215 protein-coding genes (2 of these 215 running past the window's edge) are annotated in these 223,890 nt (G+C 68.7%); 104 read left to right on the top strand and 111 right to left on the bottom strand.

Annotation, left to right across the window (positions count from 1 at the left end; all coding sequences use genetic code 11):
• On the bottom strand, nt 1-389 hold the start of the coding sequence (locus AC1C2S_RS03945; RefSeq protein ID WP_495351237.1) for an NADP-dependent oxidoreductase. 646 nt of this gene lie to the left of the window's left edge; the window shows 389 of its 1,035 coding nt (coding positions 1-389); the start codon lies at nt 387-389; its stop codon lies beyond the left edge, outside the window.
• A gap of 101 nt (nt 390-490) precedes the next feature.
• Between AC1C2S_RS03945 and AC1C2S_RS03940 the strand changes: the two genes are divergently transcribed.
• Nucleotides 491-1,000: a MarR family winged helix-turn-helix transcriptional regulator gene (locus tag AC1C2S_RS03940; protein WP_495351236.1), complete on the top strand. Its 510-nt coding sequence runs from the start codon at nt 491-493 to the stop codon at nt 998-1,000.
• A 50-nt stretch (nt 1,001-1,050) separates the two neighbouring features.
• Here AC1C2S_RS03940 and ectB read toward each other — a convergent pair whose 3' ends face one another.
• The 5 genes from ectB to AC1C2S_RS03915 form a co-directional block, all read right to left on the bottom strand.
• Complete coding sequence (ectB, locus tag AC1C2S_RS03935; protein WP_495351235.1) at nt 1,051-2,325, bottom strand: diaminobutyrate--2-oxoglutarate transaminase; 1,275 nt, start codon at nt 2,323-2,325, stop codon at nt 1,051-1,053.
• Between the two features lie 116 nt (nt 2,326-2,441).
• Nucleotides 2,442-3,359, bottom strand: coding sequence for an alpha/beta fold hydrolase (locus AC1C2S_RS03930; RefSeq protein WP_495351234.1), 918 nt, complete (start codon nt 3,357-3,359; stop codon nt 2,442-2,444).
• Between the two features lie 94 nt (nt 3,360-3,453).
• Nucleotides 3,454-4,185: an alpha/beta fold hydrolase gene (locus tag AC1C2S_RS03925; RefSeq protein ID WP_495351233.1), complete on the bottom strand. Its 732-nt coding sequence runs from the start codon at nt 4,183-4,185 to the stop codon at nt 3,454-3,456.
• A 54-nt stretch (nt 4,186-4,239) separates the two neighbouring features.
• Nucleotides 4,240-5,205: an alpha/beta hydrolase gene (locus tag AC1C2S_RS03920; RefSeq protein ID WP_495351232.1), complete on the bottom strand. Its 966-nt coding sequence runs from the start codon at nt 5,203-5,205 to the stop codon at nt 4,240-4,242.
• 29 nt (nt 5,206-5,234) lie between these two features.
• Nucleotides 5,235-5,852 carry a sigma factor-like helix-turn-helix DNA-binding protein gene (locus AC1C2S_RS03915; protein ID WP_495351231.1) on the bottom strand — a complete coding sequence of 206 codons (618 nt, stop codon included), beginning with the start codon at nt 5,850-5,852 and terminating at the stop codon, nt 5,235-5,237.
• Here AC1C2S_RS03915 and AC1C2S_RS03910 point away from each other — a divergent pair.
• Nucleotides 5,851-6,102: a winged helix DNA-binding protein gene (locus tag AC1C2S_RS03910; protein WP_495351230.1), complete on the top strand. Its 252-nt coding sequence runs from the start codon at nt 5,851-5,853 to the stop codon at nt 6,100-6,102. The two genes, AC1C2S_RS03915 and AC1C2S_RS03910, sit on opposite strands and share 2 nt — an antisense overlap.
• Nucleotides 6,103-6,177: 75 nt before the next feature.
• On the opposite strand, the gene AC1C2S_RS03905 is transcribed toward AC1C2S_RS03910, so the two are convergent.
• The 5 genes from AC1C2S_RS03905 to AC1C2S_RS03885 form a co-directional block, all read right to left on the bottom strand.
• Nucleotides 6,178-6,357 carry a hypothetical protein gene (locus tag AC1C2S_RS03905; RefSeq protein WP_495351229.1) on the bottom strand — a complete coding sequence of 60 codons (180 nt, stop codon included), beginning with the start codon at nt 6,355-6,357 and terminating at the stop codon, nt 6,178-6,180.
• On the bottom strand, nt 6,357-7,139 hold the full coding sequence (locus tag AC1C2S_RS03900) for an SDR family oxidoreductase (RefSeq protein ID WP_495351228.1): 783 nt from the start codon (nt 7,137-7,139) through the stop codon (nt 6,357-6,359). The genes AC1C2S_RS03905 and AC1C2S_RS03900 overlap by 1 nt, the downstream gene beginning before the upstream one ends.
• A 6-nt stretch (nt 7,140-7,145) precedes the next feature.
• Nucleotides 7,146-7,904, bottom strand: a complete 759-nt coding sequence (locus AC1C2S_RS03895) for an SDR family oxidoreductase (RefSeq protein WP_495351227.1) — start codon at nt 7,902-7,904, stop codon at nt 7,146-7,148.
• Between the two features lie 96 nt (nt 7,905-8,000).
• Nucleotides 8,001-8,366, bottom strand: a complete 366-nt coding sequence (locus tag AC1C2S_RS03890; protein ID WP_495351226.1) for a hypothetical protein — start codon at nt 8,364-8,366, stop codon at nt 8,001-8,003.
• The gene (locus AC1C2S_RS03885) at nt 8,353-9,234 is read right to left on the bottom strand and encodes an RNA polymerase sigma-70 factor (protein WP_495351225.1); all 882 of its coding nucleotides are present in this window, start codon (nt 9,232-9,234) and stop codon (nt 8,353-8,355) included. Before AC1C2S_RS03885 ends, AC1C2S_RS03890 begins: the two co-directional genes overlap by 14 nt.
• A 358-nt stretch (nt 9,235-9,592) precedes the next feature.
• Here AC1C2S_RS03885 and AC1C2S_RS03880 point away from each other — a divergent pair, with 358 nt between their 5' ends.
• From AC1C2S_RS03880 to AC1C2S_RS03855, 6 genes are all read left to right on the top strand, one after another.
• Nucleotides 9,593-10,054, top strand: a complete 462-nt coding sequence (locus AC1C2S_RS03880) for a GNAT family N-acetyltransferase (RefSeq protein WP_495351224.1) — start codon at nt 9,593-9,595, stop codon at nt 10,052-10,054.
• Between the two features lie 236 nt (nt 10,055-10,290).
• The gene (locus AC1C2S_RS03875) at nt 10,291-10,923 is read left to right on the top strand and encodes an MEDS domain-containing protein (RefSeq protein ID WP_495351223.1); all 633 of its coding nucleotides are present in this window, start codon (nt 10,291-10,293) and stop codon (nt 10,921-10,923) included.
• Nucleotides 10,924-10,996: 73 nt separating this feature from the next.
• On the top strand, nt 10,997-11,881 hold the full coding sequence (locus tag AC1C2S_RS03870; protein WP_495351222.1) for a helix-turn-helix transcriptional regulator: 885 nt from the start codon (nt 10,997-10,999) through the stop codon (nt 11,879-11,881).
• 187 nt (nt 11,882-12,068) lie between these two features.
• On the top strand, nt 12,069-13,046 hold the full coding sequence (locus tag AC1C2S_RS03865; protein ID WP_495351221.1) for an alpha/beta fold hydrolase: 978 nt from the start codon (nt 12,069-12,071) through the stop codon (nt 13,044-13,046).
• A gap of 55 nt (nt 13,047-13,101) precedes the next feature.
• On the top strand, nt 13,102-14,319 hold the full coding sequence (locus tag AC1C2S_RS03860) for an epoxide hydrolase family protein (protein ID WP_495351220.1): 1,218 nt from the start codon (nt 13,102-13,104) through the stop codon (nt 14,317-14,319).
• A 5-nt stretch (nt 14,320-14,324) separates the two neighbouring features.
• Nucleotides 14,325-15,338, top strand: a complete 1,014-nt coding sequence (locus AC1C2S_RS03855; RefSeq protein ID WP_495351219.1) for a redoxin domain-containing protein — start codon at nt 14,325-14,327, stop codon at nt 15,336-15,338.
• Nucleotides 15,339-15,425: 87 nt separating this feature from the next.
• On the opposite strand, the gene AC1C2S_RS03850 is transcribed toward AC1C2S_RS03855, so the two are convergent.
• The gene (locus AC1C2S_RS03850) at nt 15,426-16,196 is read right to left on the bottom strand and encodes an SDR family NAD(P)-dependent oxidoreductase (protein ID WP_495351218.1); all 771 of its coding nucleotides are present in this window, start codon (nt 16,194-16,196) and stop codon (nt 15,426-15,428) included.
• Nucleotides 16,197-16,296: 100 nt separating this feature from the next.
• Between AC1C2S_RS03850 and AC1C2S_RS03845 the strand changes: the two genes are divergently transcribed.
• Together AC1C2S_RS03845 and AC1C2S_RS03840 are read left to right on the top strand one after the other, a co-directional pair.
• The gene (locus AC1C2S_RS03845) at nt 16,297-16,752 is read left to right on the top strand and encodes a MarR family winged helix-turn-helix transcriptional regulator (protein WP_495351217.1); all 456 of its coding nucleotides are present in this window, start codon (nt 16,297-16,299) and stop codon (nt 16,750-16,752) included.
• 140 nt (nt 16,753-16,892) lie between these two features.
• Nucleotides 16,893-17,504 carry a LysE family translocator gene (locus AC1C2S_RS03840; protein WP_495351216.1) on the top strand — a complete coding sequence of 204 codons (612 nt, stop codon included), beginning with the start codon at nt 16,893-16,895 and terminating at the stop codon, nt 17,502-17,504.
• Between the two features lie 38 nt (nt 17,505-17,542).
• Here AC1C2S_RS03840 and AC1C2S_RS03835 read toward each other — a convergent pair whose 3' ends face one another.
• The gene (locus tag AC1C2S_RS03835; protein WP_495351215.1) at nt 17,543-18,871 is read right to left on the bottom strand and encodes a glycosyltransferase; all 1,329 of its coding nucleotides are present in this window, start codon (nt 18,869-18,871) and stop codon (nt 17,543-17,545) included.
• A gap of 80 nt (nt 18,872-18,951) precedes the next feature.
• Nucleotides 18,952-19,266, bottom strand: a complete 315-nt coding sequence (locus AC1C2S_RS03830; RefSeq protein ID WP_495351214.1) for a hypothetical protein — start codon at nt 19,264-19,266, stop codon at nt 18,952-18,954.
• 150 nt (nt 19,267-19,416) lie between these two features.
• Here AC1C2S_RS03830 and AC1C2S_RS03825 point away from each other — a divergent pair, with 150 nt between their 5' ends.
• Complete coding sequence (locus tag AC1C2S_RS03825) at nt 19,417-20,496, top strand: epoxide hydrolase family protein (protein WP_495351213.1); 1,080 nt, start codon at nt 19,417-19,419, stop codon at nt 20,494-20,496.
• A 14-nt stretch (nt 20,497-20,510) separates the two neighbouring features.
• On the opposite strand, the gene AC1C2S_RS03820 is transcribed toward AC1C2S_RS03825, so the two are convergent.
• Nucleotides 20,511-20,933, bottom strand: a complete 423-nt coding sequence (locus AC1C2S_RS03820; RefSeq protein WP_495351212.1) for an acyl-CoA thioesterase — start codon at nt 20,931-20,933, stop codon at nt 20,511-20,513.
• A gap of 240 nt (nt 20,934-21,173) precedes the next feature.
• Between AC1C2S_RS03820 and AC1C2S_RS03815 the strand changes: the two genes are divergently transcribed.
• From AC1C2S_RS03815 to AC1C2S_RS03790, 6 genes are all read left to right on the top strand, one after another.
• Complete coding sequence (locus tag AC1C2S_RS03815) at nt 21,174-21,968, top strand: SDR family NAD(P)-dependent oxidoreductase (RefSeq protein WP_495351211.1); 795 nt, start codon at nt 21,174-21,176, stop codon at nt 21,966-21,968.
• Nucleotides 21,969-22,030: 62 nt separating this feature from the next.
• The gene (locus AC1C2S_RS03810; protein ID WP_495351210.1) at nt 22,031-23,233 is read left to right on the top strand and encodes an MFS transporter; all 1,203 of its coding nucleotides are present in this window, start codon (nt 22,031-22,033) and stop codon (nt 23,231-23,233) included.
• Between the two features lie 30 nt (nt 23,234-23,263).
• Nucleotides 23,264-23,743, top strand: a complete 480-nt coding sequence (locus tag AC1C2S_RS03805) for an SRPBCC family protein (protein ID WP_495351209.1) — start codon at nt 23,264-23,266, stop codon at nt 23,741-23,743.
• On the top strand, nt 23,740-24,057 hold the full coding sequence (locus AC1C2S_RS03800; protein WP_495351208.1) for an ArsR/SmtB family transcription factor: 318 nt from the start codon (nt 23,740-23,742) through the stop codon (nt 24,055-24,057). Before AC1C2S_RS03805 ends, AC1C2S_RS03800 begins: the two co-directional genes overlap by 4 nt.
• A 97-nt stretch (nt 24,058-24,154) precedes the next feature.
• Complete coding sequence (locus AC1C2S_RS03795) at nt 24,155-24,637, top strand: recombinase family protein (protein WP_495351207.1); 483 nt, start codon at nt 24,155-24,157, stop codon at nt 24,635-24,637.
• Between the two features lie 92 nt (nt 24,638-24,729).
• On the top strand, nt 24,730-25,797 hold the full coding sequence (locus AC1C2S_RS03790; protein WP_495351206.1) for a winged helix DNA-binding domain-containing protein: 1,068 nt from the start codon (nt 24,730-24,732) through the stop codon (nt 25,795-25,797).
• A 71-nt stretch (nt 25,798-25,868) separates the two neighbouring features.
• On the opposite strand, the gene AC1C2S_RS03785 is transcribed toward AC1C2S_RS03790, so the two are convergent.
• A complete protein-coding gene (locus tag AC1C2S_RS03785; protein WP_495351205.1) occupies nt 25,869-26,279 on the bottom strand; it encodes a hypothetical protein in 411 nt (136 codons plus the stop codon).
• A 228-nt stretch (nt 26,280-26,507) separates the two neighbouring features.
• Here AC1C2S_RS03785 and AC1C2S_RS03780 point away from each other — a divergent pair, with 228 nt between their 5' ends.
• The 3 genes from AC1C2S_RS03780 (at nt 26,508) to AC1C2S_RS03770 (ending at nt 28,505) form a co-directional block, all read left to right on the top strand.
• Nucleotides 26,508-26,852, top strand: coding sequence for a RidA family protein (locus AC1C2S_RS03780; RefSeq protein ID WP_495351204.1), 345 nt, complete (start codon nt 26,508-26,510; stop codon nt 26,850-26,852).
• Nucleotides 26,853-27,039: 187 nt separating this feature from the next.
• A complete protein-coding gene (locus tag AC1C2S_RS03775) occupies nt 27,040-27,633 on the top strand; it encodes a carboxymuconolactone decarboxylase family protein (RefSeq protein ID WP_495351203.1) in 594 nt (197 codons plus the stop codon).
• Nucleotides 27,630-28,505, top strand: a complete 876-nt coding sequence (locus AC1C2S_RS03770; protein ID WP_495351202.1) for an RNA polymerase sigma-70 factor — start codon at nt 27,630-27,632, stop codon at nt 28,503-28,505. The genes AC1C2S_RS03775 and AC1C2S_RS03770 overlap by 4 nt, the downstream gene beginning before the upstream one ends.
• Nucleotides 28,506-28,618: 113 nt before the next feature.
• On the opposite strand, the gene AC1C2S_RS03765 is transcribed toward AC1C2S_RS03770, so the two are convergent.
• From AC1C2S_RS03765 to AC1C2S_RS03720, 10 genes are all read right to left on the bottom strand, one after another.
• A complete protein-coding gene (locus AC1C2S_RS03765; protein ID WP_495351201.1) occupies nt 28,619-29,203 on the bottom strand; it encodes a TetR/AcrR family transcriptional regulator in 585 nt (194 codons plus the stop codon).
• Between the two features lie 102 nt (nt 29,204-29,305).
• Complete coding sequence (locus AC1C2S_RS03760) at nt 29,306-29,974, bottom strand: NADPH-dependent F420 reductase (RefSeq protein WP_495351200.1); 669 nt, start codon at nt 29,972-29,974, stop codon at nt 29,306-29,308.
• 73 nt (nt 29,975-30,047) lie between these two features.
• Nucleotides 30,048-30,578 carry an NAD(P)H-binding protein gene (locus AC1C2S_RS03755; RefSeq protein ID WP_495351199.1) on the bottom strand — a complete coding sequence of 177 codons (531 nt, stop codon included), beginning with the start codon at nt 30,576-30,578 and terminating at the stop codon, nt 30,048-30,050.
• A gap of 53 nt (nt 30,579-30,631) precedes the next feature.
• A complete protein-coding gene (locus tag AC1C2S_RS03750) occupies nt 30,632-31,255 on the bottom strand; it encodes an NADPH-dependent F420 reductase (protein ID WP_495351198.1) in 624 nt (207 codons plus the stop codon).
• A 204-nt stretch (nt 31,256-31,459) separates the two neighbouring features.
• Nucleotides 31,460-32,488 carry a LacI family DNA-binding transcriptional regulator gene (locus tag AC1C2S_RS03745; RefSeq protein WP_495351197.1) on the bottom strand — a complete coding sequence of 343 codons (1,029 nt, stop codon included), beginning with the start codon at nt 32,486-32,488 and terminating at the stop codon, nt 31,460-31,462.
• 91 nt (nt 32,489-32,579) lie between these two features.
• The gene (locus tag AC1C2S_RS03740) at nt 32,580-34,019 is read right to left on the bottom strand and encodes a GH1 family beta-glucosidase (RefSeq protein WP_495351196.1); all 1,440 of its coding nucleotides are present in this window, start codon (nt 34,017-34,019) and stop codon (nt 32,580-32,582) included.
• 1 nt (nt 34,020) lies between these two features.
• Nucleotides 34,021-34,932: a carbohydrate ABC transporter permease gene (locus AC1C2S_RS03735; protein WP_495351195.1), complete on the bottom strand. Its 912-nt coding sequence runs from the start codon at nt 34,930-34,932 to the stop codon at nt 34,021-34,023.
• Complete coding sequence (locus AC1C2S_RS03730; protein WP_495351194.1) at nt 34,929-35,924, bottom strand: carbohydrate ABC transporter permease; 996 nt, start codon at nt 35,922-35,924, stop codon at nt 34,929-34,931. Before AC1C2S_RS03730 ends, AC1C2S_RS03735 begins: the two co-directional genes overlap by 4 nt.
• Nucleotides 35,925-36,011: 87 nt before the next feature.
• Nucleotides 36,012-37,307, bottom strand: a complete 1,296-nt coding sequence (locus tag AC1C2S_RS03725; RefSeq protein ID WP_495351193.1) for an ABC transporter substrate-binding protein — start codon at nt 37,305-37,307, stop codon at nt 36,012-36,014.
• A gap of 137 nt (nt 37,308-37,444) precedes the next feature.
• Nucleotides 37,445-38,002, bottom strand: a complete 558-nt coding sequence (locus AC1C2S_RS03720) for a DUF1697 domain-containing protein (RefSeq protein WP_495351192.1) — start codon at nt 38,000-38,002, stop codon at nt 37,445-37,447.
• A gap of 124 nt (nt 38,003-38,126) precedes the next feature.
• On the opposite strand from AC1C2S_RS03720, the gene AC1C2S_RS03715 reads away from it, so the two are divergent.
• Nucleotides 38,127-38,477: a metallopeptidase family protein gene (locus tag AC1C2S_RS03715; protein WP_495351191.1), complete on the top strand. Its 351-nt coding sequence runs from the start codon at nt 38,127-38,129 to the stop codon at nt 38,475-38,477.
• A 52-nt stretch (nt 38,478-38,529) separates the two neighbouring features.
• Here the strand turns inward: AC1C2S_RS03715 and AC1C2S_RS03710 are convergent, their stop codons facing one another.
• From AC1C2S_RS03710 to AC1C2S_RS03685, 6 genes are all read right to left on the bottom strand, one after another.
• Nucleotides 38,530-40,491 (bottom strand): acyl-CoA dehydrogenase family protein, encoded by a 1,962-nt coding sequence (locus tag AC1C2S_RS03710; RefSeq protein WP_495351190.1) that lies wholly within the window; start codon nt 40,489-40,491, stop codon nt 38,530-38,532.
• Nucleotides 40,492-40,499: 8 nt separating this feature from the next.
• Nucleotides 40,500-40,895 (bottom strand): hypothetical protein, encoded by a 396-nt coding sequence (locus AC1C2S_RS03705; protein WP_495351189.1) that lies wholly within the window; start codon nt 40,893-40,895, stop codon nt 40,500-40,502.
• A 133-nt stretch (nt 40,896-41,028) separates the two neighbouring features.
• Nucleotides 41,029-41,808 (bottom strand): PspA/IM30 family protein, encoded by a 780-nt coding sequence (locus AC1C2S_RS03700; protein ID WP_495351188.1) that lies wholly within the window; start codon nt 41,806-41,808, stop codon nt 41,029-41,031.
• Between the two features lie 31 nt (nt 41,809-41,839).
• A complete protein-coding gene (locus tag AC1C2S_RS03695; protein ID WP_495351187.1) occupies nt 41,840-42,448 on the bottom strand; it encodes a hypothetical protein in 609 nt (202 codons plus the stop codon).
• A 194-nt stretch (nt 42,449-42,642) separates the two neighbouring features.
• Nucleotides 42,643-43,110, bottom strand: a complete 468-nt coding sequence (locus AC1C2S_RS03690; protein WP_495351186.1) for a hypothetical protein — start codon at nt 43,108-43,110, stop codon at nt 42,643-42,645.
• 207 nt (nt 43,111-43,317) lie between these two features.
• Nucleotides 43,318-44,265, bottom strand: a complete 948-nt coding sequence (locus AC1C2S_RS03685; protein ID WP_495351185.1) for an aldo/keto reductase — start codon at nt 44,263-44,265, stop codon at nt 43,318-43,320.
• Nucleotides 44,266-44,318: 53 nt separating this feature from the next.
• Here AC1C2S_RS03685 and AC1C2S_RS03680 point away from each other — a divergent pair, with 53 nt between their 5' ends.
• Complete coding sequence (locus AC1C2S_RS03680; RefSeq protein WP_495351184.1) at nt 44,319-44,687, top strand: MerR family transcriptional regulator; 369 nt, start codon at nt 44,319-44,321, stop codon at nt 44,685-44,687.
• Nucleotides 44,688-44,826: 139 nt separating this feature from the next.
• Here AC1C2S_RS03680 and AC1C2S_RS03675 read toward each other — a convergent pair whose 3' ends face one another.
• Together AC1C2S_RS03675 and AC1C2S_RS03670 are read right to left on the bottom strand one after the other, a co-directional pair.
• Nucleotides 44,827-45,399 carry a dienelactone hydrolase family protein gene (locus AC1C2S_RS03675; RefSeq protein ID WP_495351183.1) on the bottom strand — a complete coding sequence of 191 codons (573 nt, stop codon included), beginning with the start codon at nt 45,397-45,399 and terminating at the stop codon, nt 44,827-44,829.
• A 73-nt stretch (nt 45,400-45,472) separates the two neighbouring features.
• Nucleotides 45,473-46,063: a hypothetical protein gene (locus AC1C2S_RS03670; RefSeq protein ID WP_495351182.1), complete on the bottom strand. Its 591-nt coding sequence runs from the start codon at nt 46,061-46,063 to the stop codon at nt 45,473-45,475.
• A gap of 130 nt (nt 46,064-46,193) precedes the next feature.
• On the opposite strand from AC1C2S_RS03670, the gene AC1C2S_RS03665 reads away from it, so the two are divergent.
• Nucleotides 46,194-46,772, top strand: a complete 579-nt coding sequence (locus AC1C2S_RS03665) for a helix-turn-helix domain-containing protein (RefSeq protein ID WP_495351181.1) — start codon at nt 46,194-46,196, stop codon at nt 46,770-46,772.
• A gap of 143 nt (nt 46,773-46,915) precedes the next feature.
• On the opposite strand, the gene AC1C2S_RS03660 is transcribed toward AC1C2S_RS03665, so the two are convergent.
• The 3 genes from AC1C2S_RS03660 to AC1C2S_RS03650 form a co-directional block, all read right to left on the bottom strand.
• A complete protein-coding gene (locus AC1C2S_RS03660; RefSeq protein ID WP_495351180.1) occupies nt 46,916-47,494 on the bottom strand; it encodes a Rossmann-fold NAD(P)-binding domain-containing protein in 579 nt (192 codons plus the stop codon).
• A 94-nt stretch (nt 47,495-47,588) separates the two neighbouring features.
• Nucleotides 47,589-47,825, bottom strand: a complete 237-nt coding sequence (locus AC1C2S_RS03655) for an NAD-dependent epimerase/dehydratase family protein (RefSeq protein ID WP_495351179.1) — start codon at nt 47,823-47,825, stop codon at nt 47,589-47,591.
• A complete protein-coding gene (locus tag AC1C2S_RS03650) occupies nt 47,822-48,997 on the bottom strand; it encodes a Fic family protein (protein ID WP_495351178.1) in 1,176 nt (391 codons plus the stop codon). Before AC1C2S_RS03650 ends, AC1C2S_RS03655 begins: the two co-directional genes overlap by 4 nt.
• 354 nt (nt 48,998-49,351) lie before the next feature.
• Here AC1C2S_RS03650 and AC1C2S_RS03645 point away from each other — a divergent pair, with 354 nt between their 5' ends.
• The 7 genes from AC1C2S_RS03645 to AC1C2S_RS03615 all read left to right on the top strand — a co-directional run bounded on the left by AC1C2S_RS03645 (nt 49,352) and on the right by AC1C2S_RS03615 (nt 54,799).
• The gene (locus AC1C2S_RS03645; RefSeq protein ID WP_495351177.1) at nt 49,352-49,564 is read left to right on the top strand and encodes a hypothetical protein; all 213 of its coding nucleotides are present in this window, start codon (nt 49,352-49,354) and stop codon (nt 49,562-49,564) included.
• Nucleotides 49,565-49,621: 57 nt separating this feature from the next.
• Nucleotides 49,622-50,296, top strand: a complete 675-nt coding sequence (locus AC1C2S_RS03640) for an SDR family NAD(P)-dependent oxidoreductase (protein WP_495351176.1) — start codon at nt 49,622-49,624, stop codon at nt 50,294-50,296.
• 15 nt (nt 50,297-50,311) lie between these two features.
• On the top strand, nt 50,312-51,595 hold the full coding sequence (locus AC1C2S_RS03635) for a serine hydrolase domain-containing protein (protein WP_495351175.1): 1,284 nt from the start codon (nt 50,312-50,314) through the stop codon (nt 51,593-51,595).
• A 131-nt stretch (nt 51,596-51,726) separates the two neighbouring features.
• A complete protein-coding gene (locus AC1C2S_RS03630) occupies nt 51,727-52,404 on the top strand; it encodes an SGNH/GDSL hydrolase family protein (RefSeq protein WP_495351174.1) in 678 nt (225 codons plus the stop codon).
• A 317-nt stretch (nt 52,405-52,721) separates the two neighbouring features.
• Complete coding sequence (locus AC1C2S_RS03625) at nt 52,722-53,030, top strand: hypothetical protein (protein WP_495351173.1); 309 nt, start codon at nt 52,722-52,724, stop codon at nt 53,028-53,030.
• A gap of 39 nt (nt 53,031-53,069) precedes the next feature.
• Nucleotides 53,070-54,038, top strand: coding sequence for a hypothetical protein (locus AC1C2S_RS03620; RefSeq protein WP_495351172.1), 969 nt, complete (start codon nt 53,070-53,072; stop codon nt 54,036-54,038).
• Nucleotides 54,026-54,799 (top strand): hypothetical protein, encoded by a 774-nt coding sequence (locus AC1C2S_RS03615; RefSeq protein WP_495351171.1) that lies wholly within the window; start codon nt 54,026-54,028, stop codon nt 54,797-54,799. The genes AC1C2S_RS03620 and AC1C2S_RS03615 overlap by 13 nt, the downstream gene beginning before the upstream one ends.
• 18 nt (nt 54,800-54,817) lie before the next feature.
• On the opposite strand, the gene AC1C2S_RS03610 is transcribed toward AC1C2S_RS03615, so the two are convergent.
• Entirely contained in the window at nt 54,818-55,750 is a 933-nt protein-coding gene (locus AC1C2S_RS03610; protein WP_495351170.1) for an NAD-dependent epimerase/dehydratase family protein, read from the bottom strand.
• Between the two features lie 448 nt (nt 55,751-56,198).
• Here AC1C2S_RS03610 and AC1C2S_RS03605 point away from each other — a divergent pair, with 448 nt between their 5' ends.
• Nucleotides 56,199-57,353, top strand: coding sequence for a hypothetical protein (locus tag AC1C2S_RS03605; RefSeq protein WP_495351169.1), 1,155 nt, complete (start codon nt 56,199-56,201; stop codon nt 57,351-57,353).
• Between the two features lie 545 nt (nt 57,354-57,898).
• Here the strand turns inward: AC1C2S_RS03605 and AC1C2S_RS03600 are convergent.
• From AC1C2S_RS03600 to AC1C2S_RS03585, 4 genes are all read right to left on the bottom strand, one after another.
• Nucleotides 57,899-58,372, bottom strand: coding sequence for a hypothetical protein (locus tag AC1C2S_RS03600; RefSeq protein WP_495351168.1), 474 nt, complete (start codon nt 58,370-58,372; stop codon nt 57,899-57,901).
• Nucleotides 58,373-58,421: 49 nt separating this feature from the next.
• Nucleotides 58,422-58,823 carry a helix-turn-helix transcriptional regulator gene (locus AC1C2S_RS03595; RefSeq protein WP_495351167.1) on the bottom strand — a complete coding sequence of 134 codons (402 nt, stop codon included), beginning with the start codon at nt 58,821-58,823 and terminating at the stop codon, nt 58,422-58,424.
• Between the two features lie 39 nt (nt 58,824-58,862).
• Nucleotides 58,863-59,315 carry a hypothetical protein gene (locus AC1C2S_RS03590; RefSeq protein ID WP_495351166.1) on the bottom strand — a complete coding sequence of 151 codons (453 nt, stop codon included), beginning with the start codon at nt 59,313-59,315 and terminating at the stop codon, nt 58,863-58,865.
• 173 nt (nt 59,316-59,488) lie between these two features.
• Nucleotides 59,489-60,652, bottom strand: a complete 1,164-nt coding sequence (locus AC1C2S_RS03585) for a hypothetical protein (protein ID WP_495351165.1) — start codon at nt 60,650-60,652, stop codon at nt 59,489-59,491.
• Nucleotides 60,653-61,391: 739 nt separating this feature from the next.
• On the opposite strand from AC1C2S_RS03585, the gene AC1C2S_RS03580 reads away from it, so the two are divergent.
• Together AC1C2S_RS03580 and AC1C2S_RS03575 are read left to right on the top strand one after the other, a co-directional pair.
• Nucleotides 61,392-63,992: an ATP-dependent Clp protease ATP-binding subunit gene (locus AC1C2S_RS03580; protein WP_495351164.1), complete on the top strand. Its 2,601-nt coding sequence runs from the start codon at nt 61,392-61,394 to the stop codon at nt 63,990-63,992.
• A 160-nt stretch (nt 63,993-64,152) separates the two neighbouring features.
• Complete coding sequence (locus AC1C2S_RS03575) at nt 64,153-65,028, top strand: hypothetical protein (RefSeq protein ID WP_495351163.1); 876 nt, start codon at nt 64,153-64,155, stop codon at nt 65,026-65,028.
• Between the two features lie 113 nt (nt 65,029-65,141).
• Here the strand turns inward: AC1C2S_RS03575 and AC1C2S_RS03570 are convergent, their stop codons facing one another.
• On the bottom strand, nt 65,142-65,666 hold the full coding sequence (locus tag AC1C2S_RS03570; RefSeq protein ID WP_495351162.1) for an immunity protein CdiI family protein: 525 nt from the start codon (nt 65,664-65,666) through the stop codon (nt 65,142-65,144).
• A 144-nt stretch (nt 65,667-65,810) separates the two neighbouring features.
• On the opposite strand from AC1C2S_RS03570, the gene AC1C2S_RS03565 reads away from it, so the two are divergent.
• Entirely contained in the window at nt 65,811-66,092 is a 282-nt protein-coding gene (locus AC1C2S_RS03565; RefSeq protein WP_495353258.1) for a hypothetical protein, read from the top strand.
• A 119-nt stretch (nt 66,093-66,211) separates the two neighbouring features.
• On the opposite strand, the gene AC1C2S_RS03560 is transcribed toward AC1C2S_RS03565, so the two are convergent.
• Complete coding sequence (locus AC1C2S_RS03560; RefSeq protein WP_495351161.1) at nt 66,212-67,486, bottom strand: matrixin family metalloprotease; 1,275 nt, start codon at nt 67,484-67,486, stop codon at nt 66,212-66,214.
• A gap of 236 nt (nt 67,487-67,722) precedes the next feature.
• Between AC1C2S_RS03560 and AC1C2S_RS03555 the strand changes: the two genes are divergently transcribed.
• Nucleotides 67,723-69,804 (top strand): hypothetical protein, encoded by a 2,082-nt coding sequence (locus tag AC1C2S_RS03555; RefSeq protein WP_495351160.1) that lies wholly within the window; start codon nt 67,723-67,725, stop codon nt 69,802-69,804.
• A 155-nt stretch (nt 69,805-69,959) separates the two neighbouring features.
• On the opposite strand, the gene AC1C2S_RS03550 is transcribed toward AC1C2S_RS03555, so the two are convergent.
• On the bottom strand, nt 69,960-70,535 hold the full coding sequence (locus AC1C2S_RS03550; protein ID WP_495351159.1) for a hypothetical protein: 576 nt from the start codon (nt 70,533-70,535) through the stop codon (nt 69,960-69,962).
• A 232-nt stretch (nt 70,536-70,767) separates the two neighbouring features.
• Between AC1C2S_RS03550 and AC1C2S_RS03545 the strand changes: the two genes are divergently transcribed.
• A complete protein-coding gene (locus AC1C2S_RS03545) occupies nt 70,768-71,343 on the top strand; it encodes a hypothetical protein (protein ID WP_495351158.1) in 576 nt (191 codons plus the stop codon).
• Between the two features lie 27 nt (nt 71,344-71,370).
• Here the strand turns inward: AC1C2S_RS03545 and AC1C2S_RS03540 are convergent, their stop codons facing one another.
• From AC1C2S_RS03540 to AC1C2S_RS03525, 4 genes are all read right to left on the bottom strand, one after another.
• On the bottom strand, nt 71,371-71,766 hold the full coding sequence (locus AC1C2S_RS03540; RefSeq protein WP_495351157.1) for a YybH family protein: 396 nt from the start codon (nt 71,764-71,766) through the stop codon (nt 71,371-71,373).
• Between the two features lie 96 nt (nt 71,767-71,862).
• A complete protein-coding gene (locus AC1C2S_RS03535; RefSeq protein WP_495351156.1) occupies nt 71,863-72,615 on the bottom strand; it encodes an SDR family NAD(P)-dependent oxidoreductase in 753 nt (250 codons plus the stop codon).
• Entirely contained in the window at nt 72,602-73,330 is a 729-nt protein-coding gene (locus AC1C2S_RS03530) for a TetR/AcrR family transcriptional regulator (protein WP_495351155.1), read from the bottom strand. The genes AC1C2S_RS03535 and AC1C2S_RS03530 overlap by 14 nt, the downstream gene beginning before the upstream one ends.
• 200 nt (nt 73,331-73,530) lie before the next feature.
• Nucleotides 73,531-74,415 carry an NAD(P)-dependent oxidoreductase gene (locus AC1C2S_RS03525; protein WP_495351154.1) on the bottom strand — a complete coding sequence of 295 codons (885 nt, stop codon included), beginning with the start codon at nt 74,413-74,415 and terminating at the stop codon, nt 73,531-73,533.
• A gap of 49 nt (nt 74,416-74,464) precedes the next feature.
• On the opposite strand from AC1C2S_RS03525, the gene AC1C2S_RS03520 reads away from it, so the two are divergent.
• Nucleotides 74,465-74,875 (top strand): MerR family transcriptional regulator, encoded by a 411-nt coding sequence (locus AC1C2S_RS03520; RefSeq protein ID WP_495351153.1) that lies wholly within the window; start codon nt 74,465-74,467, stop codon nt 74,873-74,875.
• Between the two features lie 60 nt (nt 74,876-74,935).
• Here AC1C2S_RS03520 and AC1C2S_RS03515 read toward each other — a convergent pair whose 3' ends face one another.
• The 6 genes from AC1C2S_RS03515 to AC1C2S_RS03490 form a co-directional block, all read right to left on the bottom strand.
• Nucleotides 74,936-75,454 (bottom strand): SRPBCC family protein, encoded by a 519-nt coding sequence (locus AC1C2S_RS03515; protein WP_495351152.1) that lies wholly within the window; start codon nt 75,452-75,454, stop codon nt 74,936-74,938.
• 4 nt (nt 75,455-75,458) lie between these two features.
• A complete protein-coding gene (locus AC1C2S_RS03510; RefSeq protein ID WP_495351151.1) occupies nt 75,459-75,800 on the bottom strand; it encodes an ArsR/SmtB family transcription factor in 342 nt (113 codons plus the stop codon).
• Nucleotides 75,801-75,831: 31 nt separating this feature from the next.
• A complete protein-coding gene (locus AC1C2S_RS03505; protein WP_495351150.1) occupies nt 75,832-76,671 on the bottom strand; it encodes an alpha/beta fold hydrolase in 840 nt (279 codons plus the stop codon).
• Nucleotides 76,672-76,835: 164 nt separating this feature from the next.
• Complete coding sequence (locus AC1C2S_RS03500; RefSeq protein WP_495351149.1) at nt 76,836-77,786, bottom strand: NADP-dependent oxidoreductase; 951 nt, start codon at nt 77,784-77,786, stop codon at nt 76,836-76,838.
• A gap of 126 nt (nt 77,787-77,912) precedes the next feature.
• Nucleotides 77,913-79,241 (bottom strand): 6-phospho-beta-glucosidase, encoded by a 1,329-nt coding sequence (locus tag AC1C2S_RS03495; RefSeq protein WP_495351148.1) that lies wholly within the window; start codon nt 79,239-79,241, stop codon nt 77,913-77,915.
• Nucleotides 79,238-79,987 (bottom strand): DeoR/GlpR family DNA-binding transcription regulator, encoded by a 750-nt coding sequence (locus tag AC1C2S_RS03490; RefSeq protein WP_495351147.1) that lies wholly within the window; start codon nt 79,985-79,987, stop codon nt 79,238-79,240. Before AC1C2S_RS03490 ends, AC1C2S_RS03495 begins: the two co-directional genes overlap by 4 nt.
• Before the next feature lie 117 nt (nt 79,988-80,104).
• Here AC1C2S_RS03490 and AC1C2S_RS03485 point away from each other — a divergent pair, with 117 nt between their 5' ends.
• From AC1C2S_RS03485 to AC1C2S_RS03465, 5 genes are all read left to right on the top strand, one after another.
• Entirely contained in the window at nt 80,105-81,205 is a 1,101-nt protein-coding gene (locus AC1C2S_RS03485; protein WP_495351146.1) for a carbohydrate kinase family protein, read from the top strand.
• Nucleotides 81,202-82,557, top strand: coding sequence for an ABC transporter substrate-binding protein (locus tag AC1C2S_RS03480; RefSeq protein WP_495351145.1), 1,356 nt, complete (start codon nt 81,202-81,204; stop codon nt 82,555-82,557). The genes AC1C2S_RS03485 and AC1C2S_RS03480 overlap by 4 nt, the downstream gene beginning before the upstream one ends.
• Nucleotides 82,550-83,455, top strand: a complete 906-nt coding sequence (locus AC1C2S_RS03475) for a carbohydrate ABC transporter permease (RefSeq protein WP_495351144.1) — start codon at nt 82,550-82,552, stop codon at nt 83,453-83,455. The genes AC1C2S_RS03480 and AC1C2S_RS03475 overlap by 8 nt, the downstream gene beginning before the upstream one ends.
• Nucleotides 83,452-84,270, top strand: a complete 819-nt coding sequence (locus AC1C2S_RS03470) for a carbohydrate ABC transporter permease (protein WP_495351143.1) — start codon at nt 83,452-83,454, stop codon at nt 84,268-84,270. The genes AC1C2S_RS03475 and AC1C2S_RS03470 overlap by 4 nt, the downstream gene beginning before the upstream one ends.
• Before the next feature lie 131 nt (nt 84,271-84,401).
• The gene (locus AC1C2S_RS03465) at nt 84,402-87,476 is read left to right on the top strand and encodes a sugar-binding protein (protein WP_495351142.1); all 3,075 of its coding nucleotides are present in this window, start codon (nt 84,402-84,404) and stop codon (nt 87,474-87,476) included.
• 46 nt (nt 87,477-87,522) lie between these two features.
• Here the strand turns inward: AC1C2S_RS03465 and sigJ are convergent, their stop codons facing one another.
• The 7 genes from sigJ to AC1C2S_RS03430 form a co-directional block, all read right to left on the bottom strand.
• Nucleotides 87,523-88,395, bottom strand: a complete 873-nt coding sequence (gene sigJ, locus AC1C2S_RS03460) for an RNA polymerase sigma factor SigJ (RefSeq protein WP_495351141.1) — start codon at nt 88,393-88,395, stop codon at nt 87,523-87,525.
• A 4-nt stretch (nt 88,396-88,399) separates the two neighbouring features.
• A complete protein-coding gene (locus tag AC1C2S_RS03455; RefSeq protein ID WP_495351140.1) occupies nt 88,400-89,176 on the bottom strand; it encodes an SDR family oxidoreductase in 777 nt (258 codons plus the stop codon).
• 136 nt (nt 89,177-89,312) lie between these two features.
• A complete protein-coding gene (locus tag AC1C2S_RS03450; RefSeq protein ID WP_495351139.1) occupies nt 89,313-89,984 on the bottom strand; it encodes a response regulator in 672 nt (223 codons plus the stop codon).
• Nucleotides 89,981-91,114 carry a histidine kinase gene (locus AC1C2S_RS03445; protein ID WP_495351138.1) on the bottom strand — a complete coding sequence of 378 codons (1,134 nt, stop codon included), beginning with the start codon at nt 91,112-91,114 and terminating at the stop codon, nt 89,981-89,983. Before AC1C2S_RS03445 ends, AC1C2S_RS03450 begins: the two co-directional genes overlap by 4 nt.
• Before the next feature lie 4 nt (nt 91,115-91,118).
• On the bottom strand, nt 91,119-91,901 hold the full coding sequence (locus AC1C2S_RS03440; RefSeq protein WP_495351137.1) for a DUF2306 domain-containing protein: 783 nt from the start codon (nt 91,899-91,901) through the stop codon (nt 91,119-91,121).
• 110 nt (nt 91,902-92,011) lie between these two features.
• Nucleotides 92,012-92,665 (bottom strand): class I SAM-dependent methyltransferase, encoded by a 654-nt coding sequence (locus AC1C2S_RS03435; RefSeq protein WP_495351136.1) that lies wholly within the window; start codon nt 92,663-92,665, stop codon nt 92,012-92,014.
• Nucleotides 92,666-92,780: 115 nt separating this feature from the next.
• Nucleotides 92,781-94,445 carry an ABC-F family ATP-binding cassette domain-containing protein gene (locus tag AC1C2S_RS03430; RefSeq protein WP_495351135.1) on the bottom strand — a complete coding sequence of 555 codons (1,665 nt, stop codon included), beginning with the start codon at nt 94,443-94,445 and terminating at the stop codon, nt 92,781-92,783.
• A 597-nt stretch (nt 94,446-95,042) separates the two neighbouring features.
• Between AC1C2S_RS03430 and AC1C2S_RS03425 the strand changes: the two genes are divergently transcribed.
• Nucleotides 95,043-95,414, top strand: coding sequence for a hypothetical protein (locus AC1C2S_RS03425; RefSeq protein ID WP_495351134.1), 372 nt, complete (start codon nt 95,043-95,045; stop codon nt 95,412-95,414).
• A gap of 44 nt (nt 95,415-95,458) precedes the next feature.
• Complete coding sequence (locus tag AC1C2S_RS03420) at nt 95,459-96,142, top strand: NUDIX hydrolase (RefSeq protein WP_495351133.1); 684 nt, start codon at nt 95,459-95,461, stop codon at nt 96,140-96,142.
• Between the two features lie 35 nt (nt 96,143-96,177).
• Here the strand turns inward: AC1C2S_RS03420 and AC1C2S_RS03415 are convergent, their stop codons facing one another.
• Complete coding sequence (locus tag AC1C2S_RS03415) at nt 96,178-96,468, bottom strand: DUF4287 domain-containing protein (RefSeq protein WP_495351132.1); 291 nt, start codon at nt 96,466-96,468, stop codon at nt 96,178-96,180.
• 213 nt (nt 96,469-96,681) lie between these two features.
• Between AC1C2S_RS03415 and AC1C2S_RS03410 the strand changes: the two genes are divergently transcribed.
• Nucleotides 96,682-97,617: an aldo/keto reductase gene (locus AC1C2S_RS03410; protein ID WP_495351131.1), complete on the top strand. Its 936-nt coding sequence runs from the start codon at nt 96,682-96,684 to the stop codon at nt 97,615-97,617.
• Nucleotides 97,618-97,638: 21 nt separating this feature from the next.
• Here AC1C2S_RS03410 and AC1C2S_RS03405 read toward each other — a convergent pair whose 3' ends face one another.
• The 3 genes from AC1C2S_RS03405 to AC1C2S_RS03395 form a co-directional block, all read right to left on the bottom strand.
• A complete protein-coding gene (locus AC1C2S_RS03405; protein ID WP_495351130.1) occupies nt 97,639-98,184 on the bottom strand; it encodes a VOC family protein in 546 nt (181 codons plus the stop codon).
• Nucleotides 98,185-98,290: 106 nt separating this feature from the next.
• On the bottom strand, nt 98,291-98,953 hold the full coding sequence (locus tag AC1C2S_RS03400) for an AraC family transcriptional regulator (protein WP_495351129.1): 663 nt from the start codon (nt 98,951-98,953) through the stop codon (nt 98,291-98,293).
• A 210-nt stretch (nt 98,954-99,163) separates the two neighbouring features.
• On the bottom strand, nt 99,164-100,828 hold the full coding sequence (locus AC1C2S_RS03395; protein WP_495351128.1) for a serine hydrolase: 1,665 nt from the start codon (nt 100,826-100,828) through the stop codon (nt 99,164-99,166).
• 44 nt (nt 100,829-100,872) lie between these two features.
• Here AC1C2S_RS03395 and AC1C2S_RS03390 point away from each other — a divergent pair, with 44 nt between their 5' ends.
• The 5 genes from AC1C2S_RS03390 to AC1C2S_RS03370 all read left to right on the top strand — a co-directional run bounded on the left by AC1C2S_RS03390 (nt 100,873) and on the right by AC1C2S_RS03370 (nt 105,921).
• The gene (locus tag AC1C2S_RS03390; protein WP_495351127.1) at nt 100,873-101,991 is read left to right on the top strand and encodes a hypothetical protein; all 1,119 of its coding nucleotides are present in this window, start codon (nt 100,873-100,875) and stop codon (nt 101,989-101,991) included.
• Nucleotides 101,992-102,354: 363 nt separating this feature from the next.
• Nucleotides 102,355-103,230 (top strand): LLM class flavin-dependent oxidoreductase, encoded by an 876-nt coding sequence (locus tag AC1C2S_RS03385; protein ID WP_495351126.1) that lies wholly within the window; start codon nt 102,355-102,357, stop codon nt 103,228-103,230.
• A 34-nt stretch (nt 103,231-103,264) separates the two neighbouring features.
• Nucleotides 103,265-103,633, top strand: coding sequence for a PLDc N-terminal domain-containing protein (locus tag AC1C2S_RS03380; RefSeq protein WP_495351125.1), 369 nt, complete (start codon nt 103,265-103,267; stop codon nt 103,631-103,633).
• Nucleotides 103,634-103,868: 235 nt separating this feature from the next.
• Nucleotides 103,869-104,351, top strand: coding sequence for a hypothetical protein (locus tag AC1C2S_RS03375; protein ID WP_495351124.1), 483 nt, complete (start codon nt 103,869-103,871; stop codon nt 104,349-104,351).
• A gap of 46 nt (nt 104,352-104,397) precedes the next feature.
• The gene (locus AC1C2S_RS03370) at nt 104,398-105,921 is read left to right on the top strand and encodes an ATP-dependent DNA ligase (RefSeq protein WP_495351123.1); all 1,524 of its coding nucleotides are present in this window, start codon (nt 104,398-104,400) and stop codon (nt 105,919-105,921) included.
• On the opposite strand, the gene AC1C2S_RS03365 is transcribed toward AC1C2S_RS03370, so the two are convergent.
• A complete protein-coding gene (locus tag AC1C2S_RS03365; RefSeq protein WP_495351122.1) occupies nt 105,868-106,599 on the bottom strand; it encodes a TetR/AcrR family transcriptional regulator in 732 nt (243 codons plus the stop codon). The two genes, AC1C2S_RS03370 and AC1C2S_RS03365, sit on opposite strands and share 54 nt — an antisense overlap.
• Nucleotides 106,600-106,724: 125 nt before the next feature.
• Between AC1C2S_RS03365 and AC1C2S_RS03360 the strand changes: the two genes are divergently transcribed.
• On the top strand, nt 106,725-107,729 hold the full coding sequence (locus AC1C2S_RS03360) for an NAD(P)-dependent alcohol dehydrogenase (protein ID WP_495351121.1): 1,005 nt from the start codon (nt 106,725-106,727) through the stop codon (nt 107,727-107,729).
• A 61-nt stretch (nt 107,730-107,790) separates the two neighbouring features.
• Here AC1C2S_RS03360 and AC1C2S_RS03355 read toward each other — a convergent pair whose 3' ends face one another.
• Both AC1C2S_RS03355 and AC1C2S_RS03350 read right to left on the bottom strand, forming a co-directional pair.
• Nucleotides 107,791-108,420 (bottom strand): dihydrofolate reductase family protein, encoded by a 630-nt coding sequence (locus AC1C2S_RS03355; protein ID WP_495351120.1) that lies wholly within the window; start codon nt 108,418-108,420, stop codon nt 107,791-107,793.
• Between the two features lie 126 nt (nt 108,421-108,546).
• On the bottom strand, nt 108,547-109,599 hold the full coding sequence (locus AC1C2S_RS03350) for a LacI family DNA-binding transcriptional regulator (RefSeq protein WP_495351119.1): 1,053 nt from the start codon (nt 109,597-109,599) through the stop codon (nt 108,547-108,549).
• Between the two features lie 105 nt (nt 109,600-109,704).
• Between AC1C2S_RS03350 and AC1C2S_RS03345 the strand changes: the two genes are divergently transcribed.
• From AC1C2S_RS03345 to AC1C2S_RS03330, 4 genes are all read left to right on the top strand, one after another.
• Nucleotides 109,705-110,643 (top strand): carbohydrate ABC transporter permease, encoded by a 939-nt coding sequence (locus AC1C2S_RS03345; RefSeq protein WP_495351118.1) that lies wholly within the window; start codon nt 109,705-109,707, stop codon nt 110,641-110,643.
• Nucleotides 110,640-111,590 (top strand): carbohydrate ABC transporter permease, encoded by a 951-nt coding sequence (locus tag AC1C2S_RS03340; RefSeq protein WP_495351117.1) that lies wholly within the window; start codon nt 110,640-110,642, stop codon nt 111,588-111,590. The genes AC1C2S_RS03345 and AC1C2S_RS03340 overlap by 4 nt, the downstream gene beginning before the upstream one ends.
• A gap of 91 nt (nt 111,591-111,681) precedes the next feature.
• The gene (locus AC1C2S_RS03335) at nt 111,682-113,028 is read left to right on the top strand and encodes an ABC transporter substrate-binding protein (RefSeq protein WP_495351116.1); all 1,347 of its coding nucleotides are present in this window, start codon (nt 111,682-111,684) and stop codon (nt 113,026-113,028) included.
• A 101-nt stretch (nt 113,029-113,129) separates the two neighbouring features.
• Complete coding sequence (locus tag AC1C2S_RS03330; RefSeq protein WP_495351115.1) at nt 113,130-114,920, top strand: glycoside hydrolase family 35 protein; 1,791 nt, start codon at nt 113,130-113,132, stop codon at nt 114,918-114,920.
• Nucleotides 114,921-114,956: 36 nt separating this feature from the next.
• Here AC1C2S_RS03330 and AC1C2S_RS03325 read toward each other — a convergent pair whose 3' ends face one another.
• Nucleotides 114,957-115,904, bottom strand: a complete 948-nt coding sequence (locus AC1C2S_RS03325; RefSeq protein ID WP_495351114.1) for an NAD(P)/FAD-dependent oxidoreductase — start codon at nt 115,902-115,904, stop codon at nt 114,957-114,959.
• Nucleotides 115,905-115,971: 67 nt separating this feature from the next.
• Here AC1C2S_RS03325 and AC1C2S_RS03320 point away from each other — a divergent pair, with 67 nt between their 5' ends.
• A complete protein-coding gene (locus AC1C2S_RS03320) occupies nt 115,972-116,562 on the top strand; it encodes a helix-turn-helix domain-containing protein (protein ID WP_495351113.1) in 591 nt (196 codons plus the stop codon).
• A gap of 96 nt (nt 116,563-116,658) precedes the next feature.
• Here AC1C2S_RS03320 and AC1C2S_RS03315 read toward each other — a convergent pair whose 3' ends face one another.
• From AC1C2S_RS03315 to AC1C2S_RS03295, 5 genes are all read right to left on the bottom strand, one after another.
• Entirely contained in the window at nt 116,659-117,177 is a 519-nt protein-coding gene (locus AC1C2S_RS03315; protein WP_495351112.1) for a gluconokinase, read from the bottom strand.
• 36 nt (nt 117,178-117,213) lie between these two features.
• On the bottom strand, nt 117,214-119,376 hold the full coding sequence (locus AC1C2S_RS03310; RefSeq protein ID WP_495351111.1) for an ATP-binding protein: 2,163 nt from the start codon (nt 119,374-119,376) through the stop codon (nt 117,214-117,216).
• Nucleotides 119,377-119,447: 71 nt separating this feature from the next.
• Entirely contained in the window at nt 119,448-119,687 is a 240-nt protein-coding gene (locus AC1C2S_RS03305; RefSeq protein WP_495351110.1) for a hypothetical protein, read from the bottom strand.
• A 31-nt stretch (nt 119,688-119,718) separates the two neighbouring features.
• Nucleotides 119,719-120,591, bottom strand: coding sequence for a class I SAM-dependent methyltransferase (locus AC1C2S_RS03300; protein ID WP_495351109.1), 873 nt, complete (start codon nt 120,589-120,591; stop codon nt 119,719-119,721).
• A 140-nt stretch (nt 120,592-120,731) separates the two neighbouring features.
• Entirely contained in the window at nt 120,732-121,106 is a 375-nt protein-coding gene (locus tag AC1C2S_RS03295) for a cupin domain-containing protein (protein WP_495351108.1), read from the bottom strand.
• A gap of 84 nt (nt 121,107-121,190) precedes the next feature.
• On the opposite strand from AC1C2S_RS03295, the gene AC1C2S_RS03290 reads away from it, so the two are divergent.
• Both AC1C2S_RS03290 and AC1C2S_RS03285 read left to right on the top strand, forming a co-directional pair.
• Nucleotides 121,191-122,183 carry an ArsR/SmtB family transcription factor gene (locus AC1C2S_RS03290; RefSeq protein ID WP_495351107.1) on the top strand — a complete coding sequence of 331 codons (993 nt, stop codon included), beginning with the start codon at nt 121,191-121,193 and terminating at the stop codon, nt 122,181-122,183.
• A gap of 100 nt (nt 122,184-122,283) precedes the next feature.
• Complete coding sequence (locus tag AC1C2S_RS03285; RefSeq protein WP_495351106.1) at nt 122,284-123,468, top strand: hypothetical protein; 1,185 nt, start codon at nt 122,284-122,286, stop codon at nt 123,466-123,468.
• Between the two features lie 10 nt (nt 123,469-123,478).
• On the opposite strand, the gene AC1C2S_RS03280 is transcribed toward AC1C2S_RS03285, so the two are convergent.
• Nucleotides 123,479-124,471, bottom strand: coding sequence for a helix-turn-helix transcriptional regulator (locus AC1C2S_RS03280; protein ID WP_495351105.1), 993 nt, complete (start codon nt 124,469-124,471; stop codon nt 123,479-123,481).
• A gap of 61 nt (nt 124,472-124,532) precedes the next feature.
• Between AC1C2S_RS03280 and AC1C2S_RS03275 the strand changes: the two genes are divergently transcribed.
• Nucleotides 124,533-125,681: an epoxide hydrolase family protein gene (locus AC1C2S_RS03275; protein WP_495351104.1), complete on the top strand. Its 1,149-nt coding sequence runs from the start codon at nt 124,533-124,535 to the stop codon at nt 125,679-125,681.
• 233 nt (nt 125,682-125,914) lie between these two features.
• Complete coding sequence (locus AC1C2S_RS03270; RefSeq protein WP_495351103.1) at nt 125,915-128,473, top strand: LamG-like jellyroll fold domain-containing protein; 2,559 nt, start codon at nt 125,915-125,917, stop codon at nt 128,471-128,473.
• Between the two features lie 72 nt (nt 128,474-128,545).
• Here the strand turns inward: AC1C2S_RS03270 and AC1C2S_RS03265 are convergent, their stop codons facing one another.
• The 3 genes from AC1C2S_RS03265 to AC1C2S_RS03255 form a co-directional block, all read right to left on the bottom strand.
• Entirely contained in the window at nt 128,546-129,313 is a 768-nt protein-coding gene (locus AC1C2S_RS03265; protein WP_495351102.1) for an EI24 domain-containing protein, read from the bottom strand.
• A gap of 67 nt (nt 129,314-129,380) precedes the next feature.
• Nucleotides 129,381-130,493, bottom strand: a complete 1,113-nt coding sequence (locus AC1C2S_RS03260; RefSeq protein WP_495351101.1) for a substrate-binding domain-containing protein — start codon at nt 130,491-130,493, stop codon at nt 129,381-129,383.
• Nucleotides 130,490-132,370 carry a hypothetical protein gene (locus AC1C2S_RS03255; protein ID WP_495351100.1) on the bottom strand — a complete coding sequence of 627 codons (1,881 nt, stop codon included), beginning with the start codon at nt 132,368-132,370 and terminating at the stop codon, nt 130,490-130,492. Before AC1C2S_RS03255 ends, AC1C2S_RS03260 begins: the two co-directional genes overlap by 4 nt.
• Nucleotides 132,371-132,519: 149 nt before the next feature.
• On the opposite strand from AC1C2S_RS03255, the gene AC1C2S_RS03250 reads away from it, so the two are divergent.
• The 8 genes from AC1C2S_RS03250 (at nt 132,520) to AC1C2S_RS03215 (ending at nt 140,430) form a co-directional block, all read left to right on the top strand.
• Nucleotides 132,520-133,539 carry a hydroxyacid dehydrogenase gene (locus AC1C2S_RS03250; protein WP_495351099.1) on the top strand — a complete coding sequence of 340 codons (1,020 nt, stop codon included), beginning with the start codon at nt 132,520-132,522 and terminating at the stop codon, nt 133,537-133,539.
• A complete protein-coding gene (locus AC1C2S_RS03245) occupies nt 133,536-135,503 on the top strand; it encodes a DUF2264 domain-containing protein (RefSeq protein WP_495351098.1) in 1,968 nt (655 codons plus the stop codon). Before AC1C2S_RS03250 ends, AC1C2S_RS03245 begins: the two co-directional genes overlap by 4 nt.
• Nucleotides 135,504-135,564: 61 nt before the next feature.
• Complete coding sequence (locus tag AC1C2S_RS03240; protein WP_495351097.1) at nt 135,565-136,833, top strand: ABC transporter substrate-binding protein; 1,269 nt, start codon at nt 135,565-135,567, stop codon at nt 136,831-136,833.
• An 83-nt stretch (nt 136,834-136,916) separates the two neighbouring features.
• On the top strand, nt 136,917-137,837 hold the full coding sequence (locus tag AC1C2S_RS03235; protein ID WP_495351096.1) for a carbohydrate ABC transporter permease: 921 nt from the start codon (nt 136,917-136,919) through the stop codon (nt 137,835-137,837).
• Nucleotides 137,837-138,775, top strand: a complete 939-nt coding sequence (locus tag AC1C2S_RS03230) for a carbohydrate ABC transporter permease (protein ID WP_495351095.1) — start codon at nt 137,837-137,839, stop codon at nt 138,773-138,775. The genes AC1C2S_RS03235 and AC1C2S_RS03230 overlap by 1 nt, the downstream gene beginning before the upstream one ends.
• Entirely contained in the window at nt 138,772-139,461 is a 690-nt protein-coding gene (locus AC1C2S_RS03225; RefSeq protein WP_495351094.1) for a YesL family protein, read from the top strand. Before AC1C2S_RS03230 ends, AC1C2S_RS03225 begins: the two co-directional genes overlap by 4 nt.
• 68 nt (nt 139,462-139,529) lie before the next feature.
• A complete protein-coding gene (locus AC1C2S_RS03220; RefSeq protein ID WP_495351093.1) occupies nt 139,530-140,135 on the top strand; it encodes a class I SAM-dependent methyltransferase in 606 nt (201 codons plus the stop codon).
• A gap of 94 nt (nt 140,136-140,229) precedes the next feature.
• On the top strand, nt 140,230-140,430 hold the full coding sequence (locus tag AC1C2S_RS03215; RefSeq protein ID WP_495351092.1) for a hypothetical protein: 201 nt from the start codon (nt 140,230-140,232) through the stop codon (nt 140,428-140,430).
• Between the two features lie 599 nt (nt 140,431-141,029).
• On the opposite strand, the gene AC1C2S_RS03210 is transcribed toward AC1C2S_RS03215, so the two are convergent.
• Complete coding sequence (locus tag AC1C2S_RS03210) at nt 141,030-141,986, bottom strand: transposase (protein WP_495351091.1); 957 nt, start codon at nt 141,984-141,986, stop codon at nt 141,030-141,032.
• 83 nt (nt 141,987-142,069) lie between these two features.
• Between AC1C2S_RS03210 and AC1C2S_RS03205 the strand changes: the two genes are divergently transcribed.
• Entirely contained in the window at nt 142,070-142,777 is a 708-nt protein-coding gene (locus AC1C2S_RS03205) for an NAD-dependent deacylase (protein ID WP_495351090.1), read from the top strand.
• A gap of 32 nt (nt 142,778-142,809) precedes the next feature.
• Here AC1C2S_RS03205 and AC1C2S_RS03200 read toward each other — a convergent pair whose 3' ends face one another.
• Nucleotides 142,810-143,283, bottom strand: a complete 474-nt coding sequence (locus tag AC1C2S_RS03200) for an NUDIX hydrolase (RefSeq protein WP_495351089.1) — start codon at nt 143,281-143,283, stop codon at nt 142,810-142,812.
• Nucleotides 143,284-143,348: 65 nt separating this feature from the next.
• Here AC1C2S_RS03200 and AC1C2S_RS03195 point away from each other — a divergent pair, with 65 nt between their 5' ends.
• The 3 genes from AC1C2S_RS03195 (at nt 143,349) to AC1C2S_RS03185 (ending at nt 145,209) form a co-directional block, all read left to right on the top strand.
• Nucleotides 143,349-143,987 (top strand): NAD(P)H-binding protein, encoded by a 639-nt coding sequence (locus AC1C2S_RS03195; RefSeq protein WP_495351088.1) that lies wholly within the window; start codon nt 143,349-143,351, stop codon nt 143,985-143,987.
• Between the two features lie 388 nt (nt 143,988-144,375).
• Nucleotides 144,376-144,609 (top strand): hypothetical protein, encoded by a 234-nt coding sequence (locus AC1C2S_RS03190; RefSeq protein WP_495351087.1) that lies wholly within the window; start codon nt 144,376-144,378, stop codon nt 144,607-144,609.
• A gap of 75 nt (nt 144,610-144,684) precedes the next feature.
• Nucleotides 144,685-145,209, top strand: a complete 525-nt coding sequence (locus tag AC1C2S_RS03185) for a helix-turn-helix domain-containing protein (RefSeq protein ID WP_495351086.1) — start codon at nt 144,685-144,687, stop codon at nt 145,207-145,209.
• Here the strand turns inward: AC1C2S_RS03185 and AC1C2S_RS03180 are convergent.
• Nucleotides 145,191-145,817 carry a ClpP family protease gene (locus tag AC1C2S_RS03180; RefSeq protein ID WP_495351085.1) on the bottom strand — a complete coding sequence of 209 codons (627 nt, stop codon included), beginning with the start codon at nt 145,815-145,817 and terminating at the stop codon, nt 145,191-145,193. The genes AC1C2S_RS03185 and AC1C2S_RS03180 overlap by 19 nt on opposite strands.
• The gene (locus AC1C2S_RS03175) at nt 145,814-146,455 is read right to left on the bottom strand and encodes a ClpP family protease (protein WP_495351084.1); all 642 of its coding nucleotides are present in this window, start codon (nt 146,453-146,455) and stop codon (nt 145,814-145,816) included. The genes AC1C2S_RS03180 and AC1C2S_RS03175 overlap by 4 nt, the downstream gene beginning before the upstream one ends.
• Before the next feature lie 215 nt (nt 146,456-146,670).
• Between AC1C2S_RS03175 and AC1C2S_RS03170 the strand changes: the two genes are divergently transcribed.
• Nucleotides 146,671-147,606 carry a cytochrome b/b6 domain-containing protein gene (locus AC1C2S_RS03170; protein WP_495353185.1) on the top strand — a complete coding sequence of 312 codons (936 nt, stop codon included), beginning with the start codon at nt 146,671-146,673 and terminating at the stop codon, nt 147,604-147,606.
• 153 nt (nt 147,607-147,759) lie between these two features.
• On the opposite strand, the gene AC1C2S_RS03165 is transcribed toward AC1C2S_RS03170, so the two are convergent.
• The gene (locus AC1C2S_RS03165) at nt 147,760-148,242 is read right to left on the bottom strand and encodes a hypothetical protein (RefSeq protein ID WP_495351083.1); all 483 of its coding nucleotides are present in this window, start codon (nt 148,240-148,242) and stop codon (nt 147,760-147,762) included.
• A gap of 176 nt (nt 148,243-148,418) precedes the next feature.
• On the opposite strand from AC1C2S_RS03165, the gene AC1C2S_RS03160 reads away from it, so the two are divergent.
• Nucleotides 148,419-148,721, top strand: a complete 303-nt coding sequence (locus AC1C2S_RS03160; protein WP_495351082.1) for a DUF1540 domain-containing protein — start codon at nt 148,419-148,421, stop codon at nt 148,719-148,721.
• A 248-nt stretch (nt 148,722-148,969) separates the two neighbouring features.
• Here the strand turns inward: AC1C2S_RS03160 and AC1C2S_RS03155 are convergent, their stop codons facing one another.
• The gene (locus tag AC1C2S_RS03155) at nt 148,970-149,497 is read right to left on the bottom strand and encodes a MarR family winged helix-turn-helix transcriptional regulator (RefSeq protein WP_495351081.1); all 528 of its coding nucleotides are present in this window, start codon (nt 149,495-149,497) and stop codon (nt 148,970-148,972) included.
• Between the two features lie 100 nt (nt 149,498-149,597).
• Here AC1C2S_RS03155 and AC1C2S_RS03150 point away from each other — a divergent pair, with 100 nt between their 5' ends.
• The gene (locus AC1C2S_RS03150; RefSeq protein WP_495351080.1) at nt 149,598-150,170 is read left to right on the top strand and encodes an NADPH-dependent F420 reductase; all 573 of its coding nucleotides are present in this window, start codon (nt 149,598-149,600) and stop codon (nt 150,168-150,170) included.
• A 21-nt stretch (nt 150,171-150,191) separates the two neighbouring features.
• Here the strand turns inward: AC1C2S_RS03150 and AC1C2S_RS03145 are convergent, their stop codons facing one another.
• Nucleotides 150,192-151,019, bottom strand: coding sequence for an MBL fold metallo-hydrolase (locus AC1C2S_RS03145; RefSeq protein ID WP_495351079.1), 828 nt, complete (start codon nt 151,017-151,019; stop codon nt 150,192-150,194).
• A gap of 78 nt (nt 151,020-151,097) precedes the next feature.
• Here AC1C2S_RS03145 and AC1C2S_RS03140 point away from each other — a divergent pair, with 78 nt between their 5' ends.
• From AC1C2S_RS03140 to AC1C2S_RS03120, 5 genes are all read left to right on the top strand, one after another.
• On the top strand, nt 151,098-151,826 hold the full coding sequence (locus AC1C2S_RS03140; protein WP_495351078.1) for an NUDIX hydrolase: 729 nt from the start codon (nt 151,098-151,100) through the stop codon (nt 151,824-151,826).
• A gap of 33 nt (nt 151,827-151,859) precedes the next feature.
• A complete protein-coding gene (locus AC1C2S_RS03135; protein WP_495351077.1) occupies nt 151,860-153,308 on the top strand; it encodes a phytoene desaturase family protein in 1,449 nt (482 codons plus the stop codon).
• 281 nt (nt 153,309-153,589) lie between these two features.
• Nucleotides 153,590-155,029, top strand: coding sequence for a lipase maturation factor family protein (locus AC1C2S_RS03130; RefSeq protein WP_495351076.1), 1,440 nt, complete (start codon nt 153,590-153,592; stop codon nt 155,027-155,029).
• A 231-nt stretch (nt 155,030-155,260) separates the two neighbouring features.
• A complete protein-coding gene (locus AC1C2S_RS03125; RefSeq protein ID WP_495351075.1) occupies nt 155,261-158,923 on the top strand; it encodes a metallophosphoesterase in 3,663 nt (1,220 codons plus the stop codon).
• On the top strand, nt 158,920-160,074 hold the full coding sequence (locus AC1C2S_RS03120) for a HupE/UreJ family protein (RefSeq protein ID WP_495351074.1): 1,155 nt from the start codon (nt 158,920-158,922) through the stop codon (nt 160,072-160,074). Before AC1C2S_RS03125 ends, AC1C2S_RS03120 begins: the two co-directional genes overlap by 4 nt.
• A 100-nt stretch (nt 160,075-160,174) precedes the next feature.
• On the opposite strand, the gene AC1C2S_RS03115 is transcribed toward AC1C2S_RS03120, so the two are convergent.
• Nucleotides 160,175-162,139, bottom strand: coding sequence for an ABC1 kinase family protein (locus AC1C2S_RS03115; RefSeq protein ID WP_495351073.1), 1,965 nt, complete (start codon nt 162,137-162,139; stop codon nt 160,175-160,177).
• 228 nt (nt 162,140-162,367) lie between these two features.
• On the opposite strand from AC1C2S_RS03115, the gene AC1C2S_RS03110 reads away from it, so the two are divergent.
• Complete coding sequence (locus AC1C2S_RS03110) at nt 162,368-163,516, top strand: AI-2E family transporter (protein ID WP_495351072.1); 1,149 nt, start codon at nt 162,368-162,370, stop codon at nt 163,514-163,516.
• 16 nt (nt 163,517-163,532) lie between these two features.
• Here the strand turns inward: AC1C2S_RS03110 and AC1C2S_RS03105 are convergent, their stop codons facing one another.
• From AC1C2S_RS03105 to AC1C2S_RS03080, 6 genes are all read right to left on the bottom strand, one after another.
• Entirely contained in the window at nt 163,533-164,816 is a 1,284-nt protein-coding gene (locus AC1C2S_RS03105) for a sugar ABC transporter permease (RefSeq protein ID WP_495351071.1), read from the bottom strand.
• On the bottom strand, nt 164,813-165,565 hold the full coding sequence (locus AC1C2S_RS03100; RefSeq protein WP_495351070.1) for an ATP-binding cassette domain-containing protein: 753 nt from the start codon (nt 165,563-165,565) through the stop codon (nt 164,813-164,815). Before AC1C2S_RS03100 ends, AC1C2S_RS03105 begins: the two co-directional genes overlap by 4 nt.
• A gap of 116 nt (nt 165,566-165,681) precedes the next feature.
• Nucleotides 165,682-166,743: a sugar ABC transporter substrate-binding protein gene (locus AC1C2S_RS03095; RefSeq protein WP_495351069.1), complete on the bottom strand. Its 1,062-nt coding sequence runs from the start codon at nt 166,741-166,743 to the stop codon at nt 165,682-165,684.
• A gap of 287 nt (nt 166,744-167,030) precedes the next feature.
• Nucleotides 167,031-168,572, bottom strand: coding sequence for a peroxidase family protein (locus tag AC1C2S_RS03090; protein WP_495351068.1), 1,542 nt, complete (start codon nt 168,570-168,572; stop codon nt 167,031-167,033).
• A 150-nt stretch (nt 168,573-168,722) separates the two neighbouring features.
• Nucleotides 168,723-170,054: a GNAT family N-acetyltransferase gene (locus AC1C2S_RS03085; protein WP_495351067.1), complete on the bottom strand. Its 1,332-nt coding sequence runs from the start codon at nt 170,052-170,054 to the stop codon at nt 168,723-168,725.
• 58 nt (nt 170,055-170,112) lie between these two features.
• A complete protein-coding gene (locus AC1C2S_RS03080) occupies nt 170,113-171,294 on the bottom strand; it encodes an FAD-dependent monooxygenase (protein ID WP_495351066.1) in 1,182 nt (393 codons plus the stop codon).
• 90 nt (nt 171,295-171,384) lie between these two features.
• Between AC1C2S_RS03080 and AC1C2S_RS03075 the strand changes: the two genes are divergently transcribed.
• Both AC1C2S_RS03075 and AC1C2S_RS03070 read left to right on the top strand, forming a co-directional pair.
• Nucleotides 171,385-172,125, top strand: coding sequence for a TetR/AcrR family transcriptional regulator (locus AC1C2S_RS03075; RefSeq protein ID WP_495351065.1), 741 nt, complete (start codon nt 171,385-171,387; stop codon nt 172,123-172,125).
• A 148-nt stretch (nt 172,126-172,273) separates the two neighbouring features.
• Complete coding sequence (locus AC1C2S_RS03070; RefSeq protein WP_495351064.1) at nt 172,274-174,043, top strand: ABC transporter ATP-binding protein; 1,770 nt, start codon at nt 172,274-172,276, stop codon at nt 174,041-174,043.
• 59 nt (nt 174,044-174,102) lie between these two features.
• On the opposite strand, the gene AC1C2S_RS03065 is transcribed toward AC1C2S_RS03070, so the two are convergent.
• The 4 genes from AC1C2S_RS03065 to AC1C2S_RS03050 form a co-directional block, all read right to left on the bottom strand.
• A complete protein-coding gene (locus AC1C2S_RS03065) occupies nt 174,103-174,981 on the bottom strand; it encodes a sugar phosphate isomerase/epimerase family protein (protein ID WP_495351063.1) in 879 nt (292 codons plus the stop codon).
• On the bottom strand, nt 174,978-176,246 hold the full coding sequence (locus AC1C2S_RS03060) for a dihydrodipicolinate synthase family protein (RefSeq protein ID WP_495351062.1): 1,269 nt from the start codon (nt 176,244-176,246) through the stop codon (nt 174,978-174,980). Before AC1C2S_RS03060 ends, AC1C2S_RS03065 begins: the two co-directional genes overlap by 4 nt.
• 2 nt (nt 176,247-176,248) lie before the next feature.
• The gene (locus AC1C2S_RS03055) at nt 176,249-177,499 is read right to left on the bottom strand and encodes a Gfo/Idh/MocA family protein (RefSeq protein ID WP_495353184.1); all 1,251 of its coding nucleotides are present in this window, start codon (nt 177,497-177,499) and stop codon (nt 176,249-176,251) included.
• Nucleotides 177,500-178,007: 508 nt separating this feature from the next.
• Nucleotides 178,008-179,060 (bottom strand): LacI family DNA-binding transcriptional regulator, encoded by a 1,053-nt coding sequence (locus tag AC1C2S_RS03050; RefSeq protein WP_495351061.1) that lies wholly within the window; start codon nt 179,058-179,060, stop codon nt 178,008-178,010.
• Between the two features lie 208 nt (nt 179,061-179,268).
• Here AC1C2S_RS03050 and AC1C2S_RS03045 point away from each other — a divergent pair, with 208 nt between their 5' ends.
• Nucleotides 179,269-180,609: a Gfo/Idh/MocA family protein gene (locus AC1C2S_RS03045; RefSeq protein ID WP_495351060.1), complete on the top strand. Its 1,341-nt coding sequence runs from the start codon at nt 179,269-179,271 to the stop codon at nt 180,607-180,609.
• Nucleotides 180,610-180,813: 204 nt separating this feature from the next.
• On the opposite strand, the gene AC1C2S_RS03040 is transcribed toward AC1C2S_RS03045, so the two are convergent.
• Genes AC1C2S_RS03040 through AC1C2S_RS03025 form a run of 4 tightly spaced genes read right to left on the bottom strand, consistent with a single transcriptional unit; the run spans nt 180,814 to nt 185,397 of the window.
• Entirely contained in the window at nt 180,814-182,289 is a 1,476-nt protein-coding gene (locus AC1C2S_RS03040) for an aldehyde dehydrogenase (NADP(+)) (RefSeq protein ID WP_495351059.1), read from the bottom strand.
• Nucleotides 182,286-183,539, bottom strand: coding sequence for a mandelate racemase/muconate lactonizing enzyme family protein (locus AC1C2S_RS03035; protein ID WP_495351058.1), 1,254 nt, complete (start codon nt 183,537-183,539; stop codon nt 182,286-182,288). The genes AC1C2S_RS03040 and AC1C2S_RS03035 overlap by 4 nt, the downstream gene beginning before the upstream one ends.
• Nucleotides 183,540-183,544: 5 nt before the next feature.
• The gene (locus tag AC1C2S_RS03030) at nt 183,545-184,486 is read right to left on the bottom strand and encodes a 5-dehydro-4-deoxyglucarate dehydratase (protein ID WP_495351057.1); all 942 of its coding nucleotides are present in this window, start codon (nt 184,484-184,486) and stop codon (nt 183,545-183,547) included.
• The gene (locus AC1C2S_RS03025) at nt 184,483-185,397 is read right to left on the bottom strand and encodes an NAD-dependent epimerase/dehydratase family protein (RefSeq protein ID WP_495351056.1); all 915 of its coding nucleotides are present in this window, start codon (nt 185,395-185,397) and stop codon (nt 184,483-184,485) included. The genes AC1C2S_RS03030 and AC1C2S_RS03025 overlap by 4 nt, the downstream gene beginning before the upstream one ends.
• 163 nt (nt 185,398-185,560) lie before the next feature.
• Between AC1C2S_RS03025 and AC1C2S_RS03020 the strand changes: the two genes are divergently transcribed.
• From AC1C2S_RS03020 to AC1C2S_RS02955, 14 genes are all read left to right on the top strand, one after another.
• A complete protein-coding gene (locus AC1C2S_RS03020; protein WP_495351055.1) occupies nt 185,561-186,571 on the top strand; it encodes a LacI family DNA-binding transcriptional regulator in 1,011 nt (336 codons plus the stop codon).
• On the top strand, nt 186,568-187,650 hold the full coding sequence (locus tag AC1C2S_RS03015) for a M24 family metallopeptidase (RefSeq protein WP_495351054.1): 1,083 nt from the start codon (nt 186,568-186,570) through the stop codon (nt 187,648-187,650). Before AC1C2S_RS03020 ends, AC1C2S_RS03015 begins: the two co-directional genes overlap by 4 nt.
• Nucleotides 187,651-187,689: 39 nt before the next feature.
• Nucleotides 187,690-188,643 (top strand): DUF6807 domain-containing protein, encoded by a 954-nt coding sequence (locus AC1C2S_RS03010; RefSeq protein WP_495351053.1) that lies wholly within the window; start codon nt 187,690-187,692, stop codon nt 188,641-188,643.
• Nucleotides 188,640-189,443: a cupin domain-containing protein gene (locus AC1C2S_RS03005; protein WP_495351052.1), complete on the top strand. Its 804-nt coding sequence runs from the start codon at nt 188,640-188,642 to the stop codon at nt 189,441-189,443. Before AC1C2S_RS03010 ends, AC1C2S_RS03005 begins: the two co-directional genes overlap by 4 nt.
• Entirely contained in the window at nt 189,436-190,530 is a 1,095-nt protein-coding gene (locus tag AC1C2S_RS03000) for a Gfo/Idh/MocA family protein (RefSeq protein ID WP_495351051.1), read from the top strand. The genes AC1C2S_RS03005 and AC1C2S_RS03000 overlap by 8 nt, the downstream gene beginning before the upstream one ends.
• Nucleotides 190,523-191,467: a family 43 glycosylhydrolase gene (locus AC1C2S_RS02995; RefSeq protein ID WP_495351050.1), complete on the top strand. Its 945-nt coding sequence runs from the start codon at nt 190,523-190,525 to the stop codon at nt 191,465-191,467. The genes AC1C2S_RS03000 and AC1C2S_RS02995 overlap by 8 nt, the downstream gene beginning before the upstream one ends.
• Before the next feature lie 189 nt (nt 191,468-191,656).
• On the top strand, nt 191,657-192,970 hold the full coding sequence (locus AC1C2S_RS02990; RefSeq protein ID WP_495351049.1) for an ABC transporter substrate-binding protein: 1,314 nt from the start codon (nt 191,657-191,659) through the stop codon (nt 192,968-192,970).
• Between the two features lie 84 nt (nt 192,971-193,054).
• Nucleotides 193,055-194,065 (top strand): carbohydrate ABC transporter permease, encoded by a 1,011-nt coding sequence (locus tag AC1C2S_RS02985; protein ID WP_495351048.1) that lies wholly within the window; start codon nt 193,055-193,057, stop codon nt 194,063-194,065.
• The gene (locus AC1C2S_RS02980; protein WP_495351047.1) at nt 194,062-194,979 is read left to right on the top strand and encodes a carbohydrate ABC transporter permease; all 918 of its coding nucleotides are present in this window, start codon (nt 194,062-194,064) and stop codon (nt 194,977-194,979) included. The genes AC1C2S_RS02985 and AC1C2S_RS02980 overlap by 4 nt, the downstream gene beginning before the upstream one ends.
• Nucleotides 194,980-194,986: 7 nt before the next feature.
• On the top strand, nt 194,987-195,649 hold the full coding sequence (locus tag AC1C2S_RS02975; protein WP_495351046.1) for a hypothetical protein: 663 nt from the start codon (nt 194,987-194,989) through the stop codon (nt 195,647-195,649).
• Nucleotides 195,646-196,869 (top strand): alpha-L-fucosidase, encoded by a 1,224-nt coding sequence (locus AC1C2S_RS02970; protein ID WP_495351045.1) that lies wholly within the window; start codon nt 195,646-195,648, stop codon nt 196,867-196,869. Before AC1C2S_RS02975 ends, AC1C2S_RS02970 begins: the two co-directional genes overlap by 4 nt.
• Nucleotides 196,870-197,186: 317 nt before the next feature.
• Nucleotides 197,187-199,238: a beta-galactosidase gene (locus AC1C2S_RS02965; RefSeq protein WP_495351044.1), complete on the top strand. Its 2,052-nt coding sequence runs from the start codon at nt 197,187-197,189 to the stop codon at nt 199,236-199,238.
• Between the two features lie 43 nt (nt 199,239-199,281).
• Nucleotides 199,282-200,064: a ThuA domain-containing protein gene (locus AC1C2S_RS02960; RefSeq protein ID WP_495351043.1), complete on the top strand. Its 783-nt coding sequence runs from the start codon at nt 199,282-199,284 to the stop codon at nt 200,062-200,064.
• Nucleotides 200,061-201,164 carry a glycerate kinase gene (locus AC1C2S_RS02955; protein ID WP_495351042.1) on the top strand — a complete coding sequence of 368 codons (1,104 nt, stop codon included), beginning with the start codon at nt 200,061-200,063 and terminating at the stop codon, nt 201,162-201,164. Before AC1C2S_RS02960 ends, AC1C2S_RS02955 begins: the two co-directional genes overlap by 4 nt.
• A gap of 15 nt (nt 201,165-201,179) precedes the next feature.
• On the opposite strand, the gene AC1C2S_RS02950 is transcribed toward AC1C2S_RS02955, so the two are convergent.
• The 5 genes from AC1C2S_RS02950 to xylA form a co-directional block, all read right to left on the bottom strand.
• On the bottom strand, nt 201,180-201,500 hold the full coding sequence (locus AC1C2S_RS02950) for a hypothetical protein (protein ID WP_495351041.1): 321 nt from the start codon (nt 201,498-201,500) through the stop codon (nt 201,180-201,182).
• 155 nt (nt 201,501-201,655) lie between these two features.
• On the bottom strand, nt 201,656-202,843 hold the full coding sequence (locus AC1C2S_RS02945) for an endo-1,4-beta-xylanase (RefSeq protein ID WP_495351040.1): 1,188 nt from the start codon (nt 202,841-202,843) through the stop codon (nt 201,656-201,658).
• Nucleotides 202,840-206,349, bottom strand: coding sequence for an endo-1,4-beta-xylanase (locus tag AC1C2S_RS02940; RefSeq protein ID WP_495351039.1), 3,510 nt, complete (start codon nt 206,347-206,349; stop codon nt 202,840-202,842). Before AC1C2S_RS02940 ends, AC1C2S_RS02945 begins: the two co-directional genes overlap by 4 nt.
• A 148-nt stretch (nt 206,350-206,497) precedes the next feature.
• Nucleotides 206,498-207,892: a xylulokinase gene (gene xylB, locus AC1C2S_RS02935; protein ID WP_495351038.1), complete on the bottom strand. Its 1,395-nt coding sequence runs from the start codon at nt 207,890-207,892 to the stop codon at nt 206,498-206,500.
• A gap of 223 nt (nt 207,893-208,115) precedes the next feature.
• Nucleotides 208,116-209,306 (bottom strand): xylose isomerase, encoded by a 1,191-nt coding sequence (gene xylA, locus AC1C2S_RS02930; RefSeq protein ID WP_495351037.1) that lies wholly within the window; start codon nt 209,304-209,306, stop codon nt 208,116-208,118.
• Between the two features lie 202 nt (nt 209,307-209,508).
• Between xylA and AC1C2S_RS02925 the strand changes: the two genes are divergently transcribed.
• Nucleotides 209,509-210,534, top strand: coding sequence for a LacI family DNA-binding transcriptional regulator (locus tag AC1C2S_RS02925; RefSeq protein ID WP_495351036.1), 1,026 nt, complete (start codon nt 209,509-209,511; stop codon nt 210,532-210,534).
• Between the two features lie 208 nt (nt 210,535-210,742).
• On the opposite strand, the gene AC1C2S_RS02920 is transcribed toward AC1C2S_RS02925, so the two are convergent.
• The 4 genes from AC1C2S_RS02920 to AC1C2S_RS02905 form a co-directional block, all read right to left on the bottom strand.
• Nucleotides 210,743-213,130: a beta-xylosidase/alpha-l-arabinosidase gene (locus tag AC1C2S_RS02920; RefSeq protein ID WP_495351035.1), complete on the bottom strand. Its 2,388-nt coding sequence runs from the start codon at nt 213,128-213,130 to the stop codon at nt 210,743-210,745.
• Nucleotides 213,131-213,245: 115 nt separating this feature from the next.
• On the bottom strand, nt 213,246-214,145 hold the full coding sequence (locus tag AC1C2S_RS02915) for a carbohydrate ABC transporter permease (protein ID WP_495351034.1): 900 nt from the start codon (nt 214,143-214,145) through the stop codon (nt 213,246-213,248).
• A 2-nt stretch (nt 214,146-214,147) separates the two neighbouring features.
• Nucleotides 214,148-215,140, bottom strand: a complete 993-nt coding sequence (locus AC1C2S_RS02910) for a carbohydrate ABC transporter permease (RefSeq protein WP_495351033.1) — start codon at nt 215,138-215,140, stop codon at nt 214,148-214,150.
• 2 nt (nt 215,141-215,142) lie between these two features.
• On the bottom strand, nt 215,143-216,441 hold the full coding sequence (locus AC1C2S_RS02905; protein ID WP_495351032.1) for an ABC transporter substrate-binding protein: 1,299 nt from the start codon (nt 216,439-216,441) through the stop codon (nt 215,143-215,145).
• Nucleotides 216,442-216,586: 145 nt separating this feature from the next.
• Here AC1C2S_RS02905 and AC1C2S_RS02900 point away from each other — a divergent pair, with 145 nt between their 5' ends.
• The 3 genes from AC1C2S_RS02900 (at nt 216,587) to AC1C2S_RS02890 (ending at nt 220,404) form a co-directional block, all read left to right on the top strand.
• Entirely contained in the window at nt 216,587-217,756 is a 1,170-nt protein-coding gene (locus tag AC1C2S_RS02900) for an ROK family transcriptional regulator (RefSeq protein WP_495351031.1), read from the top strand.
• A 411-nt stretch (nt 217,757-218,167) separates the two neighbouring features.
• The gene (locus AC1C2S_RS02895; protein WP_495351030.1) at nt 218,168-219,442 is read left to right on the top strand and encodes a multidrug effflux MFS transporter; all 1,275 of its coding nucleotides are present in this window, start codon (nt 218,168-218,170) and stop codon (nt 219,440-219,442) included.
• A 278-nt stretch (nt 219,443-219,720) separates the two neighbouring features.
• The gene (locus tag AC1C2S_RS02890) at nt 219,721-220,404 is read left to right on the top strand and encodes a phosphatase PAP2 family protein (protein WP_495351029.1); all 684 of its coding nucleotides are present in this window, start codon (nt 219,721-219,723) and stop codon (nt 220,402-220,404) included.
• Between the two features lie 197 nt (nt 220,405-220,601).
• Here the strand turns inward: AC1C2S_RS02890 and AC1C2S_RS02885 are convergent, their stop codons facing one another.
• Complete coding sequence (locus AC1C2S_RS02885; RefSeq protein ID WP_495351028.1) at nt 220,602-221,627, bottom strand: LacI family DNA-binding transcriptional regulator; 1,026 nt, start codon at nt 221,625-221,627, stop codon at nt 220,602-220,604.
• 239 nt (nt 221,628-221,866) lie between these two features.
• On the opposite strand from AC1C2S_RS02885, the gene AC1C2S_RS02880 reads away from it, so the two are divergent.
• Nucleotides 221,867-223,195: an ABC transporter substrate-binding protein gene (locus AC1C2S_RS02880; RefSeq protein WP_495351027.1), complete on the top strand. Its 1,329-nt coding sequence runs from the start codon at nt 221,867-221,869 to the stop codon at nt 223,193-223,195.
• A 101-nt stretch (nt 223,196-223,296) separates the two neighbouring features.
• Nucleotides 223,297-223,890, top strand: partial view of a carbohydrate ABC transporter permease gene (locus AC1C2S_RS02875; protein ID WP_495351026.1) — the 5' portion only. The gene runs 354 nt beyond the window's last position; 594 of the gene's 948 nt are visible here — the first part of the coding sequence; its start codon is at nt 223,297-223,299; its stop codon lies off the right edge, out of view.

Raw genomic sequence — 223,890 nt, 5'->3', positions numbered from 1 at the left:
CGCGGAGCGGCCGCGAGCAGCTCAACGGGCACGGTGACGTACTCGGCGGAGGAGCCCGCCGCGGTCATGGCCAGGAAGGCGATGACCTCGCGACCGACGAGATCGGCGGATACGCCGGGGCCGACCGCGACGACCGTTCCGCTGAGGTCGATGCCCGGAGTGTGCGGCAGCTCGATCGGGAACGCCTCCGCCATGTATCCGGCTCGAATGGCGGAATCGATCTGGTTGAAGGTCGTGCCGGCGACCCGCACGAGGGCCTCGCCGGGGCCCGCGACGGGTCGCGGTACGTCGGCGGCTTCGAGCACACTCGGGTCACCGTAGGTGGAGTAGCGGATGGCGCGCATGGTCTGTTCCAGATCGGTGCCGGTGGCGGTACTTGTGTCGGTCATGGGTGTCTCCTTCGAATTCGAACTATGTGTTACGAATTCGAAACGTACCTCACCGCGGGGTTATTCCAATTCGAATCAGATTCTTTTCGTAAAATGTCGCCATGTCCGATACTGGAGTACCACCGACGCTGCCCGAGGAATTCGGCGTGTACTTCGCGCTGCTCGACGCGAGCGCACTCGTGCAGCACGGCGTGGAGTTGCAGTTGCGCACTGCCGGGGGCCTGAGCTTCACGCAGTTTCAGATTCTCGCGATGCTCGGCCAAGACCCGTCGGCGCCGAGCAGCATGACCGAGCTCGCCGACCGGCTCGTGCACAGCCGCAGCGGACTCACGTATCAGGTCGACCGACTCGAGAAGGCCGGGCTCGTCGCCCGCGTGCCGTCGGCCGACGACGAACGCGCGGTCAACGTGTTGCTCACCGACGCCGGCACCGCCCTGCTCGCCCGAGTGCTGCCGGGCCACGTCGAAATCGTTCGTGATGTGATCGTCGATGCCCTCGAGCCGCACGATCGTGACGAGCTCACACGCCTGCTCAGGCTGGTGAGTCGTCGCATGCGCTCGCGCCCGCCGCGTTCCGCGCGCCGGCGACCCGGCGGCGACGCGACCGCGTGAGGTCGAACGACGTCAGGGGTCGAGCGAGCACCCCGATTCAGCCCGCCCGCTCAGCCCGAGAGCACCGCGTCGAGGCTCTCGCGCACGATGGCGAGGCCGCGGCCGAGCTCGTCCTCTGAGATCGTCAGCGCAGGCAGGAACTTCAGCACCTCGTCGTGGGCGCCCGAAGTCTCGATCACGAGGCCGCGAAGGAAGGCTTCGGCCGAGATGCGGCTTGCGAGCGCGCGGTCGGCGTCGCAGGCGAGGCCGAACATCAGGCCGCGGCCGCGCACGACGAAGCCCTGGTCGGGGTGGTCGGCGGCGATGCGCTCGAGCTCGGCGCGCAGCAGCTGCGACTTCACCGCGATCGCGTCGGTGAACGCCGAGTCGGCCCAGTAGGTCTCGAGCGCGGCTCGCGCAGAGACGAAGGCGAGGTTGTTGCCGCGGAACGTGCCGGTGTGCTGTCCGGGCTTCCACACGTCGACCTCGGGGCGAAGCAGCACGAGCGACATCGGCAGGCCCGAGCCCGAGATCGACTTCGAGACGGCGACGAGGTCGGGCACGATTCCGGCCTCTTCGAACGCGAAGAACGCGCCGGTGCGGCCGACACCGGCCTGGATGTCGTCGAGGATGAGCAGGATGCCGCGTGCGGTCGTGATCTCGCGGAGCCGCCGCAGCCACGCCGTGCTCGCGACGTTGATGCCGCCCTCGCCTTGCACCGCTTCGACGATGACCGCTGCCGGCAGGTCGAGGCCCGAGCCCGGGTCGTCGAGCATCTTCTCGAGCAGGTCGAGCGTGTCGACATCCGCTCCGAGGTAGCCGTCGTAGGGCAGGCGCGTGACGTCGTCGAGACCGACGCCCGCTGCACCGCGGTAGTGGCTGTTGCCGGTCGCAGCGAGTGCGCCGAGGCTCAGGCCGTGGAACGCGTTCGTGAACGCCACGACCGTGGAGCGGCCGGTCGCCTGGCGGGCGACCTTGAGCGCCGCCTCGACCGCGTTCGCGCCCGTCGGCCCCGTGAACTGGATCTTGTAGTCGAGGCCCCGCGGTTCGAGCACGTACTGCTCGAAGGCCTCGATGAATGCCTTCTTCGCGGAGGTCGCCATGTCGAGCCCGTGAATGATGCCGTCGCGCTCGAGGTACTCGACGAGCGCGCGCGTGAACGCAGGGTTGTTGTGCCCGTAGTTGAGCACGCCTGCGCCGGCGAAGAAGTCGAGGTACTCGCGCCCGTCGGCGTCGATGAGAGTCGAACCGGTTGCGCGGTCGAACACCGTCGGGAATGAGCGGATGTACCCGCGCACCTCCGACTCACGACGTTCGAAGACTTCCAGGGCTGCGTCGCTGCTCATGGCAGGCGATCTCCTCTCGAGACACGGTGGGCGGTGACTCGACTTTACGGCTTCCGGCCGACCGTTCCCTGCACGCGGTCCGCCGTCAGGAGCCCTGGGGTTCGGTCGAGCGATCGTCAGGCCAGTCGCGCTACTTCGACGATCGCTGCCGCGAATGCGGCGGGAGCCTCCTGCGGGAGGTTGTGCCCGGCGCGTGGCACGTGGTGGTGCGCGCGTGGTCCGGTGAAGTGTGCGGCGCTCGCCGAGGCATCCGTCGCAGGGAAGTTGCCGTCGGCGAGCCCGTCGAGTGTGACGGCCGGCACCGTGATGGGCGGCAGGGCGGCGAGCGCTCGCTCGAGGCGCCGGTATTCGGGGGCGCCGTCGAGGTGGTTCAGTCGGTGTCGATACGAGTGGATGACGATGTCGACGTAGTCGGGGTTCTCGAAGGCTTCGCTCGCCCGGTCGAGCATGGCGTCGTCGAACGCCCACTCGGGGGAGTTGCGGCGCCAGATGACCTCCGCGATTCCGCGCCGATTCGCCTCGAGCCCTGCTCGGCCACGTTCGGTGAGGAAGTAGAAGAAGTACCAGAGGCCCGCTTCCAGGTCGGGGCGCAGCGGATGCATCGACGACCGGATGTCGTGAATGAGGTAGTTGTTCACCGAGACGATGCCGGACACCCGCTCGGGCCAGAGCGCGGCGGCAACGCATGCGGCGCGCCCGCCCCAGTCGAACCCCGCGAGGATCGCGCGGTCGATGCCGAGCGCATCCATGAGGTCGATGACGTCGCGACCGAGCGCGGCCTGCTGGCCCGAGCGGGGCGTCGCGTCGTCGAGGAAGCGGGTGGCTCCGTGCCCGCGGAGGGAGGGTGCGATCACGCGGAACCCGGCCTCCGCCAGCAGAGGAGCGACGTCGACGTAGCTGTGGATGTCGTACGGGAACCCGTGCAGGAGGAACACGGGCCGCCCGTCGGCCGGGCCCGTTTCGAAGTACGAGACGTCGAGGACGCCTGCCGTGATCTGTTGCAGCGGTGCGAGCCGCTGGAGCGTGGTGTTCATGTCGGTGTCCAGCTTCTTGATCGAGATGAGCCTGATCGTTTGCGAAGGCCACGAGGGCGGCGGCCCCGACCGAGGCCGCCGCCACTCGTCACTGCTACGCCGCAGCCGCCGAGACGCCGGCGACCGCGTCGAGCACGGATGCTGCGACTTCGCCCGGCTGAGACACGCTCAGCGCGTGCGAGGTGCCGGCCAGCGCGCGGGTGCCGCGGGCCTTCGTCAGCTCGACCTGGAACCGCTGCAGCTCGGCGGGGATGTTGAGGTCGTCTTCGCCGTACACGAACCACGACGGGTGCTGCGTCCAGGCCGGGGCATCCGTCGGCAGGGGCTCGGAGAGTGCAGCCTCGGTGACCGGTCGCTGGGTCGCGGCCATGAGTGCCGCCGTCTGGGCGGGCACGTCGGCGGCGAACTGGTGGTGGAACACCTCGGTGCGGATGCCGAGTTCGTTGCCACCGGTCGAGACCGGGTAGCCGGTGAGGGCTTCGCCCAGCGTGCTGCCCGGGAACTTGCCCGAGAGAGACAGGGCACTGTCGCCGGTGCCGGGCGCGAACGCGCCGACGTAGACGAGCGCGAGCACTGCGTCGTTGTTCGACGCGGCCTCGGTGATCACCATGCCGCCGTAGGAGTGCCCGACGAGCACGACGGGCCGGGCGAGGCCCGCGATGACGTCGCGCACGTAGGCGGCGTCGATCGTGAGGCTGCGCAGCGGGTTGGCGACCGCGACGGTGTCGTATCCCTCGGCCTGGAGGCGCTCGATGACGCCGTTCCAGCTCGCCGACTCGGCGAAGGCGCCGTGCACGAGCACGATGGTGGGCTTCTGATCAGTCATTTTTCTGCTTCTTTCCGTTGGATGAATCGCTGTCGGATGGTTCGATCAGGTGGTTCAGCTCGCGAGCGCGGGAACGCGCGCGAATGCCGTGCGCAGCACGTGGATCGCCTGCTCGATCGCCGCGGTCGCCGCGGCGCTCTCGCGCACCGGGTTCAGCATCATGAAGTCGTGGATGATGCCGTTGTAGCGCACGCTCGTGGTTCGCACACCCGCCGCCGTGAGCTTTCGGGCGTAGGCCTCGCCCTCGTCGCGGAGCACGTCGTTCTCGTCGACGATCACGAAGGCCTCGGGAAGGCCGGCGAGGTCGTCGAGGGTCGCGCGGAGCGGTGACGCGGTGATCTCGGCGCGCCCCGCCGCATCGGGCAGGTAGGCGTCCCAGAACCAGGCCATGCCCTTCGCCGTGAGGTACGGGCCATCGGCGAACTCCCGGTAGCTGTCGGTGTCCTGCGCGGCATCCGTCACCGGGTAGTACAGCGACTGGTGCACGAACATGACGTCGCCGCGCTGCTTCGCGAGGATCGTCAGCGCGGCGGTCATGTTTCCGCCGACGGAGTCGCCGGCAATCGCCAGGCGTGCAGCGTCGAGTCCTTCGTCGGCGCCGTGCTGCGTGATCCACTGCGCGGTCGCGTAGGCCTGTTCGATCGCCACGGGGTAGCGCGCCTCGGGGGAGCGATCGTACTCGACGAACACGACGGCCGCCTCGACGCCCGTGGCGAGTTCGCGCACGAGTCGGTCGTGCGTGCCGGCGTTGCCGAGGATCCAGCCGCCGCCGTGCACGTACAGAATCGTGGGCAGGGGGCCGGATGCCCCGAGCGGCTTCACGATGCGCACCCGCACGTCGCCCACCTCTGCGGCGACGGTGAGCCACTGCTCATCCACTTCGGGCTTGTCGATCGGTGCGGCCTGGATGTCGTCGAGCACCTTTCGGGCGCCGTCTGGGCCGAGCTGATACAGGAACGGCGGCTTCGACGTGGCATCCGCGATGCCCTGTGCCGACGTCTCGAGAACGTGCTGAGTCATGGTGCTTCCCTTCGGTAATGGTTCGTTCGTCACCGGTGAGTCGGAGACGACGGTGCGTTCGGGCTTGCAAGCGAAGACAAGACAAGGGCCGGCGTTGTGACATCGGCCGAGCGGATGTCTCGGCGGCGCCGTGCACGGAAGAGGCCCTCGAGCGTGGCGACGTCGCCGGACATCGAGGCTGCGCGGAACGCGGCCACGAGCCGGTGGCGCTCGGCGTCGTCCGCAATGGCGCGATCGGGACCGGCGAGGCGGTGGCGGGCACGGCTCACGAGTTGGCGCGCGGTGGGCTCGGTGGCGCGCACGAAATCGGCGATGCGCCCGTATGGGTAGCCGAACGCCTCTCGCAGCACGTATGCCGCGCGCTCTCTCGGCGTGAGTCGCTGCACCAGGATCGTCATCGCCACTGCGAGCGCCTCGGAGCGCTCCGCGCCGAGTTCAGGATCGGTGGCTTCGTCGACGGGAGCCGGCAGCATCGGGTCGAGCGCGGTATCACGTCGCGCGTGCGCCGAGCGGATCTCGTTGATGGCGAGGTGCTCGGTCGTCGCGGCGAGGTAGGCGGCCGGACGTCGTACGCTCGCGCGATCGGAGTTCTGCCAGCGGATCCACACCTCTTGCACGACGTCTTCGGCGCCCGAGGCGTTGCGCATGGAGGCGCGCGGATTCGTGAGTCGCACGCGCAGCGCGCGTGACGAGCGCACGGTGATCGTGGCACTCGCGCCCGACGGTGAGGCGCTGCGTGTGCACGCGCCGGGCATCTACGCGGCGATCTGCGAGATCTTCGGGTTCACGCCCGAGCGGGCGACCGACGCGCTCGCCGTGCTGCGGTCGGTCACCGACCACGCCAACCGTGCAGCCGAGGCGGGCAAGGGGTCGGAGCCGAGCTCGACGTCGGCGTAGACCCCGCTCAGCAGCGACCTCCGCCCACGGACGAAGGCCCAGACCGGGCCCTACACGGTCTGGGCCTTCGGCGTGTCAACGCACCTGATCGGTCGGCCGTATCAGGATCTCGTTGACCGAGACATGCTCGGGCTGGCCGAGCGCGTAGACGATCGCCTCGGCGATGTCGTCGGATCGGAGCGTGCGCATCGATGAAGCGATGTCGGCCGCCGCGGCCCCCGTGACGAGGACGACCTTTCCCTCGAGCTGGGGCATCACGACACTCCTTCGAGGTCGACGTTCGGCCGGCCGCCGGCCGCGAGCCACTCCTCGTACCGGGTCGGCGCGATCGTCGCGTCGGCGCCGGGAAGCAGCTCGCGTTCGTCGAGGTCGGTGCCGAAGTACCTGGCGAGCGGGTCGACCTTCACGTCGCGCAGGTCATTGCGGGCGCGCAGCTGGCGGCGCACGAGCTCTTCGAGCCGGAACTGTTCGGGCCCCCCGAACTCGACCATCCGGTTCAGGGGCGCGCCGACGGCGGTCGTGGCCACCGCGGCGGCGACGTCGTCGGCCGCCATCGGCTGGAACAGTGCCTGCGAGAGCCGCACGACGTTCCGGCTCGTGCCGGCGTCGGCGATGTTCGCGATGAACTCGAAGAACTGGGTGGCGTGCACGATCGAGTACGGTCGACCCGACTGCACGATGAGACGCTCCTGCGCCGCTTTCGCGGCGAAGTACCCGCCCTCGGTGCGAGCGAGTCGATCGGTGCCGACGACCGAGAGCGCCACGTGGTGCGCCACCCCCGCCGCGGCGCCGTACGTCAACAGGTTGAGCGTCGAGCCGTAGAAGAACTCGTTCGCGGCCGCCTCGTCGAGGTAGTCCGAGTTGGAGACGTCGATGAGCGCCTCCGCCCCGGCGAGAGCCTCCGCGAGACCCTCGCCGGTGTAGGAGTTGACGCCCGTGGCGCGTGACGCGACGACGACGTCGTGGCCGTCGGCGGTGAGCCGTGCCACGAGTCGCGTGCCGATGAGGCCGGTACCGCCGATGACCGAGATGCGCATGGCGGTCTACTTCACCGAGGCCGACTGCGCTGCGAGCCAATCGGAGAACGACACGGTCGAGAGCTGCGCGTCGGCACCGGGGGTGAGTTCGCCGCCCGAGAGCTTCGTACCGAAGTAGTGCGCCTCGGGGTCGGAGATCACGGTGCGGGTGTCGCCTTTCGCCGCGAGCACGGTGCGCACGAGCTCGTCTTGGCCGACGCGCTGCGGTCCGCCGATTTCGAGCGTGCCGTTGAGGGGTGTGCCCGCGGCGACCCGTGCTACGGCGGCCGAGACATCCGCTGCCGCGATCGGCTGCATGAGCCCGGTCGACACAAGAGCGACGCCATCGACGGTCACCTCGTCGGCGATGCGACCCATGAACTCGTAGAACTGGGTCGCGCGAACGATCGAGTACGGCAGACCCGACTCCTCGATGAGCTTCTCTTGGGCGACCTTCGCGCGCAGGTACCCGCTGTCGGGCAGGAATTCCGCGCCGACGATGGAGAGCGCGACGTGGTGGGTGACCCCGGCTTTGCGCTCGCCGGCGAGCAGGTTCGTGGTCGAGGTCGTGAAGAACGCGAGCACGTCGTCGTCGGCGAACGACGGCGAGTTCGAGACATCCACGACGACGTTCGCGCCGACGAGCACCTCCGCGAGCCCTTCACCGGTGATGGTGTTCACGCCCGAGTTCGGCGAGGCGGCGACGGCCTCGTGGCCGTGCTCGGTGAGGTGTTCGACGACCTTGGAGCCGATGAGGCCGGTGCCTCCGATGACGACGATCTTCATGACTGGTGCCTTCCGTCCGGGCCGCGGTGGTTCCGCTGCCGTCACTCAGCTCTGACCGGGTCGCGGCCCGATCTGTGACGAAGCGGCGAAACTCATTCAGTCGATGTCGGGGCGGCGGCGATTCCAGCGGGCGAGTTTCAGGGGCGCCGTCGAGAGCCACAGCGTCTCGATCGTCGCCGCGCCGTCGATGCTGAGCACGCCGACGACCTCGCCGTTCAGGCGGCGGAGTGCGAGCCCCGGCCGCCCGTTGACGTGCACGGCCTGCATCGAGGCATCCGGATGCTTCGCCACCTGCTCATGAAGTGCGCTGATGACGCGTGCGCGCCCGAGCAGTTCGCCGCCGGTCTCGTCGCCGGAGTCGATGATCAGGCACACGTCGCGGTTCAGTGCGCCCGCCAGCGCGAGCTCATCACCGTGTTCGAGCGCGGCGAGCAGGCGAGCGGCGAGGTCATGCTGCGACACGAGAGGTCACGGCACCGAGCTTGTCGGGGTTCATCATCCAGAGCACCTGGTCGATGCCCTGCGCGCCGGTGATCACGGTGATCACCGCGAACGTCGTGCCGTCCTTCGAGAGCAGCACCGAGGGTTGACCGTTCGTATCGGCCTCAGTGATCTCCACCCCATCCCAGAAGTGGGTGTGGAAGGCGCGCACGAACTTCGCCACCCGCATGCGGCCGGCCACCGGGAACTTCGATGCGCGTACGCGGCCGCCGCCGTCGGTGTACGACACGACGTCTTCGGTGAACAGTTGCTCGAGTTCGACGAGGTCGCCGGTCTTCGCGGCGGTCAGGAATGCGGTGAGCAGTCGCCGCTGCTCCGATTGCGGCACGTCGCGCTTGCGCTCGCCGGTGAGGTGCTTGCGTGCACGGCTGACGAGCTGTCGAGCGGCGGTCTCGGAGACCTGCACGATCTCGCAGATCTGGTCGTACGGGTAGGCGAAGGCCTCGCGCAGCACGTAGGCGGCCCGCTCGGTCGGGGTGAGCCGCTCGAGCATGACGAGCACGGCGAAGCCGAGGGCCTCCGCGCGCTCGGCGCCGAGCGTCGGGTCGGCGCTCGTGTCGACCGGTTCGGGAAGCCAAGGGCCGATGTAGGTCTCGCGACGAGCGCGGGCCGACTGCAGCGCGTTGATCGCGAGTCGGGTCGTGGCTGTGGCGAGGAAGGCCGGCGGATCCTGCACGACCGAGCGGTCGGTGCCCTGCCAGCGCAACCATATGTCTTGCACGATGTCTTCAGCCTCGCTGGCGCTGCCGAGCATTCGGTAGGCGATGCCGAAGAGGCGCCCGCGCACGCCTTGGAAGACGGCGAGGGCGTCGTCGAGATTCGCATCCATGTCTGATCCCGTCAGTCGGCAGATGGGAGCGCAGTCGTCCCGTTCAACTGAGACCGGACGCACCGCGCGGATGTGACAGCATCCGTGGAATTCGTTCGGATCTTCGGATGATATTCCGGATGCCGCGGGCGTGCGAGATCCTGAATTTCGGATCATGCATGCTCGCGCCATCCGTTCGGCCCTGGATGTCACAACTTCGGCACGTGCCCGGTCTTCGCTCATGACAGGTTCGGTCGAGTCGTGAGGCAAGAGCGGGAGCAGTGGGTTTCAGGCGGCCTTCCCGGAGGTTGCGCCAAGCAGACCACGGCTGGTCCCACCCGCCGCCGAGCCTTCTGTCACGATCAGAAGGAGGGGTGCGATGAGCACAGGAGATGGAGTCACGCCGGTCAAGCCGGTCGAGTATCCCGATTCGGCCGGATATCCCGATGGCACGGGGTTTCTCGACGAGGGCACCGTGGCGCTCGTCGACGAGGTGACGGCCGCCGCCGTTCGCGAAGTCGACCGACCATCGGCCGACGCCGAACTCGACATCGAGGTGCACCGCATCGACGACGAGCACGTCTACTCGGCCACGATCGGCGGCCGCGAGTTGGCGAGCCTCCGCTACGACGAGGTGGACGGCCGCATCGTCGTGCTCACGACGACGGTCGTTCCCGAGTTCCGCGGCCGCGGCATCGCCGCAGATCTCATCGCCGACGCGCTCGACGACATCCGCGAGCGAGGCCGGCGTCTCACCGTGCGCTGCCCGGTCGTCGCCGCGTTCATGGCCGGAAACCTGCAGTACGCGGATCTGATCGATCCGGAGCAACCGGGCCGCTGAGCGCGTTCACCCCGGTGGCCTGTCGAGGCGGTGCCAGTCGGTGCCGGGCTCACCGTCGCGCCCCGATCGTTGTGGTCGTCGACCGTCGTTGGTATTCTCCAGACTTCGGACACCATCCTCAGCCGGCTCCCGCAACGTTCGGCGATTCGACTCAGGTCATGAGCTCTCCACACGGGCGCTCGCGTCTCGACACCTCCCGAGACCAGCCCGAACTCGGCAGAGGGAGAAGATCGAACATGGCCGCTGACAACCCGCCTGCAGCCGAACCCGTCACCTTCGCCGGAGGCGTGCTCGATCGATACCGCCACGTGTGCGTCTTCGTGAATGCACCGGGCGAAGAGGATGCCGTGCTCGATCCGTTCGTCAGTCAGGGGATCGATCGGGGTGATCGCCTGCTGTACCTCGTCGACCCCGCAGCATCCGCCGCGCCTGTCAACCGGCTTCGACAGCTCGGGTACGACGCGGGAGATCTCTTGGAGCAGCATCAGTGCGAGGTGCGAACCTGGACCGACACGTACCTCCGGGGTGGCAGCTTCGACCAGACGGCGATGCTCGATCTGCTCGATCGCGTGCTGGTCGACGACCAGTCGCCTCGAATCCGCATGCTGTGCGACATGGGTTGGGCAGCCGATCTGCCTGGCGTCGCCGAGCACCTCATCGAGTTCGAAGCGCGGGCGAACTTCATCCACGCGCGCCATGAGCACGTCGTGATCTGCTCCTACGACGCCACGAAGTTCGACGGTTCCTTCATCATCGACATCCTGCGCACTCATCCAATGGTCCTGATCGGCGGGATGCTGCAGGAGAACCCGTTCTTCGTTCCTCCGTCGGAGTTCCTGGAGGAGCGGGTCTTGCGAGCGGATCGCTGAACGGGTTGAGGCCGACATGGACACTGCGTCAACCAGTGGTTCGGTGGAGTCGGAACACGGCGACGCTTCGGGGATGGATTCGCGCCGGTGGATGCGCGATCTGGGCGCGCTCCTCGCGCTGCCGTCGATGTGGGTGGACCACGAACCGGTCGAGATCGCCACGGGACTGTTGAGCGTGCTCTTCGGTATCCTCCAACTCGACGGGGCGTACGCGCGATTCGACGATACCCAGGCAGGCGGCCCTCCGCTGGAGTCGTGGCGCCCGTCCGGGCCGGGGATGCCCGCCGAGTTGCTGTTCGCGCTCGATTCGGACCAAACGAAGGCACCGGGCATCACGACGACGGAGATCGACACGCAAGAGCTCGGCAATTTCCGGATCACGAGCCTCCCGCTCGCGCTGCCGTGGGAGACCGGGCTGGTGCTCGTGTCCTCCGATCGGCGCGACTTTCCGACAGCGATGGAGACGCACCTGCTGCGCATCGCGGTCGGACAGGCGGCGATCGCGATCCACACCGCACGGCGCCTCGCGCGGGAGCACGCGGCGCGTTCCGTGGCCGAGTCGGCGCTACTCCGGCAGAACGAACTCCTCAGGTCGCTCGTCGACGACGTCGAACCGTCGCTCACCGCGATCTCCCGTCGCATCCAGGATGCTGCGCAGCTCGTCTCCGAGGTCGACTCGTTGCGAGGGGCGCGATCGGAGGCCAGTCGTCCGATCCCGCTCGCACCCGTCGACCGCGCGGAGAGCCCTCGCGCGCAATCGCCGCTGCTCCCGCTCACCCGCCGCGAGACGGAGGTTCTGGGGCTGCTCGCGCAGGGTCTGAGCAACAAGGAGATCGCCGGCCTGATGTGGCTGAGCGACCGCACGGTCGAGCGGCACATCACGACCCTGTACCGGAAGATCGGCGTGGCTCGACGCAGCGAAGCCACCGTCTTCGCCCTTCGCCACGGCGCCGGATAGCTCGAAGTCCGGTTCAACCGGTTCCGCGCGCGTTGAGGGGTTCCCCTCACCTCGCTCTGCCTCCGCTCTGGAGTTGCGGAGTCCTACGGACGCGCCCGGGCCACGTCCGCGACAGGTTGGAGATGCGGCGTCTCCGACCAACTCTGGCCACTCTGCCCTCGATTCCGCCCTCTGAAAGGAAATGATCATGAACGCATCACTCACCCGGTTTCCCGTCGCTGAAGGCCCCGGCTCCGTCACCGCAGCACCCGGACTTCCTGACGGGTTCACCGACACATTCACCGGCCGGTACGTACAGGCCGGCGACGTCCGCCTGCATGCCGTGATCGGCGGCGATGGGCCGGCCCTGCTGCTCGTGCATGGCTGGCCCGAGAACTGGTACGCCTGGCGCCACCTGATGCCGGAGCTGGCGAAGCACTTCACGGTCATCGCTGTCGACCAGCGCGGCATGGGCCTGTCGGAGAAGCCGCAAGGCGGGTACGACACTCGCACGCTCGCCAACGACCTGGTGGCGCTCATGGACGCGCTCGGCCACGAGCGGTTCGCTGTCGTCGGCCATGACACCGGGCTCGCGATCAGCTACGCGCTCGTCGCCGACCACGAGGACCGGATCGACCGGGCCGTGCTCGCCGAGATCCCCGGCGCCCCCGGCACCACGCCGGCGCCGCCCTTCTTCGTTCCCGCGCCGCTCAACGACAAGCTCTGGCATCTCTCCTTCAACCGTGTCGAGAACCTCCCCGAGCAGCTGATCACCGGGCGTGAAGACGCCTTCTTCGGCTACGAGTTCGCCGTTCAAGGCGGCAACCTGCCCGCCGATGTGATCGCCTACTACGTCGGCCTGCTCTCGAACCCCGAGTCGTTGCGCGGCAGCCTCGGGTTCTACCGGGCGTTCGACGCGACCCTCGCGCAGAACGCGGAGCGTGCGACCCGCAAGCTCACCGTGCCGGTCCTGGGCATCGGCGGCGAACGCAGTTATGGCGAACACGTCGCCGAGGCCCTTCACGCCGTAGCCGACGACGTGCAGGGCGCCGTCATCCTCGGCGCCGGTCACTGGGCGGTCGAGGAAGCACCTGACCAGGTGCTCGCAGCGATGATCCCGTTCCTGGCCTCGTCCCGCGCCGCACAGGCGGCGGGAAGCGCCGCACCGACGGTCGTCGCGGTCTGAGAGTGGGAGCCGCTCGACGAGCTCGAATGACAACCACTTTCCCAAGGAGAGCAACATGACCATCACCGAACCCCGACCCGCCAAACAGCCCGACGACAGCACCGCGATCCGTCCGTTCACCGTCGACTTCCCGCAGGCCGACCTCGATGACCTGCATCGCCGCATCCGCGAGACTCGCTTGCCCGAGCGCGAGACCGTCGGCGACGCCTCGCAAGGCGTTCAGCTCGAGGTCGTGCAGGAACTCGCGAAGCGCTGGGTCGACGGGCACGACTGGCGGGCGGTGGAATCGCGCCTCAACGGCCTGCCGCAGTTCGTCACCGAGATCGACGGGCTCGATATCCACTTCATCCACGTGCGCTCGCCGCATGAAGACGCGTTGCCCATGATCGTCACCCATGGCTGGCCGGGGTCGATCATCGAGCAGCTGAAGATCGTCGATCCGCTCACGATTCCCACCGCGCACGGTGCGGATGCCGCCGACGCGTTCGACCTCGTCATCCCGTCGCTGCCCGGGCACGGCTTCTCGGGCAAACCCGAGGAGACGGGCTGGGATCCGATCCGCATCGCCCGCGCGTGGATCGAGTTGATGCGCCGCCTCGGCTACGACCGCTATGTCGCCCAGGGCGGGGACTGGGGTAACGCCGTGACCGAGCAGATGGCGCTCCTGACACCTCCGGGGCTGATCGGCATCCACACCAACATGCCGGCGACCGTGCCGAACGCGATCCAGGCGGCGCTGGACAACGGCGACCCGGCACCCGCAGACCTCTCCGCCGAGGAGCGCGGGGCGTGGGATCAGCTCGCATTCTTCTACGCCCACGGGCTGGGGTATGCGCAGGAGATGGCCAACCGGCCGCAGACGCTCTATTCGCTCGCCGACTCGCCCGTCGGCCTCGCGGCGTGGATGCTCGACCACGACGCACGCAGCTACGACCTCATCGCACGCGTGTTCGCCGGGGCATCCGAGGGCCTGTCGCCCGACGACGTGCTCGACAACGTGACGCTGTACTGGCTGACGAACACGGCGGTCTCGTCGGCGCGACTGTACTGGGAGAGCAAGCTCGCCTTCTTCGCGCCGAAGGGCGTGACGCTGCCGGTCGCCGTGAGCGTCTTCCCCGAGGAGATCTACGCGGCGCCGCGCAGCTGGGCGACGCAGGCGTATCCGAACCTGATCCACTTCAACCGGCTCGATCGCGGCGGGCACTTCGCGGCCTGGGAGCAGCCCGAGCTGTTCTCGCAGGAGATGCGCGCCGCCTTCCGGTCGCTGCGGTGAGCGGCATGTTCCGATCCATCGCCCATCGTTCGGCCGGCGACCAGGAGGCGCTCCCCGACGAGGGGCGCCTGCCGTCGTTCGATCGTGCGACGAGCTGGCTCAACTCCGAACCGGTCACTCCCGAGGGGCTCCGGGGGCGCGTCGTCCTCGTCGACTTCTGGACCTACACGTGCATCAACTGGCTGCGCACGTTGCCCTACCTGAAGGCGTGGGCTGCGAAGTACGAGGATGCCGGATTGACCATCGTCGGCGTGCACACCCCCGAGTTCGGCTTCGAGCGTGACCTGCGCAACGTCATGGCGCAGTCGAGGAACCTCGGTGTCGACTACCCGATCGCCGTCGACAGCGACTACGGCGTGTGGGACGAGTTCGCGAACCACTACTGGCCCGCGGTCTACCTCGCCGACGCGGAGGGACGCATCCGCTTCCATCACTTCGGCGAGGGCGAGTACGCCCGAACCGAGATGGTGATCCAGCAACTCCTCGTCGACGCGGGGGCCAGCGATCTCGACCTGGACCTGGTGATGGTCGAGCCCCGGGGTTTGGAGGTCGCCGCGGACTGGCGTTCGCTGCGGTCGCCTGAGACATACCTCGGGTACGGCCAGAGCAGTGGGTTCATCGCAGAGGATGCCGCGTATTTCGACCGCCCGCACGTCTACGAGGCATCCCGTCGGCCGCCGCTCAACTCATGGGACCTCAACGGCGACTGGACGGTCGCACAGCACGCCGCCGTGCTGAACGAGCCCGGCGGGCGCATCTCGTTCGCGTTCCAAGCACGAGACGTCAACCTCGTCATGGGGCCTGCGACCGCCGGTGCCGCCATTCCGTTCCAGGTCTCACTCGACGGTCAGCCCGTCGGCAGCGCCCACGGCAGCGATGTCGACGCTGACGGCCGAGGCGTGGTCACCGACCAGAACACATACCAGCTGATCCGCCAGTCGGAGCTGGTCACCGAACGCGTCTTCGAGATCGAGTTCCTCGAGGCCGGCGCGGAGGTGTACTGCTTCACGTTCGGATGACGGCGGGCGCCCGCCTGGAAGTGAGGCGGTCCGAGGCATCCTCGAACGAGGCAAGCCGTACACGTTCCGCCATCGCGCTGTCGAGGCCTACCTGACCAGCGACTGGCCCGACGTCGATTGAAGGCCGGCCTCCGTCGCGAGTCCGGCGAGGGCCGCTTGCACCTCGTCCGGCCCGTGGAGGCCGATCGAGGCGCTCGGAGCGGCGCCGGCCGAGATCGCGACCGCCACCTCGCCGACGTCGACCGCATCCACTGCGCCTTGTGCGTGCCGGGTGGTGACCGGACCGAGGACCAGCGAGAACACTCGCCGGGACTCCCCACTCTCGGCAGCAGCGACGCGCTGCATCATCAGCAGCGCCGCCTGCTCCATGCTCACCAGACCGCTGCCCGGAACCGGCCACGTTGCAGAATCACCGACGACGATCAGGTACGCACCCCTGTCGCTCAGGTGCGGAAGCGCCGCACGCAGCACTGCCATGTGCGTGGTCGTGAGCCCGGTGAACGCAGCGTCCCAGTCGGTCTCGGTGATCTCCGCGAGGGTGCGACCTTGCCACCAGCCTCCGATCGGCGCGACGACGGAATCGAGACCGCCGCGGAAGTGCACGACCTGCCGCACGAGATCTTCGGCGCCGGCGAAGGTGCTGTAGTCGTGCACGATCAGATGCAGATGCTCATCCGCGACCGCTCCCAGCACGGCTTGGAACTCAGCCGATCGTTCTTCGGATCGGGTCGGGACGATCACTTCCGCGCCCGCCGCGAGGAACGCGCGCACAATGCCCTCCCCTACTGCGCCAGTTCCACCGGGTACCAGGACCCGGTGTCCGGTCAGATCGGACGTCGTCTTCGGGGTTGCATTCATCAGGTCTCCAGTCTCGAGCGCAATTCGTTGTGAGTACCAACGTTGGTAATTACAACAGTATCTCCAACTCGTTGGTCAATGCAACGGTTAGGATCTACGCATGACGGATGATGGCGAGACACGGCCGCCGGCCCGGCTGCGGGCGCTGGTGAGCTGGCAAGTCAATAAGGTCAACGTCGTGGGGTCGCGGCTGACCGGGTCGCGGATGCCGGCGAACGCGCGGTCCGACTTCGCGGTCCTCGCCGCCCTGGAGGAATACGGCGCCCTCAGCCAGGCCGACCTCGGCCGCCGACTCGGCCTGGATCGCAACAACATCAACGGCATCGCCACTCGACTCGATGGCAGTGGCCACATCGTCCGGGCGACGGACCCGACCGATCGTCGCCGCAACACCGTCGCGATCACCCCGGCTGGGCGGCAGTATCTCGAAGAGGTGCAGGCCGCCACCGATGCCGCCCAGGCCGATCTGACCGCCAACCTGTCCGCAATGGAGAAGGAGCAGCTGAGCAGACTTCTGGCCAAGCTCCTCGAAGCGCACCCTGCACCGTCCGCCTGACGAAGCACCCCGCACCTCGCGTACCGGACTGAACGGCTGAAGTCTGGTACAGGCGGCTCCGGAACACATGCTGATTCGCCCTTACCGCCTCGTGCGACCTCCGCTACTGTGGGCGGCGCAGAGCGAGGAAGGGGATCGAGATGACGGTGGCGTTCCTGTTGACCACGCTCGTGGTCGTCGCGACTCCGGGCACGGGGGCGGTCTACACGATCGCGGCCGGCCTCGCGCGTGGATCTCGGGCCAGCCTCGTCGCCGCGTTGGGCTGCACGATCGGCGTCGTTCCGCACATGATCGCCGCGATCACCGGGCTCGCCGCGTTGCTCAACGCGAGCGCGCTCGCGTTCCAGACCATCAAATGGCTCGGCGTTGCCTACTTGCTCTTCCTCGCTTGGCAGACCATGCGCGACAAGTCCGCGATCGAGATCGACGAGCAACGCGCGCCGACCTCGTTCTGGCGCGTCATCCGCACCGCGGTGCTCATCAATCTGCTCAATCCGAAGCTCACCATCTTCTTCTTCGCGTTCTTGCCGCAGTTCGTGCCTGCGTCTGACCCGACGGGCGGGTTGACCATGATCTGGCTGAGCCTCGTATTCATGGCCGTCACGTTCCTCGTGTTCGCGGTCTACGGTCTGTTCGCCGCAACGATGCGTCGCCAGGTGATCGGCCGCCCCCGCGTCGTCACATGGATGCGGCGCACGTTCGCCGCCACATATGTACTGCTCGCCGGGCGGCTCGCTCTCGCGGAACGGTAGGCGGGGCTGTGGAACGGCACGTGGCCGGTCATGCCCATTTACGGACCGGATGCTTCATGGCGCTCGGACTCTCGGGCCTCGGGCGGCGCGATCTGCTCGAGCTCATCGATCAGCATCGTGCCTGAGGCGTCGCGCGCCACGACCTCGCCGAGCTCCTCCGCAGCACGGCGGTAGCCGGGGCCGTCGAGCACCTCGGCGATGGCCCGCGCGATCTTCTTCGCCGGGGCGCGGCGCGACACGCTGACGCCGGCTCCGCGGTTGGTGACGCGCACCGCGTTGTCGGCCTGGTCGCGGCCGTGGTGCAGGATGACGAGCGGCAGTCCCGCCGCGAGGGTCTTGATCACGGTGCCGTGGCCGCCGTGCGTGACGACGAGGTCGGCCTGCCGCATCACCGCACGGTGCGGCGCCGACTCGACCACCGTCACGTTCGCAGGGGCGCGAATCGCGTCGGCAGCGACCGCGGGCCCGGTGGTCACCAGTCCGCGCACGGGAAGCGCGCCGAGCGCGTCGGTGATGCGTTGCAGGCAGTCGACGTGGTCCTGGAACGTCGACGACATGGCCACGAGCACGAGCGGTCCGTCGCCCGCGGGCGCAGTCCAGGCCGTGTCTGCCGCCCAGGTCGGGTCGTCGAGTATCGGCCCCACGTAGCGGGCGTTGCCGGGCAGGGTCGCCGGGAAGTCGAACGCCGCTGAGGAGAGCACGAGTTGACGGCGGGCGCGATTCTGCTGGTCTGATGTCGTCGTGATCGGGTCGAGGCCGTGCTCGGCGCGCACCTCGTTGACCGGTGCGAGCGAGTACCGGTCGAACAAGCGGCGGCTCGCTGTGCTCAGTACGCGATCCCGCAGTCGGCCGGTCGGCCCGCGCGCGGGCGAAAGCCCGGCGCCGAATGGCGGCATGCCCTCAACGGGCAGCGGGTAGACGTTCGGAAGCAGAACGTCGAACGGAATCCCGCCCGCCTCGGCCGCGATCATCGCACCGACGGCGAAGGCGGAAGTCACGACGAGGTCGGGCCGCGTCGCCTCGATCGCCGCGACCGTGTCGCGCGCCTGAACTGGAGCGGGCCCGGAGATCATGTGTTCGGCCATGCCACGGGCGAGGCTCGTCGGCGACTTGAGCTCCCAGTCGCGGAACTCGCCGGCGGCATCCCCGGTTCCGGGCAGATACGACGCGCCGGTCTTGCGCACCTGGTCGGCCATCGATACTTCGGCGAGCACGCTGACGCGGTGCCCCCGATCGACGATTCGACGAACGACGCCGAGCTCAGGGGGAACGGTGCCGCCGGCATCGGTGAGCACGAAGAGATAGGTGCGACGGCCGCCAGGCGCCGCGTGCGGGCCGGTGCCGGGTGCCGACTCGTCGTCGCTCATGGCGGTCATCGTACGCATGCGGTCGCCCGCGCACCAGACACCAACTCGGGGGCGGATGCCCCGACATCACGCAGATCGCGTTACGAAGCCGAACTCGCGTTCGTGCGAATGCGACCGCGCAGGAATGGGAGCGCCGGCGCTCGGTATACGAGCGCCGGCGGATGCTTCGGGTCGAGCGCGAACTCGGCACGGCCGAACCGCCACAGCCGGTTGAACAGGAATACCCCGACGACGACCGTCTCGTCGGCCGGCACTTGCCACGTGCCGATGCCCCACTGAGCCGGCTGCCCGCGCCCGCCGATCACGAGCGTGGGCTTGATTCGGGCATAGAGCGCGAACCAGGGCTTGCGCAGGGTCAGTTCGATGCGGCGGGCCGCCGGGTCGTCAGAGTTCATCGGGAGTGAGACCGCCCGAGCGCGAACGCGCCCTGACGAGGGTGGGTTGTCCGCTCAATCCGCACTGCCTTTCGTGGTTCGCTCCGACTCAGGGTAGTCGTTGGCCGCATGCCGGGCGCTGCAGGCCTGCTGCTCCTGCACAATGGCTGAATGCCTGCATTCACGATCGCTGTGCCCGACGATGTGCTCGACGACCTGCGCACACGGCTTGCACGCACCCGATTCACGCAACCGAGCGCAGTGGGTTGGATGGCCGGAGTCGATCCGGCGTACTTGCGCACGCTCGTCGAGTACTGGGCCGGCGACTTCGACTGGCGCGCCGCCGAGGCGCGGCTCAACACCTATCCGCAGTTCATCGAACGTGGCATGCACTTCGTGCACATCCGTCGCGATTCGAGCAGACCGCCCGTGCTGCTGACCCACGGCTGGCCGAGCACCTACCTCGAACTGCTGCGCCTCGCCGACTTGCTCGACGTCGACGTCGTCGTCCCATCGCTGCCTGGGTACCTGTGGTCCGAGCTGCCCGACGGGCCGGCCACCCGTGCCGCGGTCGCTGAGACCTTCCACACGCTCATGACCGAGACGCTCGGCTACGAGCGGTACTTCGCCTTCGGCGGTGACATCGGCGGGTCGGCCTGCGGATGGCTCGCCACCATGTATCCCGATGAGGTCGCCGGGCTGCACGTCATCCACGGGCCGTTCCCGGCTGACTACGACGAGCCCATCACCCCCGCCGAGCAGGTCTGGCTCGACTCCGAAGACGAGCGCGGCGAAGAAGACAGCGGGTACGGCGCCATCATCGGCACGCGGCCCGACACGATCGCGGCGGCGCTCGTCGATTCACCGGCCGGCATGGCCGCCTTCATCATCGACAAGCTCTGGGCGTGGAGCGATTGCGGCGGCGACCTCGAGTCGCGTTTCGACCGCGACAGCCTCTGCGAGATGCTCACGCTGTACTGGGTGACCGATTCGATCGGCACCTCGTTCCGCCAAGACCTCGACCGGCTGCAGAACGGCAAGCGGCCGACGATCACGGTGCCGGTCGCGGTGACGCAGAGCCACGAGTGGAACATGCCGCTCTTCCCGCGCTCGATCGCCGATCGCGCAGCGAGCGACGTCCGCCGGTACTCGGCGCCCGACCGCGGCGGGCACTTCATGGCCTTCGAAGAGCCCCAGCTCGTGGCCGACGAACTCAGCGCATTCATGCGCGAGGTCGGCGAGATGGCCTGATTGCTCGGTCGGCGTTAGTCGTCGGACTCGAAGAACAGTGCCCGGAGCTCGTCGGGCCAGGCGGTCGCGCGCCGCGTGCGGGCGTCGATGTGCGCCACGACCATCAGGCAGGTGGAGATCGTCGTGCCCGCGGCATCCGTCATCGTGCATTCGATCATCGCGTCGGGGCCGCGGAATTCGCGCACGAAGGAGGTGATCGTGATCTCGTGATCTGCGCTCACCGGTTTGATGAAGTCGATCTCCATGCGCCGCACCCAGGTCATGAACCCCAGGGTGCCGAGTGTCTGAAGATCCCAGCCGGCGTACTTCGCGAGCCCTTCCATGCGGTGGTCGGTGAAGTACCGGGCGTAGTTGCCGGTGCTCACATGCTGGAACGGGTCGAGCTCGGAGAAGGCGATGCGGTGCGTGGTCTCGTAGATGATCGGCGAGCTCGTCATCGCATTTCCTCGTCTCAATGGAGCCGTCGGTGGCGACCGGCGGCTCATCGTGCTCCGCCTTCTTCGGGGCGCTTGCCATGCTGGCACCCGGCGACTGATCGTTCAAGGGCGTCATTCTGTCGTCGGCAACTGCGCGGCGACGACATGCAATCTATGGGTTGCAATTCGTCGAGCGATCTGCAACCATCAGGTTGCAAGATGCAAAAGCGAACGAACGATGACAGGAATGGAGGCGGCGAAATGCTGCTGGAGAACAAGGTGGCCGTGATCCACGGCGGTGGGGGATCGATCGGAAGCGCGGCCGCGCGAGTGTTCGCCCGCGAGGGCGCACGGCTGTTCCTCGCAGGCAAGAGCCTGCCGCGACTCGAGGCTGCGGCATCCGTCGCGAGAGCCGAGGGGGCGGATGTCTCCATCGCCGTCGTCGACGCGATGGACCAGGCCGCGGTCGACCGGCACGTCGAAGAAGCTGCGGATGCCGCCGGTCGCATCGACATCGCCCTGAACACCGTGGGATTCGACCATGTGCAGGGCCTGCCGATCGCTGAGACATCGCTCGAGGACTACCTGTACCCCGTCGTCGGGTACCTGCAGACGAACTTCGTGACTGCGAAGGCCGTGTCGCGGCACATGATCGCGCAGGGTAGCGGCGTGATCCTCACGATCTCGACGCCCGGCGCGCGGCTCACCGGTCGCGGGCTCATCGGCAATGCGGCCCAGTCGGCCGCGCTCGAGGGGTTCTCGCGCGCGCTCGCCGGCGAACTCGGGCCCGACGGGGTGCGCGTGGTCTGCGTGCGTCCGCACGCCATGTCCGACGCACTCGAAACCTCGTACACGGGCGAGATGTTCGGCCGCACCGCCGACGTCGGCGGCATCCCCCTGGAGCAGTGGCTCACGGGGTTGGTCGGCTCGACGCTGCTCGGCCGGTTGCCGGTGCTCGACGAGATCGCGGAGTACCTCGCATTCGCGGCATCCGATCGTGCGCGCTCGATGACCGGGGCGATCGCAAACCTGTCGGCGGGGGCGCTCGTCGACTGAGCCGGGTGCGATCCGCCCCGGCGAACAACAACCGACAGCCTGCAACAACCGAGGAGTGAGAAATGACCGACAACCGCCACGCACCGACCCGCCCGACGCTCGTGCTCACCGTGCTCTTCGCCGGCGCGTTCGTGATGGGCTGCGCCGAGATGCTGGTCGTGGGCATGATCGACCTGATCGCCGCCGATCTGGCCGTGACCGTTCCGGCGGCGGGCGCACTCGTCACCGCCAATGCGCTGGGGCTCGCGATCGGCGGCCCCCTGCTCACCTTCCTCACGACGCGATTCGATCGACGGCGGGTGCTGCTCACCACGATGGTCGTCTTCGTGTTGGCGAACCTCCTGCCTGCGTTCGGCGCCGACTACTCGACCTTCCTCGCGGCCCGGGTCGTCATCGGCGCGGCGCAGGGCCTGTTCATCGCTGCTGCGATGGTGACGGCCACGTCGATCGCACCGCCCGAGCGTGCCGGTCGGGCAATGGCCATCGTCATCACCGGCTTCGCGTCGGCGAGTGCGCTGGGCCTGCCACTCGGTACGCTGCTGGGGCAGGCAGCGGGGTGGCGCGGATCGTTCGTGGCGGTCGTCGCGGTCGCGGTCGTCATCCTGGTCATCGCCATCCGGGTCCTCCCCTCGGTGCCGACGCCGCGTGAGAGCGGTGCCGTCGGTCAGGCCCGATTCGCGTTCGCCCCTCGCGTTCTCGCCGTGCTCGGCCTGGCGGCGTTGATCTTCGTGGCCATCCAGTCGGCGGTGACCTACCTCGTGCCGTTCCTTGCGGAGGTGACGGATGTCTCGGGGCCGGTCGTGGGCGCGTACCTGCTGGCCTACGGCGTGGCGACCACGGTCGGCTCGTTCGTCGGTGGCCGCTTCGCCGATGCGAACTCCACACGCGCGCTGATCGTCGGTGCGGCCGGTGTGACGCTCTCGCTGATCGTGCTGTTCGGTTTCGGCGGCAACCCGTTCGTCGTCGCCATCGCGGTGATCGGCATCGGGCTGTTCGGCATGGCGACGGGGCCGTCGTTGCAGCATCGGGTCGTGAGCCTCGCCGGACCGGGCGCCCCGCTCGCAGCGTCGCTTCCGGCATCCGCGGTCAATGCCGGAATCGCCGGCGGCGCCTTCGCCGGGGGAGTGGCGATCGATCTCAGCGGCATCCCGGCCGCAGTACTGACCGGTGCCGTCGTCGGGGCGATCTCGATCGTCGCCGCGTGGGCGACCGGGTTCCTGAAGCCCGCGGCCGTCGCCGCACCAGAACCTGTCGCAACCCGATAGCTGCAGGCAACCATCGAAAGGAAGATCATTATGACTATGACCGACAACCAGGCATCCGTCGTCGACGAGGGCACCTTCACGGTGCGGCGCACCATTCGCATCGCCGCCCCCATCGAGAAAGTGTGGACCACCGTCACCGAGCCCGAGCACATCTCCAAGTGGTTCGGGCTCACCGTGCTCGATGGAACGGGCGCCGGGGCATCCGGAACCATCACGTTCCCCGAATACGGCTCCGTGCCGTTGCGAGTCGAGGCGGTGGATGCCCCGCGCATGGTCTCGTACCGCTGGGGCAACGACGACGCGGCTGACCAGCTGCCCGACGCCGTCGACGACGAGCATTCGACGGTCTTCACCTTCACCCTCGAGCCGGTGCCCGACGGCACGCAGCTCACGGTCGTCGAGACCGGCTTCGACCGCACCTCCGACCCGGCCGCGAACATGGCGAGCCATGCCGAAGGCTGGGTCTCCGAACTCGACAAGCTCGTCGCCCTGCTCGAGGGCGACGCGTGACGACCGGAACGCTGGTTCCGGTGTTCGCCGCACTCGGGGACGAGACCCGGTGGAGCATCCTGGCTGCACTCGGCGAGGGCGACGCGTCGGCGTCGGCCCTCGCCGGGCGCCTGCCCGTCACCCGGCAGGCGATCGCGAAGCACCTCGCGGTGCTGCAGGAGGTCGGCCTCGTCGAACCCAGTCGCGTCGGGCGCGAGGTGCAATACCGAGTGATCGGTTCGCAGCTGAGCGACACCGCCCGCAGGCTCGAGGCCATCGGGGCGACGTGGGACCGCCGACTCGCCGCGATCAGGGAGATCGCCGAGGGGCTCTAACGTCTCACTGCCGCTGAACCGAGCTGGAGAATCGCCGAGCGAGTCGCAGCCGGCCGCGATGAGGGCCAGAATGGAAGGCGACGCGAAGGGGCACGGCATGAGTGAGCGCACGACAGGCTCGGCGACGGATGCCACTGCACCGACGTCGGCACCGGATGCCTCGCGCGCGCCACACGGCCCCGGACACCACGCCCTCGACTGCCCCGAGTGCTTCGAAGAGCTGCAGCGCAACCGCGACTGGTGGAAGGCCCGCCCCGAGGGCGCGCGCCTCGTCGGGCTCGTCGTCGCACGTGACGACATGCCGTCGGTCGTCGAGCAGCGCAACGACCTGACCGCCTTCGGTGTCGCCCTCCTCGACTTCAAGCATCCGGCTGCCGAAGCGCCCGAGACCTGGGAGCAGCGGCTCGGCCGCCTGTTCGGCACGCTGCGGGCCGGCGACGTGCTCGTGGTCGCGAACGAGCGCGCGCTCGGCCGCAATCGCGACGAGGCCGCGCGCACCATCCGAACCCTGGCTCGGCACAACCTCGTCGTGAAGGTGCTGAACCACGGCGCGCCGCACCTCGAGGATGCCCGCGGCTGATCGCGTCCGAGTAGGCGGGGCGTGGCTGCGGCACCGCCGGCCGCGCGGGTGAATGCGCGCGGACCGCTCGAGTCACCCCATACGCTGCAATGGTGATCACCGACCGAGATATCGCCCGTTGGCGGCTGCACTCGCAGCTGCTCGCCGCACCGGTAGGCACCGCCGAAGACGTGGTGCGCACCCTGATGGCCGTGCAGGCCGAGAACCCGTCGCAATCGGCGTGGGCGGTCGCGACGCGTACCGCTGCGCCGCGCCTGGGCGATCTGGGCGGTGCGATCGCCGATGGTCGCGTGCTGCGCATCCACGTGCTCCGTTCGACGTGGCACTATGTGCACGCCGATGACGCGCAGTGGCTGCAAGAGCTCACCGCGCCGCGGGTGATGCCGGTCTTCGAGCAGCAGTTGCAGCCGTTGGGCGACCGGCTGGGAGTACTCGGTGACACGGTCGAGGCGATGCTCGCGGAATCGCCGGATCGCACGCGCGGCGACCTCGCCGATGCCCTGGCAGAGCGCGGCGAGCAACTCACCGGCCATCAGCTCATGATGCTGCTCGGTCGGCTCGAGGTGCTCGGCGTGGTCTGCAGCGGTGCGCCGCGCGACGGCGTGCACACCTACGCGCTCTTCGCCGATCGCGTTCCCGATCCGCGACGGCTCGACCGCGATGAGGCGCTCGCCGAGATCACCCTGCGGTACTTCACGTCGCACGGGCCGGCCACCGAGCGCGACCTCGCGTACTGGTCCACCCTCACCGTGACCGACGTGCGGCGCGGCCTCGCCGCGGTCGGTGACCGGCTCGACTCGTTCGAGCACGACGGCCGCACGTTCTGGCACACGCCCGGCGACGTACCGGCATCCGCAGCCCCCGCCGGCCATCTGCTGCAGGTGCTCGACGAGATGTACCGCGGCTACCAGGATTCGCGCTGGGTGCTCGACGCCGACGGTGTGCTGCCGAGGGCTCGCGAGACGGCGATCGGCATGGCGCTCGTCGACGCGCAGCTCGTCGCCGGCATGAAGCGCACGGTGACGCCGAAGGCGGTCACGTTCGAGGTGCGGCCCCATCGCGCGCTGGGCAAACGCGAGGTCGAGGCCGTTCAGGATGCCGCGGCGCGGTACGGCGATTACCTCGGGCTCGAGGCGAGAGTGCAGCTCGACGGCGTCTGAGGTGTCAGCGTGCGGGCGCGCGCTCCCTGATTTCCGGGCTCGATCGGTTGTCGCACTCCCGTCGGCGGCCGCTACGCGCTCCCGTCGCGCGGCCGCGCGCGGTCGATGAGCAGGCGGATGCCGAGGCGCGAAGCCATGAGCACGATGATCAGCAGGGTGACGGAGAAGAACCCGCCGAGCTGCACCGCATCGCCGAACACGAGGTCGGTGATCCACAGGATGAGGAACTTGCTGCCGGCGCCGAGCAACAGCAGCAGGGCTGCGTTCAGCGTCTTTCGCGCGGGTGTTCGCGAGGCGCGCACCCGATCGAGGATGCGCGTCTTGAGCATCGCGATGACCTCGAGTGCGAGTTTGAACAGCACGGCGGTGAGCAGCGAGACGATGAACGACTCGGTGATGACGCCGGGCAGGAGCTGCGTGAAGAGCCCGAGCACGACGAGATAGACGAAGACGTCGACGACGTCGACAGCACGGAGACGCATGGGTCGCTCCTCGATCGACGGGCCCGATGCGCCGATCGGGGCATCGGTATTGGCAGGTTACACCGAGCGAATGCGCCGATTCGCCCGAACTGGGGCATGCAGTGGACCCCTTCGCGTACCCGCTCAGATCGGTCAACGGCGCACCACCCACTGCCCACCGTCGAGACGAGGCGTGCATTGGTTTCGGCCGCGACTCCTGCCCGATGCGCGTGAGCATAGAGTCGTGTCATGGCGACTCGTGTGTTTTCTGACGACCGATCTGCGGCGGGGTTGGTCTTCATTTCCGGACAGACGCCACTGCTTGAAGACGGCTCTGTGGACAGTGGCGTCGGTGACCAGGTGGATGCCGTACTGGACAAGATCGAAGCACGACTTCGGGCGCATGCTCTGGGCGTTGACGATGTCGTGAAGGTGACGTACTTCCTCACGGATATCGGTGATCTGCCCGCGGTACGTCAGGTGTTGATGAGGCGGTGGAGCGACCCGCCGCCCGCTGCGTCGTTGGTCGAGGTGTCGGCGTTGATCGACTCGCGATTCAGCGTCGAGATCGAAGCGATAGCAAAGCTCGACTGAGCGCATCGCCGGCCGATGCGGTGTAGCGATCGGCAATGGGCAGGCGTTGGCACGCGACATCCGCAGGTCTCGGTTCGTCGAACTCCCTGGCGGTGGGCACCGCGGATGTCACATCCTCCGGCCGGCCGGTGTCTCCATGTCGACGGGCTGAACGCAGAGTCCGTCGACGACACCACTGGAGGACACGATGACCAGCGACACCCGCATCCCCCCGACCGAAGTCACCGGTCTGTACGGCGCGCTCGTGAAGTTCGGCGCCCGCAAGATGATCGGCCAGGTGCCCGACTCGCTCGGCGTGCTGTGGCACCACCCGCGCGTGATGAAAGACGCGATGGGCATCGGCCAGAAGGTCTTGCGATGGAAGGAGCTCGACCCCAGCCTCGACTCGTACGCCGTCATGGCCGCCGCAGCGTACGTGGGCTGCAGCGCCTGCCTCGACCTCAACTACTTCATGGCGCACAACGACAAGCTCGACGAGGCGAAGGTGCGCGAGGTACCGCGCTGGCGCGAGGCATCCGTCTTCTCGCCGCTCGAGCGGAGCGTGATGGGCTACGCAGAGGCGATGAGTCAGACCCCGCCGGCGGTGACCGACGAGATGTCGGCCGCGCTGCTCGACGAGCTCGGGCCGGCGGCGCTCATCGAACTCACCGCCCGGGTCGCGTTCATGAACATGAGCGCGCGCATGAACATCACGCTCGGCATCCGCTCGGAGGGGTTCTCGGACTCGTGCGGCCTGCCCCCGCTCGCGACCCGGCCGGCTGTCGTAGGCTCGCCGGCATGACCGACGATCCGTTCGTCACCCACCGCAGCCTGCTCTTCACGGTCGCGTACGAGCTGCTCGGTTCGGCGGTCGACGCCGAAGACGTGCTGCAGGAATCGTGGCTGCGATGGGCGGATGTCGCGCAGGAGCAGGTGCGCGACCCGCGCGCGTACCTCGTGCGCATCGTCACGCGGCAGGCGCTGAATCACTTGCGCACGGTGTCGCGCCGCCGCGAGTCGTACGTGGGGCAGTGGCTGCCCGAGCCGTTGCTCACGAGTCCGGATGTCGCCGACGACGTCGAGTTGGCCGAGAGCGTCTCGATCGCCATGCTCACGGTGCTCGAGACCCTCGGACCGACCGAGCGCGCGGTGTTCGTGCTGCGCGAGGTGTTCGACGTGCCGTACGACGAGATCGCGGTCGCCGTCGACAAGTCGCCGGCGGCCGTGCGGCAGATCGCGCACCGGGCGAAGGACCATGTCGCCGCCCGGCGGCCGCGCATGGACGTCGTGCGTTCGGAGCACGAGGAGGCGGTCGAGCGATTCGTCGCGGCCCTGAACACGGGCGACGTGCAGGGGCTGATGGACGTGCTCGCGCCCGACGTCGTGTCGGTCGCCGACGGGGGCGGCAAGGTGAAGGGCGCAGCACTTCGGCCGATCATCGGTGCCGATCGCATCGCGAGGTACCTGGTCGCCGGGCTCGCGAAGTACCCCGGTGTGTTCGTCGCTTCTCCGACGTGGCTGAACGGGCAGCCGGGCATCCGGGTCGACTTGGACGGACAGGTGGCGGGGGTCGTGAGCCTGACCGTCGAGGGTGGCCGGATCACGCGCATCTTCTCGATGGCGAACCCAGACAAGCTGGGGTGGCTGGGGGCGGAGGCCGAGCTGGCTCGGTGACGCGCATGCGCACCCGGGACGGCTGCCTGATGCGGCCTCGCCGGGCATCGGCACACCGCCCTGCTCGAGTTCGCTCGCCGGAGCATTCGGCTGGATCTCGAAGAACTTCAATGTCAGGCCCGAGGGCGTTCCTGACTGACGCCGCTGCCCGCTTGATCGGGCAGGATCGCGCTCGATATCACCCCGAAGAGATGATCGGCGCGTAGCGCGAGCGAAGGCTGGTCATAGACCCACGCAAGCGCCGCGACCATCGCGAACAAGTCGGTGCCGTCGATGTCGGCCCGCGCTACGCCTGCGGCGTGAGCGCGGTCGAGAAGCCGAGCGCCTGTATCGTGCAGCGCAACGCAGGACGCGTGGAGTGCGGACTCCGTGTCATCGATCGCGGCCATCAGCAGGCCCGAGACACCCCGGTACTCATGTGTGATGGCGACGCAGCCGCGAAGCCACGTGAGTAGGGCATCCTCGGGTGTGCTCGACATCTCAAGGTCGGCTGCGTGAGCCGTCAGCTCGTCGACATCTGTGCGGAGCAAGGCCTCGAGCAGCGCCTCTCGCGTGGGAAAGTGACGGTAGAGGGTGCCGAGCCCGACGTCCGCTTTGCGAGCGACGTCACGCAACGATGCATCGGCACCGTGTTCGGTCACGACGTCGCGCGCGACCAAGAGCAGGCGATCGTAGTTCTTCCTGGCGTCGGCGCGCATATGCCTCCGGGATTGGTGAGTGGGGGAGTGCTCTCAATAATCGGTGCACTGATCCACTTAGGCTAGCCCGTCTACGGAACTAGTGGAAGGACCCGCTTGCGGTCAACGCGTTGCGGCGGCCAGTGCTGCGCGGATGGTGTCCTCACCGGCCGGCTGGCCCAACTCGTCCGAGTACGGTCCATACGGGGTTGCCCACACCGGCGTGCCCGTCGCCTGCTGCCAGCTCTCGGCCAGCGTTCCTGCGTCCACCACGCTGTACCCGATGGAGTCAAGGAATACGGTCGCAGCCGCCTTCGCCGGCGCTGAGTCGCCGGCGATCGGCAGGTACGAACGGTCGGCCGCCCCTGACGGACGGGCGAGTGACACCAGGTGCTTGTAGAAGATGTTGTTGAACGCCTTCACGAGCATGGCGTCCGGGATGTACCGCTGCAGCAGCTCGCTCGAGGTGAGCGACGTGCCGTCGAGCTCGGGAATGTGCCCGTCACGCTCGGGGCCGTAGTTGCAGGTGTCGATGACCGTCTTCCCCGCCAGTGGCCCGGCGGGCAAGTGCGGAAAGGCGCTGATCGGCACAGTGACCACAACGATGTCGCCGGCCGCCGCGGCATCCCAGCTCGTCGCAGCGGATGCCCGCGGTCCCAGTGCCGTGACCGTGTCCGCGAGCGTTTCGGGGCCGCGCGAGTTGCTGAGCACCACCTGGTGTCCGGCCTCGATGGCGAGCCGTGCGATGGCGGTGCCGATCTGTCCGCTTCCGATGATTCCCACAGTTGTCATATTCGTACCTTCCGTCTCGAACAGTCGTACCCTCGTCATCTGCCGGAACCGTAGCGGTCCGGCGTCCCTGCCGTCAGCTGGCGGCGAAGTAGTGGCCGTTGTCCAAATCGGCGAGCAGGCCGGGCCGCACTCCCCGCTCGGCGAGCCCGATGACGGCACTTTCCACGACGTTGCGAACCCGGAGGGTGCCCTTGTGCTCGTCGCCGACGAAAAGGGCTTCGTCCTCCTCGGTGGCCGGCCGGCCCAGCTGTCCGGGCGACCCTATGCTCCCCGCCACGACCAGCGGCTTTCCGGTTCCCGCGAGTGCCTCGCCGTACGCGAGCATGACTGGGAGCTCCGCGGCGGACACGGCGTCCATCCCGCCGGTCGGAAGCAGGTCTTGCCTGTGGGCTACGTGGATGACACCGTCGGAGTCTGCGGCTGCCTCCTTGAGCCCGTCGAGGTCCTGGAGGTCGCCGCGGCGCACCTTCGCGCCGAGCGCGGACACCGCCGCCGCGGAAGCGTCCGACCGCGCAAGACCGGTGACCTCGTGCCCGGCGGCGATGAGCTCGGGAATGATGTACGAACCGGAATGGCCGGTCCCGCCAGTGACGAAAACGCGCATGCTGCGACTCCTTGTGAATTGACGCTGCGGAAGAAATGGCGGTGCGAGTGCGCTCAGTCGGGGAGGTTGGCGCTGAGGGAGACGTCGAAGCTCCCCGCGCCGTGGCGGGCCAGGCCCATCATCAGCGGACCGACCCCTTCCAACCAGCGGGCCATCTCCAGGCCGCCGACATCGAGCGGACGCAGTCCGAGGCTCTCGATGAACGCCGACACACTCGCCTTGGACTCCGCGTCATCTCCGGCGAAGAACACGTCCAACGGACCTCCCTGGGCCAGGACGTGTCCGAAGACGGTGTTGAACGCCTTCACGACATGCGCGCTCGCCGGCACGGCCTTGGCGATCTCCTTCGCACCGGAAGTGCCGACAGGTGTAACCAGGTCGGTGGCGTCGGCGTTGAAGGTGTTGGAGATGTCGATGATGACCTTGCCGGCCAGTGCATCCCCGTACTGGGTGACGACCTGCACGGCGCTCGTGTACGGCACGGCGAGCACGACGATGTCGCCGGCAGGGACAGTTCCGACCACCCCAGCCGTAGCGCCGCCGCCGAGCTTCGCAGCCAGGCTCCGAGCCTTGGCCGCGTTGCGGCCGATGAGCTCGACCGCATTGCCACCCGCGACCGCGCGAGCGGCTATGGCGCGGGCCATGCCCCCCAGGCCGATGAAACTGATGCTGCTCATGGATGAGTACTCTCTTTCGCTCGTCGAATCGAACTCTCCGCGGTCGAGGCAGAAGGCGCCCCTACGGCCGACCACTGGGCAGGCGCCGTCGATGAACGGCACCTCGAGGTCGAACAGCTCAGCTGCTCTAATCGGAGCAGTAGTCCGATTATACGGAGCAGCGCTCCGTATAAGCAAGTTCCGACAAACTGGCGTTGCGGGGATCTACGTGGAGTCGCGCTCGATGAGGTCGATCGGGATGAGCTTGCTCGAGTCGATCGACTTTCCCTCGATCAGTTGCACGAGCGCCTCCACCATCCCCGCTCCTTTGTCGGCAGTGTGCAGGTCGACCGTGGTCAACTGCGGGCTGGTGTTCGTCGAGAAGACGTTGTTGTCGAGGGTCGCGATGGCGACGTCACCCGGCACCTGCACTCGCCTCTTGTTCAACACGAGCTGTGCCCCTGCAGCCATCTGCGCGGAGGCGACGAAGATCGCATCGAAGGGCGTCGCGCCGTCGAGAAGCCGCTCAACGGCCGCCGCTCCGCCGGCCGGGGTGTAGTCGCCTTCTTCCCACGCGCCGGGCACGAGCCCGGCGGCATCGATGGTCGCGCGCCACCCCTCCAGCCGCTCGCGTCCGGCCGACGTGCTCAGCGGGCCGGTGATCGTCGCGATGCGGGTGCGCCCGCGATCGATGAGGTGCTGCGTCGCGAGTGCAGCAGCAGCGGTGTTGTCGACGTCGACCGTGTAGATCTCTGCGTCGAGGTCGCCCGTGGGGCGCACTCCGAACACCACCGGAATGGATCGCGACAACTCGAGGTACGCCGACGAGGCGCTGAAATGCGACAGAATCAAGGCGCCGTCGACGTTGCCTCGCCGAAGGAACTGGTGCGTCTTCTCGGGATCAGTCTCCGACTCGATCAGCAGTGTCAGCGAGTAGTCGGTCGACGACGCGTACATCGCCGCTCCTTGAATGACCTCGGCGAAGTACGGGTCTGCGAAGAACTCCGCCGTGCGTTCGGGAATCATCATCGCGATCGTCTGCGTGCGCCGACGCACGAGACTGCGGGCGGCCCGATTGGGCACGTACCCGAGCCGCGCGATCGCATCGTTGACCCGGGCCACAGCGTGCTCCGTGACCTGGGGCGAACCGTTGATGACGCGCGACACCGTCGAACTGGACACGCCGGCCAGCGCCGCGACCCCCTCGAGGGTCGGGCTCAGCATCGGCGGGTTCCGGGGTGTCTCGGTCGTCACGCCTCGTCTCCTGCTACCGGTCGGTCGCATCCGGTGGTTGCTCGTGTCGGACATTGCACGTCATCACCGTATGTCAAAACCGAGCGGCGCTTCATTCCGGGATCACGTGGCCGTCGATGAGCGAAGCCAGCCATCGCCCGCTGTCCTTGACCGTGCGCTTCTGGGTGTCGTAGTCGACGTGGACGATGCCGAATCGCTTGCTGAATCCGTACCCCCATTCGAAGTTGTCGAGGAGCGACCACACGAGGTAACCGCGGAGGTCGACGCCCTGCTGCATCGCACGATGGGCGGCGGTGAAGTGCCGCCGAAGATAGTCGGTGCGTTGATCGTCGAACACTCGATCGCCGATCGGTTCGTCGTCGAAGGCCGCCCCGTTCTCGGTGATCATGAGCGGCAGGTCGGGAAACTGGCGGCTGAGCGAGAGGAGCAGCTCCTCGAACCCGTCGGGGGCGATGTTCCAGCCCATCGCCGTGTACGGCCCGTCTTGACGCAGAAACTCGACCTGCTCGCTGCCGGGCCACGGGGATCCTCCGGCAGCCTTGTGTCCGTCGGCTCGTTCGCGCGGTGACACCCCGTCCCACGTGCGCACGCGGGTCGTGGAGTAGTAGTTGACCCCGAGGAAGTCGAGCGGTTGCCGGATGATCTCGGCGTCGCCGGGGAGCACGAACGACCAGTCCGTGATCGACGCCGTGTCTTCGATCAGGTCGGCCGGGTACCCGCCGTGCAGCATGGGCTCGGTGAAGGCGCGGTTCGCGAGCGCATCGATGCGACGGACAGCGTCGGAACTCGAGTCGCCGTCGCCGCGGACGACATGGAAGTTCAGCGTGACCGACACTTCTGCCCGGGGAACGACCTCGCGCAGAACCTGCACCGCAAGACCATGCGCGAGGTTGAGGTGGTGCATGGCGCGGAGGGCTGCCGCGCCATCCGTACGCCCTGGCGCATGTGCGCCCGAGCCGTAGCCCAGGAACGCACTGCACCACGGTTCGTTCAATGTCGTCCAGACATCGACGCGGTCTCCCAGCGCCTCCGCAACGTGGCGCGTGTACTCGGCGAATCGCTCGGCGGTCTCCCGATTGGTCCATCCGCCGGCGTCTTCGAGCGCTTGCGGCAGGTCCCAGTGATACAGCGTCGCGATGGGGCGGATGCCTCGGGCGAGGAGTCCATCGACGAGCCGACTGTAGAAGTCCAGGCCGGCCTGGTTCACCGCTCCCGCTCCGAGCGGCTGGATGCGTGGCCACGCGATGGAGAAGCGGTAGGCCTCGAGCCCGAGTTCGGCCATCAGATCGAGATCGGCGTCGAGGCGGTTGTAGTGGTCGTCGGCGACGGCGCCCGTGTCGCCGTTGACGATCTTGCCGGGCGTGGCGCTGAACGTGTCCCAGATCGACGGACCCCGCCCGTCTGTCGTCGCTGCGCCTTCGATCTGGTACGAGGCGGTGGCTGAGCCGATGAGGAACCGGGCCGGGAACTCGAGTCCAGACTCCCGATAGTCCGGGCTCTCCCTGATTCGCGGTGAACTCTCGATGGTCATGTCAGCCTTTCACTGCGCCTTGCATGATTCCGGCGACGAGCTGTTTGCCCGCGACGAAGAAGAGGATGAGCAGGGGGACGACCGACAACACGGCGCCCGCGAGGACCATCGCGTTGTCGGGGTTCTGTCCGCCGCTGGCGCTCAGCGCAGCCAGCGCCGTCTGCACGCTCGGGTTGCGAGGGCTCAGCACGAGCAGCGGCCACAGGTAGTCCGTCCACGCCGCCATGAAGGTGAAGAGGGCGAGTACCGCCATCGCCGGCCGCGCCGCGGGAAGCGCGACATGCCGGAACGTGCCCCACATGCTGGCCCCGTCCATGCGGGCGGCTTCGATGAGTTCGTCGGGAATCACGTCGACGAGGTACTGACGCATGAAGAAGACGCCGAAGGCCGTGACCATGCCGGGCACGATGACCGCCTGCAGGGTGCCGATCCACTCCCATTCCGCCATCAGCATGAACAGCGGGATGATGCCGAGCTGCGTCGGAATCGCCATGGTCGCGATCACCGCCAAGAGCATGCCGTTCCGGCCGCGGAACCGCAGTTTGGCGAACGAATACCCTGCGAGCGTGGAGAAGAACACGACGGAGACGGTGATGGCCCCCGAGATGACGATGCTGTTCAGCAGCGCTTGGAGGAACGGAACCGTGTCGAACACCTTGACGGCGTTGGCGATGAAGTTGGGCCCCGGCAGCACGGCGGGCGGCACGAGATTCGTGTCCGACGACTGGCGGCTGCCGATGACGAACGACCACCACAGGGGGAACGCCGAGCCGATGAAGAAGGCGGCGAGGAGCGCATAGGTGAGCACGCCTGGTCGTTCGTAGGCGCGCTTGCGCCGAGCGCGACGTTCTCCGTCGACGATCCGGCGGTCTTCGACCGTCGGCGGTTTGGGCGACGTGACGGTGGCGGTCATGACTCTCCCTGCTGGGCGCCGACCGAGGCGGCGCTGATCCGAGTCGGTTTCACGTCGGCGGTGCGGATGGCGCGGGTGATGGCGAAGCTGATGAGCCCGACGAGCACGATGATGAGGAACAGGATCCACGCGGTCGCCGACGCTCGGCCGAAGTCGCGCCTGGGGAATGCGAGCTCGTAGAGGTAGAGCACGATCGTCTGGAACTGGCGGTCGCCGCCACCGTTCGTCCGTGTGTCGAAGAGCTTCGGCTCGGTGAAGATCTGCAGACCGCCGATGGTCGCGGTGATGACGACGAAGATGAGCGTCGGCCGGATCATCGGGATCGTGATGGACCAGAAGCGGCGGATCCTGTTCGCACCGTCGAGCGCGGCCGACTCGTACACATCGCGGGGAACGGCCTGCATGGCGGCAAGGAGGAGGAGGGCGTTGTACCCGGTCCAGCGCCAGTTCACCATGCTCGCGATGGCGAAGTGCGACGGCAGCACGTCGAACGCCCAGCGGATCGGTTCGAGGCCGAACAGCTCGAGGAGCCCGGCGATGGGGCCGTGATACTGGTTGAAGATCTGAAGGAAGATGACGGTGACGGCGACCGGCGCCACGATGTACGGGAGCAGGATGCTCATCCGCCAGAAGGTCTTTCCGCGGATCGCCTGGTCGAGCAGCGCAGCCACGCCGGTGGCGATCACGAGCTGCGGGATCGCCGACAGCAGGAAGATGCTGACCGTGTTGCCGAAAGCGTTCCAGAAGAACGGATCGGACAGTACGGAGACGTAGTTCTGCAGCCCGACGAAATCGCCCTGCCCCTTGAGCAGGTGCCAGTCGTAGAGGGAGACGTTCAGCGTGTACGCGATCGGGAAGACGCCGATTGCGGCGAACAGCACGAAGAACGGCGCAACGTAGAGGAACGGGGAGAACTTGTAGTCGAAGCGACTGACCTTCTGCCGGAAGGTCAGGTCCGAGCGGGCCGGTCGGCCCAGTGTGGAGCTGGTCATCGTTGAGCCAATCCGCGAGACGATGCGTGGTGCGGCGATCAGGGAAGAGGGGCGGCTCGAACGGATGCGACGAGCCGCCCCGGTGGACTAGCCGACGAGCTGGTTGAGTAGCTTGATGGCTTCGTTCCATGCGGTGTCGCCATCGGTGATCTCGCCCTGGCTCACCCGGTCGAAGATCGGCCCGAACACGTTGTCTTGAATGTTGGAGTCCTCGGGGCCCTTGACCTGCGCGATCACGCCTTCCGATCGAGCCGCGAAGATGTTGCCGACAGGAGCGTCGTTGAAGAACGCACTCGTGGTGTCGGCGACGAGCTCCTGCCCGTCGGGGGTGCTGGGGAACGGACCGGCGACCTCGAACGCCGCAGCCTGCTGCTCGGGGGAGGCGAGCCAGAGCGCCAGTTTCGCGGCCTCTTCCTTGTGCTCGGATGACTCGGAGACGCCGAGGAAGGCGCCGCCCCAGTTGGCCGCCCCACCGGGGAGCACGTCGGCGAAGTCCCAGCCGCTGTCGGTGGTTCCCTCGTCGTAGTAGCCCTGCACGATGCCGAGCATCCAGCTCGGGCACATGTAGACGGCGAACTGGTCTTCCTTGGCTTCGGGTCCGACGTCCCAACCGGGCAGCCCGGCACCGAGGCCGGCCTTCTCAGCCTCGACGATCTTCTCGAAGTGGGTCTTCAGAACGTCGTTGCCCTCGATGTTGAGCGTCTCGCCGTCTTTCTTGTAGTACCCCTCCTCCTGCTGGTTGACGAAGGAGTTCCAGAAGAATCGCGGGCTGTGGTAGAAGGCCTTGCCGCTCTTGTCGACGTACTCCTGGCCGACCTCGAAGAAGCGATCCCACGTAGCATCCTCTCCGCCGAAGTAGGCGGCGACCTCTGAGCGTTCGCTGGGCAGGCCCGCGGCCTCGAACAGGTCGCCGCGGTAGCAGAGACCCTGGGGCCCGATGTCGAGCCCGGCGCCGATGACCTGGCCGTCGGGGCCGGTGCCCTGCTTGTACTTCCACTCGAGCCACGAGTCCTTGACATCTTCGATGCCGTAGTCGCGCAGGTCGACGAAGGAGTCGGAGACTTCGGCGATCGTGCCGAGCCAGCCTTCTTCGATCGCGACGACGTCGCTCAGGCCTGACCCGGCGGCGATCTTCGCGTACGCGTCGTCACGTGCCGCCCCGCCGCCCTCGAGGTTCGTCGCCTCGATCGTGATGTTGGGGTTGTCCTCCGTGTACTGCTTGTAGGTGGCCTCGACCCCCATCGTGCCGAACGTCGTGATGGACAGCGTGATGTTCTCATCACCGCCGCCCCCGCTCTCGCCGGATGAACAGCCCGTGGTGATGAGGGCCAATGCTGCGACGCCGGCGATGGATGCGGCGATCCTGTTTCGTGATGAGTTCACGGTCACTCCCTTGTGTGCGTGGGCAGGCCGTGGGAGCGCTCCCATCCCGACGGATGGGAGCGCTCCCACGAGGTGAGGAACACCCTACGGCCTCATCAACAGCCCCGTCAAGACAATCATGGGAGCGCGCCCATGGATCAGGCTGTCGCCCCTTCGTCGAGAAGTTCCAGCAGCCGGGTGGCGGTTCGCCAGCTTCGCATCGTCATCTGTTGGAAGACGGGCATCGCCATCAGCTTCTGGATGCGCGTCTTCGTCGCGAGCGCTTTCACTCGTGAGAAGTAGATCGCGCCGGGCCCGGGTGCGATCGAGTCGACGCCCTCGCGGAGCTCGGGCATCTGGTCGAGCACCGCCTCGACCGTGAGCGGCGCCTTGAGGAAGAGCACCTCGCTGCGCAGCTCTTCGGAATCATGGTCGTGGGGCGCCGCCGCGATCGTCTCGGCGAACTCGTCGCGGGAGCGCACCAAGGTCGGGATCGCGATGCCGAATCGCTGTTCGAGCGCGTGCTCGATCGCGGCTTCGAGCGTCGAGTCGGCCGTGCCCTTCGCCGTGAACAGCACGTTTCCGCTCTGCAGGTGGGTGCGAACGTCGCTGTAGCCGGCGTCGCGGAAGCACTCAGCGAGAGCCCCCATGTCGACCGGGTTCCTGCCGCCGACGTTGATGCCGCGCAGCAGTGCAATGTACGTCGTCGAGTCCATAGCCAGATCCTGCCACCTGCAGGTGACACTCCCACGGGCGCGCCGGCGCGGCGGGCGCGGTGGGCGCGGTGCACAGGTTGGGCGCGGTGCCGGAAGGCAGCTCGTGAGCGGGCACAATTGTCACATGGTCGAGATCTCTGAGGACGACTTCGAGCGAATGGTCGGCGAGGTGTTCGACGCGCTCCCCGACGACATGGTGCGCGGGGTCGAGAATGTCGCGATCATGATCGCGAACCAGCCGCTGGGGGAGCGACCGCGGCTGTTCGGGCTGTACAGCGGGCGTCCGCTGACGACCCGCGGGGTCTACGGTTTCGGGGAGCTTCCCGACCGCATCACGCTGTTCAAGAACAACCTGGCGGAGCACAGCGCCGACCTCGACGCACTGCGTGCGCGGGTGCGCATCACGTTGGTGCACGAGATCGGTCACTACTTCGGGCTCGATGATGCTCGGCTCCGCGAGCTCGGCTGGGCGTAGGGGGTTCGCAAGTCGGTGACTTGCGCGAGCGCGTGAGGTCGCTCCGGAGCGACTACGACCCCTTCGTCGGCCGGATGACGCGGCGAGCGACGTTCTCCGTCGCGTCGACGGGCAGCTCCTCGGTGATCCACGGACCGGTGCCCTCGCTGGGATCGATGATGCCTTCCTCGAGCCAGTCGTAGCGTCCGTCGAGCACTCGGGCGGCAAGGCGTTCGTCGGCGGAATCGGTGTTGCGCCACAGTGCATCCAGCAGTTGCTCGGTGCGATGGCGGGACTGCTCGGCGAACGTGTCGGCGAGCTGGTACGCGGCCTTGCCCCGCTCCGGCGTGTCGGCGGCGATCATCGCCGCGCGCACGCACGAAGCCGACACGGCGAACATCTCGGCGCCGATGTCGACGACGCGGGCGAGGAACCCTTGCTTGCGTTCCAGGGCGCCCTGCCAGCGCGCCATCCCGTAGAAGGTCGCGCGCGCCAGCTTGCGACTGGTGCGCTCGACGTAGCGCAAGTGCGACGCGAGCGCGCCGAACTCGTCGTACGACGTCGGCAGGTCGCCCTTGCCTGCGACCAGCTGCGGCAGCCAGCGGGCGTAGAACCCGCTCGCGGAGGCGGCGGCCTTCAGCTTGCGCGAGATGTCCAGATGCGGATCGATCAGGTCGCCGGCGGCGGTGAGGTGCGCGTCGACGGCCTCCCGCGCGATGAGCAGGTGCATGATCTCGGTCGAGCCCTCGAAGATCCGGTTGATCCGCATGTCGCGCAGCACCTGCTCGGCGCCGACGGCGCGTTCGCCGCGGGCGGCGAGCGACGCCGCGGTCTCGAAGCCGCGGCCACCACGTATCTGTACGAGTTCGTCGGCGATGCGCCATCCCATCTCGGAAGCCCACATCTTGGCGAGCGCCGCCTCGATGCGGATGTCCTTGCGGTCTTCGTCGGCGAGCACCCCCGACAGGTCGACCACCGCTTCGAGCGCGAACGTCGTTGCGGCGATGAAGGCGATCTTGTGTGCGACCGCGGCGTGCTCACCGACGGGTCGACCCCACTGCACCCGGGCCTGCGACCACTCGCGTGCGATCTTGAGGCTCCACTTGCCTGCGCCGGCGCAAATGGCGGGTATGGCCAAGCGGCCGGCGTTGAGCGTGGTGAGCGCGATCTTGAGGCCTTGGCCCTCGCGGCCGATCAGGTTCTCGCGCGGCACGCGCACGTCGCGCAACGAGGTCAATCCGTTCTCGATGCCGCGCAGTCCCATGAACGCGTTGCGGCGGTGCACTGTGATGCCGGGGGAGTCGGCCTCGACGATGAACGCGCTGATGCCGCCGCGGTGCGCGTCGGACTCGGGCACGCGCGCCATCACGACGAGCAGCTCGGCGACGACCCCGTTGGTGGTCCACAGCTTGGTGCCGTTCAGCACGTACGCCGCGTCATCCTCGGTCGGTACTGCTGTGGCCCGCAGCCGCGCGGGGTCCGAGCCGACTTCCGGCTCCGTCAGCAGGAAGGCGCTGATCGCGCCCTTCGCGCAGCGCGGCAGGTACTGGCGTTTCTGTTCCTCCGTGCCCGCGAGCACGAGCGGCTCGGGCAGACCGACGGACTGGTGCGCCGACAACGCCGCGCCGAGGCTGGCGTTCACCGCCCCGATCATCACGAGCGCGCGGTTGTAGTAGAACTGCCCGAGCCCGAGGCCGCCGTACTCGACCGGGATCTTCATGCCGAACGCGCCGATGTCGGCGAGCGCCTGGAAGGTCTCGTCGGGGATGCGCGACTCCCGCTCGATGCGTGCGACATCGACCGCGCGCAGGAGCGACTCGAGTGCCGTGAGAAACTTCTCGCCGCGCTCGCGGCGGCCCGGATCGGGTCGGGGGTGCGGATGGATCAGCGACAGGTCGAACTGCCCGAGGTAGAGGCCCCGTGCGAAGCTCGGCTTGCGCCAGTCCTGCTCGCGCGCTGCCTCGGCGACAGCGCGCGACTGCTTCTCGTCGATCTCGTCGACGTGGGAGACGGTGGGCTTACCGACGATGCTCACGCGGGCCGCTACATCATCGACTGCAGCAGCTGAGTTGCCCGCTGGTTGTCGCTCGTCGCGAGCACGACGCGGTTTCTGGAGGCCACGTAGGCGAGCGTGATGTTGATGTCGGCCTCGGCGAGGGCGCGCGCCATCCCACCGAACACGCCTGGCGTGTCCAAGTCGGGGTCGTGCAGCGCCGGACTGACGATGACGTCCGTTTCGGCCTCGACCGCGATGCCGGCGCCCTCGATCGCCGCTCTGGCGCCCGCGACGTCGTCGACGAGCACGTGCACGGTGCCCGTGCGGCCGTTCATGAACGCGCAGAGGCCCTCGATGTTGACACCCGCGTTGCCGAGCGCCTCGCCGAGTCGAGCCCCCTCACCGGGCTGGTCCTCGAGGATGACCAAGAGATCTTTCGCCATCGCGGCTCCTCCTTCTCGGATACCTCAGGTCTACGCTCGTGGCCGCCGTGCGTCAACGCGTGGGCGGGTGACATCCGGCGGGGAACGGAGGACGCTGACGGCCGCGGGCTGACGTGAGCGTGCCGTTCGCGGCTCAGGGCGTGTTCGGGGCTTGGCCGATGCTCAGCCACGCGTCGGGCCCGCCGCGGCGAGCCTCGGATGCCCGGTCGTCGCTGGTGGTGCCGGCCTGCTTCATGGATTGCAGTTGACGATCGACGTCTGCCTTCGCTGAAAGCACTGCCAGTTGTCGCTCGATGTCGGCATCCGGTGCCGCGGTGAGGTCTTTGAGAGCACCGCTCGCCAGGAGCTCATCGGTGGCGGCGGCACGCGCTTGCATCTGGGCGACCCGGTCGCGCGCACGGTCGAGGCTGACGCCGATATCGTTCATGTTCGACCCGATGCCCGCCACCGCCTCGTTCGCCTTCACCTGTGCTTCAGAGGCGGTGTAAGTGGCCTTGATGGTCTCCTTCTCGATGCGGAACGCGGCGACCTGCTCGTCGAGGTGGCGTTCCCGCTCCTGCAATTGCGACGTCTGCTTCTGGAGCACGGTGTACTGCTCCTGCAGCTTGGCGACCTGACCCTCGAGTAGCGCGCGGCGCTCGAGCGCCGCGCGGGCGAGGTCTTCGCGGCCTTGCACCATCGCCTCACGGGCTTGGTCGCCCAGGCGCTGGTAGCGGGTTCCCATCTCCTGCCCCTGCAGGTCGATGCGCTTCTTCGCCGTCGCAACCTCGGCGACCGCCTTTCGCACCTCCTGCAGCAGCTTCACCTGTTGCTCGTAGCTGTCATCGAGGGTTTCGCGAGGGTCTTCGACCTTGTCGAGGGCCTTGGTGGTCTTGCTCCGGAAGATGGTCTTGATCCGCGAGGTGTTGCTCATGGTTGTGTCCCCTTCATCTCGGACGACGGACTTATCTCGGACGACGGACGCGGTCGACTGTCGGTGGCCGAGTGGGCTCGAACCGTTCGTCCCGTTGGTTGAGTCGGTGCAGTTCCTGCACCCCGGCATGCAGTGCGGCGACTTCCCGTTCCATGTCGGAGTGCAGTGTGGTGAGGGTGTCGTCGGTCGAGCCCGCGAGCCCCGACGCGACCGCGGAACGCAACCGACGCACCAGTGCCGCCACCTCATCGACGCGATGGTCGGCCGCGGGAAGTTCCTCGGCCAGCACGGCGGAATCCGTCTCGCTCTCCAGCAGCCGCAGTTGCAGGTCCAGGGCGACGCTCTCCTCCTGGATGCGGCGGAAGAGTCGCGGAAGCTCGCCCCGGGGCCCTTCGCTGCGGCTTGCGAGGTCGACCGCGGCCTGTCCGCTGTCGAGCGTTTCTGCGAGCCGCACCCGCAGGTAGAGGATCTTTCGCTGCGGACCCCGACTGAAACCGGCGCGTGTTCGCAGCGCGGTGCCGGCCAGCGCGCGATTGCGGCGAAGCCGTCGGTACACCGCTCGCAGGATGAAGACGACTGCGGTGATCGCGACGACGACGAAGATCAGGAACGAGAGGAATATCCAGAGCAAGACATCCACGACTCCCACCTCCCGTCGGTGCGCTCGAGGTCGTTGCCCGCGGTGAGCCGTCGTTCGTGATTCGGGTTCATGTGTCCGCCTTCGTCAAGCTTCGTCGCTGCGCCATCGTCACGTCGTAAACGCGATATAACGCAATCTACGCTCGCCGCAGCCGAAGCGTTAGGGCTCTGTGCGAATTCGGAGCGTCGGGCAGCTCAGGCCATGGGTGTCGTATCGAGAAGCTGGCGGATTCGATCGCCGACGATCTTGCCGCTCTTGAGGTCGTTGACGCTGCGGAATACCTCGGCAAGCTCGCCACCCGACCCGGCGAGGAGGCCGGCGAGCGAATCTCCGAGTCCATCGGAAAGGCCGCCCAATGCGTCGGCGATAGCGCGGTAGCGCGTCGGATCCGGACTCGGCGCGTCGGGGAAGGGGCGCCCGAACGCGATCGACTTCTTCACGCCCGAACCCTGAAGGGTCATCCCGCCGCCGACGAAGCGCCGGGGCCAGGCGATCATTGTGCCGTTTCGAGCAAGCCGAAGCAGGAGGTCGGAGTCATCTCTGAAGGCGAACTCCTCGTCGGTGATGATGAACGCACCGAACGTGTAGGCCCTGCCTCGCTCTGGAATGAACATGCCGGCGGGACCGAGCCATGCCGGCACGATGATCTGCTCGTGCTCCATGACACACCTTCCTTCGCTGGTGACACCGATGGTTCGAGCGATGAGGCCGTGCCAGCGTATTCGAGCAGCCTCCGAGGGCGCTTCAGTGGGTTCCCTGATCTCTGAAACGAAGTGCAGCGTGACCGACTCGAACAGATGATGTGCAGAGTCAGGGGCGGGGTTCAGCGCGACGTGCGGTCGATCAGCCGCTGACGCGCCGATGCATACTCATGGGATGGCGGCATCCAACAGTGCTCGGAGCTCCGGCGGCAACTGCAGCGCGACCCCCTGCAGCGCGCTGTCGAGTTGCTCCAGCTTGCTGCCGCCGAGGATCGGCGTGATCGACGGTGTGCCGCCGACCATCCAGGCAAGCACGACCTGCCCCCGCGGAACCCCGAGCTCGGCCGCCACCGCGTCGAGCGCGGCGAGGCGCCGCTCGGTGCCCGGCTGCTCGTATGCGGTCGGCAGAGGTTTGGCCGCGTTGTCGTAGGCGCCGCTCAGCAGCGGCGTGTACGCCCAGAGCTCGAGGCCGTTCTCGTGTGCGAAGTCGACCTGCTCGTCGCTCATCATGCCGAAGCGGTGGTTCTGGCCCTCGGGCTGCGCGCCCGGCCGGGGCGCGAGGTAGCTGCGGCTCAGTTGCATGGCGTCGACCGGGTGCCCGCCCGTGGCGATCGCCTGGGCGCGTGCCCGCTCGACCCGCCAGGCGGGATGGTTCGACATGCCGACGCGGGCGGTGCCGCCACTGCGCACGAGTTCAGAGAATGCATCCGCCGTCTCCTCGATCGGCACGCGCCGGTCTTCCATGTGCGCCCAGAGCATGTCGACCCGGTCGGTACCGAGGCGAAGCAGGCTGCCTTCGAAGGCGCTGCGGATGACGCGTGCTGAGAGTCCCTCGCGGGAAGCGGGCCAGTCGGAGGCATCCAATGGCTCGGCCCCGACCTTGGTCGACAGGCGCACGCGGTCGCGCATTCCCGGCCGTGCTGCGAGCCAGCGGCCGAGCACGAGTTCGCTCTGCCCGCCGTAGCCTGACTCGCTCGCCCAGAAGGAGTAGCAGTTCGCGGTGTCGATCCACACGCCGCCGGCTTCCACGAAGCGGTCGAGCAGTGCGAACGAAGTGTCTTCGTCGATCTCGGTGCCGAACTTCATCGCGCCGAGAACAAGTGCTGGATTCGTCATGCCTCCACCGTGCATGCTGGAGTGCACTCCAGCTCAAGCCGAACGGGAAGATCATGAACCACTTCACACCGTCGCAGGTCGTCGAACGCACCGGCTTCAGCCTCGACACCCTGCGTTACTACGAGCGCGAAGGTCTCATCGGGCCGATCGATCGCACCGCGGGTGGTCGCCGCACCTACCGGCAGGAGCACCTCGACTGGCTCGACCTCGTGAAATGCCTGCGCGACACGGGCATGCCGATCTCCGACCTCAAGCTCTACACCGCGCTCTCCGACGATGCGTCGACTCTCAACGAACGGCTCGAGCTGCTCGAGAGCCACGACCTCGAGGTGCAGGCGTCGATCGATCGGCTCATCGAGCAGCAGAACCACCTGCGCGAGAAGATCGCGTGGTACCGGGGGCAGGTGGGTGACGACGCTTAGGCGCGGCGCGTAGCGCGACGGAGACCGACGGTCGATTCCCGATCGAAATAGCGAAGGGCGAGAGCGGAGCCGCCGCACGCTCGACGGTGATGCTCGGCTCCGCGGGTTCGGCTGGGCGTATGGCGCCGCCCCCACACGGTCAGATGCGCGCGAGGAACTCGAGCACGCGCCGCAGGAGGAGCGTGGTCGCTCCTTCGTCGTAGCTCGGCAGGCTGGAGTCCGCGAAGTAGTGCTGGTCGCCGGGATAGAGGAAGAGTTCGGCGTCGTCGGTGGATTCGACGAGCTCACGGGCGGCGTCGACGTCGCCTTCCTCCATGAAGATCGGATCGGCGTCCATGCCGTGGATCTGCACCGGGACGCCGGCCGGCCACGCGCCGAACTCCGCGGGCGGAAGGCACGAGTAGAAGAACAGCGCGCCCTTCGCACCGGGGCGGGTCTGGGCGAGCTTCTGCGCGGGCACGACCCCGAGCGAGAATCCCGCGTAGACGAGCTCGCTCGGCAGCGCCTCCGCCGCGCGCTCGCCTCGCGCCATGATCTCGCCCCATCCGACCTCGTTGGCGTATCCGACGCCCTCTTCGATCGAGGCGAATGTGCGCCCTTCGAACAGATCGGGCGTGTGCACGGCGTGGCCCGCTTGGCGCAATTCGTTCGCGAAGGCGTACAGCCCCTCGGTGGGGCCGAGCGCGTGGTGGAAGAGTAGTACCTCTGACATCGTGATTTCCCCGTTCGCCGAGCGTTCTCCGGTTCCGATCGAGAAGCTACTCGCTCGATCAGACGATGTCGACTCAGGCGGGGTCGATGCGCAGCACCGTCGCCGATTCCCCGATGGTGAGATCGTCGATGACGCGGATGCCGCGCGCGAGCTCGTCGACGGCTCCGATGACGGTGCCGAACCGCTCGCGATCGCTGCACACGGCCGTCACGCTCACGAAGTGCGAGCCGAGGTCCCACGTGTACGTGGCGAACGGCGGGCGACCGCCCGGCGGCAGCGGCATGGCGAGCTTCTCACCGATGCCGAGGTAGCTGCCGCGGAACTCCTCGGTGTCGTCGTACTCGATCGGCATCGATGCCCGCGCCGTCCGCAGCTGCGGTGTCGCTTCCTGCACCTGCGCCATCACGACGAGCAGCTCCGGCTCCGCCTTCCAGACCCACACGAGTACCCGGCCCGCGGCCTTGCGCATCAGGAACGGAACGGCCTGACTCATCGCCCAGGCGCTGAAGCCGGTGCCCGCGCCGGGCGGTGCGGCGTCGGGTCCCTTGGCCTGCGACAGGAGCATCCCGATCGCCGCCTTGCGGTGGCGGCGGCCGCGGAATCCGAGGGAGTCCGTGATCGGCACCCACTTAGAGAGATCGGGCTCTGCGTGAAGTCGGGGCACGCATCCAGCCTACGAGTCGCCGCCGCATCGGTCAGGCCTTCGGCGAGGGCGGGTGCATTCACGCCCCGAGGGTTCGCTAAATCGGTGATGATTGCGATCACCGCATCATACAAGGCGAAGGGGGGGCCGCATGGCGGAGATCTCGACGCTCGTGCGCTCCGCTCGGCGTGCTCGCAAGCTGACGCAGCGTGACCTTGCCGACCGTTCGGGGGTTTCGCAGAGTCGTGTGGCGCTCGTCGAGGGGCGCCACGAGACTCCGCGCTTCGACACGGCGAGCCGGCTGCTCGCCGCCAGCGGCCATCGGCTGTACGCGGCCGCGACGACGCGTGACGATGTCGCCACGGTCGCAGCAGCCATCCGTAACGCCGTGAAGCGTGATGATGCGCGGCTGGCGTTCCGGTACTTCATCCAGATGAATGACAATCTCGTCGCGGAACGGGGGCTGCTCCGTGGCGTGCTGGCGATCACGGAGCCGGCGGCGACGGGGTCGAAGACGTGGGACTCGGCGATCGCGGCTCTCGTCGCGTACCGGTTGAATGCGCAGCGTGTCCCACTACCGAGCTGGGTGCACGCGCCCGAGCGGAGCCTCGAACGCGCCCGTGTGCTTCAGATCGACCCTGCCGATCCTGCACCGCCTCGCGGCGATGTACCGACCGAGTTCCTCGAGCACGGCGTCTTGATCTGGCGAGACTCTTTGGAGAGCGTGTGATTCTCTTCGACCGCGACGACCTGATCGACGGCCTACGGGAGCTTGTCGAGGAGTTGCATGCAGTCGGCGACATGGTCGATGGTCGAGCGCATCCTCGTGGATGGGCTGCTGGATCCGCCGGCGGCGCCCCCGGCGGATCGGCTTTAAGTGCTCCGACTGACCCGCAGATCCTTCCACCCGAACCAGCCCGGCTCGGGCAGGCTCGCGCGAATCTGCTCGGCCGTGAACCTGTGCCGCGGCAACAAGTCGTCGGGTACGGATGCCGCGGGCGGCGCGGCGTCCGTCACGCCTTCGGCGAGCATGCGCACCTGGGCTTTCGCGATGAGCGGCACCTTCATGGTCCACTCGGTCACCTGCGCGAGCGCGTACTGTGCCCACACCGGCCACGGCACCACGATCACACGGCGTCCGAGCACGGATGCCACGCGCCGCACGGCCTTCGATAGCAAGAGCTGCTCGGCGCCGACGGTCTCACGCGGCATCCGCCCGTCGACGGCGACGACGAGGATGTCGGTGAGGTCGTCGATCGGGATGGGCCGGATGGGCTTCTCGCGGAAGCCGACGGTCGCGAAGACCGGGAGGGTCTGCACGGTGCGGCTGAGGTGGTCGCCGCGGCCGTAGATCATGCCGGCCTTGAGGATCGTGTAGTCGAGACCCGAGCCGCCTACCCCGTTGGTCGAGTAGCGCCGCGAAGCGACGCGTATCGAGACCCGGCCGCCCATTTCGGCTCGTGGTAGGGCGATCCGCAGTCGGGCCGCGCCCGCAGGAAGCTCAGCATGATGACCTTGCGCACCCCGGCGCGTGTCGCGGCCTCGATCACGTTCGCGGTGCCTCGATGTGCACCCGCTGGTAGGTCTGGTCGCCGATCTCTCGGTTGATGCCCGCGCAGTGCGCGACGACCTCGCACCCCTCGAATGCCCGCGCCAGTGCGTCGACGTCACTGGTGTCGACGCCGGTGCGGCGAGAGATGACGACGGATGCCTCAGGCCCGAGCCGTTCGGCCAGGTGGCGTCCGACGAATCCGGTGCCGCCGGTGATCGCGGTCGCGGTCATGCTGACTCCTTCAGAAGCGGTGGCAGGAATCCTGCCCGGTCGAGCTCGCGGATCAGGAAGGGCGTCAGCTCATTCGGGCCGAACGAAACGAAGTACGAACGACCACCGACATGCGTCGGCTTGAGCAGCCCACGATCGAGCAACGGACGCAACGCATGACTTCTGATGGACGGGCTGCCCGGGAGCAGATGCTCGAGCTGGCCCGCCTTGACCAGCTCCTGATCGAACGCGAATAGCATCACCTCGCGTTCTCGCGCGGAGATGCCTCCAGAACGTACGAATCGTTCGAGGGCCGGTGAGATGAGCTCCGCGCGCACGAACTCAATGTTCTGCAGGCGGTGAAGTCGGCGCAGGTCGGTGAGGAGTCCGCTGATGAAGAACTCGCACCATGCGATCGTGCCGGCGTCGCTGAGGTCGTCGGCCGCTGCGAGGGCGTCGTAGTACCCGGTACGCGATACCCCGAATACCGCAGTGGGGTTGACGGCGCGAAGACCGATCGGGCTGACGAATCCATGGCGGCCGAGCATGGCGTAGCTGAGAAGTCGCGATACACGCCCATTGCCATTCTGGAATGGATGGATCCAGAGGAAACGGTGGTGGGCGATGGCGACGTGCAGGAGCTGCTGGTGCGTCTGCACTGGCCGGTTCGCGAATTCGAGGAATCGGTCCATCTCACTCTGTACTGATTGCGCCAGCGGCGGTCGGTGCGTCGCGCCTTGAATTGCGACATCGCGATTGCGATAGGCGCCCGGTCTCGGGTCACCCTCGCGAATGAGCCCGTCAACCGCTCGGCGATGTAACTCACGCACAAAGGCATGTGTGATCGGTCGGTCGTGGTCGGTCTCGTCGATGAACTCCATGACGTCGTTGAGGTTCAGAATCTCGCGAACGGTCTCGTCGACCTGGTCAGGCTCAGTCTCTGCGGCTTGTGCCCCGGCGATTGCATCGAGGATCGTCGTGCGATTGCCTTCGATGCGCGCGGAGACCATGCTCGAGAGAAATTGGAAGAGCCCGTGCAGCTCACGGAAGACCTGGGCGGGGGTCGTCCCGACCCCGATCTCTCCTCGCAGTCGTTCGAGTTCGACAACAGCGGCAGCGAGTGGCGAATCGAATTCGAAGCTCGGAAACGTGAACTCATTGTTGTTCGACTCGACGCGAGTATTTGCGGTCATGATGGTCCGTATTTTACGTCGAAGTGCTGAAATCATCTATATTCTGCGGAACTGAGTCCCGAGCTTGGAAGAAAGATTTGCGATTCGCCGATACATGATTCCAATTCTGAGCGGCACTTTCATGGCGCACGCCGGTGACTTGCGCGAGCGCGTGAGGCCGTTGATCGGGATCGGCTCAGACTCTAAGTGTCATCCGTGAGAGGCGCGGCAGCCTCCACGCGGCGATGCCGCTCTTGCCAGCTCGCGCTGTCAGCGGGTGCCGTGGCGGGCAACTTCCCTCGCCTACAACGTCGCCATGGCCGGCCTCGGCATCGGCAGCTCTTCTTCTGCGTCGCGCTCTTCCGGTTGCGCCTCGTGCCGCGCTTCCTCGCAGTGTGGGGCTTCGTCGGCTACGCGTCGTTCGCCCTGGGCTGCATCCTCGAACTCCTGGGGTTCGCCGGCGCCGGCCTCGTGTCAACCATCCCCGGCGGGCTCTTCGAGCTGTTCATCGCGAAGGGCTTCAACCCCGCGGCGACCACCGCCCCCATCGCGCCAGTCGCCCTCCGCACGTTCGCGTCGCAATCATGACCGCCATGACGGCAGCGCGGCCGGGATGCCGCGGCGAACGTCGAGGGATCCACCGAGGTGCGCCGCCTCGACCTGGCCGACCTCGCGTCGGTGCGCCGGTTCGCCGCCGACTGGAGCGGCGACATCGACATCCTCGTCAACAATGCGGGCGTGCTGATGCCGCCGTTCGGCCTCACCAACGACGGCTTCGAGCTGCACTTCGGCACCAACCACCTCGGCCACTTCGCGCTGACCAACCTCCTGCTTCCGCACATCACGGGCCGCGTCGTGACCGTCGCCAGCGGTGAGCACCGAGCGGGCACGATCGACTTCGACGACCTCAACTGGGTGACCCGGCGCTACGGCGGGGGATCAGCGGCCTATGGCCAGTCGAAGCTCGCGAACCTGCTCTTCACGCTCGAATTGCAACGGCGACTGGATGCCTCTGGGTCGCACGTCTTGGCAACGGCCGCGCACCCGGGCATGGCCGCCACCAACCTCGGGTCGAGCATGACGAATCCCGTTCTGACCGCGGTCTCGAAGGTCGCCCTGCGCCTGTTTGCACACGACGCCACGAGAGGAGCCGCCCCCACGCTCTACGCGGCGACCGAGCCGATGCCGGGCCTCGGAAGAGCTGACCGGTGTCGGCTACCCGCTGTAGCCGCGCTGATCGTTCGCGATCGCCCGCCCTGCAGGCGGTGCTCGACGCGATCCGACACGCACTCCCATAGAGTGAGCCTCAGCCGCGCTTGATCGAATGGGGACGACATGCCGAGCAACATCCGCACAGCCTTCTTGACCCTCACCCTCGGTGCGCTCGTCGTCGGCTCCGCCGGCTGCGCGGGCGCATCGAGTGACGTGCCGCCGTCCGAGACACCCGCTGCCGAGGCATCCGATGGCCGACTCGTCGTCGTCGAAGACGAGCTCGGCGGCGAGCTCAGCGAGCAACTCGCAGCCGCCGCGACCGAGGCCTTCGCCGGCATCAGTGCGCCCGGCGCCGTGATCGGGGTGCGAACGCCCGAGGGCACGTGGGCCGCGACGATCGGCTTCGAGGACTGGGATGAGACGGTGCCGATGGCAGCCGACGTCAACCACCGCGTCGGCAGCGTCACGAAGACGTTCACCGTCACGGCGCTGATGCAACTGGCCGAGCAGGGCGACCTCTCACTCGACGACCCGATCGAGAAGTACGTGCCGGGCATGCCGAACGGCGACGCGACGCTCTACGAACTCGGTGCCATGCGAAGCGGCATCCCCTCGTACACGTTCAACGAGGCGTTCGAGCAGAAGCTGTTCGACGACCCGAACTACGTCTGGACGCCCGAGGCCCTCGTCGACATCGTGCGGGGCGAGGAGCCCATGTTCGCGCCGGGCACCAAGACCTTCTACTCGAACACCAACACCGTGCTGCTCGGCATGGTCATCGAGCAGGTCACGGGCGAGCCCATCGAAGACGTGCTGCAGGAGCAGATCATCGAGCCGCTGGGCCTCGACGGCACGATCTTCGCAACGGATGCCTCGTTCCCCGAGCCGCACGCCGACGGGTACACGCTCCAGGGCGTCGACGACGGCGTGCCCGTCGAGACGACTGACTGGAACCCGTCATGGGGCTGGACCGCGGGCTCGATCATCTCCGACCTCGACGACCTGCTTACTTGGAGTGAGGCGCTGGCCACCGGCGACGGGCTGCTCGCACCGGAGTGGCAAGAGCAGCGCATCGATTCGTTCGACTTCTCGCTGCCCGTGTACGCCGGCGAAGGCGTCGATGCTCCGCAGACCCCGGCTCGCGCCTACGGTCTCGGCATGGGCCTGGCGCTCGGCTGGTACGGCCACGACGGCACGATGCCCGGCTTCAACACCGTGCTGCAGCACCACCTCGAGTCGGGCACCACGCTCATCGTCATGGCCAACAGCGACATCAAGTCGGGGGAGTGCCCTGAGAGCGTGGGCACCGTTGCCGGTGGCCGCACCACCGGCACCTGCGCCGACCCGGCCGTCTTCATCGGCAACGCGCTCGCCGAAGTTGTGGGGCATCCGATCGTCGAGGGGTGACGCGCTCGCCGCGAAGGTCGTCCTTGTTCTCGGCTGCGAACATCCGCCGCGGCTGCAGGTCATCGGGCACGGACCTCGCGTCATCCGACGTGTGCCGCAGCGCACGCGGGCGGGTTTCCTAGACTGGCCCCATGGTCGGGGCAGCGACAGTCGGCACGGCTGCGCGGTGGGTCGGCGCGGCCGTCGTCCTCGCGTGCGCGAGCATGATCATCGGATGCTCCGCGCCAAGCCCCGCTGACGGCACCGGTTCGCCCGAGGCATCCGCTCTGGCCGCTCACGGCACCTTCGCGGCGGTCGGCGACTCGATCACCGACGCCGACAGTCCCGATTTCGCCGCGGGCGACATCGGCGACGCGTCGTGGGCGAGGTACGTCATGGACGACAGCTTCGCATTCGCCGGTGGCTGGGCGGAGTGGGGTGCGACGACGGCGATGATGGCCGACGCGGTCGGCCCGGTCGATGCGGGCGTGCTCGTGGTGCTCGCCGGCACCAATGACGTCGCGTTCGGCATCCCGTTCGAAGATTCCGCGGCGAACCTCGACCGCATCGTCGAGGTCGTCGGCATCGAAGACGTCGTCGTCGTCTCGATCCCGCCGATGCACGCGTTGCCCGCGGGAGCGGAGGCATACAACGAGCGCCTCCACGACTTGGCGACGGATCATGGTTGGCGGTTCGTCGACGCATCTGCTGGCCTGCGCACCGCCGACGGACGATTCGGCGAGGGGATGAGTTTCGACGGGCTGCACCCGTCGGCGGAGGGCGCGCGTGTGCTGGGAGAGGCGATCGCGACGGCGTTGCGCGAGGGGTGAGCGATCCCCCTGGATCAGCCCCGCCCACCGGCGCGCTGTCAACCCTCTGTCTCAGGAGCTGCTTCCGACCTAGCGTCGGGGTCGTGGAGTCGCGTTTCGGTCACATTCCGGCAACACCTGGATAACGACTTGCGGTGGGCGGTGACCGGAGCATCGGACGCTGCCAGTATCCGATCATGGGTGTTCGAGCAGCCTGCTCCCGGGCGATCATGAGCGCGACTCTCGCGGTGTGTGCTGGTCTTTCCCTGACGGGGTGCATGCCGGGGCTCGTGCTCGACGCATGCCCGGCGATCGGCTATCTGTACGACGGTCCGGCCGTGGTTCAATTCGACCCCGCACCACCGGAGTCGGCGGTGGTGACGGCATGCTTCGGTGCCGACTGCGAGCCCGCCGGAGTCGACCAGCTCCGCGGCGAGTGGACCGTGCCACAGGAGGCGCCGTACCTTGGACCGGGCGTCTTCGGTGACGGTTCCGTACAGACGTTGCGACTCGTCGTGGTCGATGGCACTGGCACCTTGGTCGACGACGAGTTCGAGATCCCCGTGGCCGTGGAACGCACCGGGATATTCGGCCAGTGCACCGGGCCCTTCCGGTTCGAACCGGTACAGGTTTCGCTCGGTCGATAACTTTGCAGACAATTACGTATGCACGGTTATACTGAGGCGATGGATGTCACGACGGATGCGGCCATCGACCTGCTGAAGCGGGCCGGCACGGCAGTGCGCATCGAGAGCGTCGGCGATCTCGTCCTCGACGGCATACCGGTCGACGTGAAAGTGCGAACACGGCCGACTCCATCCGACCTTCGGCGCGAACTCTCGCGGTCGCGCAAACGGGCTGCCGTCGGCAAGCTCGCATACGTCGTGCCGCGTGCGACGCCATCGCTGGTGTCCGTGGCAATGGAGGAGCCGACGATCATCCTGATCGGCGTCGACGACGCGACACTGGTCAACGACGGCCACTTGGTGCAATTGGGCAACTCTCTCGTCACGCAGCGCGGCGCCGCTCCGGCGCGCGTCGGCTGGGGTCGCTTTGCGCTCATCCGCTCACTCATTCGCACGCCAGAGCCGCGCACGCAACGGCAACTCGCGAGCGAGTCGGGCATCACGCAGGCGGCCGTGTCGAAAGCGCTTCGCGAGATCGGCGATGCCGCGCTCGAAGCAAGGCGTGGCTCCTTGCCCGCCGCGGAGCAACTCTGGGCGAGGTTCCTCGATGAATATCCAGGTGCGCGCGGCATCCACTCGCACTGGTACTCGCTCGATCCGCCCGTTCGCCAGGTGGAGACCGTGCAACGGGCATACCCCGCGGTGCTCGTCTCTGGTGACACCGGCGCTGACCGCATCGCGCCGTGGCGCGTTGTGACGGATGCGCGCGTGTACTCGCGTGCAGGCCTCGACCTCGCCTCGCTCGGCTTCGCTGAGGCGAGCCCCGACGAGGCGAAGCTCACGCTGGTCGTCCCGGCCGACCCGAGCATCTGGGTGACCTCCGCCGCGTGGGCCGAAGATCGTCGAGCGCTCACCGGCACCGCGGATCCGCTGATCATCGCCTATGACGTGATGAACGCCGGCGGTTCCGACGTTGCGGACGCGGTCGAACGACTCCACGACCAGGTGTTCGAGGCATGGAATCGGTGACCCGGCGCGCCGTCGAGACCGTCTCGACCTCGCGAGCCGATGACCTGGCATTTCACGCACTCGCGGATGTCTCCGACATTCTCAAGCAGGTCGAGGATGCGCGGATCGTGGGCGGCCAGATGGTCGCATTGCTGCTCGCCGCCTTCCCGTCGGCAGGTGTCGTTCCGAGACGTACCGCTGACGCGGACGCAGCGGTCTCGACGGTGGTCGCGGGCAGCGGGATCGTGCATCAGGAACTTACGGCGGCTGGCTACGACGCGACTGCAGGCAACAACTACCGTCGCTCTGGCCGCAGCATCGATGTCTTGATCCCGGCTCCTGCGGGGCAGTTCACTCAGGAAGAGCATGGCGGCCGTGCGTTCGACGCGGCACCGCGTATTCGGCTGGCGCTGGCGGCCGAGCCGATCATCGTCGATGCGAACGTCACGATGCTCGATGGATCGCAGCTCTCGTTCACGGCGCGCGTGCCTTCGCCCGAGGTCGCTGTCATCTTGAAGGCGTACGCGATACAAGGTCGATTCGCCGCGAAGGATGCCGTAGATCTGCACAACCTCTTGACGATCGTCGACTCATGGCCTGCGGCTGAGATCGGCGGATGGCGCCTCGATGACGCTTCGCTGAATGGAAGCCGTTCAGATGCCGCGCGCATCCTCCACGGGTTCGCTGACAGTGCTCAGGCTAATCCAGCCCTGCGATCCGCTGAGATCAGCGGACCGCGCCTGGTTGCGCTGATCCGAAAGCATGTCGATCGAATCGGTTGACCACAACGGCGAGAGCGCTCAGCGACTGACCCGCAAGTCCTTCCACCCGAACCCGCCGGGATCGGGCAGGCTCTCGCGGATCTGCTCGGCCGTGAACCTGCGCCACGGGCGCAGGTCGCCGGGCACGGATGCCGCGGGCGGCGCGGCATCAGTCACGCCCTCGGCGAGCATGCTCACCTGCGCCTTCGCGACGAGCGGCACCTTCATGGTCCACTCGGTGACCTGCGCGAGCGCGTACTGCGCCCACACCGGCCACGGCACCACGACCACGCGACGGCCGAGAACGGATGCCACGCGCCGCACGGCCTTCGACAGCGTGAGCTGTTCGGCGCCGACGACGGCGACGGTCTCACGCGGCATCCGTCCGTCAATCGCGGCCTCGAGGATGTCGGTGAGGTCGTCGATCGGGATGGGCCGGATGGGCTTTTCGCGGAAGCCGACGGTCGCGAACACCGGCAGGCTCTGCACGGTGCGGCTGAGGTGGTCGATGAGATGGTCGCCGCGGCCGTAGATCATGCCGGCTTTGAGGATCGTGTAGTCGAGCCCCGAGTCACCTACTCCGTCGGTCGAGTAGCGCCGCGAAGCGACGCGTATCGAGACCCGGCTGTCCACTTCGTCTCGTGGTACGGCGATCCGCAGTCGGGCCGTGCCCGCAGGAAGCTCAGCATGATGACCTTGCGCACCCCGGGCGCGCTTGGCCGCTTCGATCACGTGCGCGGTGCCCTCGACGTGCACCCGCTGGTAAGTCTGGTCGCCGATCTCGCGGTTGATGCCCGCGCAGTGCGCGACGACCTCGCACCCCTCGAATGCCCGCGTCAGTGCGTCTACGTCGCGGGTGTCGACGCCGGTGCGGCGAGAGATGACGACGGATGCCTCGGGCCCGAGCCGTTCGGCCAAGTGGCGCCCGACGAATCCGGTGCCACCGGTGATCGCGGTGCGGGGGTTGGTCATGACTGAGACCGTAGTACGTCGGTGAGCCCGACAGTCGAGTGGTGTCTGCATGGTCCACTCGGTCATCAGCGCGAGCACGCTCCCGCCGGCTTCGGAGCGTCGCTGATCGAGCGATAGTGTTCGCAAGTCGCTTTGTAGCACGGCCCTATTCATGATGGTTGCGCAAGTTCATGACGGTTGTGCAAGTCGCCGAGATCTTCTGCCATGCTCACTCCCGAACTTGGCGAAATCGCCCGCCTTATATGAGCGCGCGATCAGCCCGTTCTCCATAAGGCGCAGTCCCCCAAAACAGGGGAGGCTCATAGATCGGGCGGAAGATGGGCAATATGCTGGCGCCACTTGTCCCAGCGACGAGTGCGAGACCGCTCGGTGCGTCAGCCGAGGAGGCGCAGATTCGTCGAGCTAGCGGGGCCAGGGTGACAACCCTTGCGGTGGTAGAGCTCTAACAATGAAGGGAATTGACGTGGATGGAGATTTGCAGCTCGGTGCGGGGATGACCGCGTTCATCGTTTCGCCGATCGGAAGTCGAATGGAGCCACCGGGGTCACCGGGTCGCGCAAGGTACGAGGAATCAGTTGCCATGTGGGAGGAAGTCTTCGAGCCTGCATGCAATGCGCTCGGACTAGCTGCCATTCGAGCCGATAAAATCACAGACACTGGCGAGATTCCGGAGCAGATCTTCACTTATCTTCGCGACGCAGATGTCGTAGTGGCGGACCTAAGCCACGCCAATCCGAACGTAATGTACGAGCTCGGTCTCCGTCACTCGCGAAGCGGGAAGATCACAATTCAGGTCGGCGAGTACGGGCAACTTCCTTTTGACGTGACTACGATCCGTACGATTCAGTTCCGGCGATCTACAGCGGGTCTTATCGAGGCGCGCAATGGGCTCGTCGATGCATTGCGAACTGCGCTTGCCGGTGGCGGCACCAGTCTGCGCGCCACCACAGTGTTCAACGACGCCCCGCCCGCCTCGGCCGAGATAGTCCGAGCAGATGTCGACAAGTCCGCGGCAACGGAAGCGGTCGCCGACGTCCCAGAAGCAGGAATTCTCGACATGCTCGTAGAAGGTGAGACGGCGATGAACCACGTCGCCGAAGTGCTTGGCGAATCGACAGCAATCCTTCAACTGATTGGAGAAACCACAACCGCAGCAACGAGCTCACTTCATGAATCGGATGCAAGAGGGCAGGGATTCGCCGGTCGGCTTCTTGTTACGAAAAAGCTAGCTGACGATCTCGGGAATCCAAGCGACTCATTTGAGCAGCGAGCGAATGAGTTCTTCGCCGATGTTCAACGAGTTGACGCGATGGTGACTTACATGGTCGACCGCCTTCGGGCCGGCGACGAGGAGCCATCGGAATCGACGGGCTTCCTCACCTCGGGGCTGACTTTGGTGGACGCGGCCGAGCAGAGTGCCGTCGGCATCACCAACTATCGCGAGAGTATCAAGGCACTCCGGAAGCAATCAAAATTGCTCGACCCGCCCGTCAAAGCACTTGAGAGGGGTGCCAATCGGATGCTGGAAGCCATCGCCATTATGAGCAGCTGGAAGAAGCCAATGACCGAGGTGCTCGGGGTCTCGGTCCAGATTGTTGCTTGACGGGCGTTGGAGCCCTCCGCAAAGAGCACATATGGACCTGTGCCGAGCACGGATGCCACACGGCCTTCGACAGCGTGAGCTGTTAGGCGCGCGACGACCTCGCATCCCTCGAACTGTCGACACCGGCGTCGACATCGCTGGTGTCGACGCCGGTGCGGCGAGAGATGATGACGGATGCCTCGGGCCCGAGCCGTTCGGCGAGGTGGCGTTCGACGAAAATCCGGTGCCGCCGGTGATCGCGATGCGGGGGTGGGTCACGTGGCGAGTTTAGGACCCCGTCGCGAGCGCGCGAGCGCGCGAACGCCGACTGCTCGGCGAAAAGCTGCCCTGTCTTCCAGCACGTCCCGCAGCCGTGAAGTCCCGGCTAGTGAGCCCGCTCCAGCGACCCGTGGCATTGGACCGTGCGCATACGAATCACAAGCGTTGCCAGAGGGCTCGTTCGCCGCCACCTAGTGCGGCGCACGCTTGCGCGAGGCGTGAGCGAGTTCTCGGCATTCCAGCTGTGGCCATCGAAACGCACCGAATCGAGTCGACTCCTACCGTCTCTAGGAGGGCTCTGGCTCCGCGAACTCACTTCTCGTGTCACCGAATGCCCTGACGACCGCGTCGTCGTCCATTTGCGTTCCAAGAGAGAACTCACCCTGACGGACCATCGCAAGGATTGGTGCCGGAAGTCCAAGCCGCGTCGCGCTTCCGTGAATAGATGCACGAAGGAAGGGGTACACAGCCATGAAGGCTACGCGCTCCGCGAATTCGTACTGCACTGCCGCCGACGTCTCGATTGGCCGCTCCGAAGCATAAACAACTTCTGCGTCAACTACGTACTCACCGTGCTGATCAGCGAAGACAGCGCGGAATCGGAATCGCAAAGCAGTTGGCTCGGGGACTATGCCGAGTGAATTGTCGGTGAGAGGGAATGTGAGGGTTGCGCGCTCGGTTTCGGACCATTCCAGCCTTCGACCCCGCTCCTCGTGGAAGATGAGATTGGCGATATCGAGTTCCTGGAGTAGCTCAACCACGTCTTCGATCTTCGCCGGATCTGGCAGAGCTCCGGCCGTGGCTGCTTTCTTACGAGGCAAGAGCGAAATCCGCCCTCTTTACGGCCGCGGCCACGTAGGAGGACGGCGCCGTACGCGTCACCTTGAACTGGTAGGTCGACCTGCTCCAGTCCTGCACCTCCGCGAGCTGACCACGATCGACATCGACCTGGTGAGTAACGATCGCACCGACGGCGTGCGCGTACCGTCGGATTGTTGAGAGCTTGGGGTCAGAATCCTCCCGCTCGAAGTCCGCGACCGTGGGTTGTGAAACGCCGAGCTTATCGGCGACGTCCTTCTGGGTCATTCTGCGCTCCTTTCGGACGCGGATGAGCCCTATGAGAAGCCGGTAGTCTGCCTTGGCGAGCTCTTTCGCGCGGCGCTGTGCAGGTGTGAGGTCCAGTCCGGAAAGCATTTGGATAAGCGAGGACATAGATTCGAGTCTATATCCTCGCTCCGCCCGCGCAAGCCCTCAGGCGCCCCATTTGCGGTGGCGCCCGCCCTTGTGCCGCATTGCCGCCCAGTTGATCTCCTGTTGCTGGAGGTCGTCAGTCACCTGATCGCTGGACGGAGAAATGTGCTTGACGTGCATGTGTAGCTGGACCAGATAGTTGGGCAGTTCGGGTGGCTCGGCATGGTACTGCCTGAGGTGCTCGCCGCATTCGAACCACCGAAGCTCGTAGATGTCCGGGTCGGTTCGTATCGGCTTGAGCCGCTCGTCGCCCTCCGGTATTTCACCGTCGGCAGCGAGTTCTCGGAGGGCGAGAATTCGCCCGATTACGAGATCCTGGTCGCCTGCGTCGAGGCTGGCTAGCCACACGAGAAGCCCTCGATAGCCGTCGCTCTCCGCTGCCGTGAAGTCGACCCAAATCATGGGTTCAGAACGCGTCGTCGTACAGCGCGACCGACGAAGATCTGCCACCATGTTCCTCCAATGCGCAAGTAGACATGACTCTATCGGCGGCTGGTGACCTGGACGTTGCGACGTGGCCGGATCGCTTCGAGCTCATCGTCGCCCCGGCAGGGTGACCCCATTGCCTCGCTCGAGGCACGAGCTGATTGCGACGATGAGCTGAACTGGCTGGTTAGCGTGATGGGCTACGGAATCCAGTCCAACAACCCGACGAGCAGTGCGCGGTCGTCCTCAACCAAGAGCGCAGTGTCGTCGAAATGTTTGGAATGTGGGAAAGTGCGAACAGATACTGCGGGAACATCGCTCACATCGAAGACTCCACTACTTCCCACCCAGGACACTCGATCAGAAGTCTCGACCATGAATCCATCGCTAAGAGGGAGAGTTGTGATGGCTGGCGCTCCAGAAGTCACTTCGTCGAGTCGGAGATTGAACCCTTCGAGGGGCTCAAGCTGGGCATCACCCAGTGTCCTCAAACGCAAGAGTTGCAAGGATCCGTCTACCTCGTAGAGGAGGCGCTGCCTTGAGTTGCCAAGAAGCCTGACGCGCCCGGAACGCATGGCGGTGTCATCCAATCCGAGCCCCCGCGCCGTCAACTCCGCAAGTTGGGTGGAGGAGCGACGGTAGCCGGTGATCTGCCAACTCGGGTAACTAGAGCGGGCTGTCTGGTGCTCCTGGATCGCTTCGCCGACGAATAGGTCCGGAATGTCGTTGTCGGTAAAATTCAGCAGGTCACGCGAGGTCATTGAGACCGAACGTGAGTAATCGGCGAGTTGCAGAAGCGGCCTTCCATTCAGCCAACTCGAGCCGCGTCCAAAGTCGATCTGATCGAACCACAGGCCTCCCTCGAACGCAGCGGCAGCGATGGCGCCATAATTCGTCTCGACGGAGTGCACTGGGAAATCTAAACGGGGAACGAGTTCACGTTGCTCGTGAAGATAGGACGGGTTGACGTTTGCTTCGAATAGCCCCTCGCTAGTAGCGATGAAGGCATGGTTGCCGTAGATGGACACAGAGAGTATGAACCCCGGCACGGGCTCAATGTCGACCGACTCGAAGCCCGAGAGGGCCACCTCAACGAACGGGCTTGCAGCAGCTGTGGCTGCAAGCTTGCGGAGCGCATCTCGAAACGTTGGTGAGCGGGAGAAGGCTTTCGTCTGAATCCCGTTCTTCCAGTCGTTCCGGAAGAGAGAAACATGGGCTGCGAGGGCTACGTCCTCACCGCACTCACGGCGGATATTGGCAACGACTCGCTCGACGGGCGATTGGATTAGTCCACCATCGGCGGCCCAGAGATACAAATGATCCTTATATAGCCAACCGTCGGACCATTCGCCAGGGATGCTCACGCGGAAGAGCGACCCGTGTCTCACGCTGCTCGCCTCCAAAGCTTGGCGAGCAACTCTCGCTTCGCGGCGCCCTCACTAGTCCAGACCTGGAGTACCTCTCGTGGCACGTGACGTCTCACGATGGCGTCCTTTGACCCGGCAACAGGATATCCATGCCAAGGGTCGGTCGAGTTGCTCGGCTTAGGGAAGGTCGCGACTCTCTCACGCAAAGTGCCGATCTCCCGACCATCGGGGGCGACGTACCAGTGATTGCCGGCGCCGTCGACCCAACTGCGAGCAGCAGAGATACAGAAGGCATGGCATTCATCATCTCGATCGATGCACCAGCGGGATTTGCCAGGCCGACTCGATTGTGGGCGATGGTAGTGCAACGCCTGGTACTCGACGGGCGGGTGGCAAGTGACGTAGATCGGGTCCCGGGCATTTGGAACCGAGGCAGAGCACGTGCAAGTCGGCATCGACCATCCCTTCTGGCGGCGCGGGCATTCGGAGCCTATCGAGGGAGACGAGTCAAGCGGTACCCCGCGTTTGGGCTTTCGTCCCCGCCCGACGTAGACGCGACACCCACCAGCGGAATGGTCGACCAATTGTTCCTGTGCTCCGCCCTCCTGACGGCTTCCGAATCTCGGACCATTGGCGACTGCTGCCATCGGTAGAAGTTGAGATGCCAGGGAATACCCGCGCCCCCATCTTGTTGAACTTGAGCGTACCCAACTCAAGTTCTACTTCAGGAGGATTGGTGCCCGAAGACTTCACACCCCAGAACGGTGACGAAACCAACTCGTTCGACGAGTTTCTGAACCGCTACCTCGAGGGCGAGCGCTCGCGCCAGGCGCGTTCGATCGACCTCAGCCGCTTTTTGACCGCGCGCACGCAGGGCATCCTGCAGCGCGCCGGCAAGTTCGCGCTCGAGCGCGGCCAGACCGAGCTCGACGCGCTGCACATCCTTCGCGTGATCGTCGAGGATGACGCCGTCAAGCAAGCGATCGCCCGCGTCGGCGTCGCCCCCGAGCGGCTCATCACCGCGACCGAGGCGCGCCTGCCCGCGGCATCCGATGTCGCTGACCTCAACTCGGCCACGATCACGCCGAGCGCGAGCCGCGCGCTGTTCCACAGCTACCAGGTGGCGCGCTCGAGCGGATCGACGTACATCGACCCCGAGCACCTCTTCTTCGCGCTCGTGCTCGGGCAAGACGCCCCGGCGGGCCAGGTGCTCGCGCGGGCCGGCGTCACCGCCGAGGCGCTCACGCAGGGCATGCGTGAGACGGTCACGGCCGATGGCGACGACGTCGAGGGCATGACGGATGTCGCGGGCGGCAACGCCGAGGCATCCGAGACCCCGATGCTCGACAAGTTCGGCACCGACCTCACTGAGCTGGCCGAGAACGGCGAGCTCGACCCCGTGATCGGGCGCGCCGACGAGATCGAGCAGACCATCGAGATCCTCAGCCGCCGCACCAAGAACAACCCGGTGCTGGTCGGTGAGGCCGGCGTCGGCAAGACCGCGATCGTCGAGGGCCTCGCCCGCGCGATCGTCGAGGAGCAGGTGCCCGAGGCGCTGCTCGGCAAGCGCGTCATCTCGCTCGACCTGCCCGGCATGCTCGCCGGCACCCGCTACCGCGGTGACTTCGAAGAGCGCCTCACCAAGACCGTGGACGAGATCGCCGCACACAAGGGCGAGCTCATCATCTTCATCGATGAGGTCCACACCGTGGTCGGTGCGGGCGGCTCTGGCGACGGCGGCACCGACGCGGGCAACATCTTGAAGCCGCGCCTCGCGCGTGGCGACCTGCACCTCGTGGGTGCGACGACGCTCAAGGAGTACCGCGTCGTCGAGAAGGACCCCGCTCTCGAGCGCCGGTTCCAGCCCGTGAAGGTCGGCGAGCCGAACATCGAAGACGCCGTGCTGATTCTGCACGGCCTGAAGTCGGCGTACGAAGACCACCACGGTGTCGAGTACACGGATGCCGCGTTGCGCGCCTCCGTCGAACTGAGCGCGCGCTACCTCACCGACCGGGTGCTGCCCGACAAGGCCATCGACCTCATCGACCAGGCCGGGGCGCGACTGCGCCTGCGGCTCGGCGTGAAGATCGACGTGTCGGCGCTCATCGAGCGGCTCGCGTCGCTCGAGGCCGACAAGAACGCCGCCGTCGGCGCCGAGCACTACGAAGAGGCCTCGCGCATTCGCGACGAGATCTCGAAGGTGCAGGCGAAGCTCGACGAGGCGTCGAGTCGCGGGGGTCTCGATACGCGTGCTTCGCTCGCGACTCGACCGGCGGGGGAGACCGTCATCGATGAGGCCGAGATCGCTGCGGTGATCTCGCGGGCCACCGGCATTCCGGTGAACCGCCTCACCGAGAGTGAGCGTGAGCGACTCGGCGACCTCGAGGGCGAGCTGCACGGTCGCGTCATCGGTCAAGACGACGCGGTCACCGCGGTCGCCAAGGCCGTGCGACGCAACCGCACCGGCATGGGCGACGCACATCGCCCGGTGGGCAGCTTCCTGTTCCTCGGGCCGACGGGTGTCGGCAAGACCGAGCTGGCGAAGTCGCTCGCGTCGTCGCTGTTCGACGACGAGACCGCCGTCATTCGCTTCGACATGAGCGAGTTCGGCGAGCGGCACACCGTGTCGCGGCTCGTCGGCGCCCCTCCCGGATACGTCGGCTACGACGAGGCCGGCCAGCTCACCGAGCGCGTGCGGCGCAACCCGTACTCGATCGTGCTGTTCGACGAGATCGAGAAGGCGCACCCCGACGTGTTCAACCTGCTGCTGCAGGTGCTCGACGACGGACGCCTGACCGACGGTCAGGGTCGCACGGTCGACTTCCGCAACGCGGTGATCGTGATGACCTCGAACATCGGCTCGGAGTTCCTCGCGTCGCGGTCGGGTGCGCTCGGCTTCGTCGCCGGGGCTGATGCCTCGGGCTTCGCCTCCGAGAAGGACCTGCGCGACCGCGTCATGGGCAAGCTGCGCGAGGCCATGCGGCCCGAGTTCCTGAACCGCATCGACGAGATCGTGCTGTTCAAGAAGCTCGACCAGCCGCAGCTCGAGCAGATCGTGCGCCTCATGCTCGGTGCCACCGAGCGCCGGCTCGCATCGCGCGAGGTCGCCTTCGAGGTGACGGATGCCGCGGTGTCGCTGCTGGCCGAACGCGGCTACGAGCCCGAATACGGTGCTCGCCCGCTGCGCCGGGTCATCCAGCGCGAGATCGACGACCGCATCGCGGACTTGTTCGTGAGCGGCGGCGTCGGTGACGGCGAAGGCGTGCAGGTAGATGCGGTCGACGGCGAGTTCGTCGTCGCACCCGTGCCCCGCGCGACCGTGCAGCTCGCCGCGTAATCGTCGGTCGAGTAGGCGCGCCAGCGCCGTATCGAGACCCCGCAACCCGAAGGCCCGGCCGCTCACGAGCGGCCGGGCCTTCGTCGGCTGCGGCAGCGGCTGCGGCAATTCCGGGGCGACACTGATGCGCGAGCGCGCGGGACCGATCGATACTTGACGGATGAGCGGAGCCCTACCGGCAGCCGACGACGACACCGGCGCCGGCGGACCGGTCGCCCCTGTCGCCCCTGACCGCCCGACGTTCGACCTGCGAGCGCGCGCCGTCGAGACGGTCGTGCTCGTGGCATCCGTCGTCGTGCTTCGCCTGCTGGGCGTGCTCCTGCTCGTGGTCTCGTCAGACGGGCTGCGCTCGACCGATGCGCTGTTTCGGCTCGTCGCCATGGTCGCCGACCCGAACCTGCTGGCATGGGTCGCGCTCACCTCGGCCGTGCAGTTCGGCCTGCGGTCGATGCGCCGGCCCGGGCGATGGGCGCTGATCGTGCTCGCCGCGCCTGTCGCGGTCCTGCTGGCGACCGTCGTGCGCAGCCTCCCCGGTCTTGCGCGCGGCGGCTTCGGCGCGGTACTGGGCAACGGCATCGCCTGGATCGACGCCGGGATCCTCACCGTCGTCGTCGCGCTCGGCATCGCGTTCACCGCGGCATTCCTCGGCCGGGAACGGCGCACGTCCGCGAGGATCGCGGGCGGGCTGGTCGCCCTCGGCGGACTGCTCACACTCGTGCTCGTCGGGCAGGCGATCGAGACGTACTTCAGGATCTGGAGCGCACCGGTGGTGGTCACCCCGGCGCAGGAGGACCGCTATCTCATCACCGCGGCGCTCACGCTCGTCGCCTACGTCGGCGCCATCGTGTTCGCCGCGGTCAGCCGTCGGCGCGGGCTCATCATCACCTCGTGCATCGTCGGATGCCTCGGCCTGATCGTCGCATTCGCGGCGGCGGTGCCGGCCGACCGTTTCTTCCCAGAGCAGGCACCACCGGCCGACGAGCCTCGCGGCCCGACGTGCATGGGTGAGGGCGATCCGAACTGCATCGGCGGATAGCGATCTCCTTCGCCGCGTGAGATGTCGCTCCCGGTGTGAAGCCGCAGCGGCAACCGGTCGAACCACGAAAGCCCGGCCTTCCTTGTGGGCGAATTCAACGGGTCGGGCGCTCGTCATTCGCGTTCGGGGCGTTCTGGCGGTACGAACGCCTGCCCGGGGCCCGGGATCACGGCGTACCAGCCGCCGCTCTTGCCGGATGCTCCCCGCTCAGCGGCACGCTTCGCCAGCTCGGCTCGCTCGGCCTGCGCCGCGTCGGCCCAAGCCGTGAAGATCGCTGCGGCCACGGGGTTCGTCGGCGGTTCCATCGAGCGGTACATCGCGTGTCGCGGCCCGAACCAGACGCCGTGCGGCACACCGAACTCGATCTCGAAGGCCGAGCCGAGCTCGTCGCCGAGGCGATGGGCGAGTTCCTGACGCTCCCGGTCGACGCGGGCGGGCAGCTCGGGTGACCGCCACTCGAAGTCGTGATCGAGGCCCTCGTCATGCAACCGCCCCCAGGCCTGCAGATCGGTGATCAGCTCGGAGCTGAGCCCGCTCTGCTCGTATCGAACCGGGTCGGGGAACCAGATTACCGACGAGGTGTAGTCGTACATCAGTCGAACGACCTCGGTGTCGTATCGGTACTCTTGTGCCCCCATGCCTCGATCCTACGAGCGGTCGGGGCGGGCAGATCCGTGCCCGCGCGGCGGTACCGAAGTACCGAAGTACCGGAACTCCGAGTTGAGAAGGCGCCGGAGCAGCGCGCCTCCTCATCGACCCGTGTGCTACCCGGCCGTGTCCGCGTGCCAGTGCACGACGCGCCATCCGTCGGACTCGCGGCGACAGACCTGAGTGGCGCGCCGCGCGAATTCGTTGCCGGGGCGGATGCCTCGGGCTTCTCCTCCGAGAAGGACCTGCGCGACCGCGTCATGGGCAAGCTGCGCGAGGCCATGCGGCCCGAGTTCCTGAACCGCATCGACGAGATCGTGCTGTTCAAGAAGCTGCGTGCGGGTCGATGCGGTCAACGGCGAGTTCGCCGTGGCGCCCGTGCCCGAGCGACGGTCGCGCTGCCGGTGGCCGCCTGAACGTTGGTCGAGTAGCGAGCGCCAGCGAGCGTATCGAGACCCACCACGAACGCCCGACCCCTCATCGCGAGGGTCGGGCGTTCGGCGCGTCTGGGTCTGCGCCGACCAGCCCCCACGACTTACGTCGCGAACCAGCCGTAGGTCTCGGAGAACGCATTGTCGTACTTCGGCCGACTGCCACCGTCGGGCCAAGTGCGCGCGCGGGCGAGTCGGTGCTGGTGCGCGCCGGAGGATTCGCCCCACACCCGCGCCCGGTACTTGTCGTTGAAGCCTTCGGTGCCGATATCCGTGAAGCTGCCGACGAACGCCGCCGGATCCTTTCCCAGCCCTTGATGCACTGAGAAGTACATGATGCTGTCGCAGTCGGCCTTGGCCGCATCGTTGTGCGTTCTTGCCCGGGCCACGAGCCGTTGCACTCCATTCTGATCGCCCCACTGGTCCATGACTCTGTAGTCCGACGCGTTCACCATCACGCTGCTGCCGTCCGGTTGCTCGCTGATCGTGAGGTGCACGTTGGGGGAATTCGCGACGTACGTGCCTCCGCCCACCACGAACCACCGGTTGTACAGGTCGTTCGTGTTGCGCAGGTAGAGCATCCACTGCGCATAGCCCTGCGCGCCGCGCTCCTGGTCCCAGGCGTATGCGCGCATCAGTTCGACCGAGGAGCCCTGGCGTTCGCCCCAGCAGGCGGCGACGAGCGTGTGCGGTGACGACGAGTCCTGCTTGGCAACGCTGAACGTCGAGCCGACGATCGCGTACCCGGCGGGCGACGCGGGCGGTGGCGCCGCCACGTGCGGATCGCCGTAGAGCCGCTCCAGCGTCTCGATGTCGACCTGCCGCAGGCTCTGGTCGCTGAGGTAGTAGAAGAGCGACCCGTCGCGAACGGTGACCGAGGGCTGCATGATCGACTGCTTATCGTTCGTGTGCTCCAGCCCCAACGCGTGCCCGACCTCGTGCACGGCCACCGCGACCAGGTTCTTCACGATGGGGTTGCCGACGAGGGTCGTGAGGAGCCACAGCACCGGGTTGACCGGGTTGCCCGCCAGGTCCTGCTCGGCTTTCGTCCAGTTCTCTCCGTCGTCGAAGGCGATGTTGCGATGGTCACCGCTGCCGGGCGTCATGCGTGCGATCGCGTTCGGATTGTCCTTGCGCCAGTCCGCCCAGTCCGCGCGGTCGAAGTCGGTGAACGAGAGGTCGAAGAGCGCGTCGCTCGTGTCGACCTGCTGGAAGTCGAAGTTGGACACCTCCTCCCATCGGGCGAACGCCTCGGCGAGCTGCGCGGCGACCTCGGCCGGCGTGAGCGCCGGTTGCGTCGTCGGCGCGTTCGCGATCCGATACGTGATGACGCCTCCCGAGAAGCTGAGCTTCTCGAGCGGCTGATCCTGATTCGACATGCGTGTCCCCCAAGCGTCGCGGTGCGGATGAGCCCGGTCGCCCCCTGCGGCGCTGCGCGGACACCCGCAGCATACTCACGGCGCGGCCGAGCCCGAGACCCCGAGTTCGGGGGATGCCAGACGGGCGCGAGTGACTGATCGCTGCACTGTGCACCCTGAACTGGGGTGTGATGCTCCCTTGCTGCGCTCCGCGCGGGGGAGGACGCTATCGCTCGAGGTCGTTGTTGGGAGGAGACGTGCAGCCGATCGCGGCGGGAACGAGCATCTTCGATGTATCGCCGCTCGGCGACATCCCAAAAGAGTGGAACGACTTCAATACCGAGTGGGTACAGCCTGCCACTCACCTCGTCATCGGCGGGGGACTCTGCTGGTTGGCGCTGATCGTCACGGCGCGGATCATCGTTGCGGTCGCGCCATGGGCCAAGGCCAGGATCACACGAGGTGAGAGCCGATCTGCCAAGATCTTCGGATACGTGGTCACCGGTGGCACCTCGGCGCTCTTCGCCTGGATCGTCTCACTACCCGACACGTCGACGCAGGTCCTGGCGGTGATGCTCGTGATTGCAGCCATGCTCGGAATCGGCGGCACCATCTGCCTCGCGTGGGGCATGGCGACGACTGCGCGGCTCGATGCGACGGTCGTGCAGCCGTCCGGCTCAGCGAACAGCGCATGGTCCACCGAGTTGCTCACCCAGCTGCGGTCCATGAACGCGGATGCCCCGAAAGGTCGAGTCATCGAACGGCCAAGCGCAGGAGATCTGAACGATGTCGTCGTGGTGGCATCCGGATCGAGTCATTGGTTCGTAGAACTGATCGGGAACGGGTTCAACCTGTTGCTGAACCTGACACCCTGGCGACTCGAGGTCACCGTGTTCGACGCACAAGACGGCGTGGCGACGCTTCGCCGAAACGGCCGCGTCATCGAAGAGACCCCCCTCCGGCTCCCTCTCGACCCGTCGGACGCGAGCCATCCGGCGGAGCTCCTGAAGCTCGCTGCCGGCTTCGCCGCGACCATCCTCGCGAAGCAGTACCCCGATGTCGTGGGCTTCTACCGGCCCCAGTCGTGGCGCGGCATCGGTCTGCTCTCCGTTGCCCGTGCATCTGCGGGTGCGAACCGGCATGCGTACATTCGCGAGGCCATCCAGGTCGACCCTCAAAGCATCCTGATCGAGTATGAAGACGTCTTCCTGCGGTACGACGAAAACACGGACTCCGAGGGGTTGATGGACCGACTCGAGCCGATGATCAACCGTGCTGCAGTGCTGAGCGGGCGAGCTGAGATTGCTTCGGACGTGCCTGGCAGGAAGTGGCACACAGCGAAGGAGTCGGATGCGCACAAATACTCCGAACCGCGCCTCCTCCTGCTTCGTTTGATGACCCTCTACACGACCGCTGCCCGCAACTACTCGGCGCACGGCTGGCCCTCGGATGAGCGGCGCGATCGGGCGACGCGAATCGTCGGTGCCCTCCTTGATGTGCTCCAGGAGTTGACCCCGGACGAGCAGGAACCCATCAAGGAGGCTGTTGCTCGTGTACGGGAGCGAGCCGGTCTGTGTTACTTGATCCTGACCGACGGTCGAGATCGAAAGACGATCACGCTGGCACTCCGCGAGCCGCTGGCTGCCGAGAGTTACCGCGAGTTGGCGGAGAAATGGGCGGAGGAGGCGGCGAAGTCGATCGACTTCGGTACGCGGTATTCGTACGCCTGCTATCTCGCGCGGAAGGCCCTCGCGACGGCGGACGAATCGGCTCGCAGATCGACGATCGGTGAAGCGGCCGGGCATCTCAAGGGTGTGTGTTGGCTCGATGACTACCGCGCCAGCGCGCTCGAGGACCCCGAACTCGAGGGACTTGGCAACGAGCCTGCAATGAGGGACGCAGTGCTCAAGCCGTTCAAGACCGGCTGGGAGATCGGTGTCTTTGCGATCCACCGAACATCGTTGAAGGCCATCGGAGTCACGGAGCCCAGTCAGCTCGCCGACTCGGCGATGCGAACCGGACTTCTCACAAGGTTCGGACTCAGTACCGAGAAGGCGGATGAGCTCGTCGACCAAGCAACGATTCTGCTCATCGCGCTGACCGCGGGCAGTCCGAAGTTGGACCCCCTGTTCCGCCTGCGAGTGACGAGCTCGCTCCTTGATGACCAGCATCACTCGATACCGACGTTGCTGACGGCCCTCGAGCGGCACCCAGGAGACGTCGCTGCAAGTGCCGCCAAAGCCGCTCACGGTTGGCCGTCAGCCGATGAACTGGAGCATACGCACGTCTTTCTGAGGGCCTTGGGCGCCGGTCTCGACCCGGTCGTCGAGGGACGGTGAGCTCAACTTCCCGAACGGGTATGCCGCGGGCATGGGCCGCAGTTCCAGATCCGCGCGTCTGCGGGCTACGGGAGTTTCGACACGACCTGAGGCGTCGGGAACCCGAGCTTCGTCGACGGCGGTCGGCGCGCCCATCGCCTGCCACTCGGCGAAGCTCAGCTTGTGGACGCCGCACGGGGTGGCCGAGAACCGTGAAGGGACACAGCACCAGCGGCCAGGGTGAGGGAGAGCGAGCGGATGCGGCATCCGTACCAGGCGATCGCGAGGGTCGTGAAGGTGTAGATCACGACGGCTTGCAGCGCGTATGCGGGGTAGTCGATCAGCCACCGCGGCTCAGATGGATCGGTGCCGAACGCCGCCGGGTTGTCGCTCACCGATGGCACGAGCGCGCCGACCCAGTAGCCGACGGCCTGCCCGATCGCGTAGATGAGCACCGCAACACCGATGGCCAGCCAGGCGCGGGCGGTGTGTGAGTGCCACACCGCTCGTGTCGCCCGCAAGGCCGACCGCGGCGTCCATCCATCAGCGCTCGGCGCTGCGATCGCACTCAACACCGGCGCGAACGTGAACGCCGCGACGACGAGCACAAGCATGGCGACGATGCCGATCATGAGCAGCTGCTCGCTGCCCGCCCGACTGCGCATGAGTTCGGGAATGAGCAGCAAGGCGAAGAGCGGAAGGCAGGCGACGACGGAGGCGAGCCACGTTCGAAGGAGGGCGGCGAGAGGCATGTTTCGAACATAGAGAGCGCGTGCAACACGGGGAATCCGGAAAACCCCCGGACTCGTCCGCAACGAGCTCGAATGGCGCCGACCGCACTCGAGGTGGTCATGGCGCTCGGTCGCTGCCGCAGAGCGAGTCGCTAGGGTGGCGGGTGTGGTTTCGGATCGGAAGCGTCGGCGCGCTGCGCGCAAGGTCAAGCCTGGTGATGGGCACGCGCTCAATCGTTTTCGGTGGTGGCAGATGTTCTCTCGCGCGCTGTTCCATCTTCGCCTCATTCGTGACGACGGCCTGCGTCAGATCTGGTCCGTCGACGTGCGGCTCGCGGGCGACTCGAACGGCGAAGTCTGGGCGCAGCTCTACCGCGACGGTCTGCATCACGCCGGATCCAAGCTCCCCGCGGCGTTCCCGGTGCCGGGCGGTACCGTCGAGGTGGTCGCCAGCAGCTACGGGCTGAAGCGCTGCCACTACCTGAGCGATGCCGGGGTCGAGCAGCAGCTGGTACCCGATCCCGCCTCAGCCGAGGGCCGGCGTGCGCGCCTGGAGCGCGAGCACCCGGCTATGGGCCGTGCCATCGGGCTCGCGTCCATCGCTGTGCTCATCGTCGCCCTGATCCTCGGTGTCCCGCAGATCGCGGAGCAGATCTCCCAGATCCCACCCGTCGCCGAGAATGTCGGCTCCTTCATTTCTCCGATCCAGCTCCCGGCCGCGTTCAACATCACGCTCCTGGTGGCCACCGTCCTGGCGAGCACCGAACGCGCGCTCCGCCTGCGTCACCACTGGCTGCTCGATGGCGGGCTGTTCGACGGCGACGACTAGCGTCAATCGCACTTGGTCTTCGTCGAACTACCCGGCCGTGTCCGCGTGCCGGTGCACGACGCGCCATCCGTCGGACTCGCGGCGGTACACCTGGGTGGCGCGCAGCGTGAACCTGCGGGGCTCGCCGTCGATCGACGACGAGACGCGCTCGTAGCCCACGGTGTAGGCCATCTCGCTGAGCACGTTGAAGGCGATCAGGTCGAACGCGTAGTCGGTGCAGTTCGAGAAGCTCGTCGAGAGCTCTTCGAACGCCTCGATCAGCTCGGCGCGATTCGCGGCGTTACGCCACGCGCCGAGCACGGTGACCGGGTCATCCACCGACCAGATTGCTCGGCGCGGGCCGTCGTCGCCGTCGAACATGGCGCGTTCGGCTCGAACGAACTCGCTCTGAAGCCAAACCAAGAATTCCTCACGGTCGCTCATGGTCTCAGGATGCTCCGGTCGACAGCCGTGCACAATCGCCGCGTGCTCTTCAGGGCAAGAATTGGAGCACGATGCTCTGACTCTGCTCTGCCTTGCTCAGGGCATGATGGTCGATCCGCCGTCGGTCATGAGGGTCTGGCCGGTCAGGTAGCGGGAGTCATCGCTCGCGAGGAACGCCACGACCGGGGCGATGTCGTGCTCGGGGTCGCCGAGTCGACCGAGCGGCACACCGTCGACGACCTTCTGGTACTCGGCGGGGAAGGACTCCGACCACTGGCGGATGCCCGGCGTGAGCGCCACGGGTGAGACGAGGTTCACGCGCACTCCGTCGGCGGCCCACTCGTGCGCGGCGACGCGCGAGATCGCGCGAATCGCTTCTTTCGCGGCGGCATAGGTGACCTGCGTGGGCATGCCCTTGATGCCGGCGCCCGAGGCGAAGTTCACGATCGCGCCCTTGGTCTTCACGAGTTCGGGGTGCGCGGCGCGCATGAGATGGAACGTCGCGTACATGCCGCTGCCCAGTGAGAGATCCCACATCTCCTGTGTGGTCTCCATGATGGGTGCCTGCTGCGACGCGTGGGCGTTGTTGACGAGCACATCGAGCTTGCCGAACGCCTCGACCGCGGCGGCGACGATGACGGGAGCGTTCTCGGCATTCGAGATGTCCATCTGCAGGTAGCGGGCCGGGCGGCCCTTCGCGAGGCCCGCGACGACCTCTTCACCCGCCGCCTGGTCGATCAGGTCGACGACGAGCACGGAAGCACCCTCGTCGAGGAAGTGGCGCACGATGCCCTGGCCGATGCCGCCGGCACCGCCGGTGACGATGGCGACCTTCTCAGAGAGACGCATTTTGGGGTTCCTTTCGGTCATGCCCCCGAGTCGGAGGCGGGGTGAGGCTTGCCGCGACCTCGTCGAGGAAGCGGGTCAGTGTGGTCTGCAGGATGTGCCGCCCGCGGGCCGCGTTGAGCGGACGGGCGCGGAATCGGGAGACCTGCGGGTCGGATGCGAGTGCGGCGGCGGAGTTGACGTCAGAGGCGGCGTCGGCGTCGGCGTCGGCATCGGTCGAGAGTCGATCGATGCTGTAGTCGATATCGCGCTCATGGGGGAGTGGGGTGAGCGTCAACCCGGCCGCACCCATCACGATCGCGGCGGTGCCGATGAACACGTCACCCGCGGAGTCGTCGTCGGCTCCGGCCGCGCTCAAGCGGTGCAGCACCAGGCCCGTCTGCTCGACGCTCGCGAGGTCGAGCACGCGGCCGGGGGAGATCACGGCGCCGAGGAGCCACGGATGGCGTTCGAATGCATGCCACATGTGCAATGCGAGGTGCTCGAGGGAATCGCGCCAGCTCGCGTCGCCCCGCGGAACCAGCGCGCGTTCGGTCGCCACGCGTGCGGCCATGCGCACGACGAGGTCGTCGCGGTCGGCGATGTGACGGTAGAGGGCCATGCCCGAGATGCCGAGTGCGGCACCGACGCGGCGCATCGAGACGGCGCTCAACCCGTCATGGTCGGCGATGACGATGGCCGCGTCGGCGATCGCATCGGCGTCGATGCGTGTTGCCATCGCGTGCTCCTCTCGTTGTTTACAGTGTAAACCCGCCGTGCGAGCGGCGCAATGCGAGCCCCCGCGCCGCCCTCCGCGCCTACCGCGCGTGCACGGTGTAGGTGGGATGCGTCGTCTACAGCCCGGAGCCATCGCATTTTCCTTCGGTGCCCCGAAGGCCGATGCTCCTGTGACCTCACCGCGGTCGCGCGCATGGCGGGTCACTCTTCTTGGCCGCGAAACTCCTGGATTAGCACGGGGTAGGCCGCATTTCCATAACCGGCCGTGACAGCTCGATCGGCCATCGCCTTGATCAGTTTCGGGAGCTCGGCGTTGACACCGGCCGTCTCACTCTCCTCGACCAGATGCCCCATCGCGCGCACGTCGGTATCCAGGGTGGATACGAAGGCAGGGAATGAGCCGTCGTCGATCTGGTTGGCATAGCCCGGCAGCCAGGTCGCGACGCCGGCCGCCATTTGCTGTGCGAATGTCGCGTATGTCGCGGCGTCGACCCCAGCAGTCTCCAGGAGGGCCGTGCCTTGGAGCCATGCGTTCAGAATGCTCCACATCATCACGAGTCCGCCAGCGTCGTAGAGCGCTGCCAGCCCGGGGTCGGCGCCGACGTAGGTTGTCACGCCGAGGGCGTCAAATGTCGATCGGTGGGCATCGAAGACCGCGTTCGATCCGCTCAGCAGGATCATCGCGTCGGGTGTCCCGATGGTTGAGGGGATCGCCATGATCGCGCCGTCCAGGTATGCGACGCCATGCTGCGCACCCCACTCGCTGGCCTCTCGAGCCTGGGCGGAACTGCCGGAGGTCAGATTGACCAGCGTGGTGCCGCTCAGTGCATCCGGGGCTGTCGCCATCAGCTCGGCCACAGCGTCGTAGTCGGTGAGGCAGGTGATTGTGAGGGGGCTCGCCGTGAGCGCGTCGCCGACAGTCCGTGCCAGCTCGGCGCCCTCGGTGATCAGCTGATCCGCCTTGCCTGTCGTGCGATTCCACACGGTCGTCGGATGCCCGGCCTGCACAAAGGCGCTGGCAAGTGCGCGTCCCATCAGTCCCAGCCCGATCACGGTTACCGGTGATTTCGTATCAGTTGTGCTCATGGCACCATCGTTAACGTTGATACCCATGTGAAGGTCAAGCGAGGTCATCATGCACATTGGCGAACTGAGTCGCCGGGCAGCCGTCAATTCCCACCAGCTGCGGTACTACGAAGCCCGAGGACTGCTCGAAGCTGACCGCGGTGCGAATGGCTACCGCGAGTACGACGAGAGCGCCGTTCTGCGTGTGAAACAGATCAGGCATTTGCTTGGTGCTGGCCTGTCGTCGGACGACATCGCGTACTTGCTGCCCTGCGCAGTCGGCGAGCTTCCCGAGCTGCAGGGTTGCCCGGAATTGCTGGCCGCAATGCGCTCACGTCTGCAGCGACTCGACGATCAGATGGCCAGCATCACGAAGTCACGCGAGGCGCTCACCACATACATCGCTGCGGCCGAGCGCATGAGCAATCAAAGCTATCCCCCGTTCGACGAGGCGGTCTTGGATGGCGTATCCGGCGCTTAACGCGGATGCACGGTGTAACTGAGATGCGTCGTCTTCGGTGAAGGCTCTGCACCGACCAGGTCAATAAGGTGGTTCCGCCCTGCCGCTCCCACGGGCGATCTCTGCGACGTAGGCAGCCAAGTTGCCCAGGGTCTGCTGACCACCCTCGATCGCACCGTGCTTCTCGATCGCCTCGTCACGCAGCTCCTTGGTGGGGAACACCGTGAGCATCTCGATCCGGGTCTTCTCCCCGTCGGGCGCGAATGTGAGCACCGACTCGAACGCATTCGGGTCACCGCGGTACTCGCCGTGGAGCATCGCGATCCGCTCCGGCGGGACGATCTCGGTCCAGGTGATCCACTCTCGGTAGTCCGTTCCGTCCGGCCCGTGCATCACGAAGTCCCACTCGCTGCCGACGCGGAACTCGAAGGCCCGCGTGGTGGTGGTGAACCCTTCCGGCCCCCACCACTGCGACAAGTGCCGCACCTCGGTGAACGCCTCGAACACCAGCTCCCGCGGGGCGTCGATCACTCGGGAGATCACGGTCTCGCGGTCGGCTGTCGCGGAGTGCGCCCGCGATTCTCGTCCAGTCGTCGTCATTCAGCTACTCCTCTTGTCTTTCCTGTTTGAGGTCTTGCACGTATGCGTCCAGCCGATCGAAGCTCTCGTTCCAGAACTGCTCGAACCCGCCGGTCCACTCGTGAACCGCTTGCAGCCCACGGGCGTCAACGTCGTACAGGCGTTGCTTGCCGGCCTTGCGGTCCCGCACCAGCCCGACCTCTCGGAGCACCCGCAGGTGCTTCGACGCCCCCGGCTGGGACATCCCCAGCTCCTCGGCGACCTCCGTCACCGGTCGTTCGCCTGCCCGCAGCAGTGTCAGGATGTCCCGACGCCGGGGCTCGGCGATGGCGTTGAAGACGTCCGACGTGGTCGCTGCTCGTGCCATGACAGCAAACATATACCCATATCGGCAAGTGTCACAAACCGGAGCCGCGCACAGCTTCGGTCCACCGGGTGAGTTCGGCCGACAATTGCGCGGGGGCATCGAGTTGGATCAGATGCCCCGCTCCCTCGATGAGGGCGAGCGTCGAACCCGGAATCAGCGCGTGGAGCCGGTGAGCCCGGTCGACCGGAATCCAGGTGTCATCGACGCCCCAGACGATGTGCGTCGGCTCGGTCAGGGCGGTGTAGAGCCCCTCGACCTCCTCGGTGAACCGTTCGTCGGCCTGCGCGATCTGCCGGTAGAAGGCGGGTTGGCCGAGTTCCCCGGTCCACGGGGCGACGAGCATCTCGAGCTCCGCTTCACTGAGGCCCCGGTGGCTCGCGCCCCGAATGTAGGCCTCGATGGCGCCGCGGTGGATCGCCGCCGGGAGCCGGGCGAAGACGTCTGCATGCTGCTGCACGAGGGTGAAGAACGCTGAGCCCCATGGGCGCAGCGCGACGACGTCGACGAGGCAGAGCGAGGCGTACCGGGCACCATGCAGGAGCCGGGCGCGGAGCGCGACGGCACCTCCGAAGTCGTGCGCGATCACGTGCGGGCGATCGAGTTCCCACTGCTGCAGCAGATGCGCGAACAGCTCGCCTTGCAGCCCCAGGTCGACGGCATGATCCGGATGCTTCGACGAGGCGCCATACCCCGGCATGTCCCACAGGTAGACGGTGAACCTCGCCGAGAGCGCTTCGGCCAGCGGCCGCCAGAGGGCCGACGACCAAGGGGTTCCGTGCAGGAACACCAGCGCAGGGCCTTCGCCGAAGCTCTGCCACGCGACGGTTCGATCGTGCCACTCGAATGTTCGGTCGAGCTGTCGATCGGTCATCCAACGATCGTTGCAGATCGGCGTGATCAACGTCGCCAGTCACATCGGATGACCGTTCGGATCAGTCGAAGAGCGAGAGGTCGACGGATGCCGCGAGGGCCTGGTAGCCCGCATCGTTGCCGTGGATGAATCCGTCGGAACCTCGACGCAACGGATGCGAAGACTCATGGCAACGGCATCACGCGGCCTCTCTCAGCGCCCGAACCGACGCTGACGATGATCTTGCCAGTGGGTCGTTCGGTGGAGTTGAAGGCCTGGACTGCGCCATCGAGCGGGTATACGGCGCCGACGCGGGTGCGCAGGCGCCCGTCCCTGGCCCGGTTCGCGATCTGCGTGAGCTGATCTCGGTTCGCTTCGACGACGAAGAACACTGAGCGGCCGTCGACGGGCTGGAGTGCGGGCGGCCCGGCGATCGTGACGAGGGTACCGCCGGCGCGAACGAGAGCGACGGAGCGTTCGCCGATATCGCCTCCGATGACATCGAAAACCAGGTCGACCTGCCCGACCGTCTCGAGATCGTCGCTGCCGAGGTCGACGAATTCGTTCGCGCCGAACCCGGTCGCGGCGTCTCGGTCGGCAGTGCGGCCGGTGCCGATGACGTATGCACCGGTCTCTCGGGCCAGCTGGGTGACGATGGACCCGACGCCGCCGGCGGCCCCGTGCACGAGGATGCTCTGCCCGGGTCGGATACGACCGTGTTCGAACAGTCCCTGCCAGGCGGTGAGCCCTGAGATGGGGAGGCTCGCGGCGGTCACGAAGTCGATGTCCGCGGGCAGCGGGGCGAGGTTGCGGGCCTCGACGGCGACGAACTCTGCGAGGGTGCCGTTCCGGGTCCAGTCCGCGAGTCCGAAGACGCGCTGCCCGACCGTGAGGCCGGTGGTTCCGTACCCGAGTGCGGTGACGACGCCGGAGAGTTCGTGACCGGGGATGCTCGGGGTGCGGTCCCGGCCCGCCCGGTCGGTCCAGGTGCCCGGCCAAGTCAGCTCGCCCGGGGTGAACCCGGACGCGTGGACGCGGACGATGACGTCGTTCTCCGACGCGTGCGGTTCGGGCTGCTCGGTGAGGGTCATACCGGCGGTGCCGGCGTTCGGGTCGGTGACGGTGATGGCCTTCATGTCTGTCCTCCTGTTCGGGTGATCCCACCCTTATAGACGACGTGCACCGGACCCACAAGACGTTCCGGACCTGCGGGTCAGGCGGGCAGCAGCTCAGACATGCGCCATTGTGACCGTGAGTCGCGCTCAGGGCAGCAGGGCACCGATCTCGGGGAAGTTCTCGCGGTAGCGGTCGAGGAGCGAACGCGCGACGGTGACCGAATCGACGAGCGGATGCGCCGCGAACGCCCGCCAGGCCTGCTCACGCGACTGCTCGTGCACAGCGCTGATGATGAGCCGTTCAGCCGACTTCACTTGCGTCATCAGTCCGAGCATCTCTCCCGTGACCGGAGCGATCGGCCACGGGTGCACGCCGTCGCCGTCGACGACGCAGCCCACTTCGACGACCGCGTCGTCGGGCAGCTGCGGCACGAGCGAGTTGTTCCGCACGTTGAGGATCATCGTCGAGGATCGACCGGTTGCGAGGGCGGCCATGAGGTCGAGCGCGACCTCGTGGTACCCGCCGCCGTCGACGTCGGACTCGTGGCGCTCTTCGTCGGCGGCTCGGCTCTCGGCCATGTAGCTCGACTCGCGCTCGCGCCGAGCGGCCAGCCACGTCGCGAGCGGGTCTTCGCCCGGGGCGGCGTAGAACGCCGACTGCTGGCGGTCGAGGAACTCGCCCCGGGTCGAAGGGGCCGAGCGGATGCGTTCGGTCGCCTCGCGCGTGAAGTAGTAGTAGTAGAGGTACTCGTTCGGCAGTGCGCCGAGCGCCCGCACCCAGTCGAAGCCCATCAGGCGGGCCTCTTCGATGCTCTCGAGCGCCTGATCGGACTCGAGCAGCCGCGGCAGCAGCTCTTCGCCGCCGGCCGTCATCGAGCGGAGCCATCCGAGGTGGTTCAGGCCGACGTAGTCGAATCCGATGTTGTCGGGGGATCCGGCGGCGGCGGTGGCTGCGCGACGGATGAGCCCGATCGGGGTGTCGCAGATGCCGACGACGCGGTCGCCCAGTACCCGCTGCATCGCCTCGGTGACGATGCCCGCCGGGTTCGTGAAGTTGATCACCCAGGCTTCGGGGGCGACCTTGCGGATCGTCTCGGCGAGACGGGTCATGAACGGCACGGTGCGGAGCGCGTACGCGAGCCCGCCGGGGCCGACGGTCTCTTGACCGAGTACGCCGAGGTCGAGTGCGGTGCGCTCGTCGAGGATGCGCCCCTGGGTGCCGCCGATGCGCACCGCGCTGAAGACGAAGTCGGTGCCGCGAAGGGCCTCTTCGAGGTCGGTCGTCAGCGTGATGGTCGGCACATGCCGACGCTGCTTCGCAAGGCTCGTGAGGATCGCGCCGATCGTCTGCAGGCGCGATTCCGAGACGTCGTAGAGGCGCAGTTCATCGATGCGCACGGGAGCGTGATCTGCGGAGACGGCCTCGAAGACCTGGGGAACACGGAACCCGCCGCCCCCGATGATGGTGAGCTTCACGCGACGCTCACCTCGACGCCGGCCTCGCGCAACACGCCGAGTGTCGCGGCATCCGCATCGTCGTTCGTCACGACGGCCGAGATCAGTTCGGGGCCGCAGACGCTCAAGACCCCGACACCCGGGAACTTCGACGAGTCGGCCAGCACGACGGTGCGCTGGGATGACTCGATCATCGCTCGCTTGATCGGAACCTCCATGCCCGTGGTGTCGGAAATGGTGCCGTCTGCTCTGATGCCGCTCGTGCCGAGGAAGCAGGTCGTTGCGCGAATCTGCGCGAGCGCTTGCTCGGTGAGGGTGCCGATCATCGAGTTGTAGTTCTTGCGAACCGCTCCGCCGAGCACGATGAGTTCGACCACGTCGTCGTCGCGCAGTTCGTCGATGACCGCGAGGCTCGAGGTGATGACCGTGATGCGTCGGCCGCGGAGCTGCCGGGCGAGCAGCGCCGTCGTCGTGCCGATGTCGATGATGATGACGTCTCCATCGGCCACGAGTGCGGCGGCCCGCTCGGCGATGCGCGCCTTCTCGGGGTGATGCTGCCGTTCGACGTCGGTGAACGGAATCTGGTCGGGCTCGATGCTGCCCCCGCCGCGCACGCGTCGGAGCAGGCCCTCGGCGCTCAGCGCGTTGAGGTCGCGACGGATGGTGGACAGGGACACGCCGAACTGTTCTGCGAGCTCTTCGACGGTGACTTCGCCGTCGCTGCGCAGGGAGTTCAGGATGTGCGCCTGGCGCGTTGCTGTGAGCATGTCGACGATCGTAGCAGTCAACTTCGAGCATGAATTGACGCAGGAGCGTTCATTCGAGAGTATGTTCAGTCAAACCCGATCGGCGATCGCGCACGTGATCGCAGTCAAGGAGGATTCGTGGCTGAACGAGCTGCCGGCGATGCCGTCGACGTGCTCCTCACCGGGCCGGTCTTCTTCGATCTGGTCTTCACCGACGTGAACGCAACGCCTCGGCCCGGCACGGAAGTGCACGCCGACGCGCTCGACGCCAGCCCCGGCGGGGTCGCCAACCTCGCGGTCGCGACCGCCCGTCTCGGCCTGAGCACTGCGCTCGTCGCGACGCTCGGCGACGACGTCTACGGCCGCTGGTGCTGGGAGTTCCTCGCCGATCGGGAAGGAATCGACCTCAGCTCGTCGCGGCTGGTGCCGAACTGGCCCACGCCGGTCACCGTCTCGATCGCGTCGGGCAGCGATCGCAGCATGATCACGCACGAGGTCGCGGCCCCTGTCACGCCCGGCGAACTCGTCGGCGACGGCATCACCGCGCGTGCGACGTTCGCCGACCTGGGGGCGATGTCTCGCGGGGCTCGTGCAGGCGGCGTCTGGTGGCGGGCGGCGGCGCACGCCGGCACGAAGATCTTCGCGGACATCGGTTGGGACTCGTCGGAGCGGTGGGATGCTGCCGACCTCGAGCCCCTCGACGACTGCTTCGCGTTCACACCGAACGAGTCCGAGGCCATGGCCTACACACGCACGGACTCCGCCGTCGCCGCTGCACGAGCCCTCGCGGGCCGTGTGCCGCTCGTCGTCGTGACGCGCGGCGAAGCCGGAGCAGTCGCGATCGACTCAGCGCGCGGCGAGGAGGTGACGGTGCCCGCCGTCCCCGCGAACGGGCGCGATGCGACGGGCGCCGGCGACGTGTTCGGTGCATCACTCGTGCTCGGAACGCTGCGCGAATGGCCGCTCGAGCAGAGCCTCTCGTTCGCCGCGCTGTGCGCCGCCCTCGCCGTCGAATTCCCGGGCGGAGCGCTCGCCGCGCCCGGATGGGGCGACCTCGCCGACTGGTGGGATCGGACGCGCCGAGCCGGCGATCGCGAGCTCGTCGCGCGTTTCTCGTTCCTCAACGACGTGCTGCCCGAGACATCCGGCCGCCGCAGATCGGAATTCACGTTCCCCTTCGCCGACTACCGGGCAGCAGCAGCCCGGCGATCGTTCCACGACAAGAGAGGTACATCATGAAGCGAAACATCCGACTGACCGCAGCGGCCCTGGGAGGTGCTGCGCTCATCGTCGCCCTCACGAGTTGTGCGCCCGGAAGCGGCAACAACGGCGACGCCGCAGACACCGGCGAGATCAGCACCGACATCTCGGACGTCGGCGACGTCACCCTCACTGTGTGGGACCAGGAGGTGCGCGGCGGCCAGAACGAGCAGATGGAGCAACTCAATGCCGCCTTCATGGAGAAGTACCCGAACGTGACGATCGATCGCAACTCGCAGTCGTTCGACGACCTCGCGACGACGCTTCGGCTCGCCCTCACCGATGCCGACGCACCCGACGTGGTGCAGGCCAACAACGGCCGCAACACGATGGGGCAGTTCGTCGGGGCGAGCCAGCTGCGCCCGCTCGACGACTACGCCGAGGCCTACGGATGGTTCGACCGGTACTCGCCGTCGGTGCTGCAGTACTCGACCTACAGCGAGGATGCGAAGGTCTTCGGCGACGGCAACCTGTATGGGCTGCCGCAGGTCGGCGAGGTCGTGGGCGTCTTCTATTCCAAGAGCAAGCTCGAAGGGCTCGGTCTCGAAGTGCCCGCCGACTGGAGCGAGTTCGACGCCGCACTGAAGACGGCGGCCGCAGCGGGGGAGACCCCGATGCAGCTCGGCAACATCGAGCAGTGGCCGGCGCTGCACGTCTTCGGCCCGCTGCAGGGCGACTACGTCGACGCCGAGGTGATCACCGACCTCGGACTCGGCAACGCCGGCCAGAGCTGGACGACGCCCGAGAACGTCGAGGCGGCCGCCGCGCTGCAGGGTTGGGTCGACGCGGGGTACTTCAACGACGGCGTGAACGGCACCGACTACGACGCGGCGTGGCAGGCGCTCGCCGCGGGCGACGGGGTCTTCCTCATCGGCGGCTCATGGCTGGCAGCCGACCTCGCTGATGCGATGGGCGACGACGTCGGGTTCTTCATCCCGAACACGGCCGACGGCACGCCGGCGACCACCGGCGGCACCGGGCTGCCCTTCACGATCACCTCGGCGGCCGACAACAACGACGTGGCGGCCGCGTACATCGACTTCATCACGAGCGACGACGCGATGGACGTGCTCGCGGAGACCGGCAACCTGCCGGTGAACCGCACGGCCGAGCTCGCGCCCTCCTCGGGTGTGATGGCCGACGTGTTCACCGTGTTCGGCAACGTCACGGGCGAGGGCAGCCTGCTGCCGTACCTCGACTACGCGACGCCGACCTTCGCCGACACCATGGGGCAGTCGCTGCAAGACCTGCTGGCGGGCCAGGTGACTCCCGAGCAGTTCACAGAGGCGCTCGAGGCCGACTATGCGGAGTTCGTCGCAAGCAATGAGTAACGGCAACACCACGATCGGGCGGAGCGCCACTCGGCGCCCCGCCCGATCGGGCTGGGTGGCATGGGCGTACCTCGCCCCCGCACTGCTGATCTACGGCGGATTCCTGCTCTTTCCGCTCGGCCGCGCCGCACAGTACTCCCTCTTCGACTGGGACGGCCTCGGCGAATCGACGTTCGTCGGCCTCGACAACTACGTCGAGATCCTCTACGACGAGCGCTTGCGCGAGGCGTTCTGGCACGCCCTCGTGCTCGTCTTCTTCTACGCCGTGCTGCCCCTCGTCATCGGGCTGGTGCTCGCGGCTCTGCTGACTCGTTCGAAGGTGCGCGGGATCGGATTCTTCCGCAGCGTCATCTTCTTGCCGCAGGTCATCGCCATGGTCGTCGTCGCCGTGACCTGGCGGCAGATCTATGCGCCCGATGGCCCGCTCAACGGCTTCCTGCGTCTCATCGGGCTCGATTCGCTGACCCGCCCGTGGCTCGGCGACTACACCTTCACCCTGCCAGCCGTCGGGCTCATCGGCACCTGGGTGTGCACCGGCCTCGTCACCGTGCTGCTGATGGCCGGCATGAGCCGGGTGCCGCGCGAACTGTACGAGGCGGCTCGACTCGACGGCTCCGGCCCGGTGCGCGAGTTCTTCGCGATCACCCTGCCCACCGTGCGCGGTGAGATCACGGTGGCGCTCACCCTCACGATCGTGGCCGCGCTCAAGACCTTCGACCTCGTCTACGTCACGACGAGCGGAGGCCCTGGCACCTCGACGACCGTGCCGAGCTACGAGATCTACCGCAGAGCCTTCGAGCTCGGGGATGTCGGTGTCGCCACTGCCGTCGGCATCGTGCTGACGATCATCGTGTTCGCCATCAACGGAGTCGTCAACATGATCGGAGAGCGGAAATGAAGGTCTCGCCGATCGAACGGGGCGCGAACTACGTCGTGCTCATCGTGTTCGCTCTCGTGGTGCTCGGCCCCATCGGTGTGATCATCACGCTCGCGTTCGGACCGAAAGACGCCTCTGCTGCCAGAGACGGCGGCACCTTCCACCCTGAGAACTTCCCCGAGGCGTGGGAGGTCGGCCGATTCGGGCAGTACATGCTGACCTCCGTGGTCGTGGCCGCGATCGTCGTCGTGGTCTCGGTGCTCGCCTCGATCCTCGCCGGGTATGCGCTCGGCACGATGCGCTTCCGTGGGGCGACGGTCGTCTTCTACGTGTTCCTGCTCGGCATCATGGTGCCGACCGAGGCATTCATCGTGCCGCTCTACTTCGACCTGCGCGTCGTTGGGCTCACCAATACCGTCTGGGGCGTCGCGGCGCCGCAGATCGCGATGTCGATCGCCTTCGGCACGTATTGGATGCGAACGTACTTCCGCTCCTCGAGCCGGGCGCTCATCGAGGCGGCTCGTCTCGACGGCGCCAATTCGATGCGCATCCTCTGGCAGGTGCTGGTGCCGATCGGGCGACCCGCGATCCTCACCCTCGTGCTGCTCGTCTTCATGTGGACGTGGAACGAGTTCCTCATCCCGCTCGTGATGTCGCCGAACGGCGATGTGCGAACGGCGCCGCTCGGGCTCGCGTTCTTCCAGGGGCAGTACACGCAGGGCACCGCCCTGCTCGCCGCGGGGGCGGTGATGGTCGCGTTGCCGGTCGTCGCGCTGTACATCTTCCTGCAGCGCCACTTCATCAAGGGCATGATCGAGGGCGCAGTGCGCGAGTAAGCGAGCAGATTCGCGCAGCCAAGCTGCGTGAATCTGCGCGCACATGCTTGCGTGCATGACCGAATCTGCTCTAGCGTGGGACGGAATTCGGGGTGGCAGTCCGTCGTCCCGAGCGTCCAACGGAGGACCGCATGAAACGTCATCACGCAATCCTGCTCACTTCGCTGATCACCGTCGTCGCGCTCATGGGGCCGGGCAACGCGATCGCCGCGACGATGGGCAACGGCAACTCCGGCCCACCAGACGCGGCGCTGAAGTTCGACGTCGGAGATCCCTCGATCGCCACCGAGACCGAGCGCGAGAAGATCGACATCATGGGCATCTACGCCCACCCCGACGATGACGCCGGGTTCACGACGCCGTGCGGCGTCTGGCACGACCTCTACGGCGTGCGGTGCGGCATCATCATGGCGACGCGAGGCGAGGGCGGTTCGAACTCGGTCGGCCCCGAGGCGGGCCCCGACCTCGGCGTGCGCCGCGAGAATGAAGATCGCACGTCGCACGTTCGATCCGGCACCATCGACATCTTCAACCTCGACCGCGTCGACTTCTTCTACAACACCTCGGCGCCGCTCACGGCCAAGGTGTGGAACGCCGAAGAGACGCTGAGCCGCACCGTGCGGATCATCCGTGAGACGCAGCCCGAAATCCTCGTCGGCAGCACGCCGTCGCTCGCCGTCGGGCACGGCAACCACCAGTACGCGCAGGGCCGCATGGTCTGGGAAGCCGCGACAGCGGCCGCCGACCCGAACATGTACCCCGAGCAGCTCACGGGCGTCGGCGCGGTCGAGCCGTGGCAGGTGAAGAAGGTGCTCGCCGGCGGGCTGACGACGGGCGCCGGTGGCACCGCCGGCCCGGCCTGCAACGCGGGCTTCGTGCCCGCGGCGACGAACCCGTTCACCGTCGTCGGCACGTGGACCGGCTACGAGTCGCCCTACGTGTGGGCCGACGGCAACCTCGCCGGCCAGGCGGCCGGATCGGCCAAGACCTGGGCGCAGGTCGGCCGCGAGGGCGGCAGGGCGCACCCGACGCAGGCGCGCACGATGCAGACCGCGCTCGTCGATCCGACGTGCCAGCGCTACGGCGTCTCGCAGTCGATCGTGCCGATGCAGCCGAACACCTCGCCCGACGCGGCGAACGACGATGCCGTGCTCTACGGCGCTGTCGTCGCCGACCCGGGCGGCATGCCGCTCGGTTCGGAGTTCTCGCTCTCGGCCGAGGAGTACTTCGAGGCTGCAGGCGAGCCGTTCACCGCGACCGTCGCGTTGCGCTCGGGTGACGGCGAACTCGGCGGCGGCGCGGTGAGTCTCGTCGTGCCCGACGGCTGGCAGGTCTCCGACCCGGTCGAGATCGACGAGATCAGCGATGAGGATGCCGCGCAGGCGACGTTCACCGTCACTCCCGCGACCGACGCGGCCCCTGCCACGTACAAGATCGCGGCGGAGTTCGCGGGCAACGGAGTGACCGCGTACAACGACACGCGAATCCAACTCGTCGCGCCCGTCGAGGGGCGTTTCGAGCGCTGGGGCACTGCGGCCGAGTACGAGCAGTGGACGCAGGATCACGACGCCTACGTCGGCGGTCGCTCAGTGGCGGTCGCCCAGGTCGGCGCCGGTGAGACGGTGACGGTGCCGGTCGAGGTGACCAACCGCAGCGCCGGCGCCGAGTCGGGCGAGATCGCCCTCACGGTGCCGGCAGGCTTCGTCGCCGATGCGGCGGTGAAGCCCTTCGCGGGTCTCGCCCCGGGCGAGGTGACGACGATCGAGTTCGTCGTCACCCACACCGATCCGACCGACCCCGGCAGCCGAACGGCGACGTTCACCGCAACGACGACGTCGGGTGCCGGCACGTCGATCGAGAACGAGACCGTGTACGTCGTGCCCACCGTGGTCATCCCGCAGCTCGCTGCCGCGCCGACGATCGACGGCACCGCCGACGACGTCTACACCGGCACGCCGGTGAACGTCGGCACGCGCTGGGAGGGAGCGGCCTGCGCCGCCGACGGCGTGGACTGCGGTGCAGGCAGCATCGCCCGGCTCGGTTGGCATGATGATGCGCTGTACGCGCAGATCCATGTGACCGACGACGTGGCGAGCGCCGCCTCGACGCCCGACCGCTGCTTCGGCCACTGGCTGGTCGACTCGGTCGAACTGCTGCTCGACCCGCGGGGTGACTCGATCGACACCTCGTCGACCTTCAAGCTCGGCATGTTCCCCTTCACCGACGACGCCGAGGCGACGAACGGCAACGGGGCAGACGGGCCGTGCTGGTCTCGCGACGCCGACAACCACCAGGGGTTCTCGACGGGTCCGCTCGCCGAGACCGTCGAGGGCGGCCTGAACGCCGAGGGCGTCGAGGTCGCGGTCGAGGTCGCACGCGAGGCCGACGGCACGTTCGCAGGTGGCGGATACGACATCGAGGTGAAGGTGCCGCTCGCCACGCTTCCGGCAGCCGTCGGGCCGACGAGCGCGGTGCCGCAGGGCGACGCGACGGTGAATGACCTCGACCCCGAGTACCTCGGGCTGAACGTCACGCCGTACGACTCCGACACGCAGGACTTCATCGGTCAGACTCGCACTGCATGGTCTGCCTTCGGCAGCCAGCAGTCGGAGCCGTATCGATGGGGTCACGCCTACCTCGACGGGTACGCGCCGCCGGCCGACCGGTCGGTCGAATCGGCCGAGCCGATCATCCCCGACACCGCCCTGCAGGGTGTGCAGTCGCCCCAGACGATCGCGCAGTCGGCGACGCGGGGCGGCACGATCTCGGGAGTGCAGCCGAGCGATGCGATGAGCATCGGCGACGTGAAGATCCAGCAGAAGAAGGTGCAGATCTCATACCGGTCCAGCGAGGCCGGAACGGTGCGCGTCTTCGTTTGGAAGGGAGACACGTCATTCATCCCCGTCTGGACGTCGAGTTGCGCCGGCGATGTCTACGGCTTCGAAGCCTGCTCCCCGTCGGATGGTGCGGCGCCGCCGTGGGCACCCGACATGAGCGGTCGGCTGCTGACGTCGTTCGAGCAGGAGGTCGACGCCGGCAAGGGCAAGCTGACGGTGCCGATCGACGCGAGCATCCGCTCCGCGCTCGCCGATGACGCGCAGATCCTCGTCTCCTACGCCGAGGAGCCTTCGGGTGACTCGACATCGGGGGATGGCGTGAACGCGTGGAGCTTCCCGATCGAGGCGCACCGCCCCGGCAAGGGCTGAATTCGGCTCGTGAACGCCCGGCTCCCATCACGGGGGCCGGGCGTTCTCAGCGCCAGCCGGTGAGCTTGTCGGGGTTGCGCATCACCCACACCGCGGTGACGGCACCATCGCCCACGCCGAGCGAGATGATGGCGAAGATCTGCCGCGAGTCGGCGAGGGCGAGGCCGGGGCCGTCGACGAGATCGAGCGGCCGCAACTGGCGCCCCGGACTCTTCGCGAGCACGCCGACGAGGAAGCGGGCGACGTGGTCGGCCCCGCGCACCGGTTTGCGCGCGGTGTTCACGACTCCGCCGCCGTCGGAACGGAGTTCGACTCTCGGGTCGAGCATCGAGACGAGGCCCGCGAGGTCGCCGGTGTTCGCCGCAGCGGCGAACGCCCGCACGAGATCGTCACGGCGAGCCGCCGACGGCGCACGCGGTGCCGAGCGGATGCGCCGGCGACTCGTCGAGGCCAGTTGGCGCACCGCGTCGGGGGTGCGACCGACGACTTCGGCGACTTCGGCGAACGGCATGCCGAAGATGTCGTGCAGCACGAATGCCACCCGCTCCGCCGGCGACAGCGAGTCGAGCACGACCATGAGTGCTGCGCCGACCTCGTCGTCGAGGGTCACGCGATCGAGGGGATCGGTCGGCGCAGAGGCATCCGTGAGTCGCCCCGCCGGAAGCGGCTCCGGCAGCCACTCGCCGACGTACTGCTCACGCCGCGCGCGTGCCGACCCGAGCACGTCGAGGCAGACTCGACCGGCGACCCGGGTGAGCCATGCGGCCGGTGACCGCACGCCGCGCCGTTCCTGCTCCGAGAGGCGGAACCAGCGGGCGTACGTCTCTTGCACAGCGTCTTCGGCGTCGGCCACGGTGCCGAGCATGCGGTAGGCGAGGGCGACGAGTCGCCGCCGCTCGCCCAGCACTTCGTCGCTCACCGTCTCAGGATGCCGCATGCGCGGCCGCCTCTGTGAGCGCCTCCCGCCAGGTCGTGCGGCCGACGATGAGGGGATGCCCCGACTCGGGGTTCGGCGTGAGCACCCCCTCCGGTGCGCCCTCGGTGCCCATGATCGGCGAACTCGCGACCGTCTCGACGCCGCGGTCATCGCCGAGCATCTCGAAGGTGCCGCGCACGAGGTCGTCGAGGTGGAGCTGCTCGGGGCCGGCGATCTCGATCGTGCCGGCCGACGCCTGATCGACCACCAGGCGCACGAGCTCGGCGGCGACGTCGGAGGGCGCAATCGGCTGCACGAGGTCGTGCGGCACGTGCGCCCGCCCGTCGACGGTCGTCCAGTCGGCGATCTGGCGGCCGAAGGTGGCGAACTGCGTCGCCCGGAGGATGGTGACCGGCACGCCGGCCGAGCGGGCGGCCTGTTCCTGGGCGATCTTCCCGCGATAGTGCGGGTTGCCCGGCACCTGGTCGATGCCGACGATCGAGAGCAGCACGTGGTGGCGCACCCCCGCCGCGGTCTCGGCGTCGGCGATGTTGCGTGCCGAGACCGAGAAGAACTCCAGCGGCCCGTCGGGATCCCTGGTGCGGGCGTTGCTGACGTCGACGACGGCATCCGCGCCGACGAGCACCTCGGCAAGCCCTTCGCCCGTGACGGTGTCGACGCCGGTCGACGGTGCAGCGACGACGGCCTCATGCCCCACCGCCCGCAACAGCTCGACGACCTGCCGTCCGATGAAGCCCGTGCCTCCGATGACGACGATCCGCATGGTGTCTCCTGATTCTCTGCTGTACGTGCACTCGCGCGCTCGCGCCGATCGGCGCCCGAAGTGTTGACGACGCAGCCCGGCGAAATGTGAGATCTGGTTTCCGGCTCTCGCGACGGCCGGCTGAGCGTGACGCGCGTCAGTTCGGCCGAGCGGATGCCGCTGTCCCGCGGTCTCGTTCGTGCGCCCAGATCGCGAGCTCCACGCGATTGCGGGCACCGATCTTCGTCATGATGCTCGCGATGTGCGTCTTCACCGTGCTGAGCGAGATGTGGAGCTCGCTGCCGATCTCGGTGTTGCCGAGGCCGCGCGCCACCGCGGCGAGCACGTCGGCCTCACGATCGGTGAGGGGGGTCGCCGGGCCCGACGGCGGCTCGGGCGTCGAGCCCGCGAATGCCTCGATCAGGCGCACCGTGACGTTCGGGTCGATGAGGGCGTCGCCGCGTGCGGCCGCGTGCACCGCCTCGCGCAGCAGGGTCGCGCCGGCGTTCTTCAACAGGAACCCGCGCGCGCCCGCGCGAAGTGCACCGTAGACGTACTCGTCGAGATCGAAGGTCGTGATCACGACCACGGGAATCGGGTCGCGAACGTCGGGGCCGGCGAGCGCTCGCGTCGCGTCGAGGCCGTCCATCACCGGCATCCGGATGTCGAAGAGGCACACGTCGGGCCGGATGCTCCGCGCGAGCTCCACCGCTTCGGCGCCGTCGGCGGCCTCGCCGACCACCTCGATGTCGGGTTGCGCGTCGAGGATCATCCGCAGCCCGGTGCGAACGAGCGCCTGGTCGTCGGCGATGAGCACGCGCACGCTCACGTCGCCCACCCCGCCCTCGGGAGGTCCGCGGTGACCGCCCAGCCGTGGCCACCGGGAACGGCGCCGGCCTCGCACGTGCCGCCGAGCAGAGCGGCGCGTTCGATCATGCCCGTGATGCCATAGCCCGGCAGAGCGGATGCCGCGGGCTCGCCGTCGTCGCGAACGTCGAGCCGCACACCGGACGCATCGACGAACACGCGCACCTCGACATGCGTCGCGCCCCGCGCGTGCCGGCGCGCATTCGTCACGGCCTCCTGAGCGAGCCGGAACACCGCGGCCCCGACGGGAGGTGGCAGCGCATCCAACGCGCCGTCGACGTGCACCTCGACCGCGGGGCCGCCGCCCACGGGTCGGGCGAGCAGCCCGAGCTCGGGGATGCCGGGGGTCGGCGCGAGCTCGGCGGCATCCGCTCGCCTGAGCACACGCACCATCGAACGCATCTCCTCGAGCGTGCGCGACGCCTCGCCCTCGATGATGCGGAGCACCTCGGCCGCGGCATCCGGATCGCTCGCCGCGACCGCCGTGCCCGCCTGCGCCTGGATCGCGATCGCCGAAACATGGTGGGCGACCGTGTCGTGCAGGTCGCGCGCGAGCTGTTCTCGTTCGAGGAGCCGCATGCGATCGAGCTCACGGGCCCTCGCCCCGGCGCGCCACCGGAAGGCGAGGCCGAGCGAGCCCGTCGTCACCACCACGGCGAGTCCGCCGACGACATCGCCGACCGTGGGCGGCCCGAACCGCAGCGAGAGGAGCGAACTCGCGAGCAGGATCGCGCCACCCGCGATCATCGCCCGACCCGAACCCCAGCGCATCACCGCGTACACGAGGATCAGGAAGTACGCCGTGGTGAAGAACTGCGGGTCACCGCCGGTCGCGAAGCCGACGACCGACCCGGCCGCGAACGCGATGCCGAGCATCGTCAGCGGGCGCGTGCGGCGCCAGAGCAACGTCGGCACGAGTGCGACCAGCACGATCGCCCAGAGCCACCGCCAGGGAACCTCGGGCCGGGCGAGCGCCTCGATCAGCGCGAGCGGCGGCAGCACACCGACGAGCACCCAGTCGCGCCAGACCCGCCGCGGCGGTGGCGGGAAGGCGGCCGGCGCCTGCCACAGTGCCCGGACGGGGCTCGTCATTCCCTCATGATAGGCGGGCACTGGCCACCGCGGATCGGCCGGAAGCACGAGCTTGGCGACCGTATTGCCGCGCTCTCCGCCGGATGATGACCTCGGCCACGGCGAGGTTGATCACCCAGCCGGCGCCCATGAGCACGGCGTGCATGGTCACGTCGGGCGCGCCGAGCACGAGCGTCCACGGCAGGAACGTGAAGACCTGTGTTCCGGCACCGAGGCCGAGCGCGTAGGCACGTGTCATCCACGCGCTGTGCGTGCGCACGTCTCCCCGGCGGATCGCGAGGAACGCGATGACGATGCCGGCCGCCATGGCCGTGCCGAACACGAGGCGCATCACGAAGAGCGCCGTGCCGCTGGACGCCGGCATGTCGTAGAAGAGCGTCATCCACACTGCAGACAGGGCGGAGGCGAGGCCCGCGGGCGCCACGATTCGCCCGGCGATGCGGTGCCATCGGCGCCGGCGCAGCGACGGCACGAACTGCAGCGCGCCGAGCACGAGGAAGACGACGGATCCCACGATGTGCACGATCACCGGCACCGGCGAGTCGAAGAAGCGGGCGTTCTCGGCGGTCACGGTCGCGCCGCTCGTGAGCTCGGTGAGGCGGAACGCGCCGCCTGCGATGGGCACCAGGCTGAGCGCGATCAGGCCCGTGGGGGCGAGCCATTCGGTTCGCCGCCGCCGCTTCGCGGGCGCTGCCGGCGCAGCGGGAGTCGGGGCGGGGCCGGGTACGAGCTGGAGGTCGCGCGCGGAGTCGGTGGAGTTGCCGCGGGCGCCGGATGCATCGGTCATGCCTCGATGCTCGCGCGCGCGCCGACGCGCGGCATCGGCCGGCGGGCTCGACTTCCCTCGGCCGATCGGCCGATGCGGCGAGAGTCAGGACACGAAGCCGGCGACCCTCGTCATGACGCGCGTTGCGCGAGCAGGGTGGCGTCGTGCACGTCGATGGTCACGCCGTCGCGAACCATCGTGCGCGGGCGCTGCTCGACCACGAGCGCCTCGAAGTCGTCGGGCAGGGCGGGCAGCAGCTCTTCGGCGAGGAACATCGCCTTGCGATGACTCGTCGACAGGTGCGTGAACACCTCCGACGGCGCATGACCGACCACCAGCAGGTGCCCCCCGGGTGCGACGGCTTGCGCCAGCCGGCGGGTCACCTCGACCATCCCGCCGTCGGGTGGATGCAGGAAGTGCGTCGTGACGAGATCGTACGACCGGCTCTCGGCGGCGAACGTGCGGGCGTCGACCTGCCACCAGTCGGTGCGGTCGGCGACGCCTGCCTCGTCGGCATGCCGGGCCGCGCGGGCGAGGCCGTTGGCCGAGAAGTCGGCTCCCGTGACCTTCCACCCCTGTCGGGCGAGCCAGATCACGTCGCCGCCCTCACCGCAGCCGACGTCGAGCGCGGTGCCCGGGGTCAGCGCAGAGGTCTCGGCCACCAGTTGCGGATTGGGATTGCCGCTCCACACCGTCTGCTCGCCGGAGTAGCGCTCCTCCCAACTCGAGGGCTCGAACAGCTCTGCCGCCTCGGCCTCGGTGGGCTCGTGCTCGTGTCGACTCATCGATGTACTTCCTTCCGCTGCTGACCGAGCGTACGGACCTGACCCGCGGATGGCACACCGGTTTGCCATTTCGGCAAGGCCGCGCCGCGCCGCCGCACCGCGCCCGCGCAATCGGTCACCCGGCCAGCTCGAGCCGCTCGCCATGGAACCGCTCGCGCATCAGCCGGTCGTGGGAGACGAGCACCACCGCACCCCTGAACTCCTCGAGCGCCCGCTCGAGATCCTCGACGAGATCGGGGGAGAGGTGGTTGGTCGGCTCGTCGAGCAACAGCAGCTCGTGCGGCTCGCTCACGAGCAGCGCGAGTTCGAGCCGCCGCCGCTGACCGTACGAGAGCCCGTCGACCGGCACGAGGAGATCGCGCGGGTGGAACAGGCCGAGACGCATGAGCCGCCGTTCGGCGGTGCCTGCATCCTCGCGGATGCCCGCCGCATACGCCTCGAGCAGGGTGCGCCGACTCGGAGCGATCTCGCTGTGCTGGCGAAGATGGCCGACGCTGCGGGTCGCCGTCACCGCTCCGGCATCCGCTCGCTGCTCACCTGCGATCACCCGGAGCAGGCTCGTCTTGCCGATGCCGTTCGGGCCGGTGACGAGCAGTCGGTCGCCCGCGACGAGTCGCAGTTCGTCGACGGATGCCCCGGCCACGCGCACCCCGACGAGCGCGAGCAGCGGGGCATCCGCTTCGTCAGGGGCATCCGACGCTCGGGGGTTCACGTCGACCGCCTCATTCGGCACGGCGGCTGCGAGCCGCTCGAGCGACGGGGTGAACGAGAGCGGCACCGGCGGTGACGCGATCGGGTCGTCGAGCAGGCGCGCCACCCGCTCCTTGGCATTGCGGATGCGTCCCATGGCGCCGTGGTCGCGGCCACGTGCCCGGAATGCGCCCGCGCCCATGCCCGCTTTGTCGAGCTTGCGCGGGATCGCATCGAGTCGCACGGCGTTCGCGGCGGCGAGCTCGCGATTGCGCGCGAGTTCGGACTTCCACATCTCGTACGCGAGTCGATGGCGCTCGCGTTCGTTCGCCTTCGCGATCAGGTACCCCGCATAGCCGCTGCCGTAGCGCGTGACGGATGCCGCGTCGACCTCGAGGATCACCTCGGTGAACGCTTGGAGGAAGGCGCGATCATGGGTGACCGCGACGACCGTACCGTGATGGGCGCGGAGCCGCTCGACGAGCCACTGCCATGCGGTGTCGTCGAGGTCGTTGCTCGGCTCGTCGAGCAGCAGCAGCTCGGGATTCGACGCCAACGTCGCCGCGAGGGCGACGCGTGAACGCTCCCCGCCCGACATGGTCGCCCACGGACGGGAGCGGGTGATGCCGCCGACGCCGAGCACCTCGAGCGCCGCGTCGAGTCGTGCCGGTGCGCCGTAGCCGTCGCGCGCGTCGAACCGTTCGGTCAGATCGGCGTAGCCGGCGAGTCCCGCCTGGAGAGCTGCGCCGTCGAGGCGGGCGAGACCGTGCTCGGCCTCGCGCATCGCGCGTTCGAGCGCGCGCAGCTCGGCCGAGCACGCATCGATCGCGTCGCCGACAGTCGCGCCGTCGGGCAGCTCGAGCACCTGGCTGAGTGCGCCGATGCCGCCCGCGACGGCGACGGTCACCTCGCCGGCATCGGGCAGCAGTTCGCCGCTCATGAGGCGCAGCACGGTGGACTTGCCCGACCCGTTGTCGCCGATGATGCCGACGCGTTCGCCGGAACGCACCGCCAGGTCGACACGGTCGAGCACGATGCGGTCGCCGAATCGCTTCGTCGCGGCGCGGAGTGAGAGTTGGCTCGGGTACATGTGGAACTCCGTTTCCCGGCCTGTTCAGTGCACGTGCGCTCGGTCGCATGCACGCGCCGCAATGCGGCGGATGCGACGGAGCGTCGACGGCTCAGGCCGAATGATCAGTGGTCGAACGCGCGGGATTCAGCGCAATGCTGAGATCAGCGCGGTTGTGATCAACGCGGTTGTGATCACGCAGAGGCCGTGGAGCATTGCTCGACACGGCTCGCCACTAGGAGTAAATCAGAGTACCCATCGGATCGACCGTAGCAGAACTCGCCGGCGCGCGCCGACCGCGCTCGGCTCTCCCCACCCGGCGACCGTGTTCGGTTGGCTCCTCTGTGGGTGGGTTGTGCCACCGATACTGGCGTTCGTCCCGGTCGGTTTCTGTCCTCATTGAACGTGCGATCTCACATTGAACGTGAGCACACATGTGGCGACCTTGCGGGAGGCCGGATACGTGGACGTCCTCAGCGGCTCGACATCCATTGACGTTCGCAGCGAGAGCGGATTCATTGCCGCCAGTGCGGCCCATCCTCTTTCCCCACGTGCCAGTATTCGGCTATGAGATCGAACGGGAAGCTCGCATCGGCGACAGGCGTCGCACTGTTCGCCGTGCTCGCACTGGCGGGATGCATCCATTCGGGGTCCGGCTTCGCCGCCCTCGAGCGTGCCGCCGAGGAGGGTGATGTTCTCCCGACTGATCTGCCGGAGTACGCCTACGACGATCTGAACCCGGAAAGCAGCCGCCTCGTGGCCGAACACGACGGCAACACCCTCTACTTGGCGAAGGGCAAGGAAGCTGATCGTGTCTGCCTCCTCGTCTATTCGAACTCCGAGGATTGGGTGATCGGCTGTGGTGGAGGGCAGGAGTTCGGAGTCGGCGCGCAGAGCGGCAGCTACGTCGTCAGAATCGATGGGCCTGATGGAGCACCCGCGCCAGAGGGCTCGATTGAGATCGCATCGAACGTCTTCTCGAAGGAATAGCGCACAGCCGCGGCGCTGACGTCGGGGCTCCGTAGGGTGGAGCCATGCCCGCCATCACCGATGCCCGCGCCGACCTCATCGCTCTCTGCGAGCGCGGCCTCGAGTGGCACTCCGATATGCCAGAGGGGCGAGCGGATGCCGCGGCAGTGCGCCCGGCGGCGGTGCTCGTGCTGTTCGGGGTGCTCGACTCGATCCCGGCCCGCACGGCCGCGGCGGTGCCGCGCGACCTCGACGTGCTGCTGCTTCGACGTGCGGCCACCCTCAGAAGTCACGCCGGACAGATCGCCTTCCCGGGGGGCCGGCTCGACGCATCCGATGACGGACCGATCGCTGCGGCACTTCGAGAGGCCCGTGAAGAGACCGGGGTCGACCCCGACGGCATCGAGCCGCTCGGCACGCTGCCGACGATGCCGGTGCCCATCAGCAACCATCTCGTCACGCCGGTGCCGGCGTGGTGGACCCGCCCGTCCGAGGTGGCGGCAGTCGATCACGACGAGTCGGTCGACGTGTTCCGCGTGCCCGTCGGCGAGTTGCTCGACCCGGCGAATCGGGCGAACACGCAGTTCACGCTCGAATCGCGCACCTACCGCTCGCCCGCGTTCACCGTCGGAGACCGCCTCATCTGGGGCTTCACCGCCCTGGTGCTCGCCCGCATGTTCGACGAGCTCGGCTGGTCGGAGCCGTGGGATCCCGAACGCACCGTGGAGCCCGACAACCTGAGCCGGTGAGGCGCTGCGTCGCAGAGGCGCAGCGAGGCGAAGCACTACCCGTTCGGGTTCGTCGCGGCGCCGTCAAGCCAGAGGGTGTCGGTGACATCGCGGTGCACACCGTCGGTGCCGACGTGCTTCGCGGCGATCTGCGGGCCCTTCGTGATCACGTGCACGAGCGCCATCGCGTGCCCCTGCCCGAGGCTGTAGTCCGCTTTCAGCCACTCGACGATCGGCGTCGCCTTCGTGCCCGGGCCGAAGCCCCGCTCGGTTGCCAGGTCGACGAGCTGCCGGGGCGTGAGTCCGGTCTTCTTCTCGATGGTGTCGAGGTAGGCCTGGAATGACATGCGGTGCTTCCTTTCGCGGGCGGATGCCGCGTGGCATCCATTGAGTCCAGACTGCGGCTCGCGGCATCCGATCGCCATCATTTCGACGTGGATCGAAGGTCGAGTGGTCCGACGGTTTCGGGCGTTCGGCGCGAGCGCGAGCGGTGTGGCCGAGTCTCGTGTGGGCATAGGGTGAATCCGCAACATCCGGAACCGACAGCTCAGGAGCAGCCCGTGAAGACCATTCCCCTCGGTGGCGGCGACCTCACCGCACCCAACGTCGTGCTCGGACTCATGCGCATCCAGCAGAAGAGCGACGAGGCCGTGCGCGAACTCGTCAGCGCAGCCCGCGACGCCGGCATCGACTTCTTCGACCACGCCGACGTCTACGGCGATGAACTGCACGGCTGCGAGCGGCGCTTCGCCGAGGCGATGCAGCTGACCCCGGCGCAGCGCGATGAGATCACCCTGCAGACGAAGGCCGGCATCGTCAAAGGCGGCCCGTACTTCGACTTCTCGTACGAGCACATCATCGAGTCCGTCGACGGCTCGCTGCGCGCGCTCGACACCGACCGCATCGACGTGCTGCTGCTGCACCGCCCCGACGCGCTCGTCGAGCCCGACGAGGTCGCCCGCGCGTTCGACGAGCTCGAGGCATCCGGCAAGGTGCTCGCCTTCGGCGTCTCGAACCACACCCCGCGGCAGATCGACCTGCTGAGGAAGTCGGTCGGCCAGCCGCTCGTGGCGAACCAGCTGCAGCTGTCGATCACCCACGCGCCGATCATCGCCGAGGGCGTCGCCGCGAACATGCAGGGGCTCGACCAGTCGATCACCCTCGACGGCGGCGGCATCGTCGACTACTGCCGGCTCAACGACATCACCATCCAGGCGTGGTCGCCGTTCCAGGCCGGGTTCTTCACCGGCGTGTTCCTCGGCTCGTCCGAGTACCCCGAGCTGAACGCCGCGATCGACCGTCTCGCCGTGAAGTACGACGTGCCGGCGATCGCGATCGCGACCGCGTGGATCACCCGCCACCCGGCGAACATGCAGGTCGTGCTCGGCACGACGACCCCCGAGCGCGTGGCCGGCGCGGCTCAGGGGTCGGACGTGCCGCTCACGCGCGCCGAGTGGTACGAGCTGTTCCGCACCGCCGGGTACCGCGTGCCTTGACGCGGTACGTGCCGGGCCGCGTCAGCCGCGGGGGTCGGTGAGCGCGCCCATCGCATCCATGAGGGTGTTGTGGATGTACTCGAGCTCAGGGCTCGTGAAGCTCGACCAGTCGTCGTCACCGCCGGACTCCGACCAGTCAGCGGCATCCGCTTCGCCCTCGCCGTTCCATGCCGGTGCCGGCACGTGCTTGTAGACCCACCAGATGTTGCCCGACGGGTCTGAGAACCGCGACAGCGTGTCGCCGAAGAAATCGGTCGGCTTCGTGATGACGGTGCCGCCGTGCTGCTCTGCGCGAGCCAGCGTCGCGTCGACGTCGTCGACGTACACGCGCGTGAACGCGGGAGTGAACGGCCAGTCGGGCTTGCGGTCGGCGACCGTCAGGGTCGAGTCGCCGAGCCGCAGCTCGGAGTGCAAAATGAGCCCGTCGGTGTCGAGAGTGCGCGCCTCGGCGACATCACTCGCGCCGAACACCTCGACGAGGAAGTCGATCAGCGCGGCCGCGCCGTCGGACATGATGAATGGGTTCACGGTGTTCGAACCCTCAGGGGCAGCTGGAATGTTGTTCACATCGGTACCTTTCGCTCACCCTCAGCATCGGCGACGTTCTCGTGCGTGCCTTGGACAATTGCGACAAGCCGCGAGCGGCGCCTGAATCGCGGCGAGCGGTCAGAGGTCAGGGCGTCTGACGGATGTCGGAGGGCCGCTCCGCCCGAAGCGCCACGAATGAGCGGGTGAGGTGCGCCTGATCGGCGAAGCCGAGCTCGGCTGCGACCTCGGTCGCCGTGTCGCCCCCGCGCAGCGCGACCTCGGCGGCCCTCGCCCGGGCGAACTGGGTGATGCGCGTCGGGCTCAACCCCGTGACCGCTTTCACCCGGCGCTGCCAGCTTCTCGTGGAGTACCCGGTGCGGTCGCCGCGCAGAGCGCGCGCCGCATGCGCATCGACCCGCACCAGACCGCCTTGCTCGAGTGTCTCGACGAAGGGTTCGAGTTCTTCGAACGCGGGAATCGGGAGCAACTCGCCCGACATCGTGAACACACCGTCTGCACAGGGGAGTGAGACGAACCGGCCGATGAGCTGCGACTTCGGCAGCCGTGCGATGGTCACCTCGGGGTGGAGTTCGACGCCCCAATGACTCGCGCCGACGATGCCGACGAGCATTCGGGGTTTCGGCGTCGGGCCGGCGAGTTCGGCGGTCATCGACCCGTCGGGAAGTCGCGTGAACGCGAGCCCCCAATGCTCGTTCGCCGGCTCGAGATACTCGTCGGGTTCGTCGACGTGTGCTCGCCAGATCGAGTTGATCAGTCGATGGTCGTCGCGGATGTCGAGCTCGTACATGCGGCTTCCCCCCGGAGCGTCGGCGGCGCCGGCGGCATCCGGAGTCGCACTCTGCGTTTGCTGTGGATGCTAGCGGCTCCGCAGGTCAACCGCCCGAGTAGTGCGCAGCCGTCTGAGCGAGCCCGACCAGGGCGCCGAACAGCTCGGCGCCGCCGAGTGCAGCGCCGGCAGCAGCGAACCCCTTCGGTGCGGCGGCGCCGACGATGAGGTTTAGCCGGCCCGAGTGAAGACGCCGAGCCCGTTCGGCTCCTGCCCCTCCTCGGGGAACTTGTTGAAGTAGGTCAGGGTGACTCCGGTGATCTGCTCGCCCTCGCGAACGAAGACCGCCGAGGAGAGTGAACCGGGGAGCGCATTCTCACCGGTCGGCACGAAGGACAGCGTGTCGCCATCCCACGGTTCGATCTCGAACGTGTAGCCGCCCTCGGGGCCGAGCGCCCCGGTGAGAGTGCCGTTCTCCTCGGTCACGACGAAGTTGCCGAAGTAGGGGCTCGTGTACGTGCCGACGTAGTCGCCGGCCGGACCCGCTGCCGCGGCACCTGTGGGGGGCTCCTCGTCGACGAGGTCGCCCGCCGGGTCGGCGAAGCGCGCGAACCTGCCAGACCACAGGTCCAACCAGGGTCGCGTCTCCTCACCGAACTGAACGAGGTCGAGGAACTCCGAAACGATCGCTTCCGGGACTCCCGCCGGCGCTCCGTTCGTGAGCACGACGATCCCGAGGTTCAGATCGGGGATCATTGTGGCGTTGGTGGCGGCACCCCACCCGAACGCGCCGGAGTGATTGATGTTGACGCGGCCGGTCACGGTGGCACCGACGTTCGTTCCGAAGCCGTAAAGCGACGTGCGCGATACCAGGTTCTTGGCATCGCCGCCGGTGATCGAATGGGCGGAATAGGTCTTTGCGAGCACGAGCGGGTCGATGAACTCCGCGCCGTCGACCTCACCGTCAGCCAGCACCATATTCATCCACTTCGCGATGTCGCCGGCAGTGGAGGCGACACCGCCGGCAGGAGCCTCGGCATCAGCATCCCGGTCGAACAGCTGCTCATACTCACCTTCGCCGGTGCGCGCGTGCATCGCCGCGCGATCATCTGCGGCGAGGTATTCGTCGTGGAGGGTGGTCGTCGAAGTCATGCCGAGCGGCTCGAACAGCAGTTCGTGCGCGGTCTCCGCCCACGTCTGCCCGCGCGACGCCGCGACCGCCTCGGCGCCCACCGTCAGCCCGAAGTTGGAGTACTGGTACGTGTCGCGGAACGACGCCAGAGGAATCTGGTTCATGTGGGCCATGATGTAGTCGGCGTCAAAGCCGATGTCCTCGAGTTCATCGCCGCCGCCGGTCGGAAGGCCGGTGCGATGCGAGAAGAAGTCGGCGATCTTTGCATGCTCGGTCACGTACGGATCGTTCAGCGCGAAGTCGGGGAGGTATTCGACGACCGGATCCTCCCAGGACAGATCGGCGTCTTCGGTGATCGCTTTGGCCACAACGCTCGACGAGAGGGGCTTGGACAAGGACGCGATCTGAAACACGGTGTCGACGTCGACGGGCTCCTCCGTCGTCACGTCCCGCACACCGTATCCCTCTTCGAACACGACCTCACCGTTCGAGACGACCGCGGCTGCCGCGCCGGGCACTCCGGTCTGCTCGAGCGCCTTCTCGATGAACTCGGGAAGCGCATCGACGGCAGCGGCCACTGCCGTATCGCGATCCGTGTAAAGATCGACGGCGTCTTGGCTGGGGTCTTCGCCGAGTGCGACGGCGGGCCCGCTCGAGGACGCCTGTTCCGTCGTCCCCGCGGTGCACGCCGTGATTCCCAGCGTGAGTGCTGCCACCGTCGAGACGGCGATAACGCGTGCGATGCCCTTGTTCGTGCTGCTCATGCCGTTCATGTCGCTGCCCCCGATGACTATCTGATAGCGGACCCATGGCTTCCTACGCGGACGCATACGAAGCCAAGGACCCCGGTCCCCCTCAAATCAGTGTGTATGGACAGAAGCGGACAAAACAACCTCCGCTTCCGGCCACAGCCTCTAGAGGGCGTCCGGAATCGGCCACATGCGTCATGATGGTGTCCACACGCGCTCCGGAGGTGGACATGGAAGACAGGGCACTGCTCGAACTGATCTACCGCAGCCGCCCCGAGACGGTGGCGGAGCTCGCCACCATCGCGCACGCGGATGGGGGCGAGGCCGCCGACGCCGTTGCGCGTCTCGCGCGGGGTGGTGCGATCTCGGTGCGCGATGGCACGATCGCGTACGCGACGCCGGCGATGTGGACGGCCGACGTCGTCGAACGCGAAGTGCGTGCGATGCGGCAGACGGCGGACGAGGCTGCCTCGCGAATCGAGGCGCTCGTTTCAGACCTACCGGGTCTGCTGCGTCACTGGGCTGTAGGCGAGGCATCCAGTGATCTCGTTCCCGTTTTCGTGCGACACGGGCCACAGGCAGCAGAAGACCTCTGGTATGACATCGCGCGGGAGCAGAGCGAGACCGCCTGGTCAGTGCTTCCCGATCTCGGACGCTACTTGCAGACCGATCCCGCGCGCGCCAGCCGTTTCGCGGAGATGTTCGCCGGCAAGCGGTCTGTGCGAGCCCTTCTCCCGCGTTCGATGGCAGAGGACGCCCGGCTCGTGGCGATCGCCGAGCGCTACGCGGCCGTCGGGGTGGAGTTCCGCCTTCTCGACGACCTTCCGAGTTGGTTCTGGATCGACGGCGATGTGCTCGCATTGCCGATCGAATGGGGCGAGGGGTGGCCGTCCAGCGTGGTCGGTGTCCGTAGCGCGTCCCTCGCCGAACTGGGCCGAAGCCTGTTCCGCGAGCTCTGGCGTCGCGGCGAGCCGATCGGTGGTGTGGAGCAGCCGTGGGCGCCGCTTCTTGTGCTGATGAAGCAGGGCGTCACTCTCGACGCGGCATCTCGCAGGCTCGGGATCAACCCGCGAACCGGTCGGCGTCGCATTGCGGCGGCGATGGAGCAGTACGGCGTGTCGACATTGTTCGCCTTGGGTGTGGCGTGGGCCGCGGACGGGAAGCCCACCGCACGCTGAGCGGTTGTGTCTGATGGCCGACGTCTCTGGGTGTCACGGTCCGACAACATTCTGCGGACCGCGGTCGTCAGGCTCATAACCTCATTGGATGCGACTGCTGAAGGTGAGCGATCCGCAACCGGGCTGATGGCCGTCAGTCGTTGGTTTCGGTTACCCCTCCGGTCGGGACGTCCGCAACGCCGCCCAAGAGAGAAGGAGAGCGCTGAGGAGCAGCAGAGCGCAGATCCGCACAGTCCGCGACGAGTGACGGATTCCACTTGCATCACGAGAATGTCGTGGAATTCGCCACCTTCGCGTGCATCGAAGCATCCGCTCGGTATATGACAGTGGGCGCAAGCCGGTGGGTGCTGCCAGAGTTGCCGTATGCGTCGAATCGGAGCGATCTTCCAGCCAGCCTTCCCTCCTGAGCAGTTCCGACCCGCGGTCGAGGCGGCTGAAGCGGGGGGCGTGCCCGAACTCTGGCTCTGGGAGGACTGCTTCCAGCAGTCCTCCTTCGCCACCGCCGCCGCGGCCCTCGCGTGGACCGAGCACCTGCGGGTAGGCATCGGTGTCGCACCGATGCCCCTGCGCAACGCCGCGATCACCGCCATGGAGATCGCGACGATCGAGCGCATGTTCCCGGGCCGCCTGCTGCCGGGCGTCGGCCATGGAGTGCAGCGATGGATGGCGCAGACGGGCAGCCGTGTCGCATCGCCGCTGACGCTCATGCGCGAGTATGTTCCGGCGTTGCGGCAGCTGCTCGCCGGCGATGAGGTGACGACCGACGGGCGATACGTGAAGCTCGATCGAGTGAAGCTCGACTGGCCGCCGGCGACGGCGCCGCTCGTCTACGCGGCTGGTGAAGGCCCCAAGACGCTGCAGCTCACCGGTGAGGTGGCCGATGGCACAGTGCTTACCGGCGGCACGACGGTCGAACGCGCCGCAGAAGCCGTGGCGACGATCGCGACCGGGCGCAGCGTCGCGGGGCGCGCGGGGCGCAACGAGGTGGTCGTCTACCTGATGGCCGCGTTCGGCGGCAAGGAGGCCGACGAGCGGGTTGCACGAGAACTCACGCAGTGGAACATGCCCGACGACCAGCGCCTGGCCGCCGTCGGCGATGCGTCCGCCGTCGCCGAGGCCGCCGAGCAGTTCTTCGCGGCCGGTGTCGACTCGGTCGTGCTGCAACCCACCTCAGACGAGCCCGACCTCGGCGTGTTCATGCGCCACGTCGGCGAGGTCGCCCGTCAGCTCGCGCCGTAGCGGCGCATCCGCCCGGCCCAATATGCTGACGGCCATGGCCGCCGTATTTCCCGTCATCGTGGTCGCCGCGATGGTGTTCGCACTGATCGACATCATCATGCGCGACGAGTCCCAAGTGCGGCATCTGCCGAAGTTCGGATGGATCCTGCTCGTCGTGCTGCTGCCGCTCATCGGCACGCTGCTGTGGTTCGTGCTGGGTCGCGAATACGGCGGCTCGTCGGCCACCGACGGCATCGGCTCGCTCATGGCGCAGCGACCGCAGCAGGGCTACCGTGGCCCCGTGCCGCAGGTGGGTTCCACCGAGCAGCAGCTCGCCGACCTCGACCGCGAGATCGAGTACTACGAGCGCCGAGCCGAACTCGAACGACTGAAGCGGGAAGTCGACGGCGACCCCGCGAGCTGACGCCCGCGCGGCATCCGACCGCTTCGGCAGCACCTCAGCCGATCACGCTCACGCGAACCTGGGTGAGGTCGCCCATTCGCTGGGATCATGCCCCGGAGACGACGCCCCGCTGATCTGCGTGGCCGGGTGGCCGATGCACTGCGCCGGCACCATCCGAGCGCCCCTACCGCGGTACGGGCCGAGATGGCTCCCCAGAGGGATGCGATGAGCGCGATGCCGTTCGTAGGGTCGCCGCATGAACACACCAACCAGCATGAAAGTCTCATCGACAGCATGGTTCGCGGCGGTCGCCGCCGGAGTCATCGAATCCGTGCTCGCCGTCAGCGAGATCGCCGGGCAGGGAGGGCTGGACGCAGGAGCCTGGCTCAGTCTCGGCTTCCGCGTCGTCGTGTACGTAGTCGCCATCGTCATGATCACCCGTCTGCTCCGCGGAAGCCGCGCCGCCCGCATCGGGCTGACCGTGCTTCTGAGCGTCATCGGACTCGCATCTCTCGTCGTTCCCGCCGCGTTCGCGCTCGCGGACGGTCAGACCGTACTCGAGGCCTTCGGGAGCGGGGGGCCGCTCGGCGGGGTCTTCCTCGTCGTTCGGATGGCGCACATCCTGCTCGTCATCCTGGCAACCGCCGCCATGTTCAGCCCGACGGCCAGCGCGTACCTGGCGAGCACGAATCGGGCGCGGAAGCCTCGCGAGATGAGCACTTCGACTTCGGGCTCGTGACTCGTTCGGCTGCGGGTATGTCGGTCGTCGGTGGGAGACTGCCGGTGTGCTGCTCGACGAACTCGTGCTGACTGCCGACACCGTTGCGTCCACCCGCTCGCGCCTCGCGAAGGTCGACGCACTGGCCGAACTGCTGCGCCGGCTCGAACCCGACGAGATCGCGCCCGCGGTCGGGTTCCTGGTGGGCAAGCCCAGGCAGGGGCGCGTCGGCATCGGATGGCGCGGGGTGGCCGCGGCGACCGGCGAACCCGCTGCCGAGCCGACGATCACCATCAGCGAGCTCGATGCGATGCTCGAACGCCTCGCCGCGGCATCCGGCGCCGGCTCAGCGGGTGAACGAGCGAGGCAGCTCCGAGAGCTGACCTCGCAAGCCACCGAACGCGAGCAGGCATTCATCGGCCGCGTGCTGCTCGGCGAAGTGCGCACCGGGGCCCTCGAGGGCGTGGTCACCGACGCCATCGCACGCGCCGCCGACCGGCAGGGCGAGATGGTGCGCCGCGCCGCCATGCTCTCGGGCGATCTCGGCGAGACCGCGCGGCTGGCGCTCACCGGCACCGAGGCCGAACTCGAAGCCGTCGGGCTCGTCGTCGGGCGGCCTGTGCTGCCGATGCTCGCGGCGACCGCGTCGAGTGCGGCGGCCGCCCTCGAGACCACCGGCGAGGCATCCGTCGAGTTCAAGCTCGACGGCGCACGCATCCAGGTACATCGTGCTGGTGACGACGTGCGCGTCTTCACCCGCAACCTGGCCGACGTGACGCATCGCCTGCCCGAAGTCGTCGATGTCGTGCGAAGCCTGCCGGTGCGCGACGTCATCCTCGACGGAGAAACGCTCTCACTCGACGAAGACGGCGTGCCACGGCCGTTCCAAGAGACGATGTCGCGGTTCGGTGCGGATGCCGCGCGCGACACCCTGCTGCATCCGTGGTTCTTCGATGTGTTGCATGTGGACGGGCGCGACCTGCTCGACGAACCCCTCTCGACGCGGCTCGCCGAACTCGAGCGCATCGCTCCCGGGCACCGCATACAGGGCGAGGTGACCGCCGACCCCGAGGTCGCCGAGCGCGTGTCACGCGAGGCGCTCGCCGCGGGGCAAGAGGGCGTGGTCGTCAAGGCGATCGGCTCGCCGTACGCGGCGGGTCGGCGCGGGTCGAGCTGGATCAAGGTGAAGCCCGTGCACACCTACGACCTCGTGGTGCTCGCGTGCGAGTGGGGCTCGGGGCGGCGCACCGGATGGCTCTCGAACCTGCACCTCGGCGCGCTCGATGCGGTCGGCGAGTTCGGCGAGCCCGGCGGGTTCGTCATGGTCGGCAAGACGTTCAAGGGACTCACCGATGAACTGTTGCGGTGGCAGACCGAGCGGTTCCCGCAGATCGAGACCCGACGCACCGAGCACACCGTGTGGGTCGAGCCGACCATCGTCGTCGAGATCGCGATCGACGGGGTGCAGCGCTCGAGTCGCTACCCCGGCGGCATCGCCTTGCGCTTCGCGCGCGTCAAGCGGTACCGAGACGACAAGTCAGCGGCCGCGGCCGACACCATCCAGACGCTGCGGGGGCTGCTCCGCGGGTAGGAGCCGTTCGAGGCCGTCGAGAATGATGTCGAGCCCGAATTCGAACTCGAACTGATCGTCGCACCAGCCGAGGGTGGAGTCGGGATCGACGTGGCGCACGACCGCGAGCATCGCGGCGAGATGCGGTACATGTGCTGACATCTGTTCCATCGCGGTCGCATCGGCCGACTCGTCGTCGGGTTCGCCGAGCTCTTGCGAGAAGCCGAACATGCGGCTTCCGAGGGCGTGCATCGCGTGATGGATGAGGTCGTACGACAACCCGCCCGCGCGGAGCGTGCCGACGACGGAGTCGACGTAGCGCGCGGTGGTGAGGCTGAGATCGGTACGCGAGTCCAAGATCCCGGGGGCCCACGGATGCCGCAGCATCACGGTGCGCGCGGCGAGGATGCGGGCGCGCAGGCTCGACTTCCACTCGGCATCGGTCTCGGGTACCGCGAATCCGCCGGCCGCCTGCTCGACCTCGGCGAAGACGAGGTCGATGGTTCCGTCGAGGATCGCCCCTTTGTTGGGCACGTGGTAGTAGAGCGACATCGGCTCGACGCCGAGTCGCTCCGCGATGCGGCGGATCGTGAGGGCGTCGATGCCGGAGGCGTCGGCAAGGTCGACCGCCGACTGCAGTACGCGATCGCGCGTCAGCGGTGGGCGACGCTCGGCGCTTCGTTCGGTCGTCGATGACATGTGCTCGCCCTCCCTCCTGACCACGGTACAAGTCTGCTGACAATTCGAGGCCGCAGCTCTCGACATTCACCCGGATCCACGCTACCTTACGTTGTAAGTCGTACAACGTAAGGTAGGAGACTGAGATGAGCAGCACAGCTGTGGTGAACGGCACCCGTATGCGGGCTGCAGTAGCCGGCCGCTTCGGTGGCCCAGAGGTCATGCGAGTGGAGATGGTTCCGAAGCCCGCACCGAGGCGCGACGAGGTGCTCATCAGGGTGCACGCCAGCACCGTGAGCATCGCCGACCATCGCACCCGCAGTCGCGACCTGCCGAAGGGCCTCGGGTTCTACGGACCCATCGCCATCGGCGTGTTCCGGCCGCGCAAGCCGGTGCTCGGCATGGATGTCGCGGGCGTCGTGGAGTCCGTCGGCGCCGACGTCACGCGGCTCGCGCCCGGCGACGAGGTCATCGCGATGCTCGGCGGTCAGTTCGGCGGGCACGCCGAGTACGTCTGCGTCTCCGACCGGAAGGCGGTGACGCGCAAGCCCGCCAACCTGAGCATGGAAGACGCGGCCACCCTCGTCTTCGGTGGCCACACGGTGCTCGCGTTCCTGAACCGCGCCGGAGTGGGTGAGGGCGACGAGGTGCTCGTCAACGGGGCATCCGGAGCCGTCGGCACAGCGGTCGTGCAGCTCGCGAAACTGCGTGGCGCCACGGTCACCGGCGTGTGCAGCGGTGGCAACGCCGAGCTCGTGCGATCGCTCGGGGCCGACCGTGTCATCGACTACCGCGTCGAGGACTTCGCCGACGATGGCACGGTCTATGACGCGATCGTCGACTGCGTCGGCAACGCGTCGTTCGCGCGCGTCGAACGCTCGATCAAGCCCGGCGGGGCGCTGCTCATGGTCGTCAGCGACCTCGCCGGCATGCTCGGCGCCGCGCGCAACAGCAGACGGAGCGGAAAGACCGTGACGGCGACGGGCGCGCACGTCTCGGCCGATGACCTCGCGACCATCGTGCAGCTCGCCGATGCCGGGCGCTATCGGCCCGTCGTCGATCGCACGTACGACCTCGACGACATCGTCGAAGCGCATCGCTACGTCGACACCGGGCGCAAACGCGGCAACGTGGTGCTGCGCATCGCGTAGCCCGCGCTGCGCGCTGCGACAGCGAACTCCAGGGATCGGTGCTGAGGCATCCGCTCGGGGGTCAGGCTTCTGAGCGCTCCATCGTCGCCATGTCGAAGCCGGTGACCGGTTCGCCCGCGCGCTCGTAGACGAGCGAGATCGCCCCCTTGGGGTAGGCGACCGGCGGTTGGGCGAGGGTGAACGCCGCGGGAACCGTGCCCTCGGCGAACAGCCGCTTTCCGGTGCCGAAGGTCACGGGGTAGAGCCAGAGGTTGAGTCGGTCGACGAGATTCTCCTGCAAGAGGGTGCGCGCGAGATCACCGCTGCCGATGACGTGCGTCTCGTCGAAGCGGTCGCGGATGTCGCGTGCCTCAGTCGCGATATCGGTGATGACCGTCGTGCCGGCCCACGACGGGTCGGTCAGCGAGTGCGACGCGACGAACTTCGGCACCTCGCTGAACGTCTTCGCGATCGGGTCGTCTGGTGATTGGAACGGCCAGTAGGCGGCCCAGATGTCGTAGGTCTTGCGGCCGAGCAGCAGGGCATCGACGCGCTCGATGTCGGCGCCGATCGCCGCGCCCGACTCGTCGTCCATGTACGGACCCTGCCAACCGCCGTACGGGAACCCTCCCTCGAGGTCTTCCTCACGGCTGCCCGGCGACTGGTAGACCCCGTCGAGGGTGATGAACAGGTCGACGACGATGATTCCCATGGAGTGCTCCTTCGCATGACCGGCGACCGGATGCCGCCGCTGGAGATGTCGTTCGGGAAAGCGGCTGATGCCGCGTCCGCTCGTCCCATTCTTCGCCGCGAGCCCGGGGAGCGGAACCCCGCGAGATCAGTCGGTCGACGACGAGCCGTGCGGGCTCGCGGAACTCGCGCGCACGACGAGCTCGGTGGCGACGAGCGTGTTCTCGCGGCGATCGCCGCTCTCGACCTCGTGCAGCAGGGCCTCGACCGAGAGCCGGCCGACCTCGCCGAAGAACTGTCGCACCGTCGTGAGCGGCGGCCAGAAGCTCGCCGCCTCATCCATGTCGTCGAAGCCGACGACGCTCACCTCACCGGGCACGGCGCGGCCGGCCTCGTGCAGCGCGCGAAGCACGCCGAGCGCCATCTGGTCGTTCGCGGCGAAGATCGCCGTGACCTCGGGGTCGGCCGCGAGGGCGCGCCCGAGCTCGTGGCCGGACTCCGCCGACCAGTCGCCGACGAGGGGCGGCGGCACCTCGGCACCGTGGGCGACGAGGGTCTGCTCCCACGACTCCCTGCGACTCGTGGCCGAGTACGAGCGATGGGGCCCGGCGATGTGCCAGACCGTGCGGTGGCCGAGCTCGAGCAGGTGTTCGGTCGCGAGTCGCGCGCCGAGCGCCTGGTCGGTGTCGACGACCGGATAGGGAGTGCTGCCGATGGAGTCGACCACCACGACGGGCAGCTCGGGCGGGAGCACGACGTCGTTCTCGTCGAGGAGGTGCGCCTCGATGATGATGATCACCCCGTCGACGGCCTCTTCGCTGAGTCGATCGAACGCCCCCGAGACCTCGCCCTGGGTCGGATGCGACACGGGGATGAGCGTGATGGAGTAGCCGGCGTCGGCCGAGGCGATCGCGATGGCGTCGAGGGTGCGCATGTTGCCGAAGCTCGAGAGGGTGAACATGATCACGCCGATGCTGTGGAAACGGCCGCTGCGCAGGGCCCGGGCCGCGCTGTTCGGCCGGTACCCGAGCTTGCTCATCGCGGCGAGCACGCGCTGCCTCGTGTCGGCATCGACGTTGTGACGCCCGTTCGAGACGCGGGAGACGGTCTGGCCCGACACATTGGCCTCGCGCGCGACATCCGCCATCGAAGGGCCGCGGCGTCGCCCCGGGGCGGCATCTGCCGTGCTGGTGACCGTCATCGCTGCTCCTTCGTCTGGACCATGCCCACGATGGCGCATGTTCACGTCAACATGCTACGGTGACGACGAGTCATGTTGACGTGAACATGCACCGATTGGAACCAGATGACAACGACGTCCCTCCCGACACCGACCCGCGAGGCCCCCGCATCTCGGCCTCGGGGCATCCGATCGCGGGGCAGAAGCGAGTGGAAGGGCCTCGCCTTCGTCGTGCCGTTCCTCGTGGTCTTCCTCCTCGTATTCATCGCGCCCGTCGTCTACTCGATCTACCTCAGCCTCTTCCGCGAGCAGCTCATCGGCGGCAACGCGTTCGTCGGCCTCGAGAACTACGCCGAACTCTTCGTCGACCCGCAGTTCTGGGAGGGCTTCGGGCGGGTCGCGCTCTTCCTCGTGGTGCAGGTGCCGGTGATGCTCGCCCTCGCACTCATCGCCGCGCTCGCGATCGACAGCGCGCGCCTGCACGCGTCGGGCTTCTTCCGCATCGTGATCTTCCTGCCCTACGCGGTGCCCGCGGTCGTCGCCGTGCTCATGTGGGGCTTCATCTACGGCGACAACTTCGGCCTCGTCGCGAACCTCAACGACTGGCTCGGCTCCGACGTCATCGCGCCGTTCGCGCGCGACTGGATCCTCGTCTCCATCGGCAACATCGTCACCTGGGAGTTCGTCGGCTACAACATGCTCATCTTCTACTCGGCGCTGCGCACCATCCCCACCGACCTGTACGAGGCGGCCGAGCTCGACGGTGCCGGCCCGATGCGCGTCATCACGGGCATCAAGCTGCCGGCGCTCCGCGGAGCCATCGTCATCGCCACGATCTTCTCGATCATCGGCAGCTTCCAGCTGTTCAACGAGCCGAACATCCTGCGCACGCTCGCGCCGAACATCATCACCACGTACTTCACCCCGAACATGTACGCCTACAACCTCTCCTTCGCCGGGCAGCAGTACAACGCCTCGGCCACCGTTGCGATCGTCATGGGCGTCATCACCGCCGTGATCGCCTACGTCGTGCAACTTCGCGGCGCACGAAAGGAGGAGCGATGACTACTTCGGCCACGCGTGCCCTCACCGCACCGCCGGCGCGCGGCCGCGGCATCCGCTCGGATATCTCGCGCCGAAGCACCTCGCGACGACGCGGATCCTCACTGCGGCCACGCAAGTCGGTCGCCTTCACGCTGCTGATGTCGATCCTCGTGATCTACAGCCTCGTGCCCATCCTGTGGCTCGTGATCAACGCGACCAAGACCCAGAGCGGCCTCTTCTCGAGCTTCGGGCTCTGGTTCGACGACGACTTCGTGCTCTTCCAGAACATCTGGGAGACCCTCACCTACCGTGACGGCATCTTCGTGCGCTGGCTCGGCAACACGCTGCTCTACGTCGTGCTCGGCGCGGGCGGCGCGACCCTGCTCGCGACGCTGGCCGGGTACGGGCTCGCGAAGTTCCGCTTCGCCGGCCGGCGGGCGATCTTCGCCGTCGTGCTCGGCGCGATCGCGGTGCCGGGCACGGCACTCGCGGTGCCGACGTTCCTCATGTTCAGCCAGCTCGGCCTCACGAACACGCCCTGGGCGATCATCATCCCGTCGCTGATCAGCCCGTTCGGCCTCTACCTGATCTGGGTCTACGCGGTCGATTCCGTGCCGACCGAGATCCTCGAGGCTGCGCGCATGGACGGCGCGGGCGAGTTCCGCACCTTCTTCACGATCTCGATCCGGCTGCTCGCGCCGGGCATCGTCACGGTGCTGCTCTTCACGGTCGTGGCGACGTGGAACAACTACTTCCTGCCGCTCATCATGCTGAGCGACCCCACCTGGTACCCGCTCACCGTCGGGCTCAACCAGTGGAATGCGCAGGCCACGGGCGTCGCAGCACAGCCCATCTACAACCTGGTGATCACGGGGTCGCTCCTCACGATCATCCCCATCGTCGTCGCGTTCCTCGGGCTGCAGCGGTTCTGGCAGTCGGGGCTCAGCGCCGGAAGCGTCAAGCAGTGACCGAGCAGCGCTGCCTGACGAACGCACCCACACGCTCACCCGGAGCGTCCTGCCCCGGAACCGAAACCACAACGAAGTGAAGGGAAGCAACATGATCATCGCCCGAACCGCCCTTCGGCGGACCATGGCGGTCGCCGCGACCGCAGCGCTCGCGATCGGCGCGCTCGCCGCGTGCTCGACCGGAGGCGGCAGCGACAATACCGGCACCGGAAGCGCCGACGACCTCGACGCAGCCCTCGAGGCCGGCGGCGAGCTCACCTACTGGAGCTGGACGCCCAGCGCCGAGGCGCAGGTCGCCGCGTTCGAGGAGGCCTACCCGAACGTCGACGTCGAGCTCGTCAACGCGGGCACCAACACCGAGGAGTACACGAAGCTGCAGAACGCGATCAAGGCCGGCTCGGGTGCGCCCGACGTCGTGCAGATCGAGTACTACGCGATGCCGCAGTTCGCGCTGTCGGATGCCCTCGTCGACCTCGGCCAGTACGGGCTCGACGAACTCGAAGACGACTACGCCGCGTCCACCTGGGGCAGCGTCAACGTCGACGGTGAGCTCGTGGGCCTGCCGCAGGACTCCGGCCCCATGGCGCTCTTCTACAACAAGACCGTGTTCGACCAGTACGGCATCGCCGTGCCGACGACCTGGGACGAGTACATCGCCGCGGCGAAGCAGCTGCACACCGCCGACCCGACGAAGTACATCACCAACGACACCGGCGACGCCGGGTTCGCGACGAGCATGATCTGGCAGGCCGGCGGCCGCCCGTTCGCCATCGACGGCACCGACATCACGGTGAACCTCGCCGATGAGGGCACCCAGCAGTGGACGGGCGTCTGGAACCAGCTCGTCGAAGAGGACCTGCTCGCCGCCACCCCCGGGTGGACCGACGAATGGTTCAAGGGCCTCGCCGACGGCTCGATCGCGACGCTGCCCGTCGGCGCCTGGATGCCGGGCGTGCTCGAGTCGAGCGTCGCGGATGCCGCGGGCGACTGGCGCGTGGCGCCGTTGCCGACGTACGACGGCACCCCGGTGACCGCCGAGAACGGCGGCGGCGGCCAGTCGGTCACGAAGCAGAGCAAGAACCCGGCGCTCGCCGCGGCGTTCCTGCGCTGGCTGAACAGCGACCCGGCGTCGATCGAGGTCTTCCTCGAGTCGGGCGGCTTCCCGTCGACCACGGCCGAGCTCGAAGACCCGGCGTTCACGGGCTTCGAATCGGAGTACTTCGGCGGCCAGAAGATCAACGAGGTGCTGACGCAGGCCTCGGCCGATGTGGCATCCGGTTGGTCGTACCTGCCCTACCAGGTGTACGCGAACAGCATCTTCGGCGATACCGTCGGACAGGCGTACGCGAACAAGTCCGACCTGAACGACGGCCTCGCCGAATGGCAGGGCAAGCTCGTCGACTACGGCAACAAGCAGGGCTTCACCGTCACCGAGTAGTAGCCGCACCGCTGCGGGGCCGGCCGGGTGAGGTCGGCCGGCCCCGCTCGTCCCACTTCCAGCGCGGCCGACCCGCCCCATCACCCAGGAACGGATGCCCCGTGACCGCCCCTTCCCGCTTCGCCATCGGCGCCACCGACTTCGAACTCGACGGCCGGCCGCATCGCATCATCGCCGGTGCGCTCCACTACTTCCGTGTGCACCCCGACCTCTGGGCCGACCGCATCCGCAAGGCGCGGCTGATGGGCCTGAACACGATCGAGACGTACGTCGCGTGGAACGCGCACGAACCGCACCGCGGGCAGTGGCGAGCCGGCGAAGGGCTCGACCTCGGGCGCTTCCTCGACCTCGTCGCCGCCGAAGGCATGCACGCGATCGTGCGGCCGGGCCCGTACATCTGCGCGGAATGGGACAACGGCGGGCTGCCCGCCTGGCTGTTCCGCGACCCCGAGGTCGGCGTGCGACGCTCCGAACCGCACTTCCTGACCGCGGTGAGCGACTACCTGCGTCACGTCTACGAGATCGTCGCGCCGCGCCAGATCGACGCCGGCGGGCCTGTCATCCTCGTGCAGATCGAGAACGAGTACGGCGCCTACGGCTCCGACGAGGCGTACCTCGCCGAACTCGTGCGGGTCACTCGCGAGGCGGGCATCACCGTGCCGCTCACGACGATCGATCAGCCGACACCGCAGATGCTCACCGACGGCAGCCTGCCCGGCCTGCACCTCACCGGGTCGTTCGGCTCTCGTGTCACCGAGCGTCTCGAGACGCTGCGCGAGTTCCAGCCGACCGGGCCGCTCATGTGCATGGAGTTCTGGTGCGGCTGGTTCGACGACTGGGGCTCGCACCATCACACGACGGATGCGGACGGCTCCGCTCACGAACTCGAAACCCTGCTCGCGGCGGGCGGCTCCGTGAACATCTACATGTTCCACGGCGGCACGAACTTCGGCCTCACGACCGGAGCCAACGACAAGGGTCGGTACGCGCCGATCACGACGAGCTACGACTACGACGCTCCCCTCGACGAGGCCGGCAACCCGACGGCGAAGTTCTGGGCGTTCCGCGAGGTCATCGCGCGCTACGCCGACGTGCTCGACGAGACCCCCGCCGTGCGCCAACCCGCACCCGAGATCGAGGCGCCGCTGCTCGCCGGTCAGACACTGCTCGAGCTCGCACCGTCGCTCGGCGGCACCCGCGCGTTCGACACGATGCCGAGTTTCGACGAACTCGAGCACGACCGCGGAATCGTGTTGTTCTCGACGACGCTCGAGCGCGGCGGCCCCGGCACGCTCACGATCGGCGAGGAGGTGCGCGACCGCGCCTGGGTGCTCGTCGACGGCGCACCGGTCGGCGTGCTCGCCCGCGATGCGCACGAGCGGGCGATCGCGCTGCCCGACGCCCGCGGTGAGCTCGCGCTGCTCGTCGAAGACCAGGGCCGCGTCGACTACGGCCCGCGCATCGGCGAGCACAAAGGACTCATCGGCGGGGTCGCGCTCGACGGGGTCGAGCTCACCGGCTGGACGGCGCGCCCTCTCGACCTCGAGGCCGTGCCCGGGCTCGCCGCAGCGGTGCTCGGTGCGCAGACTTCGCAGGCCGACGCAGTCGCCGCTCCGTTCCCGGCCGGCCCGTTCCTCGCCGCCGGCGAGTTCACGCTCGAGGCGCCCGCCGACCTCTTCCTCGACACCTTGCACTGGGGCAAGGGCCTCGTGTGGGTCAACGGGTTCCTGCTCGGCCGATACTGGCGCCGCGGACCGCAGCGCACCCTGTTCGTGCCGGGGCCCGTGACGCGCGCCGGTCGCAACGAGGTCGCGGTGCTCGAGTTCGAGGCGATCGCCGAGCCCGTGATCCGCACGCTCGCGGAGGCTGAACTGGGCCACACCGAGATCTGAGTTCGAGCCGAGTCCGCGACACGCAGAGCGGCACGATCACGCGGCGCGCGCGGCGCGGATCTCCTCCTCGATCAGGTCGGCGTTGATCGCCGCGCCGGCGAAGTTGCCGCCGCCTGCGGCGAGCGGCACGGAGGCCATCGGATTCACGACATTGCCTGCCGCCCAGAGCCCGGACACGCTCGTGCGCCCGGTGGGGTCGACGCTGACCCAGTCGCCCTCGCCGAAGGCGGGAGCCGAGGCGGCGCCGAGGCTCAGCAGCAACGCATCGTTCGGCACGAAACGGGGGCCGAGGAAGATCGAGTCGAGCGGCACGACGGCGCCGTCGGCGAGGCGGATGCCGCGGAGTCGCCCGTCATCGTCGGCGAGCACCTCAGCCCACGGCCGATCTTCGACGGCGATGCCCCGAGCGGTCATGCCGGCCAGGTCGTCGGCCGCGACATCCGTGCCGTTCGTGAAGAAGACGACCGACGACGACCACTGCCGCAGCAACTGCACCTGGTGCACGCTGCGCTCGCCGGTCGCGAGCACGCCGATGCGCCGGTCACGCACCTCCCAGCCGTCGCAGTAGGGGCAGACGACCGCGCCGGTGCCCCATTGCTCGGCGAGGCCGGGCAGTTCGGGCAGCTCGTCGCGAAGGCCGGTCGCCACGAGCAGGCGACGTGCGGAATGCTCCTCGCCGGAATCGAGCGTCACGGTGAAGCCGCGATCGCCGCCCGCTGCGTCGGTGACCCGGGCGGCGGCGACCTCGCCGGCGCGCACGACTCCGCCGTAGCGCGCGACCTCGTCGCGGCCCCGCGCGAGCAGTTCGAGCGGCGACCAGCCGTCACGGCCGAGCACGCCGTGCATGTGCGCGGCGAAGCGATTGCGCGGTGCACCGCCGTCGAGCACGAGCACCCGCCGCCGGGCGCGCACGAGCATGAGTGCGGCGCTGAGACCGGCGCTGCCGCCGCCGACGATGATGACATCCCACGATTCACGTTGCATGCCTCCACCCTCGCGATAGTCTGCAAGCGACGCAACGCACGTTGCCGAAGCGGCAAGAGGAGTTCACATGGCCGACGACATCGACGCCATGCTCGACTCGGTCGCCCCGCGGCTTCGCGAGCTGCGGCGTCGCCGCGGCTACACACTCGCCGAGCTCGCCGCCGAGACCGGCATCTCGACGAGCACGCTCTCGCGGCTCGAGTCGGGCCTGCGCCGGCCCACCCTCGAACTGCTCATCCGCATCGCGACCGCCTACCGAGCGAACCTCGACGACCTCGTCGGTGCTCCGCAGATCGCCGACCCGCGCATCCACCCGAAGCCCTTCTACCGCGACGGGCGGGCCATCATCCCGCTCACCCGGCAGAACCCCGAGCTGCGCGCCTTCAAGATGGTGCTCCCGGGGTATCCGAGCGATCAGCCCGTCACGCAGGGCGCCCACGAGGGTTACGACTGGATCTACGTGCTGAGCGGCCGAGTGCGTCTTGCGCTCGGCGACGAGGAGATCATCCTCGAGGCGGGCGAAGCTGCCGAATTCGACACGCGAGTTCCGCACGGCCACGTGAGCGCCTCGAGCGAGCCCGCCGAGATCCTCAACCTGCTGAGCGTGCAGGGCGAGCGCATGCACCTCCGCACCGACGCAGCGGAAGGCGGGCGCTGACGTGCCCCGATGCGACGGGTCACCTGGATACGTTCGGTCACGGCATCCTCTGACCGGTGTAGAGCGAACCCAGAGCCGGCGGCCACACGGCGGCGCTCACGATCTGGGTGTGAGCGCCTCGACGTCGGGGCGGAGCGCGACGAGGGCCCGCTCGACGATCGCAGCGGAGTCGCCGGTGACGTCGATCGTGAAGCCCGCCTCGTCGGGCGCAAGGGGCTCGAGCGTCGCCAGTTGCGAGGCGAGCAGGCTCGGCGGCATGAAGTGACCGGTGCGGGCGGCCGCGCGCGCGGCGAGCAGTTCGGGCGAGCCGTGCAGGTGCAGAAACACGGTCGACGGCGCGGCGGCACGGATGCGGTCGCGATAGGCGCGCTTCAGGGCGGAGCATGCCATGACGATGCCCGTGTTCGCCGACCCGATCTCGGCGCCCACGAGGTCGAGCCACGGCCCGCGGTCGAGGTCGTCGAGGGCGACTCCCGACGCCATCTTCCGCCGATTCGCCTCGGGGTGCAGGTCGTCGGCGTCGCGGAAGGGCACACCCAGACGGTCGGCGAGCGCTCGGCCGACCGTGGACTTGCCGACTGCTGAGACGCCCATGACGACGACGAAGATGCCCATCGTCAGAGCCTAACCGCGTGCGCATCCGACGCGTGCTCAGCCGGCGACTGCGAGGCGCTCGCGGATCGCGGTCTGGTTCGCCTGATCACCGGCGGAGTCGGCGAACTCGAGCGCCCGCTCGAGCAGGTGGCTCCGTTCCGCCGGCTCCGCCCGATCGGCCTGCAGGATCAGGCTGCGCGTCGTGCAGCGCACGTCGCCGAGCCGGCGGAAGACGTCGACCAGTTCATCGAGCCCGCTCGCGACATCCGGTACCTGGAGCGTCTGCTGCACGAGCTCGGCGTGCGCGAGCTCATGCACGTTGCCGGCGGCGCGCGCATACTCGGCGCACTCGGCCGCCCAGCCGACGGCACGATCTCGATCGATCCCCGACACGGCGGCCGTGTGGGCCATCATGTATCGGGCATTGCTCACATGGGTCGCGTCGCCCGCGCGCGCATACCCGCGCATGGCCGCGTCGAATTCGGCGATCGCACGCGATGCCTCGGCGTTCGACGGGCCGCGCAGCGCGATGCCGCGCATCTGGTGCACGGCGGCGAGCTCCCACTCGTCGCCGAGGGCCTCCGCGAGCCGCTCCGCCACGGCGAGATGCACGATCGCGGCGTCGGTGCGACTGCGGTAGGCGTCGGCGATTCCGGCGAGATGATGGGCGGCGAGCTGCGACCGGTCGTCGTCGGCGATCGCGAGTGCCCGCTCGGCGAGCTCGTCGACGAGTTGCACGTCGTAGTACGAGAGCCCGTTGCCGATGACCAGCAATTGCTCGGCGGATGCCGCGGGCAGCAGCCGTTCGTCACGTGCCGCCATCGCGAGCGTGCGCACGCTGTCGACATCCGACCCGTATTGTTCGATGCCGATCGCGAGGTCGGCGGCCAGCACCAAGGCGCACGGATGCCCCGCCGCGAGCGCCCAACGTAGTGCCGCGTTCACCTCGGGGCAGACGCGGGCCGACAGGCTCATCGCCTCGGCGCTGTCATCGATGCGTGCACGAACGATGAACTGAGATGCGAGGGCGGCGTAGTACACCGCATGGCGTTCGAGCACTTCGCGCACGGTGGCGGCATCGGTGCGTGCGAGCACGAACTCCCGCATGACCGCGAGCAGCCGGAACCGGCGTGGGTGCCCGCCGGTCGGCACGAGCATCGAGTGGTCGAGCAGGCGCAGCACGACCCCCTCGGCGCCCGGGTGCGTGACGGCCGCGGCGAGATCGACGTCGAACGTTCGGGGGAGTGCGCCGAGTCGGCAGAGCACCTCTCGCTCATCGTCTGTGAGCAGGTCCCATGTCCATTCGAACGCCGTGTCGAGCGTGCGATGACGACCCATCGGCACCGCGCGGTCGAGCGTCGCGAAGTCCCGTTCGAGGCGCGAGGCGAGTTCGGCGAGCGAGAGGTGCCGCGCGCAGGCGGCCGCGAGCTCGATCGCGAGCGGCAGTCCGTCGAGCCGCGTCGCGATCTCGCCGGCGAGGTCGCGTTCGGCGGGGGTGGTGAGCTGCCCCCGATCGCCGAGGCGGTCGAGGAGCATCTCGGTCGCCGCGGCATCCCTACCTTCGATCGCGAGCGGCGCGAGGGTGTGCACTTGCTCGGCCGTGTCGCCGATCGGGGTGCGCGAGGTGGTCAGGATTCTCAGACTCGGGGTCGTCGCCTGCATGAACGCAGCGACCTCACCGACCATAGGGCCGACCCTGTCGATGTTGTCGAGCACGAGCAGGTAGGGGCGGGCGCCGAGGGCGACGGCGATCGAAGCCGAGACGTCGGCGCCCGGCGCCGACTCGAGGTCGAGCGCCCGCGCGATGCGGGCGACGACGTCGTCGGGCTCCGCGTGCTCGAGTTCGACGATGACGGGTGCGCGCTCGCCGTGGCGCCTTCTCGCGAACTCGAGCGCGAGCCGAGTCTTGCCCACCCCGCCGGGGCCGACGATGGTCACCCACCCGTGGTGATCGACGAGATCGGCGACGGCGCCGAGATCGGCGGCGCGCCCCACGAATGCGTTGCGCGGCAACCGAACGGATGCCTCGTGCCGGTCGCCCGCCGCAGCCATGAGCGCGGCCCGGCTGTCGGCGCCGAGCTTGCGGCGAAGGCTCGCCACGTGGCTCTCGACAGTGCGCACGGAGATGAACAACTCCGCGGCGATCTCGGGGTTGCTCAGGCGCCGCTCGATGGCGGCGAGCACCGCGCTTTCACGTGGCGTGAGCGGGTGGCCGACCACGACGCCCAGTGTATGCCCGGGTGTCGCGCGCCGCATCGGTGCTTCCGCCCGGGAATCGGCATCGGCCAGCGTCACGAGGCGATCGGGGTGGGGCCGCCGCTCGGGGAGGCGTGGCTCGTGGGGTGCACCGCCCAACTGAGGCGGCGCCGCCAGCGCACGAGGAACGGCGGCCGCGCGACATCCGTCACCTGCACTTCCGCCTCTTCTGCGGCGCGCTCCGCGATGACGCGGCGCTGCTCGAGCTCCCGCATCAGGCGTTCCTCGCCTCGGTGATGCAACTCGAAGACGAAGTAGTCCTCGCTCTGGTACATGACAGCTCCTTCGGGTGAGGCCCTGACCGCGTCAGGTTCGGCGAGCGGTGACGAGCAGGTATTCCCACTGCATCGCGTCGCCGGCCGAGCGGAGGCCGTGGGATCGAGCGAGTTCGACGAGAGCGTCGTCGAGGGCTCGCACTTGGTCGGGGTCGTCGGCGATGCGGCCGTACACGGCGATCGTCGGACCGTAGTTTCGCTTGAAGTAGTCGCGGAACTCCTCGGGTGAGTCGAACCGGTCGATGGTGACGCTCTCGCGTCGTGCGGCGAACTCGTCGACGTCGTCGCCGAGCAGTTCGCGCACGTGGTGCTCGTCGCCCCAGAGTGGTGCAGGCTCGGCGCCCTGCGGCAGGGGGGCCGCGAGCGGCTTCATGGTTCGGAACATCTGGCCGATGAAGCCGTCGGGTGTCCAGCTGAGCAGGCCGATGCGTCCGCCGGGGCGGGTGACGCGCAGCAGCTCGCCCGCGGCCTGCCGATGATGCGGTGCGAACATGACGCCCACACAGGAGACGACCGCGTCGAAGGCCGCATCGTCGAACGGCAGCGACTCGGCGTCGGCCTCACGCCACTCGAGCGCAGCGCCCGCCTCCTGTGCACGTCGTCGGCCGACGTCGAAGAGCTCGGGCGTGAGATCGCTCGCCACGACGGTGCCACCGCGTAGTGCGGCGGGGATCGCTGCGTTGCCGGAGCCGGCTGCCACGTCGAGCACGCGGTCGCCCGGGTTCACCCCGACCTCGTCGACGAGAGTGGCGCCGAGGCTCCAGATCAGGTCGGATGCCAGTGTCGGGTAGTCGCCCGACGCCCACATGTTGCGGTGCTTCGCCTTGACGGCCTGATCCGCGGAGGCGATCGCGTCGGGCGCGGCCGGGGCGGATGCGGTCTGAACTGCGGGTGAATCGGTCATCGTCGTCTCCTTGACGCACTCGAATGGGATCGGGTGCGGCAAGCGTGCGCGCGTTCGATCGGCGCCGCATCCGTGCAGCACACTGAGATTTGTTCAGTGTCAGTGCTGACCCTCGTCACGTTCTGCGGGAGTCCCCGTGGTCACTCGGCGAACTCCTGCTCGATGACGTCCGACGCGTGGATGCACACCATGCGCAGCCGCCCGGTTCCGCCTGCGACGAAGCGGTGCCACGCTCCGGCCGGAGCGGTGGCCGTGTCGCCGGCCATGGCCACGAGTTGCTCGTCGCCGATCGTCAGGTGGGCTTCGCCCTCCAGCACGATCCACGTCTCGGGGTACGGGTGGCGGTGCAGGCCCGGCCCCTGCCCAGGCTCGTTGTCGACGAAGAAGTACGAGACCGCGGCGCCATGTTCGCGCCCCACGAAGCGCAGGGTGCGGCCGGTGCCGATCCGGATGAGCTCCGCGGGGACGACTGGCGGCGTCGGCGCGATTTCGGTGGTCGGTGCTGCGAGGTCCATCGGGGGTGTCCTTCCATCGGGGATGATCGGCAAGTCGCTGAGAACAGGCTCCGCCCGCGGCATCCGACTCGATAGCATTTCGATGTGGATCGAAAGTTCGTGGACTTCCGGCTGGCACCCGACGACATCTCGGCGATCCGTTTCGGGGTCTCGCCCGGGCACGAACTGAGTCACGCGATCCGCGTGCTGCAGCGGCCCGCCGAGCAGCCCAGGCAATGGGGCTGGCTGCGCAGCGTGCGCGAACGGGTGCCGCAGGAGCCGTTCGAGCTCATGGCAGTGATCGTCGGCGAGGCGGGGTACTTCCCCGACTTCCTCACCGCGACGCCGAGCTGGGACATGAGCCCGGCCGACGAGGCCGCGCGGCTGCGGGCCGTGCGCCCGGAACTGCTTCGCGCCGACCTCACGAAGATGCTCGCCCGTTCGAGTGGCCACCGGCACGAGGCGATCGGGCGCATGATCGAGCACCCGCTCCGCGCCCGCGGCATGATCGCCGACGCGTGGGGCGAACTCTGGGAGTCGCTGCTCGACCCCGTCTGGCCGCACCTCGAGCGACTCCTGCGCGCAGACATCGCAGTGCAGGCTCGCCGCATCACGGCCGAGGGCATCGCCGTGATGGTCGCCGGACTGCACGAATCGGTCACGTGGCACAGCGACGCCGTGCGCGTCCGCATGCGCCAGCACAGCGAACTCGTCGACTGCCGGGGAAGCGGGCTCGTGCTCGTGCCCTCCGTCATGAGCGGCCTGGGATGCGCGGTGCTCACCGAGCGGCCGGCGCAGCCGACCCTCTTCTACCCGGCGCACGGCGTGACCGAGACCTGGGCGCAGGATCCCGCCGCGGCATCCCGCTCGCTCGGCGCCCTGATCAGCCCAGCGCGCGCCGAGATCCTGCTGAGCTCGCACGACCCTCGCACGACCTCGCAAGTCGCCGCCGATCGTGGCATCGCCGTTTCGACGGCCTCGCATCACCTCTCGGTGCTGCGAGACAGCGGACTCATCGCGAGTGTGCGCGACGGTGCTCGAGTGCTGCACTCCCGCACGCCACTGGGTGAGGCGATGGTCGGCGCCGCGATTCGCTGAGCGGATGTCGCGGGCACGTGGCGACGACATCTGTTCGCTCAGGCCGGATCCATGACGACCCGGATTGCCCAACCCCGTCGTGAACAGCGATACTGCACGGGTGACCCTCGAACCCACCGCGGGCCCGGCGCCCGAAGCCGTCGTGCCCTCCTCCTCTGCCGCGCCCCACTCGCAGCGCACCATCACGTGGCTGGTGATCGGCGCGGCGTTCTTCCTCCTCGCCGCTGCAGCGATCCTCACGACCCACACGATCGCGAACCTGAGGTTCACGTCGGCGGTCGCCGCCCACCGTACAGCGGTGGCCGAGGCGAAGGTGGTCAACGACTCGACGGGCGTCGTCGAAGCGGATGCCGCAGAGACCGCCGAGATCGCGACGTCGCTGCTCGCCGCACCCGACGGATTCGTCGACACCGTCGCCAAAGCCGATCTGTCGGCCGTGGCCGGCGAGCTCGGCGCGCTGATCGAGGGGGCCCCCGACTTCGAGGTCGAATCAGCTGAACCGACGGGGCCGTTGCCGCGCCCGGTCTGGTACGCCGATCTCGATGCCGCCTCCGAAGCGCTCACCGCCGAGACCGAGCGGTTGCACGACGGCGCCGACGAATCGGAGCGCCACGCGTCATCCGTAGCCGAGGCCGACAGTGCCACCGCCGATTCCGGACTCGTGTTCGTCGAGGCGATCGCCCCCGTCGCCGCCTCGATCGAAGCGGCGAACGGCTCGGCCCGCAATATCGAGCGCATCGACTTCCGCAACGCGGTCGAGCAGCTCGCGGGTGGAACCTGGGGCTACGACGCTCCCGCGCGGGTCGACGAATACGTGGTCGCCGCCACTGCGCTGCAGTCGACGCACGCCGCCGAAGAAGCCGAGAAGGCCGGGCCGCTGTACGGGCAGCGGGTCGCCGTCGAGGCGTACGCGCGTTCGATCGCGGGCGGTGTGCTGCTCGAGTTCGACTGGGCGCCGATCGTCATCGGCTACGGCGACAACGGCTCGGCGGGTGGAACGGCCACGTGGGACACCTGGGAGGGCGGACTCTCGACGATCACGCTCTCGAACAGCATCGCCGAGCAGTGGGGCGACCCGATCATGGTCGCGCTCGTCACTCACGAGGTGGGTCACGCGATCACCTCGAAGTGCTACGACATCGTCGGTGAGTACGCCGATGACAACGAGCTGTGGGCCGTCGCGTGGGCGATCGGCATGGGGCACACCGACCCCAACGGCAATGGTGAATGGCTCTACGGTCACCCCTCCGACGAGCTCATCCAGCGATCGATGTCGTGCCGCTGAGTTGACGGGATCAGTCGGGCGTTCGAGCCGCGCGGGCGTACCGCTCGCTGTATGCGAGCAGGAGCGGCCGCAGCTCGGCCGGCGAATCGACCGTGAAGTCCATGCCCAGCATGCCGATGTAGGCGGCGATCGTATCGAGACTGTCGGCGCCGGTGACGAGCACTGATTCGGTGTCGGAGACCGCTTCGACGACCCCCACCGTGTGGTTGATGCGCGCGAGCACGGCGTCGGCGGGTGCCGCGATGCGAAGGCGTGCGTGCACCTTCCACCCGCTCGCGGCGATCGAACGCATCGCGAACGCCGTGTAGTCCCCGCCCGGCAACGACACGGCCGAGAAACGGCGCCGGGTCGGCATGCGCGGTTCGATCCAGTCGGCCCGGAACGTGCCCCACTCGTCGGTCGAGGGATCGCGCCCCACGAGATACCAACGGCGCTGCCAGCTGAGCAGCCGATACGGCTCGATGAGGCGGGATGCGCCCTGGTAGTCGAACCGGAACCATTCGATGTCACGGATGGCGCCCGCAATCGCCGTGAGCACGGCCGCGTCGACCTCGGGATCCGGCGCGTCGGTGCCGTTGTTCTCGGGCGCGCGCTCGACGACGGTCGCGAGGGCTGCGACTGTCGGCCGCAGCCGCGACGGCAGCACCTGCTCGAGCTTGGAGAGCGCACGGGAGCTCGACTCCTCGACGCCCGAGATGCCCGTCGCGGCACGCAGGCCGACCGCCACGGCGACCGCCTCCTCGTCATCGAGCAGCAGAGGGGGCAGTTTCGCACCGGCGCCGAGCCGGTAGCCGCCGGCGGCGCCGCGCGTCGCGTCGACCGGATAGTCGAGCTCGCGCAATCGGTCGATGTCGTTGCGGATGGTGCGCGGCGTCACCCCGAGTCGTGCGCCCAGTTCGGTGCTCGTCCAGTCGGGCCGCGTCTGCAGCAGGGCGAGCAGGGCGAGCAGTCGTGTGGCGGTGTCGGCGATGACGAGAGCCTCTCGGAGGGCTCCGGGAAACAATCTCCGGGAACTGTTTTGATTAGGAACTGAACGTGCCTATATGCACCGTACCGTCGAAGACATGACGAACACCACCGCATCCGGCACCGACATCCGCCCCTTCCAGATCGAGGTCGCCCAGGCCGAGATCGACGACCTCATGGAGCGACTCGCCCGCACCCGGCTGCCCCAGCCCGCGCCCACCGACGACTGGGATGCCGGCACGCCGAACTCCTACCTCCGCGAGGCGCTCGACGCGTGGCGCACCCTCGACTGGCGTGCTGTGGAGGCCCGCATCAACTCGTTCCCCCACTTCGTGACCGAGGTCGACGGGCAGGACATCCACTTCATCCACGTGCGTTCGCCGCACCCCGGCGCGACGCCGCTGCTGCTCGCTCACACCTACCCCGGGTCATCCGTCGACTACCTCGACCTCATCGACCTGCTCGTCGACCCGGTCGCCCACGGCGGCCGCGCCGAAGACGCGTTCGACGTCGTGATTCCGGATGCGCCGGGCTACGGCTTCTCGAACCCGGTCGCCGAGGCGGGCTGGACCGTCGCCCGCGCCGCCCGCGCCTACGACGAGCTCATGCGCCGCCTCGAATATGCCGAGTACGGCATCCACGGCTCCGACAACGGCGCGCTGGTCGCCCGTGAACTCGGGCTCCTCGACCCGGAGGGCTTCCTCGGCCTGCACGTGCTGCAGCTCTTCTCGTTCCCGAGCGGCGACCCCACCGAGTTCGAGCACCTCACACCGCTGGACTACGCCGGGCTCGAGCACATGCAATGGTTCCAGTCGGTCGGCGGGTACAACACCATGAACGTGAGCCGTCCGCAGACCGTCGCAGTCGGCCTGAGCGACTCGCCCATCGGACTGCTCGCCTACAGCGAGCTCTTCAACTCGTTCGGCAACGGCACCTCGCTCGTGTCGCTCGAGCAGATCCTCACCGAGGTGAGCGTCAACTGGTTTGCAAATGCCGCGGCGGGCATGAGCCGAAGCTATCTCGAGAACGCCCGCGCTGCAGCCGAGCCGCAGGTCAGCGCCGCACGCACGGGAGTCGCCGTCTTCAAGGACGACTTCCAGACGATCAAGGTCTTCGCCGAGCGCGACAACTCGAACATCGTGCACTGGAGCCGCTTCGAGCAGGGCGGCCACTTCGCGGCGCTCGAGGTGCCCGAACTCGTCGCCGGCGACATCCGCGCCTTCTTCGGCGGGTCGCGCTCCGCCTGACGCGAGCCTCGAACGAGTGAGCGGATGCCTCGGAGCCGATCCGGCTCCGGGGCATCCGCTCGCTGCATGCACCGCATTGCGCCGAAGTCGGCGACCCGCGGGGGCACCCTCGCTTCGCACCGCGTTCAGCCGCGGGTCGCACGGGGTGGGGGAGCCGTTCACCCGTCGACGCCACGGTGGGGACGCCGCTGCCGATCTCCCGGCGGCGGCGTCCGTCCGCTGATTGGATCAGAGTGAGCCTCGCACCACCCGAACCGGCGTCCGCCGCGACGCACAACTGGCAACGCCCTCGTCGATTCGCCGCCGCCGTGGCCGCAGTCACCATGCTCGCCGCCCTCGTCGCCGTGCCTGCGTTCTCCGCGGCGGCGGAAGATGAGACCGACCTCGCCGCCCGTTTCACGCTCGCCGTGCTGCCCGACACCCAGTTCTACTCCCGGTACTCGGCCGACCAGTTCGTGCCGCGTTACGGCTCCGATCCGTTCGCGACGCAGACCGAATGGCTCGCCGAGCACCGCGATGAGCTCAACATCCCGTTCGTCGCCCACCTCGGGGATGTCGTGGACCGTGTCGGAACCGAAGCCGAATGGCAAGCTGCCGACCATGCCATCGCCGCGCTCGACGACGACGCACTGCCGTACTCGATCCTCGCCGGCAATCACGATGTGCTCAACTCCGCCGACGACTGGTTCGACACGGACTACGACCTCGCGAACGAGCCGTTCCTGCGATGGTTCGGCCCGACGCGAGCAGCGGATGTCGCCACCTACGGCGGCAGCGACCCGACCGGCTTCAACCAGTTCCACGTGTTCGAGGCCGCAGGGCAGCAGTTCCTGGTGCTCGCGCTGAGCTGGCGCGCGTCGGACGCGACGCTGGCCTGGGCGCAGCAGGTGCTCGACGAGCATCCGACGCTGCCGGCGATCCTCACCACTCACTCCCTGCTGAACGTCGAGCCCGACACCGTCACCCCGAAGGAGGACGCCAACGGCGCGCGCCTGTGGGAGCGACTCATCCGCGGGAACGACCAGATCTTCCTCACGTTCAACGGCCACTTCCACGGAGCCGCCCAGCTCACCCGCCTGAACGACGCCGGCCACTCCGTCACGAACGTGCTGATGGACTACCAGATGGCCTACGAGGGCGGCAACGGCTACCTCGGGTTGCTGGAGTTCGACCTCAGCAACAACCGCATTTCGGTGCAGACCGCGTCGCCGTGGGTCGTGGAGAAGCCGAACGATGAGCTCACGAGTTACGACCAGCCGTTCCTCGAGGGGCCGAACCAGCAGTTCACCCTCGACCTCGATTTCGCAGCACGCTTCGCGGGGTTCGCACCGGAGTTCGGCCCCGGTGCGGCCGACCAGCCGTCGCTCACGCAGCGGGCCCGCGACATCCTGCTCGACGGATTCGAAGGCCCGGACCCGACCGAGCTCGAGCAGCCCGGTTCCCGCGACGACTTCGTGCCCGTCGACGGCACGCTCGCCCACTGGCGGTTCGGAGACACGCCCGGTGTCGTGCAGGAGGGCCAGGTCTTCGAGGACATCGCCGGTGACGCCGACCTTCACCGGGTCGCGATCGCCGAGTCCGGCTCACCGACCGCGACGGTCGAGGACGTCACGGTCTCGACCGATGCGAACCCGTTCTCGTCGGACGGCGGGGCGGTCTGCTTCGCGGACTCCGACAAGACCACTGGCCGGTTCAGTTACCTGCAGACGGCAGCGGATGCCGCGGTCAACGACGCGCACCTCGAGAACGGGTACACCGTCGAGACGTTCCTGAAGATCGATGGATCGTGGACGGCCGACCAGAACGGCTGGATGAAGGCCATCACGCGTTCCGGCAACCGGTCGACGATCCCCGGCATGCCCTGGTCGCGCTGGGACTACACGGCGTCGCCGGCCGCGCTCGGACTCTCGAACCTGAAGGAGTTCCAGTGGACCGAGGTGCCGGCCGAGACGACCAAGGGCGATCGCACCTCATGGTCGGGCGAGATCATCCTCGACCGGTGGGTGCATGTCGCCCTCGTGAACGACCCCGAGACCTCGCGCACGACGATGTACGTCGACGGGGCTCCCGTGTTGCGGAACACCACCGACACGCTGGGTCAGAGCCTCAACGGCGACATGCCGTGGGTCTTCGGCGCCGACTGGGTCGACGACCACGCCCTGAACGGATGGGCGGGGTGCATCGGCGAGACCCGAGTGATCGACCACCCCACGACACCGGAGCAGTGGCTCACCGCGCGTCCCGACCTGGGGTCGTTCTCGACGACCGCACCGAGCGGCGAACTGCCCGCCGGTACCGTCGTCGACGAACTCAGCGGCACCGGAACGCCGAACGCGACCATCACGTTGACGGGCGATCTGTCCGGTGCGGCGGTCGTGGCGGCGGATGGCACGTGGTCGGTTCCGCTCGGCGAGATCGAGGTATCCGGGCGAGGGGCGTCCGGCTCGGGGCCCGCCGGCACCGCCGTCGGTCCATTCCGTGCTGCGCTCGAATCCGGAAGCTACGTGTTCGAAGTCAGGCAGGGGTTCGGCGCGAGGGTTTCCGAACCGGTGCGCGGCTCGTTCTCGATCGCGTTCGATTCAGGTGACGGGGGCAACGAGGGTGGAGGCAACGGCGGAGGCAACGGCAACGGAGGCTCGGGCAACGCCGGCGGCGAGGCCGGAAGCGACTCGGCCGACCTGGCGAGCACCGGCTTCGAGGGCACCATCCTCGGAGGCATCGCGGTGATCCTCATTGCCGCGGGAGCGGTGTTCGTGATGCTGCGCCGTCGACGCGCTCGAATCGAGAGCTGACACGAGCAGCCTCGACCTTGAATGAATGGAGGTCCCGGAGCCGTATCGGCTCCGGGACCTCCCGTTCATGGGTCAGCGGGGAGGCGCGACTGCATCCGGTGGCCGCGGCATGGTCGCGTCGAGCGCGGCCCGGGCGAGCATCGTCGAGCCCGCCACTGCAGCCGGCATCGTTGCCACGGCGCCGAGCGGCACCATGAAGCACAGCTGTGTGGCGACGCCGAAGCCGAGCAGTTGGGCACGGTGCTCACGCAACAGCGTCTTGCGTGCCGCCGGCGTGATGCTCCGGGCCTCGAAGGCTCGCGCGGTGAGTTCGCGGGCGAGCAGCCACCCTGACAGTCCGACGCCGAGCACCGGCGCGGCGATCGCCCCGACCAGGGGCACGAGCCCGATGAGTCCGACGACGAGTGCTGAGACGGCACCGAGGGCGATGAGCACTGCGGCATCCGCGGCTGCGCGCCAGAATCCGGCGCCGCGATCGGGCACCTCCCCGCCGAGCTCGAGTTCGACGGCTCGCCAGATGCGCTCGTAGAACGGGTCGCCGACCGCGAGTGTGATGGCCGTGAAGGTGACGGCGGCGAGCAGCACCGCGCCCGCGAACGTGACCGCGGCGATGGCGATGCGCAGCGAGGCAGCCCAGAACTCCTGCCATGCATCGGCGAACGGCGTCGCCCAGTCGACGATGGCCGGCAGCTGGATGCCGAGCGCGACGAGTGCGGCGACGACGACTGCGAAGACGATCGCCGCGGGGATCAGCCCGAGCAGCATGACGCCGGGTCGCCGCCGCCAGAATCCGAACCCGCGCATGAGCAGGCCGGCACCCGAGAGGAATCGCCTGAGCATCGGACCAGCTTACGGCGCGCATCTATCTCGGCCGATGGCGTGGGCAGCTCGTGGTCGTCACGCTCGCTCAGTCCGAGGAGCCGCCCTCCGCCGCTTGCGACGACGCCCGCACGATGAGTTCGGGCAGGGCCTGCACGCGTTGCACCGGCCGGCGCGGGCCCTCGGCGAGCCGGTTGACGAGTGTCTCGACCGCGAGCCGGCCGATGTGCGCCTTCGGCGGACGCAGCGCCGTGATCGGCGGCTCGCCGTTCTCGGCGATCTCGTCGTCGTACGCGACGATCGCCAGGTCTTCGGGGATCCGCAGCCCCCGATCGAGCACGTGATGTTCGAGGTGGATCGCCTGCGGATCGGAGTGCACGAACAGGGCGGTCGTGCCGGTGGCGATACATCGGTCGACGAGTTCGCTCAGGTTCCGGTCGCGGAGCTCGCTCTCCGGGTCCTCGAGCGGGTGTTCGAGTAACGATGAGGAGTCGAGGCCCAGTTCCGAGAGCCCTCGCGACCATCCGCGCCGCAAGTGCTCCGACGTCGGCGAGTCCTTGGCGACCGCGATGCCGATGCGGCGGTGCCCTTGTTGGTACAGGTGGTGTGCGGCGAGGATGGCGCCGAACTCGTGGTCGGTCGTCACCCACTCGAGTCGGCGCAGCGCGAGCGCCGTCGGCGCCCGGCGTTCGACGAGCACGACCGGCATGTCGAGTTCTTCGAGCCAGGTCAGAATGGCGGCGCCGTCATGCCCGGCGGTCTCGGGCGCCACGAGGAGCCCGTGCACTGAGCCCGAATCGACGAGTGCCGAGATCTGACGACGCTGGTCTGCCGGATCGTACGAGGCGCCGCGCAGCACCAGTTGCGATTGCGCGGCGGTGGCGGCGGCCCGGGCGCCCGTCACGATCTGCGGCCAGTAGTAGCCGAGCGACGGCACGACCATGCCGATGCGGTAGCGCGAGTGATTTCCGCCATTGGCCCGGGCGACCGTGCGGTCGAGCGGGCTGCGCAGCGTCGCCCCGCCGTGCACGCGAGTGACGAGCCCTCGCTCGGCGAGGGCGGTGATGTCGCGCCGGATCGTGATCTCGGTGACGGTGAGCGACTCGGCGAGATGCTTGACGGTGACCGACCCGTGCTGCCGCAACTCGTCGAGGATGTGCTCGCGTCGCTCGATCGCGAACAGCGGATGGGGATCGCTCATCGGGTCACCTCATCTGCGGCTCGGAATCGAGTGATCATCGACCGGGCGCCGCCCGCGGGAGTGAGGCGCAGTCGAGTGATGCGTTCGCCCCACGAGCGAGCGACCACGCGGTCGTCGATCTCGCGCACGTCGAGTTCGACGGCAGCGGCGTCGTGCTCGATGAGCAGGTCCCTGGTGCCCGGCTGCGGTCGGTGCACCCTGATGAGCCCGTCGGCGGTGATGGTCGTCTCGCCCCAGAGCACCAGGGTCGTGCGCGTGTCGGGGTCGTCGTCGAGGTTCCACGCGTCTCGGACTTCGGCGGTCGAAGCCTGCCGGTCGAGGTGGATGGATCGGCTCCAGGTTTCGCCGTCCGCGAGCGGCCACGCATCGTCGAGCGCGAGCGACCACTCGGCGACGGTGCCGTCGTCCCCGCCCGTGATCGGCCCGCTGCGCCAGTGCGCTCCGGCGGATTGCAATGCGCCGCGCGGCTCGGGCACCGAGTGCCAGTCGCTGCGCATCGGCCACAGCGAGTATCGCTCGGGGCCGAACGTGCGGCGGTCGTACTCGGGGCGCCCGACATCGATGACGGCCGGCACGCCGTCGAGTGACACGGTCACGCTGCCGAGGTCGTTGTGGTTGTGGCTCTCGTCGTTGTGCCCGCCTTTCAGCGAGATCGTCAGGCCAGCGCCGGCGTGTTCCCTCGCGAGCGCGAGCGAGAGCGAGTCGAGCACGACGGATGCCGGCAGCGGCGCGTTCGACGCAGGTGCCGGTGCCGTCGCCCATTCCGTGTCGGCGAGCGTCGCGAGGATCCGGCCGAGGCCGTTGTTCGGCGAGGTCGCCGGAGGGGCGCCGCGGTCGAAGCCGCTCGCATGGGCGACCACCTCGGGCAGACCGAGGCGCCGGCCCCAGGCATGGGGGATCCGCCAGGTGCTCGCCTCAGCCGGGCGGGGCGTGGCATCGGCGAAGGCGAACACCCAACCCCGACCGAGCTGCATGCGCAGCGGGAAGCGCAGGAGTTCGGGCAGCCCGGGCAGCGCGGCGGCCGAGTCGAAGGTGCCGCCCGACGCGCGCTCGAGCACCTCGAGGGCGTCGAGCACGCGTGCTGCGCCGTTCCACCAGTAGGCGACCCCTTCGTCGATGCCGCCGTCGGCAGGCAGGGCCGCGAGGTAGCGGTCGATGCCGTCGACCGCGAGGTCGACGATCTCGCGCCCACGGGCGAGATCGTCACCCGCCGCCGCCGCCGCCGCCGCGACGATGACGTTGCCATGGATCCACGGATTCCAGTTGTCGAGGTTGCCGTCGAGTCCGAGCCACCGCCAGTCGCGACGCTCGGTGAACGGCGCGAGCACTCGGCGTTCGAGCTCGGCGCGAAGCCGAGCCAGAAGGCCGGGAGCGCGTTCCTCGAGGCGGTCTCCCAGTGCGAAACGAGTCCAGGCGAGGAGACCGGCGACCTCACCGGCGCCGAGATCGAGATACGGATGGCTCGGATCGGGCGCGACGCCGCCGGTGCGGTCGAAGACGTCGTCGTGTGCCGGCCAGCACCACGTCGACTGCTCGAAGAGCAACTGGAGTCCATCGGCCGCCTCATCGAGGTGGTGCACCGAACCGGTGGCGTGGGCGGCGACCGCGGCGGTGGCGACGCGGTCGGTGAGGGCGAACACCGTGCCTTCGTACGTCGCGCGATCGCCCTCGCGCGGGTACCTCGCGTAGTCGGAGAGCAGCGGCTGCGGCCACGGCGCACCGATCGCGGCATCCGCTCGCTCGACGAATGCGGCGACCGCTCCCGCAGCCGGGTCGATCGAGGCGACCGGTGAGAGCAGATCAGGGTGCCACTTGGCGCGTGCCCACGCGCGGTTGAGGTCGTCGCGATCGGCGAGGGTCGTTCTCTGACGCGGCACGCGACCTCCAGTAGACGTTCTGACAAGTAGACGTTCTTCGATCGAGAGTGTTCGTTTGTGTTCGAACACTTTGACTGCGATCGCAATGGAGTATTCACTATGTTTCAGCCCGGCCGCAACCACGGGCACGGAACTCACCGAGGAGACGAATGACCAGCGAGCCACGACCAGCTGCGTTGATCGCGATGTCGCCCGAGGTGTTCTTCCAGCAGTTCGACGAGACACGGATGCAGCGCATCGATGCACTCGTCGATCTCATGATTCCCGGCCCGGTGGCGGACCTCGACGATCCGGCCCTCGCCGCTCGGCTCGCGGGCGTCGAAGTGCTCATCACCTCGTGGGGTGCCCCTCAACTGACGTCGGAACGGCTCGATCGCATGCCCGCGCTTCGCGCGGTCTTCCATGCAGCAGGCACGGTACGCAGCCTCACGACCGACGCATTCTGGCGACGCGGCATCACGGTCACGAGCGCCGCCGAAGCGAACTCGATCCCCGTCGCCGAGTTCACGTTCGCGTCGATCGTGCTCGCCGACAAGCGAGCACAGTTCCTCTCGCGCAAGCCGCTCGCCCATCGCGAAGCCTGGAAGACGCGCTTCGTCACCGACGACTATTCGAACCTCGGCCGCACGATCGGGGTCGTCGGGTTCAGCCGCATCGGCCGCCGCGTGGTCGCCCTGCTCCACCAACTCGAAGACGTCGTGGTGCTCGTCGCCGACCCGCACGCCGACGCCACGGCCGTCGCCGCAGCCGGTGCTCGCCTCGTCGACCTCGAAGAGATGCTCGGGCAGGTCGATGTGCTGAGCCTGCACGCCCCCGAGCTGCCCGAGACCCGGCACATGATCGGCGGCGCTCAGCTCGCGCTGCTCCGCGACGGGGCAACCGTCGTCAACACGGCGCGGGGGAGCCTCATCGACACCGAGGCGCTCACGGCGGAATGCGCCGCCGGCCGGCTCGACGCGGTGCTCGACGTCACCGACCCGGAGCCGCTGCCGCTCGACTCGCCGCTCTACCGCTTGGCCAACGTGTCGATCACGCCGCACATCGCCGGATCCGTCGGCACCGAGACTCGCCGCATGTCCGACTCGGCGCTCGACGAGCTCTCCCGTTGGACCAAGGGGCTCCCGCTCGAGAGCGAAGTGGTGCTCGCCGACCTCGGGGTGAGCGCATGAGCGTGCACGCAAACGCAAACGCAAACGCAACCGCAGACCCGCTGGCGCCCCTCACCGGGTGGAGCCGTCGCGACTGGCTCGAACTCGCCGACCGCATGCTCGACGCGGCGCGGCAGGTGGCCTCGCCGCGACACGCGAAGCTGTCCTTCCCGGGTACTCCGGGCGGCTACGGCACGGATGTCGACGCGCTCGAGGGGTTCACTCGCACGTTCATGCTCGCCGCCTTCCGCATCGCCGGGGCGCCTGAAGCGACCGGCGACCTCGCCGCCTGGTACGGAGAGGGACTCGACGCCGGCACCGACCCGTCGTCGCCGGAGCGGTGGCCGCGGCCCGACGAGGTCGACCAGGCCAAGGTCGAGGCGGCTGCCCTCGCGATCGGCCTGCACCTGACCCGCGAGGTGCTGTGGTCGAACCTCGCGCCTCGCGTGCAAGGACAGATCGTCGACTACCTCTCGACCTTCATCGGCGGCAGCTACCCGCCCAACAACTGGGCCTGGTTCCGTATCGTCGTCGAGCAATTCCTCGGCAGCGTCGGTGCGCCGTACTCCCGTGCCGACATCGAGGAGGACCTCGAACTGCTCGACGGCTTCTTCCGCGAAGACGGGTGGATCGCCGACGGCGCCGGTCGCTCGTTCGACCACTACACGGGGTGGGCGCTGCATCTCTATCCCGTGATCTGGGAGACGATGCTCGCCGCCGATGACCCGTTCCGCGATCGCCTGCCTCGGTACCGGGCGTCGCTCGACCGGTACCTCGTCGATGCGGTCGCGCTCGTCGGCGCCGACGGCGGCCCGCTCATCCAGGGTCGCAGCCTCACCTACCGCTTCGCCGCAGCCGCACCGTTCTGGGCCGGCGCCATGGCCGGATCCACGGCGGTCGAACCGGGTCTGCTGCGCCGTGCGGCCAGCGGCATCGTGTCGCATTTCGTCGAACGCGGTGCGCCCGACGAGCACGGGCGACTCTCGCTCGGCTGGCACGGCGCGTGGCGCCCGATCGCCCAGCACTACTCGGGCACCGGCTCGCCGTACTGGGCGTCGAAGGGCATGCTCGGCATCGCCCTGCCCGAGACGCACCCCGTCTGGACCGCTGTCGAACAGCCGTTGCCCGTCGAGCAGGGCGACTTCGTGCGCCGCCTCACCGCGCCGGGCTGGCTCGTCGCCGCCACCGGGGCCGACGGCATCATCAGGGTCACGAACCACGGCACCGACCACGGCACGGCAGGCGAGCTCGGCATCGACGCGCCGTTGTACGCGAGGTTCGGCTACTCGACCGCGACTGCGCCTCTGCTCGCCGGCGGCGCCGCCGTCGAACGTCCAGACCAATCGGTCGGCGTCCTCGTCGACGGCGTCGCGAGCGACCGGTCGGGGTTCACGACCGACGCGCTCGAGACGATCGAGTGCGATGACGGCGGGGCCGCCGGGTGGGCCGTCTCGACGGCTCGCGCCCACTGGGTGAGCGAGGCTCCCGACCGCCCGGACCACGGCACGCCCTGGCCCGGCGGAGTCGTGCGGCACGGCCCGAGCATCACGACGGCTTCGCTCGTGCGCGGCGCCTGGGAGGTGCGCTTCGTGCGCCTCCGCTTCGACGAGCGCACCGAGGTGCGCGGCGACGAGCTTCGAGTGAGCGGATGGCCCGTGTCGGGCGATGAGCCGGTCGTCGACGTGTCGACGGGCAGCGCGACCGGCCGTGCGAACGATCTCGTCACCGACATCCGCTCGATCGCGGGCTTCACCGCATCGGGTGTGCAGCTCGACGACGACGCCACCTTCCTCGGGCGACGCACTGCCACGCCCTGGCTCACCGCGCCGCTCCGCGACGACGGGGGCTGGCACATCGCCGCGATCGGACTCGCGGCAGGCACGGTCGCGCCGGCGCCCGCCGTCACCGCATCGAGCGACACCGACGTGCTCGTCGTCTGGAGTGACGGCGTACGAGCTCGGGTCACCCTCCCCACCACGGGCTGACCACCTGCAAACCGACGCTTCCGGCGTCGACTACCATCGCCAAGTCAAAGGAGATCACGCAATGAAGCGCACCATCACGGCAGCGGTCGCAACAGCGGCCCTCGCGGCCCTCACCCTCGCCGGATGCTCCGGCCAGCCGTCGGCACCGGCCGAAGAAGAGGGCCCCGTGACGCTCAGCGTCGCCGTCTGGAACTACGACCAGACCCCCGAGTTCAAAGCCCTCTTCGACGCGTTCGAGGCCGAGAACCCCGACATCACGATCGAGCCCGTCGACATCCTCGCCGAGGACTACCCCGAGAAGGTCACCACCATGCTCGCCGGCGGCGACACGACCGACGTGCTCACGATGAAGACCGTCACCGACTACCTCCGCTACGCCGAGCGTGGCCAGCTGCTCGACGTCACCGACAACGTGGAGGCGATGGAGACCGACAAGATCGCCGGGCTCGACCCGTACGACGTCGACGGCGCCTACTATGCGGCGCCCTACCGGCAGGACTTCTGGCTGCTCTACTACAACAAGGGCCTCTTCGACGCGGCCGGGCTCGACTACCCCGACCACATCACGTGGGACGAGTACGCCGAGCTCTCCGAGCAGCTCACCGACGACGCGGCGAGCCCGAAGGTGTTCGGCAGCTACCAGCACATCTGGCGATCCACGGCGCAGGCCATCGCGGCGGCGCAGACCGGTGGCGACCTCGTCAGCGGCGACTACGGGTTCATGAAAGACCAGTACGAGCTCTTCCTCGATCTGCAGCAGCAGGGCTTCTCGCTCGACTACGCCACCGCGAAGTCGCAGCAGATGAGCTATCGCACCATGTTCGAGACCGGCCAGACCGCGATGATGCATATGGGCACCTGGTACATCGCCGGCATCAAGGCCGCGATCGACGCAGGCACCTCGACGATCGATTGGGGCGTCGCCCCCATGCCGCAGATCGACTCGGGCGACGAGACCGTCACGTTCGGCGCACCAACGGCGTTCGCCGTGAACGCGAAGTCGAAGCACCCCGCGGCCGCGACGAAGTTCCTCGAGTTCGCCGCCGGTGAAAAGGCTGCAATCGCGATCGCCGAGATCGGTGTGGTTCCCGCCTTCGGCTCCGACGCCGTCACCGAGGCGTTCACGGCACTGCCCACCGATGAACTCTCGGTCACGACCTTCAACGAACCGAAGGATGTCGTGCTCGAGATGCCGGTCAGCGAGTTCACCGCCGACGTCAACACGATCCTCGACGAGGAGCACGACCTCGTCATGGTCGGCGAATCGTCGGTGGATGACGGCATCACCACCATGGAGGACCGCGTGAAGAGCGAGGTCCTCGGCGAGTAACGCCGCCGGGCCCGTTCCCGCGGGAACGGGCTCGCCCGCCCTCGTCGTGGGCTGCAGCATCCGCCTCGTCTGGAAGGACCATCATGGCTGTCACCGCCCCCGCACCGCAGCGGGTCGCGACGCGCGAGCGAGCGAAGCGAAAGCGTCGCGACATCGCCGTCGGCTGGAGCTTCATCCTGCCGAACTTCCTCGGCTTCGCTGTGCTGACCCTCGTGCCGATGGCCGGGGCGTTCGTGCTGGCGTTCATGGAGTGGGACTCGTTCACCCCGCCCGAGTGGGTCGGCCTCGACAATTTCGAGCGAATGGTGGGCGACCAGTCGTTCTGGATCGCCCTCGGCAACACCGCGTACTACGCCCTCGGGCACATCCCGCTCACCATGGCCGCGTCACTGGGTCTCGCCCTGCTGCTGAATCGCAAACTCCGGGGGCTCGGCTTCTTCCGCACGGCCATGTTCTTCCCCTACGTCACCTCGCTCGTGGCGGTCGCCGTCGTCTGGAACATGCTCTTCAACCCGACCGCGGGCCCGATCAACCAGGTGCTCGAATTCCTCGGCGTCACCGACCCGCCCGGCTGGACGACGAGTTCGGCGTGGGCGATGCCGGCGGTCATCATCACGAGCGTCTGGCGCGACATGGGGTACTACATGGTGCTCTACCTGACCGGGCTGCAGGCGATCCCGACCGAGTACTACGAAGCCGCCGAGGTCGACGGCGCGAACGCCTGGCAGCGCTTCTGGAACGTCACGATCCCGTCGCTTCGGCCCACGACGTTCTTCGTGCTCGTGATGATCACGATCTCGAGCTTCAAGGTCTTCGACCTGATCGTCGTCATGACCGACGGCGGGCCGGGGCGGGCCACCACCGTGCTGTCGCAGCTCATCTACCGCGAGGGCATCGTGCAGAACCGGTTCGGCTACTCCTCGGCGATCGCGCTCGTGCTGTTCGTGATCGTGCTCGCCTTCACCGCCGCCCAATTCACGTTGCAGAAGCGGAAGGAGCGATGATGACCGACACCCGGATCGACGAGGAGAGCAGGCTCGGCCCCTTCGAGACCACTGCGACGGCGGCGTTCACCGCACCCCAACCGGCCGTCGGCCGTCGGCGGCCGCAACGCGGCGGCGCGACGCCGACCGCACGCAAGGTACTGCTCTACGTGCTGCTCGTCATCGTCGTGGGGCTCGTCTTCGTGCCCTTCTTCTGGATGATCTCCTCGTCGCTGAAGCACGACAACCAGGTGTTCCAGATCCCGACGCAGTGGATCCCGACCGAGTTCGTGTGGTCGAACTACGTCGACATCTGGAGCAGGATCCCGCTTGCGAACTACTTGAAGAACTCGTTGTTCCTCGCGATCGTGATCACGTTCCTGCAGCTCGTCACCGGCAGCTTCGCCGCGTACGGGTTCGCGAAGCTCAAGTTCCCGGGTCGCGACGTGCTCTTCGTCGCCTACATCGCGACGATCGCGGTGCCGTGGCAGGCGTACATGATTCCGCAGTACATCATGATGCAGCAGGCCGGCCTCGTGAACACCCACCTCTCGATCATCCTGCTGCAGGCATTCGGGGCGTTCGGCGTGTTCCTGATGCGGCAGTACTACCTGACCATTCCCGACGAACTGTGCGAGGCGGCCCGCATCGACGGCATGAGCGAGTACGGCATCTGGGCCCGCATCATCCTGCCGCTGTCGAAGCCCGCCCTCGCGAGCCTCGGCCTGCTCACCTTCGTCGGCGTGTGGAACGACTACATGGGCCCCTTCATCTACCTCACGAGCAACGACCTCTGGACGGTGCAGCTCGGGCTCCGCTCCTTCGTCGGCCAGTTCGACGCCCAGTACGCGATGATCATGACCGGTTCGGTGATCTCGGTCGTGCCGATCGTGATCGTGTTCCTGCTCGGGCAGAAGCACTTCATCCAGGGCATCGCGACGAGCGGGCTGAAGGGATGACCGGCGGGCCGCTGCGGCGACGGTTCTCGCCGTCGGCGTCGGCGTTCGAGACGGCCTTCGAGACCGTGTACCTGGCGCTCGGCGTGGGGCTCAGCGCGGTGGCGGCGGGCTTTCTTCCCCTCGTCGCCGCGTTCGTCTCCGTGGCGCGCCCGCTCGAGGCCTGGCCGTTCCTCCTCGTGTGCGCGCTGCCGATCGGGCCTGCGTTCGCGGCGGCGTTCACGGTGTTCGGCGCCGCGAAGACGGCGAGCGATGTCGCGCCGTTCCGCGACTTCTTCCGTGCCTGGCGCGCGCTCGTGCTGCCCGCCCTCGCGGTGTGGGCGGGCTTCCTCGCCCTCGCCGGCGTGCTCGTCGTCGACATCGGCGTGATCTGGGGTTCGCCGTTCGCCGCGCTCATCGGTCCGGTCACCGTGGTGGTCGCCGCGCTCGCCGTGGTCGGCACACTGCATGCGCTCGTGCTGATCGCCGGGCCGCAACGGGTGGGCGCTCTCGCCGCCGCGAGGGCCGGACTCGTCGTGGCCGTGCGGCGGCCCGTGCTGAGCGTGCTCTCGCTCGTCGTCGTCGCGGTCTGGGCGATGGTCGTGCTCGCCCAGCCCGCCCTCGGGCTCGCGCTGAGTGGATTCGCCTTGCTCGTCGTACAGGCGAACTCGGCGGCTGCCGTCGCAGTGGTCGCGTCGACCGGCGAGTGAGACCACGCCGGCGAGTGAGACTACGCCGGTGAGTTGACGCGGGCCCGCCGACGTGCTCGCATGGCGGCATGGAACAACGACGCCCGGCCGCGGCATCCGGCCTCATCGACGACGACGAACTCGACGACCTCGAGCGCGAGTTCGTCGGTCGCGTGCGTGGCCGGGTGCTCGAGATCGGCGCGGGGGAGGGCGAGAACTTCGGTGCGATGCATCCCGACGTCGACTGGGTCGGCCTCGAACCGGATGCCGCGCGGCGGGCCGAGCTCGCCACGCGAGCCCGCGAGTGGGGTCACCACGCCGCGCCGCTCGACGCGCGGGCGGAGACCATTCCGTTGCCCGACCACTCGGTCGACGCCGTCGTCGCCACCTACGTGCTGTGCTCGGTCGACGACCCCGCGGTCGCGCTCGCCGAGGTGCGGCGCGTGCTTGCGCCCGGCGGCAGGGTGGTGTTCATCGATCACGTGGCTGCGCCTCAGCGCACCGCCAAGCGCGCCTTGCAGCGCGTCGCGACGCCGTTCACGGCGAGGTTCTGCCACGGATGCCACTGGGACCGCGACACCGGGCGGGCGCTTGCCGATGCGGGGTTCGTGGGCGACGACGTGCGCCCGCTCCGAGTGCGTTCGATGCCGTTCGGCCCCGTGCCGACGCTGCTCTTCGACGGGCATGCGCCCTGACGGCGTCGCCGTTCGAGTCGTGCCGGGTCGGGCTCGCGCCGGGTCGGGTCGCGCTCGCCGCGAGGCATCCGTCGCCCTCGACTACCCTTGAACCATGAGCCGCACCGTTTGGACCGTCATCGGCGTGATCGTCGCCGTCGTCATCGCCTGGTTCCTCGTCGACGTGCTGTTCAGCCTGCTCTGGTTCATCGGCAAGCTCGTGATCGTCGCCATTGTCGCCGTGATCGTGTACTTCGTGCTGCGAAGCGTGTTCGCGCGCCGCGGTTCCGGTGGACAGGACTCGATCGAGCGCTGAGCGCCATTCGTCCACAACCCGGGAACCGAGGGTCGGCTGCCGGACATTCCTGAGTGCGCGCACCCGCGCACGAAGGGAATCGAATGCCTGCGAACTCCATCGACCCCGCGGCGGTTTCGCTGCCGCCCACCGAGGCCGTCGACATCACGCCGTACCTCGCCGATCTGCTCGATCAGTCCAGCGACTGACATGGCGACGGCGCGGAGCCGGAGCATCCGCGCCGTTCGCGTCGGGACCACCCGTCTCGCACCGGACCGGCGATATCCGCGGTCCTGTGCGACTCGAGTGGTCCCGTGCGGGGTCACGCCGTGCGGGGTCACGCCGTGCGCGCCACTGCCTCGGCGTGCTCGGTCGCCCACGTGAGGGCGTACTCGGCGATCTCCGGCCAACCGTCTCGGCTCACGAGGCGGTGCGTGCGGCCCGGGAACTCGCGGTAGTCGATGACGGCTCGACCCGGTGCTCGCCGTGGGGGTTCGACCTCGCCGAGGTGTCAGCGCCCGTGCTGCTCGTGCAGGGCGAGGGGGATCGACTGATCCCGCCGGCGCACGCGTCGTGGATGCACGCGCACGTCCCGAACTCCGAGTTGTGGTTGCGGCCCGTCACTCGAGCGCGGCCTGCGCCTCATCGGCTGCGGCGCGAGCCTCGCTCGCCGACCGGGCCGCGCGGTCGTGCTCCCGGCTGAGCGGGCGGAGTTCGCGCTCGGCATCGCCGAGTTCGGTCTCGACCTCGCGCAGCCGTTTCTCGAGGTCGTCGCGCTGCTCGGCGCGATCGTCGATCAGTCGGCTGAGCGCCGCGATGCGCTGCTCGAGCTCGTCGAGCGAGCGTTCGGCCTCCGCTGCTCGCGCATCGGCCTCCTCCGCTGCACGTTCGGCCCGCTCGCGCGCGTCGCGCTCTCGCGCATCGCGTCGTGCCGATTCCGCGCGCTCCTGCTCTGCCGATCGGGTTCGCGTCGCCGCCCTCGAACCGGTGCCTCCGTCGGCGCGTCCACCGGCGCCTCCGCTGTCCGCTCCGCTCTCGCTGCCGCCGGGCACGCCCAACGCGGCATCCGCATCGCCGCCGGCAACCGCCCCATCGAGATCGACCTCGCGGCCGACGGCCTCGAGGCCGCGAACGAGGCGTCCGGTGCGCACGGCAGCGGCGGCAGCGGCATCCGACATCGCCGCCTGCATCGTCTGGGCGACTTCATCGAGCACCGGGCTGCGCACCGGGTTGCCGAGCGACTCGGCGAGCTCGCCGGCGTCGCGAGCGAGTGCTGAGACGAGCTGGCGCCGCTGCCGGGCGAATTGCGCGAGCGTGCCGGCGTCGAGGTCGTCGCCGGCGTCGCGGAGTTCGGCACCGAGATCGATGATCGAGTCGACCTGGTCTGCGCGCTGCCGTACGAGCTGATTCACGAGCCATGCCGCAGGCGAAGGGCGACGCAGCTCGCGAATGCCGGCCGCCAATTCGCGATCGTCGGCGGCGACCGACTTCGCCAGCTCGTTGCGCGCCGCGGTGAACGCATCGGGCAGCTGCGCGTACAGCTCCTCGGCGATGTCGGTCAGCGATTGCCCGGGCACGCCCTCATCCTCGCCGATCGCGGGTCGGGGAGGAAGAACCGGCGCGGCGCGCGCGGCGCACGCGGGTGCGATGTACTGGGTGCATGCGAATCGTGGTGCTCACCGGAGCCGGCATCTCCGCCGAGAGCGGGGTGGCGACCTTCCGCGACGCCGGCGGGCTGTGGGAGAACCATCGCGTCGAGGATGTCGCGACTCCCGAGGCGTTCGAACGTGACCCCGACACCGTGCAGCGGTTCTACGATGCGCGACGACACGCGGTCGCGACGGTCGCACCGAACCCCGCCCATGACGCGCTCGTACGGCTCGAACAGCGCCTCGACGACCGACCCGACGACGAGCTCTTGATCGTCACGCAGAACATCGACGACCTGCACGAGCGTGCAGGGTCACGCGGTGTCGTGCACATGCACGGCGAGCTCGGCTCGACGCTCTGCGCCGCCTGCGGCGGCCGGGCGCCCGTCGCGGCCGACCTCATCGAATGGCCGCAGTGCCGGGCCTGCGGCGAGCGGATGCTGCGCCCCGATGTCGTCTGGTTCGGCGAGATGCCCTACGAGCTCGACCGCATCGAGCGCGCGCTCGTCGCGTGCGACGTCTTCGCCGCGATCGGCACCTCGGGCGCCGTGTATCCGGCTGCCGGGTTCGTCTCGACGGCCGCCGAGTACGGCGCGCGCACCGTCGAGATGAACCTCGCACCGAGCGAGATCACGATGCTCTTCGACGAGGTGCGGCACGGCCCCGCGAGCCACGTGGTGCCCGAGTGGGTCGACGGGATCATCGACGCGATGGCCTGAACACCGTGAGCGTGATCGCCGTGATGCCGCGCTCACTCGTGCTGCGCGTCGAGGTGCGCCCGGAGCGCGTCGAGCGCGGGGCGCTGGCCTGCGACGAGCAGTTCGCGCGCCTCGGCGACGGGCACCCATCGCGCGTCGTCGACCTCGGGGAACTCGCGCAGCCGGCCCGACCGTGGCGGCCATTCGAGCTCGAAGGTGTTCGAAGCCACCTCGGCGATCTCGAAGCCCTGCGCCCGGCCGGCGAACACGCGTACGCGCTTGCCCGATGAATACCGGAAGTCGCCGAGATCGATGACGTCGACCTCGGGCGCTCGCCTGCCGATCTCCTCGGCGAACTCGCGCTGCGCCGCCGCGAGCGGCGCTTCATCGTCGGCGTACTCGCCTTTCGGAATCGACCAGGCGCCGGCCTGCTTCCGTGCCCAGAACGGCCCTCCCATATGCGCGATGAACACCTCGAGCCCGGGTGACTCGCGGAACAGCAGCAGACCCGCGCTCGTCACCGGCATCGCTCGCCGCCCGAGTCGTCGCGTGTCGGGGGTAGCGTGGACTGCACGACGTGAAGGAGCAGCACATGGCACGCATCATCATCATCGGGGGCCACGGCAAGGTCGCTCTGAAACTCGAACGGCTGCTCGCCGAGCGTGGCGACCACGTCGACGCGATCATCCGCAACGCCGATCACGCCGCCGACGTCGAGGCGACCGGAGCGAATCCGGTGGTCGCCGACATCGAGCAGCTCGACACCGATTCGCTCGCAGAACTGCTGCACGGACACGACGCCGTGGTCTGGTCGGCCGGTGCCGGCGGCGGCAGTCCCGAACGCACGTACGCCGTCGATCGCGACGCCGCGATCCGGTCGATGACCGCGGCCGAACGCGCGGGCGTTGGGCGTTACGTGATGGTGTCGTACTTCGAATCGCCCGACCACACGGTGCCCGAGGACAACTCGTTCCACGCCTACGCCGAGGCGAAGGCGGCGGCCGACGAACACCTCGCGACCACGACACTCGACTGGACGATTCTCGGCCCCAGCCGGTTGACCGACGGCGACGGCACGGGACGCATCGACACCGAGGCATCCGAGAGTCGTACCGTCGACCGAGCGGATGTCGCCGCGGTCGCAGCCGAAGTGCTGCACCGCGCGCAGACGGCGCGCCGCACGATCCGGTTCAACGGCGGCGGCACGCCGATCGCCGACGCCCTCGGCTGAGCGAGCGCTGCCGCGCACGGCCTCGCGCCGGGTCAGTGCTCGCGTGGCCGGCGGATGAGCGACCAGAGTGCCGCGAGGAGCAGCACCCCGCCGACCGTCATGAACGTTCCGAGAATCGACCACAGCACTGCATCAATCGTCATCGTGCACCTCCACGTCAGTGGGTTCATTCTGCCCGCGGGCGGGCTCGAGCGCCAGCATCGCAGCGCGTCGCGTTCAGCCGAGCATGATCGAGTTGCGGGCGTTCGGGCTCACCCGCACGGTGAAGAGCGCCCGCGGCTGCCAGCGGCGTAGCTCAGTTCGATGAACGAATTCGGCGCCACGTCAAGCTCTTGACGGATGCCGCGGACCCCGCTCACGCTGGATGCATCCCTACCGCGGAGGCATCATGACCGATCCACGAGATACGACACGACGACACGAAGCTCGGGGCATCGTCGACACCAGTGCCAACGACCTCGACGCCGAGCAGCGCAACGCGGCCGACGACACGGAGACGGCCGAATCAGACGCCGCCCGGAACGGAGCATCGCAGGGTGACGACCCGAACGACCTCGATGCCGACAACGCCGTCGAGGCCGACACGATCGAGACGGTCGATCCCGCCAACCCGCCGGCGTGACCGAGCAGGGTCGATGCGTTCTGCTCTGAGCGGATCGGCCTGACGGCGAGCGGATGCCGCGGCTAACCTCGGGCCATGGGCAAGGTCGTCGAGTTCACACGGGCCACTGACCGACGCGCCACGGAGCCGAGCGCGGCGAAGCCGAATGCACCGAAGCCACTGTGGCGACACGCGCTCGGCGAGGTGCTGCGCGGCGAACGACTCGGCCAGGAGCGGATCCTGACGGAGGTCGCAGCGACCGCCGGTGTCTCGCCGCAGTACCTCTCCGAGATCGAGCGCGGACGCAAGGAGGCTTCGTCAGAGGTGCTCGGCTCGGTCGCCGAGTCGCTCGGACTCGAGCTCGTCGACGTCGTGCACCGTGTCGGCTCGTTGCTCGCCGAGCGGCAGGAAGCCGAGCGACGCGAAGCCGAGCGGCGTGAGCTGCTGCGAGTGGAGGCGTCGTTCGCCTTCCGGGCCGACGTGGTCGACGCAGTCGACCACGTCGACACGATCCACGTGGTCGATCCGGTCGGCGCGGCTGCGGAGCATCCGCTGGCCGTCGTCATGCCCGGCGGGCTGTACGCGCCCGCCGAGCCCGGCGCCTACCTGCTCGCCGCGTAACCCCGCGACGCCGCCACCTCGACCTGCGTCGTCAGCACGTGGTCGGCGAGCCCGTACTCGACCGCTGCGCTCGCCGGCAGGATGAGGTCGCGGTCGGTGTCGTGCCGGAGCGTCGCCGCGTCGCGACCGGTGTCGGCGGCGAGTGCCGCCTCGAGCTCGGCCCGCACGCGCACCACCTCGTCGGCGTGCAGGATGAGGTCGGGGATCGTGCCGCGCCCCTGCGTCGACGGTTGGTGCAGGATGACCCGCCCGTGCGGCAGGATCGCCCGCTGCCCCTTCGCTCCACCGGCGAGCAGCACCGCGGCCGGCCCGCCCGCCTGGCCGACGCACGTCGTCGCGACATCCGGCCGGATGTGCCGCATCGTGTCGTACACCGCGAGCGCAGCGCCGGGCGAGCCGCCGGGGGAGTTCAGGTACAGGCTGATGGGCGTCTCGCTCGACTCCGAGGCGAGATGCAGGAACTGTGCGATGAGCACGTTCGCCACGCCATCGTCGATCTCGGTGCCGAGGTAGACGATGCGGTCCGAGAGCAAGCGGCTGTAGACGTCGAGCGAACGCTCGCTGTTGCCGCGCTTCTCGACGACGTAGGGGATCGTGTAGCTGCTCATGCCGGCACTCGCAATCCGGTCTGCGCCTGCAGTCCGACCTGGGGATCGCGTCCCTGTGGGAACATCTCGCCGAAGCCGTCGGCGATGCGGTCGATGAAGCCGTAGTCGACGGCCTCGGTGGCGGTGTACCAGCGGTCGCGCAAGGAGTCCTCGGCGATGCGCTCGATCGGCTGGCCGGTGTTCTCGGCTGTGATGCCGAGCACCGTGTCTCGGGTGTAGCGCAGGTCGTCGGCCTGCAGCTCGACGTCGACGGCGGTGCCGCCGATGCCGGCCGAGCCCTGGTGCATCAGGATGCGTGCGTGCGGCAGTGCGAACCGCTTGCCCTTCGTGCCGGCGCTCAGGAGGAACTGCCCCGCGCTCGCCGCGATGCCGACGGCGATCGTCGATACGTCGTTCGGGATCGACCGCATGAGGTCGGCGATCGCGAGCATGGCGGAGACCGAGCCGCCGGGCGAATTGATCCAGAAGCGGATGTCGCGGCGCTGGTCATCGGCCGCGAGCGTGACGAGCTGCGCGCAGAGCCGGTTGCCGACCTGCTGGTCGAGGCTGTCGCCGAGCACGATGATGCGCTCGTGGAAGAGGCGCTTCGTGAGTTCGGCGTCGATCGGCTGGATCGGTGGGGAGTCGTTATCGCTCATGCATCCAGCGTGCGTGCGGGCCGTCACCGGTGGGGCGGATGCCGCTCACAGCAGTGCTGCCGTGAGCGGAGCTGCCCTGAGCAGAGCCGCTCAGGGCAGCGCTGCCCGGGTGCCGCTGCACCGGACTGCGTTGGTGCTGCGGCATCCATGCGCCACTGGGACGCAGTGGTCGGCGGTCGCACCGGCCCTCGTGACAAAATGTGTCGGTGACCCGTCTGACCGACCCGACCGCGCATCACGCGACCCGTCGGCGCAGTGGGTGGCTGCCGTTCGTCTGGGCGGTACTCGTCGGGGTCACGCTGCTCGCCGCCGTCGTGCTCGGTGCGATCTGGCTGCGGGCGCAACCGTCGGTGCAGGACTTCATCACGCGGTACCCGGGCACGACCCCGCTGCCCGAGGGCGCGCCCGTCGGTATTCCGGCGTGGCTCGGGTGGCAGCACTTCCTCAACGGGTTCTTCCTCGTGCTGCTCGTGCGGTCGGGGCTGCTGCTGCGCAAGGGAGGCCGGCCGCCGGCCCGCTGGGTCCGCAATAACGAGGGTCTCGTGCGCACGAAGAACCCGCCGTGGAAGATCGGCATCTACCTCTGGCTGCACTACGCCGTCGACGTGCTCTGGGTGCTCAACGGAATCGTGTTCATCGCGGCGCTCTTCGCGACCGGGCAATGGATGCGCATCGTGCCGACGAGCGCCGACATCTGGCCGAACGCCGTGTCGGCGGGGTTGCAATTCGCCTCGCTCGACTGGCCGATCGAGCACGCGTGGGTGAACTACAACAGCCTGCAGCTGCTCAGTTACTTCGTGATCGTCTTCGTGGTGGCTCCGCTCGCCGTGATCACGGGGCTGCGTCTCTCGTCGGTGTGGCCGCAGCGCGCCGGGCGACTGAACCGGGTCTACCCGGCTTCGCTCGCGCGTGCGGTGCACTACCCCGTGATGCTCGTGTTCGTGGTGTTCGTCATCGTGCACGTCACGCTCGTCTTCACCACCGGCGCGCTGCGCAACCTCGATGCGATGTACGCGAGCCGCGATGACGCATCGTGGCTCGGGTTCGGCATCTTCGCGGTCTCGCTCGTGGTCTTGGTCGCGGGCTGGTTCGCCGTGCGCCCCGCCGTACTGAAGCCGATCGCGAGCCGCATGGGCACCGTCACGCGGTGATCTGGGGTGACCTGGGGTGAGCTGAGATGACGTGGGGTGAGCCGCGGTGACCCGCGGTGATCTGAGCTGAGCCGCGGTGACCCGCGGTGAGCTGAGCTGAGCTGAGCCGAGCCGCGGTTGCTCTGGCAGGCGGGTGTCAGGGCATGTGCTGAGTTACGACGCGCGGCGCGTCAGGTGCATGTGCCAGTTCGGCGGCTGCCAGCTCGCACCCCCGTCGAGCGAGAACGACTGCTGCCAGTGCGGATGCTCGGGGTCGCTCGTCAGCCACTCGAAGCGTTCGCGCGCGGGCGCACCGCCGAGCTCGAAGTCGGCCTCGAACACGCCATGACCGTCGGTGAACCGGCCCTCGACGGGGGTGTCGAGCACTCCGGGGAACCGTGTGGAGCTCCACCAGATGCGCCAGAGATCGGCGTCGGGTTCGTACAGGCGCAGCGTGAACCCCTCGAACGCACCGCCATCGGGCGCTTCGGGCACGCTCATGCGGTCGATGTGACCGAAGCCGTCGAGGATCGGGTACACCTCGGCGGTCGCATCGAACTCGACCCATTCGGTGCAGTCGGGGTCGGTGACGTCGCGGAGTTTGCGGTTGCGCACGTGCCACGCGCCGTAGAGGAATTCGAAGTCGTCGGATGCCATGGAGGTAGCCTCCCGCACCCCTCCGACATTCGGACCCGGCTGGTGGATAGGTAAGCCACGCCTCAGAAGAAAGTGGCGATGATCTGCGGAAACTCGTCCCGGAGATGCTGCGCGGCCGACACGCGCGGGCGTACTATCGCCCCAACGAACAGCCGCGCACCGCACTGGAGGTCACCATGAGCATGACGCTCGACGAACTGCCCGCCGTCGCCGAATGCTCGGTGGCCGGATGCTCCTACAACGACCACTCCCACTGCCACGCGGCCGCGGTCACGATCGGCGGCTCCGTCGGCGATGCCGAGTGCGCCACGTTCATCCCGCTCGGAAAGAAGGGCGGACTCGACAAGGTCGTGACGCACGTCGGGGCGTGTCAACGTGCGGAGTGCGTGCACAACTCGTCACTGGAGTGCACCGCGGCATCCGTTCGCATCGGGCCCGGGAGCGACGACGCCGACTGCCTCACCTACGAGCCGCGCTGAGCACGCGTTCCCGAGTGCACATCGTCACTACCCTCCGACCGCGCGCCCACCGCGCGCATCGCGCCCGTCGTCCCGCCGCCCGTCGTCCCGCCGCCCGTCGCGCCCGCCGCCCGTCGAGAGTGCGCCAACGGTCGTTTTCGGCGCCGGATTCCGACATCTAGCGCACTCTCGATGCGCGGGTAGACCGCATCGGCGAGTGATGGGGGCGCGGGAGTGTGTGGGTCAAGGGACGCGCGGAACGGCGCGGGTCAGTTGACGGGGGTGGCGGGGGTGACGGGGCCCTCGCTGAACTGGCATGAGGTCGCAGCGAGCCGCCCGTCGGGGTCGAGTCGTGCGAGCACGGCGCCGGCGATGTCGTAGAGCTGTTCGAGCTGCTCGGGTGCGAGCGCGTCGAGCACCTTCGTTCGCACGGTCTCGACGTGGCCAGGGGCGGCCTCGGCGATCAGGCTGAGGCCGGCATCGGTGACCTTGGCGTTCGTCGCCCGGCGGTCTTCGGGGCAGGGGAAGCGCTCGATGAGTCCGCGCTCCTCGAGTCGGCGGGCGACGTGGGAGAGTCGGGGGAGCGTCGCGTTCGTGGCCGAGGCGAGTGCGGTCATGCGCATGGTGCGGCCGGGCGCCTGGGCGAGGGCCATGAGGGCGGCGTACTCGAAGTGAGTGAGCCCCGCGTCGCGGAGCAGCTGCGCGTCGAGGGCGCCGGGGAGCAGCTCGGCGAGCGCCACGAGGCGCACCCACGCGGCGGATTCTTCGGAGGCGAGCCACCGGGTGTCATCCGTCATGCGGGGAGTCTATCGCATTAGTTGACGCAACAACTGATAGCGCGTATGGTGATGGTTGTCGGAACAAGTAATCGCGTCGAACGGCGCCGAGAGGATCAACATGACGACCGTCAGCATCATCGGAAACGGCAACATGGGTACGGCCATCGGAGGCATCGTGGCCGCTGGGGGAAACACCGTCGAGTACGTCGGCCGCGACACAGCCGAGCCGATCACCGGCGACATCGTGGTGCTCGCCGTGCCGCACCCCGCCCTCGCCGAGATCGTGGCCGCACGCGGCGCCGAACTCGCCGGCAAGATCGTCGTCGACATCACGAACCCGCTGAACTTCGAGACCTTCGACGGACTCGTCGTGCCGGCCGACGGTTCCTCGGCGAGCGAGCTTTCCGCCGCTCTGCCCGACTCGAAGGTGCTCAAGGCCTTCAACACGAACTTCGCCGCCACCCTGGCATCGAGGTCGGTCGGCTCGAACCCCACCACCGTGCTCATCGCCGGCGACGACGACGCCGCGAAGCAGGCACTCGCCGAGGTCGTGCGGGCGGGCGGCGTGGTGGCGGTCGACGCGGGCCGCCTCTCGCGGGCGCGCGAACTCGAGTCCATCGGCTTCCTGCAGCTCACGCTCGCCGTGCAGGAGAAGGTCGGCTGGAACGCGGGCCTCGCACTCGTCGCCTGACCCCCGCGCGGGCCGCCTGAGTCAGCCGGCGCTGCGCAGGTAGGCCAATTGCGCTCGAACGGATGCCTCGGCTGCACCTCGCACCGAGGCATCCGTGTCTGCGTAGACCAGGTCGGTGACGGCGCCCGCCGAGGCGCCGGCCCCGAGCGTGCGGAGGGCGGCGCGCACCTGCTCGAGTCGCTCGGCGCGGTGCGCGAGGTAGGCATCGCAGATCGCGGCGAGGTCGGGGAGTGCGGGTCCGTGACCGGGCAGCACCCCCACGGGCCCCGGCATGCCGGCGGCACGCAGGCGTTCGAGCGAGTCGAGGTAAGGGCCGAGGGCGCCGTCGGGATCGGCGATGATCGTCGTGCCGCGGCCGAGGATCGTGTCGCCCGTGAGCACGGTTCCGGTCGGGCCGGCAGACGCGACCGCAGTCTCACCTGCAACGACGTCGGCGGGGAGGGCGAAGCACACCGAGTCCGCCGTGTGGCCGGGGGTCGCGATCACCTCGATCTCGAGTCCGGCGGCGTGGATGCGTTCGCCGTCGGCCAGCGGCGCCCCGCCGAGGCAGAGAGCCGGGTCGATCGCGCGCACCGGGGCATCCGTCATCGCATGGAACGCTTCGAGCGACTCGGTGTGATCGGCATGGTGGTGCGTGACGAGCACGAGCTCGACGGGGCCGGTGCTCGCGAGCGCCGCGAGATGCGCGGCATCGGCAGGGCCCGGGTCGACGACGACGACACCCGCCGAACCCGGCGCTCGCAGCACGTAGGAGTTGGTGCCATCGAGGGTCATCGGCCCGGCGTTGGGCGCGAGCACGAGCCCGGCGAACGTCGACACGCGCTCGCCGGGGCCGGCATCCTGATCCATCCGGGCAGTGTATCCCGCGGCTCGGCGGGGGCGTAGGCGAGCGGTGCGCCATCGCACTCCGCGGCCTAGTCTGAGGGCATGGACAGCGATCTCGAATCCTTGACCGCCCCGGCGACCACCGGGTCGGCTGCGACCGTCGTGCTGTTGCGCGACGGCGAGCGCGGGCTCGAGGTGCTCCTCGCCGAGCGACCCCGCGATCGGGGCTCGTTCGCCGGTGCGTGGGTCTTCCCGGGTGGCGCAGTCGACGACACGGATGCCGCTGGGGACCCCATCGACGGAATCGACGCCGCTCGCCGCGCCGCCGTGCGCGAAACGCGTGAAGAGGTCGGCCTCGTGCTCGACCCAGCCGAGCTCGTGCCGTTCTCGCACTGGACGCCGCCGAAGGGCGCACCCAAGCAGCTCACCACGACCTTCTTCGCAGTGCGGGTGCCCGACGGCGAATTGCGACTCGCCCCCGACGAGGTCGCCGCCGCCGAGTGGCTGCGCCCGGTCGACGCACTCGATCGCCACACCGCCGGCTCGATGACGCTCTGGCCGCCCACCTGGGTCACCCTGCACGGCCTGGCGCACGCGGCATCCGTCGACGAAGCGCTCGCCGAACTGCGCAGTGGCGAGGTGCGACCGTACGTGGCGAAGGTCAGGCACGGCGGATCGACGATCGTGTGGCAGGAGGACGACGAGTACGCCGACGAGCAGGAGATCCGCGATCGCGAGCCGGCCGTGCCCGACGACGCCCCCGACGCCGAGGGCAACCGGCACCGACTCATGATGGATCGTCTGCCATGGGTCTACCTCAACTCGTTCTGAACCAATGACGTGTCGCATGATCGACCTGAGCGCATGACCGACGTCACCGTCGTCGGCAGCGGGCCCAACGGGCTCGTCGCCGCCGTGCTCGCCGCCCGCGCCGGGCTCTCGGTGCGCGTGCTCGAGGCCGCGCCCACGATCGGCGGCGGGCTGCGCACCGCCGAGCTCACGCTGCCCGGGTTCCGGCACGACGTGTGTTCAGCGGTGCATCCGGCCGGGCTCGCCTCGCCGGTGTTCAAGAAGCTCGGTCTGCTCGATCGCATCGAGTGGATCGTGCCCGAGCTGTCGTACGCGCACCCGCTCGACGGAGGCCGAGCCGGCCTCGCCTGGCGTGATCTCGACCGAACCGTCGAGGGCCTCGGCCGCGACGGGCCGGCGTGGCGGCAGCTGATCGCGCCGCTTCTCGCGCGGAGTCGCGGCGTCGTCGACTTCACGGGATCGCAACTGCTGCGTGTGCCACGAGACCCGATCGCCGCCGTGCAATTCGGGCTGCGCGCCCTCGAGCAGGGCACAGCGGCATGGAACACGCGCTTCCGCGACGACGTCGCACCCGCCCTCTTCACGGGGACCGTTTCGCATGCCGCGGGCGGCATGCCCTCGCTCGCCTCGGCGGGCGCGGGCCTGCTGCTCGCGATGCACGGGCACGGCGTCGGATGGGGACTGCCCGTCGGCGGATCTCAGGTGATCGCCGACGCGCTCGCCGACGAGCTCGTCGCGCGCGGCGGTGAGATCGTGACGGATGCCGCGGTGACCTCCCTCTCGGAGGTGGCGGGCTCGCGCGCGGTGCTGCTCGACACCTCGCCCGAGCTGCTCTTCACGGCCGAGCTTCCCGCGCGATACGCGCGCGCCTTGCGTCGCTACCGCTACGGATCGGGAGTCGCGAAGGTCGACTTCGCGCTGAGCGACCCGGTGCCGTGGGCGAATGCCGAGGTCGGGCTCGCGCCGACGGTGCACCTCGGCGGCAGCAGGGCCGAGATCGCCGCCGCCGAGAACGCGGTGTCGCGGGGGTTCCAGCCCGGGGTGCAGGCCGGAGGTGCGGGCGGCGGGGCGGCGCGACATCCGTACGTGCTGGTCACCCAGCCGACCGTCGCCGACCCGAGCCGTGCGCCGGCGGGCAAGCACGTGCTCTGGGCGTACACGCACGTGCCGGCCGGCTCGACGCTCGACGCGACCGAACTCGTGACGGCCGAGGTCGAGCGGTTCGCTCCAGGATTCCGTGACGTCGTGCTCGCCTCCGCGGCGAGCTCGGCGGCGGAGATCGGGCGGTACAACCCGAACTACCTCGGCGGCGACATCTACGCCGGTGAGCTCACGTTCGCGCAACTCGTGAAACGGCCGGTCGTCTCGACCGCGCCGTGGCGCACGCCGGTCGACGGCGTCTACCTCTGCTCGAGCGCGACACCGCCCGGGCCGGCCGTGCACGGCATGAACGGCTGGTTCGCGGCGAAGCTCGCACTGCGCGAGCGCTTCGGCATCCGCTGACGGCATTCGTTGGTCGGGTAGTGAGCGAAGCGATCGTATCGAGACCTTTCTCGGGGGCGTCTCGATACGCGTCCTCCTTCGTCGGGCGCTACTCGACGAGCGGTGGCGGGGACGGCATTCGTTGGTCGAGTAGTGAGCGAAGCGATCGTATCGAGACCTTCTCGGGGGCGTCTCGATACGCGTCCTCCTTCGTCGGGCGCTACTCGACGAACGGTGGTGGGCACGGCGTCCTCCTTCGTCGGGCGCTACTCGACGAACGATGGCGGGCGTAGCGTGAGGGTGTGGACTGGCTCGACTGGTTCGACGCGCGCGACTACGAGGTTGCGCGCCAAGTGTTGCAGCGCGGAGTCGGCGCGCTCGCGTTCGTCGCGTTCCTGTCGACGCTGAACCAGTTCCGGGCGCTCCTCGGCGAGCACGGCTTCCTGCCCGTGCCCGAGTTGCTCCGCCTCGCGCCGCGCTTGCGCGGGCCGAGCCTCTTCCGCTGGGGCTACACCGATCGGCGGCTCGTGGCGCTCGCCGTCGTGGGGCTCGTGCTCGCGGCATCCGTCGTGCTCGGGCTTCCACAGCTCGGCCCGCCGTGGCTGCCGATGCTCGTCTTCCTCGCGCTCTGGATCGGCTATCTCTCGATCGTGAACGTCGGCCAGACCTTCTACGGCTTCGGCTGGGAGATGCTGCTCTGCGAGGCGCTCTTCACGGTCGCGTTCCTCGGCTCGAACGCGTCGCCGCCGCCCGTCACGATCATCGTCGCCGTATGGTGGCTCGTGTTCCGCCTCGAATTCGGTGCCGGCATGATCAAGATCCGCGGCGGGCGCGAGTGGCGCGACCTCACCGCGCTCATGTACCACCACGAGACGCAGCCCATGCCGAACCCCCTGAGTCGCCAGGCGCACCTGCTGCCCGCGTGGTTCCATCGCGGAGAGGTGCTCGGCAACCACTTCGCGCAGCTCGTCGTGCCCTTCCTGCTGTTCGTGCCGGGGCCGGTGGGCGGGGCGGCTGCGGCGATCGTCATCCTCACGCAGCTCTGGCTCATCGTCACCGGCAATTTCGCGTGGCTCAACTGGATCACGGTCGTGCTCGCGGCATCCGCCATCACCGACTCGGCCTGGCACTGGCTGATCCCGGCGATTCCGGTCGAACTCGGCACGGATGCCGCGGCGACGCCGCTCTGGTGGGCGATCGTGGTGCTCGCGGCATCCGCCCTGCTCGTCGTGCTGAGCTTCTGGCCGATCAAGAACCTCTTCTCGCGCCGTCAGCTCATGAACGCGTCGTTCAACCGCTGGATGCTCGTGAACGCCTACGGTGCGTTCGGCACGGTGACGAAGCGGCGCATCGAGATCGTCGTCGAGGGCACGCTCGAAGGCGACCCCGACGACGACGCCGACTGGCGCGAGTACGGCTTCAAGGGCAAACCCGGAGCGCTGAGCGCCGTGCCGCGGCAGTGGGCTCCGTACCATCTGCGGCTCGACTGGCTCATGTGGTTCCTGCCGCTGGGGCGTATGTGGGAACCGTGGTTCGAGGTCTTCCTCCTGCGATTGCTCGAAGCGGATGCCCCGACGCTCGCGCTGCTCGCGCACGACCCGTTCGACGGGGCTCCGCCTCGCTGGGTACGCGCCCGCGCCTACCACTACCGGTTCGCGACGCATGCGGAGTTCAGGGCGACGGGGGACCGTTGGGTGCGCACGCTCGAGGGCGAGGTCATGCCGGCGGCTGGGCTGCGCTGAGCAAGGGACCGCGACCTCTTCGACGTTTGTCGGACATTTCTGCGGAAGCGGAAGCGGAAGCGGAAGCGGTGGCGGCGGCTTCGGCGGCGGGTGGCGACCGTTCGGCATTCCGTCGCTGACTCGTCGGCTTGCGAACCCCGACTGTTCACCCTGCCCCGCCAGCGTGTCACCGGGATCACCTCGCGGATGCTGCGAGGTCGGGTACGGCGACGCCAGAGAGGGTGTACGGGTATGCGGTGGAGGAACACGCGGGGCAGGGTCAGCGGTTCATCGACGGGGGTGATCGCCCTGGCGATCGCCGCGGTGCTCGGGGGAGGGCTGGTGACCGCTCCGGCTCCGGCGCAGGCCGCGGTCGTCGCGCCGTCCGCAGGCACCGTCGCTGCCGCAGTCGCCGATACGACCGCAGCGACAGCTGCTACCGCGAAGCCGAAGCCCAAACCCAAGCCCAAGCCGACGCCGAAGCCGCCGCAACCGCCGGCGTCGCCACCGCAACTCGTTCCGGCATCCGGCGCGTTCCTCGAGGGCGTCGCGACGATCGCGTCGACCCCGGTCGTCGTCGATGACGACGTCACGAGCCTCACGCTCGACGGCGCCGAACTCGACGCGACGTCGACGGTCGGCGTCTCGTACCTGCGCTTCGACGTCGGGTCGAACGGGGCCGAGGCCCGCTACGGCAACCACGTGCTCGTGAACGGCGACCACCGCATCGACCTCGGGGACATCGTCGACGAGCGGGTCGACCTCGAGATCCCGAACGAATATCTCGTGCAGGGTGAGAACTCGATCGAGTTCGTCACGGGCACGATCGAGACCTCGTGCGGGACCAACCACGACGACTTCGTGCTCTCGAACATCGGCCTCGAGCTGCTCGGTGAGATCGCCGACGGCGAAGAGAACGAGTACAGCTACTCCTTCGGCGACGGCAACTGCGGGTCGAACACCTCGCTGCGCCTCGACGCCGAGCTCTCGTTCTTCGTGCTCGGCGACCCCCAGGGCACGACCGGACTCGCCGCCGAGCTCGACACGACGACCGTCGAGAACGGCCAGCACGCGATCGTGGCGACCACCGCGTCGGGCGCGAGCGCCACGAGCACCGTCACCGTGAACAACGCACCGGCCGGGGCGCCATCCGTGACACCCGCCGATGGCACGATCGCCAAGGGCGTGCAGCAGATCTTCGCGACGCAACCGGTCGGCGCCGACGGCGGCGTCGCCTCCCTCACCGTCGACGACGCCGAGGTGGGGGCCGTACCGACGCTCGGGTCGGGCGACGCCGCGCTCAGTTTCAACGTCGGGTCGAACTCGATCGAGGCGCGCTACCGCAGCTACCTGCTCGTGAACGGCATGAAGCAGGAGCTCGGCGGCGACTACGTCAGCAGTCGCGTCGACGTGGTCTTCCCGAACGAATGGCTGCGGCCGGGCGCCAATACCATCGAGCTCGTGCTCGGCGGCGTGGACTCGGCGTGCGGCGTGAATCTCGACGATTTCACGATCTCGAAGCTCGCGTTGACACCGGCAGTCGGCACTGCGGCCGGCATCGGGCTGAAGCCGTCGTACGCCATGGGCGACGGCAGCTGCGGCACGAACCCCAACCTGCTCCAGGGGGCCGGCTTCGAGTTCTCGGTCGACGGGTCGCAGCAGGGGCTTCGGGCGGATCTCGACACGACGACCCTCGCCGACGGCGAGCACACGATCGCCGCGGCATCCACCACCGGCGAGGTGGCGACGCGTGCGTTCGTCACCGACAACTCCGGCCCCGCTGTGGTGTCGAGCGTTCCCGCGGCCGGTGAGACCATCACTTCGACGGTGGCCCTCGACGTGCAGATCGACGACGCCTCCGGAATCCTGTCGGGACCCGAGGTCACGCTCGACGGCACCGCCGTGGCGCTCGCCGAGCCCATCGGGCCCGGCCTCAGCGCCGGCGAGCACACGATCGCGGTGACCGCGGTCGACGGGCTCGGCACTGCGGCCACTCGTGAGATCGTCTTCACCTCCGCCGGCATTCCGGATGTCCCGGTCGAGCTGGCCCCCGCCTCCGGCGCCACGGATATCGGTGACACCGTCAGTCTCTCGGCACGCGTCGCCGAGCCCGATGGCGGCGAGGTCACTGCGACGTTCTCGGAGGCTGAGATCCTCACCCCGAACCAGGTCTGGCAAGGCACCTCCGATGGTGTGCCGACGACGCTGCAGGTCGAAGGCGAGCAGAAGGTCCACGGCCCATCGCCCCTCGAGCCGGGCGACGGACTCACGCTCGACACCGAAGCATCGCGCGATGTCGCATTCCAGCGTTTCGACGTGATGGTCAAGGGCCATGTGCGGGCGCCGGTGCTGCGGTGGGCCGGCATCATCGACCCCGACCGTCTCGCGTCGCTTCGGGCCTGGAACGTCGCGGCCGGTACCTGGGACGTGCTGAGCAGCGCCCGCGGCGCAGCCGAAGGCGACACGGTGCTCACCGCCGATGTCGACGACCGCTACCTCGATGGACGGCGAGTGCACGTCATGGTCACCGGCGAGGATCCGTTCGCCGACGACCTCGTCGCGGGTGACCCCAACGGATTCGCCGATCCCGCGAGCTACGACTTCTCGATCGCGCACTTCACCGATACCCAGTACATCTCGGAGGGCGCCGTCGAGCAGGAGACGCCCGAGGAGCGCGCAGTCTGGGAGTCGGCGTACTCCGGCGTCGTCGACTGGATCGCCGAGAACGCCGAGTCGCGCAAGATCTCGTATGTCGCGCACACCGGCGACATCATCGAGAACAACATCCGCAAGCCGGCTACCGAGGAGCTCGCGCAGCAGGTCGTCGGCGAGTTCGAAGTGTCGTCGAAGCAGCAGGGCGTGCTCGACGGCGCCGGCATTCCGAACGGCGTCATCGCGGGCAACCACGACAACCAGTCAGGCACCGAGAACGGCGCGGAGGCGATCTTCAACCGCTACTACGGTCCCGACCGCTACAGCGCCGCCGCAACCGGCTGGGAGCAGGCCGAGTACGGCGGACCGTGGCAGGAGGGCGACAACCAGAATCACTACGACCTGTTCTCGGCCGGCGGCCTCGACTTCGTCGTGGTCGGCCTCTCGTACGGCGTGACGCGTGAAGAGGCCGAGTGGGCGAGCAACGTGTTCGCGCAGTTCCCCGGCCGCAACGGCATCCTGCTCTCGCACGACTACCTCGCGCCGAGCACCCAGCCCGATGGTCGGAACGCGCCGTTCTCCGCGCCCGACGGCTCGATGCTGTACAACACGGTGGTGAAGGAGAACGCCAACGTGTTCCTGATCCTCGCGGGCCACGAGCACGGCGTCGGTACCAACGTGAAGCCGCACGTCGGCGAGATCGATCATGGGGTCGTCGAGCTGCTCGCGGACTACCAGTTCTACACGGTCGCAGCCGACCGGCTCGGTCTCACCGAGATCGGCGGCTACCAGCCGACCGACCAGCTGCAGTTCGGCGCGAGCTTCTTCCGGCTCCTCCAGTTCGACGTCGACCGGGGCATCATGAACGTCGACACCTACTCGCCGCTGCTCGACGAGTTCGGTGCGACCGAGTACGACGACCGGCATCGCTACGACGGCACCGAAGACAACATGGTGCTGCCGGTCGACCTCACGAGCCGCACGACGAGCTTCCAGACCGACTCGGTCGCCATCTACGCGCCGACCGCGGTGATCGGCGAGGCGACCGTGGCCTCCGGCGAGGTTGCCACGGTGGACTGGCCGAAGCGCAAGCCAGGCAACGCGTACGGGTGGATCGTCACCGCGCGCTCGGCGGGCGGCGGCGAGACCGCCTCGGAGCCGGCGGTGTTCATCACGAAGGATGCCACGGGCAAGCCCGGCGTGTGGGACGAGGGCTCGCCCCTCTTCCCGTACTTCCAGCCGAGTGAGCCAGCAGCCGGATGACGTACGACCAACCCCGCCGCCGTGGTCCGTTCGCTCGGACCGCGGCGGCGATCGGCACCATCCTGCTCGCCGTCGTGCTCCCGGTCATGCTGCCGGCAGCGCCGGCCGCCGCGCACGACGCCACGACCTCAGCCGCCGCCGACGTCGAGCGCTCGGGCGCGACGGTCGTCGTCGAGCTGGAGCTCGAGTACGACCTGCTCATGAAATCGGCGTGGCTGTACGCCGAGGCGTACGAGGCCACTGATCGTGACGAGCAGATCGAGCAGTTGGCCGAGAACGCCGACGCCGTCGACGAGTACGTGACCGAGCGGTTCGCGATCGACGCCGACGGTGATCGGTGCGTGCTCGAGCCACGTGGTGCCGGCGGCATCCGCGACCGGAACGACCGGGCGTTCGCCGTGCTCCACTACACCGCCGACTGCGGCGGAGGCACGGAGGCGACACTCTCCGCGTCGAGTGCGCTGTTCCCCGACATCGAGGGGTTCGTGCACGATACCGAGACGCTCGTGACGTGGGATCTCGGCGACGTCGCCGGCAGCGGGCTGCTGAAGGCAGATTCGCCGACGATCGAACTCGGTGCCGCGGCACCGCACCTCGGTGAGTTCTTCGTGCTCGGCGCCGAGCATCTGCTGTTCGGCCTCGACCACATCCTGTTCCTCGTCGCTCTGCTGCTCGGCGCCCGCAGCCTCCGCGGCATCATCGTGACCGCCACGACGTTCACCGTCGCGCACAGCGTGACCTTCCTGCTCGCGGGCATGGGCTTCGTCAGCGTGCCCGCCGCGATCGTGGAACCCGTGATCGCCCTGTCGATCGTCGCGGCCGCCGTCGCCGTGTTCTTCCGACGCGACGTGCCGGCGCGCTTCCGCATGCCCGTCGTCTTCGCGTTCGGACTCCTCCACGGGCTCGGCTTCGCGAGCGCGCTCGGCATCGACGAGCAGTGGTCGTGGGAGCTGCTCGGCTCCCTCCTCGCGTTCAACCTCGGCATCGAGGCGGTGCAGCTGGCGATCATCGCGATCGCGTTCCCGCTGCTCGTGCTGCTTCGCCGTACGCCGGCGGCGAACCCGGCGAACCCGGCCACGCTGGTCGCCGGGGCGATCGTCGCGGCGATCGGCATGTTCTGGTTCGTCGAGCGGATCGTCGCGCAGTTCTGAGGTCGAGCGGATGCCCCGGGGCATCCACTTGATCGTTCGTCGATGAGCGAGCACAGCGAAGCTCTCGAGACCGTACCTGTGTCTCGATGCATGCTTCGCGCTACTCGCGCCGACGCCGGAACACGTCGAACAGCACGCGCAGCACGAACAGCGCCGACACCACGACGAGCAGGTACCCGAAGATCTGGTACAGACTCAGCGTCTCGGTGACCTGCGGGCCGTCGTCGCTGACCAGCAGCATCGCCGCCATCACGCCGAGCACGCCCGCGAGGAACGCGAGCACCACCTCATTGACGAGTGAGCGCAACAGCGAGCGATCACGGTGATCGGCGAAGAGACGCACGTTGACCTTGAGGCGACCGTTCGCGAGCGAGCCCGCGATCTGATCGAAGCGCTGCGGCATACGGCGCAGGATCGGCAGCAGCGTGCCGATCTCGTCGACGACCGCATCTTTCACCGAACCGGGCCGGACGGAATCGGAGATGCGCTCCTTCGCGAGTCCGCTCGCGGCGGCCAAGAAGTCGAATTCGGGGTCGAGCTCCCGCAGCGTGCCCTCGGTGATGCCGACCGCTCGGAAGGCGCCGGAGAGTTCGGCCGGGATGGCGAGTCGGTTCTCCGCGAGGAGGCGGGTCATGTCGGCGACGATCGTCGAGTCGAGCGCCGCCCCCGGGCCGAGCCGGGAGACCATGAACGAGCCGATCTCGCGCCGCAGCACGAACTCGTCGACGTCGTCGGGCAGTTCGACGAGACCCAGCAGAGCATCGCTCATCGCACGAGCGTCACCGCGGTAGAACGCCATGAGGATCTCGCCGATGCTCGCGCGCAGCTCGGAGTCGAGGCGCCCGACGGATCCGAAATCGACGAGGCCGAGGCCGCCGTCCTCGAGCAGCATCACATTGCCGGGGTGCAGGTCGGCGTGGAAGACGCCGTCGTCGATCACCTGGGTGATGAGCGAGTGGAAGAGCCGCCACGCCTGCGCCTTCTGCACTTCCGGAGGGCGCGTGCCGTCGTCGTCGCTGAGCGCTCGACCAGGGATGAACTCCATGACGAGCACGCGCGCCGTCGACAGCTCGCGGAAGCAGTGCGGGATCGTGAGGCGCTCGCTCTCGGGATGCCGCGCCTGGGTGGACTCCATCGCGGCCATGTTCGCCGCCTCGGAACGGTAGTCGAGCTCGGCGCGGAGCGAGTCGGCGAAGGTCGCGGCCACGGCGCGCAGGCCGAGCGTACGACCCCACTCGGTGTCGTCTTCGAGCTTGCGGGCGATGCGCAGCACGATGTCGAGGTCGCGCTCGACGCCGGGGATGATGCCCGGTCGCTGCACCTTGACGGCCACGAGTTGCCCCGAGGCGAGTCGGGCCCAGTGCACCTGCCCGATCGATGCCGCGGCCAACGGCTCGTGCGCGAACTCGGCGAAGGCGTCGTCTGCCCGTGCGCCGAGCTCCTCGTGCATGAGTGCATCGATCTCGTTCCACGGGGCCGGGGGCACGCTCTGCTGCAGGAGCGCGAGCTCGGCGAGGTACTCGCGAGGCAGCAGCTCGCTACGGGTCGAGAGCATCTGGCCGAGTTTGATGAATACCGGCCCCGCCTCTTCGAGCGAGACCCGGAGCGCCCGTGCGTGAGCGCTTCGGGCCTCTTCGGCCGCACGCGTGCGCGCGTGGTCGGGTCTGAACGGAACGAGGCCGTTCTTCACGGCGATGCGAGTCACCTCGGAGTACCGGCGACCGCGAACGATGCTGTGCTGCAGCTCGGAAATCCATCGATCTGGTCGCGGCACCGTGCCGCTCGGCACGATGAGCTCGGCGAGCACGAGGAAGCCGATGGCGACGAGCACGATGATGCCGAGCTGGATCGGCGCCAGCGCGAGCGTGGCCCCGTCGGTGTACCAGACGAACTGGGACTCGAAACCGAGCTCTGCGCCGAGCGCGACGAGGCCGGCGATGATGATGCGCACGGTGCCGATCTGCGCACCGAGGAATCGCCTGGAGAGCGCCGCGAGCACCACCATGAAGAGGATCGTCACGATCGTGACGCCGATCACGCCGAGAATGATGGAACCGGTCGACATGCCTGCCCCCATCGGGCCGGAGTCGAACGACCCACCCCCAGAGTACGGCTCAGGCGCTTCGGCGGGGGGTCGCTCACCGCGCGGGGCCCGACGTCGTCGACGTGGGCGCTCGCATTTCCGGCGGCGCCCGGAATCGCGTGATGCAGCCACGGTCGGGCCGCCCTACCGGATCGAACTCGCCGGGTCAACCGTGTGCACGCCGGGCACCTTGCCGCTACCGTCGGACTCATGCGGATCCGAACGAAGCGAGTGGCGCCGGAACCGGCGCCGGCAACGGCGACGACGCCCGCCACGACGCAGATCACGACCAGCGGCGACTCCCGAGCGCCCGAGCTGAAGATCCGCGCGTTCCGCATCGGCTTCGTGGGCGCGCTCGGCGTGCTGCTCGCGATCCTCCTCGGCAGCATCCTCGGTGAGCTGGGCACGGTCATCCTCTACGTGGCGCTCGCGCTCTTCCTCGCGCTCGGCCTCGATCCCATCGTGAGTTGGCTGCAACGGCGCGGGATGCCGCGATGGGTCGCGATCCTCATCGTGTTCGTCGGGGTGATCGGAATCTTCGTCGGACTCATCGCGACGATCGTGCCGATCGTCGTCGAGCAGACCACGAACATCGTCAACAACTGGGACGACATCCTCAAGAACGTGCAGAACAGCGACTTCGTGGCGTGGCTGAACACCATCGGCGGCAGCGAGCACGCCATCCAGGACGCGATCGAGTCAGCCGGGAAGTGGCTCGCCGACCCCGCGAACCTGGGCTCTCTCGGCGGCGGCATCCTCGCCGTCGGTGCCGGCATCGCCGGCGGGTTCACGGGCGCGACGATCGTGCTGATCCTCACCCTGTACTTCCTCGCCTCCCTCGACTCGATGAAGCGGTACGCGGCGCGATTCGTGCCCGCGACCTCGCGCGGCGCCTTCCGCGACGTGTCCGAGGAGATCACGAGTTCGGTCGGCCGCTACGTCATCGGCCAGGTCACCCTCGGTGCGATCAACGGCGTGCTGAGCCTCATCTACCTCTCCATCATCGGGGCGCCGGCGCCGATTCTGCTCGCGTTCGTCGCGTTCCTCTTCTCGCTCGTGCCCCTCATCGGTACGCTCAGCGGCGCGGTCATCATCTCCCTGGTCTCGTTCGCGGCGTCGCCGACGACTGCGCTCGCCGCAGCGATCTACTACCTGATCTACATGCAGGTCGAGGCCTACGTGTTGAGCCCACGCATCATGAGCCGCGCGGTCGCCGTGCCCGGCGCGCTCGTGGTGATCGCCGCTGTCGCGGGCGGAACGCTCGGCGGCGTACTCGGCGCGCTCGTCGCGATCCCCGTCGCGGCGTCGCTCATCATCATCGTCGAGAAGGTCGTCTTCCCACGTCAGGACACCATCTAGCTCGAGCCGGGTCGGATCAGGTGCGGAGGATCGCACCGCCTGCGCGGTGACGTGAGACCGCGTCGACCGTGGCCGCGAGGATGAGCACGCCCCCGGTGACCGCGTAGTTGACGCCGGCCGGCAGGTTCAGGAGGCCGAGCCCGTTCGTGATCACCGCGATGACGAGCGCGCCGATGGCGGCGTGGAGGAGGCGTCCGCGTCCGCCGAAGAGACTGACCCCGCCGACGACAGCCGCCGCGACGCCGCTCAGAACGAGGTCGCGTCCGGCCGCGGCATCCACCGACCCGACCTTGCTGATGGAGAAGAGGCCCGCGACGACCGCGAGGGTCGAGCACACGATGAACGCGGTCCAGCGAATCAACACGACCTTGATGCCCGCACGGCGTGCGGCCTCGGCGTTGCCGCCGATCGCGTAGATGTAGCGGCCGTAGCGGGTGCGGTCGAGCACGAATGTGCCGACCCACAGGATCGCGAGCACGATCGGCACGACGATGGGCACGCCCTCGACCGCGCGCACCGATTGCCCCCGGTCTTGGTTGAGGATGGACACGACAGTGCCACCGAGCGCGGCGGTGACACCGAGCTTGACCCAGACGAGCGCGATCGTGCGGTTCGGAACGCCGGCGCGGGCCCGGCGTGCCCGATCCCAGAACGAGGTCGCTGCCGAGACCGCGAGGATCACGACGAGCATCGCCCAACCGGCCCACGGCGGCATGTTGCTGTTCTGAATGGCGAGGATCTCGGGGATCTGCACCCGGTAGAGGCCGCCCGAGCCGATGATCATGAGCTCGAGGCCCTGCAGGCCGAGGAAGAGCCCCAGGGTCACGACGAATGACGGGATACCGACCCTCGCGACGAAGAACCCGATGAACGTGCCGATCGCGACACCGCACGCGAAGGCGATCACGAGGGCGAGGATCCAATTGAAGCCCTGCACATTGACGAGCACGATGAAGATGCACATCGTCACGCCGGCGGTCACGCCCGCAGACAGGTCGATCTCGCCGAGCAGGATGACGAAGACGAGCGCCATGCCGAGCATGACGAGGGTGGCGGCCTGGGTCATCAGGTTCGCGAAGTTGCGCTCAGTGAGGAAGAAGGGGCTGAGCAGCGAGAACATGATGCTCAGCACGATGAAGCCGCCGACCGCGGGCAACGCACCCATCTCGCCGCCGCGCACACGCTGCCACCAGGCGCGCACCTGGTCGCCGACGTCGCCCTCCTGGCCGCTGCCGATGAGGTCGCTCATGATGGGCTCGGGCGCGACCTCGGAGGTGGGCACGGTCTTCTGCGTGCTCATGCGCTCGCTCCTGCTGTCGTCTTCGTGCCGGTGATGTAGCCGACGACGTCGTCGCTCGTGGTCTCCTGGGTGTCGAGCGAAGCGACCATCTGGCCCAGGTAGAGCACGTTGATGTGGTCGGCGACGGAGAACACGTCGGCGAGGTTGTGGCTGATGATGATGACGGCGACGCCCTGCTCGGCGAGTCGTTTCACGAGGTTCAGCACCTGTTCGGTCTGCGCGACGCCCAGGGCGGCGGTGGGTTCGTCGAGGATCACGACCCGGGCCTTCTTCAACACCGCGCGTGCGATCGCGACCGTCTGCCGCTGCCCGCCCGAGAGGGACGACACCTTCTGCCGCACCGACTTGACGGTGCGTACCGAGAGCGAGCGGAGCGTGTCGGATGCCTGGCGCTCCATGCGCCCCTCGTCGAACGTGCTGAACTCCGTCTCTTCACGGCCGAGGAACATGTTCTGCACGATGTCGAGGTTCTCGCACAGCGCGAGGTCTTGGTACACGACCTCGATGCCGAGGCGGGCGGCGTCGCGCGGAGCGTGGAGCGTGACCTCCTCGCCGTCGAATCGCACCGTGCCGCCGTCGTAGGGCTGCACGCCGGCGAGGCCTTTGATCAGGGTGGACTTTCCGGCGCCGTTGTCGCCGACGAGTGCGGTGACCTTGCCGGGGTACGCCTTCAACCCGACGCCTTTGAGTACGCTGACCGGGCCGAAGCTCTTGACGACGTCGGTCAGTTCGATGATGGGCGCATCCATGCCGGGTTCCTTTCAGACGGCGCTGTCCTGATCACAGTGTGACACCTGCCCCCATGCGGGGCGCGAATGGATCCGGAGGCCTCGGACGTGCTCCGAGGCCTCCGGAACCTGTTCTGCTAGCCGCTGATGCCGTACTGCGCGCAGGCGGCTTCGACCTCGCCCGCGCAGAGTTCGGCAGCATCGGCGTCTCCGGCGTCGACCACGTCGACGACCTGATCGGGGCCGACGAGCTGCGGCGTGACCGCGATGTACGGCGTGCCGTCTTCGAGCTCCTGGTCGGCCGAGGGGGTCTCGCCGTTCAGCAGCGCGCCGGCCAACTCGATGGCGGCATCCGCCTCGAGCTTGATCGGCTTGTAGACCGTCGCGGTCTGCTTGCCGAGCAGCACGTTCTGCAGGCCGGCGATCGAGGCATCCTGACCCGAGACGGGAACGGTCAGCCCGTTCTTGTCGAGGATCGTGATGACGCCCGCAGCGTTGGTGTCGTTCGCGACCCAGACCGCGTCGACCTTGCCGCCGAGCGAGGTGAGTGCCTGCTCGAAGTTGGTCGCGGACTTGTCGCCGTCCCAGATTCCCGGCGGCTCGGCGGCCGGCGTGATGCCCGCAGCCTCCATGACCTCCACGGCTCCGTCGTGGAACATCTTCGCATTGCCGTCGGCGGGGTCACCGCCCATATAGACGACCGAGGCGGTGGCGGGGTCCTTGCCGGCGACCGCGAGCCCGTCGACGATCGACTGGCCCTCGAGGCGGCCCACCTCGACGTTGTCGAAGGAGACGTAGTAGTCGACGCCGTCGATCGGACGATCGTAGGCGATGACCGGGATGCCCTCGGCCTTCGCCTTCTCGGCCACCGCGGCGCCTGCGCCGTTGTAGTCGACGAGCAGCATCACGCCGCAGCCCTTGCTGAGCTGTTGGTCGGCGATGGTGGCGTACTTGTTGGCGTCGCCCTGAGCGTTCTGGATGTCGGTCTCGAAGCCGGCCGCGGTGAGGCCGTCTTCGAGGTATGGACGGTCGTTGTTCTCCCAACGTGGCGAGGAAGCGGCATCGGGGAGGATGACGCAGGCACGCGTGGCAGCCTCGCCTCCGTCACCTTCTCCGCCGCTCCCGCTCGAACAGCCTGCCAGCAGTAGCGCGGAGATCCCGGCGAGTGCGGCAGCAGAGACCAATGAAGTTGACTTCATGGTGCTCCCCTTCTTTGAGGTGAGGTCGACCCCTCGTGGTGTCGTCGTCTGCATTGGCGGCGGCAGTGCCATGATCCCGCATTTGTGGAGCGAGCGAACAAAACAATAGATAACGCTTCTGTAACTCACTTTCCGGTGAGCGCGTTGATCGGCGCCGGTCCGGCGACTCTGCGGGGGAGCGCTCTCATGGCGCCCCCCGGATTGGGGGAGGGGCCTGCCGATGAGACGCCCTGGTGTGCCGCACGAGAGCGGCATCCAGACGGGCACCGTTCGTCGGACCGGATGCTTCAAGCGAACAGGGCGTCGATGTCGTCTCCGGTGATCGGCACGCCCGCGGCCTTCAGCAGGTCGGTGATCTCCCATTTCCCGGGGTCGACCGAGATCTTCTCGAACAGCGCGGTGCCGCCGGCCTGCTCCTTGGCGGGCGTCCAATGCGGGTCGCGGTTGAGGTACGAGAACGCGTCGCCGCGCAGCAGCCCCGAGAACACCGCGGCGACGATCGTCGAACCGACGGCGCCGAGGTGCTCGCCGTCCGCCTGCTCCGTGGCCTCCTTGAGGATGTAGACCCAGAGCGACTCCTCCAGCGGGTCGAGGCCCTCGAGCGGGCGGATGTGCAGCGCGTGCGCGACCTCGGTGGCCGGAGGCAGGCCCATGCGCCATCCGCGCCGGATGTTGAGTTCGGCCAACGGATTCGGTGTCGGTCCGCCTGGGATCGTGAAGACCGCCTTGCTGAGGTGGGTGTCGATCTTGTGCGCCAGCTGCGGGAACGGACCGCCCGAGGACGGGAACCTGAAGTACCAGTCCCACTGCAGCGAGTGCCGGTCGGGTAGCGGTGAGCCTCCGCGCAGGTCGGACGGCCCCGGCACGGGCTGGATCGGTTGGATGACGCCCGGCGTCGAGAAGATCGGCTTGCCGAACGGTGCACCGATGCCGCCCTGGATCGGGAAGTTCAACTGGTACTCGGCTCGGATCATGGAGTGGCCGAAGCGGTATGCCGCCGTGGAGAACTCGACGGGCATGAACGGGTTCTCGCTCCAGTCGTAGACGTCCTTGAGGCCGTAGGTCACGGTGTAGAAGGGCCCCTCGCCGTCCCCGGCGTCCTCATCGAAGGTGATCGCCTTCGAGAACACCGACGGTGCGACGATCCTCGAGACGAAGTCGTTCCACACGAGGTACTGGTAGAACCACACGGTGATGCGCTGCGCCTCGAGGAACAGCTCGTGGCCCGATCGAAGCCCTGCATCCGGGGCATCCGCGAGCTTCTGCAGCGTGCTGTTGTGGGCGAGTACGAACGCGAGCTGCAGCTGACCGACGATGCGGTTCTCGTCATTGCGGGGATCGCCGATGAGGGCGACGCCGTCGGCATTGCGCTGCAGATCCGGCTCCTTCGGGGACTCGCCCGTTCCGACCTTGAGGAACCCGTGGTAGCCGTCATGCAGCGAACGGGCGTGGTCGTACAGGTACGGCTGGTCGTCGGGCCCGCGGCCGTAGAGGCTGTCGAGGTCGAACCGCGGCGAGCGGAAGTTCTGCAACCCGTCGGGGTCGTTGTGCCTGGTCAGGCTCGATTGCGGATCGAAGGTGATGTCGTGATCGATGAACTGCCCGAAGTAGGTGTATCCGACGGGGGTCGCGCTCTCGGGCAGCGGGCCTTCGGTGAACATCTCGTCGATCGCGAAGGTGCGGATCGCGGCCTCCCGCTCGGCGTCGTTCGCTCCGGGTGGCGACCATGTGGTGAATCCGCGACCGAAGAGGCGACCGAAGCGCCCTTCGTGGCTTCTCGAGTGGGGGACGTTCAATGGCACGATGGAGTGCGCGTTCGCATGTTGCATGGCTCTGGCCCTTCGGACACGTCGCAAACGCACGGATGTTCCGGCGGTTCGATCGCCGGAGTGGGGCCTTCATCTCACGCAGTCACGGCAGTTGACGAGCGCGACGCTACGCGCTGAAGTGAGGAATCTTCATCAGGGTTGCCCCTGAGATCAGAACCAGATGCTGAGATGCGGGGTTCGCTGCGATGCGAACATGCGGTCGGCGAGGTCGATCGATCGAGGAACGAGCTCGACGATGCGTCCGGCCCGCGCCAGCACCGAGGGGTGCACCCCGCCGAGGTAGATCGCGCCGAGCTCGCGGGCCCCGAGGCGGATGCTGCGAACGCCCCGAGCGGATGCCGCGGCATCCGTCGTCTCGATCGCGGTCACCTCGGCCTTGCCGCCGTCGTCGACGACGAGGTCGAATCGTCCGCCTGCGATGCCGACCGGATCGTCGACGTCGATGATCAGGCGCCCGGGCGTGCTGTATCGGCGCTTGGAGAGCGCAGCGACCGGATCGATCATGCGCAGCCACAAGTGGTCGACGACGTCGGAGACGGTCACAGCACGAGGATCTTCGAGCAGCCACGGCAGCGGCTCGTCGACCGAACGCAGCAAGCCGCGCGTGCCCGACACGTAGTCCTGCTCGACGAGGAAGCGCCACAGAGCCCGCTCGGCGTCATCGGTGGCCGCGGCGAGGAAATCGAACTCCGCGACACCCGGCTCGTTCGGCTCGCGGGTGATCTGGAAGACGGCGAAACCCTGCGGCTGGCCGCGCTCGTCGTCGTAGCGCACAGCTCGCCGCGAACGCGAACGCTCGCCCTCGGGATCGTGGAGTCCGAGCACGCGGTCGAGGAGCCCCGGCCAGCGATCGATCTCGCCGGGCGTGCGCGCGACGGAGCGCCTGGCGAGCGCCGGTGCGATCTCGCGCAGAGAGGTCGCATCGACGAACTGCACGCGGCCCGGTGCATCCGGCCCGATCCAGTGCGCCCGACGGCGATCGACGAACACCGTCGCCGCACGCGCGGCCGGAGCGTAGCCGAACCGACCGTAGATCGTGGCCTCGGTCGCCGTGAGCATCGCGAGTGCGGCGCCCGCCGAGCGTGCGTTCGCGAGCTCCGCGAGCATGAGTGCCCGGGCGATGCCGCGTCGCCGATGCGTCGGCGAGACGGTCACCGAACTCACGGCCCACGCGTCGACGCTGCGGCCGCCGGGCACGCTGAGGCCCGTGGGCCAGCTTGAGACGGTGGCGACCGGCACCGCCGGATCGGCGATCGTCGGGTCGTAGACACCGTGCACGCGACGGTCGGCGAGCAGCCCGAGGTCGAAGTCGAGGTCGATCTGACGCGGACGCGCGTGGTGGAAGCCCCGGAAATCTGCCTGCACCCAAGCCGAGACGGCGGCGACGTCGCTCGTATCGACGAGTCGGTACGAGAGCCCCTTCGCAGCGAGCGTGGCCAATGCCTGGGAATCGGCGGGGAAGCCCTGCAGGTCGAACGACATCAATCCATCGTAGTCGGGGGCTCGGCGGCCTGTTCGGGACGGGGCGGCCCGAGGGCGGTCACCGCATCCGGTAGTCGGGAATGCTGTCGTCCGTCGCGAACGTGTCGGTCATCCACATCATCGAGCGGTACATCAGGGGGTTCGCGAACGTCCAGTCGCGCATCCGGATGCGCCGCGACGACGATGGTGCGAGGAAGGGGCCGGCGTTGCCGGAGCGGGCGATCTTCGTGGGCTTGCGCATGCGACGGTCGTACGCCGCGAACGCCGCCTCATGGTCGCCGCCGGCGGCGATCAGCTCGCCGGCGAGGATGTACGCGCCGATGAGGGCGAGCCCCGTGCCGAACCCGCCGAGGGTGTTCGCATAGCCGGCGTCGCCGACGAGCGCGGCACGACTCCGGGTGAACGACGTCATGCGCGTGCGCGCAAGACCGTCGAGGTAGAAATCGGATGCCCCTCTGCTCGCCGCGAGCGCGGCGGGCACCCGCCATCCGACTCCCGCGAAGGCCGATTCGAGGAAGGCACGCTGCGATGCGGTGTCGCGCCGGTCGTAGTCGGCGTGTTCGGCTCGGAAGACGAACAGGTTCGGCGCCTTCTGGCCTCCGAGGAGCGCCAGTCGGTCGGGCTCGTTGTAGCCGTAGGCGACGCCGCGCCCGCTGGCGAGCCGCGTCTCGAGGTCGCCGAGCGGCGCTTCTCCGCTCGCGATCGCGTAGAAGTACCCGTGCGACTCGACGAACTGCTTCTCGGGCCCGAATGCCAGGCGTCGCACCGCGGAGTGCACGCCGTCGGCCCCGATGACGAGGTCGAATCGTTCGCTCGGCCGGCGTGCGAAGGCGACGTCGATGCCGGCAACCGTCTCGGCCATCGCGGTGATCTCGTCGTCGAACACGTACTCGGCGTCGGCGGCGGAGAGTCGATGCAGGATGCCGGCGAGGTCGCCGCGCGGAATCTCGACGTCGCCGCCGATGAACTCGCCCGGCACGACGGCGTTCACGTGGTCGTTCGCGTCGACCATGCGCCAATCGGTCTTCGCGGTCTGCGCCGCGTACACGTCGTCGAGGATTCCCATGCGGACGAGGAGCTCGCGGTGGGTGCGTCCCTTGAAGTCGACCGCCTGGCCTCCGGGGCGCACCGCATGGGCCTTCTCGACGACCGTCACGTCGAAACCGTTGCGGCCGAGCCACCGCGCCAATGCGGGGCCGGCGATGCTCGCACCGGAGATGAGGATCTTCGTGGCTGCCATGAGTGCTTCCTTCCGTTCAGTAATTGCGTCTAATGGACACAATAACAGATTCGCATACGATGGACGCAAATAGCGTTCGAGGAGGATCCGATGACCGAGCGTGAGCAGATCACGGCGTCAGCAGCCGGCACCGCAGCCATCCTCTGGGCCGAGCCGCCGCGGTCGATGCAGCGGCGGCCGGGGCCCAAGCCGAAGTACACTCTCGACGGCGTCGCCGAGGCCGCGATCGACATCGCCGACGACGCCGGGCTCGACGAGGTCACGATGCAGCGCGTCGCCGATCGACTCGGAACGACGAAGATGGCGCTCTACCGCTACGTTCCCGGTCGCGCCGAGCTCGACGCGGTCATGCTCGACACGGCCTTCGGCGTGCCCGCCGCGACCGAGGGGGCGGATTGGCGCGTTGCGTTGACGGCGTGGGCGGGAGGCATCCACACGCGCGCGCTCGCCCACCCCTGGGCCGTCGAACTCGTGCAGCGACCGCACACGCCCGGCCCGGGCGAACTCGCCTGGTTCGAGGTGGGCCTGGCCGCGATGGCGGGTCTTCCGCTGCGCGGCGGCGAGAAGCTCGACGTGCTCACCCTGCTCGTCGGGCACGTGATGTCGATCGTTCGGCAAGGTGCACGATCCTCGACGCCCGAGGGCGACCTCGCGGCGGCCCTCGCCGCGATCCTCGCCGCTCGCGCCGACACGTATCCGCAGACCGCGGGCGCCTTCGCGGAGGCCGCGCACGACGGGGCACGTGACGAAGCGCTGCGATTCGGCGTCGAGCGCGTGCTCGCGGGGGTCGCCGCGCTGATCGCCGAGCGCGCGGCATCCGCTCGGCACTGAGCTTAAGGCTTGCGGCGGTTTGCGGCGGTTTGCGGCTGATGCGCGCCGGCTCCGCTGATACGCACCGGCTCCCCGATCGTCCGTGCGGGAGGGGGTCGCCGCGCCCGTCGGTGTAGCGCCAGGGTCGTGCGGCAGGCAGAATGGAAGCATGCATGGGCAAGCGCTTTCCAATGTCGAATCGGCGATCGACGGGCGGCACCCGCTCCGGAGCGTCCGCCGACTGCTGGCCCTGCACGGAGGGCGGGTCGCGGCATCCATCGCCTTCTTCGCAGTGAAGGACACCCCGCTCTGGCTGCTGCCCGTCATCACCGGCGCGGTGATCGACATCGTCGTCGCCGGAGGCCCGGCCGAATCGCTCGCGCTGTGGGCCGGCATCGCGCTCATCGCACTGCTGCAGAACTACCCGAACCACGTCGCCTACACCCGTCTGTACATGGGCGCCGTGCGCTCGATCGGCGCCGACCTGCGCAACGCGCTCGCCGCACGACTGCAGTCGCTCTCGATCGGCTTCCACACCCGCGCGAACTCGGCGGTCGTGCAGACGAAGGTCGTGCGCGATGTCGAGAACATCGAGGTCATGCTGCAACAGGTCGCGCACCCGCTGCTCTCGGCGACGACGGTGCTGATCGGGGCGATCGTGATGACCGCGATCAACGTGCCGGCGTTCCTGCCCGTCTACGCCCTCGCGATTCCGCTCGCCGTGCTGCTGCGTGCGATCCTCAACCGCCGCAGCGCCGTTCGCAACGAGACCTTCCGGCGTGAGGTCGAACAGTTCTCCGCCCGCGTCGGCGAGATGGCGACCCTCATGCCGGTCACCCGCGCGCACGGCCTCGAGCAGACCGCGATGAACCGGGTCGCGCACGGCGCAGAAGGGGTGCGCAGTGCGGGCTTCCAACTCGACCTGCTGAACGGCCGCTTCGCCTCGCTCGCGTGGGTGAGCCTGCAACTGCTGGGCGTCGGATGCCTCGTGCTCGCCGCCTGGGTCTCGATCAGCGGGTGGATCCCGATCACACCCGGCCAGGTCGTGCTGCTCAGCTCCTACTTCGCGCTGCTCACGGGCGCGGCCACGAACCTGCTCATGCTCCTGCCGGTCATCGCCCGCGGTACCGAGTCGGTGCGCTCGATCGCGGAAGTCATCCAGGAGCCCGACCTCGAGTTCAACGAGGGCAAGCACGAGGTGAGCGGGGTGCGCGGCGACCTCACGCTCGAGCGTGTCGAGTACCGCTACGAATTCGGCGAGGCGCCCGCACTCGCCGACATCGACCTCGAGATCCGCGCCGGCGAGACGATCGCGTTCGTCGGGTCATCCGGATCGGGCAAATCGACCATGTTGAACCTCGTGCTCGGCTTCCTCCGCCCCACGCACGGTCGGGTGCTCCTCGACGGGGTGGACATGGAGACCCTCGACCTGCGCACCTTCCGCAGCTTCGTCTCGGTCGTGCCGCAGGAATCGGTGCTCTTCGAAGGCACGATCCGCGACAACATCGCCTACGGACTCGGCGAGGTCGACGACGAACGGGTGCTCGCCGCCCTGCGCGACGCGAACGCGCTCGAGATCGTCGACGCGCTGCCGAACGGCTGGCACACCGTTGCCGGCGAGCGCGGCGCACGACTGTCGGGTGGCCAGCGCCAGCGCCTCTCGATCGCCCGTGCGCTCGTGCGGAACCCGCGCGTGCTGCTGCTCGACGAGGCGACGAGCGCGCTCGACCCCGAGTCCGAGGCGAAGATCAAGGAGGCGCTCGAGCACCTCATGCATGGGCGCACGACGCTCGTCGTCGCGCACCGGCTCTCGACGATCCGCTCGGCCGACCGCATCGTCGTGCTCGAACACGGACGCATCATCGAGGTCGGCACGCATGTCGAGCTCATCGGTGCCGACGGGCGGTATGCAGAGTTGCACCGCGTGCAGGCGGGCTGAGCGCACGCCGACGGGCGGGCGGGGGATGCGTCGAGGCCGGTGTCGGGCGCGCGGCAGCGTCAGGCGGTGACGGATGCCGCGAGGTGCGGCACGACCGCGGCGTCGAACGCCGACGCGGTGCGGGCGGCCACCTCGGGCCACGGGGCATCCCAGATCGCCTGGTTGAAGATCTCGACCTCGATGTCGCCGGCATACCCGGTGGCCTCGACCGCCGCGGTGAGCAGAGCGAAGTCGATGACGCCGTCGCCCGGGTAGTGACGCCCGAGCAGCACGTCGGCGGGCAGCGGGGTCTTCCAGTCGCAGACCTGATACGTGGCGATGCGCCCCTCGGCGCCGGCGCGGGCGAGCTGCGGCAGCACCTCGGGATCCCACCAGACGTGGAAGGTGTCGACCGTCACGCCCACGACCGAGGGGTCGAAGGGGGCGGCGAGGTCGAGCGCCTGCTGCAGCGTCGACACGACGGCACGGTCGGAGGCATACATCGGATGCAGTGGCTCGATCGCCAGCGTGACACCGGCCGCCCGCGCGTCGGGGGCGAGCTCGGCGAGGGCCTCCGCGACGCGGGCGCGAGCGCCGACGAGGTCGGTCGAGCCCTCTGGCAGGCCGCCCGCGACGAGCACGAACACCGCGGTCGATCCGGGCGCGCCGGCTGCAGCGAGCGTCGCGGTCTCCTCGATGCCGCGGCGGTTGTCGTCGATCGACGCGCGCCGGGTCGGGCCTTCGGCCATCGTGAAGAATCCGCCGCGGCAGTACGTCGACAGTCGGAGCCCCGAGTCGGCGAGTCGGAGGGCGGCTTCGTCGAGGCCGAGTTCCTGTACGGGCTCGCGCCAGAGGCCGATCGACTCGTAGCCGGCGTCAGCGGTCACGCGGAGTGCCGCGTCGAGGTTCGCGTACTTGATGGTCGCCTGGTTGAGCGAGAGGCGCGAGTGGGCGCTCATGCGAGCACCTCGGCGCCGTCGGACGGCGCAGGGGCTGGTGCATCCGCTGCGCCGGCGTCTGTGCCCGCGTCGGTCGCCGACGCCGTGATATCGAGCCCGTTGAGGGTGAGCAGCGAGTGCCAGCGCGCTGCCGCGAGCTCTGGGCGTTCGAGCGCACCCGAGGCGTTCGCGAGCTCGACGACGCGCGAGAGGTGCGGCAGGCTGCGAGCAGCGTGCAGGCCGGCCACCATCTGGAACGCCGGCTGGTGACCGTTCAGCCACGAGAGGAACGCGATGCCCGTCTTGTAGTAGTAGGTCGGCGCGGCGAAGACCTGCTGCGAGAGCGGCTCCGTCGGCGCGAGGATCTCACGGTAGCCCGCCGTGTCGCCGCGGTCGAGTGCCTGGATCGCCGCCGACGCGTTCGGCGCGAGCGCCGCGAACGCCCCGAGCAGCGCATCCGAGTGTCCGCGTGCATCGCCCTCGATGAGGCCCACGTAGTGGAAGTCGTCGCCCGTGAACATGCGCGCCGACTCGGGCAGGCGTTCGCGCACCGAGATCTCGGCATCGGCGTCGAGCAGGCTCATCTTCACCCCAGAGACCTTGTCGCGGTTGTACTCGATGATCTGCAGCAGAGTCGCCGACGCCGCATCCAGATAATCGCCGCTCGTACTGAGCTCCGTCGACGCGAAGTAGCCGGCCAGGCTCGGGTCGAAGGCCGGCCCGAGCCAGTGCAGCACGACCGGCCCTCCCGCCGCGGCGAGCACCTCGCGGTACACGCGCCGGTAGTCGTCGGCCGTGCTCGCGGCCCGCGCCAGGTGGCGGCTCGCCATGAGCACGACGCCGGCGCCGGCATCTTCGGCGTGGTGCAGCTGCTCCTTGTAGGCGTCGATCACCGCGTCGAGCGAGATGGACTCGGCGTCGACATGATCGGTGTTCACGCCGACGACGAGCTTCGCGTTCACGGATGCCGCCTCGGCCGCGCTGCGCGAGATGAGCTCACGCGTCGCGGCGGCGTCGAGGCCCATGTTGCGCTGCGCGGTGTCCATGGCGTCGGCGACGCCGAGACCCCACGACCAGACGTGGTGGCGGAACGCGAGCGTCGCGTCCCAGTCGATCTCGGCCGGCTCGCCCGGGGTGTTGTCGGCGAAGGCCTTGGGCACGACGTGCGCGGCCGCGTAGGCGATCCGGCTCGTGAGCGGATGCCGCGGCTTCGCGAACGCCGGAGCCTCCGCGAGCGGGGTGGTGCGCAGCGCGCCCGTCGCGTCGAGAAGGGTCAGCGCAGTCATGCTCAGCGAGCCGATCCGGTGAGGGCGGATGCCTCGGTGTGGCGGCTCCCGTCGGCCGCACCGTTGCGCGTGTCGTCGAGGGTGGTCGCTGTGGCCGAGGCGGGCGCCGCGGCATCCGCTGCCCCCTCGAGCGTGACGACGGGAATGTCGATGCGCCGGCCCTCGGCGGAGGAGCGCAGCCCCTCTTCGGCGAGCAGCACTCCGCGGGCGCCGGCGAGGAAGTCGAAGGGGTTCGGCGCGTCTTCGACGACGTGGCGGATGAACTCCTCCCACTGCGTCTTGAAGCCGTTCTCGAACTCCTGGTTGCCGGGGCTCTCGATCCAGTCGGCGTCGTAGTCGTGCGCGTCGGCGAGGTCGGGGTTCCAGACCGGCTTCGGGGTCGCGTTGCGCGGCTGGATCTTGCAGCCGAATAAACCGACGACCGCCGAGCCGTGCGTGCCGTCGACCTGGAACTCGACGAGTTCGTCGCGGTTCACGCGGGTGGTCCAGCTCGAGTTGAGCTGGGCGACGGCGCCGCCCTCGAGCTCGAAGATCGCGTAGGCGGCGTCGTCGGCGGTGGCCGCGTAGGGCTTGCCGTGCTCGTCGACACGGGTCGGAATCTCGGTCACCGCCTTCGCGTAGACCGACTCGACGCGGCCGAAGAGGTTCTCGAGCACGTAGTTCCAGTGGGGAAACATGTCGACGACGATGCCGCCGCCGTCTTCGGCGCGGTAGTTCCAGCTGGGGCGCTGCGCCGGCTGCCAGTCACCCTCGAAGACCCAGTAGCCGAACTCGCCGCGCACGCTCAGGATGCGTCCGAAGAAGCCCGAGTCGATGAGTCGCTTGAGCTTCTGCAGGCCCGGCAGGTAGAGCTTGTCGTGCACGACGCCGTTCTTGATACCGGCGGCCTGCGCGAGGCGCGCGAGCTCGAGCGCTTCGTCGAAGCTCTCGGCGGTGGGCTTCTCGGTGTAGATCGCCTTGCCGGCGGCGATCGCCTTCTTGATCGCCTGCGCGCGGGCCTTCGTGACGAGGAAGTCGCTGTAGATCTGCCAGCGCGGGTCGGCGAGGGCCTCGTCGAGGTTCGTCGTGTAGTGCTCGAGGCCGTGCTTGGCAGCGAGATCGGCGAGCTTCTTCTCGCTGCGGCCGACGAGGATCGGCTCGACCTGGACCCGCGTTTCGCCGTCGGCGAGCAGCACGCCGCCCTGCTCGCGGATCGCGAGGATCGAGCGCACGAGGTGCTGGCGGTAGCCCATGCGGCCCGAGACGCCGTTCATGATGATGCCGAGGGTCTGCGGTTGCGGCGGCGTCGCCGGCGCTGATGTCGGAGTCTCGGGGGTGTGCGGGGTCTGGGCCTGCGGGGAGGTCTGCTCTGCCACGGTGGTGTGTCCTGTTCGAGCCGGGAGCGGGTGGCGGAGGCCGCCGCGCCGCTGCGGAAAGCGTTTACCCGAGTGTAAATGAGTGCGACGCCATTTCGCAACACTTTCGTGGTTCGTGGTTCGTGGGTTGGTGGTTGGTGGTTGTTGGTTCGTGGCTCGCAGTGCGTCGCCCGCGTCGAAAGGGCGGTTGGTGTCGCTCTGGCGCGATCATTGCAGCACCAACTGCCCTCTCGGTCGCGGTGACAACGCGCCGGGATGCCTCGAGTCCGGCTGGCCCGATGCCTCCGCTGCCCGAGAATCCGCCAGCCGCAGCGCATTCGAGACCGTGTCGCACGGGACCGCGGATATCCGCGGTCCGGTGCGACACGAGTGGTCCCGAGGTGAGTGAAGCGTGCGGGTGGCGCGGTCAGCGCGAGCGCACGGGCGTCGACTCGCGCAGCACGACCTCGGTCGGCACGGGCTGCTCGTCGGTGTCGGACGATTCGCCGAGCGCGAGGCGCAACGCCCGCCGGCCGACCTCTTCGAGCGGGATCCGCACGGTGCTGAGCGGCGGCGTGACGTCGCGCACGGTCGGGATGTCATCGAAGCCGGCGACGGCGAGGTCGCGCCCGGGCACGAGTCCGGCGTCGCGGATCGCCGACATCGCGCCGACCGCCATGACGTCGTTGACGGCGAAGACGAGTTCGGTGTCGCCGAGGCCCTGCTCGATGAGGGTGCGCATGCCGTCGTAACCGCCGTCGCGCGTGAAGGCGGGGCGCACGATGAGTGATGGGGCGATAGCGAGACCGGATGCCGCGAGGCCGGCCACGAACCCGGTGAGCCGGTCGTCAGCCGTGCGCAGGCCCTCTGCGCCGGTGATCGCGGCGAAGTTTCGGTATCCGGCCTCGATGAGGGCGCGGGCGAGCGCTTCGCCGCCCGCGGTGTTGTCGAGACTCAGCGTGCTGAACGGCAGGTCGTTCGTGCTGATGAACGCGACACGTCCGCCGTTGGCCTCGAAGGCGCGCAGCTCTTCGGCGAGCGCGGCCGAGGTCGGGTCGTCGTCGCGACGCGAGGCGGCGAGGATCATGACCCGGGGTCGCTGCCCCCTGAGGCTGCGAACGAGCTCGAGCTCGCGCTCGGGGTCGCGCTCGGTCGCGGCCATCGTGACGATGAGGCCCGCTTGATCGGCCTCGCGCACGACGCCCGCAGCGATCTGGGAGAAGTAGGGGTCGGCGATGTCGGCGACGAGCAGGGCCACGGTCGTCGAGGTGCCGCGAGCGACCGCCTGGGCCGACAGGTTGGGGGAGTAGTCGAGCTTCGCGGCGGCGGCGAGCACGCGCTGGCGGTACTCCTCGTTGACCTTGCGCGTACTGCCGTTGAGCGAGCGCGATGCCGTGGCGAGTGAGACGCCGGCCTCGCGCGCGACGTCGTGCAACGTCGCCGGCGCACGCCGGTTCGTGGTCATGCCGCCGTCGGTCATGGGTCCTCCGCACTGTCCGCCCCCTCGGGCGGCTCGACTCTATCGCGCAGCGAGACACGCGAGGGCGAGGGTTTGGCGGCGTGGAGCGGAGCTGGTAGAAATGACTCTGCTACGAGATAGCGCTTTCCCGGGCCAACTGGCGTGTGCAACGGTTTCGATCCGCTTCGCCGAGGAAGCGCTTTCTCACCCAACCCGAGTGGAGCGAGCGATGGCGCAGGAACGATACGGACTCATCGGCACCGGCAGCCGGGCCGGCATGTACGTCGGAGCCCTCACCGGCACGGTGCTCGGCGCCGAGCACGTGCCCGAACTCGCCGAGCTCGTCGCATGGAGCGATTCGAACCCGGGCCGACTCGACGTCTACGAGCGCGAGATCGTGGCAGCGGGGCATCCGGCACCGAAGCGATACGCGCCCGACGACCTCGAGCGGATGATCCGCGACGAACGCCTCGACCGGGTCATCGTGACCACCCCCGACTTCACGCACGCCGACTTCGTCGTGCGAGCGCTTCGGGCGGGTGCCGACGTCGTCGTCGAGAAGCCGCTGACGATCGACGCCGAGAGCGTGCGCCGCATCGGCGAGGCCATCGCCGAGACGGGTCGCGAGGTCATCACGACGTTCAACTACCGTTACAGCCCGCGCAACGGTGCGCTCCGCCAAGTCATCGCCGACGGGCGCATCGGGCAGGTCACGAGCGTGCACTTCGAGTGGGCGCTCGATACGGTGCACGGTGCCGACTACTTCCGCCGCTGGCACCGTGACAAGGCCAACTCGGGCGGCCTCTTCATCCACAAGGCATCGCATCACTTCGATCTCGTGAACTGGTGGATCGCAGCGAGCCCGGTGCGAGTCTTCGCGAGCGGCGGGCTGCGCTTCTACGGCGCCGAGAACGCCGCCGCCCGCGGGCTCGGCGACCGCCCCGCCCGTGGCACGGGCGTGACCGGCGACCCGTTCGCGCTCGACCTCGCGAACGACGCCCGCATGAAAGAGCTCTACCTCGACAACGAGCACCACGACGGCTACCTGCGCGACCGTGACGTCTTCGACGCGGGCATCACGATCGAAGACAACCTCGCCGCCCTCGTCGACTACGACTCGGGCGCGACGATGAGCTACTCGCTGAACGCCCATGCTCCGTGGGAGGGCTACCGCGTCACCGTGAACGGCACCGAGGGGCGTGCCGAGCTCGAGGTCGTCGAGCGCGGCGCGGTGATCATCGGCGAAGACGGGCGGGTGGTCGTCGACCCGAGCATGCACCCCGACCATTCCGCCGTCGATGAGGTGCGACCCGACTCGGAGCGTCTCGTGGTGCAGCGCCACTGGGAGGGCGCGGAGGTCGTGCCGATTCCCGCCGGCATCGGCAGTCACGGGGGCGGCGACGCGTACCTGCTGCAGCACGTCTTCGGGCGAGTGACGGATGATGCGCCGTTCGGCCGGGTCGCCGGCTACGCCGATGGGGTGCGAGCCGTCTCGGTCGGCATCGCCGGCAACCTGTCGCTCGTGACCGGCCAGCCGGTGCTCATCGCCGACCTCGAGCTGGGGGTGTAGGCGAGCGGCGTTGGCGATGGTCGAGTAGCGAGGGCAGCGATCGTATCGAGACCTCGTGCGGGGTCTCGATACGCGTCCTCCTTCGTCGGGCGCTACTTGACCGGCGGTGTTCGTGGGACGCTACGAGGCCGGCGGTGTTCGTCGGGCGCTACTCGACCGGCGGTGTTCGTCGGGCGCTACTCGACCGGCGGTGTTCGTGGGGTGCTACGAGGCCGGCGGTGCGAGCGTGAGCACGCCGTCGACCCGGCGCGGGATGCCGAGCGGGTTCGACTCGCGCAGCTCGGGCGGCAGCGCCGCCTCGGGGGCGTCCTGGTAGGCGATGGGGCGGAGGAAGCGGCGAAGTGCGGTCATCCCGACGGAAGTGTGGATCGACGTCGTCGAGGGCCACGGACCACCGTGCTGCTGTGCCCAGCTCACGGCGACGCCGGTCGGCCAGCCTGCGAAGAGCACGCGACCGGCGATCTCGGTGAGCACGGCGACGATGTCACCGAGATCTTCGCCCGGTTCGGCGTGCACGGTCGCGGTGAGGCTGCCGCCGACGGCACGGATCGCCGCGAGGGCGTCGCGGACGTCGCGGTACTCGACGATGAGCGTCGTCGGGCCGAAGCACTCCGAGAGCAGTGCCGCGGGGTCGGCGAGCACAGCGTCGGTCGTGGTCGCGAGCACGACGGCCGAACCCGTGCCCGGCTGCTGCGCCGGGTTGCCGGCGCCGACCGACACGTCGGAGCGGGCGGCGAGCTCGCCGAGCCCGTTGGCGTAGGCAGCGGCGATGCCGTCGGTGAGCATCGGCTGCGCGGCATCCGTCGGCACGAGGCGGCCGACCCGCTCGGCGAATCCGGAGCCGGCGGGCACGAAGACGACGCCCGGGTTCGTGCAGAACTGTCCGGCACCGAGGGTGAAGGATGCCGCGAGGCCCGTCGCGAGTTCGTCGGCCCGTGCCGCGATCGCCGCCGCCGTGATGAGCACGGGGTTCACCGCGCTGAGCTCGCCGTAGAAGGGAATCGGGTCGGGTCGCCCTGACGCGAGATCGAAGAGCACCCGGCCGCCGTGCAGCGATCCGGTGAAGCCCACAGCTCGCACCGCCGGGTGCTGCACGAGGGCGACGCCGGTCTCGCGTCCCTCGACGAGGGCGAAGACACCGTCGGGGGCGCCGGCCGCGGTGAGCGCGTCCGTCACGACCTCGGCGGTGCGGCGTGAGAGGCGCGGATGGGCCGAGTGGCCCTTCACGATGACGGGGCAACCCGCGGCGAGCGCCGAGGCGGTGTCGCCGCCGGCGACCGAGAAGGCGAACGGGAAGTTCGAAGCGCTGAACACCGCGACCGGACCGAGCGGGCGCAGCAGGCGGCGCAGGTCGGGTCGCGGCGGCGTGGTCGTGGCGCTTGGGTGGTCGATCGTCGCCTCGAGGTAGGAGCCCTCGACGATCGCCTCGGCGAAGAGTCGCAGTTGCGCGGTCGTGCGGGCGAGTTCGCCGGTGAGGCGGGGGAGGCCGAGGTGCGACTCGTCGCCGGCGACCGAGATGAGTTCGGCGCCGTTCGCATCGAGTGCGTCGGCCACGGCGGTGAGCCAGGTGGCGCGCTCGGCTGCGGTCGAGGCGACGGTGACCGAGAACGCCCGTCGGGCGGCGTCGGCAACCGCGTCGAGGCCGGTGGCGGTATCGGGGGCGATGGTGGTGTCGGTCATGATTCCTCCGTGAGGTGAGCGGATGCCGCGGCATCCGCCCGATCGTCGGTGAAGCGGATGCCGAGTCCGAGCCCGCCTGTCGTGCTCACGCGGTTGCCCTCGATCGCGATCGGCGAGGGCTCGGCAAGGGCGCCCAGCTCGGAGAACGACGCGTCTTCGACGGCTTCGACGAGGTGTTCGCCGGGCAGGGTGAGCGAAAGTTGCGACGAGAGCTCGAGCAGCAGGTGCGGTGCGAGTTCGACTCCGCGTTCGCGGGCGAGTTCGGCGATGGCGAGGAACGGCGTGATGCCGCCGACCCGCACGATGTTCGGCTGCACGAGGTCGACGGCGCCGGCGTCGATGAACTCGGCGAAGCGGTAGCGCGTGTAGAGGTTCTCGCCGAGCGCGATGGGCACCTCGATGCGCCGACGCAACGCGACGTGGCCGGCGAGGTCGTCGGCGCGGAGCGGTTCCTCGATCCAGGCGAGGTCGAACGCTGCGAGCTCGCCGATCGCGCGTTCGGCGGCGTCGAGGCTCCAGCGCTGGTTGGCGTCGATCATGAGCCGCCGGCCCGGGCCGATGATGTCGCGCACCGCGGCGATGCGTCGCACGTCGTCGACGAGTTCGGGGCTGCCGACCTTGACCTTCACCGCGTCGAAGCCCGCAGCGACCCAGCGCTCGGCTTGCGCGACGAGTTCGTCGAGGGAGTAGTGCAGGTTCACGCCGCTGCCGTAGACCTCGGCGGTCTCGTGGCGGCGCCCGAGGTGATCGCTGATGCCGGCGCTGGCCCGGCGGGCGGCGAGATCCCAGAGGGCGAGGTCGAGCCCGGCCATCGCGATCGTCGTGATGCCGCCGCCACCGCCCTCGTGCAGGTGCGCCCAGAGCGGCTGCCACAAGGACTCGGCGTCGGCGGCGCGTCCAACGGCGAAGTCGGTGATGTCGTGGTCGAGGTGCGCCTGCACGGCGGCGGCGCCGATCGACGGAGTCCAGGAGAAGCCGTAGCCGAGGCCGCCCGCTGTGTCTTCGACGACGACCTTGACGAGAGAGAGGTCGCGCACGTCGGGCCCCCATGGGCGGCTGAGCGGCACCCGGATGCGCCGGGTCGCGATGCGCCGGATCGTCGCGGTGCCGGTCGTGCCGGTGGTGCCGGCCGTGGCTGTCGCGCCGGTCGTGCCGGCGATGGCTGACCCCGACTCCGACGAGCTCGTCGTGCTGCCGCTCGGCGCGCTGCCGCCCGAGGTGTCGGCCGCCGCGGCATCCGTCGCCGACATGTCGTTCACCGCACCGCGGCCGGACTCAGGCGTTCGGCCAGCGCGAGCCCGGAATCGAGGAGTGCGGAGAGTCGGGCCTCCTGCTCGGGTGTGGGATCGACGAGCGGCGGCCGCACCGAGCCGACCTCGAGGCCGCGCAGCCGCAACCCGGCTTTCACGAGCGACACCCCGAACCCGGGCGTCTCGTCACGCAGGCGCACGAGCGGGGCGTAGAACTCGCGGAGGAGCAGGATCCGTGTCGCTTCGTCGCCATCGGTGTACGCGCGGTAGTGCAATGCGGCGACTTCGGGGATCATCGCGAACGCCGCAGACGAGTAGAGCGGGATGCCGATGCCGCGGTAGGCGCCCTGGCTGAGCTCCGCTGTGAGCAGCCCGTTGAAGAACGCCAGCTCGCGGCCGGTCGCCTCTGCGGCGAGCACGATCTCCTGCGCGAGGCCGATGTCGCCGGTGCCGTCTTTGAAGCCGACGATCTTCGGATTCGCGGCGAGCCGCGTGATCGCGTCTGCCGTGTAGCGCGCGGTGCCGCGGTGGTAGACGATGACGGGCAGGTCGGATGCCGCGGCGACGGCTTCGACCCAGGCGATGAGCCCGTCGGTGGTACCGGAGACGAGGTAGGGCGGCAGGAGGAGCAGGCCGTCGGCGCCTGCTCCGGCAGCGCCGCGGGCGAGTTCGATGGCGTGGCCGAGCGGTCCGCCGGCGCCGGCGATCACCGGCACCCGGCCCCCGACCGCGGTCACGGTCGTGCGCACGATCTCGATCGCCTCGCTCGCCGAGAGGGCGTGGAACTCGCCGGTGCCGCACGCGGGGAAGATCCCGCCCGGGCCGAAGGGCAGCCGGCCGGCGACGTGCTCGGCGAGCACGCCGTGGTCGACGGTGCCGTCGACCGAGAAGGGCGTGACGGGGAAGAATAGCACTCCGTCGAAGACGGGCACGGGTACGGCGGTCATGAAACCCTCGATTCGGTGAGCGGTGGCTGCGGTGCTGCGGCGTCGAGTTCGCTGCGCCAGTCGTGCTCGGGTTGCCAGCCGAGCAGTGCGGCGGCCTTGTCGATGGCGAAGACCGGGCTCGTGCCCGTCAGCAGATCTGCCGCTTCGCCGAGGCCGGGCGCGTACTCGCGCCAGAGTTCGGCGACGGGGGTGCGTGCGAGTGCGTCGGCGGCGCCGACGAAGAAGCCCTCTCCGTCGACGACCTCGGCGGGCGCGGCGAGCCAGGCATCGACGAAGGATGCCGCGTCGCGGGCGTCGAGGTAGTTGAAGAGGCTCACGGCGGCGAGCGCAGGGTCATCCAGCCGTTCGAGCATGGTGTGGCCCTGCTGGGTGGGCGCGCCGGCCCACTCTTCGGGGGAGACGATGTAGCAGGGGCGGAAGTAGCCGTACGCGCCTGCGGCCGTGCGCGAGAACATGCGCACGGCCTCTTCGATGACGAGCTTGGAGAGGGCGTAGGCGTTCGCCGGCTCGACCGGGTGCGTCTCGTCGATCGGCACCGCCGACGCCCGCCATGCCGGTGAGCTGTAGCCGATCAGCGTGGGGCTGCTCGCGGCCAGTACGCGCGCCACGCCCGTCTCGGCGGCCGCAGCGAGCACCGTGTGTGCGAGCGCGGTGTTGGTCAGCAGGATCTCGCGCTCGGGTGCGCTGAACGGCACCGCGATGCCGGCGAGATGCACGAGGGCGTCAGGGCGTACTCCGTCGATGACCGCGAGCGCGGCGGCGGTGTCGAGGAGGTCGACCTCGCGCTCGTCGATGCCGTCGATGCCGGCCGGCGAGCGGTCGGCGCCGACGACGGTGTGACCGGATGCCGCGAGGCCGGCGCAGAGGGTGCGGCCGAGCCTGCCCGATGATCCGGTGACGAGGATCCGCATCCGTGCTCCTGACGTTTCGAGAAACCGCTTTCTCCGCCAGAGCCTAAGTGAAACCTGAGGTGTTGGGCAAGCCGGCGGCTACACTGAGGAACCGGTTTCCCGTTGTGCGCGACCAGATGCGACCATGAGAGTCCGCCGCGCTGCGGCGCGAGAGGAGTGCACGATGGGCGAACGCAGCCGAGCGGTCACGATCGCCGACGTCGCGGCCCGCGCGGGGGTCTCGCAAGCGTCGGTGTCCCGCGTGCTGAACGGCAAGCAGTCGGTCGATCCCGTGATCGTGCGCAGCGTGCAGGCCGCCGTCGCCGCGCTCGGGTACTCGCCGAGCGTCGCGGCCCGCAGCCTCGTGCACGGGCGCAACGACACCGTGGCGATGGTGGTGCCCGACCTCGAGAACCCATTGTTCCAGGGCATCCTCAAGGGGCTCAGTCTCGCCGCGGCATCCGATGGCTATCGCGTGCTCGTCGCCGATACCGCCGAGCTCGTCGACGACGAGGAGGCCGTCGCCGTCGAGGCGCGGCAGCGGTGCGACGCGCTCGTGCTCTGCGCACCGCGCATGCCTGAAGAGCGCCTCCGCCGCCTCGTCGAACGGGTCGCGCCCGTCGTCGTCGTCAACCGGCCGTTGCCCGGGGCCGACGTGCCGATCGTCGGCGTCGACTACGTTCGCGGTGTCCGTGACCTCGTCGAGCACCTGAGCGGTCTCGGTCACCGTCGCATCGCCTACGTCAGCGGTCCGACGACGAGCGCCTCGAACGCCGAGCGACTGCGCGGCGTCGAAGAGTCGCTCGCCGCCGACCCGTCGGTGCGCATCGATTTGATCCCGGGCGGTTCCCGCCCCGAAGACGGCGACGGCGCGGCCGAAGCGGTGCGTGATGCCGCGCGGGGCGGAGTGACGGCCGTCATCGCCTTCAACGACCTCGTCGCCCTCGGCCTCATGACCCGGTTGCGCGAACTCGGTGTCGACGTGCCCGGCGAGCTCTCGGTCGCCGGCTTCGATGACGTGCCGATGTCGCGATATGCGACACCGCGCCTCACGAGCATGTCGGTGCCGCGCGGCGAGATCGGCGCGCAAGTGTGGGCGCGACTGCGCACGTTGATCGCCGGCGGCCCGATCGAGCACTCGGTTCTCTACCGGCCGCGACTCGAAGCCCGCGAGAGCACGGGGCCTGTGCGATGAGCGCTGCAGACCGCCTCGCGAAACGCACCCGGGTGCTCGCCGTGCTCGATGAACGCGGCGTCGATGCGATCGTGCTCCGCTCGCATGCGTCCGTCGCGTGGTACCTCGACGGGGCCCGTACCCACGTCTCGCTCGCGGGCGACCCGGTCGCGGCGATCGTCGTGAACCGCAGCGGCGACGAGCTGCGGGTCTTCGACAACGAGGCCGATCGGCTGCTCGCCGAAGAGCTCGACGGCGCCGACGGGCTCGACGTCGTGCGGGTGCCGTGGCACGACGCCCTCGTGCCGGTCGGGCTCGCCGCGATCGACGAGACCGATGCCGCCGCCGAACTTCGCGCGGCGCGCGCGAGCCTGCTGCCCGGCGAGCTCGCCCGATACCGCGCGCTCTGCCGCGAGGTCGCCCAAGCGTTGACGGATGCCGCGAACGCCGCCGATCCTCGCGACACCGAGTTCGACGTGGCGGCGCAGCTGGCCGCCGACCTCGTGGCCCGCGGCATCGATCCGCTGGTCACGCTCGTCTCCGGACGATCGCGGCTCGGCCACCGGCATCCGCTGCCCACCTCGTGGCCGGTCGGCGACCGGGCCATGCTCGTCGTGTGCGGCAGGCGGCATGGCCTCATTGCGAACGCGACGCGCTGGGTGCGCTGGGGCGAGGCGCCGGCCGAGGAGCGCGACGCCGAACGGCGGATCCTCGAGGTCGAGGCGGAGTTCTTCAAGGCGACTCGCATCGGCGCCACGATCGGCATGGCGTTCGAGCGCGGCATCGCGGCCTACGGACGGCACGGCTTCGATCCCGAGGAGTGGCGCCGTCACCACCAGGGCGGGGCGGCCGGGTACGCGGGCCGTGATCCGCGAGCGACGCCGAGCGTGGTCGACCTCGTGCAGGTGCACCAGCCGTTCGCGTGGAATCCCACCGCCCCGGGGGCGAAGGTGGAAGACACGGTGCTCGTCGGCGAGTCGGGCATCGAGGTGCTCACGATCGACCCGCGGTGGCCGTCGCGGCGGGTGGCCGGCCTCTATCGCCCGATCGAGCTCGACCGTGTACGGTTGGATAGCGCTTTCCCATTGACTGGTCCGTGAGACATGCCCGATGATCGACTTGATTCGCGAGGAGAACCGATGCCCGGCATCCGCATCGACCGAGCCGACGACCGACTGCTGATCTGCGCCGGCGAGGCGGTGCTCGCCGAGTACGTGTACCGGCCGACCGACGCGCAGCTCGAGTCGCCGCGGCCGTACTTCAGCCCGATCCGCACACTTGGCGGCGAGATCATCTCGCTGTTCCGCCCGCACGACCACGTCTGGCACAAGGGCATCGCCTGGTCGCTGCCCGTCGTCGGCGACGAGAACTTCTGGGGTGGCCCCACCTTCGTCGCCGGCCAGGGCTACGTGCAGTTGCCCAACAACGGCACGCAACAGCATCGCTCGTTCACGGATGCCTCGGTCGGCGGGCCCGCTCGCGCGGTCGAGCGCCTCGACTGGGTCACCGAGGCCGGCGAGACCATCTTCGCGGAGCAGCGCACGATCACTGCGAGCCGGCTCGAGTTCGCCGACGGTGAAGAGCCGGCAGCCTGGTTCCTCGGCTTCGAGACGAGCCTGCGCAACGTGAGCGACCACGGCATCTCGATCGGCTCGCCCACGACGCGCGGCCGAGAGAACGCCGGTTACGGCGGGCTGTTCTGGCGGGGTCCGCGTTCGTTCACGGGCGGCGAGCTGCTCGCGCCCGGGGTTGCGGGCGGTGACGAGCTCCGAGGCATCCGCTCGCCCTGGATGGGATTCAGCGGTCGCCACGACGGCAACGACGCGGCTTCGACGATCGTGATGGTCGACGACCCCGGCAACCTGCAGCATCCGCCGCAGTGGTTCGCCCGGTCTGAGGACTTCGCGTGCCTCTGCCCTGCACCGTTCTTCAGTGAGGAGCACCTCGTCGAGCCGGAGGAGACGCTCGTGCTGCGATACGGCGTCGTGATCGCCGACGGGGCGAGGGACCCCGCGCGGGCCGAGCGACTCGCCGATGCGGGCGCGGCGGCGCTGCGAGCATCCGCGACGACGACGACGGCAGCCGCCTCGTGAGCGCCCAGACCCCCGCCTTTCCGGGCTCGACGTCGGTGAGCGCACTCGAGGTGTACTCGAGTGTCGCTCCCGACGGGCTCGCCGGCGGCACGCCGCACCTGCACACGGTGTCGACCGAGGCGTACCTCGTGATCTCGGGCCGGGGCCGGCTGCAGACGGTCGACGGGTCGGGCTTCGCTGAGCATCCGCTCGAAGCCGGCTCGCTCGTATGGTTCGCACCGGGCGTGATCCATCGTGCCGTGAACGACGGCGAGCTCGACGTGCGGGTGATCATGCAGAACGCCGGGCTGCCCGAAGCGGGCGATGCCGTCATGACGTTCCCCGACGAGGTGCTCGCAGACCCCGAACGGTACCGCGCCGCGGCGACCCTGCCGCCCGCCGACCGTCCCGCCGACGAACTCCTTGCAGCAGCGCTCGCCCGGCGCGACCTCGCCGTCGAGGGCTTCCACGCCCTCTTCGGCCCCGACGGGAAGATCGACGCGTCGCGCCTGACATGTCTCTACGAGCGGGCGGTCGCGCTCGTTACGCCGCGGGTGCCCGAGTGGCGCACTCGTTGGGAGGCCGGCGCCCTCGCCGTCGCCCGCGAGACCGGCGACCGCTTCGACGCACTCGACGCCGGCCACGATCCGGGTCTCGCCGACGCCCGCGTGACCGGCGCGCCGGCCACCGACGCATTCGGCATGTGCGGATGCCTCGTGCGTTACGACACCCGGCCGGCGCTGGCGTCGATCGTGCAGCCCGCCCCGATTGCAGAGTCCGCTCTGCCATCGCAGACCTCGCAGAAAGAGACCCATGCCTGACACCGCCCCGCTCCGCGCAGCGATCGTCGGCACCGGCGCCATCGCCAACGCGCACGCGGCGGCGCTCGCCGCCGCACCCGACGCCGAACTCGTGGCCGTCGTCGACCGCGACTTCGCCCCGGCGCGTGCGTTCGCCGAGCGATGGGGAGTGCCGACCGTGGCCGACTCCCTCGAGGTGCTCCTCGCGAGCGGCACGATCGACGTGCTGCACGTCTGCACGCCGCCCGGCGTGCATGCCGCGCAGGCGATCGCGGCCCTCGACGCGGGCCTCCACGTCGTCTGCGAGAAGCCGGCTGCGCTCTCCCTCGACGAGCTCGATGCGATGACGGATGCCGCGCGGCGCAACGATCGGCGCCTCGCGGTCGTCTTCCAGCAGCGCACCGGTTCGGCCGCCGCGCATGTGCGCGGCCTGTTCGACTCGGGCGCGCTCGGCCGCCCGCTCGTCGCGACGTGCCAAACGCTCTGGTATCGCGACCCCGCGTACTTCTCCGTGCCGTGGCGCGGCAAATGGGCCACCGAGGGCGGCGGGCCGACCCTCGGCCACGGCATCCACCAGATCGACCTGCTCGCGTGGCTGCTGGGCGACTGGGCGAGCGTGCAGGGCCAGCTCTGGCGCCTCGGGCGCGAGACCGAGACGGAGGACGTCTCGACGGCGGTCATCTCGTTCGCGGGCGGCACCGTGGCATCCGTCATCACGAGCGCCCTGTCGCCGCGCGAGACGAGTTCGATCCGCATCGACACCGAGCACGCCACCGTCACCGTCGACCACCTCTACGGTCACGGCCATGAGCACTGGCGCATCACACCCGCCGCCCATGTCGACCCCGAGATCGCAGCCGGCTGGGCGCTGCCGAGCGTCGAGGAGGCGAGCGGCCACGACCCGCTGATCCGCGACATCTACGCGGCGTTGCGCGCCGGCGAGCCATTGCCGTCGACGGCGTCCGATGCCGCACGCTCGTTCGAGATCGTCACCGCGATCTATTCGTCTGCGGCGACCGGCCTGCCCGTGACGCCCGAGACGCTGCGCGACGACACCGAGCGTCGCCGGAGCCTCGAGAGCCCCGTGACCGACCTGCGTCGTGACTGAGCGCTTGCTCGACGCGGCGCTCTTCCACGACCCGGTGCACGACGGGGCGACCGACCCGACGGTCATCCGCCACCGCGACACGGGGGAGTGGTGGATGTTCTACACGCAACGACGCGCCTCGGTCGACGAACCCGGCGTCGCATGGGTGCACGGCAGTCGCATCGGCATCGCGCGGTCCGCCGACGCAGTCGACTGGCGTTACGCCGGCACCGTGCAGGGGCTCGAGCGAGGTGTCGGCGCCGAGACGCACTGGGCGCCCGAGGTCATCGACGACGGCGAGCGGTATCGCATGTACCTCACGGTCGTCGATGGCATCCCCGACCGCTGGGAGGGACACGCGCGGCGCATCATCGAGTATGTGAGCGACGATCTCGAGAGCTGGTCGTTCGCCGGCGGGATCCCACTGAGTTCCGATCGGGTCATCGATGCGTGCGTCGCGCATTGCCCCGACGGGAGCTGGCGGCTCTGGTACAAGGACGAAGCGGATGCCTCGACGACGTGGGTCGCCGCGAGCGACGACCTCGAGTCGTGGCGGGTCGAGGGCCGCGCCATCGGCGAACGACCGCACGAGGGTCCGAACGTGTTCGAGCTCGGCGGATGGTGGTGGATGCTCGTCGACGAGTGGCGCGGCATGGGCGTGTACCGATCGGCGGACGCGATCATGTGGGCGAGGCAGGGCGGGCCCGACGAGGTGGTCCTCGGCGAGCCGGGGCGGCGAGCCGGCGACGAGACATTCGGACGGCACGGCGACGTGGTCGTCGACGGCGACCGGGCCACGCTCTACTACTTCACGCATCCGCACTGGGACGGCTCGGAGCTCGGTTCGAGCGACGACGCAGCGGCGCGTCGAAGCGCGGTGTTCTCGGCTCCCGTGCGGATCGTGGATGGCAGGCTGATCTGCGATCGCGATGCCGAATGGTCGAAACCTTCCCGTTGACCGGGAGACATCATGCGCCAGACGTGCGTGAGCGGCTGGGACGTTTGGTCACGAATTGAAACGATTTTGCGGATTCAGTTGACCGACTGAACTCGCTCGGCTAATTTAGGGGAAGCGCTTTCCCAAGGCGCGAACACACGCAGGCAGACAACGCACCAGGCAGACAGAGACGTTTCCGGGAGGACAACGATGTTCAACATTCGCAATCGCCGCATGGCGGTCGCCGCCGCGGCGCTCACCGCGGGCGCGGCCCTCGTGCTCACGGGGTGCTCGGGCGGCGGCGCAGACCCCGCCGCTACCTACGACCCCGACGAGAAGGTCACGCTCGACCTCGCCTTCTGGGGCAACGATGTTCGCGCCGCCATGTACGACGAGGCGATCGCGGCGTTCAATGAGGAGTACCCGAACATCACGGTCAACTCCTCGTTCCTCGGCTTCCCCGAGTTCTGGGAGAAGCGCCAGACCGAGGCCGCGGGCGGCGGGCTCCCCGACGTCATGCAGTTCGACTACTCCTACCTGCGCCAGTACTCCGAGAACGGGCTGCTGCTCGACCTCGCGCCGTACCTCGGCAACGTCATCGACACCGAGCCGCTCAGCGAGAACATCCTCGGCATCGGCGTGGTCGGCGACGAGACCACCGGCATCCCGACCTCGACGAACGCCTGGGGCATGTACACCAACCCCAAGCTGCTCGAGCAGGCCGGCGTCGAAGAATTCGCCGGCGGCAGCTGGGAAGACTACGACGCCTGGATGAAAGAGGTCACCGACGCGGCAGCGGCGAAGGGTGTCGAGCTCTGGGGCGGCACCGACTACACGGGCCGCATCCAGAACTTCGAGATCCAGCAGCGCGCCCAGGGCGAAGATCTCTTCACCGAAGACGGCGAGCCGAACTTCACCGAAGACGACCTCAAGGCCTTCTGGGAGTCGGGCGACACTATTCGCACCGATGGCACGGTCATCGGCCAGCAGCGCCTCGAAGAGATCTACCCGCTCTCCGCATTCGACTCGGCGCTCACCGCGAGCGAGCTGACGTGGGACAACTTCGGCGCCGGCTACCTCGGCAACCTCGGAACCGAGTTCACCGAACTCGGCCTGATCGAGCCACCGGTCACTGAAGAAGGTGCGAAAGACCTCTACCTGAAGCCCTCGATGCTGCACTCGATCTCGGCCGAGACCGAGCACCCCGAGGCCGCGGCCACACTCGTGAACTTCCTCGTCAACAGCCCCGAGTCGGGCGCCGCGTTCGGCACCAACCGCGGCCTGCCGGCGTCGACGACCGCGCTCGAGGGGGCAGAGCTCGACCCGCTGAGCGAGCAGATCCGCGCTTACGAGGCACTCATCGAGCCGCGCCTCGGCGACGCGCCGCCCGTGCCGGTCGTCGGCTATGGCGGGCTCGAAGAGAAGTTCCGTCTCATCGGCCAGGAGCTCGGTTACGGCACTCTGACCGTCGATGACGCGGTAGACCAGTTCTTCAGCGAGATGGACGTCATCCTCAACCAGTAACACCTGCAGCGACTCCGGGCCCGGTGGCGACCCACCCCGCCGGGCCCGGAGTACTGTTTTCCTCGCAGGAACCGGAGAACCATCGTGAGCACCACGGAAACCCGATCGATCGTCACCGCCGACGCCGACGCACGAAGCATGCGCAAGGCGCTTCGTCAGCTGGGGCGCGACGAGAAGAAGGTGCCGACGAGTGCCGGCAAACGAGCGCAGAATCGTCGAGAGACGGCCGCCGGCTACGGATTCCTCGTGCCGTGGCTGATCGGCTTCGTCGGTCTCACGGTCGGGCCGATGATCTTCTCTCTGTACTTGGCGTTCACGAAGTACAACCTCTTCAAAGATCCCGAGTGGATCGGCTTCGACAACTTCGTGCGCATGTTCACGGACGACCCGAACTTCATCCAGTCGGTGCAGATCACCCTCGTCTACGTGCTGATCGGCACGCCGATCAAGCTCGCGGCGGCTCTCGGCATTGCGATGCTGCTGAACTACCGCAACAAGGGCAGCGGCTTCTTCCGCTCCTCGTTCTACGCCCCGTCGCTCATCGGCGCATCCGTCTCGGTCGCCATCGTGTGGCGTGCGATGTTCTCGACCGGCGGGCCGGTCGACAGCTCGCTGAGCATCTTCGGCATCAACATCGGCGGATGGGTCGGCAACGTCGACCTCGTCATTCCGATGATGATCCTCTTGGCCGTCTGGCAGTTCGGTGCACCGATGGTGATCTTCCTCGCGGGCCTGAAGCAGGTGCCGCAAGAGCTGTACGAAGCCGCCGAGGTCGACGGCGCCGGACCGTTCCGCAAGTTCCGCAGCGTCACCATCCCGATGCTCTCCTCGGTGATCTTCTTCAACTTGCTGCTCGAGACGATCAACGCGTTCCAGGTCTTCGCATCGGCCTACATCATCTCGAACGGTTCGGGCGGCCCCGCCGGCATGACGAACTTCTACACCCTCTACCTCTACAAGCGCGGGTTCGCCGACGGGCAGATGGGCTACGCCTCGGCGATGGCCTGGGTGCTCGTCATCGCCGTGGCGATCATCGCGTTCATTCTGTTCAAGACCCAGAAGTCCTGGGTGCACTACGCGGGAGAGAACCGATGAGCACCACCACGGATGTCCCTCGCGCCGAGTTCATCGAGAACTCCCTCGAGCCGGCGCCCCGGCCGCGTCGCCGGGTCAAGCGCAAGAGCGTCAGCACCGTCATCTGGTTCGTGGTGCTGCTCGCCATGACCGCGATCATCCTGTACCCGCTGGTCTGGCTCGTCTTCTCGACCTTCAAGCCGTCGAGCGAGTTCGGGCAGAATCCGGGCCTCATTCCCGACAACCCGACGATCGACAATTACATCAAGGTGCTCGAGGGTATCGGCGGCACGCCGCTCTGGCGCTTCTTCGCGAACTCGCTGTTCATCGCGGTGATGGCCGTGATCGGCACGCTGTTCTCATCGTCGCTCGCGGCCTACGCGTTCGCCCGCATCAAGTTCCGCGGCGTCGGGGTGCTGTTCGCGGCGATGATCGGCACGCTGCTGCTGCCGTTCCACGTCATCATCATCCCGCAGTACATCATGTTCAATAAGCTCGAGCTCGTCGACACGTACTGGCCGTTGATCCTGCCGAAGTTCCTCGCGACGGAGGCGTTCTTCGTGTTCCTGATCGTGCAGTTCATCCGCAACATACCGCGCGACATGGACGAAGCCGCCCGCATCGATGGCGCAGGGCACGTCCGCATCTTCTTCTCGATCATCCTGCCGCTCATCAAGCCGGCGCTCATCACGAGCGCGATCTTCACGTTCATCTGGACCTGGAACGACTTCCTCGGGCCGCTGCTCTACGTGAACAGTCCCGAGAAGTACCCGCTGCCCATCGCGCTGCGCCTGTACAACGATGCGACGTCGACATCGGACTACGGGGCGACGGTCGCCGTGTCCTTCCTCGCGCTGTTGCCGATCCTGATCTTCTTCATCGTCTTCCAGCGATTCCTCGTCGACGGCGTGGCCACCCAGGGACTGAAGGGCTAGGTTCCGGATGTCTCGAGCCACCGATCGCGCCGCGCGCCGGGCCGCCCTCTCGGGCAGCGGCCCGACGAGCGACGGTGGCGCCCCGCCCCGCTTCCCGGGGGCGCGCAGCGCGTTCGGGCTCCTCGGCGAGGTGCTGCTCGTCGGCATCATCGTCGCGCTGCTCTCACTGCCGGTGATCACGCTGCCGATCGCTCTCGCGGCCGGCGTGCGGCACCTCGGCCGGTTCCTCCGCGCAGAGGAGTCGGGCCTCGAGTGGCTCTGGCGCGATGTGCGGGCAGGCCTCCTCGGCGGCATCGGTGTCGGCGCGGCATCCGTCGTCATCGCGCTCGTGCTGGTGCTCGACATCGATCTCGCGAACACCGGAGCGCTGCCGGGTGGGCCGATCGTCGGCGTCGTCGGCTGGGTCGGCGCCGCTGCGCTCGTGCTGGTGCTCTTCACCGCGGCCGGTCGCTGGAGCCCCGAGCTCGGCTGGCTGGGCGCGCTTCGAGCGGTGCCCGGCGCGCTCCGGGGTGACCCGGCCGGTGCCGCGTATTTGCTCGCGACGGCCGTCTTCGCAGTGGTGGTGACGTGGCAGCTCATCCCGCTCGTGATTCCGGCACTCGGCTGCGTCGCACTCGCGATCGTCGCCGTGCCCGAGCGTCCGCGTCGGGGTCGCGGGGCGGCCGAGTGACTCCTTCGGGTCGTGCCCTGCCGTTGCGTCGCGCGCTGCCGCAGTGGGCGCGCGATGCGACCCTCGGCATCTTCGTGCACTGGGGCCCGTACTCGGTGCCGGCGTGGGCCGAGCCGACCGGGGCGCTCGGTGCAGTGCCCGATGACGAGTGGTTCGCGCACAACGCCTACGCCGAGTGGTATGCGAACACGATCCGCATCGCGGGGTCGCCGGCCGCCGAGCACCACGAACGCGAGTACGGCGGTGCGCCCTACGAGCGGTTTCTCGATCAGTGGCGGGCCGAGTCGTATGATGCCGCCGACTGGGCGCGGCTCTTCCGCGCGGTCGGCGCCGACTACGTGGTGCCGACGACGAAGCACCACGACGGCATCGCGCTCTGGGATGCCCCAGGGTCCGGCGAGCTCACCACCGTCGCGCGCGGGCCGCGGCGCGACCTGATCTCGCCGCTCGCAGAAGCGGTGCGCGCCGAGGGAATGCGCTTCGGCGTCTACTACTCGGGCGGCCTCGACTGGGCGTTCACCGAACTGCCCCCGCTCCGCTCCAGCGACGACGTCGAGCGATTGCGACCCACGGATGCCGCGTACAACGCGTACGCCGCTGCGCATGTCACCGACCTGGTCGACCGGTTCCGCCCTGATCTCATCTGGAACGACATCGACTGGCCCGACGCAGGCAAGACGCCGGGACCGCACTCGATCGAGTCGCTGCTCGCGCACTACCGCAGCGTCGTGCCCGATGGCATCGTCAACGACCGCTGGGGCGCCGAGGTGTGGGACTACCGCACGAGCGAATACGACCACGACACCGATCACGAGGCCGACGCAGGCTGGGAGCACTGCCGAGGGCTCGGCTTCTCGTTCGGCTACAACCGGGTCGAAGACGACTCGCTCACCCTGTCGTCGCGCGAGCTCGCCCGGCTCTACGCCGACGTCGTCTCGCGCGGCGGTCGGTTGCTGTTGAACGTCGGGCCGACGGCTGCCGGGGAGATTCCCGCGGTGCAACGCCGAACGCTCGAGGGCGTCGCCGGCTGGATGACCCGCGTGAAGCCGTTGACCATCGCTCGCCGGCAGATCGGCGAAGACGAGCTCGAGGTGACGGATGCCGCGTGGTGGCGGGCGTGGGCCACGCCCGACGGCATCGTGGCGATCGTCGATGGGCCGGCGGCATCCGCTCGCGCCCGTGACGGCCGCGCCGTGACCGTGGTGTCGCTCCCCGAGTGACCCCGCGCACTCGCCCCGCCCCGCCCGCCCGCGCGCGCCTCGCACTCGCGCGCCTCGCACTCGCGCGCCTCGCCCTCCCGCTCCTCGCGCACTCCCGCCCCTCGCACTCCCGCCCCTCGCGCGGGGCGTGACGACCTTTTGCGCACCTACGAGCTTTGCGATGTACCGTGAGGCGACAAAGGGTCGTCACGGCGTTGCCCACGGCGTTGCCCACGGCGTTGCCCACGGCGCTGCCCGCGGCGTTGCCCACGGCGTTGCCCACGCGTTGCCCACGTCGCGGGTGCGCTTCACCCCTAAGCTGGGAATGCGTTTTCCGAATGCCCGCGATCTTGGAGGAATCACCCGTGCACTACGGCGCCGACTACAACCCCGAGCAGTGGCCTGAAGAGATCTGGCCCGACGACGTCGCGCGCATGCGCGAGGCCGGCGTCACCATGGTGAGCCTCGGCATCTTCTCGTGGTCGCGCATCCAGCCGCGCGAGGGCGAGTTCGACTTCGAGTGGCTCGACCGCGTGATCGCGCTGCTGCACGAGGGCGGCATCGCCGTCGACCTCGCGACCGCAACCGCCTCACCGCCGCCGTGGGCTTCCGCGAATTACCCGGAGCTGCTGCCGCAGGATGAGAACGGCGCCACGTACTGGCCGGGCAGCCGGCAGCAGTTCGCGCCCTCCTCGCCCGTGTACCGACGCCTCGCCGGTGAACTCGTCACCGCGATCGCCGAGAGGTATGCGGGGCATCCGGCCGTCGTCATGTGGCACGTCAACAACGAGTACGGCTGCCACCTGAACATGGACTTCTCGGATGCCGCGCGCGACGCATTCCGCCGCTGGCTGGCCGACCGCTACGGCGCCGTCGACGCCCTCAACGAGACATGGGGCACGAACTTCTGGTCGCAGCGGTACCAGTCGTTCGACGAGATCTTCCCGCCCCGCAAGGCGCCCTACAGTCATAACCCCGGCCAGCTGCTCGACTACCGCCGGTTCACGAGCGACATGCTGCTCGAGTGCTACCTCATGGAGCGCGAGATCATCCGCGCCGCCGGCGCGACCCAGCCGATCACGACGAACTTCATGGGTGCGTTCAAACCCGCGAACTACGAGCAGTGGGCGCCTCACCTCGACCTCATCAGCGACGATGCGTACCCCGACCCGAACGACCCCGAGTCGTACCGCACCGCGGCGTTCCAGCGCGACCTCGTGCGCTCGCTGAAGCCCGGAGTGCCGTGGATCCTCATGGAGCAGGCCACGAACGCGCTCAACTGGCGCCCGACGAACGCGCCCAAGGCGCCCGGCCAGATGGCCGCCCTCAGTGCGCAGGCGATCGGTCGCGGAGCCGACGGCATCCTGTTCTTCCAGTGGCGGCAGTCCCGCGCGGGCGCTGAGAAATTCCACTCGGCGATGCTGCCGCACGCGGGCACCGAGACCCGCACGTGGCGCGAGGTCACCGAACTCGGCCGCAAGCTGGGCGCGCTCGGCAGTCGTGGCGCCCTGCCGACGGCCCCGGCCGACGAGTCCGAGGCCCGCGTCGCACTCGTCTTCGACTGGGAGAACTGGTGGGCCGTCGAGGCCTCCGACCATCCACTGAACGAGCTCGACTACCTCGAGGTCGTGCAGCGCTGGTACCGCGCCCTGCACCGGCGCCACGTGCAGGTCGACATCGTGCCGCCCGAGCGCGTCGACGGCCGCTATTCGCTCGCGATCGCACCGCTGCTCTACCTCCTGCGCGAGCCCGGGGCCGCCGCGCTCACCGCTTTCGTCGAGGGCGGCGGGCACCTCCTCGCCGGCCCGTTCACCGACATCGTCGACGAGCACGACCGGTTCCGAGCAGGCGGGTACCTCACGCAGCTCGGCGAGCTCTGCGGCATCCGCCTCGAAGACTTCGGCGCGCTCGTCGCACCCGGCAGCACCGCCCCCGGAGAGCGCGAGGCGCGCTTCGCGAGCGAGGGCGGTGGGGCCGACCTCGGCTCGGGCGAACAGCTCGGCACGCTCGTCGCGGAAGAGATCGAAGCGACGGATGCCACGATCGAGGCCTCGTTCACGAGCGGCCGCCGCGCGGGGCATCCGGCGCTCACGGCTCGCCGAGCCGGCAGCGGAGTCGCCCGGTACCTCGCGACCGTGCCCGACGAGGCCGGCGCCCTCGCGGTGATCGACCACGTGCTCGCCGATGCCGGCGTCGAGCCGGTCGTCGCAGGCCTGCCCGACCACGTCGAGGCGGCTCGCCGCGGCTCGCTGCTCACGCTCATCCACCACGGCTCGGGCGAGCCCCCGGTCACATTCGCCATGGCCGGTGTCGACGCCGTCACAGGGGAGCACGTCGAACAGGTCACGCTCGCGCCATTCGACTGGGTGCTGCTGCAGCAGCATGCGTGACCGGATGCCCCGCGATACGATGCCCGAAACGCGAGGAGGCGCCATGCACGCCCTCATCCTGACCGGTTCCAGACGCTACGCCGACCCGTGGCATGCCTACGCCGAGACGAGTCCGCGGCTTGCGGAACTCGTCGAATCGGCCGGTTACACGGTGACCACCACCGACGACATCGATGCCGCATTGGCGAGCCTGGGGGTCGACGTCGACCTCATCGTCGTGAACGCCGGCGACCCCGAGGGGCCGAGTCCCGCGGCGACATCCGACACGCCAAGCCTGCCGGACGCACCGGGCGCGCTGGCCGCTCCGGCCGCACCGGAGGCACCGGACGCACCCGAAGGGCCGGACGCACCTGACACCTCCGTGCTTGCTGCGGCGAACGCCGCCCTCGACGCGGCTCTCGACCGAGGCATCGGCATCCTCGCCGTGCATTCGGCCGCCGCGAGCCTGCGCGACTACCCCGCGTACGAGCACGCGCTCGGCGCGCGCTGGGTGCGGGACCACTCGTGGCATCCGCCGATCGGCGACGCCCGGGTGCACATCGTCGGCAACCATGCGATCGTCGACGGGCTCGCCGATTTCGACGTGTTCGACGAGCGGTACACCGACTTCCGGCTCCTCGACGTGATCGAGCCGATCGCCGAGCACGAGCACGAGGGCACCCGGCACCCGCTCGTCTGGGCGCGCGAGATCGGCCGATCGAGGCTCGTCTACGACGCGCTCGGGCACGACGTGCGCTCCTACGACTCGGTCGGCCACCGCGAGCTGCTCGCGCGCTCGCTCGCCTGGCTCGCCGGAGTGCCGGGCCCGACGGCGAACGTGCCGTGAGCCGCGTCGTCATCGCACCCGACTCCTTCAAGGGCACGGTCAGCGCCGCGGATGCCGCGGCCGCCCTCGCACGCGGCTGGCATGCGGTTCGGGTCGGCGACGTAATCGTGCTGCGACCCATGGCCGATGGCGGCGAAGGCACTCTCGACGCGTTCGAGATCGCCGTGCCGGGTGCGCGGCGAATGCCGATCTCGGTGCGCGGACCGGTCTCTGCGCCCGTCGAAACGCACTGGCTGCTGCTGCCCGACGGCACCGGAGTCGTCGAGCTCGCCGCGACCTCGGGCATCACGCTCCTCGATCCGCTCGCGCCGCTCGACGCGCACTCCGCGGGCTTCGGCGAGGCGATCGCCGCAGCACTCGACCACGGTGTCGCCCGCCTGCTGCTCGCGCTCGGCGGCAGCGCCTCCACCGACGGCGGAGTCGGCGCGCTCTCCGTGCTCGGTGCCCGCTTCCTCGACGCAGACCGGCGCCCGGTGCGGCTCGGCAATCGCGGTCTCGGCACGATCGCGCGCGTCGACCTCTCGGGTCTGCGGCCGCTGCCAGACGGCGGTGCGGTGATCCTCGGCGACGTCACCAATCCGCTCCTCGGCAGGGCAGGGGCCGCAGCGGTGTTCGGACCGCAGAAGGGGGCGGATGCCGCGACGGTCGAGGTGCTCGACGGCAACCTCGCGCGGCTCGCCCGACTCGTTCCGGTCGTCTCGCCCGAGGCCCCGGGCGCCGGCGCTGCGGGCGGAGCCGGTTTCGGCTTTCTCGCCTGGGGCGCCGAGATGGGCGGCGGCGCTGCGCGCGTCGCCGATGCCATCGGGCTCACTCACGACCTGGCCGGCGCCGCCCTCGTGATCACCGGCGAGGGACGATTCGACGGTCAGTCCGAGGCGGGCAAGGCGCCGAGCGAGGTGGCCCGCCTGGCCGCGGCGGCGGGCGCGCCGGTGGCGCTCGTCGCCGGGGCGATCACGGCCGAGCCGCGAGGATTCGCGGCATCCGTCGCCCTGGCGGACCTCGCAGGTGGCGCGCCCGCCGCGATGGCGGAACCGGTCAGGTGGCTCGAAGCCGCCGGCGCAGCACTCGCCGGCGGCGCGGCGGGCGATGCCGTGCGCTGAGCGACGCTCGCGGGGTCAGGTGTGGTGCAGCCCCGGATGAGGCTTGGCGGGTTCGGCGCGCACGAACTTTCCGTGGCGCTCGGCCGGATCGTGCGTGTCGGGGTGCTCCTCGGTCGAGGTGTAATCACCGACGGAAGACTCGTCGTCGGCAACGCCGTCGGTTCGCGTGTACTCGCCGGCCACCGTTCGCTTGTGCGGTGCTTCGCCGTCGACCTCGGTGTAGCTGCCCTCGAGGTCGTCGGTGGGCATGGTCTCGTCGGTCGGTTCGGCCTGATCGGCGGGCAGGTTCGGCTCGTCGGGCGACTGCGGCTCAGCGGGTCGGTTCGATTCGGACATCATCGCTCCCTCACTCGTAGATCGGGGCGCCGTCATCGAGGCGACGTCTCGCCTCCCATGCTATGCGCATGAGGTGTGTGAGTGGGCGGGCTGACTCAGCGGCCGGATCAGCGGCCGGATCAGCGGCCGGCTCAGCGGCTGACCCGGCAGCAGGATCAGCGGCCGTCGAGCATGACCGGCTGCTCGCCGCCGGCCCAGCTCACCCGGTAGCTGCCCCGGAACCCGCGTACGACGACGCGCCCCGCGGCATCCGTGCGCATCGTCGTCGGCGCCAGCCACCACTCGCCTTTCACGAGGGCGTGCAGCGCGTCGTACGAGGGTTTCGGCGTGCCGTCGGCCCGCAACAGTCCGATCGGAGCGCCGAGCCAGGCGCCGCGGTCGGTGATGCCCCAATAGTTGATCGCCTCGACCGCCGAGTGCCCGACGAGCGAGCGGTAGTGCCGAGTGAGCTCGTCGGCCTGCCGTGTCTCGCCCTCGGCCGTCGACGGCCACGACGGCACCTGCCAGTCGTTGAGATCGACGATGTGCGCCGGCATGAGCTCACCCGAGACGAGCGAGGTCTCGGTCAGGTGCAACGGCAGTCCGTAGCGCGCGAAGCGGTCGACCATGGCGAGCATCTCGTCTTCGCCCCAGTAGCCCTGGTGCATGTGCGTCTGCAAGCCGATCGCGTCGATGCGGATGCCGGCTTCGAGCACGCCCTCGATGAGACACTCGTACGCGCTCGAGAGGTCGAAGTCGTTCAACAGCAGCGTCGCCGAGGGGTTGGCCGCGCGTGCTTCCTCGAACGCGAGCCGAATCACGGGGATGCGCCCCCGCGCCCGCGCGAGCCGGGTGAGCCCGTTGTCCTCCTGCCCGAAGACGGGCATGATGACGACCTCGTTGATCGCGTCCCACGTGTCGATGAGGCCCGCGAAGTCGCCCACCTCGCGGCGGATGCGCTCGCGCAGCGTCGCCTCCACCTCGTCGAGCGACAACGGCAGCAGCCAGTCGGGTGCGAGCGTGTGCCAGGCGAGCGGATGCCCCTTCACCGCGACATCCCGTGCCGAGAACCATTCGGCGGCCGCTCGCAGCCGCGCGGTGCGGGGCCGGCCCCGCTCGGGCTCGAATTGCTCCCAGTAGAACGGCAGCGTCGCCGTGTTGAAGAGGGCGAGCCAGTGTTCGGCGAGGCGAGCGGATGCCGCGTCGCCCTCGCCGTTGGCATGGTCGACGAGTTCGAAGCCGATGTTGCCGAAGCCGAAGGCGTGGCCGGTCTGTTCGACGGTGACGTCGGTGTCTGCGAGGGGCGCGCCCGAGGCGCAGGTCAGGGTGACCTGCGCCTCGGTGATGCGGTGCTCGAGCGTCATCCTCGGCCCGTGCCCCGATCGTCGTGCCGGCCGTGACCCGAACCTCGGTCGTCGTGCTTCTTGTCGTCGTGCTTCTTGTCGTGGTTGTGCTTCTTGTCGTGGCGTTTGCACTCGGACTTGCCCGGCTGCACGACGATGTCCGCCGAGGCCACCTGCGTCTCGCCGACGACTGCCGTCAGCAGGCGCCTGCCCGGTTTCGTCGATGCGGGCACCGTGACGTCGGATGCCGCGGCACCCGTGGCATCAGTCGTGACGGTTGCGAGCAGCACTCCGGTGTCGTGCTTGCCGTGACCGGCGCTCTCGAGTACGAGCGAGACCACCGAGCCGGGAGCGAACCCACTGAGTGCGACGCTCACGGTGTCGCCCGCGCGCACCTTGCCCGACTCGAGTTCGATCGCCGGGTCGAGCACGGGAGCGGCGACGAGCCGCCCGACGCCCCAGCGCGCCGTCGACTGGTACCCGGTACCCGACGGGTCGGCCCAGTTGCGGATGCTCGTGCGCGCCCCGGCGGCCGCGTCGTTCACCTGGAAGTCGAGCCCGTGGAAGGTGCCGGCGCCGCCGGCCTCGAGCAGGCTGATCGATGCCTCCACGAGGTAGCCGCCGTCGACGATCGTGGTGGCGCTGTCGACGCGGGCGTCTTGCGCGGCCTCGTCGCCCGTGCCGAACGAGACGGCATTCTCGGCGCTGATGCGGATCTGCGTGTCGTCGGCGCGGTAGCCGCCGTTCTTCGCATTGCCGGCATCGACGTAGAGCTCGACGGAGTCCTGCACCCACGGGTCGGAACCCGAGACGTCGACCACGGGGTCGGCCACCTCGGCGAGCACGTAGAGCGTGTCGCCTTGCCAGAGGGTGCGCACCTGCGCGCTCGCGCCGTCGGTGCCCTCCACCTGCTTCTCGGTGGCGACCGTGCCGGCGCCGGCCCAGACTTCGTCGATCGTGCCGTCGACGACAGGCGCCGTCGAGGCTTCGGTCACTTCGAGCGTCGAGAGCGGTTCGAGGAGCGTCAGGGTGCCGACCGCGCCGGGCGAATTCCAGCCGGTGGTCGTGTCACCGTCGACGACGCGCACGTCGAACGGCAGTGTGCTGCCTTCGGCGGCGGCCTCGAGTGGCAGGTGCGCCACGAGGCGGTAACCGTCAGCGGTCGGCGTGGCGACGGCTTCGACAGCCGGGTCGTCGCCGTCGGAAGCCGCGCCATCACGCGACACCCCGGCTGTTGCGTCGCCCCAGGCGAATTCGACGCCGTCGGCGGCATCCGTCGTCGGGTCGTGCACGTCGACGTACGCGGTGAGGTGATCGGTCTCCCAGCGCAGCTGGAACGATGATGCCGAGCCGATCGGATGCTGCGGCAACTGCTGCCAGGCGAGCGCGTCGGTGGCGCCGGCGTCGAGGGCCACGTCGCCGCGGAACACGTTCGCCGTGCGCAGCTGCGCCGGCAGCTCGCCGTCGACGACACCGAAGTAGGCGGGCTTGGCCTGCAACCCGTCGTCGAAGAGCAGCGGTGCACCCGAGTCGTTGCGCCAGCTGCGACCGTCGGTCAGGCCCCACACGCTCACCGAGAACAGCTCGTCGGCGTGCTCCCGGAAGATCCGGAACGCATCGCGGTAGTAGTAGCCCTGCTCGATGAGGCGCGCCTGGGTCACCGGTGTGCCCGTCGTGACGTCGAGCTCCGTGACCGCCTGGCGCAGGCCCATGCCCTCGAAGGCGACGATCGCCTGCTCGAGCGACGCGATCGGGCTCGCGAGACTCAGGTGGAACTGGTGCCCCACCCCGTCGACCGGCACTCCGCGCGCCAGCAGCCGTTCGACGAGTGCGTGGTAACGGTCTCGTTTGCCCGACTGCTCGGTGTTGTAGTCATTGATGAAGAGCGTCACCGGCCGCTCGGCGTCTGGCGCGGCGTAGACCTCGTTGAACGCCTCGTCGGCGTACTGGAAGGCGAGGTCGATGTAGGACTCGCCCAGCACGCGGAACCATTCGCTGCGCCGCAGTCCGTCGTCGAACTCGCCGCCGTCGGAGACGACCTCGTTGACCACGTCGAACGCGTACAGCGGGTTGGTGTCCCCGCCGAACGCGCCGTACGTGTCGCTGAGGTGTTCGGCGACGCTGAAGATGTGGGTGCGCATGCGGTCGCGCAGCACCTGCTGGTCGTCGGCGCTCGTCGTGAGCGGTTCGCCCGCCGCGTTCTGGAAGAACCACGCCGGCGTCTGGCTGTGCCAGACGAGCGTGTGGCCGTACACGGCGACGTCGTTCGCCTGCGCGAACCCCATGAGCGCGTCGGCTTCGGCATGAGGCGTGAACTGCTGGTTCTCGTCGTACCAGGCTTCGGGCTTCATGAAGTTCTCAGCCGTCACCTGGTCGAAGTGCTTCAGCAGCAGTTCGGATGCCGCGCCCGACGTCTCCCGGCTGTCGATCGCAGCTCCCACGGCGAAATCGGCGGTGTCCTTGATCGGCAGCAGGTCTTGCACTTCGGCCTCGCCCGGCTCCCGCACGACGATGTCGTCGATGAGCAGATCAGAGGTGTTACCGCCGTTGTAGTCCGTCTCGAAGTAGAGCAGCGCGGAATCGGCCGCCCCCATCTGGAACGTCTGGCTGACCTGCACCCACTCGCTGTTCGACATGCCCGTGAACTGGCCGAGGGTCGAGTACGAGGTCGACTCGTCGACGGTGCGCGCGATGCTCAACCACACGTCGTCGGCGGGCTGGCCCTCACCGAACTTCACCCAGGCCGAGAGTTCGTAGCTGCGACCCTCGACGAGCACGCCGGTCACATCGTGTCCGATTCCCTGCCCCTGGGATACCCGCCCCGAGACGAGCGCGGACTGCGTGCCGCTGTGCGCCGCCGCGGCCGTGACTGCGACGGATGCTGCGCCGCTGGCGTCGGATCGTGCGGCCCAGCCGTCGAGGCCCTCCTCGAATCCGGTCGTCAGTTTGTCGATCTCCGTGCCCGGTGAACCGCCGCCCGCGGTCGCCGCCGAGATGAGCAGATCGTCGACGAGGTAGTCGTAGCTCGCCGCCGTGCCGAGAGCACCGGTGCCGAGGTAGACCTGCAGCGCGCTCACGTCGGCGTCGGCCGGTACCGTGAACGTGCCGGTGACCGTCGACCACCCGCCGGAGGTCATGCTCGTGTTGCCGATCCAGGCGTAGGAGGGCTTCATCACGAAGCGGATATCCGCCGCCCCCGCTGCATCGTCGGCGAGCTTCGCGCGCATCGAGAGGTTGACGACGTCGCCGGGCGCGAGGGCGTCGAAGAGACCCGCCGGCGACTGGATGCCTTCGTAGTCGTTTGCGCGGCCGCCGATGCGGAGCACCTTGCCGCCATCGTCGTCGACGACGGTGAGTGAGACGCCCCCACTCGGCTCCCAGGCGCCGACCGTGCCGTCTTCGAAGTCCGTCGCGACGAGCGTCACCTCCGCCGCGGCGGCGGGCGACGTCGTGGTCAAGAGCGGCACGAGCAGCCCCGCCGCCAATGTGCCGATGGCGATCTTCTTGAGTGTCGGGTTGAGATTCATGGCGCTCCTTTGCGCAGTCGAACTCGAACGGATCATGCGTGGTGCGTGGTGCGTGGTGTGTGGTGCGTGGTGGCGCGTGTGGTGGTGCGTGGTGGGGCTTTCAACCGAGTTGCCCGATTCCGTCCAGAGTTGGGCGACTCGGGTCGGATCAGGGGTGGGCGCGGGCGGCGTACTGCTCGCGGATCACGGGTCGGGTGTCGGGTGCGAGTTCCTCGTCGAGGTCGAGCGGCCATGCAGGGTGCTCGCCGGTGAGGGCCCAGCTCGCCTGCCGGGCGGCGCCGTCGGCGACGTACTCCCCGGGTGCGGGAACCACGACGGGCACGTCGAAGACCTGCGCGGCGACGCGTCGCACGGCCGGGTTCTGCGCCGCCCCGCCGATGAGCAGCACGCGGCATGCCTCGACCCCCTGCGCCCGAACGGCGTCGAGGCCGTCGGCCAGACCGCAGAGCAGCCCCTCGATGGCGGCTCGGGCGATCGCCGGGCGGTTCGTGTTGGCGAGCGTGAGGCCCGAGAACGATGCGGTGGCGTCGGGGCGGTTGGGGGTGCGCTCGCCCTCGAAGTACGGCACGAGCACGGCTCCGGATGCCCCTGGCTCAGCCGTGAGCGCGAGGCGCCCGAGTTCGGCGTGGTCGACCCCGAGCAGGCCGGCCGTCGCGTCGAGCACGCGGGCGGCATTGAGCGTCGCGATGAGGGGCAGGCGCCGCCCCGTCGCGTCGGCGAAACCCGCCACCGTGCCCGAGGCGTCGGCGATGGCGGCATCCGTCACCGCGAACACCGTGCCGCTCGTGCCGATCGAGACGATGACATCTCCGGATGCCGCGGCGAGGCCGAGTGCGGCGGCGGCATTGTCGCCCGCACCCGCCCCGACCACGATGCCGTCGGGCGTGCGCCCGGCCCCCTCATGCGGTTCGAGCACGCGCGGGAGCACGGCGTCGTGACCGAGCGCGCGCACGAACAGCTCGCGGTCGTAGCCGCTCGGGCCCCAGTACGCCGTGCCGCTCGCGTCGGAACGGTCGGTCGTGAGCTCGTCGAGCACCGGACCGAGCGGCGACTCATCCGACGGCCCGTAGCCGCGCAGCCGCCACGTGAGCCAGTCGTGGGGGAGTGCCACCGCCGCGACGCGCGCCGCGGCATCCGGTTCGGCATCTCGAAGCCAGCGAAGTTTCGTCGCGGTGAACGACGCGACCGGAACGACCCCGGTGCGACGCGCGTACTCGGCGGCACCGACCTCGTCGATCAGGTCACGCGCCGCCTGCGCCGACCGGGTGTCGTTCCACAGCAGCGCGTCGCGGATGACTCGGCCCTCGGCGTCGAGCACGACCATGCCGTGCTGCTGGCCTGCGATCGAGATCGCCTCGACGCCGTCGAGTCCGCCCGCGTCGGCGAACGCCGAGAGCATGGCTCCCCACCAGGCGGCGGGGTCGACCTCGGTGCCGCCGGGGTGGGGCGCGCGGCCGGAACGCACGAGCGCCCCGGTCGCGGCATCCCGGATCACGACCTTGCAAGCCTGCGTCGACGAGTCGATCCCTGCGACGAGCGTCATGCGCCCGCCCGGGACGCGGCGCCCGCTCGGGACGCGGCGCCCGCTCGGGACGCGGCCCCTGCCCTTGCCTGCTCAACCGTCGAAGCGTGCAGCAATTCAGGAGCGCACCCGGCGTGTCGCCGCGACGCGCCGGCCCAGCCGGGCGCGACACGCCTCCGCTCCTGAATTACTGCAGGGCGGGGTGGGCGGGGTGGGCGGGCGACGAGGCGGCGGCCGCGCATGGTCAGCGCGCGCCGAGGAGGTGCTCGGTGGCCAGCTGCTGCAGCCGCACGAAGCCGAAACCGTGGCCGCCGAGGTAGGAGTCTGCGTCGAAGTCCTCGAACGCCGATCGGTCGGCGATGAGGTCGTCGTAGCTCTCGCCGTCGCGCAGGGTGGGCTGTGCGAGCTCGTTCACCTTGGCGGCCTCGAGCGCCTGCTGCACCTCGGGGTCGGCGCGGAATGCCGCCGCCCGCTCCTTGAGGATGAGGTAGTTGGCCATGTTCGCAGCCGCCGAGTCCCAGACGCCGGTCTCGTCTTCGGTGCGTGACGGCTTGTAGTCGAAGTGGCGGGGGCCGTCGTACGTCGGGCCGCCCTCGGGGCCGCCGTTCTCGAGCAGGTCGACGAGGGCGAACGCGTTGTAGAGGTCGCCGTGGCCGAACACGAGGTCTTGGTCGTACTTGATGCCGCGCTGGCCGTTGAGATCGATGTGGAAGAGCTTGCCCTGGTAGAGCGCCTGCGCGATGCCGGCGGCGAAGTTGAGGCCCGCCATCTGCTCGTGGCCGACCTCGGGGTTGATGCCAACGAGCTCGGGGCGCTCGAGCGTCTCGATGAACGCGAGCGCGTGGCCGAGCGTCGGCAGCAGGATGTCGCCGCGGGGCTCGTTGGGCTTCGGCTCGATCGCGAAGCGGATGTCATAGCCCTTGTCGGTGACGTAGTCACCGAGCAGGTTGACGGCCTCGCGGTACCGTTCGAGCGCCTGGCGGATGTCTTTCGCGGCGTCGTACTCGGCGCCTTCGCGCCCGCCCCACATCACGAAGGTCTTCGCGCCGAGCTCGGCGGCGAGGTCGATGTTGCGCAGCACCTTGCGCAGCGCGAAACGGCGCACGTCGCGATCGTTCGAGGTGAATCCGCCGTCTTTGAAGACGGGGGCGCTGAACAGGTTGGTGGTCACCATCGGCACGATGATGCCGGTAGCGTCGAGGGCACCCTTCAGCCGGTCGATCTGGGTCTGGCGCGCGGCATCCGTCGACCCGAAGGCGAACAGGTCGTCGTCGTGGAAGGTGAGGCCGTAGGCGCCGAGTTCGTCGAGCTTCTCGACGACGTGCACGACATCGATCGGATGCCGCGTGGGGCCGCCGAACGGATCGGTGCCGTTGTAACCGACGGTCCAGAGGCCGAAGGAGAACTTGTCGTCGCGGGTGGGGGCGTTGGCCATGGGATTCGCCTTCTCAGCATCGTCGTTGATTTGTTGTGACTATCAACATAATGGTCGCAGGGGTCCGATGCAAGCTGGGCGGGACGATTTGTTTCGAAGCGCCGCATCGCCCGCGATGCTCGCTGGAGTCGAACTGCGAGGTCGCTCCTCGAGTCCCGCGCGGCACGCACCGCGGTGGGAGTTTCGCCGATACGATCGAAACATGACAGTGGACTCCGCATCCGATCGCGTGACACTCTCACGCATCGCCGATGAGGCCGGCGTCTCGCTGGCGACGATCTCGAAAGTGCTCAACGGCCGATCGGATGTCTCGCCGGTCACGCGCGAACGCATCGAGACGCTGCTCGCGACCCGTGGCTACGTGCGCCGCGGCGGCGCACGGAGCGAGGCGCGTGCCGACCTCATCGAACTCGTCTTCCACGAACTCGACGACATCTGGTCGATGGAGCTCATCAACGGCGTCGAGATGGTCGCCAAAGAGCGCGGGCTGAGCGTCGTGCTGACCGTCAGCGGCAGCCGTCACGCCCCTGATCCCGACTGGATCGAGGGCGTCATGCGCCGCCGCCCCGTCGGCGTCGTGCTCGTCTTCTCCGACCTCGCCCCCGAGTATCGTGAGCAGCTGCGTTCGCGCGCCATCCCGTTCGTCATCATCGACCCTGCCGGCGACCCTTCGCCCGACGCGCCGTCGGTCGGCTCGGCGAACTGGTCGGGCGGGCTCATGGCGACTCGGCACCTCATCGAACTCGGCCACCGCCGCATCGCCGCGATCACGGGCCCCGACGACATGATGTGCTCGCTCGCCAGGCTCGACGGCTACCGTTCGGCGATGAACTCGGCCGGGCTGCCGATCCGGCCCGAGTGGATCCGCTTCGGCGACTTCCATGTGACCGGCGGCTTCGAACGGGCCGGCGAGCTGCTCGATCTCAGTGAGCGACCCACCGCGATCTTCGCGGGCAGCGACCTGCACGCCCTCGGCGTGCTCGATGCTGCGCGGGCTCGAGGGCTGGCGGTGCCGCACGACCTCTCGATCGTCGGGTACGACGACATTCCGCTCGCCCGCTGGGTGACGCCGCGTCTGACCACCGTGCACCAACCGCTGCGGCGCATGGGCGAGGAGGCCGCACGCCTCGTCGTTCGCCTGAGCGACGCGCCCCAGCAGCCGACTCCCCGCATGGACCTCGCGACGAGCCTCGTCGAGCGAGAGAGCACGGCGCCGCCCGCGGCCTGAGTCGTCGCCCGGCCCGAGCCGCCCGCCTGCCGGCGCACTCGGCAGCTCGGGCAGGCGGGCGGCTCGGCCGGCTCGGCCCGGTCGACCGGGCCACTCGGGGGAGAGGGAGCGACCCAGCCGAGTACTCAGTCGAGCGGCGCGCGCCCGAACCGGTTCGCGTCGGTGCGGGCTTCGGCCTCGAGGCCCAGCACAGGAACGCGACGGTGACTCATCGGTCGACGGATGCTGCGTGATCGACCGCGATCGTCGGGTGCAGCCGTCGCTCGTGGTCGACGGCTCGGGTCTCGCCCACGAGTCGCACCGAGTGCGCGAAGACGAGGTCGGAACTCGACCGGCCCACGCTCAACACGATCTCGCCCGGCTCGACGGCACGCCGGCCGTCGCGGCCCGTGAACGAGGCGAGATCGGCGGGCACCGACATGCGGACCTCGGCAACCTCGCCGGGCTCGAGCTCGACGCGGGCGAATCCGATCAGCCGCTGCACGGGGCGCACGACGGAGGCGACCGGGTCATGCAGGTACAGCTGCACGATCTCGACGCCGCGGCGCTCGCCGGCGTTGCGCAGTGCGAGGCGCACCGAGACCTCGCCGTCGGTACGGATCTCGGCGAGGTCGCCGTCGAACGACAACCAGTCGATCGTCGAATAGCCGAGCCCGTGCCCGAACGCGAAGGCCGCCGTCGGATCGATGTTCGAGACGTCGTTGGCCCGCGCGAGGGGCGCGGCCAGGTACGTCGTCGGCTGCGAGCCGGGCGTGGCGGGCACGCTCACCGGCAGCCGGCCGCTCGGCTCGATCCGGCCGCTCAACACGCCCGCGATCGCCGCAGCGCCCGCTTCGCCCGCGAAGAACGCCTGCACGATCGCCGCGGCGTCGGTGACCGCTCGTCCGAGCGCATACGGCCGCCCGGTCAGGAGGGTCACGACCGTCGGCGTGCCCGAGGCGAGCACGGCATCGAGCAACTGCTGCTGGGCGCCGGGCAGGGTCAGCGACTCCACGTCGCACCCCTCGCCGCTCGTGCCGCGCCCGAAGAGGCCCGCCCGGTCGCCGAGCGCGAGCACCACGACATCGGCGGATGCCGCGAGCGCCGCGGCATCCGCGATCTCATCAGTCTCGCCGCCGTCGACGCTCGTGCCGCGTGCGTGCCGGATGTCGCTGCCGGGGTACTCGACCCGCAGTGCCTCGAGCACCGTGGGAATCTCGATGCCGATGGGCACACCGGGATGCTGCGACACGACGTGCGCGGGGAAGGAGTAGCAGCCGAGCATTGCATATGGGTCGTCGGCGTTCGGGCCGATGACCGCGATCGTCGGGGCGCTCGCGAGCGGCAGGGTGCCGTCGTTGCGGAGCAGCACGACGGCCTGCTCGGCCAGCCGTGTCGCGAGTGCGCGGTTGCCGGGGGAGTCGAGGTCGACCGAGCCGCGCAGCGACTCGGGCGCGGAGAGATCGAGGCCGGCGAGCACCGAGGGAACCGGTGACCAGTCGTGGTCGAGGAGCCCGAGTTCGGCCTTCTGACGCAGCACACGGCGAAGCGCCGTGTCGACGAGCGACTCGTCGACCACGCCTTGCTCGACCGCGAGTCGCAGCGGCTCGCCGAACGCCTTCACCGTTGGCAGCTCGACGTCGATGCCCGCCGCGAGTGCTGCACCCGCGGCCTCGGCCCAGGTGCCGGCCGTGCCGTGCAGCAGCTTCAGGAACGCCACCGCGAAGTAGTCGGCGACGACGGTGCCGTCGAAGCCCCACGTCTCGCGCAGCAGTCCGGTGAGCAGTGAACGGTCGGCCGCCGACGGCACGCCGTCGAGGTCGGTGTAGGCGTTCATCACGCTGCGGGCCCCGCCCTCGCGCACGGCCATCTCGAACGGCGGCAGCAGCACGTCGGCGAGCTCGCGCGGCCCGACCGAAACCGGAGCGAGGTTGCGGCCGGCGCGTGAGGCCGAGTAGCCGACGAGGTGCTTCAGAGTCGCGACGACACCCGAAGACTCGAGGCCGCGCACGTACGCCGTGCCGACGGTGGCGACGAGATACGGATCTTCGCCGATCGTCTCCTCGACCCGCCCCCACCGGGCGTCGCGCACGACGTCGAGCACCGGGGCGAGCCCTTGGTGCACGCCGACCGAACGCAGGTCATCGCCGATGCGGCGGGCCATCTGCTCCACCAGCTCGGGGTCGAACGAGGCACCCCACGACAGCGGCACAGGGTACGCGGTCGCGCCCCACGCGGCGAAGCCGGCGAGGCACTCCTCGTGCGCGAGCGCCGGAATGCCGAATCGGTTCGCGGCGACGATGCGCTCCTGCGTGCGCATGAGCGAGATCGCGCCGACCGCAGCGTCGACCGGGGCCGTACCGAAGGGACGCGTGAGCTGGCCGAGACCTGCAGGCAACAACTCGTCGAGGTCGACATCGTCGGTCAGGTCGTGCTGGTGCGGCGCGACGTCGCCGCCTTCGTCCGACGCGCCGACCCACACCCCGTAGAGCTGGGCGAGCTTCTCATCGAGGGTCATCTCGCCGACCAGGTGCTCCACGCGCTGCTCGATCGGGAGTGCGGGGTCGCGCCACGGGGCATCCGTCGCGATGGGCTGGGTGGTCTGTGCATCGGTCATGCCGTTTGGCTCCCGTCGGGCGCCGACGACACATCGTTCGGCGAGAGTGAAGAGGGGGTGAGCGGGCGGGCCGGGTCGGCCGCCGGGGCATCCGTCGCAGGGTCGATACCAGGTGTCATCCCTTCACCGCCCCGGTGAGGCCGCCGACGATCCGCTTCTCGGCGAACAGGAAGAACACGAGCGCCGGGATCATCGCAAGCGACGTGTAGGCGAGCACCGCGCCGGTGTCTTGCGAGTACTGCGTCGCGAACTGGGTCACGCCGAGCGGCAGCGGCCAGAGCTCTTGCGGCAGGGTGCCCGTGCTGATGACGAGCAGTGGCAGCAGATACCCGTTCCAGCTTCCGACGAAGGCGAGCACGCCGACCGTGACGAGCCCGGGCATCGACAGCGGTAGGAGGATGCGCCAGAAGAAGCCGATGCGCGTCGTGCCGTCGATGGCCGCGGCCTCTTCGAGCTCATCGGGGATGGCGCGCAGGAACGGCACGAGGATGATGATCGTCGTCGGCAGCGCGAACGCGATCGACGGAATGATGACTCCGAGGAAGCTGCCGTGCAGGCCGAGGGTGCGCAGCAGCAGTGTCAGCGGAAGCGCCGCGACGGTGAGCGGGAACATCAGCCCGGCGGCGAAGAGGAGGTAGAGCCCTTCACGGCCCCGGAAGGTGTATCGGGCGAGGACGAACGCGGCCATCACGCCGACGACGACGACGCCTGCCGTGGTGCCGAACGCGAGGATCATGCTGGAGAGCACATTGCCCCAGAAGCGCGGCGAGCCGAGTACGAGGCTCCAGTTGTCGAAGGTCCACGGGGCGGGCAGGCCCGCCGGATTGGCGTTGAGGTCGGCCGTCGTGCGGAAGCCGCCGATGAACACGTAGAGCACGGGCCCGATCGCGACCGCTGCGACGACGAGCGCGACGAGGTAGACGAACGGCTGACCCCAGTCGAAGCGCTGACGACCGGTGGGATCGCGTCGGGCGGCGATGCGGGAGCCGCCCGTGGCGGTGGAAGCGACCGACATGATCAGTTCACTCCTCTCGTGATGGAGCCGGCGAGATCGCGGCGAAGGGCGAAACGCTGGTAAACGAGTGCGACGACCAGCGAGATGAGGAACAGGATGACGGCGACTGCGCTGCCGAAGCCTGGCTGGCCGCCGAACTGGCCCTTCTCGACCATGTAGGTGGCCATCGTCGAGGTCGCATTGAGAGGGCCGCCGCGAGTGGTGACCCAGACCATGTCGAAGAGCTGCAACGCGCCGATGATCGACAGGAAGGCCCAGATCCGAATGGTCGGACCGAGCAGGGGGATGGTGATGTGGCGCTGGATCTGCCACCAGCTGGCGCCGTCGATCGCGGCGGCCTCTGCGAGCTCTTCGGGCACGCCCTGCAGACCGGCGAGCATGAGCAGGATCGCGAAGCCGACGTACTTCCAGGTGAGGATCGCGAACATCGTCCACAGGGCGATGTTCGGATCAGCGAGCCAGTTCTGCTTGAACGCGCCGAGGCCGACGGCCTCGAGCATGGTGTTCACTCCACCCTGCGGCTGCAGCAGGAGCTTCCAGGAGAGGCCGGCGATGACCTCGGCGAGCACGTACGGCACGAAGATGAGCAGCCGCAGCGGGCCACGGCCGCGCAGCTTGCGGTTCAGGAGCAGTGCGATGCCGATCGCGAGTGGTCCCTGGATCACCAGCGACAGCCCGAGGATCAGGAAGTTGTTGCCGACGGAGCGGACGAATGCGGGGTCGCCGAGCGCTCGCGTGTAGTTGTCGAACCCGACGAAGCGTTCGGGGTCGGCGAGGTCGTCCCACTGGAACGCCTGCGGCAGGTTGTAGAAGCTGTAGACGCCCGCGAGGAGCACGGGCAGGATCACGAAGCCGAGGAAGAGGATCAAGGCCGGACCGACGAACAGCACGATCTCGGCCCGCTTGCGCGCCTTGCCTGCCCCTGGGCGGGGACGACGGGCGGGGGTCGGGCCCGCGGAGACCGCGGGCCCGACCGTTTCGATGACACTGGTCATGGTTAGAGCGTCGCCGCCGCGTCCTGCATCTTCTTCACGATGTCCTCGGGCGTACCGGCGCCGCCGAAGAGGTTCACGATGCCCTCGTTCATGGCGTTGCCGACGGTCGTGCCGAATGCGGTGTCGAACCAGATCTGCACGAACGACGATGCTGCGAGGCCCTCGGCCACGGTCTTCAGGTTCGGGTCCTCGAGCGATGCGACCGCGCTCGGCACGGTGGGGATGCCCGAGCCACTTGCCGCGAACCGCGCCTGCACGTCTTCGCTCATGATGTATTCGAGGAGCTCGGCGCACTCCGGCGGTGCATCCGCGGAGCAGGCGAAGCCGTCGCCGCCGCCGAGCGAGGCGGTCGGGTCGCCCGCTGCACCCTCGATGCCGGGGAACGGGAACCATCCGAGGAATTCGGGCACTTCGCCGTCGGCCGTCAGTCCGCCGATCTGGCCGGCGTTCCAGTGACCCATGAGTTCCATCGCGGCCTGGCCGTTCGCCATGAGGCCTGCCGAGCTGCCGGCGCCGGTCTGGGCGGGGGTGCCGAGGAAGCCCTCTTGGAACGGCTCGATGCCGAGGAACGCCTGGAGCTGCTCGCCCGCCTCGACCCAGCAGTCGTCGGTGAAGTCGAGCTCGGTCTCGGATGCCTGCAACACCTCGGGGGAGCACGAGTGCAGCGCGAACTGGTACCACCAGTGCGCGGCCGGCCACTTGTCCCCTGCGCCGACGGCGATCGGGGTGATGCCCGCCTCGCGCAGCTTGCCCGCCGCGTCGACGAGATCGTCGAGTGTCGTCGGCGTCTCATCGATGCCGGCCTGTTCGAAGAGATCGGTGTTGTACCAGAAGCCCTCGATGCCGAAGGTGAACGGGATGCCGTAGGTCTTGCCGTCGACCTGCCAGGGGTTGACGGTGGCTCCGACGCTTTCGATGGTGTCGGGGATGGCCTCGTCGAGCTGCATGAGGTAGTCGTTGGAGACCTGGTCGCGCAGCTCTCCGCCGGGCCAGACCTGGAAGAGGTCGGGCGGGTCGCCGGCCGCGAGGGCGTTCGGGATCAGCGTGCGCTGGAGTTCTTCGTTCTGATAGCCGGTCTGCTCGACGGTGACCCCGGGATGGGCCTCCTCGAACTCTGCGGCGACCTCTTCCCAGACCGCTGGCAGCGGACCGGATGTGGCATTGTGCCACCATGTGAGCGTGACGTCGCCGTCACCGCCGCCGTCGTCACCGCCGCCCGCGGAACAGGCTGTGAGCGAGGCGACAGCGAGGCCCGCTGCTGCTGCGAGCGTGACGAGCCGTGTGGTGCTTCGTCTGTTCATCATTGAACCTCTCGAAAGTTTCGACTACCACGTCGAAAGTGATCTGGACGCCTTGAATATACGCGGCAATGGGATATGCCGTCAACCGCAACAAATACGGCGCGCCGAAAGAGGCCGATTCCGAGGCTCCCCCTAGAGTTGTCGCGTGGCAGAACGAGACGGCACCCTTGACGGTGTCCACCGCCGAAACCTCTCGAAACTCCTGGGGCTCGTGCACCTCGATGGGCCGCTTTCGCGCGCCCGGCTGACGGCGCTGACCGGATTGAACCGTTCGACCGTCGCGACCCTCGCGAGCGAGCTCGTCGACCTCGGTCTCGCCGTCGAGCGCGCTCCCGACCCGACCAACAGGGTCGGCCGGCCCTCTCCGGTCATCGCAGCCGACTCGAGCGTGCTCGCCCTCGCGCTGAACCCCGAGGTCGACGCGGTGACCGTCGCCGCCGTCGGACTCGACGGTACGGTGCAGGTGCGTGAACGGCTCGAGGTCGACCATCTCGTCGACCCCGAAGAAGTGGCGGCGATCGCGGCCGCGACGCTCGAGCGCTGGCAGGCGACCGCACTGCGTTCCACGCGGGTCGTCGCCGTCGGGCTCGCCGTGCCCGGCCTCGTGCGCGCATCCGACGGCATGGTGCGACTTGCGCCGCACCTGGGCTGGGCGGATGCCCCGATCCGCACGCTCGTCGAGCAGGCGACCGGCCTGCCCGTCACGGCCGGCAACGATGCGAGTCTCGGCGCGATCGCCGAGCACCTCTTCGGCGCCGGCCGCGACGTCGACGATCTCGTGTATCTGAACGGCGGCGCGAGCGGCATCGGCGGCGGCATCGTGCTCGACGGCCGTCTGGTGGGCGGCTCCGGCGGCTACGCGGGTGAATTCGGGCAGAACCGGCCGGGCATCGCCGACGCCGCCGACCGGCGTGCAGGCGGCGGGGTGCTCGAAGACGAAGTGAGCCGTGCACGGCTGCTCGGGGTGGCCGGGCTCGCCAGTGCCGACGAACCGACGCTCGCGGCGGCCCTTGCGGAGTCCGGTCTGCCCGAGGTCGCGGGCGAACTCGCGCGACAGCGCCGCATCCTCGCGACGGCCCTCGCAAACGCGGTGAACGCGCTGAATCCCTCGCTCGTGGTGCTCGGCGGCTTCCTCGCCACCGTCGCCGGCAGCGACCCCGGCGCCCTCGAAGCCGAGGTCGCCGAGCAGGCCATGCCCGCCGCGACTGAAGAGCTCGCGATCCGAGTCGCCGCGCTCGGCGAGGATCGCCTCATGATCGGCGCGGCCGAGGCCGCCTTCTCCGCACTGCTCGCGGACCCGCTGGCCCACGGCTGACCCCACCCCTCCCCTCCTCTCTGCGTTCACACCTGCATTCACACCACCCACCCACCACCCACTGACCCACCACCCACCACCCACTGACCCACCACCCACTGACCCACCACCCACCGACCCGCTCCTTGCAGCAATTCAGGAGTGCGCGCGGCGCGTCGCCGCGACACGCCGGGCCTGCGGGGCGCGACACGCCTCCGCTCCTGAATTGCTGCAAAGCGGCGGCTGCTGAGGCATTGCGTCGGGTGCCGCCTGAGCCGATACACTTGACGAGAGTCGAATCGATTCGAGGCGGTGCCGGTCGCCCCGAGTCCACGCATGACGGCGCCCCGCGGCGCCGTCATGCGTCATCCATCGGCGCCCGAGGGCGCGCGCCGTCTCCCGTTCACGCTCGAGCACGCACAGGAAACACGCATGTCCTCCACCGCCTCCATTCCCATCATCAGACCCGACGACTACGACCGTCCCGCGCACCCGGGCGAGCTCCTCACCGGGCGGCAGCGACTCGTCTACGTGCTCGTGCTCGGCGCGCTCACGGCGCTCGGGCCGTTCACGATCGATCTCTACCTCCCCGCCTTCCCGGTGCTGCAAGACGAGCTCGGCGTCTCGGCCTCGGCCGTGCAGCTGACCCTGACCGGCACCATGGTCGGGTTCGGCCTCGGTCAGCTGATCGTCGGCCCGTGGAGCGACAAGGTCGGTCGCCGGTTGCCGTTGATCCTCGCGACGGCGCTGCATATCGCGGCATCCATTGCGGCGGCCTTCGCGCCCGACATCGTGTGGCTCTCGGTCTTCCGCCTCCTGCAGGGCTTCGGCGCCGCCGCCGGTGGTGTCGTGGCCATGGCCATGGTGCGCGACCTCTTCGGCGGCAAGCCGCTCGTGCGCATGCTCTCCCGACTGGCGCTCGTCAACGGCCTCGCCCCGGTGCTCGCGCCCGTCATCGGCTCGCAGCTGCTGCAGGTCATGGACTGGCGCGGCATCTTCGTCGTGCTCGCGATCTACGGCGCGGTCGTCGTCGCGGCGGTCGGGTTCTTCATCATCGAGACCCTCCCGGTTTCGCAGCGTCACGTCTCGGGTCACTCGACCTTGCGCGATCGGTACGCTGCGTTGTTCCGCGATCGCGTCTACATCGGCGCGGCCCTGATCGGCGGTATGACCTTCACCGGACTGTTCGGGTACCTCTCGACCTCGTCGTTCCTGTTCCAGGAGGTCTACGCGTTCAACGCCCAGGAGTACGGCCTGCTCTTCGCCGTGAACTCCGTCGGCGTCATCGTCGGCGTGCAGACGAGCTCCCGTCTCATCCGCGGGCCGGTGCAACCGCAATGGATCCTCGCCGTCACCACGGTCGTGCACCTCGCCATGGCGATAGCGATCATGGTGCTCGACACCTCGGGTGCCGGGTTCTGGGGCACCGCGATCCCGCTGTGGTTCTACATCCTCGCATGCGGATTCGCCTTCCCGGCCGTGCAGGTGCTCGCCCTCGCGCACCACGGCGCGGAGGCCGGCACCGCCGCCTCGCTGCTCGGCGCGCTGAACTTCGGGTTGGCCGGCGTCATCTCGCCGCTCATCGGGCTCATGGGTGTCGGCAGCGCCGTGCCCATGGCGTTCGTGATGGTGCTGGCCGCGGTCGTTGCGATCGCCGCGCTCTGGTGGCTCGTGCGTCCGAAGACGGTGCCGCCGCTCAGCGACTGACCGGCCCGCGGCGCGCGAGCGACCGTGCGACTGGCCGTGCGCGTGCGACGGTGTGCGGATGCCTCGTGGCCGGCCACGAGGCATCCAACTCATCGCGCCCTGCTGCCCTGGTGCGCTGCGGTCTGGCTGCGCTTGATCTTCGTACGCAATTCAGGTCGGGAGGGGTGTCGCCGGCCCTCGCGGGCGGGCGAGAGCGCGGCGCGCCGAGTGCGAACCTGAATTGCGCACGGCTGAGCGCGGTGACACGGATGCTGCGGCGGCGCCGATAGCGTGAAGGCATGACCGACGAGTCCACTGAGAAGTCTCGTGCGAAGCGGGTCGCCCGTCGCGTGCCGCTCATCGCGGGAGGCGTCGCCGTTGTCATCGCCGCCCTCCTCGGCCTTCTGCTCACCGCCCGCTCGGGGGTGTTGCGGTTCGCCGTCGACGAGGAGTGGGCCGAGGAGGTGCTGAGCTTCCGCGGTCCGGTCGGCGACTGGTTCGCCTTTGGCATGAATTCCCTGGGCGGCGGCATCATCGGAGTGTTCGTAGTGCCGATCGGCGCGGCGCTCCTGCTGCTGATCCTGCGGCGTCCGTGGGCGGCGCTGTACTTCATCGTGGCGTCGGCGGCGAGTGCCGGAGTCGTGCAGTTGCTGAAGCACTTCTTCGGTCGGGCCAGGCCCGAAGACATGATCGTCGCATCCGACTTCGGTTCGTTCCCCTCGGGGCATGTTGCCAACGCGGCGACGATCGCGGTCGTCGTCGGCGTCATCGTGCCGCGCGTCTGGGTGTGGGTGGTCGGCGCCCTGTACACCGTGCTGATGGCGCTCAGCCGCACGTATCTCGGTGCGCACTGGGTGACCGACACGATCGGCGGCGCACTCGCCGGCGCCGGTGTGGCGCTGCTGCTGTGGGCGGCATTCGCATACCCGCTCGAGCGCGAGCGCATCGCGTGGGGCGAGCGGCGCACGCGTGCGGCAGGGTGACGTTCACCGCGCTCTGACGCGTCGCGCGCTGTGATTCCGGGCGTCGAGAGCGCGCTTCGTGTCGGTACTTCGGCGCTCAGTGCGACGAAACCGCACTCTCGCCGGAATGGCTTGGAGCGTCGGCGCGAGTCGGGGCGGGGCGGCAGAGGTTCGGAGGGCGTCTGCGTGACGGGATGGAGGGCGACGGCCGGCGGGGCTCAGGATGCCGCGGCCGGCGCGGATTCCCGCTCGATGATGCGGAACTCGGCGAGTCGCAGCTCCGGCGCCGGCGCGGCAGATGTATCGGAGACCGCGATGCGCGCGAGCAGCGTCTCAACCGCGGTGCGGGCGATCCAGCGCCGCCCGGGGTCGACGGTCGTCAGCGACGGGATGGAGTACTCGGCCTCGTCGAGGTCGTCGAAGCCGATGACCGAAACGTCGCGGGGCACCCGGAGTCCGGCCTCCTGCAGCACGCGCATCGCGCCGAGGGCGAGAGTGTCGTTCAGACCGAAGACGGCGTCGAACGAGGAGCCGCGCGCGAGGATGTCCCGCATGGCCTGCGCGCCGCTCGATCGGTGCCAGGGCGCGGTGTATCCGATGATCGCGGGATCGAGATCGAGGCCCGCGGCGTCGAGCGCCTCGCGGTAGCCCTGCAGGCGGAATCCGGCCGAGCCGATGAGCTCGCCCTCGTGGGCGCCGACGACGGCGATGCGACGTCGGCCCGAGGCGATGAGGTACTCGGTCGCGGCACGGGCGGCCTCGACGTTGCGCATCGTCACGTGGTCGTGCTCGGGGTCGAAGACGCGCTCGCCGAGGAGCACGAGCGGGTAGGACACCCGGAGCGCCGCGACATCCGACTGTTCGATGCCGAGGGGGCTGAAGAGGAGCCCGTCGGTCATGGTGAGGCGGGGGCTGCGCAGCAGTTCGAGTTCGCGGGTGGGGTCGCCGCCGGTCTGCTCGACGAGCACCACGATGCCGGCGGCCTCGGCGGCGGCGATCACGGTGCCGGCGAGTTCGGCGAAGTAGGGGAGGCTGAGGTCGGGCACGGCGAGGGCGATCGCGCCGGTGCGGCCCGAGCGCAGGCTTCGGGCGGTGAGGTTCGGCTGATAGCCGAGTTCGGAGATGGCCGCTTCGACCTTCGACTTGGTCGTCGGCCTGATGTGCGGGTAGTCGTTGATGACGTTCGACACCGTCTTGATCGAGACGCCCGCCGCGCGGGCGACATCGTGCAGTGTCACGGCCATTCGTCCTCCTCGTTGCTCGAACTCTACAACGTTGTATGCGAGCACTGAGCCGCGGCCCGCAGGGCGTCCGAGTTCGCTTGACAAGGTCGCTTCGACGTGGGCAGAATGCCTCTACAACGTTTACTTTACAACGTTGGAGAAACTCGGAACTCGACGCGGAGCACCACTGTGCGGCGAATGACGAGCCACCTTCGCCAAGAGACAACGGTGTCCTCAACACCGCGAGAGGAAGCACAGCAATGAAGTCCAAGCTCCTTGCCGGAGCCGCGGTCGCCGCAGTATCGGCCGCAGCGCTCACCGGCTGTTCGGGCGGCGAGCCCGAAGCATCCTGCACCAACAAGATCGTCAATGCCGAGGCCACGCAGGTCAGCGTGTGGGCCTGGTACCCCGCCTTCGAAGACGTCGTCGACCTCTTCAACGAATCCCACGACGACGTGCAGATCTGCTGGACGAACGCAGGTCAGGGTAATGACGAGTACACGAAGTTCTCGACGGCGATCGAAGCCGGCTCGGGCGCGCCCGACGTCATCATGCTCGAGTCCGAAGTGCTCTCGAGCTTCTCGATCCGCGACGCGCTCGTCGACCTGGCCGAGTACGGCGCCGACGACGTCGCGGCCGACTACACCGAAGGCGCCTGGAAGGATGTCTCGAGCGGTGACGCCGTCTACGCGATCCCGGTCGACGGCGGCCCCATGGGCATGCTCTACCGCCAGGACATCCTCGACCAGTACGGCATCCCCGTGCCCACCACGTGGGACGAGTTCGCCGCTGCCGCCCAGGCGCTGAAAGACGCGGGCGCTCCCGGCGTGCTCGCCGACTTCCCGACGAACGGCCGCGCCTACAACCAGGCGCTGTTCGCCCAGGCGGGCTCGGTGCCGTTCACCTACGACAATGCGAAGCCGACCGAGATCGGCATCGACGTGAACGACCAGGGCTCGAAAGACGTGCTCGCCTATTGGCAGGGCCTCGTCGACGCCGACCTCGTCGCGACCGATGACGCGTTCACCGCCGACTACAACACGAAGCTCGTCGATGGCAGTTACGCCATCTACGTCGCGGCGGCGTGGGGCCCCGGCTACCTCGGCGGTCTTTCCGACGCCGACGCCGACGCGGTCTGGAAGGCCGCGCCCGTGCCGCAGTGGGACGCGGCCAACCCCGTGCAGATCAACTGGGGCGGGTCGACCTTCGCCGTGACGAGCCAGGCGAAGGACCCCGAGACCGCGGCGGTCGTCGCGAAGGAGATCTTCGGCACGGAAGAGGCATGGAAGATCGGCATCGAAGAGGCCGCGCTCTTCCCGCTCTGGAAGCCGATCCTCGAGTCCGACTACTTCCGCGACCTCGAGTACCCGTTCTTCGGCGGGCAGCAGATCAACAAGGACGTGTTCCTCCCGGCCGCCTCGGGGTACACCGGCTTCGCGTTCAGCCCGTTCCAGAACTACGCGTACGACCAGCTCACCGAGCAGCAGTTCGCGATGGTGCAGGGTGAGAAGGACTCGGCCACCGCGCTCGACGACCTGCAGGCCTCGCTCGAGAAGTACGCGACCGAGCAGGGCTTCACCCTCCAATAGCGGGCAGTGAGCGGATGCCTCGTGCCCGCACTCGCGGCGCGGGGCATCCGTTCATCGGCGACGACCGACCGAGACGACTCGATGAAGAGAGCACTTCAGACATGACCACCCAGACCACATCCGCGGCGCCGCCGGCCGCGGCCAGTCGGGCGCTGCGATCCGGCGGGTCGACCCTCGTGCGCCGGCGCCAGCGTTGGGGATGGCTCTTCGTGGTGCCGTTCCTCGTGGTGTTCGCGCTGTTCCTCGTCTTCCCGCTGTTCTACGCGTTCGGCATGAGCCTGTTCACGTCGACGCTCGCGACCGGCACCGACTTCACGGGCCTCGACAACTATGCGAAGGCGTTCACCGACCCCCTCTTCCTCGAGGGCATGGGGCGAGTGCTCGCTTTCGCCGTCGTGATGATCCCGACCCAGCTCATCATCGCGCTCGCCGCCGCGCTCGTGCTCGACACCCTCGTCACGCGCCTCGCCAAGCTCTCGCGCCTCCTGATCTTCGTGCCGTACGCGATCCCGGGCGTCATCGGCGCACTCATGTGGAGCTTCCTCTACAGCCCGCGGTTCGGACCCGGCGCGACGATCTTCGAGCTCTTCGGGCTCCCCGCCCCCGAGTTCCTCGCGCCCGACAGTATCTTCGGCAGCCTCGTCAACATCGTCACCTGGCAGTGGGCCGGCTACTACATGGTCGTGATCTATGCG

The sequence above is a fragment of the Agromyces sp. Y782 genome, assembly GCF_059445405.1.
Note: the sequence above shows the minus strand (reverse complement) of the source record. Positions and strands in the feature narration are given on the sequence as shown.

Bases quoted from the DNA above. Each gene is read 5' to 3' on its own strand.
- AC1C2S_RS03120 (WP_495351074.1), top strand. From the start codon at position 158,920: ATGACGTACGACCAACCCCGCCGCCGTGGTCCGTTCGCTCGGACCGCG.
- AC1C2S_RS03035 (WP_495351058.1), bottom strand. From the start codon at position 183,539: ATGTCGGCGACGGATGCCGCGGCGGCCGACACCTCGGGCGGCAGCGCG.
- AC1C2S_RS03845 (WP_495351217.1), top strand. From the start codon at position 16,297: ATGACGGATGATGGCGAGACACGGCCGCCGGCCCGGCTGCGGGCGCTG.
- AC1C2S_RS03390 (WP_495351127.1), top strand. From the start codon at position 100,873: ATGGCTTCCTACGCGGACGCATACGAAGCCAAGGACCCCGGTCCCCCT.
- AC1C2S_RS03385 (WP_495351126.1), top strand. From the start codon at position 102,355: ATGCGTCGAATCGGAGCGATCTTCCAGCCAGCCTTCCCTCCTGAGCAG.
- AC1C2S_RS03265 (WP_495351102.1), bottom strand. From the start codon at position 129,313: ATGCTCAGGCGATTCCTCTCGGGTGCCGGCCTGCTCATGCGCGGGTTC.
- AC1C2S_RS03765 (WP_495351201.1), bottom strand. From the start codon at position 29,203: ATGCGCGCCGACGCCAGGAAGAACTACGATCGCCTGCTCTTGGTCGCG.
- AC1C2S_RS03770 (WP_495351202.1), top strand. From the start codon at position 27,630: ATGACCGACGATCCGTTCGTCACCCACCGCAGCCTGCTCTTCACGGTC.
- AC1C2S_RS03595 (WP_495351167.1), bottom strand. From the start codon at position 58,823: ATGTCCTCGCTTATCCAAATGCTTTCCGGACTGGACCTCACACCTGCA.
- AC1C2S_RS02910 (WP_495351033.1), bottom strand. From the start codon at position 215,140: ATGACCAGTGTCATCGAAACGGTCGGGCCCGCGGTCTCCGCGGGCCCG.
- AC1C2S_RS03365 (WP_495351122.1), bottom strand. From the start codon at position 106,599: ATGTCATCGACGACCGAACGAAGCGCCGAGCGTCGCCCACCGCTGACG.
- AC1C2S_RS03865 (WP_495351221.1), top strand. From the start codon at position 12,069: ATGAACGCATCACTCACCCGGTTTCCCGTCGCTGAAGGCCCCGGCTCC.
- AC1C2S_RS03250 (WP_495351099.1), top strand. From the start codon at position 132,520: ATGACCAGCGAGCCACGACCAGCTGCGTTGATCGCGATGTCGCCCGAG.
- AC1C2S_RS02960 (WP_495351043.1), top strand. From the start codon at position 199,282: ATGCACGCCCTCATCCTGACCGGTTCCAGACGCTACGCCGACCCGTGG.
- AC1C2S_RS02885 (WP_495351028.1), bottom strand. From the start codon at position 221,627: ATGGCCGTGACACTGCACGATGTCGCCCGCGCGGCGGGCGTCTCGATC.
- AC1C2S_RS03010 (WP_495351053.1), top strand. From the start codon at position 187,690: ATGCCCGGCATCCGCATCGACCGAGCCGACGACCGACTGCTGATCTGC.
- AC1C2S_RS02895 (WP_495351030.1), top strand. From the start codon at position 218,168: ATGTCCTCCACCGCCTCCATTCCCATCATCAGACCCGACGACTACGAC.
- AC1C2S_RS03520 (WP_495351153.1), top strand. From the start codon at position 74,465: ATGCACATTGGCGAACTGAGTCGCCGGGCAGCCGTCAATTCCCACCAG.
- AC1C2S_RS03355 (WP_495351120.1), bottom strand. From the start codon at position 108,420: ATGGGAATCATCGTCGTCGACCTGTTCATCACCCTCGACGGGGTCTAC.
- AC1C2S_RS03475 (WP_495351144.1), top strand. From the start codon at position 82,550: ATGAGTAACGGCAACACCACGATCGGGCGGAGCGCCACTCGGCGCCCC.
- AC1C2S_RS03780 (WP_495351204.1), top strand. From the start codon at position 26,508: ATGGCGACTCGTGTGTTTTCTGACGACCGATCTGCGGCGGGGTTGGTC.
- AC1C2S_RS03440 (WP_495351137.1), bottom strand. From the start codon at position 91,901: ATGACCGATGCATCCGGCGCCCGCGGCAACTCCACCGACTCCGCGCGC.
- AC1C2S_RS03135 (WP_495351077.1), top strand. From the start codon at position 151,860: ATGACCGACGTCACCGTCGTCGGCAGCGGGCCCAACGGGCTCGTCGCC.
- AC1C2S_RS03155 (WP_495351081.1), bottom strand. From the start codon at position 149,497: ATGACGGATGACACCCGGTGGCTCGCCTCCGAAGAATCCGCCGCGTGG.
- AC1C2S_RS03090 (WP_495351068.1), bottom strand. From the start codon at position 168,572: ATGCAACATGCGAACGCGCACTCCATCGTGCCATTGAACGTCCCCCAC.
- AC1C2S_RS03115 (WP_495351073.1), bottom strand. From the start codon at position 162,139: ATGTCGACCGGTTCCATCATTCTCGGCGTGATCGGCGTCACGATCGTG.
- AC1C2S_RS03665 (WP_495351181.1), top strand. From the start codon at position 46,194: ATGGCGGAGATCTCGACGCTCGTGCGCTCCGCTCGGCGTGCTCGCAAG.
- AC1C2S_RS03100 (WP_495351070.1), bottom strand. From the start codon at position 165,565: ATGGATGCGCCCATCATCGAACTGACCGACGTCGTCAAGAGCTTCGGC.
- AC1C2S_RS03590 (WP_495351166.1), bottom strand. From the start codon at position 59,315: ATGGTGGCAGATCTTCGTCGGTCGCGCTGTACGACGACGCGTTCTGAA.
- AC1C2S_RS03335 (WP_495351116.1), top strand. From the start codon at position 111,682: ATGATCATCGCCCGAACCGCCCTTCGGCGGACCATGGCGGTCGCCGCG.
- AC1C2S_RS03240 (WP_495351097.1), top strand. From the start codon at position 135,565: ATGAAGCGCACCATCACGGCAGCGGTCGCAACAGCGGCCCTCGCGGCC.
- AC1C2S_RS03160 (WP_495351082.1), top strand. From the start codon at position 148,419: ATGAGCATGACGCTCGACGAACTGCCCGCCGTCGCCGAATGCTCGGTG.
- AC1C2S_RS03165 (WP_495351083.1), bottom strand. From the start codon at position 148,242: ATGGCATCCGACGACTTCGAATTCCTCTACGGCGCGTGGCACGTGCGC.
- AC1C2S_RS03930 (WP_495351234.1), bottom strand. From the start codon at position 3,359: ATGAACACCACGCTCCAGCGGCTCGCACCGCTGCAACAGATCACGGCA.
- AC1C2S_RS03200 (WP_495351089.1), bottom strand. From the start codon at position 143,283: ATGCCGGTGACGAGCGCGGGTCTGCTGCTGTTCCGCGAGTCACCCGGG.
- AC1C2S_RS03045 (WP_495351060.1), top strand. From the start codon at position 179,269: ATGGCGCAGGAACGATACGGACTCATCGGCACCGGCAGCCGGGCCGGC.
- AC1C2S_RS02975 (WP_495351046.1), top strand. From the start codon at position 194,987: ATGTCTCGAGCCACCGATCGCGCCGCGCGCCGGGCCGCCCTCTCGGGC.
- AC1C2S_RS03305 (WP_495351110.1), bottom strand. From the start codon at position 119,687: ATGTACCAGAGCGAGGACTACTTCGTCTTCGAGTTGCATCACCGAGGC.
- AC1C2S_RS03195 (WP_495351088.1), top strand. From the start codon at position 143,349: ATGGCACGCATCATCATCATCGGGGGCCACGGCAAGGTCGCTCTGAAA.
- AC1C2S_RS03205 (WP_495351090.1), top strand. From the start codon at position 142,070: ATGCGAATCGTGGTGCTCACCGGAGCCGGCATCTCCGCCGAGAGCGGG.
- AC1C2S_RS02880 (WP_495351027.1), top strand. From the start codon at position 221,867: ATGAAGTCCAAGCTCCTTGCCGGAGCCGCGGTCGCCGCAGTATCGGCC.
- AC1C2S_RS03085 (WP_495351067.1), bottom strand. From the start codon at position 170,054: ATGTCGTTCGACCTGCAGGGCTTCCCCGCCGATTCCCAGGCATTGGCC.
- AC1C2S_RS03915 (WP_495351231.1), bottom strand. From the start codon at position 5,852: ATGCGCAACGCCTCGGGCGCCGAAGACGTCGTGCAAGAGGTGTGGATC.
- AC1C2S_RS03235 (WP_495351096.1), top strand. From the start codon at position 136,917: ATGGCTGTCACCGCCCCCGCACCGCAGCGGGTCGCGACGCGCGAGCGA.
- AC1C2S_RS03395 (WP_495351128.1), bottom strand. From the start codon at position 100,828: ATGAGCAGCACGAACAAGGGCATCGCACGCGTTATCGCCGTCTCGACG.
- AC1C2S_RS03560 (WP_495351161.1), bottom strand. From the start codon at position 67,486: ATGTCGAATCAGGATCAGCCGCTCGAGAAGCTCAGCTTCTCGGGAGGC.
- xylB (WP_495351038.1), bottom strand. From the start codon at position 207,892: ATGACGCTCGTCGCAGGGATCGACTCGTCGACGCAGGCTTGCAAGGTC.
- AC1C2S_RS03895 (WP_495351227.1), bottom strand. From the start codon at position 7,904: ATGAAGATCGTCGTCATCGGAGGCACCGGCCTCATCGGCTCCAAGGTC.
- AC1C2S_RS03445 (WP_495351138.1), bottom strand. From the start codon at position 91,114: ATGACGAGCCCCGTCCGGGCACTGTGGCAGGCGCCGGCCGCCTTCCCG.
- AC1C2S_RS03750 (WP_495351198.1), bottom strand. From the start codon at position 31,255: ATGAGCAGCATCAGTTTCATCGGCCTGGGGGGCATGGCCCGCGCCATA.
- AC1C2S_RS03400 (WP_495351129.1), bottom strand. From the start codon at position 98,953: ATGTACGAGCTCGACATCCGCGACGACCATCGACTGATCAACTCGATC.
- AC1C2S_RS03825 (WP_495351213.1), top strand. From the start codon at position 19,417: ATGCCTGCATTCACGATCGCTGTGCCCGACGATGTGCTCGACGACCTG.
- AC1C2S_RS03760 (WP_495351200.1), bottom strand. From the start codon at position 29,974: ATGACAACTGTGGGAATCATCGGAAGCGGACAGATCGGCACCGCCATC.
- AC1C2S_RS03430 (WP_495351135.1), bottom strand. From the start codon at position 94,445: ATGTACCCGAGCCAACTCTCACTCCGCGCCGCGACGAAGCGATTCGGC.
- AC1C2S_RS03190 (WP_495351087.1), top strand. From the start codon at position 144,376: ATGACCGATCCACGAGATACGACACGACGACACGAAGCTCGGGGCATC.
- AC1C2S_RS03805 (WP_495351209.1), top strand. From the start codon at position 23,264: ATGACTATGACCGACAACCAGGCATCCGTCGTCGACGAGGGCACCTTC.
- AC1C2S_RS03025 (WP_495351056.1), bottom strand. From the start codon at position 185,397: ATGCGGATCCTCGTCACCGGATCATCGGGCAGGCTCGGCCGCACCCTC.
- AC1C2S_RS03225 (WP_495351094.1), top strand. From the start codon at position 138,772: ATGACCGGCGGGCCGCTGCGGCGACGGTTCTCGCCGTCGGCGTCGGCG.
- AC1C2S_RS03295 (WP_495351108.1), bottom strand. From the start codon at position 121,106: ATGGACCTCGCAGCACCGACCACCGAAATCGCGCCGACGCCGCCAGTC.
- AC1C2S_RS03525 (WP_495351154.1), bottom strand. From the start codon at position 74,415: ATGAGCACAACTGATACGAAATCACCGGTAACCGTGATCGGGCTGGGA.
- AC1C2S_RS03140 (WP_495351078.1), top strand. From the start codon at position 151,098: ATGGACAGCGATCTCGAATCCTTGACCGCCCCGGCGACCACCGGGTCG.
- AC1C2S_RS03925 (WP_495351233.1), bottom strand. From the start codon at position 4,185: ATGACTGATCAGAAGCCCACCATCGTGCTCGTGCACGGCGCCTTCGCC.
- AC1C2S_RS03540 (WP_495351157.1), bottom strand. From the start codon at position 71,766: ATGAGCGACCGTGAGGAATTCTTGGTTTGGCTTCAGAGCGAGTTCGTT.
- AC1C2S_RS03735 (WP_495351195.1), bottom strand. From the start codon at position 34,932: ATGACCGCCACCGTCACGTCGCCCAAACCGCCGACGGTCGAAGACCGC.
- AC1C2S_RS03420 (WP_495351133.1), top strand. From the start codon at position 95,459: ATGCCCGCCATCACCGATGCCCGCGCCGACCTCATCGCTCTCTGCGAG.
- AC1C2S_RS03350 (WP_495351119.1), bottom strand. From the start codon at position 109,599: ATGACGGTCACCAGCACGGCAGATGCCGCCCCGGGGCGACGCCGCGGC.
- AC1C2S_RS03775 (WP_495351203.1), top strand. From the start codon at position 27,040: ATGACCAGCGACACCCGCATCCCCCCGACCGAAGTCACCGGTCTGTAC.
- AC1C2S_RS03635 (WP_495351175.1), top strand. From the start codon at position 50,312: ATGCCGAGCAACATCCGCACAGCCTTCTTGACCCTCACCCTCGGTGCG.
- AC1C2S_RS03490 (WP_495351147.1), bottom strand. From the start codon at position 79,987: ATGCTCACAGCAACGCGCCAGGCGCACATCCTGAACTCCCTGCGCAGC.
- AC1C2S_RS02915 (WP_495351034.1), bottom strand. From the start codon at position 214,145: ATGTCGGTCGCTTCCACCGCCACGGGCGGCTCCCGCATCGCCGCCCGA.
- AC1C2S_RS03620 (WP_495351172.1), top strand. From the start codon at position 53,070: ATGGATGTCACGACGGATGCGGCCATCGACCTGCTGAAGCGGGCCGGC.
- AC1C2S_RS03730 (WP_495351194.1), bottom strand. From the start codon at position 35,924: ATGACCAGCTCCACACTGGGCCGACCGGCCCGCTCGGACCTGACCTTC.
- AC1C2S_RS03615 (WP_495351171.1), top strand. From the start codon at position 54,026: ATGGAATCGGTGACCCGGCGCGCCGTCGAGACCGTCTCGACCTCGCGA.
- AC1C2S_RS03150 (WP_495351080.1), top strand. From the start codon at position 149,598: ATGACGACCGTCAGCATCATCGGAAACGGCAACATGGGTACGGCCATC.
- AC1C2S_RS02925 (WP_495351036.1), top strand. From the start codon at position 209,509: ATGACAGTGGACTCCGCATCCGATCGCGTGACACTCTCACGCATCGCC.
- AC1C2S_RS03785 (WP_495351205.1), bottom strand. From the start codon at position 26,279: ATGCGTCTCCGTGCTGTCGACGTCGTCGACGTCTTCGTCTATCTCGTC.
- AC1C2S_RS03855 (WP_495351219.1), top strand. From the start codon at position 14,325: ATGTTCCGATCCATCGCCCATCGTTCGGCCGGCGACCAGGAGGCGCTC.
- AC1C2S_RS03070 (WP_495351064.1), top strand. From the start codon at position 172,274: ATGCATGGGCAAGCGCTTTCCAATGTCGAATCGGCGATCGACGGGCGG.
- AC1C2S_RS03870 (WP_495351222.1), top strand. From the start codon at position 10,997: ATGGATTCGCGCCGGTGGATGCGCGATCTGGGCGCGCTCCTCGCGCTG.
- AC1C2S_RS03700 (WP_495351188.1), bottom strand. From the start codon at position 41,808: ATGAGCAACACCTCGCGGATCAAGACCATCTTCCGGAGCAAGACCACC.
- AC1C2S_RS03180 (WP_495351085.1), bottom strand. From the start codon at position 145,817: ATGAGCAGCTACACGATCCCCTACGTCGTCGAGAAGCGCGGCAACAGC.
- AC1C2S_RS03850 (WP_495351218.1), bottom strand. From the start codon at position 16,196: ATGAATGCAACCCCGAAGACGACGTCCGATCTGACCGGACACCGGGTC.
- AC1C2S_RS03545 (WP_495351158.1), top strand. From the start codon at position 70,768: ATGTTCTCTCGCGCGCTGTTCCATCTTCGCCTCATTCGTGACGACGGC.
- AC1C2S_RS03415 (WP_495351132.1), bottom strand. From the start codon at position 96,468: ATGTCATTCCAGGCCTACCTCGACACCATCGAGAAGAAGACCGGACTC.
- AC1C2S_RS03860 (WP_495351220.1), top strand. From the start codon at position 13,102: ATGACCATCACCGAACCCCGACCCGCCAAACAGCCCGACGACAGCACC.
- AC1C2S_RS03275 (WP_495351104.1), top strand. From the start codon at position 124,533: ATGACGAACACCACCGCATCCGGCACCGACATCCGCCCCTTCCAGATC.
- AC1C2S_RS03065 (WP_495351063.1), bottom strand. From the start codon at position 174,981: ATGAGCGCCCACTCGCGCCTCTCGCTCAACCAGGCGACCATCAAGTAC.
- AC1C2S_RS03685 (WP_495351185.1), bottom strand. From the start codon at position 44,265: ATGACGAATCCAGCACTTGTTCTCGGCGCGATGAAGTTCGGCACCGAG.
- AC1C2S_RS03055 (WP_495353184.1), bottom strand. From the start codon at position 177,499: ATGAACGGCGTCTCGGGCCGCATGGGCTACCGCCAGCACCTCGTGCGC.
- AC1C2S_RS03095 (WP_495351069.1), bottom strand. From the start codon at position 166,743: ATGAAGTCAACTTCATTGGTCTCTGCTGCCGCACTCGCCGGGATCTCC.
- AC1C2S_RS02980 (WP_495351047.1), top strand. From the start codon at position 194,062: ATGAGCACCACCACGGATGTCCCTCGCGCCGAGTTCATCGAGAACTCC.
- AC1C2S_RS03535 (WP_495351156.1), bottom strand. From the start codon at position 72,615: ATGCGTCTCTCTGAGAAGGTCGCCATCGTCACCGGCGGTGCCGGCGGC.
- AC1C2S_RS03175 (WP_495351084.1), bottom strand. From the start codon at position 146,455: ATGAGCGATAACGACTCCCCACCGATCCAGCCGATCGACGCCGAACTC.
- AC1C2S_RS03720 (WP_495351192.1), bottom strand. From the start codon at position 38,002: ATGGACTCGACGACGTACATTGCACTGCTGCGCGGCATCAACGTCGGC.
- AC1C2S_RS03185 (WP_495351086.1), top strand. From the start codon at position 144,685: ATGGGCAAGGTCGTCGAGTTCACACGGGCCACTGACCGACGCGCCACG.
- AC1C2S_RS03705 (WP_495351189.1), bottom strand. From the start codon at position 40,895: ATGGCGAAAGATCTCTTGGTCATCCTCGAGGACCAGCCCGGTGAGGGG.
- AC1C2S_RS03375 (WP_495351124.1), top strand. From the start codon at position 103,869: ATGAACACACCAACCAGCATGAAAGTCTCATCGACAGCATGGTTCGCG.
- AC1C2S_RS03000 (WP_495351051.1), top strand. From the start codon at position 189,436: ATGCCTGACACCGCCCCGCTCCGCGCAGCGATCGTCGGCACCGGCGCC.
- AC1C2S_RS02945 (WP_495351040.1), bottom strand. From the start codon at position 202,843: ATGACGCTCGAGCACCGCATCACCGAGGCGCAGGTCACCCTGACCTGC.
- AC1C2S_RS03660 (WP_495351180.1), bottom strand. From the start codon at position 47,494: ATGGGCGGCCGGGTCTCGATACGCGTCGCTTCGCGGCGCTACTCGACC.
- AC1C2S_RS03345 (WP_495351118.1), top strand. From the start codon at position 109,705: ATGACAACGACGTCCCTCCCGACACCGACCCGCGAGGCCCCCGCATCT.
- AC1C2S_RS03690 (WP_495351186.1), bottom strand. From the start codon at position 43,110: ATGGAGCACGAGCAGATCATCGTGCCGGCATGGCTCGGTCCCGCCGGC.
- AC1C2S_RS03885 (WP_495351225.1), bottom strand. From the start codon at position 9,234: ATGGATGCGAATCTCGACGACGCCCTCGCCGTCTTCCAAGGCGTGCGC.
- AC1C2S_RS03550 (WP_495351159.1), bottom strand. From the start codon at position 70,535: ATGCCTCTCGCCGCCCTCCTTCGAACGTGGCTCGCCTCCGTCGTCGCC.
- AC1C2S_RS03630 (WP_495351174.1), top strand. From the start codon at position 51,727: ATGGTCGGGGCAGCGACAGTCGGCACGGCTGCGCGGTGGGTCGGCGCG.
- AC1C2S_RS03835 (WP_495351215.1), bottom strand. From the start codon at position 18,871: ATGAGCGACGACGAGTCGGCACCCGGCACCGGCCCGCACGCGGCGCCT.
- AC1C2S_RS03650 (WP_495351178.1), bottom strand. From the start codon at position 48,997: ATGACCGCAAATACTCGCGTCGAGTCGAACAACAATGAGTTCACGTTT.
- AC1C2S_RS03530 (WP_495351155.1), bottom strand. From the start codon at position 73,330: ATGGCAACACGCATCGACGCCGATGCGATCGCCGACGCGGCCATCGTC.
- AC1C2S_RS03830 (WP_495351214.1), bottom strand. From the start codon at position 19,266: ATGAACTCTGACGACCCGGCGGCCCGCCGCATCGAACTGACCCTGCGC.
- AC1C2S_RS03795 (WP_495351207.1), top strand. From the start codon at position 24,155: ATGAGTGAGCGCACGACAGGCTCGGCGACGGATGCCACTGCACCGACG.
- AC1C2S_RS03465 (WP_495351142.1), top strand. From the start codon at position 84,402: ATGAAACGTCATCACGCAATCCTGCTCACTTCGCTGATCACCGTCGTC.
- AC1C2S_RS03575 (WP_495351163.1), top strand. From the start codon at position 64,153: ATGAGCGGAGCCCTACCGGCAGCCGACGACGACACCGGCGCCGGCGGA.
- xylA (WP_495351037.1), bottom strand. From the start codon at position 209,306: ATGGCCAACGCCCCCACCCGCGACGACAAGTTCTCCTTCGGCCTCTGG.
- ectB (WP_495351235.1), bottom strand. From the start codon at position 2,325: ATGAGCAGCGACGCAGCCCTGGAAGTCTTCGAACGTCGTGAGTCGGAG.
- AC1C2S_RS03125 (WP_495351075.1), top strand. From the start codon at position 155,261: ATGCGGTGGAGGAACACGCGGGGCAGGGTCAGCGGTTCATCGACGGGG.
- AC1C2S_RS03655 (WP_495351179.1), bottom strand. From the start codon at position 47,825: ATGACCGCGACCGCGATCACCGGCGGCACCGGATTCGTCGGACGCCAC.
- AC1C2S_RS02940 (WP_495351039.1), bottom strand. From the start codon at position 206,349: ATGAATCTCAACCCGACACTCAAGAAGATCGCCATCGGCACATTGGCG.
- AC1C2S_RS03880 (WP_495351224.1), top strand. From the start codon at position 9,593: ATGAGCACAGGAGATGGAGTCACGCCGGTCAAGCCGGTCGAGTATCCC.
- AC1C2S_RS03320 (WP_495351113.1), top strand. From the start codon at position 115,972: ATGGCCGACGACATCGACGCCATGCTCGACTCGGTCGCCCCGCGGCTT.
- AC1C2S_RS03360 (WP_495351121.1), top strand. From the start codon at position 106,725: ATGAGCAGCACAGCTGTGGTGAACGGCACCCGTATGCGGGCTGCAGTA.
- AC1C2S_RS03680 (WP_495351184.1), top strand. From the start codon at position 44,319: ATGAACCACTTCACACCGTCGCAGGTCGTCGAACGCACCGGCTTCAGC.
- AC1C2S_RS03340 (WP_495351117.1), top strand. From the start codon at position 110,640: ATGACTACTTCGGCCACGCGTGCCCTCACCGCACCGCCGGCGCGCGGC.
- AC1C2S_RS03215 (WP_495351092.1), top strand. From the start codon at position 140,230: ATGAGCCGCACCGTTTGGACCGTCATCGGCGTGATCGTCGCCGTCGTC.
- AC1C2S_RS03905 (WP_495351229.1), bottom strand. From the start codon at position 6,357: ATGCCCCAGCTCGAGGGAAAGGTCGTCCTCGTCACGGGGGCCGCGGCG.
- AC1C2S_RS03480 (WP_495351145.1), top strand. From the start codon at position 81,202: ATGAAGCGAAACATCCGACTGACCGCAGCGGCCCTGGGAGGTGCTGCG.
- AC1C2S_RS02920 (WP_495351035.1), bottom strand. From the start codon at position 213,130: ATGACCGATGCACAGACCACCCAGCCCATCGCGACGGATGCCCCGTGG.
- AC1C2S_RS03940 (WP_495351236.1), top strand. From the start codon at position 491: ATGTCCGATACTGGAGTACCACCGACGCTGCCCGAGGAATTCGGCGTG.
- AC1C2S_RS03510 (WP_495351151.1), bottom strand. From the start codon at position 75,800: ATGGCACGAGCAGCGACCACGTCGGACGTCTTCAACGCCATCGCCGAG.
- AC1C2S_RS03505 (WP_495351150.1), bottom strand. From the start codon at position 76,671: ATGACCGATCGACAGCTCGACCGAACATTCGAGTGGCACGATCGAACC.
- AC1C2S_RS03570 (WP_495351162.1), bottom strand. From the start codon at position 65,666: ATGGGGGCACAAGAGTACCGATACGACACCGAGGTCGTTCGACTGATG.
- AC1C2S_RS03060 (WP_495351062.1), bottom strand. From the start codon at position 176,246: ATGACTGCGCTGACCCTTCTCGACGCGACGGGCGCGCTGCGCACCACC.
- AC1C2S_RS03470 (WP_495351143.1), top strand. From the start codon at position 83,452: ATGAAGGTCTCGCCGATCGAACGGGGCGCGAACTACGTCGTGCTCATC.
- AC1C2S_RS03110 (WP_495351072.1), top strand. From the start codon at position 162,368: ATGCGGATCCGAACGAAGCGAGTGGCGCCGGAACCGGCGCCGGCAACG.
- AC1C2S_RS03030 (WP_495351057.1), bottom strand. From the start codon at position 184,486: ATGACCGCCGTACCCGTGCCCGTCTTCGACGGAGTGCTATTCTTCCCC.
- AC1C2S_RS03260 (WP_495351101.1), bottom strand. From the start codon at position 130,493: ATGAGCGATCCCCATCCGCTGTTCGCGATCGAGCGACGCGAGCACATC.
- AC1C2S_RS03755 (WP_495351199.1), bottom strand. From the start codon at position 30,578: ATGCGCGTTTTCGTCACTGGCGGGACCGGCCATTCCGGTTCGTACATC.
- AC1C2S_RS03920 (WP_495351232.1), bottom strand. From the start codon at position 5,205: ATGACTCAGCACGTTCTCGAGACGTCGGCACAGGGCATCGCGGATGCC.
- AC1C2S_RS03075 (WP_495351065.1), top strand. From the start codon at position 171,385: ATGACCGAGCGTGAGCAGATCACGGCGTCAGCAGCCGGCACCGCAGCC.
- AC1C2S_RS03875 (WP_495351223.1), top strand. From the start codon at position 10,291: ATGGCCGCTGACAACCCGCCTGCAGCCGAACCCGTCACCTTCGCCGGA.
- AC1C2S_RS03455 (WP_495351140.1), bottom strand. From the start codon at position 89,176: ATGCGGATCGTCGTCATCGGAGGCACGGGCTTCATCGGACGGCAGGTC.
- AC1C2S_RS03050 (WP_495351061.1), bottom strand. From the start codon at position 179,060: ATGACCGACGGCGGCATGACCACGAACCGGCGTGCGCCGGCGACGTTG.
- AC1C2S_RS03605 (WP_495351169.1), top strand. From the start codon at position 56,199: ATGAAGGGAATTGACGTGGATGGAGATTTGCAGCTCGGTGCGGGGATG.
- AC1C2S_RS03300 (WP_495351109.1), bottom strand. From the start codon at position 120,591: ATGACCGATTCACCCGCAGTTCAGACCGCATCCGCCCCGGCCGCGCCC.
- AC1C2S_RS03015 (WP_495351054.1), top strand. From the start codon at position 186,568: ATGAGCGCTGCAGACCGCCTCGCGAAACGCACCCGGGTGCTCGCCGTG.
- AC1C2S_RS03105 (WP_495351071.1), bottom strand. From the start codon at position 164,816: ATGAGCACGCAGAAGACCGTGCCCACCTCCGAGGTCGCGCCCGAGCCC.
- AC1C2S_RS03230 (WP_495351095.1), top strand. From the start codon at position 137,837: ATGACCGACACCCGGATCGACGAGGAGAGCAGGCTCGGCCCCTTCGAG.
- AC1C2S_RS02950 (WP_495351041.1), bottom strand. From the start codon at position 201,500: ATGTCCGAATCGAACCGACCCGCTGAGCCGCAGTCGCCCGACGAGCCG.
- AC1C2S_RS03435 (WP_495351136.1), bottom strand. From the start codon at position 92,665: ATGAGTCGACACGAGCACGAGCCCACCGAGGCCGAGGCGGCAGAGCTG.
- AC1C2S_RS03610 (WP_495351170.1), bottom strand. From the start codon at position 55,750: ATGACCAACCCCCGCACCGCGATCACCGGTGGCACCGGATTCGTCGGG.
- AC1C2S_RS03245 (WP_495351098.1), top strand. From the start codon at position 133,536: ATGAGCGTGCACGCAAACGCAAACGCAAACGCAACCGCAGACCCGCTG.
- AC1C2S_RS03500 (WP_495351149.1), bottom strand. From the start codon at position 77,786: ATGAAGGCCATCACCGTCACCGACCCGAACGCCGGCACCGCCGGTATG.
- AC1C2S_RS03900 (WP_495351228.1), bottom strand. From the start codon at position 7,139: ATGCGCATCTCGGTCATCGGCGGTACCGGCCTCATCGGCACGCGACTC.
- AC1C2S_RS03380 (WP_495351125.1), top strand. From the start codon at position 103,265: ATGGCCGCCGTATTTCCCGTCATCGTGGTCGCCGCGATGGTGTTCGCA.
- AC1C2S_RS03325 (WP_495351114.1), bottom strand. From the start codon at position 115,904: ATGCAACGTGAATCGTGGGATGTCATCATCGTCGGCGGCGGCAGCGCC.
- AC1C2S_RS03020 (WP_495351055.1), top strand. From the start codon at position 185,561: ATGGGCGAACGCAGCCGAGCGGTCACGATCGCCGACGTCGCGGCCCGC.
- AC1C2S_RS03715 (WP_495351191.1), top strand. From the start codon at position 38,127: ATGGTCGAGATCTCTGAGGACGACTTCGAGCGAATGGTCGGCGAGGTG.
- AC1C2S_RS03515 (WP_495351152.1), bottom strand. From the start codon at position 75,454: ATGACGACGACTGGACGAGAATCGCGGGCGCACTCCGCGACAGCCGAC.
- AC1C2S_RS03810 (WP_495351210.1), top strand. From the start codon at position 22,031: ATGACCGACAACCGCCACGCACCGACCCGCCCGACGCTCGTGCTCACC.
- AC1C2S_RS02990 (WP_495351049.1), top strand. From the start codon at position 191,657: ATGTTCAACATTCGCAATCGCCGCATGGCGGTCGCCGCCGCGGCGCTC.
- AC1C2S_RS02965 (WP_495351044.1), top strand. From the start codon at position 197,187: ATGCCCGCGATCTTGGAGGAATCACCCGTGCACTACGGCGCCGACTAC.
- AC1C2S_RS03815 (WP_495351211.1), top strand. From the start codon at position 21,174: ATGCTGCTGGAGAACAAGGTGGCCGTGATCCACGGCGGTGGGGGATCG.
- AC1C2S_RS03820 (WP_495351212.1), bottom strand. From the start codon at position 20,933: ATGACGAGCTCGCCGATCATCTACGAGACCACGCACCGCATCGCCTTC.
- AC1C2S_RS03675 (WP_495351183.1), bottom strand. From the start codon at position 45,399: ATGTCAGAGGTACTACTCTTCCACCACGCGCTCGGCCCCACCGAGGGG.
- AC1C2S_RS03145 (WP_495351079.1), bottom strand. From the start codon at position 151,019: ATGGATCAGGATGCCGGCCCCGGCGAGCGCGTGTCGACGTTCGCCGGG.
- AC1C2S_RS02905 (WP_495351032.1), bottom strand. From the start codon at position 216,441: ATGAACAGACGAAGCACCACACGGCTCGTCACGCTCGCAGCAGCAGCG.
- AC1C2S_RS02890 (WP_495351029.1), top strand. From the start codon at position 219,721: ATGACCGACGAGTCCACTGAGAAGTCTCGTGCGAAGCGGGTCGCCCGT.
- AC1C2S_RS03315 (WP_495351112.1), bottom strand. From the start codon at position 117,177: ATGGGCATCTTCGTCGTCGTCATGGGCGTCTCAGCAGTCGGCAAGTCC.
- AC1C2S_RS03220 (WP_495351093.1), top strand. From the start codon at position 139,530: ATGGAACAACGACGCCCGGCCGCGGCATCCGGCCTCATCGACGACGAC.
- AC1C2S_RS03840 (WP_495351216.1), top strand. From the start codon at position 16,893: ATGACGGTGGCGTTCCTGTTGACCACGCTCGTGGTCGTCGCGACTCCG.
- AC1C2S_RS03910 (WP_495351230.1), top strand. From the start codon at position 5,851: ATGGAGGCGCGCGGATTCGTGAGTCGCACGCGCAGCGCGCGTGACGAG.
- AC1C2S_RS03740 (WP_495351196.1), bottom strand. From the start codon at position 34,019: ATGACCATCGAGAGTTCACCGCGAATCAGGGAGAGCCCGGACTATCGG.
- AC1C2S_RS03040 (WP_495351059.1), bottom strand. From the start codon at position 182,289: ATGACCGACACCACCATCGCCCCCGATACCGCCACCGGCCTCGACGCG.
- AC1C2S_RS03080 (WP_495351066.1), bottom strand. From the start codon at position 171,294: ATGGCAGCCACGAAGATCCTCATCTCCGGTGCGAGCATCGCCGGCCCC.